Origin of the sequence: Pseudomonas gingeri, assembly GCF_013385635.1 — a bacterium.
Classification (GTDB): domain Bacteria; phylum Pseudomonadota; class Gammaproteobacteria; order Pseudomonadales; family Pseudomonadaceae; genus Aquipseudomonas; species Aquipseudomonas gingeri_A.
The window spans coordinates 226,762-455,098 of sequence record NZ_JACAPR010000010.1; the positions used below are offsets into that span (position 1 = coordinate 226,762).

Genomic DNA, 228,337 nt, shown 5'->3' on the forward strand with positions numbered 1-228,337 from the left:
CGTGCTCGGGCTGAAGATCGTGCCGACCAACATGCGGTGTTTCGACGTGCGCGACATCGAGGCAATCCTTTATCAGGCCAAGCGTTGGATGGAGCACATCCAGGGCGTTGACCAACTGCAGGAGGATTGACCGTGGAATGGTTCCGGATGTACGGCGAGTTCGCCACCGACCCCAAAGTGCAGATGATGAGCGAGGCCGACCAGCGCCGATTCATCATGCTGCTTTGCCTCCGTTGCAGTAACGACGATGTAACGTTACATGAAACAGAAATAGCGTTTCAGTTGCGCATCAGCGATGAAGAGTGGTCGAGGTCAAAAGCCCTGTTCTTGAGCAAGGGCCTGATCGATGAAGAATGTCGCCCGGTGAAGTGGGACAGCCGCCAGTTTGTCTCAGACTCAAGCGCGGCGCGGGTTGCAGCCCATCGAGCAAAGAAGAAACAGGCATGTAACGTTACAGTAACGCCACCAGATACAGATACAGATACAGATACAGATACAGATAAAGATCAAAAGCTTCTCGTCGACGCCGAGCGTCAACCGGGCGACGACGACCAGAATTCCGAAAAGCCAAACGCGATCCCTCCGTGCCCGTACCAGAAGATCCTGGACCTGTACCACGCCGGCCTGCCCGAACTGCCCGCCGTTGTCCTGCTCAACGACCTGCGCAAGAAACACCTCGCCGCCCGATGGCGTGAAAACGCCGTGCACCAGGACCTCCAGTTTTGGGCCGATTACTTCTTCCAGGTCAAACAATCCCGCTTCCTGCTCGGCCAGGCTGAAGGGCGCCAGGGCTCAAAGCCCTTCCGCGCAACGTTCGACTGGCTGATCGCCCCCAGCAACTTCGTGAAAGTCATCGAGGGAAATTACAATGCGTGACCCCTACAGCCTCGAAGCCGAGCACGCGGTGCTGGGCGCAATGCTGATCAAACCCGAACTGATCGACATCCTGTCCGCCGATCTCAAGACATCGGATTTCTTTTTCGCCGACAACCGCGCCGTGTTCGAAGCGATCCAGACGCTGAAGGCCAGGGGCACCCCGGTTGACTTCCTGACCGTTGCGGAGCAGGTGGGCGATCTGCACGGGGACTCGTCTTCCCTGGCGTACTGCGCCGATCTGCACCGCAACACGCCATCAGCGGCCAACGCCAGGGCCTACGCCAACACCGTGCTCGAACGCAGCACCGTCCGCGCCCTGATGACCGCGGCCCAGGCCATCCACGAAATCGCCCAGGGTGATTCCGGTACCGAGGACAAAATCACTCAGTCCCAGGCTGAGATCAACGCGATCGGCAGCAGCTCTGCAGGATCGGAAACGATCACCGCCGGTGAGGCAATCCGCAGGCACGTCGAGGAGCTGGAGCGCCGCGAAGCCCTGGGCGGAGCCATGGACGGGCTGAGCACCGGCATACCCTCGCTCGACGCCAAAATCATGGGCCTGAAGGGCGGGCAACTGATCATCATCGCCGGCCGCCCGAAGATGGGTAAAACCACCCTGGCCATGAACATCGTCGATCACAACGCGATCCTTGACAGCAAGCGCGTGCTTGTGTTCAGCCAAGAAATGTCCCACGGCGAGCTGATGGACAAGTCCCTGGCATCCCTGGGCAATATCCCGCTCAAGGCGCTCAAGGATGGGACCGCGCTCAAGACCCACTCCACGCAGATGGTCGAAACCTCGAACCTGATCCACGGCGCCGCCATCGAGCTGTACGACCGCAGCGGCGTGACCATCAACCGCATTCGCTCAGCCGCCCGCCGGCAGAAAATGAATTTCGGGCTCGACCTGGTCGTCGTTGACCACCTGGGCCTGGTGGACGTCGATGACGCCCGGGCGAACGCCGTGCAGCGGATCAGCGAGATCACCCGCCAGCTCAAGCTGCTGGCCAAGGAGCTCGACGTCCCGGTCATCGCCCTGTCCCAACTCAACCGCCAGCTCGAACAGCGCCCGAACAAGCGACCAACCCCGTCGGACCTGCGCGACTCGGGCTCAATCGAGCAAGACGCCGACATGATCGTGTTCGTGTACCGGGATGAGGTCTACGAGCCGAACACCCAGTTCCGCGGGATCGCCGAGATCATCATCGGCGCCGCCCGCGGTATCCAGCCTTGCACGGTCCGCGTGTCCTACCAGGGCGGCTACAGCCGGTTCGTTGAGCTGGTCGCCAAGGCCGATTCAGCACCGCCTGACCTGTTCGACGACGGGGCCGATTACTCGCCGAAGCCGGAAAGCGCCGTCGCGAAGGTCACCAGCATGGCCGAGCGGTACAAAAAACAACCCTCCCAGTACGGAGCGCACCGCTCATGAACGATCTCAAGCCAGTCTCATTCGTCGTGCCAGGTGAGGCTATCGGCAAAGGCCGTCCGCGCGTCAGCACAATCGGTGGCCACGCCCGTATGTTCACGCCGAAGAAAACCGCGAACTACGAAACTCTGATCTCGATGGCAGCCCATGAAGCCATGGCCGGGCGTGAGCTGATCGCCGGCCCTGTGCTGATCGAGCTGCGCATCGTCGTCAGCGTCGCCGCGTCCTGGTCCAAGAAGAAAACCGCCGCCGCGCTCGCCGGCGAGGTCATGCCGACCAAGAAACCGGACACCGACAACGTGCTCAAGGCCATCTGCGACGGCATCAACGGCGTCGTGTTCCGCGATGACGTGCAGGTCGTGGATGTGTTCGCCCGCAAGCGCTTCGGCGAAACCCCTGGCGTCTCGGTCAGGGTGGTTCCGCTGGAAGGGGAATCGTCATGAGCCACCACCTGCTGATCGCTACCGCCGCCGTCGGCACCATCCTGCTGATCGCGGCAAACCTGTTCCTGCGCTGTGGAGGTGCCCTGTGTCTCTGAAACCAATCCTGAAGTGGTCCTGCCGCGAACTGGCCGATGGCTGGGTCATGATCGGCGTCGACGTCAGCCTGGAGCAGGGCGACGATCCGGAGGCGTTGCTCGGTTACAGGCGGGCCGTGCATCCCTTCCAGTTCGACGAGTCCGACACTCCGGTTATGGACTTCCAGTTTCTTATCGCTGAAATGACTTACAGGATTACGAGAGGGCTGGAGGGGTGCGGGGACGCGCAACCGCACCCAGCCTCGCGCGCGGGCGCGTTTGGTGGCTGTGATGAAGCCTCCCGTGCTTGAGCAGATCCCGCTCTTCGCCGAGCCGGTTCGCGTGCCAATGTCGCAGATGATTCTGCACACGCCCGCGCCACCCGCCAGGCCAGGGCCGAAGCGCATCGACTGGTTTCGGGTGATTACGGAGGTTCTGCGCTCGGGGTACTCGATCCAGGGCGCAGCAGATGAGATTGGCGTTGCTCGTACGACGCTGATTGGCTGGAAGCAGGGCGCAGAGCCCCGTTACAGCGAGGGTGAACGCCTGGTGCTGTTGTGGTGCCAGGTGACAGAGCAAGACCGCAACGAACTGCCCATGGTCGCGGCGAGCGACTGGTGGGCTTATCACTCCAAGGCTTGAGGGAATACCGATGAAACTTACTCGCGAAGACGAACAACGCATAATTGATCTGTCCGACGCTGCCGGCCGAGCCATCAACAACGGCCTTCATGATCTGGCTGAAAAGCTGGCTGCCGAGGCCGAGAAGTTGCTGAGCGATGGGCAAGGTCAATCGTTTCAGGATTTCGGCGCCAGTTGCGGCCTGAACATGGAGCATTTGCACGGACAAGACCAGCACTTCGCCAGCAAGCACACTCAGGAACTGTTCGATTGCTGGCTGGCTGCTCGCGGCCAGAAGGTGTTTACGCCGCCGAAATAGTCGGGATTCCGACACCTGACCCCGCCGATGCTTCCGTCATCGCAGCCCAGCCACCGCGCCGGGCTTTTTTCTGGCAGGGAGAAACCACTTTGAACGCAACCCAGGACATCGCTCTGGAGGCCGCGAAGGCCGCACCACCGGTCGCCGTGTCAGGCGCGATGTTGCTCGGCATGTCGCCGAACGACTGGATCGCCGCCCTGACCGTGCTGTACCTGCTGCTGCAGATCGGATTGCTGCTCCCGCGATACTGGTCGCAGTTCCGCGACTGGGTTCGCCCGAACAGGCCCGACGCGCAATGAGCCCGCTACAGCAGCGCGTCCTGGCCGCATCACTGGCCGGCGCCGTGGGCATGGCCAGTGTGCTGGTCACCAAGTTCGAAGGCCGCAGCCTGGTGGCCTATCTAGATCCTGTCGGCATCCCCACCATCTGCGAAGGCGTCACCCGTGGCGTGAAGCTGGGCCAGGCCAAGACCCCCGCGCAATGCGACGAGCTGCTGGCGAAGGAACTGTCAATCGCCATGGCCGGCGTCGACCGAAACGTCACCAGGCCACAGCCCGAAACCCGACGTGCCGCCCTGGCATCGTTCGTCTACAACGTCGGCGAGCCGCAGTTTGCTGCATCCACGCTGCTGCGCAAGCTGAACGCCGGCGATGTGCGCGGCGCCTGCGCTGAACTGAGCCGGTGGGTGTACGCCAAGGGCCAGAAGCTGGCCGGCCTGGTCAACCGTCGCGCTGCTGAGCGTGAACTCTGTGAGGTGGGCCTGTGATCAAGTTCCTGGCAACCCTGAGCGTGCTGCTAGCTGTGGCGCTGCTGCTCGCATTCTGGCGCCTGACCTATACCCATGCCGCGCTCAACGTCCAAACTCGACGCGTAGCCGTGCTGGAGGAGCAAGCAGCCGCATACGCGCAGGCCATCCGTGTGCGCGATTCCATCGATGCCCAGTATCAGGAGGCAATCCGCAATGCCGAACAATCCAAGCCGCAGCTTGTTGCTGACCTCGATGCTGGCGTTAAGCGCGTGTACGTCCGCGCCGCATGTGTGCCAGCCAATCCCAAGCCCGCCGGCCGCGCTGATGCAGCCGCCCCCCAACTTGCAGCTGATGCTCGACAGGATTATGCCAACCTCGTTGCCGCCAACAAGAAAGTGACCGCCCAGGTGATCGGCCTGCAAGACTTCATCGCTCGCGCCTGCGCCCGCTCCACGCCGAAATAGTCGGGAAACCGACAGCCCACCCCATTGATTCTGGCCCTCGTTGATCATCAACCAACCCGAGGCCAGTCCAATGCCAGCTCCAGACCTTACCCCGCAGATTCCGGGCGAGCCGCTTGGCTCCATCACGCCACTGGGCAACACCACAGCACCTCCCGCCGACAGCCAGCAGCCGCCAGCGCCGCCGCTGTACGTCGCCAAGCACAACGGCGGTGGCCGCTGGATCGTCGTGACCAACGACACCGAGGCCAATCGCGTGGGTGATTTCGTTGGCGACAAAGATTCGATCGTTGCCGAGGTCGAGCGCATGAACGCCGGCGGCGAGCCGTTCGCCAAGCCAGACAATCAGCCGCCAGCGACCAGTCAGGTGCCGACCACCACCACGGTCAACGCCTCAGCCATCAAGCAGGCCGTCCTGACCGACACCGGCTGGCTGTGCCCTGAACCACCGGCAGCGAAGGAGTAAGGCCCATGGGATCAAAGCCAAAGGCACCGAAGGTCGTGGCGCCACCTGATCCAGCAATCGAGGCGCAGAAAGCCGCCGACGCTGCCGCCGTCAAAGCCAACGAAGAAACCGCTACCCGCAAGAAGCGTAAGGCCGAGAGCAGCTTGCTCACGTCTGGCGCCCAGGGCAGCGTCCTATCCCAAGGCAAGAGCACCCTCGGATCATGAATGCCGCGCAGATCTGCAAAACGTTGAGCACCCTGAAGTCGCTGCGCTCGCCGCATGAGCAGGTCTGGCGCGACTGCTATGACCACAGCTACCCGATCCGTGGCAGCGGCTTCTGCACCGAACAGATCACCGCCATCGAGGCGCAGATGCGCAAAGCCAGGATGATCGACGGCACCACAACGGACGCGGTGCGGATCCTGTCCTCCGGGATCATGTCGGGACTCACGCCTGCGAACTCCCTGTGGTTCGGCATGGACGTGGGCCAGGAAACCGAGGATGAGCGCCGGTGGCTCGACGACTCGGCGGACATTGTCTGGCAGAACATCCACGCATCGAACTTCGACGCGGCTGCCTTTGAGGGGCTGATCGACGTTGTGTGCGCTGGGTGGTTCGCGCTGTACATCGACCAGGATGCGGAGCGGGGCGGGTTCACCTTCGACCTATGGCCCATTGCGAGCGTGTACGCGTCCGCATCCAAGGCCGGTGGCAAGATCGATACCGTGTATCGCGAGTACAAGCTGACGGCCGAGCAGGCGGTCAACGAGTTCGGTGAAGAGAACCTGAGCGAGAACACGCGCAAGCTGGCGAAGGACAAGCCGCAGGAAATGGTCAGATTCATCCACGCCATTTATCCGCGCAGCACCTACATGGTGGGCGCCCGCCTGGCCAAGAACATGCCGGTTGCCAGTTGCAAGGTCGAGGTCGAAGCCAAGCTGCTGGTAAGCGAGTCCGGTTATCACGAAATGCCCGTCGTCGTTCCGCGCTGGATGATGATTCCAGACAGTGTGTACGCGGTTGGCCCGGTGTTCGACGCCTTGCCGGACTCCCGCACCCTGAATGATCTGTGCCGCATGGACCTCGCGGCCGGTGACCTGGCCATCGCCGGCATGTGGATTGCCGAGGACGATGGCGTGTTGAACCCGCGCACAGTCAAGGTCGGGCCGCGCAAGATCATCGTTGCCAACAGCGTCGACAGCATGAAGCCCCTGCAAAGCGGCTCGAACTTCCAGTACGCCGAGACGAAGATCCAGCGCCTGCAGGCCTCCATCCGCAAGATCCTGATGGCCGACCAGCTCCAGGCCCAGGACGGCCCGGCCATGACCGCCACCGAAGTGCATGTCCGGGTCAACCTGATCCGCCAGTTGCTGGGTCCGGTCTACGGCCGGCTCCAGACCGAGTACCTGCAACCGCTGATCGAGCGGTGTTTCGGCATTGCGTACCGCGCCGGGATCCTGGGCCAGGCGCCGGAGTCTCTGGCCGGGCGCAACTTCACCGTTCGCTATCTGTCGCCCCTAGCGCGCTCGCAGAAGCTGGAAGAGGTCACCGCCATCGATACGTTCGTTGCCGGCGCCCTGGGCGTCGTTGCGGCAACTCAGGACCCGTCGATACTCGACAACATCGACATGGACGAGGCCCAGCGCTTCAAGGGCGAGGCGCTCGGCGTTCCGTCCACCATCATCCGCAGCAAAGCCGACAGGGACAAAATCCGGGATGACCGGGCCCAGGCCCAGCAGGCAGCCCAGCAGCAACAGCAACAGCAGGTGCTGGAGCAGCAGGCGAATGAAGCCGCGGTCAAGCAGCAGGCGGGGGCGGCAGCATGACCCAATACACCCCCGAACAAATGGACGAGATGTTCAAGCGCGTATTCGAGCAGCATGCCGAAGGAGTGATTGTGCTTGATCACCTGATTCAGCGCTTCAGCAAGAACGCTGTAACCGTGGGCGGCATCGATGCTGTCCTGCGCACCTACCTACAGGCCGGGCACCGCGAGGTCCTGGACCACATCCTGCTCCGCATCAACCGCGCCAATGGCGTGCAAGAACCTACCGAAGAGGAACAGCAATGAACTGGTTTATCCACAAGATGCTCGGTCACTACCCAATGGCAGATGCCGAGCCGACTCCAGCCGGCGGCGGGGCAGCCCTGCCGGCTGAGCCGGCAGCAGACTCCGTACTTGGCGGTGGCGCACCGAATGACTACATCCCCGAGAAGTACAGGGTCAACAAGGATGACGGATCGCTCGACCTTGAGCAGTCCAGTCGTAAGCTGGCCGAGTCTTACAAGCACCTGGAAACCCGTATGGGTTCCGGCGATGCGCCGCCCAAGACGCCCGAGGAGTACGCCGTCAAGCTGGAAGGCGTCGAGGGCTTCGACTGGGAAGAGTTCAAGGCCGACCCTGACACGCAGTCGTTTTTGAAGGGCGCTCACTCCAAAGGCCTGACCAACGACCAGGTGCAATACGTCATCGGTGAGTACATGAAGGCCGCGCCAAACCTGATTGGTGGTGCTGCCGTGCTTGACCGCGACGAATGCATTGCAACCCTCAAAGAAGCATGGGGCGGTGAGCAGGCTATGGCCGGCAATATTCGAGCGTCCTATCTGGCGGCCGAGGCTTTCGCCAGTGAGCCAGGCAAACCGGGGAACCTGGAAGTTCTCATGAATAAATACGGGAAGGATCCCGATTTCATTGCGTTTGCCGCCAACATCGGCAAGGAGCTGAAAGAGGACACCGCCATCAACAGCGGCGGCCCGGTCAGTGAGGCCGACTTTGCCGTCAAGACCGCAGAGCTTCGCCAGCAGTTGCAGGACCTGCCGGCCCACGATCCGAAACGCCCCGGTGTGCAGGCGCAACTCGATGCTATGTACAACAAGAAGTACGGCAAGCCTTCCTCTCGCTTCTGACCACCTCCGCAAATAGTCGGGAAACCGACACCTCCAGCGCACCAACATCGCAGGCATCCCAGCAATGGGCCGGCCTGCGATGGCACGCAGATACCCGGAAAGCCCCGAGGCGCAGCAGAGCCGATGCACGCCAGGAACCCCGGCCCGCGAATGCGGATACCCGGCAGGCAACCCATTTATCGCATTGGAGTGCATCGTATGTCCCAGCAAATCACCGAAGCCTTTGTCCAGCAGTTCGCGGACAACTTCAAGCACGTAGCGCAACAGAAAATGTCGCGTCTCGAATCGACGGTGACCATCGAGCCGAACATTGTCGGCATGTCCAAGTCGGTTAACCGCCTCGGCCAGCGCGTTGCCCAGCGCCGCACCCAGCGTCACGCAGACACGCCGATCAACGATCAACCACACAGCACCCGGTTCGTGGACCTCTACGACTGGGAAGACGGCGATATGGTCGATGATCAGGACAAGATCCGCATGTTGGTCGATCCGACCTCTGACTACGTCAACGCCATGGTCAGCGGCATGAACCGCGCCAAGGATGACGTAATCATTTCGGCGCTCGGCGGTCCGGCTCGCACCACCCAGGCCGGCGGCAATATCCTGCTCCCGGCGTCGCAGAAAATCGCCGTAGGCGGCACCGGCTTGACCAAGACCAAGATCATCCAGGCCAAGAAAATCTTTCGCCTGAACGAGGCGGACGAGGAAGCCGGCGAAGAGCTGTACATGATCTACCACGCCAACGCCTTGACCGACATCCTGGCCGACACCCAGTTGACCAGCGCGGATTTCATGACCGTGAAAATGCTGCAGGAAGGCACGCTGAAAGGCACCTGGATGGGCTTCCGCTGGATCCCTTCGGAGCGTCTGCCGAAGATCTCCACCACCCGCTACTGCTACGCATACGCCAAGTCTGGCGTGGTGCTCGGCAAGGGGCAGGACATCACCACCAAGGTTGCTGAGGACCCTGGCAAGGGTTTCAACGTCCGGGTCTACGCCAAGCAGAGCCTCGGCTCTGTCCGCGTAGAAGAAGAGAAGGTCGTCGAGATCGCCGCGAACGACCCGTAAGGGTCTTCGCTGTTCTCCCCCCAAACCCCATTCAGGAGTAACACCATGGCAAACGGCAACGGTTCTCTGGCAGCGGCTCGGGTTGCATACCCGCAGACCCTGACCAAACCCAACCTCCAGGGCGGCGACGTCCAGGTTTTCATCAGCACTTACACCGTTCCGGCTACAGGCGGCCCAGGCATCGGCGAGTACATTTCGTGGGGCTTCCTGCCCTTCGGCTCTCGCTTGCTGCCCACCACCAAGCTGTATTTCGCAGCCGGCGCAGCTTCTTCCACCATCACCCTGGGCGATCCAGTGTCCACCGCTCGCTATCTTGCGGCCACAGCAGTGACCACCGCCGGCAGCGCTACCGCTGAGGCTGTGTTCGCGAACGGCGGTCTGTTCGACGTGCTGATTACCAAGCCGAACGACGCCACCGATACCAGCGAGTTGCGCTCCGTGGTGGCTGGTGCCGCTCTCCAGGCGGGCCAGGTGATCACCCTGGTGGCGCAGTACGCCGGCCAGAACTGATCAGGGCTGCCAGGGATGGCGCTTCACCTTTACCGGGGCCGAGTGCCCCGGTCTTTTTATCTGGAGGTTTTCAGATGAGCATGGCAACCGGAGTATCGATCTGCTCCAACGCGCTGTTGATGCTGGGCGCGCAGACCATCAACGACTTCAACGAGCCCGTGGACCGCGCAAAGCTGGCCGCCAACCTGTACCCGACCATCCGCGACGGACTGCTGCGTGAGCATCCGTGGAACAGCGCAATCAAGCGCGTGCTGCTGGCTCCTGATGCAACCCCTCCAGCCTTTGGCTACAGCAACCAGTTCCAATTGCCTGCCGACTTCCTGCGCGTGCTCGAGGTAGGCCAGGCCAACCACCAGATCGACTACTTGATCGAGGGGCGCAGCATCCTGGCTGACGCTACGTCCATTGAGCTGCGCTATGTCTACCTGAACGAAACCGAAAACACCTGGGACGCCAAGCTGGTGGAGCTGCTGACCCTGGCAATGGCCTCGGCAATGGCTTACCCGATCACTCAGTCGGCAGCGCTCCAGGCCAACATGGAACAGAAGCTTGCCATGGCCAAGAAGGTGGCCCGCGCAATCGACGGGCAAGAGGATCCGCCGCAGACCCTGGGTGATGAGCGGTTGTTTGCGGCCCGCTTTGGAGCGTTCGGATAATGCCTCGCCTGACGATCGATCAAACAAACTTCACTGCCGGCGAGCTCTCGCCGCGCATGCTCGGGCGCGTCGACATCGCGCGTTATCAGAACGGCGCCGAGATCATCGAAAACGCTTGGCCTGTGGTTCATGGCGGCTGCGTGCGCCGCGATGGCGCGCTGTTCACCGCCGTGACGAAGTTCCCGGCCAAGCGCTCCCGCCTGATCGCCTACGTGTTCAACGAGTCCCAGGCCTACATGTGCGAGTTCGGCGACCTGTACGTGCGTATCTACCTGTCGGACGGTACGTACAGCGGTGTCGAGCTGGTGAGCCCATACACCGAGTCCATGCTGTTCGCCATGGAGTATGTGCAGGGTGCAGACACCATGTTCTTGTTCCATAGCCAGGTGCCCATTTACCGCCTGCGCAGGTCCACCAACACCGACTGGACCCTGGCCCCGGCACCATTCGTGACGCGGCCATTCGACGAGAAGGGGATCAGCTTCACCACCACGCTGACACTGAGTGCGTCAACCGTGGGCACCGGCCGCACAGCGACATCCGCTGTTGCGGCTTTTCAGCCTGCAGACGTTGGTCGGGAGATATGGGCCGGCGGCGGTGTGGCAAAGATCACCGCCTACACCAGTGCAACGGTCGTGACTGTCGAGATCGTCAATGCCTTCTCAGCCACCGTGCTGACCGCCTGGGCCCTCAAGGGATCGCCGCAGACCACGAATACGCCGTCGGCAAAGGATCCAGTGGGCGCCGTCATCACTCTCTCGCTGGGCGCCGCCGGCTGGCGTACAGACGATGTCGGCAAGTTCGTGAAGATCAACCGCGGACTCGTAGAGATCACTGCCTACAGCAGCACGACGGTGGTCAGTGCGATTATCCGGTCGGCGCTGGATGCGACAGTAGCGGCGCCGGCCAATGCATGGTCGCTTGAGGCTTCTGTCTGGAACGATATCGACGGTTACCCCAGGGCCGGCACTCTCTACCAGCAGCGCTTGGCGGTTGCCGGGTCACCGAACTACCCGCAAACGATCTGGCAGTCGCGGACCGGTGAGTACCTGAACTTCGAGCTGGGCACGAAAGACGACGACGCCCTGTCGTACAACGTGACCAGCGATCAGATCAACCCGATCCTGCACATGGCACAGATCAATGCCCTGATCCCGCTGACCTACGGTGGAGAGTTCACGGTTACCGGCGGCGTTGAGAAGCCGATCACGCCGACCAACATCCAGACTAAGAACCCGTCCTCCTACGGCTGCAACAACGTGCGCCCTGTGCGCATCGGGAATGAGCTCTATTTCATGCAGAAGTCCGGCCGCAAGCTGCGCGCCATGGCCTACAAGTACGATTCTGACAGCTACGGCTCGCCCGACATGTCCGTTCTGTCTGAGCACGCCACAACCAGCGGCATCGTGGACATGACCTATCAGCAGGAGCCGGAGTCGATTCTGTTCATGGTCCGCAACGATGGCGTGCTGGCCACGATGACTGTTGATCGGGACCAGGATGTCATCGGCTGGGCCAGGCAGGTCACAGACGGCAAGTATGAGTCTGTTGCCTCGATCCCCATCGCGACCGGTGAGCAGGTGTGGACCATCGTCAATCGCACGATCAACGGCGTCCAGACCCGCTATGTCGAGCGCTTCACGTCCGGCGTACGCGTTGATTGCGGCGTTATCGCCACCAGCGGCCCAGGCATTGCAACCTGGCCGGGCCTCGGCCACCTGGAAGGCAAGACGGTGGACATCGTTGCCGACGGCGTCGTGATGCAACAGCAGGTTGTCACCGGCGGGCAGATCACAATCCCGCGCAACGCCTTCACCGTCCAGATCGGCCTGCCGTTCAAGACCATGATCAAGACCCTGACGCCAGAGGTGCAAGGCGCCACCGGCAGCGCCCAGGGCAATAGCATACGGGTCGCCGAGATCACGCTGCGCTTTCTCGAGACAACCGGCTGCAATGTCAACGGCCAGCCCATTGCCTTTCGCAGCCTGGGGTCGCAGGCCCTGGATAAGCCGCCGGAGTTGTTCACCGGCGATCATCGGCTTGAAACCCTGGGCTGGGATCGCGGTAGCGCCTCCCTGGTGATCGAGCAAAACCAGCCGCTTCCGTTCCACCTGCTCTGTGTCATCAAAAAATGTTCAATCAACGACTAGGAGTATCAGCCATGCCAAAAGCAGAAGAATCAATCAGCGTCAGATTCTGGCGCAAGGTTGAGCGTCGTCAGCCAGATCAGTGCTGGCCGTGGGTGGGCGGCTTTGCGAACACCGGCTACGGGCAGATGAGTAAGCGCCGGCAGGACGGTAGCTGGACCATGGTCAACTCGCACCGCCTGTCCTGGCTAGAGCATTACGGCGATATCCCTAACGGGCTGTCGGTGCTGCACAAGTGCGACAACCGCAAGTGCTGCAATCCCAGCCACCTATTCCTTGGCACTCAGGCCGATAACGTGGCCGACATGGTGGACAAGGAGCGCCACGCTTTTGGCGAAGGCGCCGGCTGTGCCGCCAAGCTGACTCAGCAGCAGGCAAATGAAATCAAGGAGGCCTTAGCGCCATATGCCGGCATTCGGGTTAGGCGCGGTGTTTTGCGTGACCTTGCCTTGCAATACGGCGTATCGAAGGCTGCCGTATGCCTGATCGGCAAGGGCCGCAACTGGAGGGCGGCAGCATGATTCGCGCCGCCAAACACTCCGACGTTCCCCGACTCATTGAGCTGGGGACAATGCTTCATGAGATCAGCAGCTATTCGACCATGCCGTTCTCCCCGGAGAAGTCGGCGGCGTTCCTGCATGAACTGATCAACGGCCAGAACGGCGTGGTCTTCGCCGCTGAGATTGACGGGGTGGTGGTCGGCGGCATGGCCGGCGGGATCGTCGATCAGTGGTTCTGCGACGAGCTGATCGCCTACGACTACTCGATCTTCATCGACCCGAGCCGGCGCAGCGGCATCACGGCCATTCGCCTGGTCAAGGCTTTCGAGGAGTGGGCCCGCATCAAGGGCGCCAGGCATGTGCAGATGGGCATCGGCACCAAGCTCAACGTTGAAGGCACATCGAAGTTGTATCAATCCCTGGGGTTCGAACTGTTCGCCCCCCTGTTTCAGAAGGAGATCAAATAATGGCTGCTGGCGCTGCGTTTATGGCGGCATACGGTGGATACATCGCCGCTGCCGCTGCCGTCGCTGGGACGGCATATTCCGTCTACTCATCCCAACAGGCCGGCAAGCAGGCGCAGCTCACCGCTGATGCTCAGGCCGAACAGTCGCAGAAGGACGCAGACGCCGCTGCAAGCGCTGCAACCGTGCAGGCCGACCGTATCCGCCGCCTTGCCCGCAACCAGGCCAGCGAGGCCAACGCAGCGCTTGCTGCCTCTGGCGTCGAGGTGGGCGAGGGCTCCGCGATCAACATCAACGAGGATATTTACGGCAACGCCGAAGAGGATGCGACCTTGACCTTTCTCAACGGCCAGAGCCAGAAGGCCCGCGGCCAGGTCGATGCGGCCAACTACCGACAGACCGGCGCGGCTGCCAGGTCGGCAGCAAACGCACAGTCCTTTGGGTCTGTTCTTCAGGGAGCGTCCAACCTTGCCAGCGGCTGGAAGGCATCTGCGCAGGGTCGAAACGGCACGGTCGCGGGCGTAGGGGGTAATGGCTGATGGCACAGATACCGCTCGGCCCAGGCGTCCGGGTGCAGCCAGAGGTTGCGCAGAACCGCGTCATTGCCACGAACCCCGAGATCCAGAACCGCGCCAATCAGCAGGCGGCAGGCGCCCTGCAGAATGCCGGCCTGACCTACATCGACCAGCGCAACAAGGAGGACCAGGCCCTGGCGCGGGTGAAGGCGAGCACGTCGCTGATCGACCGCGAGTCGCAGATCAATACCATCACCACTGATCTGCATGAGCAAGTGCGAACCGGGGCGCTCACGTACGACAAGCTCGAAGAGGCCTACACCGGCGCGGTGTCGAAGCTCGATCCGCTTCAGATGCCGGGCCTTGACCCCGCGCAGCAGGGCGAGGTCGGCAACTCCCTCAAGCGCATTCAGAACAGTGGCCTTGACCAGATCAAGGCCATTGCCGTTGGTGCCCGTACCGATGCTGCGAAAGGTGAACTTGCCACGCGCATGGACCTGCTCGGCAAGGACGCAGCAATGCCTGGCGCGAACGTCGATCAGATCAACGCCCGCATGGATGCCGAGGATGTTGATGTCGCCGGGCACCTGGCCTACGGCGAAATGTGGCCCGCCAAGAAACAGCAGTTCAAGGATGACAACTGGACCACGCACGCGACCCAGCGCGTTGTCCAGGCACGTGAAGGCATCGGCGAGTTGCAGAAGATCGAGCACGACTTGACGGCCGAGGACGGGTTCTACTCCCGCAAGCTGGACCCGGAGAAGCGCAACCAGCTGCTCAACACGGTCACCGGCAGGATCTACCAGGTGAAGGAGCACCAGCAGCGCCAGGCCGAAATGCGGGAAATGAAGGCTGAGCGTGTGCTCAACCAGATGGATCGGCAGGCCGCCACAGGCATCCCGCCAACCCCGGCAGACCAGCAGCGTTGGAAAACCGCTTTGTCCGGGACATCGGCGGCCGGTGAGTACAACACCCGAATCAACGAAATGAACGAGGTTCAGGGCCTGCTGCGCAAGCCGATGGCCGAGCAGCAGCAGTACGTTGACCAGAAGCGCCAGCAGATGGTCGTCAACGGCGCCAGCGTTGCACAGCAGGCCAACGTCACGCGCCTACAGACCGCCATCGACAACAACACGAAGATGCTGCGCGAAAGCCCGCTGACCTTCAACGCCATGCGAACCGGTTCAGATGTTGAGCCGCTGGACATCAGCGGCATTGCTACGCCTGAGGGGCAGCAGAAATTGGCTGAGCAGATGGCAACCCGCTTCGACCTGGTCAACTCCGTGCGCAAGGCCTACGGCCCCGAGGTGTCGCGCAATCCGTTCAAGCCTGAAGAGCTGACCATGCTGAAGTCCGTCATCAGTGCCGCGCCGGATGAGACAAAGCTGCAGCTCTTCGGCGCAATCGCCGCATCCTCGCCGGCCGGTGCCGACTATGCCGCCGCCATCAAACCCCTGGTTGCCGATCAGCCGATCACCGTCCTGGCCGGCATGGCCCAGTACAAGCAGCTCAAGGGTGCCGATGGCACGGATGTTCCCAAGACGCTGCTCGCGGGCGCGAAGGTGCTGAACGACAAGTCCACCCCTATGCCCAAAGACAACCTGTTCCGGGAGTCCTTCGACGAGCATGTTGGCAACGCGCTCACTCCAGGCACGCCGCAACGCGAACAGGCCTATCTGGCCTTCAAGTCGTTGTACGCCGGTATGGCTGGGCCGAAGGGCGTGAAACATGACAGCGCCCAGCCAGAAGTCGACAGCAGCCTGGCCGAACAGGCCGTGACTATGGCAACCGGCGGCATCACTGAGCACAGCGGCTCGAAAGTGGTGAAGCCCTACGGCTTGACCGACAAAGTGTTCAGCAAGATCGTTGACGCCGAACTCCAGGGGCTTTCCACACGCACAAGCATGCCGGTGGGCCAGTTGGAGGACATGCCACTCACGCCGGTACCGGGCAAGGACGGTTCCTACTACTTGCTCAACGCAGGTCGCGTGCAGATGGATCCGAAGACCAACGAACCGATGGTGGTGAAAGTAAGATGAGCTGGTTAGACGGATTGGTCGAAGACAACGAAGCGGCGAGCCAGGATCAGCGGTTTGAGCGCACCGCCGATAAATTGGCCCCGGGTGTATTCACTGGGGCTTACGGCGCTATTGGCCAAGGCCTGGTGCGTGGCGGGATCGAGGCGGTCAACACGGTCAAGTCGCTGGCGGTGCAGGCTGCTGGCGCTGACCAGGCGCTGAGCCTTGGCCTGAGCGGTATGGTGCTGGATGGCCAGGATGCAGAAGAGCAGGCCCAACAGGTAAACGCTGACACCGAGCGCCGGGCCCGCGATATCGGCAAGGACACAGCCCAGGCGGTACAGCTGCTGCGCCCTGACCCGACCGAAGTCGGCTTTGTCGGCCAGATCCTTGGCGAGGCCGCTGCGATCCTGCCGCGCACTGTGGTCGGCTCTATGGCTGCTGGCCCGCTGGGTGCGGCTGTCGCTGCTGGTGGACCTGCTGGGTACGCGAGCAAGCAGGTGGGCGTGGCCGAAGGCCTGGATGAGGGAACCGCCACCGGCAAGGCCTTCATTGACGCGGCAACCGTCGGTGTGGGCGCCTTCTTGCCCGCGGCCCGGTTCGTCGGTCCGGTCATCGGCGATGCCGCCATTGCAGTCGGGGCAAACGTTGGCCTTGGCATGGCGGGCCGTGGTGGTACTGCTGCACTGCTCGAGCACAACGGCTACAGCGCCCAGGCCGCGCAGTACCGGGCCATGGATGGCACCGCCATCATCACCGACGCCGTCCTCGGGGCGGCCTTCTTCGGCCTGGCCCGAGCCGGCATGCGCAAGCCAACCACCGACCAGGTCGACGCTGCGCTTACCGAACGCACTTACCAGCATGCAGACGTCGATACCGCACCCGGCGCGCCGATCAATCCACGGTCGGCAGTTGCACATCAGGACGCCATCCGCACCGCCATTGATCAACTCAGCCGCGGCGAATCGGTGGTTTTGCCGGAAAGCATCCATTCGGCCCAGTTCATGCGCGGCCTCGATGAGCCCAGGCCGATGGCCCCGACCCGTGAATCTGCCCGTGTCACTGCCCGCCAGGACCTTGAGCCCACAATGCGCTTGGAACTGGAGCAGGAGGCCGCCGGCATCTTGCCCAACGTGAGGGACGTCAAGGCCGAGCTGTCCACGGTGGCGCGAAGCCTGGACGCGCTCGATGACTCGTTCAGGGTTAGGGCCAAGGAGTTCCAGCAGCAGGGCCAGAGTCGTAAACGTGCCGAGCAATCCGCCCGCCAGGCAATCCAGGACGATCGTATGGCGCTGTCTGACCGGCAGGCCGCGCTGACCGACAGCCTGTCGAGCAACCGATCTGCCGAGCTGGCGCGCGGCGACCTGGCTGCCATGGATCGCGGCGAGATCCCGCAGCGCCTCCAGGGTCGAGTTGATCAGCGTGCCGACGCCATCGTGCAGGGCTTCGACAAGAACCCGCTCGCCGCCGGCGTGGCCGAGGGCAACAAGATGTCCATGGCGCAGATTGCTCGGCAGGAGATCGCCCGCATCCTCGACGACATCGAGCGCGCCGACCCTACGCTGCAGGCCAAGCCGCTGGATATTGGCCGGCCAGTTGATGCGCCTAAGGCTGGGAAAAATGCACAGGCCCCTGCAAAAAATGCATCGGAGCCGGCAAAAGCTGCAACAACTGGGGGAAAAGATGCATCAGCAACCCCTAAAGATGCAGTACCGTCGAAAGGCGAGCAGGCCGACGCCGACCCTGTTGTGCAAGTCGCAGACGAGATCCTGAGCCGGATGGATGACATGCGACTGGCCACCGGCGCACTCGATGCCGACGGAAACCCGGTTACCGTGTCTGCGCGGGAAATGCTGGCCCAGGCCGATGCCGAGATCCAGGCCGCCCAGCAAGACGCCCGTGGCTTCGCGGCGGCGGCCGCGTGTTTCCTGCAACGAGGGGATGTGTGAATATGCGCGGACATTGGTACATCAGGAAAACAGGGATGAAACAGGTATTGCTGCTGGCCGCCCTTGCTCTACTGGGCGGTTGCGCTTCTGAGACGAAGTACAAGGCGAACATGGATTCTTGGGTTGGGCAGGATGAAGTTCGCCTGGTGCGCGAACTGGGGCCGCCCATGCAGGCCTATGAGGCCGGCGGTAGCCGGTTCCTGGTCTACACAATGTCCAACAGCCTGGTCATTCCAGGGACCCCGACCACGGCAAGCACCGGAAATTACGGCAATGGGTCGTTCACGACAATTACCCCTGGCGCTCCAGCGCAGAGTCTCGACTACACCTGCTCCAGCCAGTTCGAAGTCAAGGGGCAGAAGGTCGTGGCCTGGACTTCCCGCGGAAACGGCTGCGTCGCCGAGTAACAAATAGTCGGGAAACCGTCTATCCCCCAACCATAGGCTTGCTCCCACATCATCAGGAGCAAGCCCATGCGCCCCGAATGCATCAAGGCCGTCACCCAGGCAATCGGCCGATCCCTCACTCAACCAGAAATCAAGGGCATCGAGGACCGGGTCCGCCGGAACATGCGTCAACTCGCGCAGACCGATCCCACCTGGCAATCCAAGTCATCCGCCGATCGCCTCAACGAGGCCGCCGCCAAGTCAGCAAAGGACCTGGTGGCCGAGGCCGACCTCAAGAAGAAGCGCATTGCGCTGACCATCCTTGCTCACGACCGCGTCGACAGCTACATGAAGCGCTTCCCGGACCGCCCGCTCGAAGGACTTGATCGCCTAATGGCGTTTTCGGCAGACGGCAAGAGCGGCATCCAGTCCATCGAATCGGCAAGCCGGGCGATCCGTGACGACTCGCTCAGCCGCATGCTCGATGTCATCGACCAGACCAAGGGCAAGTTCCTCGGGCTGTTCCAGAACGAGGCCGGCAACCTGGCGCTGGTGCGCGAGCTGCACGGCGAGGATTCCGGTAGCGCCACGGCCAAGGCCGCCGCGAAGTCGTTCAAGGACACGGCCGAGCAGTTGCGCCAGCGCTTTAACCGTGCCGGCGGTGACGTGGGCTTCCTCGATGACTGGAACATGCCTCGCGATCACTCACAGATCAAAGTCGCCAAGAGCCAGGCCAAGTGGGTCGACGACCATGTGCAGTGGGCGAACCGCGCCAAGTACATGAAAGAAGACGGCTCGCCGATGAATGATGCCGAGCTGACTGACTTCTTGAATCATGCCTGGGTCACGCTTGCCACCGGCGGCGTCAACAAGCTGGAGCCGGGCAGGGCGGCGGGCAACGGCATGCGCGCCAATCGTGGCAGCGAGTCGCGGCAAATCCACTACAAGGATGCGGAAAGCTTCATCGCTGCGCAGAAGGCCTACGGTGACCGGAACCTGCTGGAACTGCTGATCGGTCATGTTGACCGTGCGTCACGCGATATCGCCCTGGTCGAAACCCTGGGACCTAACCCATCCAACCAGATGCGTTACTTTCTGGATGAGGGGCAGCAGGCCAGCGTTACTGCCAACCCCAACCAGGCCGACAAGGTCGCCAAGCAGCGCCGCAAGATCGAGCATCTGTATGAGGAAGTGGCTGGCACGCGGGAGCCGCCCGCGTCTGCTGCCCTGGCAAACGGCTTCGACACCTATCGAGCGTTGAACGTTGCCAGCCGCCTGGGTTCTGCTGTTCTCACATCCGTCACCGATCAGGGCACGCTGGGCATCACCGCGTCGATGAACGGTATGCCGGTGATGCAAGTGTTCGCGAACGAGATCCGCATGATGAACCCGGCCAGCGCTGCCGATCGGCGACTTGCCCAGCGCGCGGGCCTTGGCCTGAACCAACTGATCGGCAGCCTGAACCGCTGGGGGGCTGATGGACTGGGAAGCACCGAGCAGGTATCCGGCCGAATCTCGAAGTTCGCGCAGACCGCCGCCGGCAAAGTCATGCAGGCCTCGGGGCTGAACGCCCTGACCGCCGGCACTCAGCGGGCTTTCGGTGCCGTGATGATGGACACCATCGGCGACATGTCCCGTCGCCACCAGACGCTGGCCGCCATGGACCCGGCAGATAGCAAGCGCCTGCTCGGCCAGGGTGTCACCGAAACCGATTGGGCCGTCTGGCGCCTGGCGCAGCCGGAGGACTGGCGCGGTGCCGGCGATACGGTACTGACCGCGAACAGCATCTATCGCATCGCGGACGCTGACCTGGTGCCTCTGGCGAAACAGCTCAAGACAACCCCGCAACGTCTGAAGGACCAGGCGGCCACCAAACTGCTTGGCACGGTTCTGGATGAAACGAACATGGCGATTATTGAGCCTGGCGCCAGGGAGAAGGCCGCGATGCACGGTGGCGTTGAGCGCGGCACCGTGAAAGGTGAGCTGGTGCGCTCGTTCTGGCAGTTCAAGAGCTTCTCCGTCGGCATGCTCATGCGTCACGGGCAGCGCGCCATGTCCCAGGAAGGGTGGGGAAAGGCCGGCTACATCGCCTCGCTGGTCGCGACCACCACCGTGCTGGGCGGCATGGCCATTCAGCTCAATGAGATAGCCAGCGGCCGCGACCCGAAAGACATCACCAGCGACAAGAAATTCGGCGTGCCCGGCCTGCAGTTCGGCATTGCCGCCTTTCTGAAAGGCGGGGCCATGGGGCTGTACGGCGACTTCCTGTTCTCCGACACCAGCCAGGGCGGCAGCTCCCCACTCGCAGCCCTGGGCGGCCCCATTGCCGGCGACATTGAGTCAATATTCAAGCTGAAAGACAACGCAGCAGACGGAGAAGTCAACCAGACCGGCGCCAAGCTGGTGCGCCTGGCGAAGAGCCATTTGCCAGCCGCGAACCTCTGGTACACGAAAGCAGCCCTCGATCACATGATCTTCAACCAGTTGCAGGAACACTTCTCGCCGGGCTACTTGCGCCGCATGAAACAGCGGGCCAAGAAGGAGTTCGGGCAATCGTTCTGGTGGGATCCGAAGGACACAACCCCAGGCAGGGCGCCAAACATTGGTGCAGCAGTAGGAGTAAGGCCGTGAGACTCGAACAGATCGCCAGGTTGCAAATGCTCTCCGAGGGGCTTGCCGATGTCGTGATCGATGAAGCCGATCCGGCAACGTGGCCAGGCGCCGGCAAGACCGCAGCCGAATTGACCCAGGAAGAGCGCGGCAACCGCTATTGGAGCAAGAAGAACGCCGCCGCGACCATGACCCTGCTTGTCAAGGTGATGAGCATCACGGGCATGCTCAACAGGACCGGTGGCGAGGCGCCCACCGTAGACCCTGCGCAGGAGCTGGACGCAGAAGTGCAGCAGGCCGAGCAGCAGGCCATGGCGCTTCTGGAGCGGGCGAATAAGGGCGGCCATGTCCACTAAGGTGTCGCTGCTGACCTTCTTCCTTATTTGGGCGAAGCGCATGCGCTGGGAGGTTCCGGATGTTCACGTCAGGGCCTGCTACTGGCTGGAGCACCGGGGGAAACTCGCGGTGCTTCGCTGTTTCCGTGGGTTCGGAAAGTCTACGATCCTGGCGGTGTACAACGCCTGGCGGTATTACAAGGACCCGACTTACCGGATTCTTCACCAGTCGGAGTCGAACCCGACCGCGTACAAGACCAGCCGTGACACGCAGAACGTCATCCGCAACCACCCGCTGACGCGCCACCTACTGGCCGCTGCTGCGTGCGGGACCGAACAGTGGTGGGTCTATGGCTCCGTAGACAGTCGCAACGCCAGCATGTACGCCAGGGGCATACTTTCGAACGTCACATCGGCCCGCGCTGATGAATGCCAGAACGATGACGTCGAGGTGCCCGGCAACATTGCCACCCCTGAAGCCCGCGAGAAGATGCGCTATCGCCTGGGCGAGCAGGTCCACATTATGGTGCCGGGTGCCAGCCAGCTCTATATCGGTACGCCGCACACTCACGACAGTCTGTATGACGAGATCGAGTCGATGGGCGCCGACTGCCTGACGATCCGCATGTTCGCCCAGGAACACAGGATCACCGAGGCAAAGATCAATGCCTACAACGTGCCGTTCGTGCCAGAGGTGGTTTTCTCAGGCATCGGCAAGCACGCCCGAGTCTTGGAACTGGGCAAGGACTACCAACTCACCAAGACCGGTATCGCCTTCTTTACACCCCCCGGCACGCTGGTCGATTGCTATTCCGGCAGCGCCTGGCCTGAGCGCTTCGACATGGACGAGCTGGCGCAGCGGCGCCGCAAGACCAAGACCATCAACGAATGGGATTCGCAGTACCAGCTCCACTCGAAGCCCGTCACGGAGGTTCGCTTGGACCCCAATCGCATCATCCCGTACGACGTACAGCCCACGATGCGCTACGCCAATGGCGCGGCAGCTATGTTCCTCGGCTCGACGCAGATCGTCGGCGCCATCGCGTACTGGGACTGTTCCCTCGGCAAGATCAAGTCCGATGCCTCGGCTTTCTCGCTGCTGCTCACGGATGCCCGCGGGCAACTCTACTGGCACGTTGCCGAAGGCCTGGAAGGTGAGATCGCTGAATTCGATGAAAAGGATCGGATCATCGGCGGGCAGGTGCATCAGGTTCGCGAGCTGGTGATCAAGTACCAGATCCCGCGCGTCATCGTTGAAACCAATGGCCCCGGCGGCTTTGTGCCCACCATTCTGAAACAGGCCCTGAAGGGCACCGGGTGCGGTGTAGGTGAAGAGCACTCCACAATCAACAAGCAGAAACGCATCCTCGACGCCTTCGAATCGCCGCTGTCTGCCCGTTTCCTGTGGGCCCATGTCGATGTGCTGAACGGTCCGGTGTGGGACCAGATGCAAGACTTCAACCCGGCACTGACAAATCAGGATGATGACTTCATCGACTCCGGTGCCGGTGCTATCGCACAGACCCCCGTCCGGATAGGCCGAATAGTCGGGAAACCGACAGAGGCCCGGCGGGACGATTGGCGTCCAGATGCGGGCGTGCACGAAGTGCAGGTTGATTACTAGCCCGCCAACACCAGGGGCCAGTCATGTCAGTTCAACCCGGACCAACGTTCAAGCGATACGCGGCCAACGGGGTCGCCACGGTCTACGCAATCCCATTCCTGCTGCTTGATGCGGCAGACCTGCAGATCACGCTGGGCGGCGTGCCGGTAACCACAGGATTCACGCTGTCCGGAATCGGCAACCCCACCAGCTCCTGCGCCTTCACCGTCCCGCCGTCCGGCGACTTGCTCTTCCAGCAGGTCATGGTGTTTCAGCGCCTGACCGACTACCAGGTCAATGGCGACTTTCTCGCGGGTACGGTGAACCGTGACTATGACCGGCTGTGGCTGGCATGCAAGCAGCTGACCCGCGACAGCAGCAGGGCATTAACCGTCAGCACGCTGGAGCCCGAAGGCATACCGCCATTGCCGGCAAAAGCGCAGCGTGCACTGTATGTGCTGGCATTCGACGCGAATGGCGATCCGATCAAATCGAACCTCACCCTTGCTGAACTAGAGCAGCAGCCGGCCGGTGCCGCAGCATCTGCTGCCGCTGCCGCAGCCAGCGCTACAGCCGCCGCAGGTTCTGCAACAGCCTCAGCAGGCTTTGCAACGGCTTCAGCGGGTTCGGCCACGGCCTCGGCGAACTCTGCCGCTGCGTCCGCCGCATCTGCTGCGTCAGTCACTGGCGCCGCCGTTCCTCTGTTCTCTGTGATTTGGTGGCCCGGCCTGCGCGCCGCAATTCCTGCCGGCTATGTTCCGGGTGATGGGCAGACTCTCAGCCGCACAACGTACGCTGGAGCCTGGACCAGGATCGCTGCAGGCGATATGCCGACTGCCACAGACGCGGCATGGAACAGCACGCCATCCGAGCGCGGCAAGTACACCACCGGCGATGGATTGACCACGTTCCGGGTCCCCGACTACAACGGCAAGTTCGCTGGATCAATCGGCGCACCGTTCTTGCGCGGCGACGGCACACTGTCGGCGGCAGTTGCTGGCGTGATCAGGCAAGACCAGATGCAGGGGCACGGACATGCCAACACTTCCATTACCACGGGTACAGGTGGCGGCAACGGCGAGTTTGTCGGTAGCGCTACAGGGCCCGGGGCTGGAACATCCACAGGTCGAATCACGACCCCGACGTCAGATGGAACCAATGGAACGCCGCGTGTTGGATCGGAAACCAGGCCAATCGATATTTGCGGTTGCTTCATTATCAAGATGTTCGGTGCCATCAGTAACCAGGGCGGCCTGGACATGGTGCAACTGGCCGGTGACCTGGCGAACGCAATCACCAACTTAAATGCCGCGCGTGCTGGGTCATTCGCGAACAACTTCCTGTCGGTTGAAGACCGGAAGGCGACGAACACTGCCGGCGGCACGGCAACGGCCTCGACCTGGACCACAAGGGACCTGAACAGCGTTCGTGTGAACCGTATAACCGGCGCCTCGCTTGCATCCAACCAGATCACACTGCCGGCCGGCACGTACCGATTCGACGCCAGAGCCCCGGCCATCGGCGTTGGCTCGCACCAGATGCGCCTGAGAAACATCACCGACGCCGCCGATGTCGACACTGGCAGCAGTGGCTTCTCTGTGTCGAGTGGGCTCAACGCGCAAACCGACTCAGTCATCAGCGGCGAATTCACCATCACCTCTTCGAAGGTCTTCGAGATCCAGCACAACGTGGCCACGACCCGAGCAACCAACGGATTCGGCGGCGCCGCGAACCTGGGCACCACTGAAATCTATACCCAAGCCAAATTTTGGAGGCTCGCATGATGGACGTAGCTCTGGCCCTTGACCTGCTTGTGCCGGCCGCCTGCCGTGGCGGCAGCCTTACCAGCAACACCCGCGAACAGTACGAGACCTTGCGCTGGGAAGACGATCGCCCACAGCCAGCATGGGAAGAGCTTGAGTCGGCCTGGGCTGCCCAGCAGCCAGAGATTGCCCGCGAGGACTTCAAGGAAACCCGGCGCTTGGCTGTCGCGGCCATCGTCGTAGAGGTCGACGGGCTTCTGTTCGACGGCAACGAGATCAGCCAGAGCAGGATGGCACGGGCAATCCTGAGCATGGATGAGGAAGAGGAAACGTCATGGTTGCTGCACGACAACACCGTCGCCAGCATCAACAGGGCAACGTTGAAAGCAGCACTTCGCTCGGCTGGCATCCGCCAGTCTGAGCTGTGGTTCCAACCTGGGAAGGAGTAACACTATGTATTGCGGAATCTTTTGGCATACCGATGTGCAGAAGCTGGTCATATTAGATGAATGGGGCCTCCCATTTTCAATGCCTTTTGACGCGAGCCTGATCCCGACAGCGGCAACTACTGTGCAGATGACTTCGGCCAACCTGGCGATTGGTACGCTGCAGACTTCGGTCGGCGATCTCAGCACTGCGTTAGCCAGCACCGGCGCGACTGCAAATAGCGCGCTTTCTGCCGCAAATGCTGCTCAGACCGCTGCATCTGCAGCTCAGGTCGCGGCCAGCGCTGCCGCCAGTTCGGTCAGTGCGCTGCCGCCCCCGATGAAAACTGAAGTGGTCACCGCGACACTGGGGGCCGGCGGGACCCTCAACGCCGTGTTCGCCAAGACCTACACGGAAACCCCGCTGGTGATCCCGATGACGCGGTTTGTCGGCGATCAGATGTTCGCGGCGGTAGTTGGAGCTTCATCGCTGACGGGCGTGACAGTGACCGGAAAGCGTTCGCGCGGCACGTTGCTGTTGACGTCCGGGCCGTTCGAGTCGGCGGCGGCGGGAGATGTTGTGCAGTTCGCGGTGATAGGGCGCTGATAAAAAAGGGATTTTGTTCGTTCGGCAGGGACGCCGGAGAGGTGCGCACAAGGGCGCTGTGTGAGGATTGTGCTGTACGGCGTGTTACGATGTGACATGAGCCGAGCTTTCTGAACAGTTGTGACGAGTGCGGGCGTCGTAATCTATTGAATTTGCTTGATTTGTATTAAGCGGTCATGATTTAGGTTCCAGCGCCGCGAGGCGTAAGAGTTCGAGTCTCTTCGTCCGCACCAATTAGCTTGAAATGAAAAACGGCGCAGCACCTGAAAAGGGCTGCGCCGTTTTTGTTTCAGGCTCCAGAATATCCGGTATGCCGCCGGTTCGGGGTGGGTAGGGTGGCGTGCCTTGGTGCGGCCTTATTATTGCTGGATGATGCCGGTTCAACCTTCGGTCTGTTTGGCGGACCGATCGTCGGGGCGGCGGTCGAGCGATCCTTCTATATATAGAAGGGCCGGCCGAGGCTCTGCGGCGTGAGTGAATGCGTGTTGTCGGACAGGCCGCCAACAGCCTGTTCCGGCGAATAATTGCCTGCTGTTTTTTACCCGTTTTCAGTAGGGTGACTTCTTGAGTATGACCCACTAGAATGCATGCCCTTGCTTCTGAGGTCGGAAACGGCCGGCTAACGTCTGTGCAACGAGGAATATCCATGCAAGTTTCTGTTGAAAATACATCGGCTCTTGAGCGCCGCATGAGCATCACCGTGCCAGCTGAGCGCATCGAGACCCAGGTCAACAAGCGTCTGCAGCAGACTGCCCAAAAGGCCAAGATTGCAGGCTTCCGTCCTGGCAAGGTGCCAATGAGCGTGATCCGTCAGCGTTATGAAGCTGATGCACGTCAAGAAGCGGTAGGCGACGTGATCCAGGCTTCCTTCTACGAAGCCGTGGTCGAGCAGAAGCTGAACCCTGCCGGCCAGCCTTCGGTAGAGCCGAAAGTGCTGGAAAAAGGCAAGGATCTGGAATACGTCGCGACTTTCGAAGTGTTCCCTGAATTTACCGTTGCCGGTTTCGAGTCCATCGCCGTTGAGCGCCTGAGCGCTGAAGTGGCTGATGCCGACCTGGACAACATGCTGGAAATCCTGCGCAAGCAGAACACCCGTTTCGAAGTGGCCGAGCGTGCCGCCGCGAACGAAGACCAGTTGAACATCGATTTCGTTGGCAAGGTCGACGGCGAAGCATTCGCTGGCGGTTCCGCCAAGGGCACCCAACTGGTCCTGGGTTCCAACCGCATGATCCCGGGCTTCGAAGATGGCCTGGTCGGCGCCAAGGCCGGTGAAGAACGCGTTCTGAACCTGACTTTCCCTGCTGACTACCAGAACCTGGACCTGGCGGGCAAAACCGCCGAGTTCACCGTGACCGTGAACAGCGTTTCCGCACCGACCCTGCCTGAGCTGAACGAAGTGTTCTTCGCCCAGTTCGGCATCAAGGAAAGCGGTCTGGAAGGTTTCCGCGCCGAAGTTCGCAAGAACATGGAGCGTGAGCTGCGCCAGGCAATCAAGTCCAAGGTCAAGAATCAGGTAATGGACGGTCTGCTGGCCGCCAACCCGATCGAAGTGCCGAAGGCGCTGCTGGACAACGAAGTGAACCGTCTGCGCGTGCAGGCCGTTCAGCAGTTCGGCGGTAACATCAAGCCTGACCAACTGCCGGCCGAGCTGTTCGAAGAGCAAGCCAAGCGCCGTGTCGTGCTGGGCCTGATCGTGGCTGAAGTGGTCAAGCAATTCGACCTCAAGCCAGATGAAACCCGCGTTCGCGAACTGATCCAGGAAATGGCTTCGGCCTACCAGGAGCCAGAGCAAGTCGTGTCCTGGTACTACAAGAACGACCAGCAGCTGAACGAAGTTCGTTCGGTTGTGCTGGAAGAACAAGTTGTGGATACTGTTCTGCAGAAGGCGAATGTGACCGATAAATCGGTCTCCTACGAAGAAGCAGTCAAGCCGGTGGAAGCTCCACAAGCCGACTGATTTTCTGACTCGTTGGAAAATACACACCATAAGCCAGCCTCGTGCTGGCTTATGCGTATTCGAGACATGACTATTTGGGAGTGACTGCAGAGCATGTTCCGTAATTCCTATATTCAGCAGAACTCTGATATCCAGGCCGCAGGCGGCCTGGTCCCGATGGTTGTCGAGCAGTCCGCTCGTGGCGAGCGCGCCTATGACATCTACTCGCGTCTTCTCAAGGAGCGGGTGATTTTCCTGGTGGGCCCGGTAGAGGACTACATGGCCAACCTGATCTGTGCGCAACTGCTGTTCCTTGAAGCCGAAAACCCGGACAAGGACATCCATCTCTATATCAATTCCCCGGGCGGTTCGGTGACAGCGGGCATGTCGATCTACGACACCATGCAGTTCATCAAGCCAAACGTGTCGACCACCTGTATCGGTCAGGCCTGCAGCATGGGCGCGTTCCTGTTGACCGCCGGTGCCGAAGGCAAGCGTTTCTGCCTGCCGAACTCGCGTGTGATGATTCACCAGCCACTGGGCGGTTTCCAGGGGCAGGCGTCGGATATCGAAATCCATGCCAAGGAAATCCTCTTCATTCGCGAGCGTCTCAACACGCTGATGGCCAAGCACAGCGGGCGTACTCTTGAAGAAATCGAGCGCGATACCAATCGCGACAACTTCATGAGTGCAGAAGCTGCGAAGGCATACGGCTTGATCGATGAAGTGATCACCCAGCGCCCCGCTTAAAATAAGCAGCGCAAAATAGGGGTGGTCGGCTGCTCCGATCACCAGCGGGCTTGAAAAAGCCCGCAATAGCCTTCATCTTGTGTTGCAAGCCTATCGGATTTGGATCGAACGAATGACTGACACCCGCAACGGCGAGGACAACGGCAAGCTGCTCTATTGCTCTTTCTGTGGCAAAAGCCAGCATGAAGTACGCAAGTTGATTGCCGGCCCCTCGGTCTTTATCTGCGACGAGTGCGTCGACCTGTGCAATGACATCATCCGTGAGGAGGTGCAGGAAGCACAGGCCGAAAGCAGTGCGCATAAATTGCCTTCGCCTAAAGAAATCAGCGGCATCCTTGATCAGTATGTGATTGGTCAGGAGCGTGCAAAGAAGGTTCTGGCGGTAGCGGTCTACAACCACTACAAGCGTCTGAACCAGCGTGACAAGAAAAATGACGATGTCGAACTCGGCAAAAGCAACATCCTGCTGATCGGTCCGACCGGCTCGGGCAAGACCCTGCTGGCTGAAACCCTGGCCCGTCTGCTGAATGTACCGTTCACCATCGCCGATGCAACCACCCTCACCGAGGCCGGTTATGTGGGCGAGGATGTGGAAAACATCATTCAGAAACTGCTGCAGAAGTGCGATTACGATGTGGAAAAGGCCCAGATGGGCATTGTCTACATCGACGAAATCGACAAGATTTCCCGCAAGTCCGACAACCCTTCGATTACCCGGGACGTTTCCGGCGAAGGCGTGCAGCAGGCCTTGTTGAAGTTGATCGAGGGTACGGTCGCTTCCGTTCCGCCACAAGGCGGTCGCAAGCACCCTCAGCAGGAGTTTCTGCAGGTCGACACCCGCAACATCCTGTTTATCTGTGGTGGTGCGTTCTCCGGCCTGGAAAAGGTCATCCAGAACCGTTCGACCAAGGGCGGTATCGGTTTCAACGCCGAAGTCCGCAGCAAGGAAGAAGGCAAGAAGGTCGGTGAGTCCCTGCGTGAAGTCGAGCCTGACGATCTGGTCAAGTTCGGTCTGATCCCGGAATTCGTCGGTCGCCTGCCGGTTCTGGCGACGCTGGACGAGCTGGATGAGGCTGCGCTGATGCAGATCCTCACCGAGCCGAAGAACGCGTTGACCAAACAGTACGCCAAGCTGTTCGAAATGGAAGGCGTTGACCTCGAGTTCCGCACCGATGCGCTGAAATCCGTGGCCAAGCGTGCCCTGGAGCGCAAGACCGGTGCTCGTGGCCTGCGTTCGATCCTCGAAGGCGTCCTGCTCGACACCATGTACGAAATCCCCTCGCAGTCCGAGGTGAGCAAAGTGGTGATCGACGAAAGCGTCATAGAAGGCAAGTCCAAGCCGCTGTATATCTATGAAAACAGCGAGCCGACCGCCAAGGCTGCACCTGACGCGTAAGTGTCGTAGCGTGTGACCCAAAAAAGGGGGCCTTCGGGCCCCCTTTGCTTTTCCTGACAGAGTGCTTGTTTTTTTCCGAAGCAGCCCCCATCTTGGTTTCAAGCTTACTTCCATCTGTTTACGGCCTTATGGCCGCCGTAGAGGCGAAATCATGAAGACAACCATCGAATTGCCTCTCCTGCCATTGCGCGATGTCGTGGTGTATCCGCACATGGTTATCCCGCTGTTCGTGGGGCGCGAGAAGTCTATCGAAGCCCTCGAGGCCGCGATGACGGGCGACAAGCAGATCCTGCTGCTGGCCCAACGTAATCCTGCCGATGATGACCCGGGCGAAGATGCACTGTATCGAGTCGGTACCGTGGCCACTGTCCTGCAATTGCTCAAGCTGCCCGATGGTACCGTCAAGGTGCTGGTGGAAGGCGAGCAGCGCGGTACCGTCGAGCGTTTCAGCGAAGTCGATGGTCATTGCCGTGCGGAAGTGGCGCTGATCGAAGAAACCGACGCCCCGGACCGCGAGTCCGAAGTTTTCGTGCGCAGCCTGTTGTCGCAGTTCGAGCAGTACGTGCAACTGGGCAAGAAAGTGCCTGCCGAGGTCCTGTCCTCGTTGAACAGCATCGATGAGCCAAGTCGCCTGGTCGATACCATGGCGGCCCACATGGCGCTGAAGATCGAGCAGAAACAGGAAATTCTGGAAATCGTCGAGCTGCCGGCCCGTGTCGAACACGTCCTGGCACTGCTGGACGCTGAAATCGACCTGCTGCAGGTTGAAAAGCGCATCCGTGGTCGCGTCAAGAAGCAAATGGAGCGCAGCCAGCGCGAGTACTACCTGAATGAGCAGATGAAGGCCATTCAGAAAGAGCTGGGTGATGGCGACGAAGGCCATAACGAAATCGAAGAGCTGAAAAAGCGCATCGATGCCGCCGGCCTGCCGAAAGATGCCCTGACCAAGGCCCAGGCCGAGCTGAACAAGCTCAAGCAGATGTCGCCGATGTCGGCTGAAGCCACGGTCGTGCGTTCCTACCTCGACTGGCTGGTGCAGGTGCCCTGGAAGACCCAGAGCAAGGTGCGCCTGGACCTCAAGCGTGCCGAGGACATCCTCGATGCCGACCATTATGGCCTGGACGAGGTCAAGGAACGGATTCTCGAATACCTCGCCGTGCAGAAGCGCGTGAAGAAGATTCGCGGCCCGGTGTTGTGCCTGGTCGGTCCTCCGGGTGTGGGTAAAACCTCCCTGGCGGAATCGATTGCCCACGCAACCAATCGTAAATTCGTACGCATGGCCCTCGGCGGCGTGCGTGACGAAGCGGAAATTCGTGGTCATCGCCGGACTTATATCGGTTCGATGCCAGGAAGATTGATACAAAAGATGACAAAGGTGGGTGTGCGCAACCCGCTGTTCCTGCTCGATGAAATCGACAAGATGGGCAGCGACATGCGTGGCGATCCGGCCTCGGCCCTGCTGGAGGTCCTGGACCCCGAGCAGAACCACAATTTCAACGATCATTACCTGGAAGTCGACTACGACCTGTCCGATGTAATGTTCCTCTGCACCTCCAACTCGATGAACATTCCGCCGGCGCTGCTGGACCGTATGGAAGTGATCCGCCTGCCGGGTTACACCGAGGACGAGAAGATCAATATCGCCACCAAGTACCTGTCGCCCAAGCAGATCCAGGCCAACGGCCTGAAGAAAGGCGAGCTGGAATTCGAGGTCGAGGCGATCCGTGACATCATCCGTTACTACACTCGCGAAGCCGGTGTACGTGGGCTGGAGCGGCAGATTGCCAAGGTCTGCCGCAAGGCGGTGAAGGAGCATGCACTGGAAAAACGTTTCGCGGTGACGGTGACTTCCGACCTGCTGGAGCACTTCCTGGGGGTGCGTAAATTCCGCTACGGCCTCGCCGAACAGCAGGATCAGATCGGTCAGGTGACCGGCCTGGCCTGGACCCAGGTGGGCGGCGAATTGCTGACCATCGAGGCGGCAGTGGTGCCGGGCAAGGGTCAGTTGATCAAGACCGGCTCCCTCGGTGATGTGATGGTCGAGTCGATCACCGCGGCCCTCACCGTGGTGCGCAGCCGCGCCAAGAGCCTGGGCATTCCGCTGGACTTCCATGAGAAGCGCGACACCCATATCCATATGCCGGAAGGGGCTACGCCGAAAGATGGTCCTAGCGCGGGTGTAGGAATGTGTACGGCGTTGGTGTCAGCCTTGACGGGGATCCCTGTGCGTGCGGACGTCGCCATGACCGGCGAAATCACCCTGCGGGGTCAGGTGCTTGCGATTGGCGGTTTGAAGGAAAAACTGCTCGCCGCCCACCGTGGCGGAATCAAGATTGTGATCATTCCAGAAGAGAATGTGCGCGATCTGAAGGAAATTCCTGACAATATCAAGCAGGATCTTCAGATTAAACCAGTTAAATGGATTGACGAGGTCCTGCAAATTGCGCTGCAATACGCGCCGGAGCCCTTGCCAGATGTGGTTCCGGAGATCGTCGCGAAGGATGAGAAACGCGATTCGGATTCCAAGGAAAGAATCAGTACCCATTAGTAGAGATCTTGCCTGGGTGGGCTTCCTTGACAGCTTTTTAGAGCCCTTGTTATAAAGCGGCTCTTAAGTGTCTGTAGGCCATTCAGCACCTGTTTTAGCTTTCACCAAAAAACTTAGAAACATACTCAATAGATATAAGGGGACTTAGAGTGAACAAGTCGGAACTGATTGATGCTATCGCTGCATCTGCTGATATCCCGAAAGCCGCTGCTGGCCGTGCGCTGGACGCAGTAATCGAATCCGTCACTGGCGCTCTGAAGGCTGGCGACTCCGTTGTACTGGTTGGTTTCGGTACTTTCTCTGTTACCGATCGTCCTGCTCGCATTGGTCGTAACCCACAGACCGGTAAGACGCTGGAAATCGCTGCAGCCAAAAAACCAGGTTTCAAAGCCGGTAAAGCACTGAAAGAAGCGGTCAACTGAGTTTCTTTCAAGCCTTTGCCTATCCGGGTCGGGTTCACTCCTGACTTGGCAGCGGAGCGGTAAAACGGTCGGGCAGACCTTTCAGGGTAGCGCCGACCCGTCAGCCGAGGGTCGCACGTTCGATCTTCGTCCGCTCCGCCAGTTACGAGAAGGCGCATCCTCGGATGCGCCTTTCTTCTATCCGGATTCTACCCACGCTCCACGGTTGCCTATTTTGAAGTTCAACCGTTTCTGGGGGACGCATGCTGCAAAATATCAGGGACAATTCACAAGGCTGGATTGCCAAGACCATTATCGGGGTCATCGTCGCATTGATGGCGCTGACCGGTTTCGATGCCATTTTCCGGGCTACCTCCACCAGTCAGGACGCGGCCAAGGTCAATGGTGAGGAAATCACCCAGAACGAGCTGAGCCAGGCGGTCGACATGCAACGCCGCCAGCTGATGCAACAGCTGGGCAAGGATTTCGACGCGTCGCTGCTGGATGAAAAGATGCTGCGTGAATCCGCTCTGAAAGGGCTGATCGATCGCAAGCTGTTGCTGCAGGGCGCCGAGAAATCGAAATTCGCTTTCTCCGAAGCGGCGCTGGACCAGGTCATTCTGCTGACACCTGAATTCCAGGTGGACGGCAAATTCAGTCCTGATCGTTTCGATCAGGTGATTCGCCAACTGGGCTACAGCCGTATGCAGTTCCGCCAGATGCTGGCCCAGGAAATGCTGATCGGCCAGGTGCGCGCCGGTCTGGCGGGCAGCGGTTTCGTGACCGATACCCAGGTGTCGGCCTTTGCCCGTCTGGAGAAGCAGACTCGCGATTTCTCCTCCTTGAGCATCAAGTCCGATCCGTCGGTCGTGAAACTGACCGATGATGAGGTCAAGGCTTACTACGACAAGCACGCTAAGGAATTCATGACCCCGGATCAGGTGGTGGTGGATTACCTGGAGTTGAAGAAGTCTTCCTTCTTTGACCAGGTCAGCGTCAAGGACGAAGACCTGCAAGCCTTGTATCAGAAAGAGACGGCCAACCTGTCCGAGCAACGTCGGGCCGCGCATATCCTGATCGAAGTGAACGACAAGACCACCGACGCCCAGGCCAAGGCCAAGATCGAAGAGATCCAGCAGCGTCTGGCCAAGGGTGAGAACTTCGCCGCCCTGGCGAAGGAGTTCTCCCAGGACCCGGGTTCGGCCAACAATGGTGGTGACCTCGGTTTCGCCGGTCCTGGCGTCTACGATCCGGCCTTTGAGAAAGCGCTGTATGCGTTGAACAAGGACCAGGTGTCGGTTCCGGTGCGCAGTGAGTTCGGTTATCACCTGATCAAGCTGCTGGGTGTCGAAGCACCTGAAGTGCCGACCTTTGCCAGCCTGAAAGACAAGCTGACCCGTGAGCTGAAGGCCCAGCAGGTCGAGCAGCGTTTCGTCGAGGCGACCAAGCAACTGGAAGACTCGTCGTTCGAAGCCTCCGATCTGGCCCAGCCGGCCCAGGACCTGAACCTGAAGGTACAGACTTCCGCTCCGTTCGGCCGTGAAGGCGGCGAAGGCGTAGCGGCGAATCGCGCCGTGGTGACTGCCGCGTTCAGCCCGGAAGTCCTTGACGAGGGGGCCAACAGCACCGCCATCGACCTGGATCCGGATACGGTCATCGTCTTGCGTGCCAAGGAGCACCGCAAGCCCGAGCAACTGCCGCTGGAAAGCGTTGATGCGAGCATTCGCAAGCAACTGACCAAGGAACATGCCACCGCGGATGCCAAGGTCAAGGCTGAAGGATTGATCGCCAGCCTGCGTGATGGCAAGGCGCTACCTGCCGGCTTGTCCTGGAAAGTCCAGGAAGCCGCGACCCGTGGTCAGGAAGGTGTCGATCCTGCCGTGCTGCAGGCGCTGTTCCGCATGCCGAAGCCTGAAGCCAAGGACAAGCCGACCTTCAATACCGTGACCCTGGCTGATGGTAGCCTGGTGATCGTGCGCCTGAGTGGCGTGAACGAAGGTGCTGCACCGACCGATGAGGAGAAAGCCTCCTATCGTCGCTTCCTCGCTTCGCGTATCGGCCAGCAGGATTTCGCCGCGTATCGCAAGCAACTCGAAGGCCAGGCTGACATCAAGCGCTTCTGAAGCCGCTGATACTGCCTAGCCACACACAAGAAGGCCGCTCAATCGAGCGGCCTTCTTGTTTATGTACTTCAGGGCACGGGGCAGTCAGGGGGCGACGGACCCGGGAACGAGAAACGCCGCCTCCAGCAGCTTTTTCGTATAGGGATGCTGCGGTGCGGCAAAGATCTCCTGCGCCGCCCCTTGCTCGACCACCTGGCCATGCTTGACCACCATCAGCTGATGGCTCAGCGCCTTGACCACAGCCAGGTCGTGGCTGATGAACAGGTAGGTCAGGTTGTACTTGACCTGCAGCGAGCGCAGCAGCTCGACGACCTGGCGCTGTACGGTGCGGTCTAGGGCCGAGGTCGGCTCATCCAGGAGGATCAGCGCCGGCTTGAGTACCAGGGCCCGGGCGATGGCGATCCGTTGCCGCTGTCCACCGGAGAACTCGTGGGGATAGCGGTGGCGGGTCTGTGGGTCGAGGCCGACTTCCTTCAGCGCGGCGATGATCGCCTGCTCCTGCTCGGCGGCTGTGCCGATCTTATGGATGCGCAGGCCTTCACCGACAATCTCGCTGACACACATGCGCGGGCTGAGGCTGCCGAACGGGTCCTGGAACACCACCTGCATTTCCCGTCGCAACGGTCGTACCTGCTGCTGGGACAGGCAGCTCAACGACTGGCCTTCGAAGCGGATATCGCCTTTGCTGCCGATCAGTCGCAGGATCGCCAGGCCGAGGGTCGACTTGCCCGAACCGCTTTCACCGACGATTCCCAGGGTCTGGCCCTGGGGGAGGCTGAAGTTGATGCCGTCCACTGCCTTGACATGGTCCACTGTACTGCGCAGCAGGCCTTTCTTGATCGGGAACCAGACCTTCAGGTCCTCGACTTCCAGCAATGGCGCGCCGGCCTTGTTCGCCGCCGGTTCGCCACGCGGCTCGGCGCTGAGCAATTCACAGGTGTAGGGATGTTGCGGCTTGCAGAACAGTTCCTCGCAGTCCGCCTGTTCTACGATACGCCCGCTCTGCATCACACAGACCCGATGGGCGATCCGCCGCACCAGGTTGAGGTCATGGCTGATCAACAGCAGCGCCATGCCCAGGCGCGCCTGCAGTTCCTTGAGCAAGTCGAGGATCTTCAGTTGCACGGTGACGTCCAGCGCCGTGGTCGGCTCGTCGGCGATCAGCAGCTCGGGTTCGTTGGCCAGCGCCATGGCGATCATCACACGCTGGCGCTGACCGCCGGAGAGCTCGTGTGGCAGCGCCCTGAGGCGTTTGTGCGGCTCGGGTATGCCTACCAGCTCCAACAGCTCCAGGGTGCGTCGTGTGGCCACCTTGCCGGTCAATCCCTTGTGGATGCCGAGCACTTCGTTGATCTGCTTCTCGATGGAGTGCAGCGGGTTCAACGAAGTCATCGGTTCCTGGAAGATCATCGCGATACGGTTGCCGCGAATATGCCGCAGGGTTTTCTCCTTGAGGGCCAGCAGGTTCTGCCCGGAGTACTGGATGGTCCCGCTCGGATGATGCGCCAGGGGGTAGGGCAGCAGGCGCAGGATCGAGTGTGCCGTTACCGACTTGCCGGAGCCGCTTTCGCCAACCAGGGCCAGGGTTTCGCCACGGCGGATATCGAAGCTGACGCTCTCGACCACGCGCTGGCGGTGTTCGCCGACGACAAACTCCACCGCGAGGTCGCGCACTTCGATCAGATTGTCCTGATTCATGTTATTTCCTCGGGTCGAAGGCGTCGCGAGCGGACTCGCCGATAAATACCAGCAGGCTCAGCATGATCGCCAGTACGGCAAAGGCGCTCATGCCCAGCCATGGCGCTTGCAGGTTGGACTTGCCCTGAGCCACCAGTTCGCCGAGGGACGGCGCTCCCGGCGGCAGGCCGAAGCCGAGAAAGTCGAGGGCGGTCAGGGTGCCGATGGCGCCGGTGAGAATGAACGGCATGAAGGTCATGGTCGAAACCATGGCGTTGGGCAGGATATGGCGGAACATGATTGCGATGTTCTGCATCCCCAGCGCCCGGGCCGCGCGGACATATTCCAGGTTGCGGCCACGCAGGAACTCGGCGCGGACCACGTCCACCAGGCTCATCCAGGAGAACAGCAGCATGATCCCCAGCAGCCACCAGAAGTTCGGCTGGACGAAGCTGGCGAGGATGATCAGCAGGTACAGCACCGGCAGGCCCGACCAGATCTCCAGGAAGCGCTGGCCGGCCAGGTCGACCCAGCCGCCATAGAAGCCCTGCAGCGCCCCGGCGATCACCCCGATGATCGAGCTGAGGACCGTCAGTGTCAGGGCGAACAGTACCGAGATGCGGAAACCGTAGATCACCCGTGCCAGCACGTCACGGCCCTGATCGTCGGTCCCCAGCAGGTTGTCCGCCGAGGGCGGGGCGGGCGCCGGGACCTTCAGGTCGTAGTTGATGCTCTGGTAGCTGAAGGGAATCGGCGCCCAGACCACCCAGGCATCCTTGGCCTTCATCAGTTCACGGATATACGGGCTCTTGTAGTTGGCCTCCAGCGGGAACTCGCCGCCGAAGGTGGTTTCCGGGTAGCGCTTGAGGGCCGGGAAATACCAGGCGCCGTCGTAGTGCACCACCAGCGGTTTGTCGTTGGCGATCAGCTCGGCACCGAGGCTCACGCCGAACAGGATCAGGAACAGCCACAAGGACCACCAGCCGCGCTTGTTGGCCTTGAAACGCTCGAAGCGTCGGCGATTGAGGGGGGATAACTTCATCTCAATGCTCCCGATGTTCGAAGTCGATGCGTGGGTCTACCAGGGTGTAGGTCAGGTCACCGATCAGTTTCACCACCAGGCCCAGGAGGGTGAAGATGAACAGGGTGCCGAAGACCACCGGATAGTCGCGGTTGATCGCCGCCTCGAAGCTCATCAGGCCGAGGCCGTCGAGGGAGAAGATCACCTCCACCAGCAACGAACCGGTAAAGAAGATGCCGATGAAGGCCGAGGGAAAGCCGGCGATCACCAGTAGCATCGCGTTGCGGAACACGTGGCCGTAGAGCACCCGGCGTTGCGTCAGGCCCTTGGCCTTGGCGGTGACCACGTATTGCTTGTTGATTTCATCGAGGAAGCTGTTCTTGGTCAGCAGGGTCATGGTCGCGAAGTTGCCGATCACCAGCGCGGTGACGGGCAGGGCCAGGTGCCAGAAATAGTCGAGGATCTTGCCGCCCATGCTCAACTGGTCGAAGTTGTTCGAGGTCAGTCCGCGCAGGGGAAACCAGTCCAGGTAGCTGCCGCCGGCGAATACCACGATCAGCAGGATCGCGAACAGGAATGCCGGGATGGCATAACCGACGATGATCGCCGAACTGGTCCAGACATCGAAATGACTGCCGTGGCGGGTGGCCTTGGCGATCCCCAGCGGGATCGAGACCAGGTACATGATCAGGGTGCTCCACAGCCCGAGGGAGATCGACACCGGCATCTTTTCCCGGATCAGGTCGATGACCTTGGCGTCACGGAAGAAGCTGTCGCCGAAATCCAGGGTCGCGTAGTTCTTGATCATGATCCACAAGCGCTCCGGCGCCGACTTGTCGAAGCCGTACATGTGTTCGATTTCCTTCACCAGCGCCGGGTCCAGGCCCTGGGCGCCGCGATAGCTGGAGCCGGCCACCGAGACTTCCGAGCCGCCGCCGGCGATCCGGCTGGTGGCGCCCTCGAAGCCTTCGAGCTTGGCGATCATCTGCTCCACCGGGCCGCCGGGGGCCGCCTGGATGATCACGAAGTTGATCAGCAGGATGCCGAACAGGGTCGGGATGATCAGCAACAGTCGCCGAAAAATATAAGCCAGCATCTTATTGCTCCGCGCTTGTGCTGTTGGTTTTTTCCAGCGATACCGCCGGCTTGGCGTCCGGCTTGATCCACCAGGTGGACGTGCCGACGTCATAGCTCGGCGAGACTTTCGGGTGGCCGATATGGTCCCAGTAGGCAACGCGCCAGGTCTTGATGTGCCAGTTCGGGATCACGTAGTAACCCCACTGCAGCACACGGTCCAGTGCCCTCGCGTGGTCCACCAGGCTCTGCCGGGAGTCGGCGTTGATCAGTTGTTCCACCAGGGTGTCCACGGCCGGGTCCTTGAGGCCCATGGTATTGCGGCTGCCGGGCTTGTCGGCGCTGGCGGACATCCAGAACTCACGCTGCTCGTTACCCGGCGAGCTGGACTGCGGGAAGCTGCCGACGACCATGTCGAAATCCCGCGAACGCAGGCGGTTGATGTACTGGGAGACGTCGACCCGGCGAATCACCAGGTCGATGCCCAGGTCGGCGAGGTTGCGCTTGAACGGCAGCAGCACCCGCTCGAACTCGGTCTGGGCCAGCAGGAACTCGATGCTCACCGGCTTGCCGTTGGTGTCGACCATCTTGTCGTCGACGATATGCCAGCCGGCTTCCAGCAGCAGTTGGTAGGCACGGCGTTGCTGGTTGCGGATCATCCCGCTGCCGTCACACAGCGGTGGCTGGAAGGCCTCGTCGAACACCTGCCCGGGGACCTTGCCGCGCAAGGGCTCGAGAATCGCCAGTTGGGCTTTGTCCGGCAGGCCCGTGGCGGCCATCTCCGAGTTCTCGAAGTAACTGCGGGTGCGGGTGTAGGCGCCGTTGAACAGCTGCTTGTTGCTCCACTCGAAGTCGAACAGCAGGCTCAGTGCGTGGCGCACGCGGACATCCTGGAACATCGGTTTGCGCAGGTTGTAGACAAAACCCTGCATGCCGGTCGGGTTGCCGTTGGGAATCTGTTCCTTGATCAGGCGCCCCTGGGCCACGGCCGGCGTGTTGTAGGCATTGGCCCAGTTTTTCGCGCTCATCTCCAGCCAGTAGTCGAACTGCCCGGCCTTCAAGGCTTCGAGGGCGACGCTGTTGTCGCGGTAGTAGTCAGTGGTCATCACATCGAAGTTGTAGAACCCGCGATTGATCGGCAGGTCCTTGGCCCAGTAGTCCTTCACCCGTTCATAACGTATCGAGCGTCCGGCCTTGACTTCGGCCACCTTGTACGGGCCGCTGCCGAGGGGGAACTCCAGGTTGCCCTTGGTGAAATCACGGGTGGCCCACCAATGCTTGGGCAGTACCGGCAGTTGGCCAAGGATCAGCGGCAGCTCGCGGTTGTTGGTGTGCTTGAACTTGAACAGCACCCGCAGCGGATCTTCCGCGATCGCCTCGTCGACATCGGCGTAGTAGGCGCGGTAGAGCGGGGCGCCATCCTTGATCAGGGTCTGGAAACTGAACACCACGTCGTCGGCGCGCATCGGATGGCCGTCATGGAAGCGGGCCTCGGGGCGCAGGTAGAAGCGTACCCAACTGTTGTCCGGGGCCTTTTCGATCTTTCCGGCGACCAGCCCGTACTCGGTGAAGGGTTCGTCCATACCCTGGCGGGCCAGGGTGTCGTAGATCAGGCCGATATCGTCAGCGGGTACGCCCTTGCTGATAAAGGGATTGAGGCTGTCGAACCCCCCTGAGGCCGATTGGCGGAAGGTGCCGCCCTTGGGCGCATCCGGATTGACGAAATCGACATGCCTGAAGTCGGCGGGGTATTTCGGCGGCTCGTCATAGAGCGTCAGGGCGTGTTGCGGGGCGGCGCTGGCGAAACCGACCATCCCGGTCAGCAACAGGCCGCTGGCGGACAGCAGCAGGGCACGCAAAGGCATCATTGGGCTTTCTCCGAAGCTTTCATCCACCAGGCGCTCAGGCCCAGGGTGTACGGCGGCGTGGTGACGAAGGCGAACCGGTTGCGGTAGGCCAGGCGATGATAGTTGAGGTACCAGTTGGGAATCATGTAGTGCTGCCACAGCAGTACCCGGTCAAGGGCGCGCCCCGCGGCCAGTTGTTCGTCCCGCGAGCGGGCCGCCAGCAGGGCTTCGAGCAGGTGGTCGACCACCGGATTGGCGACGCCCGCATAATTCTTGCTGCCCTTGATGGCGGCCTGGCTGGAGTGAAAGTACTGCCATTGTTCAAGGCCCGGGCTGAGGGTCTGGTCGAGGGTCATCAGGATCATGTCGAAATCGAACTGATCGAGACGCTGTTTGTACTGGGCACGATCCACTGTTCTCAGGTGGGCGTCTACACCAATACTGGCGAGGTTTTCGACATAAGGTTGCAGGATCCGCTCCAGGTTCGGATTGACCAGCAGGATCTCGAAACGCAGGGGTTGCCCGGCGCTGTTCAGCAGGCGCTGGCCGTCGAGTTTCCAGCCGGCCTCCTTGAGCAGGGCCAGGGCCTGGCGCAGGGACTCGCGGGGGATACCACGACCGTCGGTCCGGGGCAGGCTGAATGGCTGGCTGAACAGGCCCGCGGGCAGTTGGTCGCGGTATGGCGAGAGCAACAGCCATTCCTGTCCGACCGGCAGCCCGTCGGCGGAAAATTCACTGTTGGGGTAGTAGCTCATGGCGCGTTGATAGGCGCCGCTGAACAGGGTCCTGTTGGTCCATTCGAAGTCGAACATCAGCCCCATGGCTTCGCGCACCTTGTCCACGGCAAAGGTGCTGCGGCGGCTGTTCATGAACAGACCCTGGGTCTGGGTCGGGATCTGGTGGGCAATCTGGGCCTTGATCACCTCGCCGCGGGTGACCGCGGGAAAGTTGTAGCCAGTGTTCCAGTTCTTCGCCTGGTGTTCGATGTAGATATCGAATTCCCCGGCCTTGAAGGCTTCGAAGGCGACATCGCTGTCACGATAGAACTCGACTTCGACGCGGTCGAAGTTGTACTTGCCGCGATTGACCGGCAGGTTCTCGCCCCACCAGTTCTTCACTCGTTCGAACACCAACTGCCGACCGGGCTGGACCCGGGTGATGCGGTAGGGACCGCTGCCCAGCGGTGGCTCGAAGGTCGTCGCCTTGAAGTCGCGGCCCTGCCAGTAGTGCTGCGGCAGCACCGGCAGTTCACCGAGGCGCAGGATCAACAACGGGTTGCCCGAGCGTTTGAAGACAAAACGGATCCGCTGCGGACCGAGCACATCGACCCGTGCAACCTCCTGCAGGTTGGTCCTGTATTGGGGATGACCTTCCTTGAGCAGCAGGCGGTAGGAAAAGGCCACGTCATAGGCCGTGATCGGCGTGCCATCGTGAAAGCGTGCTTCGGGGCGCAGATTGAACACCACCCAGCTGCGATCTTCGCTGTACTCCACCGATTGTGCGATCAGGCCGTAGCTGGAGGTCGGTTCGTCGCCGGAGGGGGCGTACTGCCCGGTGCCGACCATCAGGGTTTCGTTCAGCTCGTTGACGCCGTATTGCAGGAAGTTCGCGGTCGAGACCGGGCTGCTGCCCTTGAAGGTATAGGGGTTGAGTGTGTCGAAGGTGCCGAAGGCCATGACCCGCAGGGTGCCGCCCTTGGGCGCGTCGGCATTGACCCAATCGAAATGGGTGAACCTGGCGGGGTACTTGAGCGTGCCGAACTGCGCATAACCGTGGCTTTCGCTGATCGTCGCGCTTGCGGGAGAGCTCAAGGCCAGGCTGATGAAGAGCAGGAGGAGGGGACGCATCAAGTCAGAGATCCGATCCAGGCGGCTTGGGCTATGTGGATCGTACCTTAACAGCTTGTATCGACAGGAAAAAGGCACGACGCCATGTGCTAATCGCCTGTTGGCTGCCACATAGACGCCCTGTAGGAGCCGGCTTGCCGGCGATAGCGATCATATTGCCGAGAAGATCTTCCCGGATGGCCGCCCGTGGCGGTTCGCCGGCAAGCCGGCTCCTACAGTTGATCGTTCCCACGCTCTGCGTGGGAACGCTTCTCTGGACGCTCCCGCGTCTGCTGTTGACCATGACGTGGCTCAGCGCGGCTGCGAAACCGTCAGGATCTGTCCTGGTTTCAAGGCCTGGCCAGTACGCGGGTTGAGGCGCTTGAGGTGCGACATCTCGACATTGAAGCGCTTGGCAACAATGTACAGCGAGTCGCCTTTCTGCACTTTGTAGGTCGTGGGCTTCTGGCTGGCCGGAGCCCGGACATTGTCCTGCATCACCAGGGTCTGGCCGATCTTCAGCTTCTGGCCGGACAGCTTGTTCCAGTGCTGCAGATCCTTGACGTCAACCTTGTTGGTCTTGGCGATCGACGACACGCTGTCGCCGTTCTTGACCTTGTAGCGACGGTTCAGGCGGACCGGGCCATTGCTGGCGACGTTATCGAATACCGGCTTTTTCGGCCGCAGGCTGATCAGTTCATCGGGCTTGAGGTTCGACAGGCTGGCGGTCAGCAATTGTGCCTTGGAACTCGGTACCAGCAGGTGTTGCGGACCGTCGAGGGTCGCCTTCTGCTTGTAGGCGGGGTTCAGCTGGATCATCTCGTCTTCGTCGATCTCGGCCAGGGCCGCGACACGGGAAAGGTCCATCGGCTGATTGACTTCGACCGTAGCGAAATACGGTTCGTTGGCGATCGGGTTGAGGTTCACGCCATAGGCTTCGGGGGCCATGACCACCTGGGACAGGGCCAGCAGCTTGGGCACGTAGTCACGGGTTTCCTGGGGCAGCGGCAAGTTCCAGTAGTCGGTGGGCAGGCCGAGCTTTTCGTTGCGCTCGATGGCCCGACTGACGGTGCCTTCGCCGGCATTGTAGGCCGCCAGGGCCAGCAGCCAGTCACCGTTGAACATGTCGTGCAGGCGGGTCAGGTAGTTCATCGCCGCGATGGTCGAAGCGGTGATGTCGCGGCGACCGTCGTAGAAACGATCCTGGCGCAGGTTGAAATAGCGCCCGGTGGACGGGATGAACTGCCACAGGCCGACCGCATCGGCGCGTGAGTAGGCCATCGGGTTGTAGGCGCTTTCGATAACCGGCAACAGCGCCAGTTCCAGCGGCATATTGCGTTCTTCGAGGCGCTCGACGATGTAGTGGATGTAGAGGGTGCCGCGCTCGCTGGCATTTTCCAGGAACGACGGGTTACTGGCGAACCACAGGCGCTGCTGCTCGATACGCGGGTTCACCCCCAGGCCGTCCTGCAGCTTGAAACCCTGGCGCATGCGCTCCCATACATCCTGGGGAGGCGTCGGGTTGGCTTTCTCGCCGAGCCAGATGGGTTTCTGCTTGATCCGGGTGCTGAGGTTAGGGGCCGGTTCGGTGCTGTTATCCGCTGGGTGATGAAAGCCTTGGCAGCCCGCCAGGGTGGCGGACACAGCCACGGCGATAGCTTGAGCCAATCGCGTCAATGCGTCTTTATTGATGGGTTTTCGGTTAGATGACGACATTGGCTGGAAGGTAGTTCCGGGCAAAAATGTCGGGGGATTCTAGAAAGCGCTCAGGGTGCGGTCAACCATTCAGAATTTTTGTGCCAACCGCCCCACGGATTAGAACTTATCTTTCCAGCCTCGCAGGGCAGCAAACACCTCGCTCGGCGACTGATTATCGAGGCCATTCCGTTCGTCTGCTTTTTCTTTAACAGATGTTTCCCCGACCCGCAGGAACGGGTTAGTCAGCCGTTCCAGGGCAATGTTCGAGGGCAGGCTGATCCGCCCGTCCGTCCGCCACTGGCTGACTTGTGCCGCCCGTGCGGCGATGTCCGGGTTGTGCGGCTCGACGGCCTGGGCAAAGCGCAGGTTGCTCAGGGTGTATTCGTGGGTGCAGTAGACGGCGGTGCTGGCTGGCAGTGCCGCCAGTCGGCTGAGGGAGGCATGCATCTGGCCGGGTGTACCCTCGAACAGTCGACCGCAGCCGGCGGCGAACAGGGTGTCGCCGCAGAACAACAACGGTGTTTCGGCAGTCTCATGATAGAAGGCGATATGCCCGAGGGTATGGCCGGGCACGGCGAACACCTGGAATTCCAGGCCGAGCACATTGACCAGGTCGTTGTCGTGCAGTGCGACGTCGCGGCCCGGGATGTTCTCGGCGGCGGGACCGAGCACGCGGGCACCGGTCGTCTGCTTCAGATGTTCGACACCGCCAACGTGATCATGGTGGTGATGGGTGACCAGGATATCCTCCAGTCGCCAGCCCGGGTGCTGTTCCAGCCAGGCCAGCACCGGCGCCGCGTCGCCCGGATCGACCACCGCGCAACGCTGCCGGGCGTTGTCCTGCAGCAGCCAGATATAGTTGTCGGTGAAGGCGGGCAGTGCATCGATCTGTATCATGTTGGAAGTCGCCAAGCGGAAAACAATGGCGCATCTTAGAGCCTGGGAAGGACTCATGGCGAGTTGGAGCAAGCAATGACCGATAAAGCGTTCGCTCAGGCTGATCCTGACTGGCTGGCACTGATCAGCGCGGCCCGTGACTGGCTGTCCGGCCCGTTGGGGCAACTGCTGCTCGATGAAGAGCGGCGCGTGCTCGAGGATGAACTCGGGCGCTATTTCGGCGGCTACCTGGTGCACTACGGCCCGTCCGCCGAAACCCCGCCGCAAGCGCAGCAGGTCCGGCGCAATGTGCGTCTCGGTGCGCCGCTGCCGGGGGTGGAGATCGTCTGTGAAGAGCAGGCCTGGCCGTTGAGCGAACACGCGGCCGATGTCGTGGTGCTGCAACACGGCCTGGACTTCTGCCTGTCGCCCCACGGCCTGCTGCGTGAAGCGGCGGCCAGCGTGCGCCCCGGCGGGCACCTGTTGATCATCGGGATCAATCCCTGGAGTACCTGGGGCTTGCGGCACGTGTTCGCCCACGATGCGCTGCGCCAGGCCCGTTGCATTTCACCGTCACGGGTCGCCGACTGGCTCAACCTGCTGGGCTTTGCGCTGGAGAAACGCCGCTTCGGATGCTATCGTCCGCCGCTGGCTTCACCGGCCTGGCAAGCACGGCTGGCGGGCTGGGAACGGGTTGCCGGCGGCTGGCAGTTGTCGGGCGGTGGCTTCTATCTGTTGGTGGCGCGCAAGATCGTGGTCGGCCTGCGGCCCGTGCGCCAGGTGCGGCGCGAACCGGTCGGCAAGTTGGTGCCGTTGCCCATGGCCAAGGTCAACCGCCGCCACAGCGAACCCTAGCGAGATAATGTTTTTTCCAGGGACCGGGTCCTCCGGTCCGGGCGTCGTCGGCCAGTTGCCGGCGGGCCACAGGGCAATTTTCGATGGAAAGGTTGTAATGAGCGATAGCGTTGAACTCTTCACTGATGGTGCCTGCAAGGGCAATCCCGGCCCTGGTGGCTGGGGCGCACTGCTGGTCTGCAAGGGTGTCGAGAAAGAACTCTGGGGCGGCGAGCTCAACACCACCAACAACCGTATGGAGCTGCTGGGCGCGATCCGTGGCCTGGAAGAGCTCAAGCGGCCTTGCGAGGTGCTGTTGGTGACCGACTCCCAGTACGTGATGAAAGGCATCACCGAGTGGATGGTCAACTGGAAGAAGCGCGGCTGGAAGACCGCGGCCAAGGAGCCGGTAAAAAATGCCGACCTGTGGCAATTGCTCGACGAGCAGGTCAACCGTCACACCGTGAAGTGGAAATGGGTGCGCGGGCATATCGGCCATCATGGCAACGAGCGCGCCGACCAGTTGGCCAATCGCGGCGTGGATGAAGTGCGAGGAATCAAACATGCGTAGTGTGGTACTCGATACCGAAACCACCGGTATGCCGGTCACCGACGGTCACCGGATCATCGAGATCGGTTGCGTCGAACTGATGGGCCGCCGCCTCACGGGCCGGCATTTCCACGTCTACCTGCAACCGGACCGTGAAAGCGACGAGGGCGCGATCGGCGTCCACGGCATCACCGACCAGTTCCTGGTGGGCAAGCCACGCTTCGGCGAAGTGGCCGATGAATTTTTCGAATTCATCAAGGGCGCGCAGTTGATCATCCACAACGCGGCGTTCGACGTTGGCTTCATCAACAACGAATTCGCCTTGCTGGGGCAGCACGACCGTGCCGACATCAGCCAGCACTGCGGCATCCTCGATACCCTGATGATGGCGCGGGAGCGGCACCCAGGGCAGCGCAACAACCTCGATGCCCTGTGCAAGCGTTACGGCGTCGACAACTCCGGCCGGGAACTGCACGGCGCCTTGCTCGACTCGGAGATTCTCGCCGACGTCTACCTGACCATGACCGGTGGCCAGACCAGCCTGTCCCTGGCCGGCAACGCCACCGACGGCAATGGTTCCGGCGAAGGTTCGGGCAACCAGGCCACCGAGATCCGCCGCCTGCCGGCGGACCGCGCGCCAAGCCGGATCATCCGTGCCAGCGAGAGCGAACTGGCCGAACACCTGGCCCGTCTGGAAGTCATTGCCAAGTCCGCCGGAGCACCCGCGCTCTGGACACAACTGGCGGAAGCCGAATCGCAGTTGCACTAGTGGTTTTTCCACGGGCTTTTGTTACAAGAGATCTCGCTTCGGTTCACATGTAGGGCAAACAGCTTCTACCCTGAAGGAATGGGCGGACAACGTTCCGCCGTTTCAGGACTGAAAAGCCCATGTACAAGGATTTGAAGTTTCCGATCCTGATCGTGCACCGCGATATCAAGGCGGACACTGTCGCCGGGGATCGGGTACGGGGAATCGCCAAGGAGCTGGAGCAGGAAGGCTTCAGCGTGTTCTGCGCCGTCGACTACGCCGAGGGCCGCCTCGTCGCCTCGACCCACCACGGCCTGGCCTGCATGCTGATTGCTGCCGAGGGTGCCGGGGAAAATACCCACCTGCTGCAGAACATGGTCGAGCTGATCCGCCTGGCGCGGGTCCGCGCCCCCGATCTGCCGATTTTCGCCCTCGGTGAGCAGGTCACCCTGGAAAACGCACCGGCCGATGCCATGAGCGAGCTCAATCAACTGCGCGGCATCCTTTATCTGTTCGAGGATACCGTGCCGTTCCTGGCGCGCCAGGTGGCCCGTGCCGCGCGTAATTACCTGGATGGCCTGTTGCCGCCATTTTTCCGTGCCCTGGTGCAACACACCGCCGACTCCAACTATTCCTGGCACACGCCGGGGCATGGCGGTGGCGTGGCTTATCGCAAAAGTCCGGTAGGGCAGGCGTTCCATCAGTTCTTCGGGGAAAACACCTTGCGTTCCGACCTGTCGGTGTCGGTTCCGGAGCTGGGTTCGTTGCTGGATCACACAGGTCCGCTGGCCGAGGCCGAGGCGCGGGCGGCGCGTAATTTCGGCGCCGACCACACGTTCTTCGTGATCAACGGCACGTCGACCGCGAACAAGATCGTCTGGCATTCGATGGTCGGACGTGACGACCTGGTGCTGGTGGATCGCAACTGCCACAAGTCCGTGTTGCACTCGATCATCATGACTGGCGCCATCCCGCTATACCTGTGTCCGGAGCGCAACGAGCTGGGGATCATCGGCCCGATTCCCCTGAGCGAATTCAGTCGCGAGTCGATCCAGGCGAAGATCGATGCCAGCCCGCTGACTCGGGGGCGTGCGCCGAAGGTCAAGCTGGCGGTGGTCACCAACTCGACCTATGACGGCCTGTGCTACAACGCCGAACTGATCAAGCAGAGCCTGGGCAACAGTGTCGAAGTGCTGCATTTCGACGAAGCCTGGTATGCCTATGCGGCCTTCCATGAGTTCTTTGCCGGACGCTATGGCATGGGCACCTCGCGAACCCCGGACAGCCCGCTGGTGTTCACCACCCACTCGACCCACAAGCTGCTGGCGGCCTTCAGCCAGGCATCGATGATCCATGTGCAGGACGGCGGCGCGCGTCAGCTGGACCGCGACCGTTTCAACGAAGCCTTCATGATGCATATCTCCACCTCGCCGCAATACAGCATCATTGCCTCCCTGGACGTCGCCTCGGCGATGATGGAAGGTCCGGCGGGACGCTCGCTGTTGCAGGAAATGTTCGATGAAGCCCTGAGCTTTCGCCGGGCCCTGGCCAACCTGAGGCAGCACATTGCCGCCGACGATTGGTGGTTCAGTATCTGGCAGGCGCCGCGAGTGGAGGGCATCGACCGGGTCGAGACCGCCGACTGGCTGCTGGAACCACAGGCAGACTGGCATGGCTTTGGTGACGTCGCCGAGGATTATGTACTGCTGGACCCGATCAAGGTCACCCTGGTGATGCCGGGCCTGACCGCCGGCGGCGCACTGAGCGAGCGCGGGATTCCGGCGGCGGTGGTCAGCAAGTTTCTCTGGGAGCGCGGCCTGGTGGTGGAGAAGACCGGCCTCTATTCGTTCCTGGTGCTGTTCTCCATGGGTATCACCAAGGGCAAATGGAGCACCCTGCTGACCGAGCTGCTGGAGTTCAAGCGTAACTACGACGCCAATGTCAGCCTGGCCAGTTGCCTGCCGTCCGTCGCGAAACAGGGCGTGCAGCGTTATCAGGGCATGGGTTTGCGCGACCTGTGTGATCAACTGCACGGTTGTTATCGCAGCAATGCCACGGCCAGGCACCTCAAGCGCATGTACACGGTGCTGCCGGAAATCGCCATGAAACCGGCCGATGCCTATGACCGCCTGGTCCGTGGCGAGGTCGAGGCCGTGTCGATCGATGCACTGCAAGGTCGGGTCGCGGCCGTAATGCTGGTACCTTACCCGCCCGGCATCCCGTTGATCATGCCCGGTGAGCGTTTCACCGAAGCGACCCGTTCGATCATTGACTACCTGGCCTTCGCCCGGGCCTTCGACAACGGCTTTCCCGGCTTCGTCGCGGACGTGCACGGCCTGCAACACGAAGACGACGGTCATGGCCGCTGCTATACCGTCGATTGCATCAAGGATTGAGGACAGTTCGCCCTATGCATTTAGTCATGAACCCGAAAGACCCTGAAGTCTCGGTCCGGGTGGCCGACGAGGGCTTCTCCGAGTACATCTGGGGCAGCGATTTCAGTTTCGAGGTCAAGGCTTATGGCCGGGCCGAGATGAACCGCAAGGTCGACCAGTGGCCACTGGTCGCGGTGGCACCGTATCGCAAGTGCTATGGCATTGATCCCGAGGAGTTCGCCAGCTATCGGGGGGCGGCGGACAGTGCGATCTTCATGGCTTATCTGGATGGCCGGGCGGTCGGTCACGTGGTGGTCAGCACCAACTGGAACGGCTTTGCCCATGTCGACGAACTGGCGGTGGATGCCCGGGCGCGCCGCCATGGCGTGGCCAAGTCGCTGCTGGACGTGGTGCGGTTCTGGAGCCACAAGAAAAACCTGCCGGGGGTCATGCTCGAAACCCAGAACAACAACCTGGGGGCGTGCCGGCTCTACGAGCGTTGCGGTTATGTGCTGGGCGGAATGGATCATCTGCGTTATCGCGCAATCGACGCGCAGACTTCAGAGGTGGCGCTGTTCTGGTACCTGCTGTTCTAGATGATCAGGACGGCACCAGCATGGCAGCCGCCTTTTCGCCGATGATTTCCAGCAAGGCCTTCTGTGCCGCCGAAGGCTCGTGCTCCTTCAGGGTCAGGGCATACAGGGTGACAGGGATGGCCGGTGACAGCGGGCAGGTATCCAACCCGCCGTCCCTGGCGCCCACGGCGGTGAACGGATCGACAATCGCCAGGCCTTCGCCGGCTTCGACCATGCTGCGCATCATCTGGTAAGTCTGTACCCGCGTCTGCACCACCGGCTGCGGACGCAGGGTCTGCAGCTTGCCATCGAGCAGCAGGCTGAGGGTGTCCTGTTCCTCCAGGCCGACCATCGATTGCCCCGCCAGATCCTGCAGGGAGATGTATTTCTGCCGGGGTTGCAGCCAGCCGTGGGGGGCGAGCAGTTGCAGTTTGCCCTGGGTCAAGGCCTCACACTGGATCTGCGGGTGTTCGGGATTGTGCAGGCTCAGGCCCAGGTCGATTTCCCGCAACAGCAGGCTGCGCACGATCTCACGGGTGTGCTGGCTGGATAGCGTGCAGGGTGTTTCGCGAAAACGTCGGCGCAGGGCCGCGATGCTTTGCGGAAGCAGGTGTTGGGCGAGGGTCGGGGTGCAGACCACCCGCAAGGGCGCGTCCTGATGCTGGCGCAGCTCGGCGGCCAAGCGCCGCAGGGGTTCCAGCTCCCGATACAGGCGGTTGATCTGCGGTTGCAGTTCGCGGGTCTCACGCGTCGCCTGCATCCGTCCGCGTACCGTGGCGAACAACAGGAAGCCCAGTTGCTGTTCGGCATCCTGCAGGGTGGTACTGAGCGTGGACGTCGGCAGCTGCAGCAACTCGGCGGCGGCGCCGAGGTTGCCGGTCTGCAGGATGGCCTGGATTGCTTCGATATGGCGTAGACGCATGCGTGAAGTCCATGTCCAGCACAGAGGAGGTCAGTGGACTGATCCTAACTCAAGTTGGCGCGCAAGACTGCAGCCCGCGTGACGGCTGATAGCGATGGGTTATTACGCGACAACAGTGCTCTCTGGCTCGCGGGTGATGGTGATCCCCGATTGCACCAGCACGAACTCGTTATCGTCGAGTTTATTGACGCGATCGCCAATGGCGAGTTTGTAGGTGGTGACTGGCTCCGTGCCGGCCAGGCCTTCGGCTGAAGGCGTGGATTCCTGGAACTCATGCACGGAATAGACGCGACCTTCCGCGTCCCTGGCATGAAATTGTCCGACGAGTACTGCAGCCATCTGTTTAGAACCTCTGGAAATGAACACCCGATTGCGGCTCAGTAGACCGTGGTTTGGCGGGGGAAGTTTTGCGCGGTGGAAAAAATAGTCCGCTTATCCTACAGGCTCCCGGCTTCGCGCGGGGCAATGCCGGACTGGCGGGAAGAAAATAGCCGCAGCTGTGGCGCCTGATCATCTATAACTAAAGCTCCTTTGTCCCGACTGTCAGGAGTGTCCATGAGCACTGTCCATACCGTCGCTGTCCTGGTCGGCAGCCTGAGAAAAGCATCGCTCAACCGCAAGGTCGCGCTGGCCCTGGCCGACCTGGCGCCGGCCAGTCTGAAGTTGCAGATCGTCGAGATCGGTGACCTGCCGCTCTACAACGAAGATATCGATGGCGCGCCGCCGGCGGCCTATACGACGTTCCGCCAGCAGGTCGCCGGCGCCGATGCCGTATTGTTCGTGACCCCGGAATACAACCGCTCGGTGCCCGGCGTATTGAAGAATGCCATCGACGTCGGTTCGCGGCCCTATGGCAAAAGTGCGTGGAGTGGCAAGCCGGGCGCGGTGATCAGCGTATCACCGGGCGCCATCGGTGGCTTTGGCGCCAACCATCACCTGCGCCAGTCGCTGGTGTTCCTCGATGTGCCGTGCATGCAGCAGCCGGAGGCCTATTTCGGTGGGGCGGGCAGCGCCTTCGATGAGTCGGGCAAGCTGGCGGAACAGAGCAAGCCGTTCCTGCAGGGCTTTATCAATGCCTACGCCCGGTGGGTCGAGCAGCACAAGAAGGCCTGATTCTCAGGCTGTTGGAATCAGGCGCCGAGTGAGCGGCGCCTGACGCGTTATCGGCACATCTGCCCTGTTTGCCTTGTTCGAGGATCAACTGCCCTGGGGCATTTCCCCGTTGGCCAGGCGCTGGTTGATCGCTTCGATCACCTGTGGCAACTCATTGATGGTGTCGATCAGGTAGTGCGGACGCGAGCCGGCGAAGAGGCCGTGGATACGCTGGCGCTCGGCGGCAAGGCTGGCGCTGTCCAGTGCGCGGTAGGCCTCGTGGGTCAGGCCCAGGGCGTTGCCGGAGCACACCAGGGCGACGGTCCACATGCCGGCGCGACGTCCTTCGAGGATGCCCGGCACCGTGTCGTCGACCTTCACGCAGGCCGCGACATCGTCGATGCCCAGGGCGATCACATTGGCCAGGGCCTGGGCCGGCCAGGGGCGACCGTTCGGCACTTCGTCGGTGGCGACCACATGGTCGGCGACATAACCGTTGCTGGTCGCCAGTTCGACGACCTTTTCCATTACCTGGGCCGGGTAGCCGGAGCACGAGCCGATCTTCAGGCCTTGCCGGCGCAGTTGGGCGATGGTGTCGAGGGCACCGGGAATCAGTGCCGAGTGTTCGGCGATTTTCTCGATCTGTAGTGGCATGAAGCGCTGATAGAGGGCGGTGACATCGGCGTCGCTGGGCGTCCGGCCGAATACCTGGCGGTAGCGCTCGGCAATCAGCGGCTGATCGCACAGGGTGCGGATGTGGTCCCACTTGCCCATGCCCATCGGGCCACGGGCTTCTTCGATGGACACTTGCACGTCGAATTCGGCGAAGGCCTCGACGAAGATCTGGGTCGGTGCGAACGAGCCGAAGTCGACGACGGTACCGGCCCAGTCGAGGATGGCCGCTTGCAGTCGGGTCGGTTGGGTGTAGTTCATGACGGTTACCTCAAGGACGAAAAATAACGAGTGTTGATCGCGTTAGGCGGCCAGTACTTCCATTTCCCGCAGCACCTCGCCGATCGCCCGGACGGCGGCCCGCATGTCGCTGCTGTCGATGTGGCCGATGCAGCCCACACGAAAGGTTTCGACCTCGGTCAGCTTGCCCGGATAGAGAATGAAACCCTTGGCCTTGACCCGTTCGTAGAACGCCTTGAACTGATAGCGCGGATCTTGCGGCGCATGCACGGTGACGATGATCGGCGCCTGGATCGCGCCGGGCAGGAAACTGCGCAATCCCAGCTTGCCCAGCTCTTCGAGCAATACCTGGCAGTTGTCGGCATAGCGCCGATGGCGTGCCGGCTGGCCGCCTTCCTCCCGGTATTGCCGTAAAGCCTCGTGCAGGGCCGCGACCACATGGGTCGGCGGTGTGAAACGCCACTGGCCGGTCCGCGCCATATAGGCCTGTTGGTCATGCAGGTCCATCGCCAATGAATGAGAGTTGCCGGCCGCCGCGGCCAGCGTGGTCTTGCGGGCAAAGACAAAACCCATGCCTGGTACGCCTTCCAGGCATTTGCCGGAGGCGGCGATCAGCGCGTCGAACGGCACCTGCCGGGCATCGAGGGGCAAGGCGGCGAAGGAACTCATGGCATCGATGATCAGGCGTCTGTCGCAACGGGCAACCACCTCGGCGATCTCATGCAGCGGATTGAGAATACCGGTGCTGGTTTCGCAATGGATCAGCGCCACGTGGCTGATAGTCGGGTCGGCGAGCAGCAGGCGTTCGATCGCGGCGGCATCGCTCGGCTGGTCCTCGGCGCTTTCCAGGGTATGGAAGGCCCGGCCCAGCACCTTGCAGATGGTCGCCAGGCGCTTGCCGTAGGCACCGTTGATCAGCACCAGGACCTTGCCGTCACGGGGCACCAGCGTGCCGATGGCGGCCTCGACGGCAAAGGTCCCGCTGCCTTGCAACGGGATGCAGTGGTGGCTCTCGGCGCCATTGACGATGTTCAGCAACTGCTCGCAGACGCTGGCGGTCAGCTGGTTGAAGCGCTCGTCCCAGGAGCCCCAGTCCTGCAGCAATGCCTGGCGGGTACGGAGCGAGGTGGTAAGGGGGCCGGGCGTGAGCAGGACAGGGCCGGGAAGGGCGGGAGCGGCGGTACTCATCGGGGGTTCCTTGCAGCGCTGATCATTGACGGGATACAGGGCATAAATTGCAGTTTGCCTTGTCATCAATCAAATTGTTTGTTGTTATGCGAGCTATAAGTGAGGCCGATAACAATGAACCTGTTTCAACTCCGCGCATTTGATGCCGTGGCCCGCGAGGGCAGCTTTACCCGCGCCGCCGCCCGGCTGTTTATCAGCCAGCCGGCGGTCACCGGGCATATCAAGGCCCTGGAAGAGCACTACCAGATCACCCTGTTGCGGCGCACGGCGCGGCGCGTCGAGCTGACGGAGCAGGGCACCCGGCTGGCGGCCATCACCCGCGCGATGTTCGGTCTGGCCGAGGAGGCGAGGGTCATGCTCGAAGCCAATCGCCAGCTGCTCACCGGGCGCCTGGAGGTGGCGGCGGACGGGCCGCACATGGTCATGCCGATGCTGGCCAGCCTGCGTGCGCGTTATCCGGGGATCACCGTCAACCTGCGGCTGGGCAATGCCCAGGAGACACTGGCGGCGTTGCTCGCGGAGCATGCCGATGTCGCGGTGCTGACCGAAGTCGAGCCGCGCAAGGGGCTGCACCTGCAAGCCTTGAGCGAGTCGCGGATCTGCGTGCTGGTTCCCGCCGGGCATCCCTGGGCGGCCGAGCGCGACGGTATCGCCCTGCAGCGCCTGGACCAGGTGATCATGGTGTTGCGCGAGCCTTCGTCGATTACCCGCCGGACCTTCGACCAGGCCTGTGGGCTGGCCGGGGTCAATCCCCGGGTGCTGCTGGAACTGGACAGCCGCGAGGCGGTGACCGAGGCGGTGGCGGCCGACCTGGGGCTGGGGATCGTCTCGTCCCTGGAGGTCAGCCACGATCCGCGGATCCGGGCCGTACCGATCATCGGTGACGGCTTGCGCAACCGGCACATGATCGGCTGTCTGGAGCGTCGTACCGAGCTGCGACTGATCCAGGCGTTCCTCGGACTGGCCCCCTGAAGTTCGGTTCACGCTCAATCCGGTCCCGCCGGCCTGATCAGCCATTCATAGACACTGTTCAATTCATCCCGGCAGGTGTCGGGGGCGTTGTCCAGGTTCGCCTGGAGCAGGGCCTGGCGTTGAGCGAGGCTCCAATGCTGCCTCAGGTAGTCGTGCAGGGCCACGCATTGCCCTGGGTAGAGCAGCCAGAGCTGTTCCGGGGTATGGCCGAGCTCCAGCGCCAGCCGGTGTTGTTGGTACGGACTCAGCGCGACCACGCCGCGGGTGTCGCTGCGGCCTTCGAGCAGGATGTCAGCACGGCCCAGGCGCGCCAGCTCCTTGAGGCCCGGTCGTGGCATGCGCACGATGTACCAGATGCTGTCGCACAGGCAGCGGCCAGGGTTTTGCGGTCGTTCGTAGAGGTGGATCTCCCCCGGTGCATCGGGTCCGCCCGGCGCCGTGGCCGGATGCGACATCGCGGAACTGCATGAGCCCTGCTGGAGCGTCGGTTGTTGCTCCACAGGCATGGCATCAGGTGGGCTATCACTCTCCCGGCCGGCCAGAAAGCCGCAGACTACCAGTTGGTCCGGATCATGGTCGACACAGTCGATCAGTACCTGGCTGCCTACCGGTGGTGCTGTTCCTTCGGCAATGCCCATTGGGATCCAGCAGCCGGGGAGGTGGTCCGCCGAGTGCTGGGCACCGTGCAATTGGATGGGCAGGCGTCCCTGGGCATCCACCAGTGCCGATTGCCCCGGCGGGCCGAGCACAGTGCCCAGTTGATAACCCTGCTGCCGTGCTCGTGCCTGGCGCAAGGCCGGGCGAAACGGCGTGGCCCAGGGAATCGCGCGAAAGTGATTGCTGTAGCCGTGGGCCTCGAAGTGCTCATCCGCCAAGGGAACCTGGCCGTATTCATCGCAGAGTTGCTCAAGTGCCTCGCCATCCAGTCGTTGTTCGCCCCAGTGCTGGACTTCGATGATCAGCCATTGGTCGTTGAGTGCCGCGCGTGGGTGACCGCTCAGGCGGTGTACATCGCCGCTGTGCAGTTGCCCCAGATTGCTGCTCCCCTGGACCTGTCGGCTTTCGCAGCGCAGCCGTTCCAGGGTTCGCCGGCTGCGTTGCCGCGCATGCCGCTGTTGCGGATCGGAAAAGGCCGAGTGCAGGCCATAGGCCTCTGTCTGATTGGCCGCACCGTCAGGTTCGGGTGTGGCGCTGCAGGACTGTCCCGACCAGGGCGGGCACGCGATTCCAAGGGGCCGGTGAGGCCCGGCGTGGGCGAGCATCGCGTGGCGTTCGTGGAGTCGGCTGATCACCGGTTGCCCGTCTGTAGGCGGAGTCTCGCAGTAGCGCACGGTGCCGGGGCGTTCGGCAAAGGCCTGGGGATCTTCGGCGAATACCACGATATGCCGTCGGGGGCTGTGTTCGAAGTGGTAGTGGATGCCCTCTTCCTCGCAGAGCCGGTTCAGCCACTGCAGGTCGTTCTGATCGTGTTGCTGGCACTGTGGACGCGGCGGGTAGGTTCCCTGGTGAAGTTCGAAGCGATAGTCTGCGGTGCCCAGGCCGTGGCTCTCGAGCAACTGGCGGAGGATGTCGGGGACGCTCAGGTTGTAGAACACCCGGCGCCTGGCATGGCGTTCCAGCAGTTGGAGACGGGGCGCCAGCACCATCCGGTAGTGACACACGTCCGCGCTGAGGTAGCGGCTGCTGGCTTCATGGATCAGCCCGTGGGCACCTTCCAGCGCCAGCCCGAAACTGAGGAATGCCGGTTGTTGCAGCAGCGCTTGCAGGTCCAGTCCGGGATCATCGCCCAGTAGCTCGATTTCAAAGCGATACGGCCGGTTCAGCACTTCGCGCCCGCTGAAGTGAATGACCTGGAAGGGCGTCGTGAAGGGGAGGATCGTCAGTGAGAACAGTCGTTCCTTGTCCTGAGCCATTGCATCTCTTCTTATAGGGGATTTTGCGGCAGAGGGTACGAAATGCCGCGGACGCCTGGACATAGCAAAACGGCTTTTGGGAAATTGCCTACGACGATCTGGGTAGAGTCGTAGCGATTATCAGGTTTTGGTCGATCAGCGACTTTTTGCCGTATAAACTGCGCGCAAAGCGTCGGCCAATAGATGTCACGACGCCACTGATCGAGAGAGTGAGTAATGGGCGCACAGTGGAAGGTTAAACACAAAGAGGCGGCAGCCAACGCCAAGGGCAAGCTGTTTGGCAAGCTGGTCAAGGAAATCACCATTGCCGCGCGCAATGGCGCGGACATCACCACCAACGCGCACTTGCGGCTGGTGGTCGAGCAGGCGAAAAAGGCCTCGATGCCCCGTGACACCCTGGAACGTGCGATCAAGAAAGGCTCGGGTCAACTGGGCGAGACCGTGCAGTACCACCGTGTGACCTACGAAGGCTTCGCCCCGCATCAGGTGCCGCTGATCGTCGAATGCGTCACCGACAATATCAACCGTACCGTGGCGGAAATCCGCGTGGCCTTCCGCAAGGGCCAACTGGGTGCCTCGGGTTCGGTGGCGTGGGACTTCAACCATGTCGGCCTGATCGAGGCCGCGCCGGATACCCCGGATGCAGACCCGGAAATGGCGGCCATCGAAGCCGGCGCGCAGGATTTCGAGGCGGGCGAAGAGGGCGCGACCTTGTTCATCACCGAGCCGACCGATCTGGACGCCGTACAGAAGGCGTTGCCGGAACAGGGTTTCACCGTCTTGTCGGCCAAGCTGGGCTATCAGCCGAAGAACCCGGTCAGTGGCTTGAGCGACGAGCAGATGGCGGAAGTCGAAGCCTTCCTCGAAGGCCTGGACAACCATGACGACGTGCAAGACATGTTCGTCGGCCTGGCGGGTTGATCCTGTGGCGAGCGGGCTTGCCCTGATGTCATTCAGCTAAAACCGAACACGGTCCCTGTAGGAGCGGGCTTGCCAGCGATGAGGCCCTTAAGCCCGCCAAAAGCGTCGGGGGCGAGCTCCCTCCCACAAGTCCTGCATCGGCAAGCCGGCTCCTACAGGTTATACGTTTTCAATATCCCGTCAGTTATCCCAGCGCCGTGCAGATCGCCTCGAATCCCGGTCGTGCCAGCACCTCCGGCTGGATGCAGCGCAACTGTAAGGCCTGCAGCGATTCCAGCAGGCGCTGATCGGTGTTGCCATCGATCCGCTCCAGCAGTTCCCCCAGCAGAATTCCGAACGCCCTCACTTCGATCCGCTGCAACGCGCGGGTTTCCAGGCTGTCCGTCGGCGAATGAAACGACGCCGCGCCAAAGTCCCCCAGCAGGCAGTCACCGTTGGCGTTGTAGAGGATATTGTGCCCGTACAGGTCGCCATGGCAGAGGCCCAGGCGGTGCAAGTGCGCACCGGCCGAGGCAATCCCGCGCGCCATGCGCAGGGCCTGTTCGGCGCTGAAGCGGGTGTCGTCGCGATACACATCGCGACTGCACGAATCGAGGCTGGGCAGGGCGGCAAGGTTGGCGAACCGTGGATCGATCAGTTCCATGACCAGCCCGGACTGGCTGTCCGGGTGGTCGACGATACGCCCCTCGACCCGGATCAGGTTCGGGTGCAAGCCGGCCGCGATGCAGGCATTCATTTCATTCAGCGGCGAGCCGTCGCTGGTCATGCTGCCCTTGTACAGTTTCACCGCCACGGCCTTGGCCGGCGCTGCAGGCCGGGTCCAGAGGGCCTGGTTGATCACCCCGGAAGCGCCTTCACCCAGCCGTTGCCCGAGTTGCAACTGTGCCCAGCCGATATTCGGCGTGTTGTCAGCGGTCAGTACCTCGCCCGTGTGATCGAGTCGAGGGTTACCGGCATAGGCGATCCAGGCCAGGCTGGGCAGGGTCAGCAGCCACTGCGGCAGTTCGCTCAACTGGTTGGCGGCGATGCGGATCAGTTCGAGCTTGTGGCAGTCGGCCAGGGTCGCCGGCAGTTGCCGCAGGCGATTACCCGCCAGCATGAGTTTCTGCAGCAAGGGGCGGCGCCCCAGTTCATCGGGCAGTTCGCCGATACGGTTGTCGGTCAGGATCAGCCAGCGCAACAGCGGTGGCAGTGCCGCGGCCGGTACGTGTTCGATGCGATTGGCCTTGAAGGCGACCATGCTCAGCCGGGCGCACTGGCCCAGGCAGGCGGGCAGCTCGGTGAACAGGTTGTCGGAGCAGAACAGGATGCGCAGGTGCGGCAGGCGATGCAGGTCGTCCGGCAAGCTGCTCAACTGATTGCCGCTCAGGTTGAGGATTTCCAGGGAGTCGGCCAGTTGGAAGATTTCCCGGGGGAACTCGCTGAGCCCGCAGGACAGGTCGAGTCGCTTGATGCCGGTCAGTTGGCCGGCGCGCAGTTGGGCAAGGGTATCCATAAGCGGAGGTCCGTACGGGTCACGATCAGCGAAAAAGGCCGCCATCATAGCGATGTGGGCGCGACCTTGCTCATGGTTGCGTTCAGGGACCGACTTCCACCAGTTGCCCCAGGCGACTGCGGGTGCGTGCCAGATCGATGGCATTGCCGCCGAGGCTGTCGCGCAACGGCTGTGCGCCGATCAGCAACAGGCGCTTGTCCTGGTCGTAGAGAACGTCGATCAGGTTGATGAAGCGCTGTTGGGCGGCGATCGAGCACTCCTCCAGGCTGGGCAGTTCGTCGATGATCCAGGTGTCGAAACGCCGGCACAGTTCCAGGTAGTCCATCACCGCCGTGGGTTCTTCGCACAGGTCGGCGAATTCGAAGCGTACGCAACGATCCTGGTTCTGGCGCACCTTCAGTTGACGCGTACCGACAGCCAGGGGCGCGGGCGCAGCCCCGCGTTCCGGCAGTTGCAGGGCATGACGCTGTTCGCGGCTGCCGGGCCAGATGTACTGGCCGTGGGTGAATTGCTGTTGGGCATGACTGCGCGGCTGGCTCCGATAGTCATGAGGGCCGCCGACCTCCATCACGTCCATCCGGGCGTTGATCAGGTCGATCACCGGTTTGAACCGTGCATGATAGAGCGGGTTGGGCAGCAGGCCCTGGGGCGGGTAGTTGGAGGTCACCACCAGTAGCACACCCCGTTGGAACAAAGCCTTGAACAGCCGGGTGATGAGCATGGCATCGCCGATGTCATGGACATGGAACTCGTCGAAGCACAGCAACCGGCAGCCTTCCAGCAGTTCGTCGAGGGTGCTGGCGAGGGCGTCCGGCGCTTCGCGATGGGTGAACATGCCTTGGTGCAGGCGGGCAAAGAAGTCATGGAAATGCAGCCGCTGTTTCTCGGCAATCGGCACGGCCTGGAAGAAACCGTCCAGCAACCAGCTCTTGCCGCGCCCGACGGCACCATGCAGGTACAGGCTGCGCTGGCGCTGCTGGGGCGAACCCTGCAACAGTGCCGTGGCCTGTTGTGCCATGCGCTCGATGACCCGCTGCTGGCTGTGGCTCAGGGTATAACCCTGGTGGCTGGCCTTGTGGCGGAAATACTCATGCACGTCATGGTGCGGCGCCATGACGCCGGCCTTGCCGGAAAGGGCCTTGCCGAAAAAGCGACGCAAGGCCGGCCAGCGGGATTTCACGCCGGGGCGATGAGGAGGTAGAGCGGCCAACGGAGAAGGTCCCCTTACATGAACGTCCTGATCGTCCGGGTCATGGTGTCCTGGCAAGCATCGTGGCGCAGATGGCGCAAGGCTATCTTGGCAACGGTCGCGCTAATTTAACCATACAAAATGTGGCAGTCAGCAATCTCTACAAGGGCGCTGCGATATTTTCCGCAGCCATATGTCGGCTCGAACATGAAATCCAGTGCAGGCATATGGCCATACCCTTTATCCTGAGGCGCTTTTCATTACCCAGCTTTTTTCGTCAGGGTCCCTGCCGCTCAAATGGATTGAGCCATTGAGCGGAGTCCGTGCGAATGCCTGAAAAACGGGACCGGACCATGCACTCCATCCATCGACTGTTGTTCGCCCTGGGCGCTTTTTGCCTGCTGCCCGGTAATGCCCTGGCGGCGGTCAGCGGGCAGATCGAGGCGCGGCTGGTGATTACCGCCGCCTGTGAGGTCAGCCACAACGCCGGGGCGGGCATCGGCCAGGGCAAACCCCTCGATCCCCGGCTGCGCGGGAGCCGGGACAACCTGGCTGTGAGTTGTGGTTCCTCGCCCAACAGTCCGACCCAGTTCACCGTCAATGTCGACAACCGGGCCCACGGCCTTGACAGCGCTCGCGCCCAACCTGGCGGGCCCTACCGCGATACGGTCATCGTGACGCTGGGCTGGTAGCCGAGCCGCTGCAGATCGTTCGTCAAATCGAAACAAAATGTTCCGGCCGATTTCATTGAACCTATCTGCTTTTGAACGGAATTCTGCTGCTCATACAGCTTTTTACGGGAAGAACCATGGGGGTTCTACTGAAAGTGCCTAGGAAAAGTACTGCAAATATATAAGTGCATTTCTGACTCTACTGGCAGCTTTGTCCTTCACTGCTAACCTGATGTTAGCAAGCCATCCCTCAAAAGGATTGAGGCCGTGAATGGATCTATGGTTTTGGCAGTCGTGAGCGCACTGTGCAGCGCCCAGGCGTTGGCCGCGCAACTCCAGGTGGAGGTGCGGGTCAATGTGATGCGCGGCTGTCAGTTGGTCGGCCTGACCCGCGACGCGGGCATCGACCAACTGGGTGTGCTCGACTTTGGCAATACCGCCCGTCTGAACGACCCTGCGGGGCCCTTGAGCGCCGCGCTGACCAGTACCCGCCTGCCACGCCTGGAATGCAATCCCGATACCCCTTATCAAGTACGCATCGATGGCGGCCTGCACGGCGGCATCGGTGAAGTGCGCTACCTGGAGGGCGATGCCCGCAGCAGCCCGATCCCCTATCGACTCTACCGCGATGCCGCGCGGCGTATTGCGCTGCCGGTCAACGAACCCGTGAGCGGCACCGTGCCCGACAGCGGTTCTGTGGAACTGCCGTTGTATGCGCGGATCGAGCCGTTGGCCCGGATACCCCGTGTCAGTCGTTACACCGATGTCGTGAAGGTGACCGTCACCTGGTAAGCGCTTGCAGCAACCTCTGTCGGGTGGACCTGGCAGGAAAAGGAATGTCGCCCACGACCGGGCGGCCAACCGGTTTTATCCTGATGGAAGTAGGATCGGCATATGAAGTACCTCAACCGCGCCGTGTCAGTTTTCGGGCCCCTGCTTTTGCTGGCGAGTGGTGCCGAGGCGGTGGTGACCGGGACCATCCAGGCCCGGCTGGTCATTTTACCGGCCTGCGAGGTGAACACCGGTGTTGCCTCCATGCCGAGCAATCTCGGGCAACTGGATTTCGGCAGCTCGGGGCCGACCTGGACCCGCCCATTGAATGCCAACATTCAGAGCAGCGGCGGTGCCCTGCAAGTCACCTGCAATGCCTCGGTCAGCGGCTTCACCGTGACTATCGACGGCGGTGTCAACGGCGACGGTACCACCCGGCGCCTGAGCAACGGACGCCAGACCATTCCCTACCGACTCACCGTCGATGCCGCCGGCACCGACAGCTACAGCATCGGGCAACAACGCAATTTCGCCGTCAGCACCGGAACCCAGAGGCCGATCCCGGTCTATGGCGCCGTGGTGGCGAATACCAACGCACTGCCGGCCGGCACTTATCGCGACACGCTGACGGTCACGTTGGACTGGTAACTCAACAGAGGATGAGCATCATGCAGCAACTTGCTTCGCGTCTCGTTTTATCAGTGCTCGGCCTGGCACTGGCAACCGGTGCCCAGGCCGCGACCACCGTCACCGGGCAAATCAGTTCCACCCTGATCCTGACCAGCAGTTGCCTGGTCAACGGCGGGGCCGGTTCCACCAACCTGAACTTCGGTACATTGAATTTCGGTACCACCGACAGTCTGTTCACCCAGGCCGGTACCCAACTGGTAGCCGCCGGCGGTGGTGCGGTGTCGATCCAGTGTTCGGCCGGGACCACGCCCACCGTGACCATCCAGGGCGGCCTGCATGACGGGCAGTCCACCGGTGGTACCCGGGCCCTGTACGACGGGGTGTCGCATTTCGTGCCGTATGACCTTTACACCGACTCCGGGTACAACAACATCCTGGCGAGTAATGGTGTGATCAACCTCGCGGCCAGTACCGGCGCGGCCCAGACCATCAATCTCTGGGGCAAGGCGGTGGGTAAACCCGGGCTGCCGGCCGGGACCTACAGCGACACCATTTCCGTGCAATTGAGCTTCTGAGTGCGATGGCCGGCCATGGATGCGCCGCCGTACTGCTGGCCTGCGCGACCAGCCTGCCGTTGCCGCTGGCGGCGGTCACCAGCGCGAGCTTCCAGGTCAGCGCCAGCATTATCGCCGGTTGCCTGGTGGTGGGCGGGGGCTCCAACTACGGCAACCTGAACTACGGCAGCTATTCGGCGTTGTCGACCAGTACGGTGTCGACCTCGCTGACCAGCGGGGTGCAATTGCAATGCACGCCGGGGGTGACCCTGAGCATGAGCGTGGACGGCGGGCAGAACAACAGCAGCGGCCGCCACCTGAAGCTCAACAGCGGTACCGCCCAGGTCGCGTACCAGCTGTTCAGCGACGCCGGTCTGAGCCAGGCGTTGGGCATCAGCCAGAGTGTGAACGTGGCCTATAGCAACGCGAACAACATCAGCCTGCCGCTCTACGGCAGGGTGGTTTTACCGGGGAATCAGCCGGCGGGGACCTACAGCGATGTGCTGCAGGTGCAGCTGTCCTGGTAGGGGGCGGTTTAATTGAAGCGACAAGGAGTTTGCCTATGTGTTCACCCTCCCGGCGCTTGCAGGCCGTGCGTTACGGACTGCTGGCCATGGTCTTGCTGGGTGCGGGCCAGGTCTGGGCGGCAAGCTCGGTACTGATCTGGCCGATCGATCCGGTACTGGAGGCCGATCAACAGGCCAGTGCGCTGTGGCTGGAAAATCGCGGCAATGAAACCACCAACCTGCAGATCCGGGTCTTCGCCTGGAGCCAGAACGGGTTCGACGACCAGTATCAGAACCAGCGCGAGGTGATCGGCAGCCCGCCGGTGGCGCGCATCGAGCCGGGTCAGAAACAGCTGGTGCGCCTGACCCGGACCCGCGACGTGGCGCCGGGGCGGGAACAGGCCTACCGCATCATCATCGACGAGATCCCGGCGGCGAAATCGCCGGATACCGCTGCTGCGGAGGGCAAGACAGCGGCGGCGATCCAGTTCCAGATGCGTTACTCGGTGCCTTTGTTCACCTACGGTGCGGGGCTCTGGAGCAAGGCGGACCTGACCCGCCAGCGCGATCCGAAAAGTGCCGGCGTCCCGGAACTGAGCTGGCGCAAGGTCGCCGAGGGCGGGCGCTCCTATATCGAGATCCGCAACCGCGGTTCGGTGCATGCACGACTGACCGATGTAGTGCTCAAGCAGGGCGGCCAAGCCCGGCCGGTGGTTGAGGGGCTGATGGGTTATGTATTGCCGGGGGCGACCATGCGCTGGCCGGTGCCGGAACCCCTGGCCAGCGGCCAGGAACTGCTGTTGCGGGTCAATGGTGCACCACAGGTCCAGAGCGTCAAGGCGGATCAGTGAAGAACAGGGAGTGAGCTGAGTGTGGGCTCGTCATATCCACTATCTGCCATGGATTGCCATGGGTTGTTGCTGGCTGGTGTTTCTCCCGCGGGTCGGGGCCGGTGAACTGCCACCGCCACCTACCAGCCTGGAGGCCATCCCCGATGCGCAACTGTACCTCGAGCTGCTGGTCAATCAGATGGACACCGGCAAGGTCATCGTCGTCGACCAGCGCGCTGGCCAGCTTTTCCTGCCGGCCTCGGACCTGCAGGCGATCGGTATGAAGCTGCCGCCGTCGGTGTCCGCCGAAGTCGCCCTCGACCAGTTGCCGGGGTTGCACAGCGAATACGACAGCCAGGGCCAGCGCCTGCTGCTGACCGTGCCGGCGGACTGGCTGCCGGCGCAGTTCCTCGGCAACCGCCAGGCCTATCCGCGGACCCAGGCGCTGACCAGCTTCGGCGCGATGCTCAACTATGACCTGTACCTCAATGACACCGACGATGCCGGTACCTACCTGGCGGCCTGGAACGAAGTACGGGTGTTCGACACCTGGGGCACCCTGTCCAACACCGGGCAGTACCGCCGCGGTTTCGGTGCGAACGCGGGTGGCGCGCTGAACAATGGTTATCTGCGCTACGACACCACCTGGCGTTATTCCGACGATGAGCGTCTGCTGACCTACGAGGCCGGCGATGTGGTCAGCGGGGCCTTGCCCTGGAGCAATTCGGTGCGCCTGGGCGGGGTACAGCTGTCACGGGACTTCGGCGTGCGTCCGGACCTGGTGACCTATCCGCTGCCGCAATTCGCCGGTGAAGCGGCGGTGCCGTCCTCGGTGGATCTGTTCATCAACGGTTTCAAGTCGTCCAGCGACAACGTGCAACCCGGTCCCTACACCCTGACCAATATCCCGTTCATCAACGGTGCGGGCGAGGCGGTGGTGGTGACCACCGACGCCCTCGGACGGCAGGTGTCCACCACCGTGCCGTTCTATGTCACCAGTACCCTGCTGCAAAAGGGTCTGTCGGATTTCTCGGTGGCCGCCGGTAACCTGCGCCGTGATTATGCACAGAAGGACTTTGGCTACGGCCCGGGCGTGACCTCCGGCAGTCTGCGCTACGGTCTGAGTGACAGTTTCACCCTGGAAAGCCATGCCGAGGCCTCCAGTGACCTGACCCTCGGCGGCCTCGGCGGCAACCTGCGCCTGGGCAATTTCGGTGTGCTCAACAGCGCTTTCAGCCAGAGTCGCTTCGACGGTCGCCAGGGCCGGCAGGTCAGCCTCGGCTACCAGTACAGCAGCCAGCGCTACAGCCTGTCCTACCAGCGCCTGGAACGTCACGATCAATACGCCGACCTGACGGTGATCGACACGCCGTACATCAGCCTGAGCAAACGCAGCGAGCAGGTCACGGCCAGCCTCAATCTCGACAGCTGGGGCAGCCTCGGCGCCGGCTATTTCGATATCCGTGCCGCCGACGATTCACGTACCCGCCTGCTTAACCTGACCTGGAACCGCCCGCTGTGGGGCAACAGCAGTTTCTATCTGTCGGCCAACCGCGAAATCGGCGACAGCAATTGGGCGGTGCAGGCCCAGGTGGTGTTTCCCTTCGACCTCAACGGCAGCCTGAGCATGAGTGTCGAGCGGGACAAGAGCGGCGCGAGCCGCGAACGGATCAATTACAGCCGGGCGGTCCCAAGCCAGGGTGGCGTGGGTTACAACCTCGGCTATGGCCATGGCCAGGGTCCGGATTACCGCCAGGCCGACCTCACCTGGCGCCTGCAGTCGGTGCAGTTGCAAGCCGGCGTCTACGGCAGCAGCGATGCCGAGACCCGCTGGGCCGATGCAAGCGGTTCGCTGGTATGGATGGACAAGCAGATCTTCGCCGCGAACCGCATCAACGATGCGTTCGTGGTGGTCAGCACCGACGGTTACTCGAAGGTGCCGGTGCGCTATGAAAACCAGCTGGTGGGCGAGACCGACAAGTCCGGGCGGCTGCTGGTGCCCTGGAGCAGCGGCTACTACCGTGGCAAATACGAAATCGATCCGCTGAACCTGCCGGCCGACGTCCAGAGTCCGACGGTCGAGCAGCGCATCGCGGTCCGCCGTGGCAGCGGCTACCTGCTGAAGTTCCCGTTGACCCGGATCGTTGCCGCCAGTGTTGAACTGGTGGATGCGCACAACCAGCCGTTGCCCCTTGGGGCCAATGTCATCCATGAACAGACCGGGGCTGCAGCGGTGGTGGGCTGGGATGGCCTGGTCTACCTGGAGAACCTGGCGAAGCAGAACAGCCTCAAGGTGATGCTGGCCGATGGCAGTATCTGCCGGGTGCGGTTCGCCATGGAGGCGTCCGCCGAGCAGGTGCCGTTGATTGGTCCGCTGGTCTGTCGATAGACACAGGAGGTGTCGAATGAAGGTGCGTAGTCTGGTCTCGGGTCTACTGTTGAGCGCTTTGGCGTCCCAGGCCCAGGCACTGTGCTCGGTGGTCGCCACGACCGCGGCGGGCTTTGGTCCGGTGAGTTCGATCCTGACGCGGACCACGGTGCAATCGACCTCGACCACCAATGCAGGGTTGCGCTGTACCGGTTCGCTGCTGACCCTGCTGACCACCAACGATCACTTCTATGCCACCATCACGTCCAGCACCGCCGGCATGGTCGGCCCCACCGGTGATGTGATCAGCTACAACATCTATGCCAGCAACAATACCGGCGCGGCCTACCTGATCGCCCGCAACACGCCCTATGACTTTGCCCGCAACGGCATCATCGATCTGTTGGGCCTGCTCGGCGGCTCAACACCCAAGACCGTGCCGATCTACTTCGGGACAATCATCGGCAGCAACGTCGCGGCGGGGATCTACACCGAGACCCTGAGCATCTACTGGGACTGGAACTATTGCGCCGGCATCGGTGCGCTGGGCATCTGCCTGGGCCGTGACGCCAGCAACGGGACGGCCAGCCTGACGGTGAACATGACCGTCAGCAACGATTGCACGGTGAGCGCGCCGAATATCAGCTTCGATGGGGCGCCGGTGGTCAGCGCCTTCGGCACGGTCAACCAGACCATCAACGTGTCGTGTACCAAGGGCAGTCCTTATACGGTCGGCCTGGACCCGGGCCAGCATGCCGGCGGCGGTCGGCGGAACATGATCTCGGGAGGCAATCTGCTGGCCTACGACATCTTCAAGAGCGCGGGCACCACGGTGTGGGGCAGCGTCGGCGCGGCCCGCCGTTCCAGCAGCGACGCCGAGGTCAACCCGGGCAACGGCCTGGGTCTGGGCAGCCAGGTGTTCAACTACAACGCCAAGATCTACACCGACCAGACCACACCGCCGGCCGGGACCTACACCGACAACGTGATTCTGGATGTGGGTTTTTGAGCCGATGCTCGGTTGTGCATATGTGGTGACATTGCATTGCAGTGCTTGGACGCTTTGTCGTGGGGGCACCGCATTGCAGTGCTCGGACGCTTATTGTGGCGAGCGGGCTTGCCCGCGCTCGGCTGCGCAGCAGCCGTAAAACCAAAGCCCGCGTTATATCTGATGTACCGCGATAGCAGGTTTTGGGGGCGCTTCGCACCCCAACGCGGGCAAGCCCGCTCGCCACATTGGGATGCTTTTCAGATCACGCTAGTGTGGCTGAATGTGAGCGCGGTTTTCGTTGCTGCGACAGAGATTGTCAGAGCTCAGCATTTGCGTGTTCGGACGCTTATTGTGGCGAGCGGGCTTGCCCGCGCTCGGCTGCGCAGCAGCCGTAAAACCACAGCCCGCGTTATATCTGATGTACCACGATAGCAGGTTTTGGGGGCGCTTCGCACCCCAACGCGGGCAAGCCCGCTCGCCACATTGGGATGCTTTTCAGATCACGCTAGTGTGGCTGAATGTGAGCGCGGTTTTCGTTGCTGCGACAGAGATTGTCAGAGCTCAGCATTTGCGTGCTCGGACGCTTATTGTGGCGAGCGGGCTTGCCCGCGCTCGGCTGCGCAGCAGCCGTAAAACCACTGCCCGCGTTATATCTGATGTACCGCGATAGCAGGTTTTGGGGGCGCTTCGCACCCCCACGCGGGCAAGCCCGCTCGCCACATTGGGATGCTTTTCAGATCACGCTAGTCTGGCTGAATGTGAGCGCGGTTTTCGTTGCTGCGACAGAGATTGTCAGAGCTCAGCATTTGCGTGTTCGGACGCTCGCCACATTGGGGGGCATGTTCAGAGCCAGATGGCATCCCATAATGGATAGTCGCCGATCCGCTTGACCAGGCCGGCGCGCAGAGGGTTGGCAACGATATATCTGGCGGTATTGCGAAGGTCTTCGCCGTCGCGAATGGCCCTGTCGTGATAACCGCCTTGCCAGAAACGGCCGTAGCCGCGAGTCGCCTGATTGATGGTCAATGTACTGCGGGATTTGACGCTGCCAATCACCCGGGAAAGGTGGCGGTGGTGCAGCTGAAACAACCAGTGGAAATGGTCCGGCATGATCACCCAGGCCATGGAGTCCACCTGTCCTTGTTCATGGGCCCGCCTCATTTCTGCAACGAGCAGGCGTCCCAGTTGCCAATTGGCAAATAGCGGTGATCGGTCATGTACCACTGCCGTGACCAGGTAGGCGTGTCCTGGTTCGGAGTATCGACCCATGCGCAGACGATGTGAGTCGGGGCGTCGAGGCAATCCGTTGCACTCTTTGGCTGGAGGAGGTGTTGTGAACGCTAGCAGCCCAGGGAATGACATGGGTTATGGAGAGTTTACTGCGTATTACAGAACCCATCGCCCGGGTGGCGAACAGGCTTGTCGGGACGCCTCACTGCTGCGCTTGGCCGCCCCGCTACGTCGATGCTTGGTTGCATACTTGTGGCGAGCGGGCTTGCCCGCGCTCGGCTGCGCAGCCGCCGTAAAACCATAGCCCGCGTCATATCTGATGTACCGCGATAGCAGGTTTTGGGGGCGCTTCACCCCCCAGCGTCGGAATACCGCCCAGAGCAAGCCCGCTCACCACAGAACTGATGGTGTTTCTTCAAGTGAACAGCCGTGGCGACTAGCGCTCGATGCTGCGGTTCCAGCGGGCGTTCCATTCCGGGCGCAGCACGTTGACCTGGTCCCAGTCGATGGCCACCGCGGTATCCAGGTATTTTTTCATGGCCTCGACCTGGCCGCGGGTGCGGTCGGTGGTCGGGGTGTTGGGGTTGGACGGGATCTGGTCGCCATCTTCCAGTGCCGCCGCCTGGGCCTCGGGGGTCAACAGGAATTCGGCGAGCTTCTGCGCCAGTTCCGGCTGGGTGTTGTTGGCGATCGCACATTCGGCCACGTTCAGCACCACCGCGCCTTCCTTGGGCTGGGCGTACTCCACCGGGATGCCCTTGAGCTTGAGCGCGGTGACCTGGGTCGGGGTCAGCGGGAACAGCGCCGCCTCGTCGGTCTGGACCATCTCCGAGAGCTTGGCCGAACTCGGGATGTACTCCAGCACGTTGCGCCCGACACTGTTCGGCCACGCCTTGAAACCCGGGTCGACATTGGTCTCGCTGCCGCCCTGGAGCCGGTTGAACATCAGGAAACCGTGGAGGCCGAAGGTCGAGGACGACATCGACTGGAACACCAGCTTGTCCTTGTACTTGCTGTCCGCCATGTCCATCCATGAGGTCGGCGCGGCCCAGCCTTTTTCCTTGAACAGACGCGTGTTGTAGGCCAGCCCGGTCACGCCCAGGCTGACCGCCACCGCTTCATCCTTGATCCGTCCCTTGGCCGGGATCTGCGCCAGGGTCGGGTTGTCGGCGAGCTTGCTGCACAGGCCCATGGAGATCGCCCGGTACATGATCCCGTCATCGAGGAAGATCACGTGCAGCTGCGGGTTGTCCTTGCTCGCCTGGACCTTGGCGAGGATGTCCGCGGAGGTGCCGGGCACGATGACTACCTTGACGTTGTTGGCCTTTTCGAAGGGCGGTAGCACCTTGTCGCTGTACAGGCGTTCCATGGTCCCGCCGTTCATGCCCAGGTACAGCGTGGGCTCGGCCTGGGCCGGCGCGGCGAGCAGCAGGGCAGTGAGAGGCAGGCAGGACAAACCGATCAGGGCATTGCGTGGGGAGTTCTTCATGGCGCGATCTTCCTCTGGGTTCTGACGGCCCGCTCAAACGGCGGGAGTGGCGTGGAAACGGGTAATGGCAAAAGCTTCGATCGGTGTCGACGACTGGCCCTGGCACACCAGTTCGGCGAGTACCTCGCCCACCGCCGGGCCGATCTGGAAGCCCGCCCCGGCAAAGCCGAAGGCATGCAGCAGGCCGGGTTGGCTGGCGCTCGGGCCGATCACCGGCTGACGGTCGGGGAGGTAGCCTTCGGTGCCGCTCCAGGTGCGAATCGCCTGGGCACCTTCGAGAAACGGGTAGAGCTCGACGGCCTGCCGGAGAATCTCCAGCACGGCGGTCTGTCCCGGGCGGGCACGGGCGCCGTCAAGGGCAAAGCCCTGGCCGCCGCCGAGCACGCAGTTGCCGCGAGCGACCTGGCGGGCATAGATGCCGCCCCCCTCGACGCCGGTGCTGGCGTCCATCACCAGCGGCAACGGTTCGGTCACCAGCATGGCCGGATGGCCGGAATGCATGGGCACGGCGTCACCGAATTGCGCGGCGAGATTGCCGGCCCAGGCACCGGCGCAATTGAGCAGCCAGGCGGCACGGATCTCGTGGCCGTTCCGGGTGTGCAGGTGAAAGTGTCGGCCGTCATGCTCGACCCGGCTGACCTCGCTCTGCTCCAATATGTTTGCACCGAGCTGGCGAGCGGCACGGGCAAACGCCGGGGACACCAGTCGCGGGTTGGCGTGGCCGTCATCGGGGCAGAACGATGCCCCCTCGGCGATCTGCCCGACCCAGGGGAAACGCCGGTGCAACTGCGTGCGATCGAGTATCTGCAGGTTGAGCCCGAAACCCTGGCTGCTGTCGGCATAGGTTTGCAAGGCGGCGAGGTCGTCGAGGCTGCGGGCCAGCTTGAGATGCCCGGAGCGCTGGTATTCGCCATCGATACCGATCAGTTCGGGCAGGCGGCTCCAGATACCGTGGGCACGCTGGGAAAGCGGCAACTGCGACAGCGGACGGCCCTGGCGACGGACACCGCCGTAGTTGACACCGCTGGAATGGGAACCGCAGAAATCCCGTTCCAGCAGCACCACGCCGCGGCCCTGGCGACTCAGGGCCAGGGCCGCCGAGGCGCCGACGATACCGCCGCCGAGAATCGCTACTTCGATATCGATCATGGCGCGATCTCCACGCCGAACGGCAGCGGCTTGATCGGCGCCTGGGCACGCAGGCGGCCGATGGTGTCCAGGGCCAGGCCGCTTTCGCAGGCGATGATCTCCGCTGCCGCCGCGCCGCAGATCCGTCCCTGACAGCGCCCCATGCCGACTCGGCAATGGGCCTTGACCCGATTGATTTCCCAATGGCCCTCGCGGACCACCGCGCGCACGTCGACGACCCGCACTTCCTCGCAACGACAGAGCATCAGTTCATCCGCGGCATCACGTGCCCATTGCGTGGGAAACGGGAAGGCGTTTTCCAGGCCCTGACGAAAACCCTCGATACGCGCCAGGCGTTGTTCCAGGCGGTTGCCGCGTGCCGGATCGACGCTGTGACCCAGGTCTTCCAACAGCGCCAGGGCCGCGCGTTCACCGGCCATTTCCGCCGCATCGGCACCCATGATGCCGGCGCCGTCGCCGGCCAGGTAGATCCCGGCCACGCTGCTGCGACCGGCGCGGTCACGGTCTGGCAACCAGCTGCGGTTCAACGGATTCCAGCTGAAATGACAGCCCAGCAGATCCGCCAGTTGGGTCTCGCTGCGCAGGCCATGGGCAAAGGCCACGGCATCACATTCGAGCGAACGCGAGCGGCCAGCCTGACGCCAGTGCAGTGCGCTGACCCGTTGCCCGCCGTCGATCCGCTCCAGTTGTGCGCCCTGATGTACGGGGACTCCATGGGCGCTCAGCCAGGTCCGGTAGTACAGGCCCTTGGCGAGGGTCAGCGGTTGTCCGAGCATTCCCGGCAAGGCTTTGCATTGTGCGGCGAAGGGCGAGCTGTCGAGGACCGCGACGACCTTGGCCCCGGCCTTGGCATACTGGTACGCCACCAGGTAGAGCAGGGGGCCGCTGCCAGCGAATACCACCTGCTGGCCGATGGCGCAGCCCTGGAACTTCAGGGCAATCTGCGCCGCACCGAGGCTGTAGACCCCCGGCAGTGTCCAGCCGGGCACGGGCAACACCCGGTCGGTGGCGCCGGTGGCGACGATCACGGCGCGGTAGTCGAGACGCCCGGCGCGACCTTGTTGCAGGGTATCGAGAGCGCTGTCCTCGGCGTTCCACACCAGGGTCTCGGGACGGTAGTCGAGTTGCCCGCGCAGGTTATCGAGGGTCTGGTGGATCGCGCCGGCCTTGCGGGCTTCGAAACCATACAACTGCTGCGGCGAACGGCGAAAATTCTCCGGCTGGCGGCGATAGATCTGACCGCCGCCGCGGGTGGACTCATCCAGCAATACCGGGCGCAGGCCATGTTCGACCAGGGTCTGAGCGGCACGAATCCCGGCCGGACCGGCACCGACGATCACCACCGCAGTCATGAGCGTGCGCTCCCTTCGCGGCTGACCTGCTGCCCGGCTTCGAGCAGGGTCGAACAGGCGCGCACCCGGTGCCCGTCGGCCAGTCGAACCCAGCAGTCCTGGCAGGCGCCCATCAGGCAGAACCCCGCGCGGGGCTCGCCGCTGAAGTCGCTGTGGCGCAGGTATTCACCGTTGGTGAGCAGCGCGGTCAGCAGGGTATCGCCCTGCAGGCCGCTGGCCGGTTTGCCGTCGAGGGTAAAGTCCAGGGCCGGGCGGTCGCGCTCGGCCAGTCGTTTCAGCAGCGCCATATCGCCCTCATTGTTTACCTACCAGTACCCGGTCCAGGCCATAGACCCGGTCGAGGAGAATCATCGTCAAGGCCGTCAGCGCGATCACCAGGGCCGAAACCGCCGCCATCATCGGATCGATGGATTCGGTGGCGTACACATACATGCGCACCGGCAGCGTCTGGGTCGCGGGGGAGGTGACGAAGATCGACAGCGTCACTTCGTCGAAGCTGTTGATAAAGGCCAGTAGCCAGCCGCCGGCCACGCCGGGCAGGATCATCGGCAGGGTGATCTGGCGGAACAGCGTGAAGCGTCCGGCACCGAGGGATTCGGCGGCTTGCTCGGCACTACGGTCCAGGCCGATGGCAGCGGCCAGGACCAGGCGCAGCACATAGGGCGTGATCACCAGCACGTGGGCAAAGATCAGCCAGCTGAAGCTGCCGTTGACGCCCATCAGGGCGAACAGCCGCAACAGCGCCACTCCGAGCACCAGGTGCGGGATGATGATCGGCGATAGAAACAGGCCATTGAGAAAGTCCCGTCCGGGGAACTGATGACGGGTCATCGCCAGGGCCGCCGGGACGGCGATCAGGGTGGCCAGGCTGGCGGCGCTGAAGGCCAGGATCAGGCTGTTGTAGAACGCCTGGACGAAGTCCGCGCGTTCGAACACCGCGCGGAACCAGCGCAACGAGAAGTCCGTGGTCGGCAGGCTCAGGGTGTTTTCCGGGGTGAAGGCCACCAGGCATACCACCACCAGTGGCGCCATCATGAACACCACGATCAGGCTGTGGAACAACAGGGCCAACGGGCCGTTTCTGGACATTTACGCAGCCCCCAGGGATTTCTTGTAGCGACGCTCGATCATCCGGTTCCACGACAGCATGATCAGCAGGTTGAGCAGCAGCAGCGTCACGGCAATTGCTGCGCCCATCGGCCAGTTGAGTTCCGACAGGTACTGGTCGTAGACCAGTGTCGCGACCATCTTCAGCCGCCGCCCGCCGAGCAGGCCGGGAATCGCGAAGGAGCTGGCGGACAGGCCGAACACGATCAGGGTGCCGGACAACACGCCGGGCATGACCTGTGGCAGTACCACCAGGCGCATCACCTTGGCGTGACTGGCGCCGAGGGACAACGCGGCCTGTTCGGCGGCGGGGTCGAGCTTCTGCAACGAGGTCCAGACCGGGATGATCATGAACGGCAGCATCACGTGGACCAGCGCGATCACTACCGCGAACGGTGTGTAGAGCAGCTTCATCGGGGCCAGGCCGATGGCTTGCAGGCTCTGGTTGACCAGGCCGTCGGCACCGAGCAGCAGGCTCCAGCCAAAGGCCCGGACCACCACCGAAATCAGCAGCGGCGTCAGGATCAGGATCAGGAAGATCGAGCGCCACGGCGCGCCCATGCGACTGAGGATGTAGGCCTCGGGCACGCCGATCACCACACAGAGCAGGGTGGTCAGGCCGCTGATCCAGAAGGTGCGCAGGAAGATCTCGTAGAAGTATGGATCGCTCAGCAGCACGCCGTAGTGTTCCAGGGTGTAGGCGTCGCCCTTGATGCCGGTCTGGTAATCGAAGACGTTGAACGAAAGGACGGCGGTCAGCCCCAGCGGCAGGACCAGCAGGCCGATATACAGGGTCAGGGCCGGCGCCGACAGCAGGTAGCCGTGGCGCCCCTGGCGCATGCGGGCCAGCAGACTCATGCCGACACCTCGCCGCTTTCCAGGACCCGCAGCAGTTCGCTCGGCCAGTCCAGGCCGACCGCCAGGCCTTCGTTCAGCGGCGCCGAGCCGTCATTGCGGCGGACCACGGTGATTTCCCCGATAGCGCTGTCGATGCGGTACAGCCACTGGCTGCCGAGGAAAAAGCGGCTGAGGATGCGTCCTTGCAGACGTCCACAACCGGCGGCCAGCAGATCGATCTTTTCCGGACGCAGACTCAGGATCAGCGCGCCTTCGCCTGGTAACTGGCGCACTTGCGGGCAGCCGCTGGCGTCGCGGTCGCCGGGCAGCAGGTTGGCCTTGCCGACAAAGCCGGAAATGAAACGGGTACGCGGGTGTTCGTAGAGTTTGTAGGGTTCGTCGATCTGGGTGATCCGCCCGGCCTCCATCACCACCACGCGGTCGCTGATGGACAGGGCTTCGGCCTGGTCGTGGGTGACCATCAGCGTGGTGATGCCGACTTCGCGCTGGATGCGGCGGATCTCGAACTGCATTTCTTCGCGCAGGTTGGCGTCGAGGTTGGACAGCGGCTCGTCGAGCAGCAGCACCGGCGGCTCGATCACCAGGGCCCGGGCGAGGGCGACGCGCTGGCGCTGGCCGCCGGACAGCTCACGTGGATAACGCTCGGCGTGTCGATCCAGGCGCACCAGTTGCAGTACCTTCGCCACCCGCTGCTGGACTTCGTCGGCTGGCACCTTGCGCATGCGCAGGCCGAAGGCGACGTTGTCGCGGACCGTCATATGAGGGAACAGCGCGTAGCTCTGGAACACCACGCCGAGGCCACGGCTGCTGGGCTTGGCGTGAGTGATATCACGGTTGTCGAGGAGGATCCGGCCGGCGCTGACCTCGACGAAGCCGGCGATCATCTGCAGGGTCGTGGTCTTGCCGCACCCGGAGGGACCGAGCAACGAGACGAACTCGCCCTTGTCTACCGAGAGCTGGGTGGCGACCACCGCTTCGATGGCGCCATAGCGCTTGCACACGCCTTCAAGTCGTAGAAAGGCCATAACTGCGTTCCACCTGTATTTGTTGTGCACGCCGGGGCGTGCTTTTTTGTCATGGGCAGAGACGAAAGGGCGTTGCGGGGGTGCGTGGTGCTCGACGTGTGTCGGCTACCGATGTTGTTCGAATCGCCCCTTGTGGACGCAGAGTAGGACGAAGCCTAGGATGTGCGAAAGCCTGAATTTCACTGAAAGAATGACTATTTTCACTTTCATTCATTCAGCAAATTTTTATGTTGGAAATGGTCTTATGAATTCCACTGAACGGAATGAAAGTAAAAATGAAGTTGGTGTCGGTGCAGTGTCCCGACTGTTCGCGGTACTGCGCAGCCTGGGGGAGACACCGGAAAGCGGCGCGCGGGTGACGCAACTGGCCGAGCACATCGGTTTGTCCCAGCCGACCACCCACCGCCTGCTGCGCAGTCTGATGGACGAAGGAATGGTGGAACAGGACGGGCGCAGCAAACGCTATCGCCTGAGCCTGGAGTTCTTCGCCCTGGCGGCCCGGGCCGGGCAGAGCGGCAATCTGCGCGAGCTGGTGCGCCCGGCGTTGCTGCGTCTGTCGGCGTCCCTCGGCGACTCGCTGTTCCTGCTGGCACGCAGCGGTTTTGATGCGATCTGCCTGGACCGCAGTGAAGGGCCGTTTCCGATCCGCACCTTTACCGGCGATATCGGCGGCCGCGTGGCACTGGGCGTTGGTCAAGGCAGCCTGGCGATCCTGGCGTTCCTGCCGGAGGACGAGCGGGAAACGGTGATTCGCTACAACCTGCCGCGCCTGCGGGACTTTCACCTGTACGACGAGGTGTTCCTGCGTTCGGAAGTGGAGAGCGTCCGCAAGCTGGGTTACGCCGGGCGCAATACCGGCGTGTTGCAGGGGATGGCGGGGGTGGCGGTGCCGATCCTCGATCGCGAAGGGCGGGCGGTCGCCGCCTTGAGCGTGGCGACCATCAGTGATCGCCTCGGGCCGGATCGGCTGCCGACGGTGGTGGAATTGCTCAAGCGCGAGGCGGCGCTGATCGGGCCACGGATCAATCCGTTCGATCCGCTGCTGCGCCGGCCTTCGCAGATCTTCGGTGCGTCGGAATAAGAGGCAGGAGATCGTTCCCACGCTCTGCGTGGGAAGGCCTCTCTGGACGCTCTGCGTCCGCTGTCGTGACGCGGAGCGTGGGAGCGATCAGTGCAGTCAGGCTTCAGAACTGTGTGGTCTGTTGCAGCACCTGCGCCGCCGGGGTATCGGCCGGGGTGACCATGGCATAGTTGTAGCCGCCACCGGACCAGTACTCGGCCTGGAGTTCGCCGTCACGCCGACGGCCACGCTCCAGAAAATGCTTCTGCGGTCCTGGCGGACGCATGTAGTAGCTGATTCGCCGCCCTTGCGGGTCTTCGTACAGGACCATCGCCGCGGGGCCCTGCTCGGTGCTCAGCAAGCGCGCACTGACCGGCTTGAACCCGGCGTTCTGCAGGTTCGGCAGGCGGTTGGCCTGGGTGAAGTAACGATCGAGCCAGCCTTGCAGGTCGCCGTTCTGCTCGACCTTGAAGTCCGCCGGCAGGATGTCCTGGGTGGCGAACATGCGATAGGCCTGCACCGCGTCGGCCATCGGCGCCGGGGTCGGGTAGGTCATCTGTCGTGCCTGCCAGCCGCTGAGGCCGCCGACGCTCACGGCGATCAGCAGCACGGCCGCGCTGGCCAGGTGACGGCGCGACTGGCCACGCAGGCGTTGACGGATCATCGCCGGGTCCAGTTGTGGATTGGCCGGCATCTGCAGGGCTCCGCCGAGGGCCGCGCGCAGATGCTGGGCATCGCGCTGCCAGTCGCGGACCTGTTGGGCCATCTCCGGGTTCGTGGCCAGGTAGGTGTCCATCATTTGCCGGTCGGCATCGCTGAGCTGATGGTCGACATAGGCGTGCAAATCGCGTTCGCTGGGAGGAATAGTGATCATTTCAGTATCCGCAGGGAAGGGCTGGTGATTTCGCCGTCGCTGATCTGGCGCAAGGCCTGGCGGGCGCGGGACAGGCGTGACATCACGGTACCGGTGGGGACGTCGAGGATCTCGGCGACTTCCTTGTAGCTCAAGCCTTCCACCGAGACCCAGAGCAGCAGGGCCCGCTGTTCGGTGGGCAGTTGTTCGAAGGCTTCCAGGGTCGATTGCGCCACCACCGTGCGCTCCACCGACGGCTGGGCATCGTCGCGCCCGGTGAAGAACTCGAGCATCCGCGCATACCGCCGGTTGCGGCGGTGGGCATCGAGGAACTGCCGGTAGAGAATCGAGAACAGCCAGGCGCGCAGATCGCCCTCGGGACGCTTTTCACCCCAGCTGGACAAGGCCCGCTCCAGGCTGGCCTGGACCAGGTCGTCGGCGCTGCTCGGGTTACGGGTCAGCGACACGGCGAAGCGCCGCATGCGGGGGATCAGTTCACGTAACTGTTCGTCGAGATCGTTCATGGAATCCTGCAGGTTCTTCATCAGTCACTACGCTTGGACAAGGAAGACGCCTGGCTCGCAAGGTTATTCCAACGGCCGGAAAATAAATATTCGAAAAATAAATCGGGGTGCCTGGAATAAACCACCGCGACCTTCGTCTTATAGCTCCTTCACCGTGTGGCCGCCTGAGGCCCTGGAGTTCTTTCATGGTAGATCACACCCCGCCGCCCCTCAGCGGTTCGAGCAAGGCCTTGCGCCTGGCTGGTATCGCCGTGGTGGTCGCGGCGCTGGCCGGGGCCTTTGCCTATGTCAGTGGCCGGCTCGACCCGCAGCGCCTGACGCCGACGCGTATTGTCGATACCTTCGAGAAAAACAATGGCCTGCATCCGGGGTTCCGGCGTAACCATGCCAAGGGCGTGTGCGTCGCCGGCTATTTCGAAAGCAGTGCTGAAGCGCGTCCGTATTCGATTGCCAAGGTGTTCGCCGAAGGTAGCGTGCCGGTGGAGGGGCGCTTTGCCCTACCCAGCGGCAACCCCTATGCGCCGGACAGCAGTGTGCCGATCCGCAGCCTGGGCCTGCGCTTCATTCTCGCCAATGGCCAACAATGGCGCACCGGGATGAACAGCATGCCGGTGTTCCCGGTGGGGACGCCAGAAGCCTTCTTCGAGCAGCTCAAGGCGTCCGCGCCGGACCCGGCCACCGGCAAGCCGAACCCGGCGGCGATGGCGGCGTTTTTTGCCGGTCATCCGGAGACCGCGCCCTTCCTGCAGTGGGTCAAGACCGCCAAGCCATCGGCCAGCTATGCCACCGAAAGCTATAACGGGCTGAACGCCTTCTACCTGGTGAACGCCGCCGGTCAGCGCCAGGCGGTACGTTGGGGTTATGTGCCGTTGAGCCAGGATGCCCCGGGTGCCGTGGCACCGGCAGGCGCCGATTTCCTGAGCCAGGACCTGGAACAGCGACTGGCCGCCGGCCCGTTGAAATGGCAATTGCGCATTACCCTGGCCAATCCCGGCGACCCGACCGATGACGCCAGCAAGGCCTGGACCGGCGAGCACAAGGTGCTGAATGCCGGGACCCTGGTGCTGGAGAGCACCCAACCGCAGGACAGCGGCGATTGCCGCGATATCAATTACGACCCGCTGGTACTGCCCAGTGGCATCGAGGCTTCGGCCGATCCGTTGCTGGCGGCGCGTTCGGCGGCCTACGCCAGTTCCTATCTGCGTCGTACCAGTGAAGTCGGCCAGTTGCCTGCCGGTCACGCCAAACAGGAGTCCCGCCCATGAGCGCCCCTTCGAAGCATTTCGCCCCCCTGGCGCGCCTGCTGCACTGGCTGATGGCCCTGATGATCCTGGCGATGCTGTTTATCGGTGCCGGGATGGTGGCGTCGGTGTCGGCCCGGCATGAGTGGCTGATCCATCTGCACAAGCCGCTGGGGATTGCGATCCTGGCGTTGGTGATCGTGCGTCTGGTTGTACGTTTCAGTACCCGGCAACCGCCCTTGCCAGAGGACCTGCCGGGCTGGCAAGTGCTGGCGGCAAAGCTGTCCCATGTGCTGCTGTACGCCTTGATGCTGGTGTTGCCGCTGTTGGGTTGGGCGATGATTTCAGCGGCCGGCGATCCGGTGATGCTGAGCAGTTCGATTGAACTGCCGGCGCTGCTCTCGGCCAATGCCACGACCTTTGCCTTCCTGCGCAAGGCCCACGGCTACCTGGCGTACCTGTTGTTCCTGACCGTGTTGATGCACCTGGCCGCGGCCTTGTTCCATGGCTGGATTCGTCGGGATGGCGTGCTGCAAAGCATGGTGCGCGGCAAGGATTGAAACAGTGGGGTGTCAGGGCTGGCGCCTTCGCGGGCAAGCCCGCTCCCACAGGGACGGCGGGGTGTGCGGCATTTGTGGTTGGCTCGAACCCTTGTGGGAGTGGGCTTGCCCGCGAAGAGGCCAGTCCAGGCGACCCTCATTCAAGGATTTTTCACCACCCGCAGTGACCATCCCCAGTACCCCAGCGCCAGGGCATTGATTCCAGCTCCCAGCAGGCAGACGCCCGGCCAGCCCGCCCATGCATACATGGCCGTGGCCCCGAGGGCCCCGGCCGCGCTGCCGAGCGAATAGAACAGCATGTAACCCGCCGCCAGGCGGCTTTGCGCCTGTGGCCTGACGCCGTAGATCAGGGTCTGGCTGGTGACATGCGCCGCCTGTAAACCCAGATCGAGGGTAATCACGCCGAGCAGCAAGGCCCAGAGCGACGATTGGGTAAAGGCGATCGGCAACCACGACAACAGCATCAGCAGCAACGACAGGCCACTGGTCCATTGCGCCCAGCCGCGATCCGCCCAGTGTCCGGCGCGCGCGGCGCCCAGGGCGCTGGCAGCCCCGGCGAGACCGAACAGGCCGATCTCGGTATGCGACAGCGACAGCGGCGGGGCGCTCAGGGGCAGGACCAGCGGTGTCCATAGCACCGTCCCGGCGGCGAAAATCAGCATCGCCAGCACGGCCCGGTCACGCAGGATCTTTTCTTCCTTGAACAGACTGAACACCGACACGATCAGTGCACCGTAGGCCTGGCGGGCCTTGGCCGGTTCGTACCGGGGCAGCACCCGCCAGAGCATCAGCGCCATGACCAGCGTCAGTCCCGACGACAGCAGGTAGACCGAACGCCAGCCGGCCAGATCGGCCATGCCCCCGGAAACGCTGCGCGCCAGCAGCAGGCCGACGACGATGCCGCTGGTGACCGTGCCGACGACCTGGCCACGTTCGCCCGCTGCCGCCAGTTGCGCGGCATAAGCCACCAGGGTCTGGGTCACCACCGCCAGCAGCCCGACCAGGCCCATGCCCAGCAGTAGCCAGAAGCTGTTGGGCGCCAGGGCACTGAGCAGCAGCGCCAGCACCGACAGCAGCATCTGCCCGACGATCAGCCGACGGCGGTCGAGCAGGTCGCCGAGGGGCACCAGCAACAGCAGTCCCAAGCCATAGCCGACCTGGGTCAGGGTAATCACGCCACCGACCATGGCGTGGTCCATGGCAAAGGTCTCGGCCATGGCATCCAGCAGTGGTTGGGCGAAATAGACATTGCCGACCGAGAGCCCGCAGGCGACGGCGAACAGCAGGACGACTGCCGGGGAAAGTCCGGCGCTCGGCTCTTGGGTATCGGTGGTGATCGGGACTTCCAGCGCCATGAGGGCTCCTTGGGTTGTGGTTGCTTTTTGAAACCAGTTGTACCCTAGGGCGCGTGGTTTTATATTGCAACCACATTTTCTTGCAGGAGCCCGAGTCATGGTCAAGCGTTCCAGCCTGGAAGCCGCCGAATGCCCGGTGGCCCGCTCACTGGATGCCATTGGCGACGGTTGGTCGTTGCTGATCATTCGCGACGCGTTCGACGGCATTCGTCGCTTCGGCGAGTTTCAGCGCAACCTCGGCCTGGCCAAGAATATCCTCGCCGCCCGTTTGAAAAGCCTGGTGGGGCACGGGGTGCTGGCGGTTGTTCCGGCCTCGGATGGCAGTGCCTATCAGGAGTATGTGCTGACGGAAAAGGGCAGGGGGTTGTTCAACCTGATCATCGGCCTGCGCCAGTGGGGCGAGGCCCATTTCTACGGTCCGCAGGAAACGCATTCGCGGATGGTCGACCGCGAGCAGGGCTTGCCCCTCAGGCTTCTCGAACTGCGAGCCGCGGACGGGCGATTGCTGGGGCCGGAGGACTGTCGACGGATTCCGGCCTGAACGCTTTGCGTCACAAAAGCGGACGCAGAGCGTGGGAACGATCGCACCTCGATATGGGAGCGATCGGTTTGCTATTCCCGGGAAAACCGCTCCCGGCTGTTGCTCAGGTGGGTCCACATCGCCGCCCGCGCCGCATCGGCATCCTGGCGCTGGATCGCGTTGAGGATCGCTTCATGCTCCTGATTGGCCAACTGTCCCAGTTGGGCGAGGTCGGCGTCGCCGCGTTCAGCGCCTTGTACCCGGGTTCGCGGGATCATCGATTGCCCCAGGTGCAAGAGGATTTCAGCGAAGTACGGGTTGCCGGTGGCCTCGGCGATCAGCAGGTGGAAACGCTGGTCGGCGGCTACGCAACTGTCGTTGTTGGCCAGCAGGCTCTGGTATTCGTCGAGGGCTTCACGCATCTGCCGCAGGTGTGCGTCGCTGCGCCGTCGTGCCGCCAGGGCGACGGCCTGGGTCTCCAGGCCCAGGCGCAGTTCGAGGATGTCGCGCACGCTCAGCGCCGTGTCGGCGCTCAGGCGCAGGCCATGGGCTTCCTCGCGTTCCAGGACGAAACTGCCAACCCCGTGATGAGTCTCCACCCAGCCCGAGGCCTGCAGCTTGGATATCGCCTCGCGGACCACTGTACGGCTGACCTTGTGCTCACGCACGATGGTGCTTTCCGAAGGCAGCTTTTCCCCCGGTTTCAACTGTCCCAGGCGGATCTGCTGGGTCAGGTGATTGACCAGGTCGGTGGCCAGGTTGGGCGTGCGCTTGCGGCGCGGTGCAGGAAGGTCGGTATCGAGGCTCATGATCGTGTCGCGCAGAAATGAGCGATGAGCTTAACACTCGTCAGACAAGCTGTGCACAAGGGCTGTTATACATGTATGACGAGTGTGCTTTTCAAGGCTTTCATCGGTTGATTTTTTGCGGCTGCCATAAAACGTGGATTTGAAGGGGGTGTTGATTTACGAAGCTAGTTTTAATAAATACTAATAAAAACAACTATTTATTCATTGTTAATATCTTTTTTTGAAACCTGGCAGATTCTGAACCTCCCTAAGCCACTTGTTAACAAATTTTTCTACTCGTATGATGACTGTCGACTGGTTCGTCTGATCCAGCACCCCGCACACAAAAATAACCCGTGGGAGACCGTCGTGAACAACACCCTCGATCCGTCCGGAATACCGGAGCGTGATTCACTGCTGGCCGTCGCCGTGGCGAAGGTCAAGCGCCATGTGCTGCCGCTGTTCGTCATCATGTTTATCGTCAACTACATCGACCGGGTGAATATCGGCTTCGTGCGCACGCACCTGGAGCATGACCTGGGCATCGGTGCCGCCGCCTATGGTTTTGGTGCTGGGCTGTTCTTCATCGGTTATGCGTTGTTCGAAGTGCCTTCCAACATGTTCCTGCAGAAGGTCGGGGCTCGGCTCTGGCTGACCCGCATCATGTTCACCTGGGGCCTGGTCGCCACGGCGATGGCCTTTGTCCAGAACGAAACCCACTTCTATATCCTGCGTTTCCTGCTCGGGGTGGCCGAGGCCGGCTTCTTTCCGGGGGTGATCTACTACTTCACCCGCTGGCTGCCCGGCGTGGAGCGGGGCAAGGCGATTGCCATTTTCCTCAGCGGTTCGGCCCTGGCGTCATTGATCTCCGGCCCGTTGTCCGGGGCCCTGTTGCAGATCGAAGGCTTCGGCTGGCACGGCTGGCAATGGATGTTCATCATCGAAGGCCTGGCCTCGGTGGTGCTCTGCGGCTTCACCTGGTTCTGGCTCGACTCCACGCCCAAAGATGCCAAATGGCTGAGCGTCGCCGAGCAGGACGTGCTGGTGCAGGTGATCGAGGATGAGCAGAGTGCCCGCGAGGCGTCGATGCCGGTCAAACCGTCGATCTGGACCTTGCTCAAGGATCGTCAGATCCTGCTGTTCTGCCTGCTGTACTTCTGCATTCAGCTGACCATCTACGCCGCGACCTTCTGGTTGCCCAGCATTATCAAGAAAATGGGCGACCTCAGCGATCTGCAGGTCGGTTTCTTCAACTCCATTCCCTGGCTGATCTCGATCATTGCCATGTACGCCTTCGCGGCGGCCTCGGGCAAGTGGAAGCACCAACAGGCCTGGGTTGCCACCGCGCTGCTGGTGGCGGCGGCGGGGATGTTCATGTCCACCACCGGCGGTCCGGTGTTTGCCTTTGTCGCGGTGTGTTTCGCCGCCATCGGCTTCAAATCCGCTTCGTCGCTGTTCTGGCCGATTCCCCAGGCCTACCTGGATGCGCGGATCGCGGCGGGCGTCATTGCCCTGATCAACTCCACCGGCAACCTCGGCGGCTTTGTCGCGCCGGCCACCTTCGGCTTGCTGGAGGAGCGCACGGGTTCGATCCAGGGTGGCCTCTACGGCCTGGCCGCGACCTCGGTGCTGGCGGCGATCCTGGTGTTCTATGCCCGAACCCGGCCCAAGGCCTCCCACGCGCTACCGGGGATCGTCAGCCCGGCCCTGAACAAACCCCATTGAACGACGCTTTTGCCGACAGGTACCAACCATGACTACACAGCCCCTCAATGCCGCCGGCCAGACGCCGGTGATCAGCGGTTTCCAGGTTATCCCGGTGGCCGGCCACGACAGCATGCTGCTGAACCTCAGCGGTGCCCACGGCCCGTTCTTTACCCGTAATATCGTGATCATCACCGACAGCAGCGGGCGCACGGGCGTCGGCGAAGTCCCCGGCGGCGAGCGGATTCGCGCCACCCTGGAGGACGCCCGCTCGCTGCTGCTGGGCCAGTCCATCGGCAATTACCAGAAGCTGCTCAACCAGGTGCGCCAGACTTTCGCCGAACGCGATTCGGGCGGTCGCGGGCAGCAGACTTTCGACCTGCGTATCACCATTCATGCGGTGACGGCGCTGGAGGCGGCCTTGCTCGATCTGCTCGGCCAGTTCCTCGGCGTGCCGGTGGCGGCGTTGCTTGGTGAGGGGCAACAGCGAGACGCGGTCAAGGTCCTCGGTTATCTGTTCTATATCGGTGATCGGGGTCGTACCGACCTGGCCTATCGCAATGAAGCCGAGGCCGACGACGCCTGGTTGCGCCTGCGGCATGAGCAGGCGATGACCCCCGAAGCCATTGTCCGTCTGGCCGAGGCTGCCCAGGCACGTTACGGTTTCAATGATTTCAAGCTCAAGGGCGGCGTGCTCGATGGTGCCCGGGAGATGGAGGCGGTGACTGCCCTGGCCGAACGTTTCCCCCAGGCGCGGATCACCCTCGATCCCAACGGCGCCTGGTCGCTCAAGGAGGCGATTGCCCTGTGCCGCGACAAGCACGATGTGCTGGCCTACGCCGAGGATCCCTGCGGTGCGGAGAACGGTTATTCGGGGCGCGAGGTGATGGCCGAATTCCGCCGTGCCACGGGGCTGCCGACGGCAACCAACATGATCGCCACCGACTGGCGGGAAATGGGCCATGCGATCCAGTTGCACGCAGTAGATATCCCCCTGGCCGATCCGCATTTCTGGACCATGCAGGGCTCGGTCCGGGTTGCCCAGATGTGCCATGAATGGGGCCTGACCTGGGGTTCGCACTCCAACAATCACTTCGACATTTCCCTGGCGATGTTTACCCATGTCGCGGCCGCGGCACCGGGTGAGATCACCGCCATCGACACCCACTGGATCTGGCAGGACGGCCAGGGCCTGACCCGGGAGCCGTTGCAGATCGTCGACGGTTTTATCCAGGTACCGCAAAAGCCGGGACTGGGTATCGAACTGGATCTGGACGCAGTGGCCAAGGCCCACGAGTGCTACCGGAACATGGGCCTTGGCGCCCGGGATGACAGCGTGGCGATGCAGTTCCTGATCCCGGGCTGGTCGTTCGACAACAAGCGTCCGTGCCTGGTGCGCTAGTCGGGGGTGAAGAGCGTCACGGCGACGATCTGTTCGCCCTCGACGCGAAACTGCAATACGCCACGGGGGGCCGGCTGACCTGCCTGGTAGCATTCCACCAGCACCCGGTCCGCCGCCGTGGCGGTGGCCTGGAGTTGATGGGGTTTGCGCAGCAGATCCCGTGCTGCCCGTGGGAGCGGGAAAGGGTTGTGGTCATGGTTTTCCCGCACCGTGTCACAGAACGCCAGCACCACGGCCCTTGGCGGCCTGGCCGGTGGCGAAACCATTCCGGCGTCGGCAAACAGATGGTTGAGCTGGTCAGCGGTGGTTACCGCGCGTGGGAAACCGGTGAAGGCAGAGGCCTGCAACAGCAGTTCGGTGTATTCGCCGGGAGCCAGGCCCGAAGCCAGGCCGGTCTTGAAATGCACGCTGAGCGGTGGCCCGACCATGCCGGCGGCAACGATGGCGGCGAAGGTCGCGGCTTCGCGCAACCGCGGATCGAGACCGGGGCGCTCGTGCAGATGGCCGTAGACGACGCCGACCGCCAATTCGCCCAATGCCGGCGCGGTATGAAACAGCGCATCCAGGCGTGCGCCGCCATCAGGTACCAACTCGATAAACTGCTTGCGGCCTTCACGGTACAGCTCTGCCACGGGGTCCTTGCTGTTCATGGTATGTCCTCTGCGAAAGATAGGGGTTCGCGCGTCGACGACAGCAGGACATCGACAGACAGGAGCCTAGCCAATCCGCGGGAAAATGCCTGCGCGGGAATATTTTTTCCGCGACCGATCAAGGCTAGAGTGGTGGGCTCAAGTGAACGGTTGCAGAGAGGGCGTATGCCGACGTTTTACGACGCACGCGGGAATATCTATGCCGTGGCGAGCCCCGATGAAGTGCGTGGCCTGGGCTTCGAGGTGCCGCTGGACGCGGCGCAGGCGGCCTCGCAGCGGCTGACCTGGACCGCGGGGGCGGTGGAGGCGTTGTGCGGCTGGGGCGACCAGGCACCCGGGCGAGGTGGCAAGCACCATCGTTCCGATGGGCTGCTGGTGGGGCCGTTCCAGTCCGCAGCCCCCTTCGATCTGCTGATCATCAATACCGACGGCACCCTGGCCGAGCGCAGCGGCAACGGCTTGACGATTTTCGCCCAGGCGCTGGCCGAGCAAGGCCTGCTCCCGGCGCAAGGAAGCTGTCGATTGCAGGTCCATCACGATCAACCGGGCGGCGGCTCTCCCGTGGTCACGGTGGTCGAGCCGGCACAGGTCGAAGGTATCCAGGGTTTCTGGCTGGCGTTGGGGAAGCCGGTGTTCGGTCCTGCTGCCGTCGCGGCCGCCGGTATGGGGGATGCCGGGTCGAATGGCCGCCACCTGAGCCATATCCCGGGTCTGGCGAGGCTGAACAGCGCCTGGCAGCGCAGCCAGTTCGTGCGGATCGGCAATCCCCATTGCGTGACCCTGGTCGACGAGGCATCGGCATTGCCGAGCAACGCGCAGATGCTTGAGCCGGCACTGGAGGCGGGGTTGACCACGATCGCCTTCGCGCCGCCTCTGGGCGCTGGAGAACCGTGTCCGGCCGGCATCAATCTGCAATGGGCGACGCTCGAGGGGCTGGGGCACCTGCGGGCGCGGGTGTTCGAGCGTGGCGAAGGGCCGACCGCGTCCTCGGGAACCAGCGCCAGTGCCGTGGCCTGCGCGGCCTGGCAGGTCGGTTGGGTGAGGGCGGGCGAGGTGCGGGTCAGCATGCCCGGAGGCACCGCGCCGATTCGCCTGGTGGCGCAGGCCGGCGAGCTGCAGAGCGTCCACCTGTTCGGAGCTGCCCGGCGCCAGGACTGACGCCCGGCACAGACCAGGCCCGACTCCGACGTCCGGATCGGATTCCCCCCGCCTGTTGCAGCTCGGTTGTGCGCTTGTCCGGTCCAGGCGGTTTTGGCTTGAATGAGTCGATGGGGTGAAGGCCGATGACGGCCTTGCCCGGATCGGGCCGTGGAGACGGACCCGGGTTTTCGAATCGTTCAAATGGAATTCATGATGAGAGCTGTCAGAGGTTTATTCAGTACATTGCTGTGCGCGGGGCTGGTTTTCACTGCCTGTTCCACTGGCGCGCAGACGGGGCCCGGTCTGGGCTCCAATGAAAGGATCGCCGCATCTTCCACCGCCACCGACGGCATCGAGTCCTCTCCGGCGGAGCTGCTGGTGGGGAGTCGCACCGATTATTTTTCCTGCTCGGTGGGACGCTTTCGCGGGGAACTGGAGGCCAGGGTGGTGTTCGCCTCAGCCGGCAGTACGGCGTACTTCGATGTCAGTGCCGTGCGCTACCGGATTGTCCGCAGCGACGGCCAGGGCGGTGGCAACAAGGCCAACGTCAATTTTCACCTGGACACGTTGAATCGGCAGGGAGTGGTCAGGGGTAGTGATGTCTATCACTCGCCGGACTCACTGAAGCAGGACGGCAGCTGGCATATGCTCGACGTCAACCGGATCGTGCGCACGGACTATCAGGGCGCGGTGACATTCGAGTTCGTCTTCGACCGCTCCAAGGCCGCCGATACCCGTTGCGCGGCGCACAAGACCTACCAGTGGGCCGGGGCCTCGGCCGGGCTCTCCACCACGGCCGAGTGATCCGGATCAACCCGCATCGAGTCCTGGCGCTTCGCGAATCAGGAAGTGATCCAGGTTCTCGATTTCACAGCTGAAGACACTGAAGGTCTGTTCCGGGTTTTTCTTGCTCGGGACCTGTTTCAGCTCCGGCGTGACGCCGTAGAAAAAACAGTAGAGATCGTCGGCCTGGTCGATCACGCTTTTGATTTCCGCCAGGAACGCTGTGCGCTGGCGGTAGTTTTCGATCAGGCCCTTGCTCAGGTAGATATTTACCGAATAGCGCTTCTTGTCGGCCCAGACCGGCTTGTCGAAGACGATGCTGAAGCTGCTCTTGTAGTCCTTGATCTCCTTGATCCGACCCCAGTAGATCAGGCCCTTGCGGTCCTGACAGTACTCGACTTTCTTGAAAAAGGCGTTGTAGTTCAGGCTCTGCTCGCCGATGGTCAGCGGCATGCGCTTGAGCAGTTCCTTGTTGGCGAAATTGGAGACAAAACACTCCACCGGATGGGCAAAAACACTGGTGCGGTTCGGCAGCGGCCTGGGCGCGTCGTCGGCGGCATTCCCGGCGGGCGACCGCATGATATCGGGAGCCGTCGCCGCCAGGCCGGAGTCATTGCCGGTGGGCGCCTTGCGCGCGTAGACGCGACGGGTCAGCAGCAGTTCGACCGGGAAGTTCTGTTCGCCCTCGATCTCGTTCAGCGGGTGGTCGGGGTCGAGGACGCTCGGGATGGTTTCCGGGCTGAGGTATGGACAGTCCGCCAGGTGCTGCGTACTGGGCATGTTCCTGAAGTGCGGGGTGCGCTTGAAGCGCACATTCGTGGCATTGTAGGTCGTCAGTTGGTTGGTGCTGTCGAAGGCCGCACGGCAGGTATCGTTCGGGCACTGGAAACGCTCCCTGGCCGAATCGAACGCCACGGTCTCGTCGAAGTTCAGGTCGCGGACATCGTAGATCGTCAGTTTCTCGTCCAGGCTGACGCAATAGGCTTTGTCGAATTTCATGCTCGGTCCATCGGCGGCGGAGTAGGGCATTAATATCAGGCAATCTTTTTCCATGCACCTGCAGATCAAGGAAAGTCTCGAATATGCAATCGATCATGCGCCTGGCTGAAGTGCTGGACCTGCCTCGGGTCGAAGCCATCGTCGACGCGGCTTACCGCGTCTACATCCCGCGAATGGGGCGAGAGCCCGGCCCGATGCTGGAAAACTATGCCGCCCTGCAGCAGGCCGGGCACCTGTGGGTGCTGGAGGTGTCCGGGCAAGTGGCCGGTATCCTGGTACTGATTCGCGAGAAGGAGGCGATGTTGCTCGATAACGTCGCGCTCGGCCCGGAATATCAAGGGCGCGGGCTGGGCCGGGTGTTGATGGCGTTCGCCGAACAGGCCGCGCTCGATGCGCGGTGTTCGGCGATTCGCCTGTACACCAACGAGGCCATGAGCGAGAACCTGGCGCTGTATGCGCGGCTGGGTTATGTCGAAACCCACCGCGCCGGGGACTCGGGCTTTCATCGGGTCTACCTGACGAAAAGCCTGGAGCCGGTGTAGCGATCCGCTCGGGTGTGGATTACTCCAGCAGTTCCACACGTGCCGGTTCACGGCGCATCAGGACTTTTCCCTGGCGAATCGAATACAGCGGTAACCCCTGGCTGCGGATCACTTCATAGTCGTTGTCGGCCGAGAGAATCAGCAGGTTGGCCGGCCGCCCGGCTTCCAGGCCGTAGCGATCACCCAGGGCCATGGCCCTGGCACTGTTGTCGGTGACCAGGTCCAGGGCGTTCTGCAGGTTGCGGTAGCCGAGCATATGGCAGATGTGCAGCCCGGCTTCCAGTACCCGCAGGATGTTGCCATTGCCCAGTGGATACCAGGGGTCGACGATGGAGTCCTGGCCGAAACAGACATTCATCCCTGCTTCCAGCAACTCGTTGACCCGGGTCACTCCGCGGCGTTTCGGAAAGTTGTCGAAGCGGCCCTGCAAGTGAATGCTTTCAGTGGGGCACGAGACAAAACTGATGCCCGAAGCCTTGAGCAGGCGGAACAGCTTGGCGCAGTAGGCATTGTCATAGGAGCCCATGGCCGTGGTGTGGCTGGCGGTCACCCGCGAGCCCATGTCACGGCTGCGGGCTTCTTCGGCGAGGACTTCGAGAAAGCGCGAGTGCGGGTCGTCGGTTTCGTCGCAGTGGACATCGACCAGGCAGCCGGTCTTTTCCGCCAGGTCCATCAGGAACATCACCGACGAGACGCCCTGGTCGCGGGTGTATTCGAAATGCGGAATGCCGCCGACCACATCGGCGCCGAGGTTGATCGCCTCGACCATCAGCTCCCGGCCATTGCGATAGGACTCGATGCCCTCCTGGGGAAAGGCCACGATCTGCAGGTCGATCAGGTGCCGGGTTTCCTCGCGCACCTCGAGCATGGCCTTGAGCGCCGTCAGTTCCGGGTCGGTGACATCGACGTGGGTGCGTACATGCTGGATGCCGTGGGCGGCGAGGTTGCGGATGGTCTTTTTCGCCCGCGTCCTGGTGTCCTCGTGGGTAATGGTGGCCTTGCGTTCACCCCAGCATTCGATGCCTTCGAACAGGGTGCCGCTCATGTTCCAGCGCGGTTCGCCGGCGGTGAGGGTCGCGTCGAGGTGGATATGCGGCTCGACGAACGGCGGCACCACCAGGTTGCCCTGGGCGTCGAGGTCCGCCGGGCCGGCTGCCAGCAGGCCGGTTTGCGGGGTGATGCTCGCGATCCGTGCGTCCTCCAGGTGCAGGTCGTACAGGCCTTCGCGGTGGCGCAGCCGGGCGTTGAGGATATGCATGGGCGTGGTCCTTTTCGGGCATGTCGTCATAAGGTAGCCGAAGTGTGCAGGAAACTGCTGGGCGATCGCCCCTGCACCCGGCGGAACATGGTCGAAAACGCCGCCGGTTTCCGGCCCCTGGGCCTGCTGGCGTGGGTGCTGTTGGCGATGTTGTCGAACTGACCGGGCTGTCGATACAGGCTATCAATACACCTGCGTAGGAGCCGGGCTTGCCCGCGAAGAGGCCCTCAAGAGCGCTAAAAACTTCGCGGGCAAGCCCGGCTCCTACAAGGATCTGCGGCCTCTGGATCAGACGGTCAGCAAGCGCTCACGCAGCTTGCCGATCTCGTCGCGCATCTGCGCGGCGGCTTCGAACTCCAGGTCGCGGGCCAGTTGGTACATCTTTTCTTCCAGTTGGCGAATGCGCTTGGTGATCTCGCTCGGCGAGCGCAGTTCGTTTTCGTAGCGGGCGTTTTCCTCGGCGGCCTTGGCCATGCCCTTGCGTTTCTTGCTGCGCGAGCCGGGTACGGTGGCGCCTTCCATGATATCGGCGACGTCCTTGAACACGCCCTTGGGGGTGATGCCGTTGGCCAGGTTGAAGGCGATCTGCTTGTCGCGGCGGCGCTCGGTTTCGCCGATGGCGCGCTCCATGGAGCCGGTGATCCGGTCGGCGTAGAGGATCGCCCGGCCATTGAGGTTACGGGCGGCGCGGCCGATGGTCTGGATCAGCGAGCGTTCGGAACGCAGGAAACCTTCCTTGTCCGCATCGAGGATCGCCACCAGCGAGACTTCCGGCATGTCCAGGCCTTCGCGCAGCAGGTTGATCCCCACCAGCACATCGAAAGTGCCCAGGCGCAGGTCGCGGATGATCTCTACCCGCTCCACGGTGTCGATGTCCGAGTGCAGGTAGCGCACGCGCACGCCATGGTCGGCGAGGTAGTCGGTCAGGTCCTCGGCCATGCGTTTGGTCAGGGTGGTGACCAGTACCCGTTCTTCCACGGCCACGCGCTTGGAGATTTCCGAGAGCAGGTCGTCGACCTGGGTCAGGGCCGGGCGGATTTCCACTTGCGGGTCCACCAGACCGGTGGGACGCACCACCTGTTCGACGACCCGTCCGGCGTGTTCGGCCTCGTAGTTGCCGGGGGTCGCGGAAACGAAGATGGTCTGCGGGCTGATGGCTTCCCACTCGTCGAAGCGCATTGGCCGGTTATCCAGCGCCGAGGGCAGGCGGAAGCCGTACTCCACCAGGGTTTCCTTGCGCGAACGGTCACCCTTGTACATGGCGCCTACCTGCGGAACGCTGACGTGGGATTCATCGATCACCAGCAGCGCATCGGCCGGCAGGTAATCGTAGAGGGTGGGTGGTGGTGCGCCGGATTCACGACCGGAGAGGTAGCGCGAGTAGTTTTCGATGCCATTGCAGTAACCCAGTTCGAGGATCATCTCCAGGTCGAAGCGGGTACGTTGCTCCAGGCGCTGGGCTTCCACCAGCTTGTTGTTGCTGCGCAGGTATTCCAGGCGCTCCTGCAACTCCACCTTGATCCCTTCGATGGCGTCGAGCAGGGTTTCCCGCGGCGTCACGTAGTGGCTTTTCGGGTAGAAGGTGAAGCGTGGCAGTTTGCGGATGACTTCGCCGGTCAGCGGATCGAAGGCCGAGAGACTTTCCACCTCATCGTCGAACAGCTCGATGCGGATCGCTTCCAGATCGGATTCGGCCGGGTAGATATCGATGACATCGCCGCGCACACGGAAGGTGGCGCGGGCGAAGTCCATGTCGTTGCGGGTGTATTGCAGGTCGGCCAGGCGACGCAGCAGGGCGCGCTGGTCGAGCTTGTCGCCGCGGTCCACGTGCAGGACCATCTTCAGGTAGGTTTCCGGGCTGCCCAGGCCGTAGATGCACGACACCGTGGTGACGATGATGGCGTCCTTGCGTTCCAGCAGGGCCTTGGTCGCCGACAGGCGCATCTGTTCGATGTGGTCGTTGATCGACGCATCCTTCTCGATAAAGGTATCGGAGGAGGGCACGTAGGCTTCCGGTTGGTAGTAGTCGTAGTAGGAAACGAAGTACTCGACGGCGTTGTTCGGGAAGAACGCCTTGAACTCGCCGTACAGCTGCGCGGCCAGGGTCTTGTTCGGCGCCAGCACCAAAGTGGGGCGTTGCACCTGGGCGATCACATTGGCGATGCTGAAGGTCTTGCCCGAGCCGGTCACCCCGAGCAGGGTCTGGTGGGCCAAGCCGGCGTCGATGCCTTCGACCATCAGGCGGATGGCCTCGGGCTGGTCGCCGGCGGGCTGGAAGCGGGTGACGAGCTGGAATTCGGACATAACGTACCTCTGGGTCACGCCTGCCCGGCAAGCCGCGCAGCAACGAAAAAGATCGCCTGCAACGGCAGGTCGCAGGGAAAAAGCATGATAAGCCTAGATGTGGTGTTGCGCCCGACGGCTTTCAAGGCAGACGTCTGTCGGACGTTAATGTTGCATTTCGATTGACGGTCGTAAAATAAATCAAAAAACTTGGCGGAATCCGACAATAGTCGGTCGCCCTCGCCGGTGATGGGCTCTATACTAGCTCCCCGTTTGTGCACCGCTCTAGTGCAATCGGCCGGAGCGTTGTCACCCCCCTCCACCCTCCATTCAGAGCCGCCGCAATAATGAGCCTGTTCTCCGCTGTCGAAATGGCACCACGCGATCCTATCCTGGGCCTCAACGAAGCATTCAATGCCGATACCCGTACCGACAAGGTCAATCTGGGTGTGGGTGTTTACTGTGACGAAAGTGGGAAAATTCCACTGTTGCGTGCCGTTGTCGAAGCCGAGACCCAGCGCGTGGCTCAGCATGCTTCCCGTGGCTACTTGCCGATCGACGGTATTGCCGCCTACGACAAGGCGGTACAAACCCTGCTGTTCGGTGAAGGTTCGCCGCTGATCGCCGCCGGTCGTGCGCTCACCACCCAGGCCGTCGGTGGTACCGGCGCGCTGAAGATCGGTGCCGATTTCCTCAAGCAACTGCTGCCGAACGCGACCGTCGCCATCAGCGACCCGAGCTGGGAAAACCACCGCGCGCTGTTCGAAGCCGCCGGTTTCCCGGTCCGGAACTATCGCTACTACGATGCCGCGAGCAACGGTGTGAACCGTGCCGGCCTGCTGGAAGACCTCAACGCACTGCCGGCCAAGTCGATTGTCGTGCTGCATGCCTGCTGCCACAACCCGACCGGCGTCGACCTGACCCCGGCCGACTGGCAGGACGTGCTGGACGTGGTCAAGTCCAGGGATCTGGTACCGTTCCTGGATATGGCTTATCAGGGCTTTGGTGATGGTATCGAAGAAGATGCCGCCGCCGTGCGCCTGTTCGCCGAGTCGGGCCTGACATTCTTCGTCTCCAGCTCATTCTCCAAGTCGTTCTCGCTGTACGGCGAGCGTGTCGGTGCGCTGTCGATTGTCAGCGAATCGAAGGAAGAGACCGCGCGCGTCCTGTCCCAGGTCAAGCGTGTGATCCGCACCAACTACTCCAACCCGCCGACCCACGGTGCGAGCATCGTCGCGGCCGTGCTGAACAACCCTGAGCTGCGCGCCCAGTGGGAATCGGAGCTGGCTGAAATGCGCCTGCGGATTCGTGGCATGCGCATGCAGATGGTCGACCTGCTGGCCCAGTACGGCGCCAAGCGTGACTTCAGTTTTGTCGGTCGCCAGCGCGGGATGTTCTCCTACTCCGGCCTGACGGTGGAGCAGGTGGCACGCCTGAAGAACGAGTTTGGCATCTACGCACTGGATACCGGTCGTATCTGCGTGGCATCGCTGAACCAGCGCAATATCGAAGTGGTGGTGAAGGCGATTGTCCAGGTGATCTGATTGGCGCAAGGGACTCCCGTTCTTGTCGCCTGAAAAAAAGCCCGCAGCGATGCGGGCTTTTTTTGTGTCTTTTACTTGGGCGCCTAACGGCTCAACCCAGAAATGACCTGCTTAAAAAGTCGTAGGCCAATCGCCCCTGAGCTCAGAGACAGAGACTTCCAGGCGTGTCTCGGTTTGAAGCAAATCTGATTTTGATGCGAAATACTGCATCTCGTTCTCCCAGGCATCCACGACATACCTGGCCTTTTCGACCGGAACGTTGATGGATGTCCGCACGTCGTAGAGGTTCAATGATAGGGCCAGCGTGGCTTCTGATGAGGGTGTCACAAATTGTTACAGTATCCGTAAAGCACTTTTATCAAATCCTGATTTGTCTTGCTCCGAAGCCTCGACTTAAGCTTTCCCAAGCTTCGAAAGTCAACCTTGAGCGCCTGCGTCAACGGTTTGAACAATGGCCTCGCTGTCCACTTCAGTGCAAGCAAGAAGTAAGGATTCACGATGCAGTCAGAGTGCGAAGATTCATTAGCCCCCCGTTCTTCCAGTGTCTCCACCGAGGACACATCCCACAGTAGCTCCTACCGACTGGCCGAAGAATTGCTGGACAAGGCCGGCCTGCGCCTGGATGGCAGCGCACCGTGGGACATGAAACTGAAAAGGCCCGGGGTTCCCGAACGAGCCTTGTCCGAGGGCAGCCTGGGCCTCGGCGAGGCCTACATGGACGGCGACTGGGACGCCGACCAACTGGACGAGTTCTTTTCCCGGCTGATGCGTTCGGGCCTGGCCGACGGGGTCAACCCGATGGCCATGCTGTTTCACGCCGCACGGGTCAAGTTGCTCAACCTGCAGAACCGCAAGCGTGCCTGGCAGGTCGGCGAGCAGCACTATGACCTGGGCAGCGATTTCTACGCGAACATGCTCGACCCGCGCATGACCTACACCTGCGGCTACTGGCGCGAGGCAACCGACCTGGTCGAGGCGCAGAACGCCAAGCTCGACCTGGTCTGCCGCAAGCTGCGCCTGGAGCCGGGCATGCGGGTCCTGGATATCGGCTGTGGCTGGGGCAGCTTCATGTCCTATGCCGCGCAGAATTATGGTGTCGAGTGTGTCGGCGTGACCATCTCCCGCGACCAGGCCGAGTGGGCACGCCAGCGTTATGCCGGGTTGCCCCTGGAGTTCCGCCTGCAGGACTACCGCGATGTCGACGAGCAGTTCGACCATATCGTCAGCATTGGCATGTTCGAACATGTCGGGCGCAAGAACCATCGCGTCTACATGGAAACCGCCGAGCGCTGCCTGAAGGATGAGGGGCTGTTCCTGCTGCACACCATCGGCAAGAACCGTCGCAACTCCAGTACCGATCGCTGGATCGACAAGTACATCTTCCCCAACGGCGACCTGCCTTCCATCGGCCAGATCGGCGATGCCGTCGACGGTCTGTTCGTGGTCGAGGACCTGCATAACTTCGGTGCCGACTACGACAAGACGCTGATGGCCTGGTGCGAGAATTTCGAAGCGGCCTGGCCGCGTTTCGCCGGGGAGATGGGCGAGCGTTTCTATCGCATGTGGCGCTACTATCTGCTGTCCTGCGCGGGTGCGTTCAGGGCCAGGGATATCCAGCTGTGGCAGTGGGTACTCTCGAAAAAAGGCGTGATCGGCGGCTACGAACGCGTGTCCTGAGGCGTTTTCCTGCTGCTCTTCCTGCTGCCGGCGGGAGCCTTGATCGTCGTCGTGCCGACGGGAATCAGAGGCTCCGGCACTGCCTTGAGGTAGTTGTACACGGTTGCCCGGGAGATCTCGAAGTAGTCGGTCAGGTACTCCATGAAGTTGCGTATCTCCAGCAGCCCGCTGGCCCGGGCCTCGGCCAGTGCCAGGGTGATTTCGCGGCGGCCGAACTCGCTTTTGCGCACTGAGGTCTCGAGGGAAATCCGTTCGACGATCTCATTGAGCTTCTCTCTCCAGTCCGCCTTGAACAGCGCCTCCGGCCGGGTTTGCGTGTTGAACCCGGCGGCGAAGGTGCCCAGCAGTTGCTGCATCTGGTTGATCACCGACAGATCGAAATTCAGGCACAGGAACGCGATGATTTCACCATGGTCGTCCCGGGCGGCAATGGTGATCGAGCGCAGGACCCGGCCGTTGATCCCGCTGCTTTCGTAGGGGCCGATCACATCCGGTCCGGCTTCGAGCTGCGGGATATCTTCGATCAGCGAGGGATCGCCGACCTTGCGCTTGGAGAAATTGTTGGCGATATGCGCGATCAGGCCGGTCCTGGCATCGTGTACCACGGCTTCCAGATGCGGATAGAGCAATCCGGCGATGCCTTGTGCCGTGGCGTTGATGAAATTCAGGTAGGACATCTGCAAGCCTTCGATTCAGGTGGACAGTCACTGCGCCGATGCGCAGGCCCGATGCATTCCGTCCGGGCGCCCGCACGTTACCCTACTCCCGGGCGATATTGGAACAGGCTTGATGGTCTTGATAAGCAAGGCTTGAGCTAAATTTAGACATAAAAAATAAATTAGACAATATGTATATGTCGAGCTAGTGTCTTGCGGGTACTTTCACCGACCGCGCATTCGCGAGATTGCGCGAGGGCGGTGGACGACCTATCGCCCATATCAGCAGGGGACACCGCATGGCCACGCTTCCAGACTTCCGCCTGGAGACCTATTTCTCCAAGTGGGAATTCACCGCCCGCTACCACATGACCGCTTCCGATGCCGAGAGCATGACCCTCTCGGAGTTGCTGGCGCTGGCGAGCGACAGTGATCGCGCCGCGTTCGAGAACCTTTCGCTGGGCTACACCCAGACCTATGGCGCTCCGGCGTTGCGGGAGACGATCGCCGCGACCTACGACAAGGTGCTGTCCGCCGATATCCTCTGTTTTGCCGGTGCTGAGGAAGGGCTTTATGTGGCGATGCATGCCCTGCTGGAAAAAGGCGACCACGCCATCGTCGTGACACCCAACTATCAGTCCGCCGAAACCATTCCCTTGAGCCTCTGCGAGGTAACCGGCGTCCCCCTCGACCCGGCGCGTGGCTGGACCCTTGATATCGATGCGGTGGCCGCGGCCATCCGCCCGAATACCAAGCTGATCTCGATCAACTTCCCCCACAACCCGACGGGCAAGATCCTCGAGCGCGAGCGCTTCGATGCGCTGGTACAGCTGTGCCGCAAACACGGGATCTACCTGTTCAGCGACGAGGCCTATCGGCTGATCGGGGTCGGCGGCTGCGAGCAATTGCCGGCGGTTGCCGATGTCTACGAGCGCGGATTGTCGCTGGCGGTGATGTCCAAGCCCTATGGCCTGCCCGGTCTGCGTATCGGCTGGATAGCCTGCCAGGATGCCGATCTGCTGGTGCGCATGGAGCGGATGAAACACTACCTGTCCATCTGCAACTCGGGCCCCAGCGAGATCCTCTCGATCATCGCCCTCAAGGCCCGCGAGCGGATCCTCGCGCGCATCCACACGCTGATGTCGCACAACCTGGAAGTGCTGGACGGTTTCTTCGCCGAGTTCAGCGACCGGTTCGACTGGTATCGTCCGGACGGCGGCTGTATCGCTTATCCGCGTTATCTGGGCGGGGAAGGGGTGGAAACCTTTACCACGGATCTGGTCGAGCGCACCGGGGTATTGCTGCTGCCTTCCAGCATCTACACCTCGGCGCTCGGGCCGGTGCCGACGGATCGCTTCCGCATCGGCTACGGGCGGGCGAACATCGAAGAGGGCCTGGAGGTGTTCCGGCGTTACCTGCAAGGGGCGGCGTGATGCTGCCGGTGCATGACTGGCCGTCCCTGCGTGCGGTACTTCGCCACGATGCGGTAGTGGGCGCCATCCGCGAGGCGTTTGTCCGGCATGCGGACGGCCAGGTGGTAGCGCCCGCCCCAGGCGAGCTGTTGTTCGACCAGCCACCGGGCGACTGCCATATCAAGTACGGCTACTTCAAGGGCGGCCCGGTCTTCGTCATCAAGATCGCCATGGGCTTCTACGACAATGCCCGCCATGGCCTGCCGACCAACAATGGGCTGATGGCGGTGTTCGACGCCCGGACCGGGCAGACCCTCGCGCTGCTGAATGACGAAGGCTGGCTGACCAGCTGGCGGACGGCCGCATCGGGTGCCCTGGCGGCAGTCGCCATGGCCCCGAAGCACATCACCGCGCTGGGGATCCTGGGCACCGGCCACCAGGCGGAGCTCCAGGCCCTTTGGGCATCCGTTGCGCTGGGTATCGACAAGGTCGTTATCTGGGGCAGGGACCCGCACAAGGCCGAAGCCCTGGCGACTCGACTGCGCGAAGAGGGAGTCGATGCGCATGCGGCGACGAAGGTCGAAGCGCTGTTGCAACAGTGCAACGTGATTATCACCTGCACCCCGGCGACCGAGCCGTTGTTCGCTGCCGCAGCGGTGAGGCCCGGCACCCATATCGTCGCGTTGGGCGCCGATAGCCAGGGCAAGCAGGAGATCGATCCGCAGCTGTTTCAGATCGCCAGCCGCGTGGTGGCGGACGATATCAGGCAGTGCACGGATCGCGGTGATCTCGGCTACGCGGTCCGTGACGGCCTGCTGGAGACCGCCTCGATAGTGCTGCTGGGAGACGTGCTGTCAGGCAAGGCGAAGGGCCGCGAGAGGGAGGATGCCATCACCATTGTCGACCTGACCGGGCTGGCCGCCCATGACGTTGCCATTGCCACCCTGGCCATTGAAGCCTTGCCGGGCCCGGATACGCGCAACGCGATCTGATCCCCGAAGCTCGCCGGGCCCATTGTTTCCCGGGCCCGGTGACCGTTCCTTTGGCTACCTTCAGTCCTCCCGCACACGGCCATCACCGTGACAGTGCCTTGTTAATGAGTTCCCCTCTCGATATCCGTCGACCTGCGTCGAGTTAATATCAATGAAAAATCTTTCATGGCTAATTAACCCGGCGAACATGGTTCGCTGTAATAAAAAAATATATATAGACGCTGGCAGTAAAAAATAACAATAGAGGCCATTGGTTGATAGTGCCAAGTGTTCCGGTTTTTTTCTCGCAGCAGCCAGACCAGGCAACTGCCGCCTGAGCGCCAGCGGGCGCCGGGCGTGGCCCGGAGCACAAGACAAGAGCTCAACCTGACCCACCTTCTGCAGTCATGAAGATTGTCTTTGGCCCTCGGGCACTTCTGCCATTCATTGTTCTACGTTTCCACTCTCCTCGCGGATGACGGAGTGCGTCCTGTTGTTCGCACTAACAAGAGAGTGAAACTTTATTAACCAGGGGAATTACAACGATGTCGGTAAAAATCAACTTGCTTACACTGGCGGTTTCGCTGGGGATGGCCCAGGTCGCCATGGCGACTACCGTGACCGACCAGAGCGATGCCAAGGGCTTTGTCGACGACAGCAGCCTGAACCTGCACCTCAAGAACCAGTACTTCGACCGCGACCGGAAAAATGACAAATCCGATCTCGAGGACTGGACCCAGGGCATCTTCGGCAACTACAGCTCGGGCTTCACTCAGGGCACTGTCGGTTTCGGCGTCGACGCCTTCGGCTACTGGGGCATCAAGCTCGATGGCGGGCCGGGCACGGCAGGTACCGGCAACCTGCCGGTGGGACGCAACGGCTCCCCTGAAGACGATTACGCCAAGGCCGGTGGCGCGGTGAAGATCCGCGTCTCCAAGACCGAGTTGCTCTACGGTGACATGCAGCCCACCGCGCCGGTCTTCGCCGCCGGCGGTACGCGGCTGATCCCGGAAACCGCCACCGGTTTCAACCTGCTCAGCAGCGAGATCAAGGACCTCGACCTGGAAGCCGGCCACTTCACCAGCGGTACCGGCGTGGTCACCACCAGCAACGACCATGACCTGTTCGCCACTTACGCCAACGTCACGACCAGTGCGGTCAACTACCTGGGCGGCAAGTACACCGTCAACGACAACCTCAACTTCACCCTCTACGGTTCCGAGTTCGAGGACGTCTGGCGCCAGTACTACACCAACGCCAACTACACCTTGCCGATTTCCCAGGCCCAGTCGCTGAACTTCGACTTCAACCTTTACCGCACCCTGGACGAGGGCGAGGCCAAGGCCGGTCCGATCAACAACACCGCGTTCTCCTTCGCCACCGCCTACACCTTCCTGACGGCCCACACCGTGACCCTGGCGTTCCAGAAGATCCATGGCAATACACCGTTCGACTACGTCGGTTTCGGTACCAACGGCCCTGGCGACGGCGGCGACTCGATCCTGCTGGCCAACTCCGTGCAGTTCTCGGACTTCAACGGTCCCGGCGAGCAATCCTGGCAGGCCCGTTATGATCTGAAAATGGCGACCTACGGCGTGCCGGGCCTGAGCTTCATGACCCGCTACATCCACGGTGACGATATCGATGGCAGCAAGATTGCCGCGGACAGCCCTTACCACGCCTACGGTTATGGCGCCAACGGCGAGCACCACGAGACCGATGTGGAAGCCAAGTACGTGATCCAGAACGGCCCGGCCAAGGACCTGTCCCTGCGCCTGCGCGAGTCCATCCACCGGGGCAATGCCGATCAGGCCGAAGGCGACAACAATGAGTTGCGCCTGATTGCCGACTACCCTATCTCGATCTTCTGATCAGGGGTTGGAAGAGGAGGGTGCAGGCCTTCTTCTTTCGCCGGCTCCGGCGCACAGGCGCTCGCGTCTGCCCGTGCCGCCTCGACGCGGTTCCTGCCAGAGCGCTTGGCCTGGTACAACGCAGCATCCGCCAGCCCATAGGCACTGTCGAAACGGGTGCCCACGGGGCTGGCACTGACGCCGAAACTGGCGGTGATCCGGCGGTTCACCGGCTGCCCGAAGACATGCGCGGCAATCGTGTCGCGCAGGGTCTCGGCAAGGTCCAGGCCCTCTTCGAGGGTTCCGGCGGGCATCAGCACGGTAAATTCCTCTCCGCCCACGCGACCAATGAATCCGCTATTGCCGACCACGCGCCGCAGGCAACCGACGATGCCCTGGATCACCGCATCGCCGGCGGGATGGCCGAACTCATCGTTGACCTGCTTGAAGTGGTCGATATCCAGCACCACCATCACCGCACCGGTTTTCTGCAGTGCCTGCACGGTCAGGTCAATCACCGCGCCACGGTTCAGCACGCCGGTCAGCGCATCATGGGTGGCGCGGTATTCGAGTTGATGGGCCAGGGTCTGCAACTGGGCATTGAGCGTGTTCATTTCGCGCTCGGCGCGGTCGCTGCGGCGGATCAGCCGGCGTGTCTCGCGCATGAGCCGCTCGAAATGCACGGTCAGGTCGGCGAGCGCCTGCTGGTACACCGGAGCGCCTGCTTCAGTCACGGCCAGAATGGAACGGGCATGTTCAAGCGCGTCAGTTTCGCTTTTGAACAGGTCCGGTTCAGCGTCATCCTGTGCGCCAGCGAAAGTGACTGAAGCGGTCATGCTCATCATCCTTCTCGGGGTGTCATTGGAGAGTCGTGGCGTGGTCGTTGAAGATGATGGCGGTAAAGTCGGCCTTCAACTCTTCACCGAACTCGAAAATCGTTTCGTCTTCTTCATCGTGGTACCAGTTCACCTGCATCTCGTTACCTGATTGCGCGGCCTTGTCCAGGGCATCGAAGATGCTGAACAGCATCTTGGTGCTGGAGCTGTTGAAGTAGGCCAGGGCGATATGGACGGTGATGGTGATGTCTTCGCGAGAGGCGAGATAGCCGCGCAGTTGCTGGAGCACGGGGGCGTAGAAGGCCGCGGCATTTTCCGGGTAGGACTCGCCTTTTATCGTCAGCAGGTTCTGATCGAAACGAAAGTCGACTTCCGGCGATGTGGCGGTTGCTTCGATGTAGAAATTATCCATGGTGATTGCGTCACTCTACTCAAATGGTGGCTTTAAGGCAGAACAGCGTGGTGCCGGGCTCGTCCGCTCTCGGGTAGAAATCGAATTCCAGCGGGGCGCAGGCGTCGCGCGCCATTGTCAGGAAACCCAGGCCGGCGCCCTTGCTGTCGGCAGGGGTTTCCGCGCGCAAGGTGACCTTGTAGGCCTGCTTGATCTCCTCCAGCGACATGTTGCGCAGGGGTTCCAGCTTTTCACGCAGGCGATCGACGTCGCTGGTGGCGATCGGGTTGGCGCAGAGCATCAGGTGGCGATCGCCGTCGGCACTGATGCACACCGCGCCCTGGCGCAGCGACGATTCGTCGCCCGGATCGGTGGGCAGCGAGTCGGATGAGTAGTGAATGATGTTTTGCGACAGCTCGACGAAGGACGAAAACAATTTGCGTCGCGTCGGCCCGTTGACCCCCGAGATTTCCAGCTGCAGCCGGACCACTTCGGCCATGGCGGTGATGATCGTGTGGGAGAAATACCCCATGTGATAGAAAATCACGTTGCGCTGCTGGGCCAGGTCGAAGAAGTGGCAGTCGGAGTGAACAGCATTCGAATTAATCATGATCGTTTCCAAGACGCGCGCAGAAGAGGGTGAGATCGTCACGGCGGGTTTGCTCTCCCTGCCAATTGGCCAGCGTGCGCTGCAAGGCTTCGCAGATGACGGTCGCCGGCTGATTGCGATGTTCCAGTATCGTGTCGAACGCCTTGCTCTTGCCGAAGGCGATGTTGCGCGGGCCGCCGATCTGGTCGGTCAGGCCGTCGGTCGCGATGAAGACCAGGCTGGCCGGCGCCAGGGCGATTCGGTTCACCGGCCACTGGTAGTCGATGGCGCTGTCCACGTAGCCGACGCCGACGCGCTGTCCGGACAGGGTTTCCATCTGCCGGGCCTCGGGCGGCAAGACGTGCAGCGCCATGCGCGCGCCGGCAAAGCTCAGGGTCTGGCTGGCGCTGTCGAACCAGAGGAACGCGGCATCCAGGCCATCGTCGGACTCGGGGGTTTCAACGCCGCTCTGCACCTGGCCCAGCAGTTCCTTGACGCTCTTGTTCACCGCCGACAGCAGCACGCCCGGATCCCGCGGCCCGAAACGTACCAGGGCCTGGGTCAGCGAAGATGAGGCGATCAGGGTCATGAAGGCACCGGGAACACCGTGGCCGGTGCAGTCGGCTATCGCGCCGAACCAGCCGTCGGGGTAGGCGCAGAAATGATAGAAGTCGCCACCGACCACATCCCGCGGCTCCCACAACAGGACCGCGTCTTCCAGGGTCGACTTCAGGGTATCGCGCGAGGCCCGCAGCATGGAGCGCTGGATAACGCTCGCGTACTCGATGCTCTGCATGATCTGGCGGTTTTTCTCGGCCTGCATGGCCGCGACCACGGCCATCAGTTGCAGGCCATTGCCCAACCCGGCGAATTGGCCGTTGCGGGTAATGATGAAACCGTCCGCGAGGGTCTTTTCGCCGGACTCCACGGTCTTGAAGGTCAATTCCTCGATGCTCATGCCGGTATCGACGATCAACGGTTCCTTGTCCATGAAAGCGATGCAGCTTTTCTTGTCGTAGAGCTCGCGGTGAAACGGCTTGCTCATCATCGACAGGAAGATGTTGCGGTTGATCAGGCCGATGGGCCGCTCATCTTCCAGCACCGCCAGGCAGACCATTTCCTTCTGTGAGCTGAAGGTCTCCATGACCAGGGCATTGGTGCTGCTCCAGTCGATCGCTGGCACTTCCGTGCACAGATCGCCGGCACAGCGGTGATCCTTGGGCCGTTGTGGACGCATGAAGGAGAAGGTTTCTGCGCGCATGCTGGGGTCGCCGGGCAAAGTGAAGGCACAATGCTATCCCCGCAGTATGAACCTTGTGTTACGGATCTTCGCGAGGGTGCCGAGCGGGAGCGGGCGCTGTGCACCGCCCTTCGTGTATCAGAGTGTGTACGAACTCGGGGCTGATACATCCCGCGACCTCCTGCCCGGTTCCGGGACACAGAAGGGATACACGCTCGCGATTAACTTTGCTGGTCGAACAACGCAGCCCAAGACGCTGCTGATTCGCTCAATCCATTGTTGATCGGGAGATATCCATGAAGAGCCAATACGCAGCCCTCGCAGCCACCCTCGCCATTTCACTCAGCGCCTTTGCCGCCACTGCCCAGGCCGCCGATGGCCAGGCTCCCCAGGAAAAATGCTACGGCGTGTCCAAGGCCGGCCAGAACGATTGCGCCGCCGGTAAAGGCACTTCCTGCGCGGGCACCGCCACCGCCGACTACCAGGGCAATGCCTGGGTGCTGGTGGACAAGGGCACCTGCACCCAGATCAAGACGCCCAAGGGCTTCGGGTCCCTGACGGAGCAGCCATGAGCCGCGGCGCCGGGGCAGTGAGTGCCGGCCTCGGCCGGTTGTTGCCCGAGTCCCTGTTGCTGCTGGTAGCCCGTGTGGGGATCGCCTCGGTGTTCTTCCTCTCGGGACGCACCAAGGTTGAAGGCCTGTTGACCCTGAAACCATCGACCTACGTGCTGTTCCGTTCGGAGTACGCGCTGCCGCTGATTCCGTCCGACCTGGCGGCACACCTGGCGACCTATGCCGAGCACCTGTTCCCGGTCCTGCTGGTGCTGGGGTTGCTGACCCGGCCCGCGGCCCTGGCCTTGCTGGGCATGACCGCGGTGATCGAGGTGTTCGTGTACCCCGATGCATGGCCGACGCACCTGAGCTGGGCCGGCCTGCTGTTACCGCTGATCGCCTATGGCGGCGGGAACTGGTCACTGGATGCGCTGTTGCGTCGCCGACCGGCCTGACACGGCGCTTCACATAGCCTCCTGGCACAGCCCTCTCTGAACATGACTTTCAACCACAACATCAAGCCCCGAAGGCTTGAGGAGAAGCACCATGCGTAAGTTACCCCTCCTGGCTCTCAGTGCCCTGGCCATGGCCGCGCCAATGTTTGCCAGTGCGGCCGATCCGGTTCCGCCGGCCGGCGCGAAGAATATCGTCATCGTCCATGGTTCGTTCGTCGATGGTTCGGGCTGGCGGGTGGTCCACGACATCCTGATCCACAAGGGCTATCACGTCAGTGTGGTGCATCAGCCGGCCACCAGCCTGGATGCCGATGTGGCCGCGACCCGGGAAATCCTCGACCAGCAGGTCGGACCGGTGGTGCTGGTCGGCCACAGCTCCGGTGGTGCGGTGATCGGTATTGCCGGTGAGCGCGACAAGGTCAAGGCACTGGTCTACGTCGCCGCGCTGCAACCGGAAGTCGGCGAGACCCTGGGCCAGTTGCTGAGCTCCATGCCGTCACCGAGCAACGACATCCATGGCACCCGCGATGGCCTGCTGTTCGTCGACCGTGCCAAGTTCGGCGAAGACTTCGCCGCCGACCAGACCACCAACCGCACCGACTTCCTGGCCGCTTCGCAAGTACCGGCGACCACCGCCACCTTCGGCGCGCAGAACTGGGCCGCCGCCTGGCACAAGAAACCGAGCTACGGGATTGTCGCCACCGAAGACAAAGCCCTGAACCCGGACCTGCAACGCTGGATGTACAAGCGCGCCGGCTCCAAGGTCACCGAGATCAAGGCCAGCCATACCGTCTACATCTCGCAGCCTGAAGCGGTGGCGAAAGTCATCGAAGAAGCCGCGCTGAACGCCAAGTAAAACCCTCAACCCAACCTGACGTACCCCTTATCTATCTGGAGAAACACCATGGCCACCACCGCTTCCCGCTTGAGCATCGCCACCGCCGCCGCGTTGATCGCACTGGCATCCGCTTCCTTCGCCGTCTCCGCCAGCGCCGCCGACAAGGAGCAGCCGGGCCGCTGCTACGGCGTCAACAGCTGCAAGGGCGAAAGCCTCTGCGCCACTGCCAAGAACGACTGCAAGGGCCTGAACAGCTGCAAGGGGCAGGGCGTCGTGGTCAAGACCCCGAGCGAGTGCCTGAAGGCCGGCGGCACCCTGACCGAGCCTAAATAAGCCTGAACCCATGATCCCGTAGGAGCCGGCTTGCTGGCGATGGTGTCGACGCGTTGTGTCTGTCAGACCCTGTCGTCTGTATCGCCAGCAAGCCGGCTCCTGCAGGGGCGTGGTGTTCTTCGATCGGTATTACCCTCTCTCTCAAGCCGAGCACGCGTAATGTCTGTCTCTATTCCTGTTTTTCCGGGCTACGGCCTGGGCCTGCGCAAGGAACACTATCGGGATTTCCTGGAGACCGAGGTGCCGGTCGATTTTGTCGAGGTCATCTCCGAGAACTTCATGGTCGCGGGCGGCCAGCCCCGGCATATCCTGCGCCAGATCCGCGAGCGGCATCCGGTGGCGCTGCACGGTGTGTCGATGTCCATCGGCTCGGCGGACGGGCTCAACCCCGATTACCTGCGCCGCCTCAAGGATCTCGTCGACGAGATCGACCCATTGTTCGTTTCCGATCACCTGAGCTGGTCGCGCATCGACCGGTTCAACTCCCATGACCTGCTGCCGGTGCCCTATACCGAAGAGGCCCTGGACAGCGTCTGCCGGAATATTTCCATGGCCCAGGATTTCCTCGGCCGTCCGATGCTGTTTGAAAACCCGTCGAGCTACCTGGCCTTCGATGGCGCGACGATGACCGAATGGGAATTCATCGCGCGGATGTCAGAGCGCACCGGCTGCGGACTGCTGCTCGACGTCAACAATATCTTTGTCAGTGCGACCAACCACGGTTTCGACGCGCTGGCCTTTCTCGACGGCCTGCCGGCGGACCGCGTGCGGCAGATTCACCTGGCCGGACACAGCCAGGGAGCCGAGTTGCTGATCGACACCCACGACAGCCCGGTCTGCCAGGAAGTCTGGGCGCTCTACGCCCTGGCGATTTCACGCTTCGGCCCGGTGGCGACGATGATCGAGCGGGACGACCGGATTCCGCCGCTGGCCGACCTGCTCAAGGAGCTGGACATGGCCCGCACCCTCGGTTCGCTCGATGCCCGCGGCTGTTCACGGAGTGCGCCATGAACCTGGCCGAGTTGCAACGCGAGTTCCACCACTGGCTGGTCACGGCGGACGAAAGCGCCGCGCAACGCCTCGGCGGCAACGTAGCCGCCGGCCTGGCGGTGTACCAGAACAACTACCGGGCGCAGCTGGTGGGGTGTCTGGAACAGGCATTTCCCCATTTGCGCCGGTGGATCGGCGACGAGGCGTTCCTCGCCGCCGCGGTCAGTCATATCGACCGGCAACCACCCCATGCCTGGACCCTGGATGCCTACCCCGAGGGCTTTCACGCCAGCCTGGTGACGCTGTTCCCGCACAACCCCGATGTCCAGGAGCTGGCCTGGATCGAGGCGGCGCTCAACGATGCCTTTGTCGCCGCGGATGCCGACGCCTTGTCGCTGGAAGCCCTGGCGACGATCGACTGGGATTCGGCACGACTGCGCCTGACGCCGTCCTTCCGGAGCCATGCCCTGACCACCAATGCCGAGCCGATCTGGTCCGCGCTGTGTGACGAGGTGGCGCCGCCGGAAAGCGAGATGCTCGCCGAGCCGGGCGGCGTGATCGTCTGGCGCCGGCAATTCACCTCACGGCTACGTCCGCTGGAGCAGTTGGAATACCAGGCCCTGCTGCACCTGCAGGCCAACGGCAGCTTTGCCGCCCTGTGCGAGTGGCTGGTCGAACGCCTCGGCGAAACCGAGGGCATTGCCCGGGCCGGTGCGCTGTTGGCCGGCTGGCTCGCCAGCGAACTGATCGTCGATATCAGCTGAATCCTGTCCCACTTACCCGAGGAGCCCATCATGTCCGAGCACCCGTTCAATCGCCGTCGCTTCCTGTTGTCCGCCGCCGCCGGAGCGGCGGCCATCGGCCTCGCGGATATGGCTCCGGCCCTGGCGTCGACAAACCAGGGCGCGGCACCGTACCAGCGTCGGTCGAGCAAGGCGCTGACGCGTTTTGCGCTTCGTCAGGTCAGTACCGAACTGCTGGATATCGGCTACTACGAGGCCGGTCCGGAGAACGGTCGACCGGTGATCCTGCTGCATGGTTATCCCTACGACATCCACAGCTATGTCGACGTCGCGCCGTTGCTGGCGGCCCAGGGCTTTCGAGTGATCGTGCCGCACCTGCGCGGGCACGGAACTACCCGTTTCCTCGACAATGCCACGCCGCGTTCCGGCCAGCAGGCGGCGCTCGGCCAGGATGTCCTGGACCTGATGAATGCGCTGCATATCCCCGAGGCGGTGCTCGCCGGTTACGACTGGGGCGGGCGTGCGGCCTGTGTCGCGGCCGCCTTGCGTCCGAGCCGCGTGGTCGGTCTGGTCTCGGTCAACAGCTACCTGATCCAGGACATCGCCAAGGCTGCCAACCCGCTGCCGGCCCATGTCGAATGGGGCATCTGGTACCAGCATTACTTCCAGACCGAGCGCGGGCGTGCGGGACTCGAGGCGAACCGCCGTGATATCGCGCGGATCCTCTGGCGCAACAACTCACCGACCTGGCACTTCGATGATCGCACCTTCGACCGGGCGGCCGAGGCCTTTGACAACCCCGACCATGTCGACGTGGTCATCCATTCCTATCGCCATCGCATGGGGCTGGCGGCGGGCTACCCGGATTATGCCGAGGCCGAGCAGAAGCTCGCGTTGTTGCCGGCGATCAGCGTGCCGACCATCACCCTCGACGGCGTCGCCGATGGCGTGATCGCGGCCACCGATGGCAAGGCCTCGGCGCCGCGTTTCAGCGGTCCGCGCAGTCATCGGCAGATCCCTGGCGTGGGCCACAACCTGCCCCAGGAAGCTCCCAAGGTCTTTGCCGATGCGGTGGCCGAACTGGTGCGCGGCGGCAAATGGCGAACCTGATCGGCTGCCCCACCGCGGCCTTTGTCCCACCCCTGGTTGATCCCTCCGTATCCCGTGGAGGCAAGGAGATAGAACATGAACAACACCCTCTCTGATGCAGGCAACGAATCGACGCCGGTAGACCGGTTGTGTGTCGACCGCTACACCCAGGGCCTGATCGGCCCGAGCCAGGCCATGCTCGGCCCGCTGGCCGATGGCGGTACCCTGATTACCGGTACGCCGCCGGGCTGCTGGGGACCGATGATCACACCGGCCTTCCAGGGCGGCCATGAAGTGACGCAGCCGGTGGCGATTGCCGGTGCCGAAGTGGGCGACGCCGTCGCCCTGAAGATCCGTCGCATGCGTGTCACCTCCCTGGCGACATCCTCGGGGGTGATGAGCTTTGTCGAAGGGCGTTATCACGGCGATCCATTTGTTGCCAAGTTCTGCGCGGCCTGCGGTACCGAACATCCGGCCAGCCATGTCGAGGGCATCGGCGAGGACGCCATCCGTTGCGACAACTGCGGTGCGGAAGTCAGCGCATTTCGCTTCAGCCATGGCTACGTGATCGTGCTGGATGCGGAGAACCAGGTCAGCCTCACCGTCAACCAGGCGGTGGCCGACCGGTTGGCGGGCAATGCCGGGCAGATGTCGGCGTTGCCGGAAATGGCGGCACAGCATTCGATCCTGTCACTGGCCCGGGCCGACATTCCGGGACTGGCGGCACATATGCGGCCGTTTCTCGGCAATATCGGCACCACACCGTCGCGGGACCTGCCGGACTCGCACAACTGCGCGGACTTCGGCCAGTACCTGGTGGGCGCGCCGCATCGTTATGGCATGACCCATGAGCAACTGCACGAGGCCAAGACCGACGGCCATATGGACACCAACTCGGTCCGCGAAGGCTGCGTGCTGATCTGTCCGGTGAAAGTGCCGGGGGCCGGTGTGTACATGGGGGATATGCATGCGCAGCAGGGCAATGGCGAAATCGCCGGGCATGCCACCGATGTCTCTGGCGAAACCGAACTGACGGTGGAGGTGATCAAGGGGCTGGCGATCGATGGTCCGATCCTGTTGCAGAACCTCGATGATCTGCCACCCATGGCCCGGCCGATGAATGCCGAGCAGCGCCGCAAGGTCCGTGAGCTGGGGGCCTTGTGGGGCCAGCACGAAGTCGAGGAGAGCGGTCCGATCACCTTTATCGGTAGTGGCGTGAACCTCAATGTGGCGACGGAGAACGGCTTGCGTCGTGCCGCCGCGGCCACCGGCCTGCCCTACGACGAAGTGCTCAACCGTGCCACGCTCAACGGCTCCATCGACATCAGCCGCCTGCCCGGCACCATACGGGTGACTTTCCTGTGTCCGTTACCGGTACTCGACCGGATGGGTATCGGCCATCTGGTGCGGGAAAAATATCAGTTGGTCTAGACCGCTATCACGCAAGGCTCCCTGCAAGTCTGGATAGACGTTTATATCCCCGGCCCCGATCATGCTCTTCGATCGGGGCCGTTTTTTATGTGCTCAATGCCGCTGGCCCGACAGCATGGACGGGTAGGCGCCGTTGTGCCGGAACAGAGTCATGGCCGCGCTGCGTCGATAGTCGCTGGGCGTCTGGTTCATCTCGAAGCGAAAGTGCCGATTGAAGTTGGACAGGTTGCCGTAGCCGACTTCAAAACAGATATCGGCCACCGACATCTCGCTCTGCAGCAACAGCCGGCAGGCACGCTGCACCCGCAGTTTGCGCATCAGGTCGATAAAGCCATGCCCGGTGATGCGCTTGAAAAAACGTGAAAAACCCGGTTCGCTCATGCCCAGGCGCTGGGCTATCACCGACAGCCGCAGGTCGCCGGTCAGTTCCGTCAGCAGGTAATCGAAGGCCTTGTGAATGCGTTCGGAACTGCGTGCATCCAGGCTCGGGGCATAACAGACGCTGGCCAGCAGATGCACCTCCGGCTCTGGCGCCTGCATCAGCGTATTGACCAGTTGCAGGAACAGGATCAGCCGCTCCAGACCCTCGGCGCGGCCAATTTCTTCCATCAACCGCGCCGCCTGCAGTGCGGTCGCGCCGGTGAATTCCAGGCCGCGGCGGGCGCGCTCGAACAGGCTCTGCAAGCTGCCCAGTTCCGGCAAGGTGGCACGCAGGGCGAGCAGGGCGGCGCCGTCGAATTGCACAACGACATCGCGCCCGACCAGGTGCTCGCCGGGCGTCAGGTCGCCGATCCAGTCGTGGGGCAGATCGGGGCCGATCAGCGCGACATGGCCGGGACCGAACGCACCGATGTAGTCACCCGCCACCAGCTTGCCGCTGCCATGGCGGATCAGGTGCAGCTCGAATTCGGGGTGATGGTTCCAGCGGGCAAGCGGTGAGGGGTAGTCGTGTTCATGCCAGCGAAAGCCGTGGTCGGGTTGCGGCAGGATGACCTCCAGCTCGGCTGGTCGTTGCTCGAACAGGGCTGTTCGACTGTCAGCCATGGCGTGTGCCTCTTGTTGTTATGCAGCCCTTGAACATACGCCGTCTCAGCCGGGGTTCGCTAGCGTCTGTTGCAACCATGACCGGTACTTTTTTGATCGCTGGGGGCTTCGCCCTGGCCGGTTAAAAAAGTATCGGAAGGGCATCCCCGATTCGTTTGTCCGCCCCGGTGGAAGTTGCTGTAATCGGCGCGTCCGTCACGGCTGGCCGGCGTTCGTCCGACCGTGGTCAACAACAAAAATAATAGCGCCTGGCGCCCAGGCCGGAGAACCCGATGAAGTTGATCGCCACAGCCCTTGCCCTGTCCGTCGGCCTCTCTGCCGCCTGGGCCTGCCAGGCCGCCGAAACCGTGACCATCGCCACCGTCAACAACGGTGACATGATCCGCATGCAACGTTTGTCCAAAGTCTTCGAGCAACAGCACCCCGAGGTGAAGCTGAACTGGGTGGTGCTGGAAGAAAATGTTCTGCGCCAGCGCCTGACCACCGATATCGCTACCCAGGGCGGCCAGTTCGACGTCTTGACCATCGGCACCTACGAAACCCCGCTGTGGGGCGCAAAGCACTGGCTGGAACCGATGACCGGCTTGCCCGCCGATTATGACGTCGAGGATATCTTTCCCTCGGTACGCCAGGGCCTGTCGGTCGGCGGCACGCTGTATGCCTTGCCGTTCTATGGCGAAAGCACGGTCACCTATTACCGCACCGACCTGTTCAAGCAGGCCGGACTGAGCATGCCCGAGCACCCGACCTGGACCCGGCTCGGCGAATTTGCCGCCAAACTCAACCAGCCGGACAAGGAGCAGTACGGCATGTGCCTGCGGGGCAAGGCCGGCTGGGGCGAGAACATGGCGCTGCTGAGCACCATGGCCAATGCCTTTGGCGCACGCTGGTTCAACGAACAGTGGCAACCGCAACTGACCAGTCCGGAATGGACCGCCGCCGCCAATTTCTACGTCAATACCCTGAAGAAATATGGCCCTCCGGGTGTGTCGAGCAATGGCTTCAACGAAACCCTGGCACTGTTCAACAGTGGCAAGTGTGCGTTGTGGGTCGATGCCAGCGTCGCCGGCTCCTTCACCACCGACAAGTCGCAGAGCAAGGTGGCCGACGATGTCGGCTTTGTCGCGGCGCCGACGCAAGCGACCGACAAAGGCTCGTCATGGCTGTACGCCTGGTCGCTGGCGATCCCGACCACCTCGCGACACAAGGAGGCGGCCAAGGCCTTCGTCGCGTGGGCGACTTCCAGACAGTATATCCAACTGGTCACCGACACCGATGGCATCACCAACGTGCCGCCGGGCACCCGCCTGTCCACCTACAACGATGCCTACCTGAAGGCCGCGCCGTTTGCCAGGGTGACCCTGCAGATGATGCAGCACGCCGATCCGGCGCATCCTTCCGCGCAGCCGGTGCCGTATGTGGGCATCCAGTACGTGACCATTCCCGAGTTCCAGGCCATCGGCACTTCGGTCGGCAAGTCGTTCTCGGCGGCGCTGACCGGACAGGTGACGGTCGAGCAGGCCCTGGCCGAAGCCCAGGCCAATACCGAGCGTGAAATGAAGCGTGCGGGTTACCCGAAAAAAGGTTGATCGCCGGCGCCCGTTGTCGGGCGCATTCCCCCCAATCTGACGTAATGGATGAACTCTCAATGAAACGACTGGAAGGCAAGAGTGCCCTGGTGACCGGTGCTGCCCGTGGTATCGGGCGCGCGTTTGCCCAGGCCTACATCGGCGAAGGTGCCACCGTGGCGATCGCCGATATCGACCTGGCGCGTGCCCGGGCCACGGCCGCCGAACTGGGACCGAACGCTTATGCGGTGAAGATGGACGTGACCGACCAGGCCTCCATCGATGGCGCCATCGCGACGGTGGTCGGGCATGCCGGCAAGCTGGATATCCTGATCAACAATGCCGCGTTGTTCGACCTGGCGCCGATCACCGAGATCACCCGGGACAGTTATGAGCGGCTGTTCTCGATCAACGTCGCCGGCACCCTGTTCACCTTGCAGGCGGCGGCCCGGCAGATGATCAGCCAGGGACACGGCGGCAAGATCATCAATATGGCCAGCCAGGCCGGGCGACGCGGCGAAGCGCTGGTGGCGGTGTATTGCGCCACCAAGGCGGCGGTGATCAGCCTGACGCAATCGGCGGGGCTGAACCTGATCAGCCACCGGATCAATGTCAATGCCATCGCTCCCGGCGTGGTCGACGGCGAGCACTGGGACGGTGTCGATGCCCTGTTCGCCCGGCATGAAGGGCGGCCGTTGGGGGAAAAGAAACGGCTCGTGGCGCAGGAAGTGCCTTATGGCCGCATGGGCACCGCCGAGGACCTGACCGGCATGGCGATCTTCCTTGCCAGTGCCGAGAGCGACTTCGTCGTGGCGCAAACCTATAACGTCGACGGTGGCAACTGGATGAGCTGATCATGAAAACTCGCTGATCGGCGTAGAAGGGGCTTGGCTCGGCCTGAGGCACGGTGCTACAAGAATCGCTGAAAACGTTATCCCTTTCTGAGGTCGATATGAAGCGCTGGATCGTCAATAACCGTGGGCTGCTGATCTTTCTCCTGTGCTTCGGCATCTTCCGGACTTCCATGGCGGACTGGAACCCGATTCCGTCGGGCTCGATGCGGCCAACCCTGCTTGAAGGCGATGTGGTGCTGGTCAATCGGCTGGCCTATGACTTCAAGTTGCCGTTGAGCGATATCTCCCTGGCAGCCCTGGGCACTCCACAGCGTGGCGATGTCGTGACCTTCACCTCGCCCAAGGATGGCGTGCGCCTGATCAAGCGGCTGGTCGGGGTGCCGGGCGACGTGCTGGAAATGCGCAACGAGGTACTGTTCGTCAACGGCGTGGCGGCCCACTACAGTGACGCCCGCGATATCGCCGAGCCGGGCGCCCACGAGACGAGCATTCCCGGGGTGTCCGTGACCGAGGCCGCCGACAGCAGCGTGCGCCGGGTGCAGTTTCTGCGTGGGGTTGCCGCCGCGCGGGATTTCGGGCCGATCACCGTACCGGCGGACAGCTACTTCATGTTGGGCGACAACCGCGACAACAGTGCCGACTCGCGCTACATCGGCTTCGTGCCACGCCACCTGCTGATCGGCCGGGCCCATCACATCGTGGTTTCGGCCGATATCCTCGGGCACTGGATGCCGCGCCTGGATCGCACCGGCAAGCGTATTCTCTGATGTCGGCGTGCGGCCGGCGTCTATTGATCGATGAAGCGGCGACGCCTGCCGATCTCCTGTACTGACTCGATCAGTGCATTGATGGCCGTATCGGAACGGTCGGAAAAGGCATGGAAGCGGGCCTTCGCCAGGGCTGGAAGTCCCTCGGCCGGGCCCAGTTCCCTGAGCCCTTCGCGCAGTTGGCTGCGGGCAATCGGGGTCACGGCGAAACCTGCCAGTGCCGCGGCAATGCAACCGGCCATGCTGCTGCTTTCAAATGCCAGGCGCCACGGCGTTGCCGCCAGGGCCAGCGCCTGGATGGCCGCCTCGCGGTAGACGCAAGGTTCCGGAAAGACGGCCAGGGGCAGGGGGACTGCGCTGTCCAGCGGCATTTTCGCCGCGTAGGCCCATACCAGCGGTTCCTCCCACAACAACTCGCCGCCTTCGTCCACCCGGCTGCACTGCTTGCCGAACACCACGTCGAGCTGGCCGAGTTGGCGCTGTTGCACCAGATCGGCGGTGATGCCGACCTTCAACTCGATGGAGGCCCGCGGATGGCTGCGGTTGAAGGATTGCAGAACGGCAGCCAGCCAGGTGCCGGCAAAGTCTTCCGAGGAGCCGACCCTGATACGTCCTTGAATGTGTGCTCCTCGCAACTTTGCCCGTACCTCGCGTTCCAGGCTGAGGATATTGCGCGCATAGGTGTAGAGGATCTCGCCCTCGGCGGTCAGGGACAGGCGGCGGGTGGTGCGCGACAGCAGCTTCACCGCGACATCGTCTTCCAGGCGCTTGATATGCCCACTCACCGCCGACGGTGTCAGCGCCAGCAGGTCGGCGGCCGAGGCGAAGCTGTTGGTGTCGACCACCGTGAGAAAGGTGCGCAGCAAGGCAATGTCGAGGGAGGCGGAAATGGCGGCGAGGGAGTGGTCTGCGTTCATTTCTGATTCAACTTGAAAAATTGATAATAGGCCTTTACTCATCATGAATGATTCGTAGCAGCGGCGGTAGTCTTTCTCCCAGACAACCGCCAAGCCCGCAGGAATTGCCATGAACCATTCATTTGTCACTACACCGTTGCTGGACATCGCCTATCTGGAGTGGAACCCCGCTGGCGCCCGGGTTGCCGTGCTGGTCCATGGCTGGCCCGACAGCCCCGAGACTTGGACACGCACCGCCAGCCATCTGGCCGAAGCCGGCTACAGGGTGCTGGCGCCGGCGCTCCGGGGTTTTGCGCCGACGTGCTTTCGCCATGAAGACACCCCGCGCAGTGGTGCACTGGCGGCGCTGGGCATGGATCTGCTGGATTTCATCGATGCCATGGCGCTCGATCGCCCCGTGCTGGTCGGGCATGACTGGGGCGCCAGGGCCGTGGCCAATGCCTGTGGGCTTCGGCCTGGCGTGGCCGCGGGCCTGGTGATGCTCTCGGTCGGTTACGGTACCAACGATCCGAACCAGGTCATTTCCCTGCCGCAGGCGCGCAATTACTGGTACCACTGGTTCATGGCGACACCTCGCGGTCAGCAGGTCGTCGAGAGCGAACGCAATGCCTTTGCCCGGATGATGTGGGACACCTGGTCGCCCGCCGGCTGGTACACGGAGCAGGATTTCCAGACCGCCTGCCGCGCCTTCGCGGGACCGGACTGGGCGGCGGTGGTACTGCATTCCTACCGGCATCGCTGGGGTTTTGTCGAAGGCGACCCGGCATCCCTTGCCGAAGAAGCGAAACTCAATCCGCCACCGGTATTGTCGATACCCACGCTGGTGCTGCACGGTGGCGCGGACAGCTGCAATCACCCGGACAGTTCCAAGGGCCGCGAGAGCTACTTCTCGGCGCGTTACGAGCGCGTACTGATCGAAGGGGCGGGGCACTTTCCCCAGCGTGAAGCGCCGGAGATTGTCGCGTATGAGATCCTGAGGTTTCTCAAGACCGGTATTCAGGAGCTGCCGGTATAGAGAATACGTGCGAGGTCCTGCTTGCGGCGATAGCGCCCTGCCGTGCGGTATGAAGAAGCGGCGCTGACCATTTCTTCATACGCAGAACGCGTCGATTAATTTTTGACGTCAAAATGCCATCATTTTTTATCAAGATATTTCTAACTGGGTCGATACGCTGAAAAACCACACTGACCTGGAGGACATATCGTTCATGAAGCTTACAGTCAAAGGCAAGTTGCTGTGTCTGGCTATCATCCCCTCGTTGTTGTTCGCATTGATTATCAGCGGTCTTGCTTCGTGGATGTTGCAGCGCACTGCCGATCAGCAAATGCTCGAAACCCGGGAGGGTTTGATCAAGCGCAATCGTGACGTGCTGAAGAACTATGTCGAGGTGGCCCTGACCACCATCAAGCCGCTGCACGATGCCTCGGCAAAGGGCGATATGGCGGCCCGCGACAAGGCCCTCGAATTGCTCAAACCGGTAAAGTTCGGGGATGAGGGCTATTTCTTCGGTTACGACACCAAAGGCGTGCGGGTCTTCCGTGGCGACAGCACCGCGGGGGTCGGCAAGAGCTTCTGGGACACCAAGGATCCGGACGGTTCCTTCCACTACCAGACCTTTGTCGAAGTGGCTAAGAACGGCAAGCACTACGTCGATTACTTCGCGCCAAAACCGGGCCAGGAAAGTGTGCAGGTACCCAAGCTCGGCTACACCATATACCTGGAAAAATGGGACATGGTGCTCGGCAGCGCAATCAATATGGATGACATCGACGCTGCCATGGCGCTGGAGCAAGCAGCGGTCACTGAGCGCACCCGCGCCCTGCTGGGCAGCATCTTCCTGGTGACCCTGGTGCTGTTGCTGGTAACCGCAACGGCCGGTATCTGGACCGCCAATGGTGTTGTCCGCCCGCTGCGGGTGCTCAAGACCAACCTGGATGACATTGCCGCCGGTGACGGCGACCTGACCCATCGCCTGGCGATCACCAGCAACGATGAACTGGGTGATCTCGCCGCCTCGTTCAACCGGTTCGTCGACAAGATCCACACCATGGTCAGCCAGGTGGCGAAGATGACTACCGACCTCGACGGTCTGGTGCATCAGGCGACCCAGCAAACCTTGCGCTCTGAACAAGCGATGCAGCGCCAGCGCAACGAGACTGATCAGGTCGCCACTGCAATCCACGAAATGTCGGCGGCAGCCCAGGAAGTTGCGGTCAGTGCCCAGCGTGCTGCCCAGGCTGCAGCGGAGACCGACGAGCAAGGCCATGTCGCGCGCAAGGTAGTGGGCGACAACATCAAGGGGATGAGCGCACTGGTATCGGATATTCGCCTGAGCGGTACCAGCCTCGACAGCCTGCAACAGGACGTGCGGTCCATTGTCTCGGTGCTCGACGTGATTCGCTCGATTGCCGACCAGACCAACCTGCTGGCACTCAACGCCGCGATTGAAGCCGCGCGTGCCGGTGAAGCCGGTCGTGGTTTTGCGGTGGTCGCCGATGAAGTTCGCGCACTCGCCAGCCGCACGCAACAAAGCACTCAAGAGATCCAGGGCATGATCACGCGCCTGGAAGCGGGTACTACGGCCTCGGTCGCCGCGATGCATCGTTCGACCGAAGCCGGTGAGGGTGCGAACCAGCAGACCAACGAAGTGGGGGTTTCGCTGGATTCGATCTCGGACCTGATCGGCACGATCAACGCGATGAACGCGCAGATTGCCAGCGCCGCCGAAGAGCAGACCTCGGTCGCCGAAGAGATCAACCGCAGCGTGCATCAGATTGCCGGCGCGGTGGAAAGCCTGGCCGACGAAACCGAGCAAAGCGCGCGCACCATGCGTGATGTGTCTTCGCTGGGCGCCAACCTGAACGGCCTGGTACGCCAATTCAAGATCTGAACCCGTGCGCCATTGCCTTGAAACAGGTGGCGCTAGCCGTTTTAGTTAGGGGTTATTTGTTAGCTTGATAATAATTAGGTAGCAATCAATTTTCTGTTTTCGATGGCAAATCATAAGAAAAACCAATGTACACCCGTGTTTAGACTCAGGAGTGAGTAACCGATGTCCGAGAACGATACCTCCCCAGGGCGTCGCGACTTTCTACGTAAGTCGTTGACGATGATCCCTGTTGTCACACTGGCCAGTACCGGCCTTTCCGCCGGCGCCTTCGCGCAGACCCCGGCAAGCGACAGCCAGGCCGGTATGCCAGCACCCGCCAAGGCCGCTGATTACAAGCCGACGTTCTTTACCCCGCAGGAGTGGGCATTCCTGATTGCAGCCTGCGACCGCCTGATTCCGTCCGATCAGGTCGGCCCGGGCGCCGTCGAACTTGGCGTACCGGAGTTTCTCGACCGGCACATGCAGACGCCCTACGCCAACGGCGGCATCTGGTACATGCAGGGGCCGTTCATTGAAGCGGCGCCGGAGTTTGGCTACCAGGGCCGCCTCACGTTGCGCGAAACCCTGCGGGTCGGGATCAAGGCCATTGACGCCAGTTGCCAGAAAAACTTCGCCGGCAAGACGTTCGCCCAGCTCTCGACCGCCCAGCAGGAAGACCTGTTGAAGAACGCCGAGAGCGGCAAGCTGGCGCTGGAAGACATTTCCTCGAAGCTGTTTTTCAGCAACCTGCTCAACGAAGTGCGCAACGGCTATTTCGCCGACCCTTCCTACGGCGGCAATCAAAACATGGGTGCGTGGAAGATGATCGGTTATCCCGGCATGCGCGCCGATTACATGGACTGGGTAACGGTGCGTGACAGGCCGTACCCGTTGCCGCCGGTTGATCTGGCCGGGCGGAGGGGTTGAGCATGGCGAACATCAAAGCCAAAGTAGATGCCGTAATCGTGGGGATGGGCTGGACCGGGGCGATCCTGGCCAAGGAACTCACCGATGCAGGACTGCACGTGGTGGTGCTTGAGCGCGGCGCCGACCGTGACACGCAGCCTGATTTCGCTTACCCGAAAGTGGTCGACGAGCTTGAAGGTTCGGTACATCGCCGCTACCTGCAAAGCCTGTCCCAGGAAACCGTCACCGCACGGCACAACCTGACCTCCACGGCTGTGCCGTACCGGCAGATGGGCTCATTCAAGCCGGGCACCGGTGTCGGCGGGGCGGGCAGCCACTGGTCCGGCTGCCACTTCCGCGCCCTGCCGGAAGATTTCAAATTGCGCAGCAATACCGAACAGCGCTATGGCGCCCAATTCATTCCCGACGACATGACCATCCAGGATTTCCCGGTCAGTTACGAAGACCTCGAACCGCACTTCGATCATTTCGAATACGTGTGTGGCACGTCCGGCAAGGCCGGTGTGATCCAGGGCGCGAAACAGGTGGGCGGCAACCCGTTCGAAGGGTCGCGCTCGCGTGAATTCCCGTTGGGCCCGAACCCGAATTACCTCGGTGCAGAGATGTTTTACGGTGCAGCCCGCGAGATGGGTTGGGACCCGTACCCGATCCCCGCGTCCAACGCGTCGGCACCTTACGTCAACCCGTACGGCTGCCAGATGGGCCCATGCAACGCCTGCGGTTTCTGCAGTGATTACGGTTGCCTGAACTACTCCAAAGCCAGCCCGAACATCAGCATCTTGCCGGTGCTGCGCCAGCGCAAGAACTTTGAACTGCGCACTCATGCGCAAGTGCTCAAGGTCAATCTCGACAGCGATGGCAAGAAGGCCACTGGTGTGACGTACCTGGATGCCCAGGGCCGCGAAGTGGAGCAACAGGCCGACCTGGTGCTGCTCTGCGCGTTTTCGTTGTTCAACGTGCATTTGATGCTGCTCTCGGGGATCGGCAAACCCTACGATCCACTGAGCGGCGAAGGCACCATCGGGCGCAATTATTCCTACCAGAACCTCAACCGGGTGGTGCTGTTTTTTGGCAAGGAAGTGCAGGCCAACCAGTTCATCGGGATCGGTGGCGCGGGCACCACCATGGATAACCTCAACGGTAACCAGCTGGACAATGCCAAGGCCGGTTTCGTCGGCGGTGGGATTATCTGGGCACGCCAGCCGGGCGCCGGTCCGGTGCGTGGGATCAACGTACCGCCGGGCACGCCCGCCTGGGGCACGCAGTGGAAACAGGCGGCCAGCGATGCGTTCCGTCACTCGTTCTACTTCGAAGTGCAGGGCGCCTGCATGTCGTACCGCCAGCACTACCTGAGCCTGGATCCGACCTATAAGGACGGTTTCGGCCGGCCGCTGCTACGGATGAACTTCGACTGGCACGACAACGAGATCAAGGCCTCGCAGTTCCTGGTCGGCAAGGCGTTGGAGATGTCGAAGATTCTCAACCCGACCGCCATGGCCGGCGACGCCAAGAAACCGGGCGAGCACTACAACATCACCAAGTACCAGAGCACCCACACCTGCGGTGGCGCGATCATGGGCAGCGACCCGAAAACCTCGGCATTGAACCGCTACTTGCAGTCGTGGGACGTGCATAACGTGTTCGCCATCGGCGCCAACGCGTTCCCGCAAAACAACGGCTACAACCCGACCGGAATGGTCGGCGCGCTGGCGTACTGGTCTGCCACGGCGATTCGCGAGCAGTACCTCAAAAACCCCGGCCCGCTGGTTCAGGCATAAGGAGAGAGAGCGATGAAAAGGTTTCTCTTGAGCCTGGTTGGATTGGCCGTGGCAGTTTTGGTTGTGTTGTTGATGTTCGCGTTCTGGCCGACACACACCCGCGCATTGCAAATGGCACCTGAAGCCGGACAGGCCGCGTTGATCGAGAAGGGGCGCTACCTGGCCGACGCAGGCGATTGCACGGCATGCCACACCGCCAGAGGGGGGCAACCGTTCGCCGGTGGCCTGCCGATTGCCTCGCCAATCGGCACGCTCTACAGCAGCAACATTACGCCCGACAAAACCACGGGTATCGGCGGTTATTCGCTGGAGGATTTTGACCGCGCGGTTCGTCATGGTATCGCGGCCGATGGCAGCAGCCTGTACCCCGCCATGCCGTACCCGGCGTATGCCAAGGTCAACGACGATGACCTGCAGGCGCTCTACGCCTATTTCATGCATGGCGTCACGCCGGTCAATGCCGGGAACCGCGCCAACGCGGTGCCGTGGCCATTGTCCATGCGCTGGCCGCTGGCGATCTGGCGCAAGGTGTTTGCGCCCGACCCCCATGCGGTGGCATTCAAGGCCGATGGCTACAAGGACGCCGAGGTGGCACGCGGTGCGTATCTGGTCCAGGGCCTGGGCCACTGTGGCAGCTGCCACACACCACGTGCGGTGACCTTGCAGGAGAAGGCGCTGGATGAGTCCAGTCCGGTCTACTTGTCTGGCGGGCCGGTGATCGATGGCTGGCTGGCGGTGAACTTGCGCGGTAATCCGGCGGACGGCCTGGGCCGTTGGAGCCTCGACGATATCGTCGCGACCCTGCGCAGCGCCCGCAGTGAAACCCATGCGGTACTGGGTGGTGCAATGGGCGATGTGGTGGTTCACAGCACCCAGAACCTTAACGATGGCGACCTGCATGCGATGGCGGCGTACCTGAAAACGCTGTCTGCCGGCGAGCGTCAGGTATCGGGTTTCAGCGCCGACCCGGCCACCGCCAAAGCCTTGGCTGCAGGCCTGGAGGGCAGTCGTGGTGCCGAGCTGTACATCGACAACTGCGCGGTCTGCCACCGTACCAACGGCCAAGGCGACGCGCGGGTATTCCCGAAAATCGCCGGTAACTCGTCGGTGCTGTCGGAAGATCCGGTGTCGATGATTCGCCTGGTGCTGGCGGGCAGTAAATTGCCGGCCACCGCTACTGCGCCTTCTGAGCTGGGGATGCCGGGTTTTGCCTGGCGCCTGTCGGATGAAGAAGTGGCACAACTGCTGAGCTTCATCCGCACCAGTTGGGGCAACCAGGCGCCGACTGTCAGCGCGACACAGGTCAAGCAACTGCGGGATACGTTGCCGAAGTCTTCACCCGACGTTTCGCGCACGGATATCGCCAGGCCATAGGCGGTGCGATAGTTGAAGAGGGTGGGCTGACGTGCAAGGCGTCAGCCCTCCTGGTGTTGCCAAAACGAAAAAACCCGCCAGAAGGCGGGTTTTTTCGGTGGTCTCAGAGATTTTGGAAGCCTTCTCTGGAACCTTGTCTGGCTCCACGACCTGGACTCGAACCAGGGACCCAATGATTAACAGTCATTTGCTCTACCAACTGAGCTATCGCGGAATGAGTTGTATGTTACTGATATAAAAAGAGAAGTCAAGCCTGGACAGCAAGACGGTTCAATGGCGACCTATCGCTGGTCAGGTGCCGTGTTATCGGCGTCCTCGAGCTGGACAGGTACTTTCAGCACTTGCAGGGCGGTGTGGTAAAGCGCCAGTCGTTGGTTCGCGCCGTTCGAACCGCCGTTTATTTTTTGGGTTATTTCCTCAAAATTCCCCTTGTCCGCCAGGTCATTGAGGTTATGGTGTTTCCAGAACCATCCGGCCGACAACGCGGCTCCCGATGGCTCGGCCAGCAGGCCAGGGTTGTCGATCAGGCCCAGTTCGAGTTCTGCATCGCACTCGCGATAGTTATCGTGGAAGGTCAGTTGAATCAGGCCGCGTCCCCGGTATTTCCAGCCATCTCCCGTGTCGGCGGGACCGTTACCGTAGCGGGAGGCGTAGGCGATGTTGGCGATCAAGTCGGGTTTGTACGCGCATTCATCGGCTGTCTTGCAATCGAAACGATTTTTCCAGAGTTGCACCAGCTGGGCTGCGCTGTAGTCGAGATTTTCGCTCAATACGCGTAACTGCTCGCTTTCATAACCTACCTGAGCGAGAAAGGCGGCGATACGCAGCGGGCTGTCGATTGCGTACCTCTGCATGGCCTCATTGAGAGGGTCGATGAACAGGGTGGCTGCATCGTCCGATTTCGGCAGGATTGCCCGTAATACTTCTAGAGTGATGGTCATCCCTGTTTCCTCTGAGCGTTATGTCTGCACGATGTTGTGTGGGGGCGGTTGGTTTTGCTCAACCGCGATGGTGGATGCGATACCGATAACGAATGATGTGGTTGAGATAAAGATTGACCGGACGCGTTTCCTTGGCCGCGCGTGGCGTGTCGTAGTCCGGACTGCTGTCCTCGACAATGTCGGCGGTGGTTTTGGGGGCCGGGTCGAGGATCCAGCCTGGCGGACCTTCCCCGGCTGCCGGCGGGCCTTCCTGGATCAGGGCCGTGTAGTGGTGTTCGTGCCCCTGGAAGGCATCGGCTTGCAAGGAGCCGACCCGATTGCCGACCGCCCCCTTTCCATCGGTGCTCGATGCCTTGCGCGAGTCCTTGTCGGGATCCGTCGAACTGTCGGCGCTGACGCCGCGGATGAAGCGACCGCGCAGGTCTGGCAGATTGAAGTGATTGGGACTCTGGCAGCCATATGCCTGGCCGATCACGCCAAACAACTCCGGATAGTCCTGGCAGTTTAACGAAGCTCCATCACAGAACAGCCAGCCGGCGCGGGCAAGGTTGGTCCTGATCTGATCCAGATTGACGTCTTTCGCGGCGTCTGAACTGGCCAGGGGACCTGCATAGGGGACAACTGCTCCCACCGGGAAACAATCATTCATGTCCATGGGGGATTGCCTGTGCCGGTTCTTGAGAGGGGGTCAGCAGTGCCGGCAGTTGCGCCCCTTGCTGCAAGTACAGCAGCGAGGTCGGTAGCCGTACGGTCCAATGCCGACGGGGGCGCGCGAAGTGGTCGGGCTCTGATCCCAGTAGCTCTTCCAGCAAAAAGAGCGTGCCTTCGGTGGCGGGCGTGCCGTGGATATCGCCGATCCAGGGCTGGGGGAATTGCAGGGCAAACAGCAATCGTGCCTCGTGCCCCGGAGCGACCGGTACCCGTGCAGTGGCGACGCTGGCCTGCAGGAAGCGCGTGAACAGTTTTTCGGCGGTGGACGCGGTGATGGCAAGAGCGCCCGCCGGATCCTCTGCGATGATCTGCGCTTCATAATGCCAACCCATTTCAGTCCAGCGCAGTTGTGCCGCCAGGTACCCGGTGTCGGTAGCCGGGGCGGGTGCCAGCAATGCCAGGCAGCCCTGCATCAGGGTTGTACGCTGTATTTCAGTGGTATGCCCGGCGCTGGCGCTGGCGATCTGTCGGGCCAGTGCGGCCTGGTAGTCATCCTGGGCCCGTTGCCAGGCCTGCTGCAGGCGTTCGTAGGTGCGCACTTGCCAGGACACCAGCAATGGGTCGCCATTTGTGGTGTCGCGCTTGCAGTTCACTTCGAGCGTCACGCCCCAGACGGTGGCGGCCGACATGGCTGTCACGGGAATAGCCCCGATGAGGCCTGCAACATGCTGCAGTTCCACGTTGCTGACCTGCGAGACCGGCATCGGCACAGGCGTGATCACCACATTGCCCACGCTGGTGGAACTGCTGGTGGCCGGTGTGACGACGGTCAGTGCCGCGGCTGTGCTCGTTGTGCCGGGAATGCTCTCGACCTGGCCGGCAACGGCACAGGTCAGGTTGTTTTGATTGTCCATGAGCGCAAGGGTCATCTGCCCGTCAACGCCCAGATACCCCTTGGGAACGCTCAGGACGCTCAGGTCACCCACCAGCATCTGGTTGACCGTGACGACCACTCGGCGCGTGTCCGCCGGCGGCGGGGCCATGTCGCTGAGCCCGTATTGTGCCCCGAGGGCCTGGTAGTTGCTCGGCAGGACGTCGCTGTAACTATCGATCGCAGGCGTTGAGTCGGCCAGGGACAGGGGCTCGGACAGGGGCGGGGAACAGGACTGCAGCACTTGCTCGGTCCAGCTCTGGGCGGGCTCCTTGATCTTGAACTCCAGCACCAGGCGCCGGCCGATATCCGCCAGGTGCACTTGCATCAATTTGTCCACCCAGTGATAGATGCCAACTAGACGCTGGTTGCCGGAATTGTCGATCAGGCTGCTCCGGCGGCGCTCGCAGGCTTGCTGCCAGACGTGCCCACGATGCCGGGTTACGCGATCGCCGATATGCCGGGCGGCCTTTTCGGTCAGTTGCTGTATCCGTTGCGAGCGGTCCTGCTCCGTCCAGGAAGCGCCGGCATTGGCGCCTGTCCAACTGCCGCTGAGGTACTCATTGAGGTTTTCATAGCTCGGTGAGACATCGCTCAGGTTGCGTGCAACTCCTTCGCTGGCCATGACTTCCTGAAGGGCATTGGTGAGGTCGCTGCTGGCGGATGTCTGCTGGCTCTGGTCACGTACGCTTTGCCGCTCGGTGTCGTTGTCGTCGTGCTCCTGGCGATAGCTGCGCAACTGTTCCTGATGTTCCTGGCGCTCATGGGGCATGACGTTGACGATATCGGCCAGTTCCCCCGGGCCATAACCCAGCAGGCACTGATGCGCGCGCTTCAGCGTGGCCGGGCCCAGTATGCTCCACGCGTTGTCGGTCGCGGGGGCCGCAAGGGCCAGGTCGGTGGTGGTGACGGCGTCGGGCAGTGCGGTGATTGCCGACAATACCAGTGTCCGTGTCCCTGGGGCTTCGAGGCGGGGATCGCACTGCTCCAGGCGGTCGAGGAAATGTCCTACACGTAATATATCGATCAATTGTGCGGCGAGACCGGCCTGTTGGGTTGTACCTGTCAGGGCCAGGACAAACAGGCTTTGCCAGACGCTGGCCTGACTGCTGGTCCAGTCCGCGCTGGCGAGGAAATGATCGACTTCTTCACCCAGCAGGAGCTCGGTCTGTTTCCAGATATCGGGCAATGACTGTTCGCCGGGGAGTGTCGCCAGCAACTCCAGGCGTAGTGCCGGGAAACGGTTGATAGGGGCCGGCAGGGTCGAGATGTCACTGACGAAACCGCTGAACGCCAGGGCGGCGGCCTGTTTTTCGGCGGCGCTGGTGCACTGGCTCAGGCTGGTATAGAGCGGCAGGCTCTCAGGTGACTTGAGGCGGATGAAGCGCAGTTGCATGTCCGCGCGTTCACCCGGCGTGAGTGGATGCAGCCAGATGAAAGGCGGCAGGTCCATGGCCTCGTGAGGCATTTCGGTGAATGACTGCCCGTCTTCGTCAATGAACCCGTCAGACCGGGCGTCCAGTAGCCAGCCACCAATGGCGGTGTTGAGAAACTTGTCATGGCTCAGCGGCAGGTTGCTTATCAGGTGCGCTTCCCTGGGGTCGATATCCAGCGTCAGCGTGACTTCTATGTTGCCTATCTTTTTTTCCACCCAGCGCTCCGGGTGAGCCGGGGTTCCGAGCTGGAAGGCGTATGCTTCGTTGATGTTGCGGTAGAGGATCTGACCACTGACGGAGGTCTTGTCAGCGCCCACGATCCAGGAGATTTCCAGCTCGATTCCGCCGCGTGCGACGATTTTCCATGGGGACTGCCGGTGCGCCATCTCCACCGCTTCGTTGTTGCTCATGCCGTGCTCCTGCAATAAGTCCTGAACAGCGGCTTGGGCCAGTTGTCCTGACTCCGAAGGCATGGAGGGCGTCTGGCGCCGCGCATGAAACCGCTGGCCGGGGTGGGCTGTCCTTTTGAGGCGGTCAGTTGTCCTGAGGCGGATTGGCGTCGCCGGCCTTGGCATCGTCGCCTTGGGTAACCTGTGTCAGCCTGTACGTGGCCTCGTCCGCCACTGCCGAGCACAAAAGCGTTGCGTTGGCGGAGGTCGGGCTCAGTCCGGGTGTCAGGATGCTGACCTTGGTTTTGTTCGACGTGACGATGGCGTACGCGCGCCATCCGCTACTGTCCGGTTCGGTCGGGTGAGTCGCCTGGCCACCGGGTGGTAGCGTCAGCATGGTCAATTGATCCTTGTCGTCGGCTATCAGGTAGGTCACCTGGGCATCCGTGGTGTCGGCGGTGAGTGTCAGTTTTGTCGGGTCGGCCATATAGTTCATTCCTGTCAGAAGGCGTAGGTGCTGGGCATCATCGGCGATGCCTGCGGACTATCAGGTTGATGGTGGGGCTGGTATTGCCCTGGTGTGTCCGGGTATCGATCAGAAGATCGCTGTACCACTGGTTGATCGGTACACGGGCCGTGGTGACACCGTTGACGAGTGCCGCGACTTCCATGCCCGTTGCGGCCAGCAGAGTGCTACGAGTGCTCGGCAGCTCGAATGTCCTGGCGAAAGGACTGCGCAGGAAGCGCACTTCAAACCGCACATTGCCCGCACACTGGTTGTACAGCTCGATACCTTCGGCGGTGCTCGCCGCTTCGTCGTCGAGACTGAACTGGTAGCTGTCCCCCCGGGCTTGCATCTTGGCGACCAGACGTCCCGGTTTTGCCGGCGGACGCGCGGGGGCCATATGGGTCACGCAAGTGTTTTCATCGGTGAAATAGGCTCGGATATCGATGCCACTGCCCTCGGGGTCGGGAATCGACAGGCCGGCACCGGCACTGAGCCAGGCGTCCCAGATCAGGCAATTTTCCTGGTAGAACCTGAGCTGCACGGCACAAAGACTGCGATTGAGAACCCTGAGAGCGGACGTCCGAGCGTGTAGATTCACGGGAATTATCCTGGGGGCAAGGCAGCCATAAGGGCGATGTGCCATTATGGCTGCTTCTGGTGCCTGCTTAGCCGGTGATGGTCAGCGAGTAATAGTCGCGCTCAAGGATCGAACCGTTGGTGATGGCGGTGACGGTGGCTTTAGGGCTGGAAGTCACCAGCGTCTCGGTGGTGACACCGTTGATCACGGCGTAGATGTAGAACGTATTGCTGATGTCCAGGGTCTGGTTCTGACCGCTGTCGTTCACCACGATGTTCTGCAGCGGCTTGCCATCTTTGAGGATGGTGAAGGTTACCGGGTTGATGCAGGTTTTCTGGAAGCTCAGCTGGTTGGAGACGTTGCTTGGGAATTCAACCACATCGAACTCATAGGTGCCCTGAGCCTTGACCTGCAGGACTTGCGCCAGGAAGCCCATGCTGCCTGACACGTCCAGTGGTGCGGAGGTGTAGGTGTTGCCTTCGATCAGGGTGGTGGCGGTGATCTGGTAGGTGTCGCCCACTGGAACGGTTTGCATGGCGTTCGGTTGGATGGCCGGCAGGTTGGAAATGATCTGCTGACCTTTCTTGACGACGTACTGGGCATCGAACTGGGTCTGGTTGAGCAAGGTAATAGTCATGAACAGCTCCTGGGTGTGGGTTTGGCCTTCGCCCGAATGGGGTTGGGTGGCCTGTGCAACGTGTCGGTTTCCGGTTCCAACACATGTGAAAACCGGGTTGGCAATTTCTCTGTGTCAGCCCGGTGCCAGCTCGTGAGAGGTTCCCTGGCGGCCGGACCGGCTGACGGAGGTGACTTTCGGCGCAAGCGGGTTCTTAAGTCCTTAAGCATCCTGAAATCGAGCTGAAACCGGGCTGAAATTTTCTGAAGATCAATGTTCGCCCGGGTTCGAATGTACAGGGGCACGAGCAGGTTGTTTACAGGGAAGAAAATGACGCACGACTACCGATTTGGACGATTTGAAGTTCGCCCGGCCGAGCGGAGGTTGTATGTCGATGGCAGCCCCATAGTCTTGGGTGCTCGTGCTTTTGATGTATTACTGGCCTTGATCGAGCGCCGCGAACGCATGGTGACCAAAGGCGAGCTGCTTGAGCTGGTGTGGCCGAACCTGTTCGTCGAGGAAAACAACCTGCAGGTGCAGGTCTCGACATTACGCAAGGTATTGGGAGTACAGGCCGTGGTCACCGTGACCGGCCAGGGCTACCGCTTTGCGATGGTGCTGGAGGAAGGGTCTTTACCCTCTGCCGGGGCTGTCGATGCGTTTGGGCCAGGGCTGCCCGCGGCGCCGCGCAGACTCATGGGGCGGGATCGAGAGCTGGTCGATCTGCTGGAACTCGTTCAGGCTTACCCGCTGGTGTCTATCGTCGGGGCGGCGGGGATAGGCAAGAGCGCATTGGCGCTGGCGGCGGCGCACCAATTGAAACCCGCCATCTGGGTCGAGCTCTCCGGTGTCACCGATCCCGAGCAGTTGGTGCAGGCGATCGCGCGCGCCGTGATGCTGCCGATCCGCACCGATGAGCCGCTGGACGAGTTGCTTCTGGCGCTGGCCCCCCTCGGGGCTTTGCTGGTCTTCGATGGCGCCGAACACCTGCTGGAGGCCATCGCCAGGCTCGCGGGAGTCATTGGCAAGAGGGCGCCTGGAATTCGACTGCTGGTGACCAGCCAGGCCGCGATCAAGGTCGAAAGCGAGCGGGTCTTCCGGCTCGGAGGCCTGTCGGTGCCCGGCATCGATGTGTCGGCCAACGAGGCCATGCAGTATGGGGCGGTGAGTTTGTTCGCCGACCAGGCACAGGCGGTCGATCGTACCTTCAGGGTCACTCCCGAGAATGTCGCCGCGGTGATTTCCGTGTGTCGGCAGCTCAATGGCATGGCCTTGCCGATCAAGTTGGCCGCCGCCAGGTTGCCGTTGCTCGGGGTGCGAGGCGTGGCGTCGCGGTTGGGTGAGCGGCTGGGGATGTTGAACGGCCTCAGCCGAGGCGGTGGCGGCAGTCGCCAGCAGACCTTCGGTGCGGGGCTCGACTGGAGCTATAGCCTGCTCTCTACCCTGGAACAGACCTTGTTGCGTCGCTGTGTGGTGTTTGTCGCGGGCTTCACCCTGGAATTGGCGACGGCGGTATGCGGTGAGATCGCGTTGGATAAATGGACCGCGATAGATGCCCTGGATGCCCTGGTGGATCGATCGCTGGTGGAGGTACAGGACGGTCCGGTCCGGCGTTACCAACTTTGCGAGTATGTGGTCGAGTACGCCAGGGCCAGGTTGCACCAGGCGGGTGAAACAGAGTTTTTGCGTCATCGGCATGCGTTGAGCTGCACTGAGCTGATGACCCGGGCATATGAGGCTTACTGGGACTGCGGGGACAAGTATTGGCTGCAGGACTATGCGGCGGACACCGACAACGTCCGGGCGGCCTTGGACTGGAGTCTGGAGCACCAGCCGGAGCTGGCCCTGAAGTTGCTCGGTGTATCCGGCCCGCTGTTTTTCCAGCAAGGGCTGGTCAGCGAAGGTCGCCAGCGTTTTCTTGCGCTTGAGTCCGTCACCCTGGCACTGGATCGGACCCTGGTGCTGGAGGTTTCTCCTTTCGAACTGGAGACACTGCTGGCCAGATACTGGTTGGAGTTCAGTCGGCTGCATGCGGGGAATGGCACACGCCGTTCGACTGATTTTGCTCCCCGGGCACTGGCGTTCTATCGCTCGCTGGATGATCCGCGTGGGGTTTTCCTGGCGTTGTGTAGAGCCATGGACTGTGCGTTCCTGCCCTCCGGCGAGGCATCTTGCATTCTTGAGGAAATCATCGAAATCGAGTCTGCCGACTGGTCGCCCCGGCTGCGGGCCGAGCGGTTGATGGCGGAAGTCAGCCTGTATCAGCGGTGCGAGCAACCCGAAGAAGCCTGTTTCGCCCTGGAATCCTTGCACCTGTTGGCGCTGTCGGCGGGACTGGAGAGCATTGAGCGACTGGCACTCAATGCCCAGGCCAAGCTCAACCTGGCCAAGGGCGAGTATGAGCGTGCCTTGCAGCGCAGTCAGGCATTGTGCAGCCAACGGGGTATCCATCGAAACATCGTCCTGCCACATGCCTTGGCCACGATGGCGATGGCTTTGCTCTCGCTGGGGAAAATGCGCGAGGCGCGCAAGGTGCTGGCGGATTTCGTCGCCGAATCCAGGCGCCTGGGCTGGGAGTGGTTCGGTCTGTATACCGATCTTTTTGTCTGGTTGGCGGCGCTGGAAAACCGGCTCGCCGCCGCCGCTCGTTTGATGGGGTATGCAAAGCTTGCCTATGACGCCGCGGGGGCGCGGGATTTCGGCACGACAAGAATCCGTGTACGCAACTCCCATATGATCTTCAAACGCCTGGACAAGCCATTCATTTCCCGGTTGATGGTCGAAGGCGCCCGTATGGACCGTGAGATGTTCTGCACCCTGGCATTGTCCAGGCAATCCGTCGAGCAGGTCATGCCGACGGCTTCCGAACTGGAGGATTGAGCGCCGGGTGTCAGGCGAAACGCGGGTTGCTTTGACTTCCGAAAGTCGACGTATTAACTTCGCGACTTTTTACCCGCGACTCCAGACGTTTGCGGGCAAGCGCACTCTATTGTTAAGGAAGGGCACGATGACCGAAATGGCACAGCAGGACGATTTGTTCCAGGTAGACAAGCGGCTCTCCCTCAAACCCGTGACGGACTTCAATGCTTTCCTGCTCCAGGCGTTTGCCGATGGGGCGTGCCGGTGCATACGCTGCGTGGATGCGGCCGGTGTCGAAAGCGGTTATGCCTTCCAGCACAGCTTCGAACTGGGCAAGGTGGTCAACCGCCAGTTCGCCAGGACCACTCCGAGCGAAGTGCTACTGGTGCTGAAGAAGGCCTGGCTGTCGTTCTTCAAGACCGACCTGGAGGTTCCCGGTCTGCTGGACCTTTGCGCAGTGTATGAGTTCGTCAAACCCGAATTGCACATTCGCCTGCGTCCGCTGTTGCTGGCTTGCGGCCTGATCGAAGAGCGCGAAGGCGGGTGGATGTTGCAGGCGGTTGCGGAATAACACGGGCAAGCCCGTTTGTCACAGGTAGAGCGAATTAATATTCGCTTAACCGGCGAGCGTTCAAGTAGCGTATCTTTTACCGCAACCCTCCTTTTTAGTTGGCGTTTTCGATGTCCAGGTTTCGACTGATCCTGACCCTGCTGCTCAGCCTGATGTTGCCGATCTTCGGCAGCGTGGCGGCGGCCGCGTCTTTTGCCGAACCCTGTCCGATGCCGTTGATGAGTCATGACGGCTCGGCAATGAGCCATGCCCCCTGCTGCAATGACATGGAACACGGCACCGTCTCCAAGTCGCCATGCAAGTCGGGGGAGGAGTGCAAGATCGGCGGCCTGGTGCAGATCCTGAACATCGGCACCTTCTCTTCGCTGCCACCGTTGCCGCTCACCCTGCAAACACCCACCGTGCTCCAGTCCGAGCCGGCTGATCTGTGGCGCCCTCCGCGTTACGTCTGATGCCCTGATGTGCATTTCACGCTCTCTGTAAAGGGCAGCGTGGCCTGTGTGTGCGCCTTTGATGGCGGACACCTCGATCATCTGCATTGGAGACGAACGCATGTTCGCTTTCATTCCTTCACACCGCCTGCTGGCCGGTGTGATCGCTGTTGTCCTGGGCGCGAGCCCGTGGCTGGCCGTCCAGGCCGAGCCCCTGAGTTTCGAACGGGCACAGCAACTCGCTGAACATACCGCGCCGGAGAACCTTGCCCGCATGGCACAGGTCCAGTCGGCGCAATCTTCCGTCGGACCCGCCGATGCGCTGCCTGATCCCAAGCTGATGGTGGGCATCCAGGACCTGCCGATCCAGGGCTCCGGTCGCTATTCGTTCAACGGTGACTCGATGACCGAACGACAGATCGGGTTGCGCCAGGAGGTACCCAACAGCGACAAGCGCCTGGCCCGCAAGAACCTCGCCCTGGCTTCCGTCGACGTCGCCGAGGCCGAGCAACGCGCGGCGCTGCTGGAGGTCAAGCGGCAAACCGCATTGGCCTGGCTCGGCGTCTATTACGCCGAACGCAGCGTGAGCCTGTTCGACCAGCTGGACCATCAGGTCGCCCTGCTGCGCAACACCACGGCCTCGCGTATCGCCGGTGGCGCGGCCCCCGGGGATCTGCTGCAGGCTGACCAGGAAGCGCTGAATCTGGCGGATCGTCGTGACGAACTGGTGCAGAACATCGCCACCGCCCGGGCGAAATTGCGCCGCTGGATCGGTGCCGACGCCGATCAACCGCTGCAGGACGGGCCGCCGACCTGGGCACCGATCCTGCCCCATACCCAACACGCCCTGGGTCGTCATCCGGACCTGCAAGCCGCCACCGCCCGGGTCGGCGAGGCCAACGCCGAACTGGCCGAAGCCATTGCCGAGAAGAAACCCGACTGGGGCGTCGAACTGGTGTATGGCCATCGTGACCGCCAGTTCGGCGGTGACATGGCGTCGTTGCAGTTCACCTTCGACCTGCCGCTGTTCGTCGGCTCCCGTCAGGGACCGCGGATCAACTCCAGGCAACACGCACTGGAGCAACGCGAAGCCGAGCAGGAAGTGATGCTGCGTGAACATCGGGCCGAACTGGAAAGCGGCCAGGCCGAACTCGACCGTTTGAAGAAAGCCGTCGAACGCTCGCAGCAATCGTCGATCCCGCTGGCCAGCCGGCGCAGCGACCTGGAACTGGCGGCCTACAAGGCCGGGAAAAGTCCATTGAACGCCGTGATCAGCGCGCGCCGCGAACTGATCGAAGCCCACCTGCGCGAGATCAGTCAGCAGGCCCAACTCGGCCAACTGTCCGCCAGCCTCTATTTCGCCTATGTGGAGGGCCTCAAATGAAGACGCTCGCTTATTCCGTACTGACCCTCGCCCTGGCGGGACTGGGTGTTGCCGGCGGCTACTGGCTCGGCCACGGCGGGACCGCGATGTCCGCCGCCGATGCCGGCAAGAAGGAACGCCCGGCGTTGTACTGGTTCGACCCGATGTACCCGACCCAGCATTTCGATGCCCCTGGCAAGTCACCGTTCATGGACATGCAACTGGTGCCCAAGTATGTCAATGCCGCTGAAGACAACACGTCCATCAGCGTGTCGTCGCAACTGGCGCAGAACCTCGGCATGCGCACCGCTGCGGTGGTTCGCGAGTCGTTGCCCGGTGGCCTGGAGGCGGTCGGCTCGCTGGCCTACAACCAGCGCGACGTGGTCAACCTGCAAGCCCGCGCGGCTGGTTTTGTCGAGCGGGTCTATGACCGCGCGCCTGGCGATGTGCTGCCCGCCGGCGCGCCACTGGTGGACCTGCTGATCCCGGAGTGGTCCGCCGCGCAACTGGAATTCGTCGCGGTGCTCGCCACGGGTGACAGCCGGCTGATCCAGGCCACCCGTGAGCGCCTGCGCCTGCTGGGCATGCCTGATGAGGTGATCGCCCAGGTGACGAAAACCCGCAAGGTCCGTCCCGTGCTGACGCTGTCCATGCCGATTGCCGGTGAACTGCAAAGCCTTGAGGTGCGTGCCGGGATGACTGTCCCCGCGGGGATGAGCCTGGCACGCATCAATGGCCTGTCCAGCGTCTGGCTCGACACCTCGGTGCCGGAAGCCCTGGCTTCTTCGGTGACGGTGGGGGCCAAGGTCGCGGTGGCACTGTCGGCGTATCCCGGCCGCGGGGTACAGGGCAAGGTGCTTGCGATCCTGCCAGGGGTCGATGGGCAGAGTCGTACTCTGACAGTGCGCAGTCAGTTGCCCAATGCCGACGGCAACCTGCGTCCCGGAATGTTTGCCTCGGTGCGTTTCGACGCCGCCGAGCCGCAACCGAGCCTGTTGATCCCCAGCGAAGCGCTGATTCGTACCGGCAAGCGCAACCTGGTGATGCTGGCCGGGGACAAGGGGCGCTACAAGCCGGTTGAAGTGCGCATCGGGCGCGAGTCGGCAGGGCGTATCGAAGTCCTCGATGGCCTGACCGAAGGACAAAAGGTGGTGACTTCCGGCCAGTTCCTGCTGGATTCCGAAGCCAGCCTGCAAGGTCTTACCGAGCCGCAGGAGGCGACGCCCGCCACGCCATCGATGAACGCGATGGAGGGCATGAAATGATCAAGCGCCTGATCCACTGGTCCATCGGCAACCGCTTCCTGGTGCTGCTGGCGACCCTGTTCATCGTGGCGTGGGGTATCTGGTCGGTGCGTAATACCCCGCTGGATGCGCTGCCGGACCTTTCCGATACCCAGGTGATCATCCGCACCAGCTTTCCCGGGCAGGCACCGCAGATCGTCGAGAACCAGGTCACCTATCCGCTGGCCAGCACCATGCTGTCGGTGCCGGGAGCGAAGACCGTACGTGGCTATTCGTTTTTTGGCGACTCCTTCGTCTACGTGATTTTCGACGATGGCACCGACCTGTACTGGGCGCGCTCGCGGGTACTGGAGTACCTGAACCAGGCACAGGGGCGCCTGCCCAAGGGCGTGACCAGCGCCCTCGGGCCGGACGCCACCGGCGTCGGCTGGGTCTACCAGTATGCCCTGGTGGACCGCAGCGGCCAGCATGACCTGGCACAGTTGCGCGGGATTCAGGACTGGTTCCTCAAGTACGAGCTCAAGACCGTGCCCAACGTGGCGGAAGTCGCCACCGTCGGTGGCATGGTCAAGGAGTACCAGGTGCTGCTCGACCCACAGAAAATGGTGGCCTACGGGATCACCCAGCAACAGGTCAGCGAGGCCCTGGGCAATGCCAACCAGGAAGCCGGCGGCTCGGTACTGGAGCTGGCGGAACGTGAATACATGGTGCGCGCCACCGGCTACCTGAAGACCCTGGATGATTTCCGCAATATCCCGCTGAAGACCTCGGCGACGGGGGTGCCGACGCTGCTCGGGCAGGTCGCGACGATCCAGCTCGGTCCGGAAATGCGCCGGGGCGTAGCCGAACTCGATGGTGAAGGCGAGGCGGTCGGCGGGGTCATCGTCCTGCGTTCGGGCAAGAACGCCCACGAGACCCTCGAAGCGGTCAAGGCGCGCCTCGACGACCTGCGTTCCAGCCTGCCGGCGGGTGTCGAACTGGTCACCACCTACGATCGCTCGCAACTGATCGACCGGGCGATCCACAATCTTAGTTTCAAGTTGCTGGAAGAGTTCGGCGTGGTGGCGCTGGTGTGCCTGGTGTTCCTCTGGCACCTGCGCTCCTCGCTGGTGGCGATCATCACCTTGCCGCTGGGGGTGCTGATGGCGTTTATCGTCATGCGCATCGAAGGGGTCAACGCCAATATCATGTCCCTCGGCGGCATCGCGATTGCCATCGGTGCCATGGTCGATGCCGCCGTGGTGATGATCGAGAACGCCCATAAACATATCGAGGCCTGGCAGGTGCGACATCCCGGCCAGAAGCTGCAGGGGGAAAACCACTGGCGGGTGATCGGCGAGGCGGCGGCGGAAGTCGGCCCGGCGCTGTTCTTCAGCCTGTTGATCATCACCTTGTCGTTCCTGCCGGTGTTCACCTTGCAAGCCCAGGAAGGACGGCTGTTCGGCCCGCTGGCGTTTACCAAGTCCTATTCGATGGCCGCGGCTGCGGGCTTGTCGGTGACGCTGGTGCCGGTACTGATGGGCTACTGGATTCGCGGGCATATTCCCACCGAGCAGCAGAACCCGCTCAATCGCTGGCTGATCGCGGCTTATCGGCCGGTGCTGGAGGCGGTGCTGAAATGGCCGAAACTGACACTGGCGCTGGCGACCGTGATCTTCCTCTCCAGCTTCTGGCCGTTGAGCCAGCTGGGCGGCGAATTCATTCCGGCGCTGGACGAAGGCGACCTGCTCTACATGCCGTCGGCGTTGCCCGGATTGCCGATCAGCAAGGCTGCGCAGCTGTTGCAGCAGACCAACCGGATGATTCGCAGCGTGCCGGAAGTCGAACATGTGTTCGGCAAGTCCGGGCGAGCGGAAACCGCCACCGATCCGGCACCGGTGGAGATGTTCGAGACCACCATCAAGTTCAAGCCCCGTGACCAGTGGCGACCGGGCATGACCCCGGAAAAACTGATCGAGGCCCTGGATCAGGCGGTCAAGGTCCCGGGATTGTCAAACCTCTGGGTGCCGCCGATTCGCAACCGTATCGACATGCTCGCTACCGGAATCAAGAGCCCGATCGGGGTCAAGGTGGCCGGTATCTCCCTGGCCGATATCGACGAGATCGCTCACCAGATCGAGGGTGTCGCCAAGCAGGTGCCTGGCGTGACCTCGGCCCTGGCCGAACGCCTGACCGGCGGCAGCTATCTCGATATCCAGATCAATCGCCTGGCGGCGGCGCGCTACGGCTTGAGCATCGCCGATGTGCAGGCGGTGGTCTCCGGCGCGGTGGGTGGCAGCACGGTCGGCGAGACGGTCGAAGGCGTGGCGCGTTACCCCATCAGCCTGCGTTACCCACGGGAATGGCGCGACAGTCCCCAGGCCCTCAAGCAACTGCCGATACTGACCGCCAGCGGCCAGCAGATCACCCTCGGAGCGGTGGCCGACATCGGCGTGAGCGCCGGGCCGCCGATGCTGCGCAGCGAGAACGGACGTTTGTCCGGCTGGGTCTATGTCGATGTCCGTGGTCGCGACCTGGCCTCCACCGCCCGTGACCTGCAACAGCAAGTGGCGCAGCAGGTGCAGCTCAAGCCGGGGATGACGGTGTCCTATTCCGGTCAGTACGAGTTCCTGGAGCGGGCCAATGCGCGGTTGATGTGGGTGGTGCCGGCGACCTTGCTGATCATCTTCGTGCTGCTGTACCTGACCTTCGGACGTTTCAGCGAGGCGGGGCTGATCATGGTGACGTTGCCGTTCGCCCTGTCGGGCGGGGTGTGGTTGCTCTATCTGCTGGGGTTCAACCAGTCGGTGGCCACCGGCGTGGGCTTTATTGCCCTGGCCGGGGTGTCGGCGGAGTTCGGGGTGATCATGTTGCTGTACCTGAAGAACGCCTGGGCCACGCGCTTGGAGGAAGGGCGGGATGACGACGCCGGCCTGCTCGAATCGATTCGCGAGGGGGCGGTGCTGCGGGTGCGGCCCAAGGTGATGACCGTGGCGGTGATCATCGCCGGCCTGCTGCCGATTCTCTGGGGCAGCGGCACCGGCTCCGAAGTGATGAAGCGGATTGCCGCGCCGATGGTCGGCGGGATGATCACCGCCCCCTTGTTGTCGATGCTGGTGTTGCCGGCGGCCTATTGGCTGATGAAGCGCCGGCGCTAGGCTATGAGATCGTTCCCACGCTCTGCGTGGGAACGCCTCTCTGGACGCTCTGCGTCCGCTCGCGACCACGCCCTGTTAGCGCCAGCTATGGCATATCTCCTTGCAGATCGGGATCATCGGGCTGAGTCTGTCGTCCGGATCCTGTGCTTTCCTGTGAACCCAGATCAGCGAATGGAAGGCTGCCACGACCTTCTCTTTCGTCTTGAATACTCCCGCTCCACCCCCGTAGTATCTGACGACCCCTTCGTGGGTGAATTTCAGGCAGGCTTCGTACAGGTTCAGGCCGCTGTCAGTTGCATCCTCCCCGACCGTCGCAGCGCTGGTGGTCAGAAATGCGCTCCAGGTTTCCGGCACCTTTATTTTTTTCTTCCTGATTTTTTTGGTCGGACTACCGAAGACCGAACCAAACAGTCCGGTGGGTGGAACCTCGTACTCCTCGTCCACTTCCGTTTCGATCTGAACCGTCTTGGTCACGAAGCGCAGGCCGCTTCTCGAGGTGCCGTACTCTGCTTCTTTCACCGTCTTGTCCAGCGGATCGGCCCACACCACGATAGGTTCGACCGTACCGGGACATCCGACCTGCTCGAGGATGCCACGCACGAACCGGCAGATGGCCTGGCATTCGGCCGTGTATTTTTTATAGTTGCCAAGTGCCCAGGCGCCGATTTCCGGATGTGTGTAATACGGATGGCCGAGCTCGTCCGGAACATGCGCGTTCTTTTCAAGTGTATAGGTCGGGAAATAGCCCATCAGTGTCTCGACAATCTTGTGGGGCTCGCTCAGTCCGATCTTCTTGATCGCATCGATCGAGTTTTTCATGCGGTAGGACGTAACCCCATCATCCGGCTCGGATGGGCGTAAACGTGGGGTCGAAAAGGTCAGAAGAATGTGATTTTTTGTGTTGCCTATCGACATCTTCGCTCCACGGCTAGTAGTGGCCGTCCAGGCAACCTTGAACATTCCGACACCGATTTCCGCCGGTTCGGAGTCCGAGGTCAGGTCCAGCGTGTTCTTGCCGATGTTGAGGGTGGCGGGGGCGGAGGAAAATCGAAAGGATCCGATAGTCCCTTCGATGCTACCGTTATCCGGCGCCTCGCCCTCTGCCTCTATCACAATCCGGACGCGGAGTTTCGTGTTGATGCTGTGGCTGATGACATTGGATTTGCCCGGAGTCCAATCCGGCTTGGTATATAAGGCACCGGTGTTTTTCCAGTCAGTCGTATTGTCCTTGAGTAACCTATGGTCCGAGAGGAACGTCAGTTCAATGATCTTGATTGTGAGGGGAGGGATGACCTTGGGCTTTGGTGGTGGCTTGCTGGCCTCGCATGACACCATCATGGGGGGCAGGGGCTTCTCCTGTTTCTTGACGATAATGACTTTTCCGCCTTCTTCCTCATAACGATCAAACCAGAGTTCACGCAACTCCTCTGTGTCGGGAGTATGCGTTCGTCCGCGAGTCTTGATGAAGACGGTGTGCGATGCCCTGTCGAAGGCCGTCTTATTGATATTGTTGGGGTCAACCGAGCGCATGCTGCTTCTCCAGCATGAGGGATAGCCGGTGGTGCAGCAGCTCGGCGATTTTTTCGTCTTCCGTGAGTTCGCCCTGCGAAAGAATGTCCATTGCCCATAGGGTTTGCGTGGAGCTCTGAAAGTCCCAGCCAAAATCGACCATCAGTTCGAGAAGGATCAGGACGAACGCTTCATCCGAAATACCATGCTCCAATGCAACACGGATCCCGTTGCGCACGTGTGTGTGCAAGGCATCGTCGTCGAGCTCTTGCAGTTCGCGTGCACGGGACGCGCGTAACTCCGCGATTGCCCGGGTCTCGAAGGCGCGATGGAGCGACGATTCGATAGCGGTCCATTGAGCGTTTCTTATCACCAGCATGGCGTGCTCCATCGGTCGGCAGGCGCGAGTGGGTCAGGCGCGCCTGAAGACTAGTCCCAATCCGCTCAAACCGTTAGCCGATGCCCATGGACACGGCCTGTCGGTGGCGAGCTGATACACGGTCCGGCTTTTCATGGCTTTACTGGCCTGGATCAAGGTTTTGCTCGGACAGACTCCTTATCGTGATGGTCGATTATGTCAATCACGGATGATACGGACCATGCACGACCTGGATCGAAAATACGATATCCAGCCCCTGGTACGGGCGGATATGACTCTCCATCTGAATGGCCGGAGCGTCGCGGCGGCCGAGGGCGAGACAGTGCTCTCGGTGCTCCAGTCGGTCGGCCTGCGACAGGTTTCGCGCAACGATCACGGACAGCTGGCGGGCGCTTTTTGCGGCATGGGCGTGTGCCAGAGTTGCCTGGTGTCGATCGACGGCCGGCTCAAGCGTCGGGCCTGCCAGACCCTGGTCCGACCGGGCATGCGCATCGAGACCGGCGTCAGCCGGTTTGCCGTGCTGGAGGTGCTATGAGCCTGCCTCCAGTGATCGTCGGCGGTGGCCCGGCAGGCATGGCCGCGGCCGTTGAGCTGGCCCGCCACGGGGTTTCCAGCGTGCTGTTCGAAGAGGCCTCGCGGCTTGGCGGCGTGGTCTATCGCGGGCCGCTGCGCAGTGGGGTCGACCTCGGCTATCTGGGCGCTCGCTACAGCGCGACCCTGGAAAAACTCCACGGCGAATTCGCCACCTGCGCCGATCGTGTCGATGTACGGTGCAACACCCGGATCGTTGGTGGCGAAGGCGCGCGGACGCTGATGGCGCTGAATGCCTGCGGGCATTTCCGTACCGGCATCCTCACGTCGGCGATCACCGGGGTCATGCTCGAACGCCTGGTCCACCAGCAACCGTTGCCGCTGGATATCACGCCGTTTCTGGCGGATCGCTTCGATTTCGCGGACGGGCTTGCCCAAAGGCGCCAGATAGCGGTATCTACTCGGTAGTTCCCGCGGCTCAAACACCGAGCCGCCCACGAGTGGATATCCCCATGGACTATTTCGCCGCGTTGACGGCCTTTGTCGAAGCCGCCCAGGCCAACAATTTTTCCCGGGCGGCCGAGAAGCTCTCGATCAAGGCTTCGACCGTATCGCGTTACATCAAGGACCTGGAACAGGACCTGGGAATCGCCCTGTTCAATCGTTCGACGCGCACCCTGCGCCTGACCGAGGGCGGTGAGACCTTCCTGCACCACGCATTGCGGGTACTGGCCGAACTGGATCAGGCCCGGGCCGCGACCTCGGCGCTCAATCAGCAACCGCGGGGCCTGCTCAAGCTCAACCTGCCACCGGCCTTCGCCCGTCACCATGTGTTGCCGCTGCTCGGCGACTTTGCCCGGCGCTTTGCGGAAATTCGCCTGGAACTGACCCTGGAAGACAGTCACGTCAACCTGATCAGTGCCGGTGTCGACCTGGCGTTGCGGGTCGGTGTGTTGCCGGACTCGTCGCTCAAGGCACGCAAGCTGGCGGCTGAACACACGCTGCTGTGCGTCAGCCCCGGCTATGCCCGGCAACATCCGCCACCCCGATCGCCACGGGAACTGGCGGAGTGTGGCGCGTTATTGAACGGCAATCTGCCTGACGAGGTATTTTTCGTACCGTTGCAGGCGCCGGGAGCCCAGGCCGAGCGCGTGGCAATCAACGGCCATCTGCGCATCAATGATCTGGATGCGCAGTTGCAGGCGGTGCGCCAGGGCCTGGGCATGGCCTTGTTGCCGGACTGGCTGGTGAATGATTTGCTCAGGCAAGGCGAACTGGTGCACTGGCTGCCCGACTGGCAGGCCCAGGCCACGCAGATCGCCTCGTCACTGTGGTTTGTCTATCCGCCCAAGCGCACCGTCTCGTCGAAGGTGCGCAGTTTCATCGACTTCATGCTCGAACGTATCGGCACTCCGCCTTACTGGCAGCGTTGAGACGACTCAACTGAAACGGATATCCAGGGAACGCAGGTAGGTCTGCAGGCCGGCGTCCTGGATCGGAATCAGGAAGGCTTCGCGATCCGACTCGTTGTAGTGGGCATGCCAGTAACCCGGTGGCGTGACGAACGCCAGCCCGGGAGCCCAATCGACCCGGGTCGGGTTGCGGATCTGTCCCTGTTCGTCGACGTCGGTGCCCACCAGGCTGTAGCAACCGGGCGGGCAGTCGATGATGAAGTCGAGGGCGATCGACTGGTGGCGATGGGGCTTCTGCACCGAGCCCGGCGGCAGGATGCCGTACATCGCCCAGAGCACATGGGTGACGGTGCGGGTCTGGGGAAAGTGCCGGTTGCCCAGCAGGATGCTGATTCGACTGCGGTCCTGGGCGCGCGGGTCGTCGGCGGCTTCGCGCAGCTTGGCATTGGCGATCTGTGCCGGGTACAGGGTGGCGCTGAAGCGGTCCTGCCGGCTGCTGACGCCGAGGTAACGCAGCAGCGGTTCGTCATGTACGTAGTAGCAGCGGCTGTCCGCGCTGGCGGCCAGCTCCACCGCCTGGCGGCCGGGCAGGGCGACAAAGCAGCCCTTGTACCAGTCGAACCGGCTCTCGCCCTGGGCCAGGCTGCCATGCCCCTCGATCACATAGAGCACCTGGGAGGTGGCGTTGGGCTGCAGTGTCAGCGCGTCACCGGCATTCAGCCGGATAAAGTTCGCGCATAGCCCGGGGCCGGTGGCCGGGCCTTCGCAACCCAGGGCTTCGCTAAGGTCCAGGGGCACGAGCCGCGATGGGCCGCTGTCGTAGAGCGAGGCGGGAAAGTTCTGGTAGGGGATGCGCGGAATCAGCCCGGCGCTGATCGGGTTGGCGGCCTTGCTGTATTCGAAGTACTCGGCGTCCTGCTCGCAGGCGGACAGTTCGGTGCGGGTGATCATCGGCTGTGGACGGTTCATGCTCGGGCCTCTCGACGTTCTGGTTATGGGGCACTGAGCGCTCACTATACGAAGCCCGCGGATGGCGATTAAGGCCCCGAGGGGAACAGCAGTTATGTGCAAAAGGGTAGCGGGAAAGTGATTCCCGACTGGAAACGCTCACGTCGCCTCAGCCCAGGGAGGCGAGGTGCTCGACGGTTTCGGGGTATTTCTCGACCAACCGGATCAGTGTGGTGGCCTGGGCGTTGGGCCGGGCGCGACCCTGCTCCCAGTTTTCCAGGGTCCTGGTATTGGTGCGTAGGTACATGGCGAACACCGCCCGTGACAGCTTCAGTTGGGTGCGGATTGCTACCAGCTCATCGGCGCTGATTGGTTGCAGCTTGCTCAGTTGGACCTTGTGGGTGCGCAGGGTGACTTTGCCCTGGCGCTGATCGGCCAGGGCATCGAAGCCCTCGACCAGTTCTGCAAAAATGTCACGTTTCATGATGGTTTCTCGCCTCTATCTCTCTGTTCAGCAGTTGTTTCAGGGTGTTCTTCTGCTGAGTACTCAAATCGTCCTGCTCGTCTTTGTCGTACAGGGTGAACAGCCAGAACTGGGAACCTTGCGGCCACCTGTAGTAGATCACCCGGATACCACCTCGCTTGCCTTTGTGTCGTTGCAGGTCAACGCAACGAACCTTGCGCAGCCCGCCAGTGCCCTGGATTACCTCGCCCGCTTCGGGGTTGCGCAACAAGGCGAGCTGGAGACAGCGGAACGCCCCGTCGCCCAGGTAGTCTCTGCGATGGCGTTCGAAGGGCGGCAGTTCGATAAACAAAGCATTCATTATTTGTACGCTACTTACGTATGGAGATAAAGGGGAAAAATATGTCTGCTCTTCACCCTAGCCGAGGCCTGACAGCTCATTTGCAGGACTTTTCCTGCAGCTTTGCGGCTTTATGCAGCGGCACCTGCCAGAGGATTGTGGTCAAGGGCGATTGATGTTTTTCCTGCCCAACGGGTCGTTTTCCATCAATCCCGGCCAGGGATGGCGCTCTAGATTAGGTTCCAACGCCGGCAGTCGAACCGAGCGCTCAATCCTGGTCGAGGAGCACGTCCATGCAACCTATTCATATCCAGAAACAACAATCCGTGGTCGAAGGTTGGGATCAGCAGAATCCCGAAGAAGCCTTCACCCTGCCGTCGCGTTATTTCTTCGATGAAGGACTGTTCCAGGCCGAGCGCGACAATATTTTCATGCACGCCTGGCACGTCGCCGGGCACAAGAGCGAGTTCGCCCAGCCCGGGCAGTACGTGGTCTGCGACTTGTTCGACCAGAGCATCGTGGTGGCCTGCAACCGTGAAGGGCGGGTCCACGCCTTCCATAACGTCTGCCAGCATCGCGGCAACCGCCTGCTGGAGGAGCGGCGCGGCACCACTGGCGGGGTGGTGCGCTGCGCCTATCACTCCTGGTGTTATGAAATGGATGGCAGCCTGCGCGGTGCACCGCGTTGCGAGCGGATGAAGAACTTCGAGTTGCAGCAGTTCAATATTCCCCAGGTGCGGACCGAGGAAATGGGTGGCTTCATCTACTTCAACCTCGATCCCCAGGCGCCGTCCCTGCGCGAACTGTTCCCCGGTGCCGACGAAGAAATGCGCCGGGTCTTCCCTGATCTGGAGCAGATGCAACTGATCGACGAACAGGACGTGATCGTACCGGCCAACTGGAAGGTGATCATGGACAACTCCATCGAGGGCTATCACTTCAAGCTCTCCGGCCCCTGTCATATCGACCTGGCAAAACTGATCGACTTCAAGGGCTACGAGCTGACCAAGCGGGATAACTGGTGGACCTACGCGGCCCCGGCCAACCTCTCGGCGACCGAAGCCTATGGGGTGAAGCTGCGCAGCGACCTGAACCCCGAGGAATGCTTCTTCAATATCGGCATGTGGCCGAACAACACCTTCTATACCTTTCCGTTTTCCGAGTTCCTCGGCTCCTTCATGATGATCCCGCTGGATGCCGAGCGCTCGCTGCTGCGCTTCGGCTACTACTCCTCCAATGCCCGTACCGCCGAGGTCAGCAGCGCTTGCATGAAGTGGATGAACGAGGACCTGGGACCGGAAGATATCGCGCTGAATATCTCGGTGCAGAAGGGCCTGCGTTCGCTGGGCTATGACCAGGGCCGCTACATGATCGATGCGCAGCGCAGCAATGAAAGCGAGCACCTGGTGCATCACTTCCACCGCCTGGTGTTCCAGGGTATCCACGGTACTGCCGACCGCTGAATCCGCTTGTCGCGATCAGCGTCGCTGGTCGCCCCAGACCTTCTGATGGAGCACGCCCGGTCATGTCCGAGCACGAATTCGATTACCTGATTGTCGGTGCCGGTTCCGCTGGCTGTGTCCTGGCCAATCGCCTGGGGGAAGACCCGGCGGCAAGGATACTGCTGCTGGAAGCGGGGCCGGCTGACAACAGCTGGACCATCGACATGCCATCCGCCGTGGGCGTGGTTGTCGGCGGTACGCGCTACAACTGGGGCTTCAGTTCTGAACCCGAGCCGTGGCTCGACGGCCGCCGGATCGGTACGCCCCGTGGGCGAACCCTCGGCGGGTCCTCGTCGATCAACGGCATGGTGTATATCCGCGGGCATGCCCGGGATTACGACAACTGGGCGGAGCAAGGTTGCGGCGGCTGGAGTTACCAGGAAGTCCTGCCGTATTTTATCCGCGCGCAGAACCATGCCGACGGACCGGACAGTTATCGCGGCGCGCAAGGTCATCTGCATGTCACGCCGGGGGATATCAGTACACCTCTGTGTGCCGCGTTTGTCGAAGCCGGAGAGCAGGCCGGTTATGCGCCGAGCAACGACCTGAACGGCTATCGCCAGGAAGGTTTCGGTCCGGTGGACCGCACGACTCGCCACGGCAAGCGCTGGAGCACCGCCCGCGGTTATCTGCGCGAAGCCCTGCAACGCGGCAATGTGCAGGTGGCGACCGGAGCCCTGGCGTTGCGCATCCTGTTCAAGGGCCAGCGGGCCAGTGGCATCGAGTATGAGCAGAACGGCCATGTCTGGCAGGCCCGGGCCCGGCGTGAGGTACTGTTGACCGCCGGGGCGATCAGTTCGCCGCAGTTGCTGCTGTTGTCGGGCATCGGACCGGCCGCGGAGTTGCGTGACCTGGGCCTGACGGTCCAGTACGACCTGCCCGGCGTGGGCAAACGTCTCAACGATCATCCGGATGCAGTGGTGCAGTACCTGTGCAAGAAGCCCGTATCGCTGTATCCGTGGACCACCGCACCGGGCAAGTGGTGGATCGGTGCACGCTGGTTCATCCGCCATGACGGCCTCGCCGCCAGCAACCACTTCGAGGCCGGAGCCTTTATCCGTTCGCGGGCCGGAGTCGAGCACCCCGACCTGCAACTGACCTTCATGCCGCTGGCAGTGCAGCCGGGCACGGTGGACCTGGTGCCCGCTCATGCCTTCCAGGTGCATATCGATCTGATGCGCCCCAGCAGCCTGGGCAGTGTCACCCTCAAGAGCCGTGATCCGCGCCAGCCGCCGAAAATTGTTTTCAACTACCTGAGCACCGGGCAGGACCGTGCCGACATGCGTGCCGGTGCGCGACTGGTGCGGGAAATCCTCGGGCAACCGGCGATGGCGGCGTTTGTCGGCGAGGAGCTGGTGCCCGGGCCGGACGTCCAGAGCGATGAAGCGCTCGACGCCTGGGCCCGACGGGTCACGGAAACCGGTTACCATGCCAGCGGTACCTGCAAGATGGGTCCTGCCGGCGACCCTGAGGCGGTGGTCGATCCGCAGTTGCGTGTCCATGGCGTGGAAGGGCTGCGGGTGGTGGACGCCTCGATCATGCCGACGATCGTCAGCGGCAATACCAATGCGCCGACGGTGATGATTGCCGAGAAGGCCAGCGATATGATTCGCGGACAACAGCCGTTGCCGGCGATGTCGGTGCCGGTATGGGTGCATCCGCACTGGCAGAGCCAACAGCGTTGAGCCAGCCGGTTGGGTGGAAGGAGTTCACTGATGAACCACACGTCACGCGACGCGGCTGACGACCAGCCCCGGCCGGCGGTCGAGGCGCCGCCACGGCATATCGCCGTGCTGCTGCTGCCGGCCTTTTCCCAACTGGGACTGGCGGCCGTTATCGAGCCCCTGGCGATTGCCAACTGGTTGAGCCAGCGCACGCTGTTCCAGTGGACGCTGCTGTCCCTCGATGGTCAGCCGGTGCCGGCCAGCAATGGCCTGAGCACGGCGGTCAGCGGCTGTCCCGAGGCGGAGCAGGGTTTCGATGTCTGTCTGGTGATCGCCAGTTTCGATGTGCATAAACACAGCCGCAACCCGTCGCTGAAAAGCTGGCTGCGCAAGCAGGCGCTGTTCGGCGCGGTGTTGATGGGCGTGGAAACCGGCACCGAGCTGCTGGCCGCCGCGGGGGTACTCGACGGCCACGAAGCGGCGGTGCACTGGGACAACCTGCAGGGCTTCCAGGAAAGCTACCCGCGGGTCAAGGCCCGGCCCCAGCTCTATACCCTGGAGCGCCAGCGCTTGACCTGTGCCGGTGCCACCTCGACCCTGGACATGATGATCGGCTGGCTGGGACAGAGCGTCGACAGCGACCTGGCGCGGGAGATCGCCATGCACCTGCTGATGGGCCGGTTACGCCAGCCCATGGACAACCAGCTCGACGATGGCCTGGCCAGCACCCGGCTGCAAGGGGCGAAGATGCGGCGTGCGGTGATGCTGATGGAGCAGGCCCTGGAGGAGCCGCTGGACTGCGAAGCCATCGCCCGCCAGGTGGGGCTGTCGCAGCGCCAGCTGGAGCGTCAGTTCAAGCAGCACACCGGCCTGTCGCCGCTCAAGTACTACATGACCCTGCGCCTGGCACGGGCCCACAGCCTGTTGCAACAGACGCAGATGAGCGTGGCCCAGGTCGCGGCCTGTTCGGGGTTCGGCTCCCTGGAACATTTTTCCCGTACCTATCGGGCACGTTTCGGCTGTCCGCCCAGCGAGGATCGCAGCCAGGTGTTCAGTGCGCCGGTGATGCGCCAGCCGCTGAGCCGGGAGCCGCGTTCCTCGCCAATCGAAGAGTGACAGGTTGTCCACAATGTCCGTGTAGGAGCCGGCTTGCCGGCGATGGCGTCCTTGAGATCGCTAAAAGCTTTGCAAGCAAGCTCCGCTCCTACCGCTCATCGCCGGCAAGCCGGCTCCTACAGGGCAAATTCCGGTTCCTCCTCCTGCATGATCCCCAGCAGTGCGGCAAAGTGCTTCTCGGCGAATCCCGGATAGTCGAGCCATTGCCGCGCGGTCTTGCGTGCCACCTCGTCACTGGCGATCCGCAGCGGCCGCCCCGTCGACAGGGCCGTGATATACACCTCACAGGCCCGTTCGAAGTAGTACAGGTCATCGAAGGCCTGGGCCACGCTGGGCGCCGCGACCAGCAGGCCATGATTGCCCATCAGCAGGATCGGCTTGTCCCCCAGCAGGCGACCGACCCGCTCGGCCTCGTCGCCCAGGCCCATGCCATCGAAACCTTCATCGATCACCACCCGCTCGAAAAATCGCATGGAGTTCTGCTCGATAGGCGGCAGTCGCGAGTCCGCCAGGCAGGCCAGGGCCGTGGCGTATTTCGAGTGGACATGCAGGATGCAGCGCGCCTGGGGCTGGTTGCGATGCAGCGCACCGTGCAGGGCCGCGGCGGTGATGTCCGGGGCATCCGGGCGGTCGAGGGTGGTGGGCTCATCGGCCTTGACCAGCAGCAGGTCACTGGCACGGATTCGTGAAAAATGCCGGCCATAGGGATTGATCAGGAAGTCCCGGCCATCGTCGGAGACGGCCACGCTGAAGTGATTGGCGATGGACTCGTGCAGGCCCAGGCGTGCGGCCCAGCGAAAGGCGCAGGCCAGTTGGCTGCGCAGCGACGGGTGATCGAGGGGCGAAGGCATGGCGGGCTCCTGGGCAAGCGGCGGATGTTGCAGAGTCTAGGGCGGGTGGGGATCAGGGCTTGATGGGAAGCGACTTTTGTTGACGTGATTGTTTCCGATGGGGGTTAAAGGCTGCCGGCCCCTTCGCGGGCAAGCCCGCTCCCACGGTGATCGAGTTGAAACGAGGGACCGCGTACGGCTCGGAACTCGTGGGAGCGGGCTTGCCCGCGAAGAGGACCTCGAGAACGCCACAAGCCCGTGGTAGTCATACTGACTCCCATGGTCGATATGACCGCATTTTTCATCGAGTCATAACGACTCCAGGCCTCTCACAGGCCTTGATTTTAAAGGCCCCGGCAACTGGCACGAATCATGAGTGGCAAGCTGCATCAGCCTCAGCTACGGACCTCCCCATGATATTTGTACGTGCCAGCCACCATCGCGCCCTGCTGCAGGACAATGCCCGCCTCAATGGCGAACTGGACCAGGCCCGGCAACGCATCGCCGAACTGGAGTCCGGTCGCGAGTCCCGCGAACGGCAAGTGGCGCCCAGGGCCGAGCTGGCGTTCTACCAGGGGCTGGCGGGCAACCTGCTGCAATTCGGTCGCTCCATTTCCCATGTCGGCGAGTCCTTCGATTACCTCAACCTGCGCCTGGTGGACAATAACCACAGGGCCAAGAGCGTGGCCGTGGCGGCGATCCAGAACAAGCAGAAATTTGGCGTCCTGCAAGAGCAGACCCATGTCATGCAGGACGGTCTGGCAGACCTCAATGAGCAGATCTCGCGGTTGGTGATCCGCGCCAGCGAGATCGACCGGATTGTCGGCCTGATCAGTTCCATCGCCAACATGACCAACCTGCTGGCGCTCAACGCGGCCATCGAGGCGGCCCGAGCCGGTGAGTCGGGCCGTGGTTTCGCCGTGGTCGCCAGCGAGATCCGCGACCTGGCGGAAAAGACCGCCAGTGCCACTCAGGACATCATCCGCGAAACCGCCGATATCAAGGCGATGATCGGCGTGGCCCAGAGCAGCATCCAGCAACAGGCCAGTACCGCCAGCGTCTTCCATGGCCTCACCAACGAAGCCGGCGGGGCGATGTTCGAGGTCTACACCCTGGCCCAGCGCATGCAGCAGGAGATGAGCCAGTCGTGCTTCCGGGCCGGGATCGAACAGGCCAACCTGGCCGAGCTGTCGCTGAAGGTCTCGGTCTACGAGGGCATACTGGGTGAGGCCTGCGAGGCGCCGTTGATCAGTGATCATGACTGCCCGTTCGGTCGCTGGTACTACGGCGAAGGCAATCAGCAACTGAAAAGCTACAAGGCCTTCAACCGCATCGAACGTCCCCATGGCCTGGTGCATTCGGCCGGTGCCGAGGCCCTGGCCGCTCACGGCCAGGGACGGCTCGACGAGACCCTGGTGCAACTGGAGGTGATGGAGCGCTCGAACGTGGAAGTGATGGACATCATCAAGAGTGTGCTCGCCGAGCATGAGCGCCGTGGGGAAACCAGTCCGGCCTGAGGCTCAGAGCATCGGGTCCCAGCGTTGCGACCAGTCGCTGTCGGCCTTGACGATCTCGCGCAGCAACTCGAAGGCCTTCTGCAGGGTCGCCGAGTCCCGCTCGCGGGCGTACACCAGATAGGTCGGGTAACTGAACTCCGGCGCCTTGGGTACCCGCTCCAGGACGCCGCTGTCCAGATAGCTCTGGACCACCCGGGTACGAAAGTAGCCGGAGCCGCCATTACCGAGGATGAACTGCAAGGCCACCGGCCCGAGGTTGAAGCTGACGGCGGCCCGCGCCTTGTCCGGCAAGGCGGCGTCGTGCTGGCGGCGGAAGCCTTCGCCCCAGTCGATATACACATAGGGCTCGGGCTTTTCCGCCAGGCGCACGAGGATCAGTTTTTCCTCCAGCAACTGCTCCACCTGCAACCCCGGCCAGTACGCCGGCTGATAGACCAGCGCGGCATCCAGCACCCCCAGTTCGAGCTGGCGCAGCAACTGCTCGCCGTCGCGGATTTCGGTACGTAGCGCATGGGTCGGGATCTGCTCGCGCAACGCCTTGGCCCAACTGAGGATCAGCGGATTGCACAGGCTGACTTCGCCGCCGATATGCAGCACGTTGTTGAAACCGTCCGGCAGCGGCAGGTCGCGGCGGGCGGCTTCCCAGGTCTGCACCAACTGGTTGGCATAGACCACGAAGGCCTCGCCATCCGCCGTCAGCCTGGCACCGGCACGATTACGCACAAAGAGCGTGGCATCGAGCTGGCTTTCGAGCTTCTGCACCCGGGCGGTGATCGCGGTCTGGGTCACATGCAGTTTCTCGGCGGCGGCCACCAGGCTGCCGTAGCGGGCGATTTCGAGAAAGGTGCGGGCGAGGTCGATATCCATGGGACGTCCGGGGCGCGAGGGGACAATAGTGTAATCCTTATCGCACCGATCGTTCCCACGCTCCGCGTGGGAATGCAGCCCGTGACGCTCCGCGTCGCAGATCACGAACTACGGGTTCTGGTCTACGCTGCCAGTGTCCCGCGGCCAACAGGAAAAGGAGATCCCCATGGGCAGTCCCCAGGTATGCAGCGGCGCCACCCTGCAATGCAGCTTCGGTGCCGCGCCGGGCACGCTCAACGTTCTGCCGATCAACCGGGCGCTGACCAGCAGCATGCCCGCGGCAAATATCATGGACTACATCCCGCTGGTGAATATCGGCACCTTCGCCATGTGCCAGAGCATCGCCAATCCGATGGTGGCCGCCGCGACCGCTGCGGCTCTCGGCGTGCTGACGCCCATGCCATGCATTCCGGCCACCGCCGCGCCCTGGATTCCCGGCGGGCCGCCGACCCTGCTGCTGGGCAGCATGCCGGCGCTGGATGCCAACAGTTGCGTGATGTGCACATGGGGCGGGGTGATCAAGATCGTCGTGCCGGGGCAGGTGCAGATGCTGATTCCCTGATCCTCAGGCTTGCTCCGCACCTTCACGGCGCAACCACCACCAGCGCCAGCGCGAGATCGGCTTGCCCTCGGCATCCAGTGGGCGGCCGTCCTCGGCATAGGGCTGTCCGGCATCGAGCAACTGGCCGTGGCGATAACGGCTGCTCAGGGCGAGTTGGCCGTTCGGGTGAAAACGCTGGTACAGGCCATCGCGCACGCCATCACGATTGCGCTCGACTTCCGCCACGCTGCCATCGGCAAAGTAATTGGTCGCCTCGCCATGCAGCAGGCCGTGACGATAGCCGGCCTTGCGCTGCAAGGCGCCTTCCGGGCTGAAGAAGCTGGCGATGCCGTGGGTCTTCCCGGCCACATAAGGCACCTGCGCCGAGACCTTGCCGTTAGGGTGATAGAGCGTCGACAGCCCCTGCAACTCGCCCTGGCTGTAGTTCAGGTTGGCCTGGGGGCGCCCGGCTTCCTCGATCTTCAGTGGCCCCTCCAACCGGTCATCCAGCAGGCGGCCACTGAGATGGCTATCGCCGCGTACCAGGTCCAGCTTGGTCGACTCACTCATGTGCGCTCCTCAATTGACCTTCACCAGGCCGCCCTTGATGGTCAGCATGCCGCCGCCGTCCACGGTCTGCTCGGCGCCGCCCTTGTTCATCAGGCTGACGCCCGCGTCGTTGGTCAGGGTGGTGCCGGCCTTGTTCTCCAGCGACGTACCGGCCTGGTTGCTCAGGGAGGTGCCGGCCTTCTGGCTGATGGAGGTCGCGGCCTGGGCCGCCAGGTCGGCGTCGCTCTTGATGGTGAAACTGCCGCCGCTCTGCAGGGTCAGGGTGCCGCTCACCTTGATCGTCAGGTTGCCGTCGACCGTCAGGTTGTAGTTGCCGGTGACCTTGTGCTCGTAATTGCCGCCGGTGCTGTGGGTCTGGTCGGCGCCGACTTTCACCGTGCGACTGTCCTTGACATCGAGGGTATCGCTGCCGGTCTGGAGGGTGACGCTGCGCTTGCCCTTTTCCAGGGTCACGGTTTCGTCGCCTTCCTTCACCGTGCGCGTACGGGCGTTCTGTACGGTGAGGGTTTCATCGTGGCCGACGGTGGCGGTGGTGTCGTTGAGCACATTGATCTTGAAGTCCTTCTGCGCCTGCAAGAAAACTTCCTCGGCATCCTTCTTGTCCTCGAAGCGCAGTTCGTTGAAGCCACCACCGCCCTTGGACGAGTTGGTCTTGATCCCGGACTGGGTCTGGTTGGCCGGCAGCGCATAGGGCAGGGCATTGTCGCCGTTGTAGACGCAGCCGGTGACCAGCGGCCGGTCCGGGTCACCGTCGATAAAGGTGACGATCACTTCCTGGCCGATCCGTGGCACGAACTGCATGCCGAAGCCCTTGCCGCTCCAGGGCAGGACCACGCGCACCCAGCAGGAGCTGGTCTCGTCGTTCTTGCCGTCGCGGTCCCAGGGAAATTGCAGCTTGATCCGGCCGTATTCATCGGTCCAGATTTCCTCGCCGGACTTGCCCACCACCAGGGCGGTCTGCGTGTGCATGCGCGGTTTCGGCGTGCTACGCGTTGGGCGAAAGGCAGTCGCCTTGGGAATCGCCTCGAAGCGATTGCGGTAGTTTTCGTGATCGACTTCGTGAGTGACCGACGTCACCACCCAGTCGATATTCAGGCTGGCGTCATCATGGCCGGTCAGGGTGAACCAGTGCCCCGGCACCAGCCAGCGACAATCGCTTTCGCCGACAAAGCGTTTTTCCTGGCTGCGCAGCGCGTCCACCCGTTGCTTGGTCAAGGTATCGCCACGGGCCTTGGCCGTGTAGCCGCCGGGATGTTCATAGACCGAGCGTGGCCCGGCAACGGCCTCGGCCTGGCCGTAGAGCGAAGTGGTGGGGGTGGTGAATTCGTAGTCGGTGGTCTTGTAGGTCCCGGCGACGGCCTGCAGGCACTGTTGGCCGGAGCGGATGCCGTGCAGTTCGCGCACGCCGATTTCCTGGCCCAGGTACGGCACTTTCGGCCCGTTGGGGATCGGCGGGAACGCGTCGTTGCTGTCCGCCAGCACTAGGGTGTGCTTGCCGTCCTCATGGGTGAAGAACCAGAAGATGCCTTCTTCCTCCAGCAGCCGCGAGACAAAGGCGAAATCGGTCTCGCCGTACTGGATGCAGTATTCGCGCGGGGTGTAGCTGCCGGTCAGCGAGAGTTTGAAATCGGTGAAGGCATGGGCCTTGAAGATCGTAGTGACGATATCCGAGGTGCTGAGGTTCTGGAACACGCGGTTGTTGCTGGCCAGGGTCAGCCACCAGAGCCAGGGACGCAGCACCAGTTGGTAGCGCTCGGCGCTGGCATCGGCGGGCAACTGGCGGATTTCGGCAACCAGGGCATCCAGCGGGCGGAGCAGGGCGTCGTTGTGCAAGGTGGCGGTGATGTGACTGACGATGGCGCTGTTCAAATCGAGGGACGGACCGTCGTTGAGACCATTGAGGGTTTGGGAGCCCAGTGTATTGAGCAGTTCTTCTCCGGATAGCGACTCGGGATAGAGTGCCGACAGCGAAGTGGCGGTGAGGGAAAAGGTGGTGTTGCTGTCGGTATTACGCGGCATTGAGCGTTCTCAGCTAGGAGCGAGGAAGCGGGGTGATCTGGTGTCGGTGTATCCCTGGGGTTCCTGCATTTCCGGTCTTCCCTTTCAAGGATGAAATCAGCCTAGCGAAAAATGTGCCCAGACCGGTGCATGATCCGATGTGTAGTGTTTGATCGATTTTATTTCCGCCTTCGAACCGAGGGCTGTACCAAAGGTGTTTTCCGCTGTTACGAGCTGGTTATCGCCTCCGGCGGAGTGCAAGGTCATTCCATGATAGAAAATGGCGTCGTAGGGGCTGTCCACGCCTGTCAGATTTACGCGCAAGCTACTGTCATTGGTCACTGCCAGGTTGAATTCCGGCTGGAGAATGGTGAAGACGGATGCCGTATTCATATTGAAGTCACCACACAGTGCCGTGGGGTATGCGAATAGTCCGAAGATTGACTTCAAGTAGCCGATTTCCTTGTCGTTCATTTCGCTGGGGTTGGGCGCGTGATAAACCACGACGGAAAATATGATGTTGCTGGTGCTCGGGTTGGTTTTCTCCGTAAAAAGCATCATGCAGGGCACACGGTTCTTGAACGGCAGAATTTTCTGCTGGGCGTCAACGTTCACAAGCGAGGCGAGACTGAGGGCCTCGATACGATCAGTGCGCCACATGAAGGCATACAGTTCACCTTTGTTGCTTTCCTTGAAGGCATTGCCGCCGCTCATATGGTAGGTCCACTCCTGTCCCAGAAGCTGGCACAACTGGGCCACGGCCAATGCCCCCTGGCTATCGTCATAGGACTCGCCGAATTGCGGGCTTTTCACTGACGGACGAACCTCCAGTATGGTCAATATGTCGATCTGCCTGCTCTGGACGATCTCCTGTATCTGCACCATTCTCGCCAGTTGTTCGGATTGGTCCTTTTTTGGGTTGTAGTTGAATTGCTTTATGTTCCAGCTCATCACGATCATGTGAGTTCCTTTCATGAAAAGGAGCGGATCGACAGGGGAAAACTTTTACTCCAACACCCATTCCGCCAGTTTGCCCGTCACTTGAGTCATCAATACATTTTCAACGTCCCGGGCCCCCGCCGCACTGCACTTCGCCAATACCGCCTTGACAATCCCGGCATCAAACTCGAATTGCTTCCCTGTCGCGGCCTTGTAGCGCTCGCGCAGTTTCTCCAGTTTCGCCAGCACAATGCCTTCCAGCGTCGTTTCGTCCAGCGGTCGATAAGGCACGATGGTCATGCGCGCCAGGAATGCCGGGCGGAAGGCTTGCAGCAATACCTTGCGCAGGTGTTCGTTGAAGGCATCGGTGCCCAGTTGCGCAATCGGTGTATCCAGGATCAATTCCGCGCCGACATTGCTGGTCGCCAGCATCACGGTGTTCTTGAAGTCCACCACCAGCCCGGTGCCGTCTTCCATCACGCCCTTGTCGAAGACGTTGTAGAAGGCTTCCAGCACGTCCGGATGGGCCTTTTCGATCTCATCCAGCAGTACCACCGAATAGGGTTTGCGCCGCACCGCTTCGGTCAGTACGCCACCGCTGCCATAACCGACATAGCCGGGCGGGGCGCCTTTCAACTGGCTGACGGTATGGGCTTCCTGGTACTCGGAAAGGTTGATGCTGATCAGATTGCGTTCGCCGCCATACAAGGCGTCCGCCAGGGCGTAGGCGGTTTCGGTCTTGCCCACGCCGGTGGGGCCGAGCAGCAGGAACACGCCCACCGGTTTCTGCGGGTCGGTCAGTCCGGCGCGATAAGCCTGCAGGCGTTGGGCAATGGTGCCCAGGGCGGTGGTCTGGCCCATCACCCGCTGGCCCATGCGCTGGCCGAGGGTGCGTACCGCATGGGCTTCGTCGGCGAGCATCTTGCCCACGGGAATCCCGGTCCAGCCGGCAATCACCGCCGCCACGGTTTTTGAATCGACCTGTTCCGGCACCAACGGATCATCCTGGCGAATGGCATCGAGCCCGGCTTCCAGGCGCACCAGTTCGGCGGCCAGGGTGTCGATACGGCCATCGGTTTCTTCGTCGGACTTGCCGTTGTCCAGGCTGTCGCTCAGGGCCAGCAGTTCACGGCGTTTTTCCAGCAGCTCGCGCACTGCCTCGCGTTCTTCGCCCCAACGGGTTTCCAGTTCGCGGATGGCTTGCAGATTGCCGGTGGATTCGCTTTCCAGCACGGTGATGCGCTCGCGATGATCGAGTCCCGTCGCCTGCTCGCGGCGCAGACGGTCGACTTCTTCCTTGAGGCTCTGCTGGCGATGGCGCAGGCTTTCCAGCGGTGGTGGTACATCGTGCTGACCGAGGGCGACCCGGGCACAGGCGGTGTCGAGAATGCTGATGGCCTTGTCCGGCAGCTGGCGTCCGGAGATGTAGCGGTGGGACAACTTCACCGCGTCGTGAATCGCCGCATCCAGCACTTGTACGCCGTGGTGCTGTTCGAGCTTGGCGGCCACACCCCGGAGCATTTCCACGGCGGTGGTTTCGTCCGGCTCTTCCACCTGTACCAACTGGAAACGCCGGGCCAGGGCCGGGTCTTTCTCGAAGTATTTCTTGTATTCCATCCAGGTGGTGGCGGCCAGGGTGCGCAATTCGCCCCGGGCCAGCGCGGGCTTGAGCAGGTTGGCCGCATCGCTGCCGCCTTCCGCGCCGCCCGCGCCGATCAGGGTATGGGCTTCGTCGATAAACAGGATGATCGGTTTGTCGGCACTGCGCACCGCATCGATCACGCCCTTGAGGCGTTGTTCGAACTCGCCCTTGACCCCGGCCCCGGCCTGCAACAGGCCCAGGTCCAGTACCCGCAGGCTGACTTCCTGCAACGAGGGCGGTACGTCGCCGGCGGCAATGCGCAGGGCCAGGCCTTCGACCACCGCCGTCTTGCCGACCCCCGGCGCACCCACCAGGATCGGGTTGTTCTGTCGGCGGCGCAGGAGGATATCGATGCACTGGCGGATCTCGCCGTCGCGACCGACGATGGGGTCGATACGCCCGGCGTGGGCATCGGCGGTCAGGTCCTGGGTATATTGGTCCAGCACCGAGTCCTGCGTGCTGTTGCGGCTGGCTGGCTTTTCCGTGGCAGAGGCAGCCGAACGTTTCGGCCCGACATGCTCGCGGGAATTCTCGGTCCATTCCAGCAGGTTGCTGCGCAGGGCATCGCGGGGAATTTTCAGCAGCGACGAGGCGCTGTTGAGCAGCAGGCTGCGCCGCTCATCGCGATCGAGCAGGGCCAGCAGCAACAGTCCGGAGCGAATGCTGTCGAGGCCGAGCACGCTGGCCTGGACCACCGCATCCTCCAGCAGGCCGATGGTCTGCGCCGACAGCGCCGGGGTGCGGGTGCTGCCGGACTTGAATAGTTCCAGCGCCTTGTTGATCTCCGCCGACAGGGCATCGCGCTCCAGGCCGAAACGCGGCAGCAGCCAGGCGAAGTCACCGCCTTCGATCTCCAGCAGCTCCAGCAGCAGGTGCTCGATTTCCACATAGTGATGGCCCCGTTGCAGGCAGCGCTGAGCGGCCTTTTCCAGGGCTCGACGGTTGTCGGCGTTGAGGCGTCCGATCAGGCTGCCCAGTTCCATGCTCAAGCGATCTCCAGTTGGCGCAGTCGGGTTTCGATCCGTTGCACATGGTCGGTGGGTTGCGCTTGCAGGCCGCCGTTCCAGCTCAGTTGTGGCGGTGCGACGCTGTCGAGGATCATCGGCCCGGCGCCGCGGATCAGCAGGGTCAGGCGGCAGTCCAGGTCGGGTCCGAAGTACAGGCCGGCGAGCGCGGCCAGGGCTGGATGCGCCTCGCCGTCGGGGAGGAAACGCACGGCCTGGCGGTTGGGCAGCGGACCGAGGGTCAGGCGGATGCCGGCGTGCTCATCCCAGACCCGCGTGCCCGCGACGGCATCGCGGCCCAGGGTCAGGTTGCGGCCACCGGACACTATGCGGCTGCGGCTGGCCGGAGGGATTTCCCGCCAGGCGCCGATATAGGCCTCGGCCGCTACCGGTACATTGAAATGCTGGCGCACCACCGCCGCGAACCCCGCCAGTGAGCGTCGCCCGCCGGCAAACAGCGCGCTGCGCGCCAGTACCGCCGCATCGGGCAGGGCTCCGCGATCATGCAGGGCCTTGGGCAGCAGGCCGCTGAGGGCCCGCAACTGGCGGTGTACCGGCGTCGCCTCGGGCAGGGCAAAGCCTACGGCGACCCGGTGCTTGCGCATCACCCGGTACAGCAGGCTGATCAATCGATGCTGGAACAGATCGAGGAATTCGGCGGGGGCGTGGTCCTTCTGCCGGGCCCGTTGTTGCAGCCATTCCTGGTCGGCGTAGGGCAGCGGCCCATCGGGGCCGCCGAGGCCGAACACCGGTGTGGTCAATACCGGCTGCCGGCCTTCGCTTTCCTTCAGGCTTTGCACTTCACTGCTGGGGAACAACGGTGTCAGCGGGCCACGCAGACGCACGGCCTCGGCATCGGGAGCGGTGCCGGTGCCCAATGGTACGGCCTGTGGGCGTTCGCACTCGAGCAACAACAGGGCCTGCAACAGCTCGAAGGCCTGCGGGTCGTCGCGCAGTTGTCGACTCAGAGGGACAATGGCTGGCCGGGTTGGGGTTGCCATGTCTTGACCTCCTTGTCGGATTGGACCATCACCGTGCGCACAAAGCGATTGGCGGTGGCATAGAGTGAGAAGAACTGCGCCAGCACCGCGGAAAACAGCACCGCGCTATGGCCGACAAAAAGTTGCGGGTCCAGTTGCACCCGCACTTCCAGGCCATTGCGCCAGCCGCGCCAGGCATCCTCGCCGACATGGGCGACCACCCGCTCGCAACCGAGGCTCAGCAAGCCTTCGATCTGCCGACGGGCACTGGCCTCGTCGCGCAGGTTATGCAGTTCGAGGATCTCCTTGAGGGCATCGAGGGCTTGCGGGCCTTCCACCAGCGACAGGTGATTGAGGGTCAGTTGCGACACCAGTTTCCAGCGCGATTCGCCGCCCAGGTGCGGCAGGCTCTGCGGGCTGGGTGGATTGCGCAGGCGAGCCCAGGCCACCGGTCCCGGACGCTCGAAACCCAGCGGTGTGCCGGCGCCGAGGCTTTGCGCCAGGTGGCGGTTGGTGCACAGCAGTTCGGCGGTGACGCTGTATTCCGGCGCGTCCTCACGGGGTTTGAAGCGGGTATCCACCAGGCTCAGCATCAGGTCGCTGCCCAAGCGATTGGGCGTCAGTCCGATGATGCGGCGGGCATGCCAGTACAGATGGCTTTCGCCCAGTGCATGCTGGCTGCCGTAGTAGGCCGGGACCTTCTGCACGCCCTGCGGGGTCATGGCGCGCAGGCCGCGAATGCTGTGGATCTCGACGCTGTTTTCCCGATGGCTGTCGGCGATCAGCCGGTACTCGCTGCGGGTGCCGTCCGGGCGCAACGGTTCCGACGTGCGCGGGAACAGATTGAGCGCCGGGCTGCAGCCCAGCACGATATCGCTGGCCTGCAGGTGCAGGCGACTACCGGGGGTGTGGTCGAACACGAAGTACAGGTAGAGGCTTTCACTGTCGTCCCGGCCACCACCGAAGGGCACATCGAAGAAGCTGAACTTGTCCGGAAAGGCGAAGTACTCGGCCAGCAGGCGCAGGCCCGGATGGACGCCGTCCTCTTCCGGCAACAGGGCTTCGTCGCCCGCGAAACCGACGATCCGTGGCAGGCCAGCAAGGGACTGCGGCGGACTACCGGGCGGGCCGGCGAGCACCTGGGTGGTATGGGCGCCGAGCAGGTCGTACAGCCTGGCGTTGACCACCGGCGAGGCGGCCAGGTGCAGGCGCAGCTGGTGTGCCTCCAGCTCCGACCAGAGGGTCTTGCCCTGGCAGCGAAAGCCCAGGCGCAGGGCCGAGCGAGCCTGGTGCACGCCGGTCAGCGCCTGGGCCTCATCGCTGTCGAGCAACAGTGCCTCGGTGATCTCCAGCGGCCACAGGTTGACCTCGGCGCTGGTGCGGAAATGGATGCTTTCGCCCTTGCGGGTGGTGACGAACAGCGGCGTGTCCCGGGGCAGGCGATAACCGGCGGCGAGGTTGCCTTTGCTCGGGTCGGGCTGGAACTGGACGATGGCGCAGGAGGGCAGGGGACGCACCGCCAGGGGATAGAGTTGTTCCAGCAGGGCGTCGCTGAACTCCGCGTAGTCATCGTCCAGCCGCCGTTGCAGGCGCGCGGCCAGCAAGGCGAAACCTTCCAGCAGGCGTTCGACATGGGGGTCGGGGCATTCGCCGGGCGACAGCTCCAGGCGTCGTGCCACCTTGGGGTACTGCTGGGCGAAGATGCCGCCGGCATGTCGCAGCCAGGTCAGTTCGCGTTGGTAATAGTCGAGCAGTTCGGCATCAATCGAGTCGCTCATGGCTGACCTCGAGACCCTGGTGGGTCTTCTCGATGACAAAGGCCACCGGCCAATGTCGCTGACCACTGCGCAGGGCGCCATGGAGGACGATACTCAACTGCTGGGGCTGGCCTTCCACTGCTTGCACGTCGACTTCATCCAGGGCCAGGCGGGGTTCGAAGTGCTCCACGGCCTGGCGGATTTCCCGGGCCAGCTTGCGTCGGTCGTCGCTGCGCAAGCCTTGCAGTGCGGTCCAGTCGGCGATGCCATAATCGAGAATGCTGGGCGGCGAGGTCATGGCCTCGCGCGCCCGGCGTGTATTGAACAGGCGCAGCAGCTCGCTGCGCACCGAGTCGGCCAGTGCCTGTTGATCGAAGGCTTCCAGCGCCTGCGCTTGATCCTCGCCACCGGCGAGGCGCTCGAACAGCGGGGGAAGAATACCGGTCGCTGACATGGCCGCCCGGCTCCCTTACTTGACCAGCTTGTTGGCGGCCATGTCCCAGGTCGAGGCGGCCGTGCCTTCCTTGGTGCCGTCGTCTTTCTGCGCGGTGAGCTCCCATTTGATCTTGGTGAAGTTCAGCGAGATGGTTTCCACCGGTTTGCCGCCGGCGCCGCCGCTGACGCTGACGTTGGAGAACACCACGTTGGTCAGGGTGTAGATGATGAACGGCAGCAACTGCCCGCTGCCTTCGGCGGCGTTACGGCCGATGGTGATCTTCGCCTCCGGGATCGGCTTGCCGGCGCAGCAGTATTCATTGAGCGACGGGGTCGAGGTGTCGACGAACTTGGTCAGGGTGAACTCGCCGATATGCGGCTTGCCCGAGGTCCGTTCCGAGTTGCTGACGTCGTTGGTCACTTGCATCGCCACGTTGTGGCTGTAGGACATGATTTCGATCTTGTCCTTGTAGCCCTCGAGCAGGCTGTCGCCTTTGATGTCGCCGCCGAGGTCGAGAATGATTGCATCCATCGCCTGAAACTCCTGAAAGGGTTGTCACTGGAAAGTAGGGGGAAACCCGCCGGCCGGGAGGCCGGCGGGTGCAGGCTCAGGCTGCGACCGGCGGTGGCAGGCTGGCGACCAGGCGGATCGAAGCGGTCAGTTCTTCCAGCTGGAAGTGCGGCCGCAGGAACACCGTGGCGCGGTAGGCACCGGGCTTGCCGGCGATTTCCGTGACGTCGACCCGGGCTTCGCGCAATGGGTATTGCGCCTTGATTTCCTGGGGCGCGTTGTCGTTGATCAGCACGTAGTCGGCGATCCAGTTGTTGAGGTAGGTCTGCACGTTGTCGCGGGTCATGAAACTGCCGACCTTGTCGCGCATGATCACTTTCAGATAGTGCGCGAAGCGCGACGCCGCCAGCACATAGGGCAACATCGCCGAGATCCGCGCATTGGCGTTGGCCTCGTTGGTGTTGTAGAGCTTGGACTTGTTGGTGGTCTGGCCGCCGAAGAATACCGCCACGTCGCTGTTTTTCTTGTGGCACAGGGCGATGAAGCCGAGATCGTTGAGCTCCTTCTCGCGGCGGTCGGTGATCGCCACTTCGGTCGGGCACTTGAGCGACAGGTCGCCGGAGCTGGTGCGGAAGGTATGGGCCGGCAGGCCTTCCACCGCGCCACCGCCTTCGGCACCGCGGATCGCCGCGCACCAGCCGTATTTGGCAAAGGCCTCGGTGATGCGCTGGGACAGGGCCCAGGCGGCATTGCCCCAGAGGTATTTGCTGTGGTCGGAGCCGTTCACGTCTTCGACGTAGTTGATGCCTTCCACCGGCTTGGTGTCGGGGCCGTAGGGCAGGCGCAACAGGGTGTGCGGCAGCACCAGGGAAACATAACGCGAGTCTTCGCTTTCACGGAAGGAGCGCCACTTGATCAGTTCCTGGCTCTCGAAGATCTTCGACAGGTCGCGGGGCACGGCCAGTTCGGTGAAGCTGGTCATGTCGAACAGTTTCGGGCCGGCGGCGGCGATGAACGGCGCATGGGCCGCGGCCGCGACATTCGACAGCTTCTCCAGCAGGCCGATGTCCTGGGGGTGGCGGCCGAAGGTGTAGTCGCCCACCAGCAGGCTGTAGGGGTGTCCGCCGAGGGTGCCGTATTCGTCTTCGTAGATCTTCTTGAACAGCGAGCTCTGGTCGAACTCGACGGCTTTTTCCAGGTCGTTCTGCAGCTCTTTCTGGCTGACATTGAGCAACCGCAGTTTCAGCCGCGAACTGGTCTCGGTGTTCTGCACCAGCATGTGCAGGCCGCGCCAGGAGGCTTCGAGCTTCTGCATGTCCGGGTGGTGATAGATCTCGTTGAGCTGGGCGCTGATCAGTTTGTCGATCTGGCTGATGCGGTCGTTGATCATCGCCACGGTGTCTTTGTCGATCGCCATGCCTTCATCGAGGACCTGGGTGGCGAACTCCGCGAGCATGTCGCGGGCATATTCCTGCTGGCTGTCGTCGTGGGCCATGCGCCCGTCGGCAATGATCTGGTCCAACAGGGATAACGTCTGGGTACTGCCTTCGCTGCTGGTATTTTCGGCACTGGCTGAACTGGGCATGACAAATCCTCCGTGAATGGGTGGGCGATCAGGCTTGTGGCTCTTCGGCAGGGGCGGCGCCGTCTTCGTTGGCGGCCGGGGTGTCCTGCACGCGGGCGGACGACTTGATCTCCTGCAGGCCTTCGGTGTTGGCGATCACATCGCGCAGCAGCTTGTCCAGGTCATCGTTGCCGTCGAGCTTGGTCAGCAGGTCGCGCAGGCGCTGGCGGGCCTCGAACAGGCGGCGCAGCGGCGTGACCTGTTCCACCACCTTGACCGGATCGAAGTCATCGATATGGCTGAACTTGAGCTCGATATTGAGCTTGCTGTCGTCATTGGCCAGGGTGTTCCTGACCTGCAGCACCGAGCGCGGGGCGATGGAGGTGAGGACTTCGTTGAAGTTGTCGCGATCAATCTCGACGAAACGCCGTTCGCTGAGTTTCGCCGGTGGATTGACGGGCTTGCCCGACAGGTCGGCGAGGATGCCGACCACCAGGGGCAGTTCCTTTTTCTCGATGGCGCCGCCGGTCTCCACGTCGTAGGTGATCTGGACGCGCGGCGGACGAATCCGGTCGAGCTTGTGCTGGGTACTTTCGGCCATGTGGGCTGACTCCGATGCATTGAGCGGGCGCAATGCATCGGTTGCCCGTGATCGCATCCCTTGCCGAACCGCGAAAGCCAGACAGGGGGTGGAGAATGCGATCCTGCCAATCCTTCGACGGTCCCTCCGGTTCGTCACGATGACGAACTACCCAAGACGCTAGAACAGGTCTATAAAAAAGCAAGGCAAAACGCCATTCGACCTACACAAGAAAGGGAAAATTCAACTTTGTGTAAGAAAATTCTTATGTTTGTAGCAGCGCTGACACTATCGGGCTGCTCGTTCTTCGGACCCAAGGTCGGTGTGGCGAGCCTCACGCTGGACGTGGCGCCCCTGGCCAACGACAACACACCGATTGCCGTGGACTTCGTCGCGGTGAAGGATCCCGACCTGCTCAAGCAACTGGCGGGGATGAGCGCCAAGCAGTGGTTCGGCGAGCGTGAGCAGTTCCAGCGCGATTATCGCCAGCAATTGAGCGTATGGGGACTGGAGCTGGTTCCCGGGCAATTTGTCGCCGAACAGGACTTCCCGTTGAAGGGCGAGAAGGCGGCTGGACTTTTAGTGTTCGCCAGCTATAACACTCCCGGTGCGCACCGGCTCAGGCTAGACGACCAGCGTGAGGCCTGGCTGAAGTTCAACAGCCGGGAAATGAGTCTGTTGAATCCGGCCGATCGCTGATCCGCGCCGCTCGGGAGCATTATCGGATGTCGAAGGGAGGCGTATGAGTCTGTTACCTGATGCGGTCTGCTGGTACGAGGGCATGCAGTTGCTGCCCCAGCACTTCCAGTTGCAGGGCCTGCGGGGCGAAGTCCTGGCGGCGCACCTGGCCCAGGCGGGCAATCCCTGGTTCTGGGGGGTGGATCAACTGGAGATCGATCCTTCCGCGTTGTGCGCCGGGCAGGTGCGTATCCTGTCGCTGCAGGCGACTTTTCCCGACGGCTTGCCGGTGAGCCTCGACGCCGCCGACGGCGCGCGTCTTGAACTCGACGTGGGCGATGCCATCGATCATTCGATCCATTCGATGGTCACGGTGTACCTGGCGGTCACTCCGCTCTGGCGGGCAGGGCAGTTGCGCGAGCTCAAGGGCCGCCTGCAATCGTTGACCAGCGAGTCGTTGCCGGACCTCACCAGCGGTCAGAACCCGCAACAGGTCACGGTCTGGCGGCCGAATCCGCACCTGTGCACGGACACCAACAAGGCCGATTCGATCTGCCTGCCGTTGCTGCGTATCCGCAAGGAGGGCGGTGGTTTTGTCCAGGTGCCCTATGTGCCGCCGGCTTCACGGTTGCTGCCGGAATCGCCGTTGGGGCGGCGAGTGGCGGCACTCTGTGCACGGACCCGGGAAAAGTGCCTGTTTCTCGCCGGCCGCCTGCGCCAGGCGCAACAGGCGGGCAGCCAGGACGATGCCGGTGAAATCCGCCGTCAGCTCGGCGCCCTCTGGGCCCGGCTGCCGGAGGTCGAAGGCCTGCTGAACAGCCGTGTTGCTACCCCGCAGGCCCTGCACGGGCTGCTGCTGGGGATGGCCGGTGGCTGGTCGGTGCTCGACCCGCTGGCCGGTGTACCGGCATTCATACCGCTGGATTATCTGGATCTGCAACGCGGTTACGAAGAGGTCCTCAACTGGCTTGAGATGGACCTGGAACTGATCCGTGTCGGTTATCGTTGCCTGCCGTTCGAGCAGGCCGGCGACCTGTTCTCCCTGCAACTGCCCGAGCGCCAGCCCGAGCAGCGCCTGGTGATCGGCCTGCGGATGCCTGCCGGGGCCGGCGAGAGCGCGGCGGTCGAATGGCTGGAGCGCACCATCATCGCCTCCGACAGCAACCTGACCGTACTGGCCCGGCAACGCATGCCCGGGCTGCGTCACCAGGTCATGAGTCGCCAGGAGCAAGTGGCCTACAGCGTCGGCAGCGACACCCGACTGTTTGTCGTCGAGGCCCGGGGCGAATGGTTCGACCCCGAGCAGCCGCTGCACATTATCGCGCCGGCCTCGAAGCTGGCGGTCAACCCGTGGCAGATCGTCCTGTTCGTCGAGCAGGCCAGCGAAGCACCGTAGTCAAGGAAGGGGAAGGCAATGCCAGATGGGAGCGTCGGAACGGGGTTGCAGCAGTCACCCTTGAGCAGCGCCTTTCGCCAAGCCTGGTTGGAGTGGCTGGAGGCCTGGAACGGCTTGAACAAAGATGACGAGGACGTGGCCCGGCAGGTCGGCACGGTGGCGGAGTTTTCCACCAAGATCAGCCGCAAGCTCTGGCGCAGCGCCTTTGCCAGCGTCGGCGACTCGGCCGAGCACCAGGTCAAGGCCACGGTGTATGCCTTTGTCGCGCTGGTGGACGAAACCCTGTTGTACGCCACCTGGCCGGGTCAGCCGACCTGGCAGAGCGATCCCCTGGAGTCGCTGCTGTATGCCTCGCGCCATGCCGGCGAGCAGATTCCCCTGGCGATCGAGAAGCTCCTGGCGGACGAAGTCCCGGCCAGTCGCGACCTCGCCAATGTCTACCTGCAATGCCTGATTCTCGGTTTCCACGGACGCCTGCGCGGGCCAAGCGGGTTGGCCCAGCATGAGAAATGGCGCTACGCGCTGTTCGCCTTTGCCTGGCAGCGCGAACCGGATTATGTCGATGTCAGCGACTGCCTCGAACGACCGAGCAATGTGCCGGCGCGTCGCCTGCCGATTCGTCAGTCACTGCCGGACGGCCTGCGCCTGGGGCTGGCGATTTTCGCGGGGGTGTTGTTGCTGATCGGCCTGAGCCACTACTTCTGGTACGACATCAACGCACAGGTGCAATCGGTGATGCAGCAAGACAGTCTTGACGTCCCGGCGGAGCAGAATCCATGAGCCCACTGGCGCTTGTCGCGTGGGTGGTCGGCGTGCTGCTGGTGCTGGCGTTGCTGGCCGTGGCGATCTGGTGGCTGCGCACCCAGAGCGGTGCGGCGATTCGCAGTTTCTACGGTGCCGTGCGGCACATGGAGCAGGAGCAGGGGGTACAGGATCGTTATCAGTCGCCCTGGCTGTTGATGCTCGGCAACGATGCCCAGGGCGCGCAATTGTGTTCCAGCTGGCATCTGCTGCCCACGGACAAGCCGGCCTGGTTCGGCCGCTGGTGGTCTGACCCCGACGGCGCGGTGCTGGTGGTGCCGGAGTCGCTGTTCCTGCCGGATGAAGGACTCAAGCTCAAGCGTGGCAGTTGGTGGCGCTTGCTCGGGCTGATCCTGCGCCTGCGTGCCCGGCGCCCCCTGGACGGGGTGATCTGGACGGTTTCGGCCAGTCGCCTGTGGGACGATGAACAGGCCGCGGCCCTGGGCATCGCTGCCCGCCGGCGTTTTATCGACCTGTTGCAGCGCCTGGGCCTGAGCCTGCCGGTGTATGTGGTGGTCACCGAGATGGAGCAGATTCCCGGCTTCCAGGAGCTGATCACCGCGCTGCCCAAGGAGTCCCGCGAGCGGACCCTTGGCTGGACCTCGCCGTTCGCTCCGGAAACCCTCTGGCAATCGGAGTGGAGCGACCAGGCGCTGGACCAGGTGACACGGGTGCTGGTGGAGGCGATCACCGAAGTCGGAGCGCTGTCCGGGCAACTGAGCGAAGACCTGTACGGCCTGCCGGAGCGTTTCGAAGCGTTGCGGCGCAACCTGCAGACCCTGCTCGATCCGGTTTTCCAGGGTAATGCACAGAACGAGGCCCCGCGCTTTCGCGGGATGTATTTCACCGCCAGCGAGGCGCCGGGCTCGGCTCCGGTGTTTTCCGCCAGCGATATCCCGCTGCTGCAAAGCACTTTCTCCCGGCAGCTCTGGCAACGGCGGATCGTTGCCGAGCAGGGGCTGGCCCAGGTGGTGCCGCGGCTGTTGCGGCTGCGTCAGCGCTGGCAGCGGGTGGTTGGCGTGACGGCGGCGATTGTCGGGTTGATCTGGGTCGTGGGAATGGTCTGGGTCTGGCAGGACTCGCTCAAGGATGCCCGTGAGCTGGCACATCTGCTGGAGGGCGCGCAGAAGGGCTATGTCACGGTGGTTGACGACAATCACCGGCTGGGGCCGACCCGACGCAATGTGCAGGCGTTCTGGCAACTCATGGAGCAGTCGCCGCGTTGGCACTTCGCCTCGCTGGTATTGCCGACTTCATGGTTTTCCTACCTCGATCATGAGCGTGACCAGATGCTGCGCGAAGTGGCGATGAAGCATATGGTGCTGCCGCTGCGTGATCTGTTGCAGATGAACCTGACGCAACTCAGGGCGATCCAGAACACCGACCGACGCCCCAACCTGGAAAGCGAAGATCCTTCGCAATGGCAGACCTACGTCAAGTCCAGGGACCTGGTGGAGCGGGCCACGGCGTTGGAGCAGCAATACCTGTTGTTTACCAAGGCGGTGAACAACCACAAGACCCCGCTGGATGACCTGGCGTCCTTGAGCAACCTGGCCCTGGGGCTCAACCTCAATGCCGCGACGCTGCACCGTGCAGCGTTCTACAACCAGCACCTGGCGAAGATCGACCTGTCGAACCTGATCCGGGTCGACCTGCCCACCGAGCGCCTGACCATCGGCGGCAACTTCAAGGAACTGATGGGCCGTTGGCTGGACCAGTACTACCTGGCCGAGAACTTCGTCCGCCAGGCCGGCTACCTCAAATTGCACCTGGACCAGTTGGAGTCCGGCGCGGTGAATTCCCTCGCCGAGCTGGAAGACCTCAAGGCGATGATCGACGACCTGCAGGCGGTGGTCAGCCTGACCAACTCGACCTGGAGTCGCGGCAAGGGCCAGGACCTGGTCCCCGGCTACAGCACGTTGATGGACAAGGTGCGCCAGAGTGCCCTGCTCGGTGCGCCGCTGGAGCAGAGTCTTGAGGACCAGGCGTCCAGATTGCAGCAGAGTTTCCGCGACCAGTGGATCGCCAAGGCCGGCTCCCGGGGCAACCTGCTGATCCAGCAGGGCAGCGGGCAACTGGTATTGCAGGAGCATGTCCTGCAGTTGAACAACGCCATCGCGGCGCTGTTTCGCCGGGACTTCGTCGCCATGGCCATGCGCGCCGACGACAGCGCCGGGGGCAGTTATCAGAGCCTCGACAGTGATGGCCTGAACAACGCCCTGACGTATTTTGCCAGCTACAAGAGTTACGCCAGCGAGGAAATGCCACGCATTCCGCCGGCCTATCGCGGGCCAATGCTGCGCGCCGCGGAAAATGCCGCGGCCAAGGCCATGTGGTTGAGCCTGGAAAGCAGCCGTGGCCAGACCCCGGGGACGGCGGCGTTCAATATCAAGACCGATCAGGCCCTGGCGGTACAGAGTGCGTTTATCGAGCTCAAGCGGGCAGACCTGGCGAGCAACCTGCAAAATTCCCTCAATCGCCGGGCGCTGGCCGAGGTCGGCAGCGGCCTGGAGCAGATCAATGCGCAGTCGGTGTTCCATGAGCGGGTCGATATCGACAGTTGGGACGGTTCGAAGAACCTCGGCCTGCAGTTGTTCCGGGCCAACGATGTGCCGGACCTGAAGCTCGATCTCAAGCAGCAGTTCACCAGCATGCAGACCATTGCCGAGGCGCGGGAACCGGCGTTGGAGTGGCTCAAGGCCCAGCAGCAGAACCTGGGCGCGGGGGATTTCGACCGGTTCACGCGCCTGAATTCCCTGCACGATGAATTGCTCAAGTACAAGGAACAGAACCCGGCGAGTTCGCCTGCATTGATCGAACAACTGGTCAGTCGGGATTTTATCGACATGGACGCCGGCAGCTGTGGACAGATCCTCTCGTCGGCCAACCTGCCGGCCGGTCAGGGCGAGCTGGCGTTGCGCGCTGTGGCCTTGCAGCAGGGCGCGATGCGGCGCTGCCAGGCGTTGCAGCAGGCCCAGGCGGTCAGCGCCTGGAACGAGTTGGCGGGCTACTTCAACCAGTACCTGTCCGAGCGTTTTCCGTTTTCCCATGGAGTACAGGCGGCGGATGCCGAGCCAGCGCGGGTCCAGCACCTGCTTGAGTTGATCGACACCCGCTTGCCCAAGGCCCAGGCCGGCCTGGTGTTGAGCCAGTCACCCGAGCGGCTGGCGGCGGCGGATTTCCTCGAACGCCTGAAACAGGCGCGGGTCTGGCTCGGACCGCTGTTCCAGCGTGATCCGAGCGGGATGATCGGCTTCGACATGGACGTGCGCTGGCGCACCGACCGCGAGGAAGAGCGTGGCGCCGACCAGGTGATCGCCTGGGGCTTGAATGCCGGCAGCCAGCAGATCAGCTACCCGGGAGATACCCAGCAGCGTTTGCGCTGGATGGTCGGGCAACCGTTGCGCCTGACCCTGCGCTGGGCGCGCAACGGGCCCGAGCGGCCGGTCAGTGACCCCTTGCAGCCGAGCCTGGCGGTCGCCGACCTGGAAGCCGGCTGGGAGTATGGCGGGCCCTGGTCGTTGCTGCGGATGATGCGTTCGCACTTGTCGGTGATACGCCAGCCGAGCATGGACTACACCGACTTCCCCCTGACCTTGCGCCTGCCGGTGCGTGGCTCGGTCAACGGTGACAGTCAGACCACCATGTTTATCCGCCTGTCGCTGATGACCCAGGGCGGCAAGCTGCCGTTGTCCCTGGCGCCGCTGCCGGTGCGGGCGCCGTCGTCGCCTTTTTCGAGTTTCGGCACGGTCAGCACCGCGACCGGCAATCAGGGGGCGTTATGAGTCAGTCGGGTGGCGGATTGTCGCTGTTGGTGGAGCCGCTGCTCGCGGCGATTTCCACGGAGGCACCGTGCGGGCAGAACCTGCGCTACGAAGCCGACTATGATCGCTTGCGCGAACTGCGGCGCGAAGATGACACCAGCCTGCCCAATGGCGTCTGGGAAAAAGAGATCAAGCGGGCCGAGTGGACCGGCGTCGAACAACTGGCCAGCGAGATCCTCCAGGGCCGCAGCAAGGACCTGATGGTCGCGGCCTGGCTCGGCGAAGCCTGGCTGCACCGGCATGGACTGGAGGGGTTACAGGCGGCCCTGGCGTTGCTGCTGGGGTTGTGCGAACGCTACCCCGAGCAGGTGCATCCGCAGGCCGAGGAGGGCGACCAGTCCTGGCGGGTGACGCCGGTGGACTGGCTGGTGCGGCGTTACGCCGAGGTACTGCACACGCGGGTGGCGTTGTTTGCCCCGGGTGGCAGCAACGATTTTGCCGGATTGAGTCTGTATGGCTGGCAGCAGTTGCAGGGGCGGCAGGTGCTGACCGGTGACAACAAGAACGCCAAGGCTATTGTCGAGACGGCCCGGCTGGAGCAGCAGAAGGTCAATGAACTGATTCGCACCACGCCGTTGTCCTGGTGGCTGCACAGCCAGAACCTGTTGCAGGCGTCGTTGCGTCAACTGGAGGCCCTTGAGCAGTGGACCGACCGTTATCTGGGGGAACTGGCCCCGACTTGCAGGCCCTTGCGTGAAATCATGCAGGCCTTGAGCACACTGACACGGGAGTTTATCGCCATGCACCCGCAACAGCCGGAGCCGCCCGTGGCGCCGATAGAGACCGCTGTCGAGGCGGATGAGCCGGTTGCGCAGGCACCTGCCGCCGAATCCACGGAACAGGCGTCGCGCCCGATTGCGCCGCGCAATCGCGAAGAGGCTTATCGGCAGTTGCTGCTGATTGCCGACTACCTGGCGAAGACCGAGCCCCACAGTCCTGTGCCTTATGTGGTCAAGAAGGCCGTGGAGTGGGGCAACAAGCCGTTGAACGAGCTGCTGTCGGAGTTGATCTCTTCCGATGCCGAGGCGCGGCGGGTGTGGACCTTGTTGGGGGTGTTGTGACAATTGTCGGGCAACGCCGTTTGCCCGGCGATTTTATGTCTAGACTCTCCTGAGCAATGCAGCAGGCCTTTACAGTCCAGGGTACTGGTCTGGGCCGGACGTCTGTTTCACCTGGGAAAGTCAGTAGGCGCAGTGATCAAGTCAGCTCCCCGTCGTGTTGAAACGGCTTTCGAATGCCCGCGAGCAGGCGTTTGAGTCGTCGGGTGCGTGCCAGCGCACCCATCAGGTTGTAGCGCGTAGTCGATCGTCACCAGCACCCCCACGAAAACACCAATGTGCGTACGGCCAAGGCAGCGCTTTGTCCGTTCGAATGGGAGAGTGTCATGACTTGTCACCTGTCCGGTGCGCGATCCGGCTCATGGAAACGCTACCGCTTGTTCGCGTGGATTCTCTTCATGCTGACCCTTGCCCCGGCCTCATGGGCGGCGGACAGCCTCTTTACGATCGAACCCGCGCAATCGCCACAGCAGATGCGGCAAACCACTGACCCGGCATTGACGGCGATCCTCGACGTGCAGGCGTTTGCGTCGGTGCATCGGGTGCAGGCCCATGCGGATCTGTTATCCGATCAACTCGACGTGCTGCAGATTCCGCTGGGCGATGGCCGGATTGTCAGCGCGAGCAAGCTGTTCTATCGCACTACCGCGACCGGGGCTGTCTGGCGCGGCGAGATCGCCATGCCGGGAGCAGCCAGCCAGGGTAGTGCCGAGGATGAACGGCTGCTCGATGAGCTGAATTCGGTGGTGCTGGTGCGCAACGCCGACCAGGTCACCGGGATCGTCCGGGTGGGGGGCGAGGTCTACAGAATCCTGCCGCTCAATCAGGGTGGGCAGGTCCTGGTGAAGGTCGATCAGAGCAAGAAGCGCCACTTCGGCGAGGAGTCCGATGCCGCTCAGCACGTCATTCGCAAGGAGTCGGCCGCGCAAACGATGGAGTCGACAGCCGAGGTGCGCCCGCGTGACGGCATCAGCACGATCCGGGTGATGATCGTCGCCACGCCAATGGCCGTCGAGAGACTCGGCGGCAATGCGGGCTTTCAGGCCCAGTCCGCCCTGGTGATCGAGGAGTCGAACCAGTCCTTCGTCAACAGTGATATTCCCACGCGGTTCGAGAGTGCCGGCACCTACATTGCGAACTACGACCAGCAGGCCCAGGCGGATGGCGATCGCTTGCTGGACAAGATCGAGAGCCGCTCCGACCGCGATCTCGGCGCGCCGACCTGGGCCTTGCGCGATGAGCAGCGCGCGGACCTAGTGGTGCTGGTGGCGGATATCCGTTCCTACTGTGGCCTGGCCAATCTGAATTCGAGCAAGGCAACGGCCTATGGGGCGGTCGACTGGACGTGTTTCTCCGACGGCACCACGGTGCAGCACGAAATCGGCCACAATATCGGCGCCGACCACACCCCGGAAGAAGCCCAGGGCAATGTGTTCCCCTACGGTTCCGGCCATCAGAAAACCTCGGGCGACATTCGCTGGTCGACGATCATGGCGCCTTACTGTTCCCGTTGCAGCGTGATCAATTACTGGTCGAACCCCTATCGCACCTACAAGGAGTCGCCCCTGGGGGTGGTGAATGTCAGCGACAACGCGAGGGTTTGGACATTGCGCGCACCCGTGGTGGCGAGTTTCTACCCGGATCCGGTGGAAGCCGTTCCTCCTTATGCGGTTGCCAGGGCGGAGCCTTCCGCCGTTACCGGGCCAACGGTGGTCCGGCTCGACGGCTCGCAGTCCTCCGACCCGGCGGGCGGGGCGTTGCGCTATCGCTGGGAGCAGACGAATGGGACGCCGGACGTCAGCATCACCGGCAGTTCGTCACGGGAGGCGCAGGCGCGGGTGCCGGCGGTGGGACGCAGCACGCTGTTTAGCTTCCGCCTGACGGTGACCAATAGCGACGAACTGAGTGACAGCCAGGCAGTGAACGTCAGCGCCGAACCGTCCAGTCCTGCTCCGGTGGCGGTTATTACCGCCGATGAGCAGGTTGAAACCGGAAAGTCACTCGAGTTTTTGGCGGCGGCCTCGACGGGCAGCCAACTGGCTTACGCCTGGAGTTTGCCCGGCTTCACTCCCGCCAGTTCCAGCAGCCAGCGGGTGACCGCCACCGCGCCGGCTACCGTCGGCAACCGTACGGTGCAGCTCACCGTGCGCGACGCCCAAGGGCGCGAGAATGCGAAAACCAAGGTCGTCAGGGTGGTCGCCGGATCCGGTGGCGGAGGCGGCTGTATTCCGACCGACCCGAGCGCGGGGCAATACCCGCAATGGGACGCGCTCAAGAATTATGTCGGCGGCGATACCGTGCAGCATAACGGAGTGGTGTGGCGAGCCGGCTGGTCGAGCCGGGGGATCTCGCCGGACAAGACCGATGCCTTTACCCTGGTCAGCCACCTGCCGGTACCCTGGCAGACCGGGCGGCCTTATGTCGCTGGCAACCAGGTGATTCACCAGGGCAAGCTGTACCAGGCCAAGTACTGGGTGAACACCCCGCCACCGGGTACCGCCTGGACATTGCTTGGCGACCACGCCTGTCCTTGAGCCATTGATAAAGGGACGCCCCGACCCGGGCCGGGGCGCTACCGCGTCACTCGCTGAACACCTGCGCGATCAGCCAGATATTCGCTCCGCTGATCACCACGAACAGGCCCCAGGCGAGGCCCTTGGTGTACCAGCGGTTGACGAACTCGCCCATCAGGCGCTCATCGCTGGTCATGCGGATCAGCGGGTACAGGGCGAACGGCAGTTGCAGGCTGAGCACCACCTGGCTCAGCACCAGCAGCTTGCCCACGGCCCCTTCACCCATCAGCCAGACGCCGATAAAGGCCGGGATCAGGGCCAGTCCGCGGGTGATCAGGCGGCGCTGCCAGCAGGGAATCTTCAGGTTCAGGTAACCCTCCATGATCACCTGCCCGGCAATGGTTCCGGTGAAGGTCGAGCTCTGCCCCGAGGCCAGCAGGGCGATACCGAACAGGGTGCTGGCGAACGCCCCGCCCACCAGCGGATCGAGCAGGTGATAGGCGTCCTGGATCTCCACCACGTCGGTGTGTCCGGACTGGTGAAAAGCCGCCGCCGCGAGGATCAGGATCGCCGCGTTGACCAGCAGCGCCAGGGCCAGCGAACCGATGGTATCGACCCGCGCCAGGCGGACCGCGTCCTGGCGGCTGGCCCGATCCCTGCCGATCAGCCGGGTCTGGACGATGGAGGTATGCAGGTAGAGGTTGTGGGGCATCACCGTCGCGCCGAGGATACCGATCGCCAGGTATAACGGCGCGGCTTCGCTCAGTGCCGACATCGATGGTTTGAAGCCGTTGAACACGTCCGGCCAGTAGGGTTTGATCAGCACCAGCTCGACAAAGAAACACACGCCGATGGTGGCCACCAGCACCAGCATGATCGCTTCCAGGCGACGGAATCCGCGGTTCTGCAAGGCCAGGATCAGCAGAGTATCGAAGGCGGTCAGGACAATCCCGAAGGTCAGCGAACAGCCCAGCAGCAGGTGGAAGGCCAGGGCACAGCCGAGCACCTCGGCGAGGTCGGTGGCGATGATCGAAACTTCCGCCAGCAGCCACTGGGTGCGCGCCGAACGAGGGCTGTAGCGCTCGCGGCAGAGCTGTGCCAGGTCGCGGCCGGTGGCGATGCCCAGGCGTGAGCACAGGCATTGCACGGCCATGCCCGCCAGGCTTGCCAGCAGCACGACGAACAACAGGTTGTAGCCATAGCGCGAGCCGGCCTCGATCGCCGTGGCCCAGTTGCCCGGGTCCATATAGCCGATGGACACCAGCAGGCCGGGTCCGGCGAAGCGCAAGGCACGCTTGAAAAACGGCGCCCCGCTGTCGACTGCAATCGAGCCGTTCACCTCAGAGGGACAGAAGGGGGCGGTGGCAACTTTCGGCAGGCTGAATTTCACACGGCGATCCAAGGCTGAAGAGATGGGCATCCCAGCTTAGACGCTTGCAGGCTCCGGCCCAAGCCCTGTTGATTGACCTTGGCATTGCGCGGGGACTCCCGGTTGGCGGTGAAACATATATTTACGAATCTATATGATAAGTATTCGCATAATCAAATAAATGTTTGAGCTACAGCTGCCAGGGGCGTGGAAGGCCGGCAAGAAGATTATTTCCGCGTCGTGTGTGACGGGTGTGGGCTTGTCGGGGCGGCATTGCGATGAAGGCGCCCTCAAGGGCGCCAGGAGCTTCGCGGGCAAGCCCGCTCCCACATCTGCCCGTTGCCGGGGGATCAGGCCTTGGTGTCGATGGACATGCTTGCGCCGGAGTTGGCGAACTGTTGCAGGTTCTGCAACACGTTGATCGCCCGCTTGTACTCGGGAATCATGTAGTTGGTGAACTGCTCGTTCTTCGTCGGGCTGTTCTGCAGGCCGCTGATCTGGTTGGCGAAGTAGTCCAGGGCGTTGAACTTCTCGTTCGGCTTTTTCTGCGAACCGGCGGTGGACAGCAGGTTGGCCGTGGTGGAACTGATCAGGCCCTGTTCCTTGAGGATATCGCTGTACTTGGCCAGTTGTTCCGCAGTGACCGATTTCGGATCGAACCCCTGGAACTTCGACTGCAGATGCTCCTTGGCCATCTTGTCCGTGTCGAGGGCCTTGGGATCGGGCTTGATGTCCTTGAGAACCTTGTCGGCGTTGGCCTTCTCGGTGTTGTTCTTTTTCGCCGCCGCGACATCCTGTTGCACCACCCGCGAACGCACGGCAGTGGCCCAGGCGGAGATCGAACCCAGGCTCATACCCGCCCCCCAACGACTGCGTGGCCGTGGGTTTCAGCATCGTGCCGGGGTCTTTGCGAGAAAACCATTGGGAATGTCCTGTCGAAAAAAGCGTGATAAACGAGTCTAAACAAATGTATCGACAGGGCAGAGAATATATTCAGTTGCGTTACAAACTTCATACAAAGCGCCGGACATGTATCGACGAGATGTTCCTCAGGGCTGCCATGGCGTGACATCGCCGCTCAGTTTGCGGTCGAGGAAACACGCCGCGCTGATCAGCGCCAGGTGGGTCAATGCCTGCGGGGTATTGCCCAGATGCCGGCCCTGTGGATCGAACTCTTCGGCATACAGCCCCAGGGGATTGGCATAGCGCAGCAGCTGTTCGAACTCCAGGTGTGCCTGTTCCACGCGGCCGGCGCGGGCCAGGCATTCGACGTACCAGAACGAGCAGGCGGCGAAGGCGCCTTCGGTGCCCGGCAGGCCGTCGATGGGATGATCGTCGTTGCGATAGCGGTAGACCATGCCATCACGAACCAGGCTTTTTTCGATTGCCTCCAGGGTGGCCAGCCAGCGTGGATCGGTGGCCCCGACAAAACGCACCAGCGGCATCAGCAGCATCGAGCCATCGAGGCCGGTGCCGCCGATATGCTGGACGAAGTGTCCGTGTTCCGGGTTCCAGAAGTTGTTCCAGATATCGCTGTGGATCGCCTGGCGGGTCTTGTCCCAACGGGCGAACGGCGCCGGTAGCGAGCGCTTGGAGGCCAGACGGATGGCGCGGTCGAGGGCGACCCAGCACATCAGTCGCGAGTGCAGGAAGTGGTGTTTCTCGCCGCGCATCTCCCAGATCCCGACATCGGCCTGGTCCCAGGTGTCGCAGACCTGATCGACGATCTGGCCGACATGCAGCCAGCCTTCATGGGAAATCGCTTCGCCGTATTTGTTGGTCAGGTACACCGCGTCCAGCAGCTCGCCGAAGATATCCAGCTGGACCTGCCCGTAGGCCTGGTTGCCGATGCGCACCGGGTGGGCATTGCCGTGGCCGGACAGGTGCTTGAGTTCGGTTTCGGGCAGTTCCTGGGTGCCGTCGATGGCATAGAGGATATTCAGCTTCAGCGGCTGGTCGCTGCAATCGCCGACGCGCCCGCGCAACCAGCGCATGAAACCGTTGGCTTCCTCGATATAGCCCAGGCGCATGAAGGCATAGATGGTGAACGAAGCGTCACGGATCCAGGTGTAGCGATAATCCCAGTTGCGTTGGCCGCCGGGGCTTTCCGGCAGGCCGAAGGTGGCGGCGGCGAGGATCGCGCCATGCTTGCGTGAGGTCAGCAGCTTGAGGGCCAGGGCCGAGCGATTGACCGCTTCGCGCCAGCGGCCGCGATAGTTGGAACGGCCGATCCAGTGTCGCCAGAAGGTCAGGGTGCGTTGCAGGGCGAGGTCGCTGCCGCCGGCCTTGACCCGCGCATCGTCGGCGGCGCCAAGCAGGAACTCGGCGGTCTGTCCCTGTTCCAGGCGGAAGCTGGCGACGGCGGCGTTGCGCTGCAGGTGCAGCGGTTGGTCGGCACACAGGCGCAGGCCCGGCTGGTCGGGCGCCTCGAAGCACACGTCGTTGCCATCGAGCCGGGCGCGGGTGGCGGCACGGGCGTAGTCGTGGCGCACGGCGCAGCACAGCTGGAAGTCGGCATGGCCGCTGACCATCCGCACCCGGCGGATCAGCATGGGCAGGTCGTCCTCGTCGTCGCTGACGGGCAGCAGGTCGGTGATTTCCACCACGGCCCCGGCGCTCAGCCAGCGGGTCTGCAGGACATTGGTGTCCGGCAGGTAGATCTGTTCGCGGCGGGCGTGGGGCAGATCCGGGGCCAGCTGGAAAATCCCCGCCTGCGGGCTGTCGAGCAGGGCGCAGAAGATCGACGGGCTGTCGAACGCCGGCCAGCAGAAAAAATCGACACTGCCACGGTCGTTGACCAGCGCGGCGCTGCTCATGTCGCCGATGATGCCATGGGCCTCGATTGCGCTCTGGGGTTCGTTGGAAAGATCGACCATGGACGCGAAACTCCGGATAGAGGGGATGCCGCTGTCAGTGTGTGCATTTGCAGGCACTCACAGAGCTGACTGGCATTCTCCGACGGAGTTCAGGCGGCTTGCCGTCTACTGCTCCGGTGTATCGGAGGGCTCCGGGTCGCCGCCGTACTCCTGGCCCAGTTCGACACGGTTTTCCTCGACCCAGCCACTGAAGTCCTCACCGCCCTTGGCGATGTACATGACCTGGGCCCAGCCGTCCTCGGTGCTGGCGTACACCGTCAGGCTGTCGCCGGGAACGACAAAGACCTTTTTGCTGATACAGGCACTGCTGGGCGCACTGTGGAAGTACGCCCGGCCCTTGCCGATCACCTTGCCTTCGACGGGCGGGCGGTAGCTGCCGGCTTCGGCATTGGCCTTTTCATGCAGGGCAGCGCAATCGACGGGGGCGTCTGCGGCCCGGGCCAGGGGCGAGAGGCTCAGCAGCAGGCAGGCAAGGGGCAGCAGGCGGGCGGGGCGTTCCATGCGGGAGGTGTCCATCGAAAAGTTGGAAAAGGTGGCGATCATAAGGCAAGGCCGGTTGCCGATCAGCCGGGAAGGGCAACGGGCGTGAGCACCGGTTTGCCGGAAAAATACGCCAGCAGATTCTCCGCCACCAGGTTGACCGTGGCTTCGGAGGCCTCCGGCGAGAGACCGGCAACATGGGGCGTGAGCACGACGTTGGGCAATGCCTTGAGCACGTGCGGCACGTTCGGCTCGTCATCGAAGACGTCCAGGGCGGCCCCGGCGATCCGGTCTTGTTCCAGGGCGGCCACGAGGTCGTCGGTCAGCACCACGCTGGCGCGGGCGATATTGACGATAAAGCCGTTCGGACCCAGCGCCTCCAGGGCTTGCCGGCCGATCAGACCGTGGGTGCCGGCGCCGCCCGGCGTAGCGACGATCAGGAAGTCGGAGGCCTGCGCCAGTTCGACCGGGGTTGCGCAGTAGGCATAGTCGATGTCTTCGCGCTGGCGGCGATTGTGGTAGCTCACCGACATGCCAAAACCGAGGGCCGCGCGTTGGGCAATCGCCACGCCGACCGCCCCCATGCCGAGGATGCCCAGGCGCTTGCCGCCCAGGGACGGACGCATCAGCTTGCGCCATTCACCACGGCGTACCGACGCGTCGGCGCGGGGAATATCGCGTACCAGCGACAGCAGCAGGGCCATGGCGTGATCGGCCACCGACGATGCATTGGCACCGGCGCCGTTGGTCACGATGATGCCGCGTTGGGCCGCGGCGTGCAGGTCGACCTTTTCGTAGCCGGCGCCGATCACACAGATGATTTCCAGCCGGGGCAGGGCGGCGATCTCCTCGGCAAACAGGCCCAGCGGGCCGCGAGTGAGTACGGCGTTGATGCGTTCGCCATGCTCGGCGATGGCTTGCGCGCGAAGCTCTCGGGTCGGCGCGAGGATCAGCTCGAAGCCGTGCTTCTGGATGATGGGCAGGTAGTCGTTGACAGTTTCCACGAGTACCAGCAGCACGTTGCTCATGTGTTTCTCCGGGCCGTATCAATAAGCGTGACCGGCAAGGCATCACCCTGCCGGTGGTTGAGCTCAGGTTGCTCTGACGCCGTAGCGACTTCGGTAATCACTGGGCGAGAAACCGGTGATTTTCTTGAAGGTCGAACGGAATGCACCTGGGTCCTGGTAACCCACGGTCCAGGCGATATGGTCGACGGTGCCGTTGGTGAATTCAAGCATTTCCCGCGCCTTGCCAACCCGCAGGTGCTGGCAGTACTCCGTCGGGCGCAGGCCGGTGGCGGCGCGAAAGCGGCGCAGAAAGGTGCGTTCCTCCAGGCCGGCCTTGTCGGCCATGGCATTCACGCTCACCTCAAGCGCGCCGCTGCTTTGCAGCCAGTGCTGGACCTTGAGGATCGCCGCATCGCCATGCCCCAGGATCGGTGCAAAGTTACCGGCGCACCCGCTGTTGTCACGGTGTTCGATCAGCAGGTAGCGCGCGGTGCGCGTAGCGATGCCCGGCCCCAGCAGCCGTTCGATCAGGCGCATGCCCAACTCGGACCAGGCCATCAGCCCGGCGGTGGTGATCAGGTCGCCATCATCGATGATCGGCTTGTCGGTATCGAGCCGTATCTGCGGGTAGAGCGCGGTAAAGGCCTTGGCCGAGTTCCAATGGGTGGTAGCGGGGCGCTGGTCGAGCAGGCCGGTCTGCGCGAGCACGAAGGCGCCCATGCACACGGAGCCGATGATCGCCCCACGGCTGTGTTGTTCGCGGACCCAGGTGGCACTGAGTTGCAAGGCGGCGGGCGAGGGGGTATCGCCCAGCGACGGAGGAAGAACCACGGCCACCGGATGGCCGTCCACGCCTGGCAGGCTGTCATAGATCCGTTCGAGCGATTCGCCCGTGGCAACGGTGGCCCAATGGCTGACACGCAGCCGCCGGGCGGTATCGCCGTGCTCGGCGACCATGCGGTTGGCCACGCTGAACAGGTCGGTCAGGCCATGGACGGCGGCGGTCTGCGCGCCGGGATAGAGGAGCAGGCCGATCTCTGCCACGGCGCTGTCGTTACGCCCTTCGGTTGTCGTGGTGCGATCGATGGCGGCCGTGGGCGCGTCCATTGTCAGTTTTCCCCTCGAAAGTGTCGGTCCGGCCAATCCCCGGAACACCGTGGGAACTGGATACTTGATCCGGTAGAGCAAAGCAACCGAACGCTGCACCACTCAATCGAGGAAGATGATATGTCCGTACAAGCGCTGATCCTGGTGGATATCCAGAACGACTATTTCCCAGGCGGAAAATGGACCTTGAGCGGCGCCGATGCGGCGGCCGACAAGGCCGCCGCGATTCTGGCCGCAGCGCGTGAGGCGGGTGACCTGGTGGTGCATGTCCGCCATGAGTTCGCCAGCGCCGATGCACCGTTCTTTGTGCCAGGTTCCGAAGGGGCGCTGCTGCACGCCAAGGTCCTCAACCGCGCCGACGAGCAGGTGATACTCAAGCATTTCGTCAACTCGTTTCGCGACACCGAACTGGCAACGGTACTGGAAAGCAATGGCATCAAGGAACTGGTGGTGGTCGGCAGCATGAGTCACCTGTGCATCGACGCGATCACCCGCGCGGCGGCTGATCAGGGCTACACGGTCACGGTGATTCACGATGCCTGTGCTTCGCGGGACCTGGAGTTCAATGGCCTGACGGTGCCGGCGGCCCATGTGCACGGGGCGTTCATGGCCTCCCTGGCGTTCGGTTATGCCACGGTGGTCTCCGCCGAGCAGTGGCTGGCGCGCTAAGCCGTCACGGACGGACGTGATCCCCCGGCAGGCAGCGGCCTGCCGGGGAGTCGGTTATTGAGTTGCCCCCAGAATCGCTTTGGGTTCGAGGAACGCCTCGAGCCCGAAGGTCCCGTATTCGCGCCCGATCCCCGACTGCTTGAAGCCGCCGAAAGGTGCCTGCGGTTCATGGGCCAGGGTATTGATCAGCACGCGCCCGGCCTCGATGCGCCCGGCGACCTGGCGGGCCCGTTCGACATCCCGGGACATCACATAGGCTTGCAGGCCATAGGGCGTGTCATTGGCGATTCGCAAGGCTTCTTCCTGGTCACGGTAGGTGATGATCGACAGCACCGGGCCGAAGATCTCCTCGCGGGCGATGGTCATGTCGTTGGTCACGCCGCTGAACACGGTCGGCTGCACGAACCAACCGGCTTGCAGACCTTCCGGCAGGCCTTCGCCACCGCTCAGCAGGCGGGCGCCGCTGTCGATACCGATACGGATGTAACGCTGGACCCGCTGCCATTGTTTCTCGCTGACCATCGGTCCGATGCTGGTGTCCCGTGCCCTCGGGTCGCCGGAGCGGATAGCGCCGATGGCCTTGAGGACGGCGGCCTCGACCTCGGCCAGGCGCTGCTCCGGGACCAGTATCCGGGTTCCGGCGACACAGGCCTGGCCGTTGTTCATGAAGCCGGCCTGCAGGGCCATGGGAATGGCCTGGTCGAGGTCGGCATCGTCGAGAATGACTACCGGGGACTTGCCGCCCAGTTCGAGGGTGACGCGCTTCAGCGTCTCGGCGGCGGCCCGCAGGATGGTCTTGCCGACCAGGGTCGAGCCGGTGAAGGAAATCTTCGCCACGTCCGGATGGCTGCTGATCCGGGCGCCGACGGTTTCGCCGCGGCCGGTGACGATATTGAACACGCCGGGCGGCAGGTCGGCCGCGTGCAGGGCTTCGGTGACGATGCGGGTCTGGATCGCGCTCATTTCACTGGGCTTGATCACCGCCGTGCAGCCGGCGGCGAGGGCCGAGGCGAGTTTGCCGCAGATAAAACCGGCGTTGCTGTTCCATGGCGTGATCAGGCCGGCGACACCCAGGGGCTGCATGCTGACTTCGGCGGTCCCGGCCTGGCGGATGAAAGCATAGTTTTCCAGGACCCGTGCCGACTCCAGCAGCACGTTCGCTGCGTGCTGGGCCATCCACCGCGAACGGGAAGCCGGTGCGCCGTATTCTTCGATCAAGGCATCGTTGAGCTCGTCCTCACGGGCGGTGATGGCCGCATGCATGCGTTGCAGCATTGCCAGGCGCTCGGCCTTGCTGGTACGCGAAAAGGCCGGGAAAGCCGCCTTGGCGGCGGCGATGGCGGCGTCGGCGTCCTCCTCATCGCCCAGGCGGACCTGGCCGATGACCTGGCCGGTGGCCGGGTTGTACAGATCGAACAGCTCCTGGCCATGGGGCGTGACAAAAGTACCGTTGATATAGATGTGATCAATGCGTTGCATGACAGCTCCAGAGCGTGCACGGGTGGTGTCGAACACGGTATGGGACTAGGATTGATCTGATAAGCCGGACAGAGCGGCATGACTTGATGAGTGATTTGGGATAATGCGGACTTCAGGCCTGACAGAGCTGGAAGCGGTGCTGGCGGTGGCCCGGCACCGGAGTTTTCGGGCCGCGGCGGCCGAACTGGAGGTCTCGACCTCGGCCCTGAGCCATGCGGTGTCGGCGCTGGAAAGTCGGATCGGTGCCCGCTTGTTCAACCGCACGACCCGTAGCGTGGCCTTGTCCGAGGCGGGGGCACAGTTTGTCGAAAGCATTTCGCCGGCCATGTCGACCATTCGCCAAGCGATGGAGCAGGCGGGCAGTCACGCCGGCATTCCCATCGGGACCTTGCGGATCAACACTGCCACGGGTGCGGCGAAGCAGGCGATGCCGTTGTTCATCGAGTACATGCGGCGTTATCCGCAGATGCACGTGGACATCGTTACCGAGGGCAAGCTGATCGATATTGTCGTCGAGGGCTTCGATGCCGGGATTCGCCTGCACCACAGCGTGCCCCAGGACATGATCGCCATCCCGTTGGGCTTGCCGTTGCGCCTGTTGGTGCTGGGCAGCCCGGAGTACTTCTCGCGCAATCCCGTGCCGCAGACCCCGACCGACCTGCTCAAGCACCGCTGCATTCGCCTGCGCTTGCCGAGTGGGCGGATCTATCACTGGGAGTTCGAGCGCCATGGCGAGACCCATGCGGTGGATGTCCAGGGCGTGCTGACCCTGGATGAGTCGACCCTGGTACTGGAGGCGGCGCGTGCGGGGCTGGGGCTGGTGTATGCGACGCAGTGGAACGCCGCCGCCGACCTGGCGGCGGGGACGCTGGTGCCGGTCCTGGAAGACTGGACGCCGCCGTTTGACGGGCTGTCGCTGTACTACCCGGGCCGCCGCCACGTACCGGCGGGGCTGCGGGCATTGATCGAACTGATCAGGGAGCGCAACGGCCAGCCTTAATGCGCCTCTCCCGCCTTGATCCCCGCCGGTAGCGTCTTGGTCAGCAGCACCGCCAGCATGCTGATGCCCAGGGCAATGCCGACAAAATGGAAGGCGTCGTTGTAGGCCATGATCAAGGCCTGCTGGTGGGTGATTTCACTGAGTTTGCCGAGGGCCGCGGTGTCGCTGCCCAGCTTGTCCGCCAGCAGCGCCAGGCGCTCGGCCACTTGCGGGTTGCTCGGGACGATGGCTTCGCGCAGGTAGTCGAAATAGACCTTGGTCCGCGCATCCAGCAGGGTGGCGAGCAGGGCAATGCCGATGGCGCCGCCGAGGTTGCGCAGGATGTTGAACAGGCTCGACGCCGAGCCGGCGTCCTGGGGCAGGATATAGGCGGTGGCGATCAGCGAGATGGTGACCATGATCAGCGGCTGCCCGAGGGCGCGGATGATCTGGATCTGGTTGAACTGCGGACCGGCGAAATCGGGATTGAGCACCCCCGAGGAAAAGCTCGCCAGCCCGAACAGGCCGAAGCCCAGGGCACAAAGCATTTTCGGCGAGACGAATTTCATCAGCTTGGGCACCAGCGGAATCAGGAACAACTGCGGCACGCCCATCCACATGATCACTTCGCCGATCTGCAGGGCGTTGTAGTTCTGGATCTGCGCCAGGTACAGCGGCAACAGGTAGATCGACCCGTACAGACCGACCCCCATGCCCAGGCTGGAAATACTCGACAGGCCGAAATTGCGGTTGCGCAGGATGCGCAGGTTGATCAGCGGGTTGGACCTGGACAACTGCAGGATCACGAAGGTGATCAGGCCCAGCAGGGCGATGCTGCCCAGGGTCACGATCAGTTGCGATTCCAGCCAGTCCTTGCGATGCCCTTCCTCGAGAAACACCTGCAGGCAGCCTAGGCCGATGCCGAGGCTGATAATCCCGGCGTAGTCGGTGCTCTTGAGCAGCTCCCAGTGCGAGTCCTTTTTCTCCAGGCCGTAGAGCAGGCCGCCGATCATGATCAGTCCTGGCGGGATGTTGATATAAAAGATGTACTCCCAGCCCCAGTTTTCCGTGAGCCAGCCGCCCAGGGTCGGGCCGATGGACGGCGCGAAGGTGGCGGTCATGGCGAACATCGCCATGCCCTTGGCGCGGTGGTGCTCCGGCAGCTTGATCAGGGTCAGGGTGAAGGCCAGCGGGATCAGCGCGCCACCGGTAAAGCCCTGCATGGCGCGGAACACGATCATGCTTTCCAGGCTCCAGGCCATCGAGCAGAGCAGCGACGAGACGAGAAAACCGAGGGATACCCAGACCGCCAGCCGCCGTGCCGAGAGCAACTGCACCAGCCAGGCCGTCAGCGGGATCATTATGATTTCCGCTACCAGATAGGAGGTGGAGATCCACGAGCCTTCTTCCAGGGTTGCCGACAGGGCGCCCTGGATATCCTTGAGCGAGGAGTTGGTGATCTGGATGTCGAGCACCGCCATGAAGGCGCCGAGCATCACGCTCATCACCGCGATCCAGTCCCGCCGGGTCGGTTCGCCGATCGGCCGGATCAGCGCATCACCGGCCATGGGCGGTGTCGCGGATATCGACCTTGACGGTGACCGACATGCCCGGACGGATCCGGCCTTGCAGCGGGTTGTCGGTGGCGAAGGTCAGCTTGACCGGAATCCGCTGCACCACCTTGGTGAAGTTGCCGGTGGCATTGTCCGGCGGCAGCAGGCTGAACTGCGCGCCGGAGGCCGCGAACAGGCTCTCGACGCGGCCCTGGATCGGCGTGTCTTCATAGGCATCGAAGGTCAGCGTGGCGTTCTGGCCGGGCTGCATATGGCCGATCTGGGTTTCCTTGAAGTTGGCCTGGATCCAGATGTCCTGGTCCGGAACGATCGACAGCAGATAGGCGCCTGCCTGTACGTACTGGCCGTTGCGTGCCGCCCGCTGACCGACCAGGCCGCTGATCGGCGCATGGATTTCGCTGCGGGTCAGGTTCAGTTCGGCCTGGGCCAGGTCGACACGGGCATTGGCGATCTGGCCGTCGAGACGCTTGAGCTCGGCGGTGAGGGCATTGACCTGCTGGCGCTGGCTTTGCAGGTCGGCCTGGGCCTTGGCGACCTGGGAGCGGGCGATATGGTTGTCGGCGGACAGGGTAGTGACCCGCTCTTCGGAGACATAACCGGGTTTGCGCAAGGTCTGTGCCCGCGACAGGTCCAGCTGCGAGCGGCCCAGGCTGGCCTGGCTGGATGCTACCTGGGCATCGGCGGCAGCGATCAGGCTGGCCTGCTGGGTCAGTTTGCTCTGGGCCTGCAGGCGTTCGGCCTCGCGGGTGGCGAGGGTGGCATTGGCACGATCGACGGCCAGATGAAAGTCGTCGCCTTCGAGCCTGGCCAGCAACTGGCCTTTTTCCACATGCTGGTTGTCGGCCACCAGTACCTGATCGATACGCGCCCCGAGCTGGCTGGAAACCCGGGTGATCTCGCCCTGGACATAAGCGTTATCGGTGCTTTCATAAAACCGTCCGCGCCAGAACCACTCGGCAAAGAAGCCGAGGGCGATCAACAGGACGATCAGCAGGAAAACAGACAGGCGACGCTTGAGCTGGGCTGGCATGGGCAGGCAACGATCGGGTAATTAGTGAACTGAGCGGTAGACGAATCTGGCACAGCCTAATTGATGGGTAAATGCCATTAACGATTAAAGCCCGCTTTTCGAGGCCTGGCGCCATTTTTAGAAGCAAGGTTGGCTTATATGCCCTGTATCTGGCGGCCTGTGCTGGAGGCGAGGTGCATCGGCCTGTTACCATTCGCCCTTTGTTTTATCTCTATTTCGAGACCGCCCATGACCACCGTTCGCACTCGCATCGCGCCATCGCCTACTGGGGATCCCCATGTTGGTACCGCCTACATTGCCTTGTTCAACTACTGCTTTGCCAAGCAGCATGGCGGTGAGTTTATCCTGCGGATCGAAGACACCGATCAGTTGCGCTCGACCCGCGAGTCCGAACAGCAGATTTTCGATGCGCTGAACTGGCTGGGCATCACCTGGGCCGAAGGCCCGGACGTCGGCGGCCCGCACGGCCCGTACCGGCAGAGCGAACGTAGCGAAATCTACAAGAAGTACACCCAGCAACTGGTCGACATGGGCCATGCCTTCCCGTGCTTCTGCACCGCCGAGGAGCTGGACCAGATGCGTGCCGAGCAGATGGCCCGTGGCGAAACCCCGCGCTACGACGGCCGCGCGCTGTTGCTGTCGAAGGAAGAAGTGGCCCGCCGCCTGGCCGCTGGCGAGCCCCATGTGATCCGTATGAAGGTGCCGACCGAAGGTGTCTGCGTGGTGCCGGACATGTTGCGCGGCGAGGTCGAGATCCCGTGGGATCGCATGGACATGCAAGTGTTGATGAAGACCGATGGCCTGCCGACCTACTTCCTGGCCAACGTGGTCGACGACCACCTGATGGGTATCACCCACGTGCTGCGTGGCGAAGAGTGGCTGCCATCGGCACCGAAACTGATCCTGCTCTACGAGTACTTCGGCTGGGAACAACCGCAGTTGTGCTACATGCCGCTGCTGCGCAACCCGGACAAGAGCAAGCTGTCCAAGCGCAAGAACCCGACCTCGGTGACCTTCTACGAGCGCATGGGCTTCATGCCCGAGGCGATGCTCAACTACCTGGGCCGCATGGGCTGGTCGATGCCGGACGAGCGCGAGAAGTTCTCGCTGCAGGAAATGGTCGACAACTTCGATCTGTCGCGCGTCTCCCTCGGTGGGCCGATCTTCGATATCGAGAAGCTGTCCTGGCTCAACGGCCAGTGGCTGCGCGACCTGCCGGTGGAAGAGTTTGCCAGTCGCGTACAGAACTGGGCATTGAATCCCGAGTACCTGATGAAGATCGCGCCACTGGTCCAGGGCCGGGTCGAGACGTTTAGCCAGGTCGCACCCCTGGCGAATTTCTTTTTCGCCGGCAGTCTGCCGCTGGAGGCCAAGCTGTTCGAACACAAGAAGCTCGCGCCGGATGATGTGCGCAAGCTGATGCAACTGATCCTGTGGAAACTGGAAAGCCTGCGCCAGTGGGAGAAGGACAGCATCACCGCGACCATCCAGGCGGTGGTCGATGCCCTGGAGTTGAAGCTGCGCGATGCCATGCCGCTGATGTTCGCCTCGATTACCGGGCAGGCCAGTTCGGTATCGGTGCTCGACGCCATGGAAATCCTCGGCCCGGACCTGACGCGCTTCCGCCTGCGCCAGGCGCTGGACCTGCTGGGTGGTGTATCGAAGAAAGAAAACAAGGAATGGGAAAAGCTGTTGGGCACGATTGCCTGAGCCGGTGTCGGCCACGCCGCCTCCGTTTCATGGGGCGGAGGCGTGGCCGACAACCCCTGGTTTTTCGGGGGGAGGGCGGTAAGTGATTGTTATCCCGGAAAATTCTTTTGAAAATTGTTTAAAAAAAATTTGACAGGGGAGTAGGTCGCACTTAATATGCGCCCCGTCCACAAGACAACACGGAAACACGGCGGCAACGACGGTGTGAAGTGAATGTCGAATGTGGGGCTATAGCTCAGCTGGGAGAGCGCTTGCATGGCATGCAAGAGGTCGACGGTTCGATCCCGTCTAGCTCCACCAATTTAGAAGCTGCAGGGTGGGCTACACTGCCCTGGAGTTTGTATCGAAAGATCGGAACCAGCACCGATCAGGTACACAAAGGGTTACGTCCCCTTCGTCTAGTGGCCTAGGACACCGCCCTTTCACGGCGGTAACAGGGGTTCGAGTCCCCTAGGGGACGCCAGTTTTACAGAAGTGACATTGCAACTGATGCCACTCCGCCGCGAGGCGAAAAACCTGGGGCTATAGCTCAGCTGGGAGAGCGCTTGCATGGCATGCAAGAGGTCGACGGTTCGATCCCGTCTAGCTCCACCAATTTACACTTCAGGATCTGGCCACACCGATCTTGAAGCTGTAGGAGCAGGCTTGCCGGCGATGAGATCAACACGATGTTCTGTCGAACCGCGTTGCATCAATCGCCCAGCAGTCTGATCCTGCAATTGTTAGAAGGGTTTGTGTCCCCTTCGTCTAGTGGCCTAGGACACCGCCCTTTCACGGCGGTAACAGGGGTTCGAGTCCCCTAGGGGACGCCACGATTGCCCGCTCTGCGGGATTTTATAAGGGTCATTCAATCATTGAATGGCCCTTTTGTTTGTCTGGCGTTTGACCTTTTCGCCCTGAATCCCGTTTTCGCCATTTATTGTCAGACCAGCGGTCATACTTAAGCCTTGCGAAAAAATATTATGCGAATAATATTTCCATTGTAATATTTGGAGGTGGCAATGAACGATAAGAAAGCTCAGACCCGCGAGCGAATCCTGCAGGCCGCCAGCGCTGCCCTGATCCAGCGTGGCCCGGCCGAGCCGAGTGTCAGCGAAGTGATGGCGGCTGCCGGACTGACCGTGGGGGGGTTCTATGCGCATTTCGAGAGCAAGGATGCGCTGATGCTCGAGGCCTTCAAACAGTTGCTGTCGCAACGCCGGGCGAAAATGGACGACGTCGACAGCGAGCTGCCCGGCGAAGAGCGTCGTGCGCTGTTTGCCGCCTTCTATTTGTCGCGCAAGCACCGTGATGCCGTCGATCATGCCTGTCCGCTGCCCGCCGTGGTCGGCGAGATCGGCAGCCTGCCGGCGTGCTTTCGCGAAGCGCTCAACGAACATGTGGAATTGATGGTCGCGCAACTCGCGGCCAGCCCCGAGGACACCGACAAGGCCCTGGCCGATATCGCCCTGATGATCGGCGGCCTGGCCGTTGCGCGGGCGTTGGGAGCGGGCGAGTTGTCCGACAGATTGCTGCGCGCTGCCAAGTCGGCAGTGCTCTGACAGGTTTCACCCCTGGCCTGAGGTAACACGCGATGAGCACTTTGAGTTGGATTCGTGGCATCAATGGCACCTTGGGTCGAGTGGCGCCACGGGTGGTCGCTAGCCGCATGCGCCAGGCTTTCATGACCCCCCGCGAGCGCTTGCCCCGGGACTGGGAGTTGCCGCTGCTGGCAACCGCGGAACGGATCACCCTGCGCTTCGGCCTTTCCGCCCTGCGCTGGGGGCAAGGACCCACTGTACTGCTGATGCACGGCTGGGAAGGGCGGCCGACGCAGTTCGCCAACCTGATCAATGCGTTGGTGGCGGCCGGTTATACCGCCGTCGCGCTGGACGGTCCGGCCCATGGTCGTTCGCCGGGGCGCGAGGCGAATGTGGTGGTGTTTGCCCGGGCCTTGCTCGAGGCTGCCGCCGAACTGCCGCCGCTCAAGGCGGTGGTCGGCCATTCCATGGGCGGTGCCAGTGCGATGCTCGCCACTCAGCTCGGACTGCGCACCGAAGCCCTGGTCAGTATCGCCGCCCCGGCCCGGGTGCTGGGCGTGCTACGTGGTTTCGCGCGTTATGTCGGCTTGCCGCCGCGGGCGCGTTCGGCGTTTATCCGTGAAGTCGAACGGGATGTCGGGATGCGTGCGGCGCACCTGGATATCGAGCACTACCAGATGGATATGCCAGGGCTGATCGTCCATGCCGAAGATGACCGAATGGTCGGCGTGGATGAATCACGACGTATTCACGAAGCCTGGTTCGACAGCCGTCTGCTGCGCCTGGAAAGCGGCGGCCACCTGCAGGTGCTGGCCGATCAGCGGTTTATCGACGGTGTGCTCGCACTGCTGGCGGGCCGCAGCCTCGCGCAGCGTCAATCGGCCTGATCCGTTACACTGCCCCGGTCTTTGAATTGACCGGGAGCGGTACATGAGCTGGGATCTGGCGACACCCTTCACCCTCGACCTGCAGGTGGCCGCCGAGGACATCGACGGCCTCGGGCACGCCAATAACGCGGTGTATGTCACCTGGCTGGAACGTTGTGCCTGGCGCCATTCCCAGCGCCTGGGGCTGGATCTGGTCGAGTATCGCCGGCTGGACCGGGCGATGGCGGTGGTGCGCCACGAAATCGATTACCTGGCCGCGGCCTATGAAGGCGACGAACTGCAGCTGGCGACCTGGATCGTCGACTGGGACCAGCGCCTGAAGATGACCCGGCGCTTTCAACTGGTCCGTCCCAGCGACAACCTGACGTTGTTGCGCGCGCAAACCACCTTTGTCTGCATCGAGCTGTCCAGTGGCCGGCCCAAGCGCATGCCGGTGGAATTTCTCGAAGGTTACGGTCCGGCGGTACAGCCGGTCTGAGGATGTACCGGTTTGCGGAAGAACCCCGTAAACTGCCGCACCTTTTTTGTCCGGTTTTTGAAGAGAGTCACCCATGCAAATTGCCCTGGCGCCCATGGAGGGGTTGGTCGACAACATCCTGCGTGATGTCCTGACCCGCGTTGGCGGCATCGACTGGTGCGTCACCGAGTTTATCCGGATCAATGACTCGCTGTTGACGCCGGCCTACTTCCACAAGTTCGCTCCCGAACTGCTGACCGAGGCCCGGACCGCTGCCGGCGTGCCGCTGCGCGTGCAACTGTTGGGTTCCGATCCGGTGTGCCTGGCGGAAAACGCGGCGTTGGCCTGTGAGCTGGGCTCGCAGGTCATTGACCTGAACTTCGGCTGCCCGGCCAAGACGGTGAACAAGTCCCGGGGCGGGGCGGTGCTGCTCAAGGAACCGGAGCTGCTCAACCGCATTGTCGAACAGGTGCGCCGCGCGGTGCCGGCGCATATCCCGGTGACGGCGAAGATGCGCCTGGGCTTCGACAGCCCTGACGGTGCGCTGGTCTGCGGCACGGCCCTGGCCGAAGGTGGCGCGTCGCAGATTGTCGTGCACGCGCGGACCAAGGTCGACGGCTACAAGCCGCCCGCCCATTGGGAGTGGGTGGCGCGGGTGCAGGAGGTGGTCAAGGTGCCGGTGTTCGCCAATGGCGATATCTGGTCGGTGGAGGACTGGCGACGTTGTCGCGAGGTCTGCGGCGCCGAGGACTTCATGCTTGGCCGCGGCCTGGTGTCGCGCCCGGACCTGGCCCGGCAGATCGCGGCGGCGCGGGCCGGCGAAGAGGTGGTCGAGATGAGCTGGGCCGACCTGCAACCGCTGATTCGTGACTTCTGGGCGCAGGTGGTCACGCAACTGACGCCGCGCCAGGCGCCGGGCCGCCTGAAGCAGTGGCTGGCAATGCTGACGCGCAATTACCCCGAGGCCGTCGAGCTGTTCAATACCGTGCGCCGGGAGACCGATTGCGACGCGGTCGGGCGTCTGGTGAATGCGCCGCTGGCTGAAGTCGCCTGAAAAAAATCAGCACACTCTCTTGAAATGCGTAGGGGCGCTCCTATCTAAGGGGTACGCGATGCCGAATTCGGGTCGCGGCTAAAACCACTCGCTGAATTTCAGGAGATTGACATGACTACCGCATTTTCCCTGGCTCCACTGTTCCGTTCTTCCGTCGGCTTCGACCGTTTCAACGACCTGTTCGAAACCGCACTGCGCAATGAACCCGGCAGCAGCTACCCGCCCTACAACGTCGAAAAGCACGGCGAAGACCAGTACCGTATCGTTGTCGCGGCCGCCGGCTTCCAGGAAGAAGACCTGGAACTGCAAGTCGAGAAAGGCGTGCTGACCGTCAGTGGCGGCAAGCGTGAACCCAAGGCTGAAAACGTCAGCTACCTGCACCAGGGCATTGCCCAGCGTGCCTTCAAGTTGTCCTTCCGCCTGGCCGATCATATCGAGGTCAAGGCCGCCGGTCTGAGCAACGGTCTGTTGAATATCGACCTGCTGCGGGTCGTGCCGGAGGAGGCGAAAGCCAAGCGCATCCCGATCAACGGCGCGCAACAACCGGCCTTGCAGCACTAAGCGCAAGCCCGCAAGACAGAACCCCGCCTCGGCGGGGTTCTTTGTTTGAGCGATGCCAAGAGCCGATACCTTTTGTGGCGAGCGGGCTTGCCCGCGCTCGGCTGCGAAGCAGTCGTAAAACCGGCTACTGCGTTCTGTCTGTCACACTGCGATCACTGCTTTCAGGGCCGCTTCGCGCCCCAGCGCGGGCAAGCCCGCTCGCCACAAGGGATAGTGCGATGGCTCAGGTCAGCAGTGTCCTGAATTCCTCGATGGGCAATGGCCGGCTGTGCAGGTAGCCCTGGTACAGATGGCAGCCCAGGCCCTCGAGGAACACCAGTTGCTCCGGCAGTTCCACGCCTTCGGCAATCACCGTGAGGCCGAGGCTGCGGGCCATGGCGACAATCGCGCGGATGATCTCGGCGTCGTTGGGGTCGTGGGTCGCGTCGCGGACAAAGGACTGGTCGATCTTCAGCGCGTCCACCGGCAGGCGCTTGAGATAGGTCAGCGACGAATAGCCGGTGCCGAAATCATCCATGGCGAAACTGACGCCGAGCTTGTTCAGACGACGCATCTTGCTGATGGTGTCCTCCATGTTCTGGATCACGATACCTTCGGTGATTTCCAGCTTGAGCATCGATGACGGCACGTTGTGTTGCAGCAGCGTGCGTTCCACCCGTTCGACGAAGTCGGCCTGGCGGAACTGGCGCGGGCTGATGTTCACGCACAGGCTGAAGGAGTGCAGGATCAGTCCGTCGCGCAGTAGCACGCCGAATGCTTCGCAGGCATGGTCGAGGATCCAGGTGCCGACCTCGAGGATCAGCCCGCTGTCTTCCAGCACCTTGATGAATTCGGTGGGCGATTGCGCGCCAAGCTCCGGATGATGCCAGCGCACCAGAGCTTCGGCGCCGACGATGCTGTTGTCGCGGGCGTCGACCTGAGGCTGGAAGTGCACACTGAACTCGCCCCGGGAAAGGGCCTGGCGCAAGTCGTTTTCCATGCGCAGGCGTTCGCTGGCGGCCTTCTGCATGGTGCTGTGGAACATCTGGGTGATATTGCGCCCGGAGTCCTTGGCCCGGTACAGCGCGATATCGGCGCGCTTGAGCAGGTCGGCCGGGGTCGAGCCGTGGTCCGGGATCAGTGCCACGCCGATGCTCGGCGTCACCTGCAGGCGCTGGCCGTCGAGGAACATCGGCTCGGCCAGCAACTCGCGGATCGTATCGGCCAGGTCGCGGACCTTTTGCGTGACTTCGCTGCGCGAGCCGTCGAGGCCGCTGAGCAGCACCACGAACTCGTCACCGCCGAGGCGGGCCACGGTGTCTTCGGTGCGCACGCTGGCTTCGAGGCGGGCGGTGACCACCTTGAGCACGGTGTCACCCACCGGGTGGCCGAGGGAATCGTTGATGTGCTTGAAGTGGTCCAGGTCGAGGAACAGCAGGGCGCCGCGCAGATTGTGGCGCTTGAGCAGGGCGATCTGCTGGCTCAGGCGGTCCATCAGCAGGGCGCGGTTGGGCAGGTTGGTCAGCGGGTCGTGGTAGGCCAGGTGGCGAATCTGCGCCTGGGCGTTCTTCAGCAGGCTGATGTCCCGGGCGGTCAACAGCAGGCAGGCGGTTTCGTTGAGGGTGATGGGTTCGACCGACACTTCCACCGTCAGTACGTCGCCGCGCTTGTTGCGCCCGAGCATGTCGCGATGGGGGACATGGCCCTTTTCCTTGAGCTCGGTGAGCAGGGCGGTGCGCTGTTTATGGTCGGCCCAGATGCCCAGTTCATAGACGGTACGGCCGATCACTTCGCTGCTGGTGTAGCCGGTCAGCCGGCAGAAACCGTCGTTGACCTCCAGGTAGCGCCCGCTGTCGCGCTCGGTAATGGTGATGGCGTCGGGGCTGGAGTGGAAGGCCTTGGCGAATTTCTCCTCGCTGGCCTTGAGCGCGGCTTCGGCCCGTTGCTGCTGGGTGATATCGCGCAGGGTGGTGACGATGCAGGGCTGCTCCTCGACCACGATCTGTCGGCTGGTGATCACGCAGGTCAGGGCCTGGCCGCTCTTGTGGTGGACGATCACCGCGACATTGTTCAGCGCCTGGTCGCGAATCACCTGCTGGATACGTTGCAGGCGCTTGGCCGAATCGTCCCAGAGGCCGATCTGTTCGGCGCTGCGGTGGCGGATCTCGTCGATGTTCCAGCCAAAGGTCTGGGTGAAGGCCGAGTTGATCTCGATAAACTGCCCGCTGTCCTGCAGGGTCACGCAGATCGGATCGGGGCTGGCCTGGAACAGGCTGGCGAACTTCTCTTCCGAGGCTTGCAGGCGCTGTTCGCGCTCGACCTGCTCGGTGATGTCGAGCAGGGTGCCGGCCATGCGCAGCGGATTGCCCTCGCTGTCGCGGTAGAGCCGCGCGCGGCTTTCCAGGTAGCGCGAGGTGCCGTTTTCCAGCTGCACCCGATAGGTCAACTGGTAGTTGCCCGCCGGGCCTTCGCGCAGGCTGCGATAGGCCTGGCGCATGTTGTCGCGTTCTTCGGTGGGCACACCGTCGAAGAATGCGTCGAAGGATTCATGGAAAGGTTGTGGCTCCAGGCCGTGCAACTGCGCCGCCCGCGCCGAACCGTAGAGCATGCCGCTGGGGATGTGCCAGTCCCAGGTGCCCAACTGGGCCGAATCCAGGGCCAGGTCGAGGCGTTCCTGGCTGTCCTTGAGGGCCTGCTCGGCGTTTTTCTGTTCGGTGGTGTCGAGAAAGGTACTGAGCAGGTAGGCCTGACCTTCCAGTTCGACCCGCTGGGCACTGAGGATGCCGTCGTGGATCTTCCCGTTGCTGCCGCGGAACTGCACTTCCTGGCTGACCGACTCGCCCTTGGCCCGCAGGGACTTGACCAGCCGTTCGCGCTCCTCGGGATGCACCCACAGACCCAGCTCCACGGTGGTCAGGCCGATCACCTGGAGTGCCGGCCAGCCGAACAGGCTTTCGAAATACTGGTTGGCCTCGCTGATCAGGCCGTCCTCCTCGCGGGTCAGCAGGACCATGTTCGGCGACAGGTGGAACAGCGTGGCAAAGCGTTTTTCCGAGCTGCTGAGGGCGTGTTCGCGCTGGCGCTGGTGGGTGATTTCGCGGATCACACCGATCATTCGCGGTTTTCCGCGCTTGTCCGGCAGCAGGCTGCCATTGATCTCCAGCCAATGCAGGCTGCCGTCCGGCCAGCGGATGCGGTGATGCATCGCCTGTTCCAGCGGCTCTCCGGCCAGCACGGCATGAAAGGCCCTTATTGTCCGGGCACGGTCTTCGGCTGGCAGCAGTTCCAGGTAATCGAGGTCCTTGGGCAGTGGCTGATGCGGATCGAAGCCGAACAGCGCCTGGGTGCCGCGGGACCAACTGATCAGCCCGCTTTCGATATCCCAATACCAGGCCCCGAGGCGTGCGCCATTGAGCGCTGCCAATAGCTGCGGGGCGTTTTCCCAGCTCTTTTCCGACTCGTGAGGGTCGAGGGCATGGATGCGTGGCAAGGGTGGAATACGGCTAGCATGCTTGGGCATCAACAGCAGTCCTTGGGGTGGAAGGAACGTTTTTGCTGCAAAAGACCTGATGGGGCGAGCCAGGCCTGGCTTATGCCGATAAGGCCGGCAAATCCGTCTGCCCATCCAATAACGCCATAAAGGCCCGCGCGGCGTTCGACAGCGTCCGTTCGGTATGCAGGATATAGCCTAGCTGGCGACTCAGTTGTATGCCCGGTAAAGGTATGCGTGCCACCTGATCGTCGAGCATGGTGCGCGGCAGCACGCTCCAGGCCAGACCGATGGACACCATCATCTTGATGGTTTCCAGGTAGTTGGTACTCATGGCGATATTCGGTGTCAGGCCCTGGGCTTCGAACAGGCGCTGGACGATATGGTGGGTAAAGGTATTGCCGCCGGGGAAGACCGCCGGGCGGTGGGCGATATCCCTGAGGCTGACCGTACCGCTGCTGGCCAGCGGATGCTCGGGGGCGACGACAAAATCCAGCGGATCGTCCCACACCGGTACGGCGCGGACCAGGTGATGCGGTTCCGGCGCCAGGGTGATGACCGCCAGTTCGGCACGGCCGTGGAGAATTTCCTCATAGGCCACCTCCGAATCGAGGAACTGGATATCCAGCGCCACCTGCGGGTACTGCCGGGTAAAGGCTCGCAGCAGCGGGGGCAGGCGGTGCAGGCCGATATGATGGCTGGTGGCCAGCGTCAAGCGCCCGCTGACTTCGCCGGTCAGGTTGGTCAGGGCCCGGCGGGTGTCATCCAGCACATTGAGAATCTGGTAGGCCCGGGGCAGCAGGGCCCGGCCCGCCTCGGTCAGGCCGACTTCGCGACCCAGCCGGTCGAACAGCCGCACATTGAGTTGCTGCTCCAGTCCGGCGATCCGTTTGCTGATGGCCGGCTGGGTCAGGTGCAGGCGTTCACCGGCGCCGGAGAAGCTTCCGGTCTCGGCAATGGCGATAAAGGCGTTGAGGTTGGCCAGGTCCATTATCTGTATTCCATTTGGTTATCCAAAGCATAAAAATTATGAATTTGAGTTATTCACTCTAACCCCCTAGGATCGACCTCACAAGCCAAAGGGTTATTGAGAATAGTCATCAATAAACCGGGGCATAGAAACAAGCTGATGAGGAAACGTCTGATGGCCGGCAAAACGCTTTACGACAAGCTTTGGGATTCCCATGAAGTGAAACGGCGCGACGATGGGTCGTCGCTGATCTATATCGACCGTCACATCATCCACGAAGTGACCTCGCCGCAAGCGTTCGAAGGCCTCAAGCTGGCCGGGCGCAAGCCTTGGCGGGTCGACTCGATCATCGCCACGCCGGACCACAACGTACCGACCACCCCGGAACGCAAGGGCGGTATCACGGCGATCGCCGACCAGGTGTCGCGCCTGCAGGTGCAGACCCTCGACGATTACTGCGATGAATATGGCATCACCGAGTTCAAGATGAATGACGTGCGTCAAGGCATCGTCCACGTGATCGGCCCGGAGCAGGGCGCGACCTTGCCGGGCATGACCGTGGTCTGCGGTGACTCCCATACCTCGACCCACGGCGCCTTCGGGGCCCTGGCCCACGGTATCGGCACCTCCGAGGTCGAGCACGTGTTCGCTACCCAGTGTCTGGTGGCGAAGAAAATGAAGAACATGCTGGTGCGTGTCGAAGGCCAGTTGCCGTTTGGCGTGACCGCCAAGGACATCGTCCTCGCCGTGATCGGCAAGATCGGTACCGCTGGCGGCAACGGCCACGCCATCGAGTTCGCCGGCAGTGCGATCCGCGACCTGTCCGTCGAAGGCCGCATGACCATCTGCAACATGTCCATCGAAGCCGGTGCCCGTGTTGGCCTGGTGGCCGCCGATGAAAAGACCGTGGCTTACGTCAAGGACCGTCCGTTCGCACCGAAAGGCGCCGAGTGGGACCTGGCTGTCGAGGCCTGGAAAGACCTGGTGTCCGACGCCGACGCGGTGTTCGACACCGTGGTCGAGCTCGATGCCGCGCAGATCAAGCCACAGGTCAGTTGGGGCACTTCTCCGGAAATGGTCCTGGCGGTTGACCAGAACGTACCGGACCCGGCCAGGGAGACCGACCTGGTCAAGCGCGGTTCCATCGAACGGGCGCTCAAGTACATGGGGCTGCAGGCCAACCAGGCGATCACCGATATCCAGCTCGATCGCGTATTCATCGGTTCCTGCACCAACTCGCGGATCGAAGACCTGCGTGCCGCGGCGGTGATCGCCAAGGGTCGCAAGGTGGCTTCGACCATCAAGCAGGCCATCGTGGTACCGGGCTCCGGCCTGGTGAAGGCCCAGGCGGAAGCGGAAGGCCTGGACAAGATTTTCCTCGAGGCCGGTTTCGAGTGGCGTGAACCGGGCTGTTCCATGTGCCTGGCGATGAACCCGGACCGCCTGGAAAGCGGCGAGCACTGCGCGTCGACCTCCAACCGCAACTTCGAAGGGCGCCAGGGCGCCGGCGGGCGTACCCACCTCGTCAGCCCGGCCATGGCCGCTGCGGCTGCCGTCAACGGTCGTTTCATCGACGTTCGCGAATTGATCTGAGGACAATCACATGAAAGCCTTTACCCAGCACACCGGTCTCGTCGCGCCGTTGGATCGTGCCAACGTCGACACCGACCAGATCATTCCCAAGCAATTTCTCAAGTCGATCAAGCGCACCGGCTTCGGTCCGAACCTGTTCGACGAGTGGCGCTACCTGGATGTCGGCTACGCCTACCAGGACAACTCCAAGCGCCCGTTGAACAAGGATTTCGTCCTCAACGCCGAGCGTTACCAGGGCGCCAGTGTCCTGCTGGCGCGGGAAAACTTCGGTTGCGGTTCCAGCCGCGAACATGCGCCGTGGGCCCTGGACGAGTACGGCTTCCGCAGCATCATCGCGCCGAGCTATGCCGATATCTTCTTCAACAACAGCTTCAAGAACGGCCTGTTGCCGATCATCCTCGACGAGAGCGAAGTCGACGAACTGTTCCAGCAGGTCGAAGCGACCCCGGGCTACCAGTTGACCGTCGATCTCGCCGCACAGACCGTGACCCGTCCGGACGGCAAGGTCTACCACTTTGAAGTCGATGCGTTCCGCAAGCACTGCCTGCTCAACGGCCTGGACGATATCGGCCTGACCCTGACCGACGGTGATGCGATCGCGGCCTTTGAAGCCAAGCACCGGGCGAGCCAGCCGTGGTTGTTTCGCGACGTTTGATTCGAGGCTGACATGTCCTGTGTAGGAGCCGGCTTGCTGGCGATGAGGCCCTTGAGCCCTGTATTGATCTCAGGGGCGCCATCGCCGGCAAGCCGGCTCCCACAGGGTTGTGGTGTTTTTGATTTTCCCGCTCCGCGTTGATATCCAGAGGATGGTTCCATGACCAGCAACGCCCATACCGCAGTCGTTCAAAAGCAATTCGGCGAACAAGCGGCTGCCTACCTGAGCAGCGCCGTGCACGCCCAGGGCACCGAGTTCGCGCTGCTGCAGGCGGAACTGGCCGGGCGCGGCGATGCGCGGGTCCTGGATTTGGGCTGCGGGGCCGGTCATGTGAGTTTTCATGTGGCACCGCTGGTCAGCAAGGTGGCCGCCTATGACCTCTCGCAGCAGATGCTCGATGTGGTGGCCGCGGCTGCAACTGAGCGCGGCCTGGGCAATATCGCCACCGTCTGCGGCGCGGCGGAGAGCCTGCCATTCGCCGATGGTGAGTTCGATTTTGTCTTCAGCCGCTACTCGGCGCACCACTGGAGCGATCTCGGCCTGGCCCTGCGGGAAGTGCGGCGGGTGCTGAAACCGGGTGGCGTCGCGGCCTTTATCGACGTAATGTCCCCCGGCAGTCCGTTGTTCGACACCTATCTGCAGAGTGTCGAGGTACTGCGCGACACCAGTCATGTCCGCGATTACTCGGCGGGCGAGTGGTTGCGCCAGGTCAGCGAAGCCGGCCTGCACGTGCGCAGTACCAGTCGCCAGCGCCTGCGCCTGGAGTACAGCTCCTGGGTCGAACGCATGCGTACGCCACCGGCGTTGCGCGTGGCGATTCGCGACCTGCAGCAGGCGATGGGCGCCGAAGTGCGGGAATATTTTGAGATTGAGGCCGATGGTTCGTTCAGTACGGATGTACTGGTGCTGTGGGCCGAGCGATAGACTTTTTTCCGGCAGCCCCGTGACCACGGGTGCACCGACAGATGACACGAGGAAAGCATGAGCAAGCAGATTCTGATTCTCCCAGGCGACGGTATCGGTCCGGAAATCATGGCCGAAGCGGTCAAGGTGCTGGAACTGGCCAACCAGAAGTACAGCCTGGGTTTCGCGTTGAGCCACGACGTGATCGGCGGCGCCGCCATCGACAAGCATGGCGTGCCCCTGGCCGATGAAACCCTGGACCGCGCCCGCGCCGCCGACGCGGTGCTGCTTGGCGCCGTCGGCGGGCCGAAGTGGGACAAAATCGAACGGGATATCCGTCCCGAGCGCGGCCTGTTGAAGATCCGTGCGCAACTGGGCCTGTTCGGCAACCTGCGTCCGGCGATCCTCTATCCGCAACTGGCCGATGCGTCGAGCCTGAAGCCGGAAATCGTCTCGGGCCTGGATATCCTGATCGTCCGCGAACTGACCGGCGGTATCTACTTCGGCGCCCCGCGCGGCACCCGCGAACTGGAAAACGGCGAGCGCCAGTCCTACGACACCCTGCCATACAGCGAAAGCGAAATCCGCCGTATCGCCCGTGTCGGCTTCGACATGGCCCGCGTGCGCGGCAAGAAGCTTTGCTCGGTGGACAAGGCCAACGTCCTGGCCTCCAGTCAGTTGTGGCGTGAAGTGGTCGAGGAGGTCGCCAAGGACTATCCGGACATCGAGCTGAGCCACATGTACGTCGACAACGCCGCGATGCAACTGGTGCGTGCGCCCAAGCAGTTCGACGTGATCGTCACCGACAACATGTTCGGCGACATTCTTTCCGACGAAGCGTCGATGCTCACCGGCTCCATCGGCATGCTGCCGTCGGCATCCCTGGATGCCAACAACAAGGGCATGTACGAGCCTTGCCACGGTTCGGCCCCGGACATCGCCGGGCAGGGCATTGCCAACCCGTTGGCGACCATCCTGTCGGTGTCGATGATGCTGCGCTACAGCTTCAATCTGCACGACGCCGCGTCTGCCATCGAGAAGGCCGTGAGCCTGGTGCTGGACCAGGGCCTGCGTACGGGCGACATCTGGTCGGCCGGTTGCAGCAAAGTAGGAACGCAGGAAATGGGCGACGCAGTAGTCGCCGCGCTGCGGAATCTGTAATCTCTCGGGCCCACCGTTTCTTTCATCCCTGGAAACGGTGACCCACTTTTGTAAAAGGTGTAGTTGCGATGAAACGTGTAGGTCTGATCGGTTGGCGCGGTATGGTCGGTTCCGTGCTCATGCAGCGGATGCTGGAAGAGCAGGACTTCGATCTTATTGAGCCGGTGTTTTTCACCACTTCCAATGTCGGTGGCCAAGGCCCGTCCGTGGGCAAGGATATTGCCCCGCTGAAGGATGCCTACAGCATTGAAGAGCTGAAAACCCTCGACGTGATTCTGACCTGCCAGGGTGGCGACTACACCAGCGAGGTTTTCCCCAAGCTGCGCGAAGCCGGCTGGCAGGGTTACTGGATCGATGCCGCCTCCAGCCTGCGTATGCAGGATGACGCGGTGATCATCCTTGATCCGGTGAACCGCAAGGTCATCGACCAGCAGTTGGATGCCGGGACCAAGAACTACATCGGCGGCAATTGCACCGTCAGTCTGATGCTGATGGGCCTGGGCGGCCTCTTCGAAGCCGGCCTGGTGGAGTGGATGAGCGCCATGACCTACCAGGCGGCCTCCGGTGCCGGCGCGCAGAACATGCGCGAACTGATCAAGCAGATGGGCGCGACCCACGCGGCCGTCGCCGATCAACTGGCCGACCCGGCCAGCGCTATCCTCGATATCGACCGTCGTGTGGCCGAAGCCATGCGCAGCGACGCCTATCCGACCGAAAACTTCGGTGTGCCATTGGCCGGCAGCCTGATCCCCTGGATCGACAAGGAACTGCCGAACGGCCAGAGCCGCGAAGAGTGGAAGGCCCAGGCCGAGACCAACAAGATCCTTGGTCGCTTCAAGAGCCCGATCCCGGTGGACGGTATCTGCGTGCGTATCGGCGCCATGCGTTGCCACAGCCAGGCGCTGACCATCAAGCTCAACAAGGATGTGCCGATCGCCGATATCGAAGGGCTGATCAGCCAGCACAACCCCTGGGTCAAACTGGTGCCGAACCAGCGTGAAATCAGCATGCAGGAACTGAGTCCGACCAAGGTCACCGGTACCCTGAACATCCCGGTAGGGCGTCTGCGCAAGCTGAACATGGGCTCGCAGTTCCTCGGCGCGTTCACCGTGGGGGACCAGTTGCTGTGGGGCGCGGCCGAGCCGCTGCGGCGCATGCTGCGGATCCTGCTGGAACGTTGATTCGCTGATGCATTGAAAGCCCGCGTCTCGCCAGAGTCGCGGGCTTTTTTATTGGCAGTCTTCGGTTGGCGCCACGCGTCCCTGTGGCGAGCGGGCTTGCCCGCGCTGGGGCGCGAGGCGGCCCTATGATCGGATATCTCGCTGTGTCAGGCACACCGAGGTATCCGGTTTTGCGGCTGCTGCGCAGCCGAGCGCGGGCAAGCCCGCTCGCCACAATTAGGGTAAAGTGCCGCTCCCCCCGTTTTGCCTGAGGTCAAACCCATGAGTCAGTCCTTTGATATTGCCGTGATCGGCGCCACCGGCACTGTTGGCGAGACCCTGGTACAGATTCTCGAGGAGCGCGACTTTCCGGTGGCCGACCTGCATTTGCTGGCCAGCAGCGAATCCGCCGGTCACTCGGTGCCGTTTCGGGGCAAGAATGTCCGTGTACGTGAAGTCGACGAGTTCGATTTCGCCAAGGTCCAGCTGGTATTTTTCGCCGCCGGCCCGGCGGTAACCCTGAGCTTTGCCCCGCGTGCCACTGCAGCCGGCTGCACCGTCATCGATCTGTCCGGTGCCTTGCCCGCGCCTCAGGTGGTACCGGAAGCCAATGCCCAGGTATTGGCGACGCTGAAGAAACCGGTGCAGGTTGGCAGTCCGAGCGCTGCGGCCACCGCGCTGGCCGTGGTGCTGGCACCGCTCAAGGGGCTGCTGGATCTCCAGCGCGTGACCCTGACCGCCTGCCTGGCCGTGTCCAGCCAGGGCCGCGAAGCCGTCAGCGAATTGGCCCGGCAGACGGCAGAGCTGCTGAATGTGCGCCCGCTGGAACCGCGCTTCTTCGATCGGCAGATTGCTTTCAACCTGCTGGCCCAGGTCGGCAAGCCGGACGCAGAGGGGCATGTTTCCCTGGAGAAGCGCCTGGTCAGCGAGTTGCGTGAACTGCTCGCAGCACCTTTACTAAAAATTTCAGTCACTTGCGTTCAAGCCCCGGTGTTTTTTGGCGATAGCTATAGTGTGTCCCTGCAGGCGGCTGCCGATGTCGATCTGCAAGCGGTGAACGTAGCGCTGGAAGCCGCGGATGGCATCGAGCTGGTGGACGCCGGTGATTATCCGACCGCTGTCGGTGACGCCGTGGGCCAGGATGTGGTCTATGTCGGACGGGTTCGTCATGGTGTTGACGATCTGTCGGAACTGAATCTGTGGCTGACGTCGGACAACGTTCGCAAGGGGGCCGCGCTAAACGCTGTGCAACTGGCTGAATTGTTGATAAAAGACCCGCTGTAAAAGATACTTGGCGACAATTTGCAGAATGATTCTAGCCTGACGCTATGCTCAGGCTGGTTGCTGAAGGTGAGCTGCCCCTCGGGCACTTGCAGGGGTATCGGCTAAAACAGGGTGTTGCGGTGGTTTTTCAGGGCCGCGCGCCATGCCGCAAGGCAGCTACACCACCTTCTCGCTGGCCGAGGAACGCACTAACAAAGGAAGAGGCTATGGTTCAAGTTCGCAAACTGGTGTTAGCAATAGCGGCCGCTTCGGCGCTGTCTTCCGGTATGGCGCATGCGCTTGGGCTGGGGGAAATGACCCTCAAGTCGACCCTGAACCAGCCATTGCTGGTGGAAATCGAATTGCAGGATGTCGGTGGCCTCAGCGCCTCCGATATCGTTCCGAGCCTGGCTTCTCCCCAGGCGTTCAGCGACGCCGGCGTCAGCCGCCAGGACTTCCTGAGCGACCTGACCTTCACGCCGGTGCTCAATCCCAACGGTCGCAGCGTGGTGCGCGTCACCTCGAGCAAGCCGTTGTCCGAAGCCTATGTACGTTTCCTGGTCCAGGTGCAGTGGCCCAATGGGCGGCTGATGCGTGACTACAGCGTACTGCTCGATCCGGCGAAGTACGCACCGCCGGGCGATGCCGCCAAGCCGGCACCGGTTGTCGCGCCGAGCGCACCGGTGACCGCGCCGACCAAGGCCAAGCAGTACACCACCGGTCCCAAGGATACCCTCTGGGAAATCGCCGCCAGGGAGCGCAATAGCGGCTCCGTGCAGCAGACCATGCTGGCTATCCAGGCGTTGAACCCGGGTGCCTTTATCGATGGCAACATCAATCGCATGAAGACCGGCCAGGTGCTGCGCATGCCGGACTCGGTGCAGAGCACCAGCCTGCCGCAGTCCAAGGCGATTGCCGAGGTGGCCGCGCAGAATGCCGCGTGGCGCCAGGGGCGTCGTTCGGCCCATCCTGGCAAGCAACAAGTGGATGCCACCCGGCACAAGGGCGGCGAAGCAACGCCATCCCGTGGTGCCGGCAAGGACAACCTCAGCCTGGTTTCGGCCGAGAGCGGCAAGAAGGGTGGCAAGGGCGCGGCTGGCGACAGCAAGGCCTTGAGCAACAAGCTGGCGGTGACCCAGGAAAGCCTCGACTCTACCCGTCGCGACAATGCCGAGCTGAAAAGCCGCATGGAAGACCTGCAGAGCCAGTTGGACAAGCTGCAGCGCCTGATCCAGCTGAAAAACGATCAACTGGCCAAGTTGCAGGCGGAAGGTACGGGTGCCGCGCCGGCCGCCGGCCAGCCGGCAATGCCGGCCGAACTGGTGGCCAAGCCGGAAGCGGCTCCGGCGCCAATCGTCGCGACACCTGCGCCAGCCGAGGCGATCAAGCCGGTCGAACCGCCGATCCAGACCGAAGCGGCACCCAGCGAAGAGCGCAAGCTCGACGACCTGCTTTCCAGTCCGATTCTCCTGGGCTTGATCGCCGGCTCCGTGGTGCTGGTGCTGTTGTTGCTCATGCTGCTCCTGGTGCGTCGCCGCAAGGCCCAGCAGGAAGCCGAGAAGCACCAGCGCATGGCGCGGGCGCTGTCTGAAGAAACCGACTTCGCCGCAGACCTGGATATGCCGGAAAGCAGTTTCGAGGGCCTGGAGGTGCCTCCGCCCAGCGTAAAGCTGGCGCCGGCCCAGGCGCCGGCTCCCGTCGCTGAGCGCCCGACCGATGTGTTGGGCCAGGCTGAACTGCATATCGAACGTGGGCACCTGAACCAGGCTGCCGATCTGCTGGAAGAGGCGGTCAAGCTTGAGCCGCAGCGCAGTGATCTGCGCCTGAAGCTGATGGAAGTCTACGGTCGTCAGGGCGATCGTGATGGCTTTGTCGTCCAGGAGCGGCAACTGGTCGCCAATGGCGAGAACCATGCCCAGGTCGAGCAGCTCAAGAGTCGCTTTCCCGGCATGATTGCCGTGGCGGCGGTAGCAGGTCTTGGCGCGGCGGCGGTCGCTGCCGAGCTGGACGAGCAGTTTGTCCAGGAGCTGTTGCAGGAAGAGCCGCCAGCCCCGGTTGCAGTGCCGGAGCCCGTGGTTGCAGCGGCACCAGCGCCAGCTCCGGTGGTGGATGAGTTCGACAACGATTTCGACCTGAGCCTGGATGACCTGGAGGCAGTTTCTCCTTCGATCGTTCCGGCCCCGGTCGCGGATCTTGACCTGGATGACCTGCAACTCGACGACGACTTGAGCTTCGAGTCGGTGCTGGCACAACAGACCGAAGCCAAGGCGAGCCCGGACGACTTGTCGGACTTCGATCTGGACCTGGGCGGCGACGAGCCTGCCTCGATCCAGGCGGACGATGATTTCCTGCTGGGCCTGACCGACGATCCGGCAGTGCCTCAGGGTGAAGTACCGACCCTCGATGCGCTGGATGACCTGGGGCTGTCGGAAGACTTCGACCTGTCGTTGGCTGACGAACTGGCGGTCGATACCGGGCCGAATGCCTTCACTGACGAACTCGATGACGTCAACGCCGAGCTGGACCGTCTGTCCCAGAGTCTGGAGCAGCCACCGCTGGCAGCACCGACCTTTACCGCGGATGACGCGGCGCTGGGGGATGACGAACCAGAGTTCGACTTCCTCTCGGGAACCGACGAGGCGGCGACCAAGCTCGATCTGGCCCAGGCCTATATCGACATGGACGACAGGGACGGTGCGCGGGATATTCTTGCTGAAGTCCTGAGCGAAGGTAGCGAAACGCAAAAGAACGAAGCCAGGGAAATGCTCAAGCGTCTTGCCTGAGTTGATCCGCTGGCACTCACGACAACGGCAGCCCCCGGGCTGCCGTTGTCGTTTTGCCGATCATGGAATCCGCCTCAGGCCAGCAGGTCCTCATGGAACGCACCGAACGGCCGGGTCGGGTGGGCGATCTGGATTTCCAGGATCCACAGGCCGACATCCGGGCAGGCCTCGAAATCCCCCAGGTCCCCGGCGCGGTAGATGGCGTGGGGGAAGTCGCTGACCCGATGGCCCTTGATCTCCAGGTTCAGCACCCAACCCATGGCGTTGGCCTGTTCCTCGGCATAACGGTACAGCTCCGGACCGCTGACCCGCTGTTGCTTCCAGTAGTCGTGGACCAGGTCGAACAGGGTCTTGGCCGCTGCCGCGCAGGCAATCATCTCGGGGTCGTTGCCGGTGGTGAACGTGCCGCCCGAGTCGCCTTCATGGCGATCCCAGACCACACCCAGGTCGATAAAGAAGATGTCGTTTTCGCCCAGTGCGGGATCGCCTTCGGAGCGTTGCTTGAAGGTCCTCAGGGTGTTGGCGCCGAAACGGATCAGCAGCGGATGCCAGATGCGGTCCATGCCCAGTTCATTGAGCACCTCCAGGCCCAGGGTCCGTGCTTCGGACTCGAGGATGCCGGGTTTGAAGCGCCGGGCCATTTCCTCGATGGCCTGCCAGGTCATGCGCTTGGCGTGGAGCATGCCGTCCAGGCTGTAGGCCTGGCCGACAGCTTGTTTATTCAGTGCATTCATTCATCAGGTCTCGGTCGGGGGGCTTTATCGTTATAATGCACGCCTTTGCGCAAATCATCAGGCTGTAAGTTCTTGGCAAACATAGATAACCCGGCTGCCGAAATGGCGGCCGACGGCTTTTCCCGGATCGCCCTTGGCGTCGAATACAAGGGCTCGCGTTATCGCGGCTGGCAGCGCCAGGCCTCCGGTGTACTCACGGTGCAGGAAACCCTGGAGAATGCTCTGTCGAAAGTGGCGGATTCGCCGGTTTCGCTGATGTGTGCCGGACGCACCGATGCCGGGGTGCACGCCTGCGGGCAGGTAGTGCATTTCGACACCCAGGCGCAGCGCTCGCTGAAGGCCTGGGTCATGGGGGCCAACATCAATCTGCCCCACGATGTCAGCGTCAGTTGGGCCAAGGTCATGCCGGCGCATTTCCATGCGCGCTTCAAGGCTATCGCCCGGCGTTATCGCTATGTGATCTACAACGACCAGATTCGTCCGGCGCACCTCAACGAGGAAATCACCTGGAACCACCGACCGCTGGATGAGCAGCGCATGGCCGAGGCCGCCCGTTATCTGGTGGGAACCCACGATTTCAGTGCCTTCCGTGCCGGACAGTGCCAGGCCAAGTCGCCGATCAAGGAGGTCCACCACCTGCGGGTGACCCGCCACGGCAAGATGATTGTCATCGATATCCGTGCCGGTGCCTTCCTGCATCATATGGTGCGCAATATTGCCGGCGTGCTGATGACCATCGGTGCCGGCGAGCGTCCGGTGGAATGGGCGCGCGAGGTGCTGGAAAGCCGCATTCGCCGCACGGGTGGGGTAACGGCTCATCCGTTCGGCCTGTATCTGGTGCAGGTGGAGTACCGAGACGAGTTCGAGTTGCCGGAGCGTTATGTCGGGCCACATTTCCTGACGGGTTTCTCGGAACTTGTCGGCTGACGCCTGGAAAAGCATTTGCTACCATCCGGGACTTTACTCGGAAAAACCCTGGGGTTCTGACGATATGTCCGCCGTTCGCAGCAAAATCTGCGGGATCACCCGCATTGAAGATGCGTTGGCCGCGGTCGAGGCCGGGGCCGATGCCATTGGTTTTGTGTTCTATGCCAAGAGTCCACGGGCTGTGACCTTCCAGCAGGCGCGGGCGATCATCGCCGTCTTGCCGCCGTTCGTGACCACCGTGGGCCTGTTCGTCAATGCCAGTCGCTGCGAACTGGGCGAGATCCTCGACGCGGTGCCGCTGGACCTGTTGCAGTTCCATGGCGATGAAACCAGCGAGCAGTGCGAGGGGTTTCACCGGCCCTACATCAAGGCGCTGCGGGTCAAGGCCGGCGACGATATCGCCGCGGCGTGCCGGGCCTATCCCGGTGCCAGCGGCATTCTGCTCGATACCTATGTCGAGGGTGTGCATGGTGGAACCGGCGAGGCCTTCGATTGGTCGCTGGTGCCGCAAGGGCTGAGCAAGCCGATCATCCTGGCCGGCGGCCTGACCGTGGAAAACGTGGCGGACGCCATTGCCCGGGTCAGGCCGTATGCCGTGGACACCAGTGGCGGGGTGGAGCAGAGCAAAGGCATCAAGGACCCCGCGAAGATCAAGGCATTCATCCAGGCGGTTCGCGCCAGCTGATCGCCGATGTGACGGACGGCAGCCTGCCACCGTCCATGCTTACCGCCGCTTAGAAAACAGGCGGGCCCGGTTGTCCGACGGGCCGAAAACGAATTGGAGAAAGAAAGCATGAGCAACTGGTTAGTAGACAAACTGATCCCTTCGATCATGCGTTCCGAGGTGAAGAAAAGCTCGGTGCCTGAAGGTTTGTGGCACAAGTGCCCGTCGTGCGACGCGGTGCTCTATCGTCCGGAGCTGGAAAAGACCCTGGACGTCTGCCCCAAGTGCAACCACCACATGCGCATTGGTGCCCGTGCCCGCATCGACATCTTCCTCGACGCCGAAGGTCGCGCCGAGCTGGGTGCTGACCTGGAGCCGGTGGATCGTCTGAAGTTCCGTGACGGCAAGAAGTACAAGGACCGCCTGACCGCGGCCCAGAAACAGACCGGCGAAAAAGACGCGCTGATCTCCATGAGCGGCACGCTGTTGGGGATGCCGATCGTGGTGTCGGCATTCGAGTTCTCGTTCATGGGCGGTTCCATGGGTGCCATCGTCGGCGAGCGCTTTGTTCGTGCCGCCAACTACGCCCTGGAAAACCGTTGCCCGATGGTCTGCTTCTCGGCTTCCGGCGGTGCGCGGATGCAGGAAGCGCTGATTTCGCTGATGCAGATGGCGAAGACCTCGGCCGTACTGGCGCGCCTGCGCGAAGAAGGCCTGCCGTTCATCTCCGTGCTGACCGACCCGGTCTACGGTGGCGTTTCCGCCAGCCTGGCGATGCTCGGCGACGTCATCGTCGGCGAACCCAAGGCCTTGATCGGTTTCGCCGGTCCGCGCGTGATCGAGCAGACCGTTCGCGAAAAATTGCCGGAAGGCTTCCAGCGCAGCGAATTCCTGCTGGAGCACGGTGCGATCGACATGATCATCCCGCGCCAGGAACTGCGTCCGCGCCTGGGTAGCCTGCTGGCCCAGATGATGGGGCTGCCGACGCCTGTGTACGTTGCCGCGCCTGTCGAATCCATCGTCATCCCACCGGTGCCGGCAAACGTATGATCCAACGTACCCTGGGCGACTGGCTCGCCTACCTGGAGCAACTGCATCCATCGGCCATCGACATGGGGCTGGAGCGCTCGCAAGAGGTAGCGAACCGCATGGGGCTGGGCCGGCCGGCGCCTCGGGTAGTGACGGTGACCGGTACCAACGGCAAGGGCTCGACCTGCGCCTTTGTCGCCGCCTTGTTGCAGGCCCAGGGCCTCAAGGTCGGGGTCTACAGTTCGCCGCACCTGCTGCGCTACAACGAGCGCGTGCAGATCAACGGCGTGGAAGCGAGCGATGCCCAGTTGTGCGAGGCATTCGCGGCGCTGGACGCCGGTCGTGGCGAGATTTCCCTGACCTACTTCGAGATGGGCACCCTGGCGGCGTTCTGGCTGTTCGAGCGTGAGCAACTGGATGCGGTGGTCCTGGAAGTCGGCCTTGGTGGGCGCCTGGACACGGTCAATGTGGTGGATGCCGACCTCGCGCTGGTGACCAGCATCGGTGTCGATCATGCCGAATACCTGGGCAATACCCGCGAATCGGTGGCCTATGAAAAGGCCGGGATCTTCCGCCAGGGCCGACCGGCACTGTGTGGCGACCTGAATCCGCCGCAACCCCTGCTGGACAAGGCACGCGAGCTGGGCTGCCCGTTTTTCCTGCGCGGTCGCGATTTCGATCTCGGCATCACCGACCAGCACTGGCAGTGGCGTGGCCTGGACGGCAAGGGCCAGGTCCTGGAACTGCGTGACCTGCCGTTGCTCGACCTGCCGATGGAAAACGCCGCGCTGGCGCTCCAGGCTTACGCCCTGATGGATCTACCGTGGCAGCCGGAGCGGATCGCCGCCGCTTTGCAGGCGACCCGTATCGTCGGTCGCCTGGATCGCCGTACCGTCAATTGGCAGGGCAAGTCGCTGCAATTGATGCTGGATGTCGGGCACAACCCCCACGCGGCCGAGTATCTGGCCCGGCGTCTCTCGCGTCGTGTCCCGGCAGGGCGGCGCCTGGCGGTGTTCGGCCTGCTGTCGGACAAGGATCTTGACGGCGTGGTGTCGCAACTCGATGCTCATGTGCAACAGTGGGCGGTAACGCCGTTGCAATCGCCGCGCAGCCGGCCGGCAGCCGACCTGCAGGCGGCCTTGCAGGCTCGCGGAGCTTCGGTGACGGTCTACGAAAGCGTCGCCGCGGCGCTGGAAGGGCAGTGTGCCCAGGCGACCGAGGATGATGAAATCCTGCTGTTCGGATCGTTTTTTTGTGTAGCCGAGGCGCTGGAATGGCTCGCCCGGCGCGCCACGGAGGAAGCTGCAAATGGCATTGCTGGATAAAGCGTACAAGCAGCGGATGGTCGGTGCCCTGGTTCTGGTGGCACTTGCCGTGATCTTTCTGCCGATGCTGTTTTCCCGTCAGGACGAGCAGCGCCAGGTGCGTGTCGATCCGCCGGCGGCACCGCAAGCCCCGGCCGTGCCGCAGGTGCAGGTCGAGCCGGTAGCGGTGCCCGAGCCGCAAAGCCTGCCCGAGGAGCCTGTTCCGGAAGAGGAGGACGAGGTGGCGGTCAAGCCGGCAACGGCGCCTTCGACGCCGATTGCTCCCGCTCCGGTCGTCAAGTCGACGGCGCCCGCGACCAAGCCTGCCACCCCGGCACCCGCACCCAAGCCCGCCGCTGCGCCTGCGCAGACACCGGCACAAGTGGTTGCGGTAGCGCCGGCGAAGCTCGATACCACGCAGAGCCGGGTGGATCCCAATGGCTTGCCGATCACCTGGTCGGTGCAGTTGGCCAGCCTGTCGAGCCGTGAAAGTGCCGAAAGCCTGCAGAAAAACCTGCGCAGCCAGGGTTACAACGCCTATATCCGTTCCGCCGATGGCAAGAACCGGGTATTTGTCGGCCCGTTGATCGAGCGTGCGGAGGCCGATCGTCTGCGTGACCTGCTCGGCCGTCAGCAAAAGTTGAACGGTTTTGTCGTCAGATTCCAACCCGAACGCGGCTGAAAACTACTGCGCTCGGCGATACTGCGTTAAAAACAGGTTCGGACTGCTCATTTACAACCAGTAAACGCCGAGTCCTCGCCTGTTTTTGCCTTGTCTTGCCTTCGCTCGCTACGTTTTCAGAAGGCTTTGGTGGGTTGTATCGAAATGCACTGACAATCGCCTTACCAGCAAGGCGGCGCTCTGCTAAAATGCGCCGCCTTATCCGTCTGTAGGCTGCACTGTGCCATTTACCTGGGTTGACTGGGCGATTATCGCGGTAATCGTCGTTTCTGCGTTGATCAGCTTGAGCCGCGGCTTTGTCAAAGAAGCCTTGTCCCTGCTCACCTGGATCATCGCCGGCGTCATCGCCTGGATGTTCGGTGGCTCGTTGTCCGTGTACCTCACCGACTATATTCAGACACCTTCGGCTCGTGTGATCGCGGGCTGTGCAATCATGTTCGTCGCGACCCTGTTGGTCGGCGCCATGGTCAATTATCTTATCGGCGAGTTGATTCGCGTGACCGGCCTGTCCGGGACCGATCGATTTCTCGGCATGGCCTTCGGTGCCGCGCGTGGCGCGTTGCTGGTGGTCGTGGCGGTCGGGCTGCTCAGCCTGGGGCCGGTACAGCAGGATACGTGGTGGCAGGAGTCCCGGCTCGTGCCACAATTTCTATTGGTTGCAGATTGGTCCAAGAACCTCATCCTGGGGTGGAGCAGTCAGTGGCTGGCCAGCGGGATCAGCGTACCCGCTGACCTTCCGTTCAAGGAACATCTCTTACCGGCCAAAACGCCTCAGTAAGCGCTGTTCAGTTCAGATTCATTAAGTAGGGGTTGCGTCGCATGTGTGGCATCGTCGGTATCGTCGGTAAGTCGAACGTCAATCAGGCGCTGTATGACGCGCTAACCGTGCTCCAGCACCGCGGCCAGGACGCTGCCGGTATCGTGACCAGCCATGACGGCCGGTTATTCCTGCGCAAGGACAACGGCCTGGTCCGTGATGTGTTTCATCAGCGCCATATGCAACGCCTGGTCGGCCACATGGGTATCGGCCACGTGCGTTACCCGACCGCCGGCAGCTCGACCTCGGCTGAAGCCCAGCCGTTCTACGTCAACTCGCCGTACGGCATCACCCTGGCGCACAACGGCAACCTGACCAACGTCGAACAGCTGGCCAAGGAGATCTACGAGTCCGACCTGCGCCACGTCAACACCAGTTCCGACTCGGAAGTGCTGCTCAACGTGTTCGCCCATGAGCTGGCCCAGCGCGGCAAACTGCAGCCGACCGAGGAAGACGTGTTTGCCGCGGTGACCGACGTGCACAACCGTTGCGTCGGCGGTTACGCGGTGGTGGCGATGATCACCGGCTACGGTATCGTCGGCTTCCGCGACCCCCATGGCATTCGTCCGATCGTTTTCGGCCAGCGTCACACCGACGAAGGCGTCGAATACATGATCGCCTCCGAAAGCGTGTCCCTGGACGTGCTCGGCTTCACCCTGATCCGCGACCTGGCGCCGGGCGAAGCGGTCTACATCACTGAAGACGGCAAGCTGCACACCCGTCAGTGCGCGACCAACCCGACCCTGACCCCGTGTATCTTCGAACACGTCTACCTGGCGCGTCCGGATTCGATCATCGACGGCGTCTCGGTGTACAAGGCGCGCCTGCGCATGGGCGAGAAGCTGGCGGAGAAGATCCTGCGCGAGCGTCCGGAGCACGACATCGACGTGGTCATCCCGATTCCGGATACCAGCCGCACTGCGGCCCTGGAGCTGGCGAATCACCTGGGCGTGAAGTTCCGCGAAGGCTTCGTCAAGAACCGCTACATCGGCCGGACCTTCATCATGCCGGGCCAGGCGGCGCGCAAGAAATCCGTACGGCAGAAGCTCAACGCCATCGAGCTGGAGTTCCGCGGCAAGAACGTGATGCTGGTGGACGATTCCATCGTGCGCGGCACCACCTGCAAGCAGATCATCCAGATGGCCCGTGAAGCCGGCGCGAAGAACGTCTATTTCTGCTCGGCGGCCCCGGCCGTGCGTTACCCCAACGTCTACGGCATCGATATGCCGAGTGCCCACGAACTGATCGCCCACAACCGTTCCACCCAGGACGTTGCGGACCTGATCGGTGCCGACTGGCTGATCTATCAGGACCTGCCGGACCTGATCGAAGCCGTTGGCGGTGGCAAGATCAAGATCGAACAGTTCGATTGCGCGGTGTTCGACGGCAAGTACGTCACCGGCGATATCGACGAGCACTACCTGAACAGGATCGAGCAGGCGCGCAACGATGCGTCCAAGGTCAAGACCCAGGCGGTCAGTGCGATCATCGATCTGTACAACAACTGAGTAGAAACCGGCCCTGAGGTTGTGAAACCTGTGGGAGCCGGCTTGCCGGCGATGGCGATGCAAGACTCACCACCGCTATCGCTGGCAAGCCAGCTCCTACAGGATCGCCTTCCTCCGCCGGTTTTGTATCTTCCAAAGATCAGAGCAAGGAGTGGCAGTATGAGTCAGGAATGGGATGCCGGTCGGCTGGACAGCGATCTCGACGGCGTAGCCTTCGACACCCTGGCCGTCCGTGCCGGTCAGCACCGTACGCCGGAAGGCGAGCACAGCGACCCGATGTTCTTCACCTCCAGCTACGTGTTCCGTACTGCCGCCGACGCGGCTGCACGGTTTGCCGGGGAAGTGCCGGGTAACGTCTATTCGCGCTACACCAACCCTACCGTACGCTCGTTCGAAGAGCGCATCGCCGCCCTGGAAGGCGCCGAGCAGGCCGTTGCGACCTCGACCGGCATGGCCGCGATCATGGCCGTGGTGATGAGCCTGTGCAGTGCCGGTGACCACGTTCTGGTGTCGCGCAGCGTATTCGGCTCGACCATCAGTCTGTTCGAGAAGTACTTCAAGCGCTTTGGCGTCGAGGTCGACTACGTGCCCCTGGCGGAACTGTCCGGCTGGGAAACGGCGATCAAGGCCAATACCAAGCTGCTGTTCGTCGAATCGCCCTCGAATCCGCTGGCCGAATTGGTGGATATCGCCGCGCTGGCGCAAATCGCCCATGCCAAGGGCGCGCTGCTGGTGGTCGACAACTGTTTCTGCACGCCTGCCGTGCAACAGCCGCTGAAGCTCGGCGCGGACATCGTGGTGCATTCTGCGACCAAGTACATCGACGGCCAGGGCCGCTGCATGGGCGGCGTGGTCTGCGGTCGTGGCGAGCAGATGAAGGAAGTCGTCGGCTTTCTGCGCACCGCCGGGCCGAGCCTCAGCCCATTCAACGCCTGGATCTTCCTCAAGAGCCTGGAAACCCTGAACCTGCGCATGCGCGCGCACTGTGACAATGCCCTGGCCCTGGCCGAGTGGCTGGAGCAGCAGGACGGCATCGAGAAGGTGCACTACGCCGGCCTCAAGAGCCATCCGCAACACGAACTGGCCCAGCGCCAGCAACGTGGTTTCGGCGGCGTGGTGAGCTTCGAGGTCAAGGGCGGCAAAGAGGGCGCCTGGCGCTTTATCGATGCCACCCGGCTGATCTCGATCACCGCCAACCTGGGTGACAGCAAGACCACCATCACTCACCCGAGCACCACCTCCCACGGTCGCCTGTCACCGCAGGAACGCGAAGCCGCGGGGATTCGTGACAGTCTGATCCGCGTTGCGGTCGGCCTGGAAGACGTGGCGGACCTGCAAGCCGACCTGGCGCGCGGTCTGGCTGCGCTGTGATCGAGTTGTCCCTTGACGTGGCCGTTGGCAACAACGGTCGCGTGGCGCTGGTTACCGGCGCGGCGCGGGGCATCGGGCTGGGCATCGCCGCCTGGTTGATCAGCGAAGGCTGGCAAGTGGTACTGACCGACCTCGACAAGGTGCGAGGCGCCAAGGTTGCCGATGTCCTTGGCGAGAATGCCTGCTTTATCGCCATGGATGTCTCCAACGAGGCGCAAGTGGCCCAGGGCGTGGCCGAGGTGCTGGGGCGGTTCGGCCGGCTCGATGCGCTGGTGTGCAACGCGGCGATCGCCGATCCGCACAACATCACCCTTGAAAGCCTCGACTTGTCCCACTGGAACCGCGTATTGGCGGTCAATCTCAGTGGTCCGATGTTGCTGGCCAAGCACTGTGCGCCTTATCTGCGCGCCCATTGCGGAGCCATCGTCAACCTGGCTTCGACCCGGGCGGCACAATCGGAGCCCGACACCGAGGCCTATGCGGCGAGCAAGGGCGGGCTGCTGGCGTTGACCCATGCCCTGGCAATCAGTCTCGGTCCGGAAATCCGCGTCAATGCGGTCAGCCCGGGCTGGATCGATGCCCGCGATCCTTCGGTGCGCCGAGCCGAGCCGTTGAGTGATATCGATCATGCCCAGCATCCGGCGGGCCGGGTTGGGACGGTCGAGGATGTGGCGGCGATCGTTGCGTGGTTGCTGTCGAAAAGCGCGGGTTTTGTCACCGGCCAGGAGTTTGTGGTCGATGGCGGCATGAGCAAGAAAATGATTTATTGCGACTAGAAGCGGGCGGCGGGGCCGTGGGCCGCGCAGCAAGCGGTTTTTCGTCCCGGCGGGGTGGTGATGGCTCTGACACGAATTTGTCTTTTTCAGAAAAACTTCAAGCAGGCTATTGACTTAGATCCGCTACCTGCGTAAATTTCGCGGCCTCGACGAAGCAAAGGGTGATTAGCTCAGCCGGGAGAGCATCTGCCTTACAAGCAGAGGGTCGGCGGTTCGATCCCGTCATCACCCACCACTTCGAGAGTCTTTCGCAAGAAAGAGAGTTTGAAAATCGGAAGTTCCGCAAGGAATCTCCAACCGACGCGCAGCGGTAGTTCAGTCGGTTAGAATACCGGCCTGTCACGCCGGGGGTCGCGGGTTCGAGTCCCGTCCGCTGCGCCATATTTGTACAGATCGACTGCTTGGTAAACAAGTGAGCGGTCTGCGATTGAAAGCCACCGAAGGCTGTCGATCACGGGTTTCAAAGTTTCAAACGGGCGCAAGTCCGAGCGATACGCAGCGGTAGTTCAGTCGGTTAGAATACCGGCCTGTCACGCCGGGGGTCGCGGGTTCGAGTCCCGTCCGCTGCGCCATACAAGGCTTCGAGGCCCTTGAACTCCTCGAAGCGACAAAAAACGCCCCGGCTTGCCGGGGCTTTTTTTTGCCGGTAAAAAAGCATCGACGCAGGGCGATCTGATGCACAATACGCCCCGGACCGTTTTACTCAGGATTTTCAATGTCGACATCATTCCACTTGCGTGCCGTGGTACTGGCCCTGGTGCTGGCGGGCGCCGCAGGCTGCTCCTCGCCCAAGACCGCCGTTTATGAACACGAAAACTTCGACGACTCCGGAACCTTCTCGCGCAACTACGCGGTGAGCGATACGGCTTCATGTGAAGCGGCCCGTCGTGCCTTGCTCAGCCAGGGCTATATCATCACCAGCAGCGATCCCAAGCTGGTGGCCGGCAACAAGAGCTTCCAGCAGACCGGCGATACCCACTTGCAGATCAGCTTCAGTGTCGTGTGCGCACCCGACGGCAGCGCCGATCATCGCTCGACGATGTTCGCCAACGCCTTGCAGGACCGTTATGCATTGAAGAAGGTCAACAACTCCGCAAGCCTTGGGGTGGGCGTGCTGGGTTCGGTGTCGATGCCGATCGGCTCGACCGATGATTCGATGGTCAAGGTCGCGAGCGAAACAGTGTCTTCGGCCAAGTTCTATGACCGCTTCTTTACCCTGGTGGAGCTGTTCCTGCCGCCTGAGGTGAAAAAGGAAAAACACACCGATGAAAAACCCAAGGCCGATCTCGGCGTGCCCGAAACCGCTCCGGCGGCGATCAAGCCTGAAGCCGCTGCGCAACCGCAGGCGGAGCCGGTGAAAGCTGTCGAGCCAAGCCATGTCGAGCCGGCACATATCGCTCCGGCGCTGACCGCCCCGGCTATTCCCGAACCGCTGAAACCATTGCCGGAAGCCGCTTCGGCCGCCCCGACCGAAGCGGCACCGATAACGCCGGCCGCCACTGAAAAACCGGCGGAGCCGACGCCGGCAACGACCCCGGCCACCACCGAACCGGCCACGCCGGCTCAGTAAAACGCACCGTTCAGATCGCCGCGGGATCGGGTTTGTCGACCTCGATTCCGTAGCGGCTGATAGCCTGGACCACGCTGCCGCGCGGGACCAGCCCGTCATCGGCCAGGGCCTTGAGTGCGGCCAGGACGATAAAGTAGCGATCCACTTCGAAGAACCGCCGCAGGGTTTCACGGGTATCGGATTGCCCGAAACCGTCGGTGCCCAGGGCCACGAAACGCCGTCCGTTGACGAAAGGGCGGATCTGGTCGGCGAAGATCTTCATGTAGTCCGTGGCGACCACCAGCGGTCCGACCCGGTCCTGCAGGCAACTTTCCACATAACTGATCCGCGGTTCCTCCTGGGGATGCAGCAGGTTCCAGCGTTCGACGGCGTGTCCCTCGCGACGCAGCTCGGTGAGGCTGGTGGCGCTCCAGACATCGCTGGCCACGGCGAAGTCATCCTGCAGCAGTCGTGCCGCCGCCATCACTTCCCGCAGGATCGAGCCGCAACCCATCAGTTGCACGCGAGGTTGCTGATCCGACGGCGTATCGTCTCTCCCAAGCCGGTAGAGTCCCTTGAGAATGCCTGCCTCGACCCCCTCGGGCATGGCCGGGTGCGGGTAGTTCTCGTTGAGCAGGGTGATGTAGTAATAGACATCTTCCTGCTCGACATACATGCGCCGCATGCCTTCGCGGATGATCACCGCCAGCTCGTAGGCGAAGGTCGGGTCATAGGACACGCAGCAGGGGATCACCGACGACAGCACGTGGCTGTGGCCGTCGTCATGCTGCAAGCCTTCGCCCATCAGGGTGGTGCGGCCCGAGGTGGCGCCCAGCAGGAAGCCCCGCGCCCGTGCATCGCCGGCGGCCCAGGCAAGGTCGCCGACCCGCTGGAAACCGAACATCGAGTAGTAGATATAGAACGGCACGGTCATCAGGCCGTGGTTGCTGTAGGAGGTGCTGGCGGCGATCCAGGAAGAGATACCGCCGGACTCGTTCAGGCCTTCCTGGAGGATCTGGCCGTCGCGGCTTTCCTTGTAGTAGCTCAGTTGCCCGGCGTCCTGTGGGGTGTAGAGCTGGCCCACCGCCGAGTGAATGCCGATCTGGCGAAACAGGCTTTCCATGCCGAAGGTCCGTGACTCGTCGGGCACGATGGGCACGACCAGCTTGCCGATATGCGGATCCTTCAACAGCGTGCCGAGGATCCGCACAAAGGCCATGGTGGTGGAGATCGAGCGTTCGCCGGTGTCCTTCAGTTGTGCGGCGAAGGTTTCCAGTGGCGGAATCCGCAAGCTCTCGCAGGCCGTGCCACGGGCCGGCACATGGCCGCCGAGCTGCTGCCGGCGCGCGGCGAAGTAGAGGGCCTCAGCGCTGTCGACAGCGGGCTTGAGGTAGGGGATTTCCTCGGCCAGCTGTTCGTCGGAGACCTCCAGGCCGAAGCGATCGCGGAAAGCCTTGACCGCGTCCAGGTCCATTTTCTTCAATTGGTGATTGATATTCTGGCCTTCGCCGGCCTCGCCCATGCCGAAGCCCTTGACGGTCTTGGCGAGGATCACCGTCGGCTGCCCGCTGTGGCGCATGGCGGCGGCGTAGGCGTTGTAGACCTTGTCCGGATCGTGACCGCCACGGGACAGCTTCCAGATATCGTCATCCGTCATGTCGGCCACCAGCTCCAGCAGGGCCGGGTATTTGCCGAAGAAATACTCGCGCACATAGGCGCCGTTCTGCGACTTGTAATTCTGATACTCGCCATCCACGCATTCCATCATGCGCTGGCGCAGCAGGCCGCTGCGGTCCTTCTCCTGCAGGGCATCCCAGCCGCCGCCCCATATCACCTTGATCACGTTCCAGCCGGCGGCGCGGTACAGGCTTTCAAACTCCTGGATCACCTTGGCGTTGCCGCGTACCGGACCGTCCAGGCGTTGCAGGTTGCAGTTGACGACGAAGATCAGGTTATCGAGCTTTTCCCGTCCGGCCAGGGAGATCGCCGCCAGGGATTCGGGTTGGTCCATCTCGCCGTCGCCGAGGAAAGCCCAGACCTTGCGCCCCTGATGCGGCTTGAGGTCGCGATATTCCAGGTAGCGCATGAAGCGTGCCTGGTAGGCGGCGGTGATCGGACCCAGGCCCATGGAGACCGTGGGGAACTGCCAGAAGTCCGGCATCAGCCGCGGGTGCGGATAGCTCGACAGACCGTCGCCACCGGCTTCGCGACGGAAATTGTCGAGCTGGGTTTCACTGATTCGCCCTTCGAGGTAGGCGCGACCGTAGATGCCCGGCGAAGAATGGCCCTGGATATACACCATGTCACCGTCGAAGTTGTCGGTGCGGCCACGGAAAAAGTGATCGAAGCCGACGTCATACAGCACCGCTGCCGAGGCATAGGTGGCGATATGACCGCCGACGCCCGAGTGTTTGCCGGCCCGCAACACCATGGCCATGGCGTTCCAGCGGATATAGGCGTTCAGCCGGCGTTCGATGGCCAGGTTGCCCGGGTAGGGTTGTTGGCGATCGACGGCGATGGTGTTGACGTAGGGCGTGGTGACCCTGCCGTGGAAATCGCCATGGCGGGCGACGTCGAAGTCCAGTAATTGGTCGATCAGGTAATGCGCGCGCGGGCGTCCTTCGGTGGACAGAACGGATTCGATCGATTCGAGCCATTCGCGGGTTTCCTGCGGATCGTCGTCGAGAATCAGGGCGTTGGGGTGAGTCATGCCGGGCTCCTGGGGCTGCCGATGGGCAGCGTGATGGCGGGACGGATGCGACGCGCGAACCTTGTGGGCGGGCGTCGGCAGCACGTTGAAAATATAATTGCAATTGCAACTACAAAACCGAATCTATCCCGCCGTGGGTTACCATTGCAACCCTCTTGATCTTTCTCCGGATGGTTTTCATGGCTGCCAACGAGCCCGATGTATGGTTCCGCTTTGTCAGGGCTCACCGCAGCGTTATCCGCGAGATAGAGCGGCGCCTGGCGCAAGCCGGGCTACCGCCCTATGCCTGGTACGACGCTTTGTGGGGGTTGGAAAGCGGACCGGACGGGACTCGGCGGATGCACGAGCTGGCGGATGTACTGGCGATCGAACGCTACAACCTCACCCGGCTGGTGGATCGGCTGGAGAAGGACGGCCTGGTGGTGCGCTCGCGCGCCGAGGGCGACGGGCGCGGCGCGTTTGCCTCGATCACCGAGGCCGGTCGGGTCCTGCGCAAGCGGATGTGGGAAATCTACGAAGAGGCGGTCGACGAGCTGTTTCTGTCGCAACTCGACGACAGCCAGCGACGCAGTTTCGCCGACGCCCTGGAGCGCACCGCCGGCCTTGCCCGCAGTGCCGGCAAGAGCCGCAACGCTCAACATAATCCATAGCGTTCAAGCGCCTCCCTGGCGATCCATGGTGCGATCCGTTGTTCATCCGCCAGGGCGCCAAGGGCCAGCGCGGTGATCCAGTGACGGTCCGGTGCGGTTGGCCGCACCGACCCGGCCCCCAATCCGACAAACCGTGCCGCGACATACCCGCCCAGGGGATCGACCACGGCCTGCGGATAGCCGGTCACCGCCATGACTGGAGCGGTACTGTCCCCCAGGCAGTTCGCCAGGTGCGAACGGCGTTTCGCTTTTCCCGGATGCAGGCGGTTCCAGTGCTCCGCACCCGCGGCATCGCGGGCCAGCCGGGTGTAGCTGGGGCAGCTCCAGACCTGGGTGGAGATTCCCCAGTCCTGTTCCAGCAAGACGGCAGCCGCCCGCACTTCCTCTAACGCCTGGCCTGCCCCCAGCAGGCGGATGGCCGCCGGGCGTTCCGGCGAGAGGCGGTACATGCCGTTGAGCGCGTCCTGCGTCTGCTCCGGTGTCAACGCCGGGCCTTGTTCCCGGTCGTGCAAGGCCAGGTAATAGAACCCCGGATCGCCTTCGACATACAGCCGCTGCAAGGCGGCCAGGACGATCGCCCGGGCTTCGGCGCCCGAAGCGGGGTCGAACGGTTGGCAGCGCGGATTGCCGGCCAGCCACAGGGGCAATGAAGGTTGTGCGCCCTTGGGCCAGCGCGAGGGCAAGGTTTCGATATCGTTGCACAGGATGCCCCGTTGCAGGGTTTCGTCGGCCACGGCACAGAGCCCGGCGGAATGAGCCGCACTGAGCAGGTACAACAAGGGTCTTTCCGCGCGATGACGGGAGAAGCGCATCGACCAGGCGCTGATCTGTGTCGAACGTGGCGCGTCGGGATGCCGATGATTGCGAATGACCCAGGCGCCCCGGTTCGCGGCAATGCCATGCTCCAGCCGGTCGGCGATCTCCAGCACACTGGATAGCGGCGATCCCGTTGTCACGGGGGCGGCGTGCAGGGCCCTGATGCAGGCAAGGGCTGTTGCCTGGCTTGAAGGTCGAGGAGTGAGTGCGGTCATGATCGGGTTCGCCTGAACGGGGTTCTCAACCCTAAATCAGTCGATCAACTGATTGCAAATGCAATCATATTTCATGTGAATAAAAAATTACTGGAAAAAAACCTGACCCATCTGCTAGTTTTTCTACTCAGGAGAACGTCTGGTAAGAGGGCGCTTCATTTTTCCTTAACACGGGCAACTTATGCTGGCCCTGCAGGTCAGTAGCAAAAGCGCTTTTACCTACAAGCAAAAGGAGTTTCACAATGGACGATTATCAAGAAGAGCTGCTGGAATTCCACGCTTTCGAGCTGGATCCGGTCGAACCGGCTGACGACGCTACCGAGCTGTAAACGGTGGCGTTTTTTTTGCTCAGGCGGAATGTCGCTGACTGCGGCGGAATTCGCCCGGGGTCTGGCCGTTCCAGCGTTTGAAGGCCCTTTGAAAGGCCTCGGCTGAAGCAAAACCGAGCAGGTAGGCGATTTCGCCAAATGCCAGTTCAGTATCCCGGATATAGGTCATCGCCAGGTCGCGGCGAGTGTCGTTGAGTATCGCGCGAAACTGCGTGCCTTCCTCGGCGAGTTTGCGACGCAAGGTCCAGGTCGGCAGTTTCAGGCGTGCCGCCACTTCTTCCAGGTCGGGTTCCCGGCCACCGTTGAGCAAAGGCCCCAGCAACTGAGTGATGCGTTCACGCAGGCTGCGGGTGCGGGTCAATTGTTCCAGTTCCCGTTCACAGAGTTGCAGCAGGTGCCGCCAGGTGCTCGGGCAGTGCTCCGGGTTGCGCAGGCCAAGGCTGGCCTGATCCAGGCGCAATTGATTGATCTCGGCGCCGAAATGTACCGGGCTATCGCCGAGCAGCCGGTAGTCGTCAGCATAATCCGGCTCGTCGAACTCGATATCGATTCGTTCGGCCCGCAGTGGCTGGCCGGCGACGCTCGACAGTTGCTTGAGCCAGCCGGCAATGATCGAATCGACCACGAAACGGTTGTAGGCGTTGTACGGGCTGATGGAATAGAAGCGCAGCCAGGCACCGCCGGCATCTTCGTGGAAGCTCGATTGCCCGCGGTAGTTGGAGCCGTAGAGGGCTTCGAAGCGGGTCAGGGTCCGTGCCGCTTCACGCACGGTCGGGGCCTGGGCCGCGGTGATGCCGGCCAGTCCGGCCTGGCTCAAGCGGCTGAGCCGACCCATGTGCAGGCCCAGGGCCGGGTTGCCGGTGAGCTGGATCGCGGCGTGGCCCAGGCGCATATAGCGCGGAATCGACAACCGTGCCCCGGGCTCGGCCAGGCGCGCCGGGTCCAGCCCGTACTGTTCCAACAGCGGCTGCGGATCCTCGCCCGATTCGCGCATCGCATCGGCCAGGCTATGGACGAAGCCGACGGACAGGTCGCCGAGGCGCATCGGCAGGGGCTTCATGGCAGCCACAGATTCAGCAGGCGGGCGCCACGCCCGCCTGCGTCATCCTGGGTGAAGATCTGTCCGTTGTAGCTGATGAAACTCTGCCCCGAGCTGCGCTGGTCCCAGAGCTGGCCGCGCAGGAACACGCTGATCCCGGCGATGGACTGGCTGCCCGGTGCACGACCAATCAGGGTCAGGCGGTGCCAGGCATCACCTTCGCTGAGCTCGCCGGGGCGCAGGCTGACTTCGGGCGGGGTGACGGCGCTTTTGAAACCGCGCCAGGGCTTGTCCCAACTGCCCTTGCCGGCGACAAAGGCCGGCACCGCGATCAGCTTCACTCCCAGGGCGTCGAGTTGACTGTAGATGCTCGGGTACCAGCTATCGCTGCCGATCAGGATGCCCAGGCGGCCGGCCGGGGTGTCGACGACATTCAGTGGCTGGTCGGACGCACCCAGCACATAGCCGCGCTGCTCGAAGGTCGGGTACAACTGGCGTTGCGGCTGGCCCATGGGGCGGCCGTCGGCACCGAAGGCCAGACTGGCGTTGTACAGCGAGCCACGGCCGACTTTCAGCGTGCCTTGTTCAACGATCGGCGTCGGCAACAGGATCGAGCCCGCCACCAGGGTGATGCCGAACTCTTTCGCCAGGCCACCGAAGACCGCCTGGTAATCGCTGGCCATGGTCCGTGCCTTCATGCGCAGCCGGGCGTCGTCCAGGCGGCTGCGGCCCTTGGCCTTGAACACCGCGCCGGTGAATTTCAGCGGATTGCTGACCATCAGCCAGTTCATCGCCTCCTGCAGGTTGATGGCCTGGTAGAGGTCGTCCTTTTCACCGCGCAGCACCAGCCAGGTGCCGACATGTTCGGGCAGTACGACCACGGTCCTGGCGTTGAGCAGCCCCAGACTGCGCGCCTGTTGCAGGTAGGCCGCGAGCTTGCGGTGCAGGCGCGGCAGGCTCTGGTAGTCGCTGGGGAACAGCTCCGGCTGGATGCCGAGCAGGTTGCCATGCTCGCCGGGAACCCCCTGGTTCGCCGCGAGTTTGATCCGCAGGTCCGACAGATAGTGGCCGGTCGTGCGCTGCTGGGTCCAGACGCCATAGCTGGTGAGCGCGGCGATCAGGGCCATGAGAAAGATGCCGACAAGAAGTTTGCGCATGGAAGGTAAAACGAGCGGCCATTGGCGGGATTCGCTGACTAGGGTAGGGCGCACGGCCGCGCTTGCCAAGAGGCGCTGCACATTTGGATCAATAAGTTGTCAGTTTCAGTCATTGAGCCTGGGTCGGTGGCTCTTTAATGTGCCAGTCATACACCTGACGGGAGCCGCAGAGCTTCCCGCATTCCGTGATCTAGCCTGTCCTGGAGTTACCATGACCGCCACTTCGTATCCGCATCTGCTGGCCCCGCTCGACCTGGGTTTCACCACGCTGCGCAACCGTACCCTGATGGGTTCGATGCATACCGGCCTGGAGGAAAAGCCCGGCGGTTTCGAGCGCATGGCGGCCTATTTCGCCGAGCGTGCCCGCGGCGGTGTCGGCCTCATGGTGACCGGTGGCATCGGCCCGAACGACGAAGGCGGGGTGTACTCCGGTGCCGCCAAACTGACCACCCGCGAGGAAGCCGAGCAGCACCGTATCGTGACCCACGCGGTGCATGAGGCGGGCGGCAAGATCTGCATGCAGATCCTTCACGCCGGGCGTTATGCCTACAGCCCGAAACAGGTGGCCCCGAGCGCGATCCAGGCACCGATCAACCCGTTCAAGCCCAGGGAACTGGATGAGGAGGGGATCGAGAAACAGATCGCCGATTTCGTCACCTGCTCGACCCTGGCCCAGTACGCCGAGTACGACGGCGTGGAAATCATGGGTTCGGAAGGCTACTTCATCAACCAGTTCCTCGTCGCCCACACCAACCAGCGTACCGATCGCTGGGGCGGCAGCTACGAGAACCGCATGCGCCTGCCGGTGGAGATCGTGCGTCGGGTACGTGAAGCGGTCGGCCCGAACTTCATCATCATCTTCCGCCTGTCGATGCTCGACCTGGTGGAAGGCGGCAGTACCTGGGAAGAAGTGGTGCGGTTGGCCAAGGCCATCGAGCAGGCCGGTGCGACCATCATCAATACCGGGATCGGCTGGCACGAAGCACGGATCCCGACCATTGCCACCAAGGTGCCGCGTGCGGCCTTCAGCAAGGTCACGGCCAAGCTGCGCGGTGCGGTCTCGATCCCGCTGATCACCACCAACCGTATCAACACCCCGGAAGTCGCCGAGCAGATCCTTGCCGAAGGTGACGCCGACATGGTGTCCATGGCACGGCCGTTCCTGGCCGATCCGGACTTCGTCAACAAGGCCGCCGAAGGCCGCGCGGATGAAATCAACACTTGCATCGGTTGCAACCAGGCCTGCCTGGACCACACCTTCGGCGGCAAGCTGACCTCCTGCCTGGTCAACCCGCGGGCCTGCCACGAGACCGAGCTCAACTACCTGCCGGTCAAGCATGTCAAGAAGATTGCCGTGGTCGGCGCGGGCCCGGCGGGCCTGGCGGCAGCGACCGTGGCGGCCGAGCGCGGGCATCAGGTGACGCTGTTCGATTCGGCCAGCGAGATCGGCGGCCAGTTCAATGTGGCCAAGCGGGTACCGGGCAAGGAAGAGTTCCTTGAAACCTTGCGCTACTTCAAGCGAAAGTTGCAGACCAGCCATGTCGAGCTGTGCCTCGATACCCGCGTGGATGTCGCGCAACTGGTGGCCGGCGGTTATGACGAGATCATCCTGGCTACGGGTATCGCGCCGCGGCTGCCGGCGATTCCCGGGGTCGAGCATGCCAAGGTACTGAGCTACCTGGACGTGCTGCTTGAGCGCAAGCCGGTTGGCGCGAAGGTCGCGGTGATCGGTGCCGGCGGCATCGGTTTCGACGTTTCCGAGTTCCTCGTGCACCAGGGCGTGCCCACCAGCCAGGATCGAGAGGCGTTCTGGCGCGAGTGGGGTATCGATACCCGGCTCGAGGCGCGCGGCGGCGTGGCGGGGATCAAGCCCGAGCCCCATGCCCCGGCACGCCAGGTGTTTCTGTTGCAACGCAAGGCCTCCAAGGTCGGCGACGGCCTGGGCAAGACCACCGGCTGGATTCACCGTACCGGCTTGAAGAACAAGCGCGTGCAGATGCTCAACAGTGTCGAATACCTGAAGATCGACGACGAGGGCCTGCATATCCGCATCGGCGAGGGCGAGCCGCAGTTGTTGCCGGTGGATAACGTGATCATCTGCGCCGGCCAGGATCCGTTGCGCGAACTGCAGGACGGCCTGGTGGCTGCCGGGCAGAACGTGCACCTGATCGGTGGCGCGGATGTCGCGGCGGAACT

Annotated in this window: 205 protein-coding genes, 8 tRNA genes and 3 pseudogenes (2 of these 216 running past the window's edge); 139 read left to right on the forward strand and 77 right to left on the reverse strand. The window is 62.6% G+C overall.

Features of this window, described 5'->3' with window-relative positions:
* The 37 genes from HX851_RS11415 to HX851_RS11595 form a co-directional block, all read left to right on the forward strand.
* Window positions 1–130 carry the 3' portion of a CII family transcriptional regulator gene (locus tag HX851_RS11415; RefSeq protein WP_177065400.1) on the forward strand. It extends 179 nt beyond the left edge of the window, so 130 of the gene's 309 nt are visible here — the last part of the coding sequence; the start codon falls outside the window, past its left edge; the stop codon is at window positions 128–130.
* A 2-nt stretch (window positions 131–132) separates the two neighbouring features.
* A complete protein-coding gene (locus tag HX851_RS38655) occupies window positions 133–876 on the forward strand; it encodes a hypothetical protein (RefSeq protein ID WP_369680888.1) in 744 nt (247 codons plus the stop codon).
* Window positions 869–2,305, forward strand: a complete 1,437-nt coding sequence (dnaB, locus tag HX851_RS11425) for a replicative DNA helicase (protein WP_177065401.1) — start codon at window positions 869–871, stop codon at window positions 2,303–2,305. The genes HX851_RS38655 and dnaB overlap by 8 nt, the downstream gene beginning before the upstream one ends.
* Window positions 2,302–2,745 carry a RusA family crossover junction endodeoxyribonuclease gene (locus HX851_RS11430; RefSeq protein WP_177065403.1) on the forward strand — a complete coding sequence of 148 codons (444 nt, stop codon included), beginning with the start codon at window positions 2,302–2,304 and terminating at the stop codon, window positions 2,743–2,745. Before dnaB ends, HX851_RS11430 begins: the two co-directional genes overlap by 4 nt.
* A gap of 85 nt (window positions 2,746–2,830) precedes the next feature.
* Entirely contained in the window at window positions 2,831–3,130 is a 300-nt protein-coding gene (locus HX851_RS11435; protein WP_177065405.1) for a hypothetical protein, read from the forward strand.
* Window positions 3,123–3,461, forward strand: a complete 339-nt coding sequence (locus tag HX851_RS11440) for a hypothetical protein (RefSeq protein ID WP_177065407.1) — start codon at window positions 3,123–3,125, stop codon at window positions 3,459–3,461. The genes HX851_RS11435 and HX851_RS11440 overlap by 8 nt, the downstream gene beginning before the upstream one ends.
* A 10-nt stretch (window positions 3,462–3,471) precedes the next feature.
* Entirely contained in the window at window positions 3,472–3,759 is a 288-nt protein-coding gene (locus tag HX851_RS11445; protein ID WP_177065409.1) for a hypothetical protein, read from the forward strand.
* An 89-nt stretch (window positions 3,760–3,848) separates the two neighbouring features.
* Entirely contained in the window at window positions 3,849–4,058 is a 210-nt protein-coding gene (locus HX851_RS11450) for a hypothetical protein (protein ID WP_177065411.1), read from the forward strand.
* Window positions 4,055–4,525 carry a lysozyme gene (locus tag HX851_RS11455; protein WP_177065413.1) on the forward strand — a complete coding sequence of 157 codons (471 nt, stop codon included), beginning with the start codon at window positions 4,055–4,057 and terminating at the stop codon, window positions 4,523–4,525. Before HX851_RS11450 ends, HX851_RS11455 begins: the two co-directional genes overlap by 4 nt.
* Entirely contained in the window at window positions 4,522–4,971 is a 450-nt protein-coding gene (locus HX851_RS11460; RefSeq protein ID WP_177065415.1) for a lysis system i-spanin subunit Rz, read from the forward strand. Before HX851_RS11455 ends, HX851_RS11460 begins: the two co-directional genes overlap by 4 nt.
* Before the next feature lie 70 nt (window positions 4,972–5,041).
* Window positions 5,042–5,434 carry a hypothetical protein gene (locus tag HX851_RS11465; RefSeq protein ID WP_177065417.1) on the forward strand — a complete coding sequence of 131 codons (393 nt, stop codon included), beginning with the start codon at window positions 5,042–5,044 and terminating at the stop codon, window positions 5,432–5,434.
* 5 nt (window positions 5,435–5,439) lie between these two features.
* Entirely contained in the window at window positions 5,440–5,640 is a 201-nt protein-coding gene (locus HX851_RS11470) for a hypothetical protein (RefSeq protein ID WP_177065419.1), read from the forward strand.
* On the forward strand, window positions 5,637–7,241 hold the full coding sequence (locus HX851_RS11475; RefSeq protein WP_177065421.1) for a portal protein: 1,605 nt from the start codon (window positions 5,637–5,639) through the stop codon (window positions 7,239–7,241). Before HX851_RS11470 ends, HX851_RS11475 begins: the two co-directional genes overlap by 4 nt.
* On the forward strand, window positions 7,238–7,486 hold the full coding sequence (locus HX851_RS11480) for a Bbp19 family protein (protein ID WP_177065423.1): 249 nt from the start codon (window positions 7,238–7,240) through the stop codon (window positions 7,484–7,486). Before HX851_RS11475 ends, HX851_RS11480 begins: the two co-directional genes overlap by 4 nt.
* Window positions 7,483–8,322, forward strand: coding sequence for a hypothetical protein (locus HX851_RS11485; RefSeq protein WP_177065425.1), 840 nt, complete (start codon window positions 7,483–7,485; stop codon window positions 8,320–8,322). The genes HX851_RS11480 and HX851_RS11485 overlap by 4 nt, the downstream gene beginning before the upstream one ends.
* Window positions 8,323–8,520: 198 nt before the next feature.
* Complete coding sequence (locus HX851_RS11490; protein ID WP_177065427.1) at window positions 8,521–9,390, forward strand: phage capsid protein; 870 nt, start codon at window positions 8,521–8,523, stop codon at window positions 9,388–9,390.
* Between the two features lie 45 nt (window positions 9,391–9,435).
* Window positions 9,436–9,900: a hypothetical protein gene (locus tag HX851_RS11495; protein ID WP_177065429.1), complete on the forward strand. Its 465-nt coding sequence runs from the start codon at window positions 9,436–9,438 to the stop codon at window positions 9,898–9,900.
* A 74-nt stretch (window positions 9,901–9,974) separates the two neighbouring features.
* Window positions 9,975–10,556 (forward strand): phage connector family protein, encoded by a 582-nt coding sequence (locus tag HX851_RS11500; protein WP_218173440.1) that lies wholly within the window; start codon window positions 9,975–9,977, stop codon window positions 10,554–10,556.
* Window positions 10,556–12,706 carry a phage tail protein gene (locus HX851_RS11505; protein WP_177065431.1) on the forward strand — a complete coding sequence of 717 codons (2,151 nt, stop codon included), beginning with the start codon at window positions 10,556–10,558 and terminating at the stop codon, window positions 12,704–12,706. The genes HX851_RS11500 and HX851_RS11505 overlap by 1 nt, the downstream gene beginning before the upstream one ends.
* Before the next feature lie 11 nt (window positions 12,707–12,717).
* Window positions 12,718–13,224 (forward strand): HNH endonuclease signature motif containing protein, encoded by a 507-nt coding sequence (locus HX851_RS11510; RefSeq protein WP_177065433.1) that lies wholly within the window; start codon window positions 12,718–12,720, stop codon window positions 13,222–13,224.
* A gap of 50 nt (window positions 13,225–13,274) precedes the next feature.
* Window positions 13,275–13,670 carry a GNAT family N-acetyltransferase gene (locus HX851_RS11515; RefSeq protein ID WP_177065435.1) on the forward strand — a complete coding sequence of 132 codons (396 nt, stop codon included), beginning with the start codon at window positions 13,275–13,277 and terminating at the stop codon, window positions 13,668–13,670.
* A complete protein-coding gene (locus HX851_RS11520; protein ID WP_256262774.1) occupies window positions 13,670–14,206 on the forward strand; it encodes a hypothetical protein in 537 nt (178 codons plus the stop codon). The genes HX851_RS11515 and HX851_RS11520 overlap by 1 nt, the downstream gene beginning before the upstream one ends.
* Entirely contained in the window at window positions 14,206–16,221 is a 2,016-nt protein-coding gene (locus HX851_RS11525; RefSeq protein WP_177065437.1) for a hypothetical protein, read from the forward strand. Before HX851_RS11520 ends, HX851_RS11525 begins: the two co-directional genes overlap by 1 nt.
* Window positions 16,218–18,149, forward strand: coding sequence for a hypothetical protein (locus HX851_RS11530; RefSeq protein ID WP_177065438.1), 1,932 nt, complete (start codon window positions 16,218–16,220; stop codon window positions 18,147–18,149). Before HX851_RS11525 ends, HX851_RS11530 begins: the two co-directional genes overlap by 4 nt.
* Window positions 18,150–18,184: 35 nt before the next feature.
* On the forward strand, window positions 18,185–18,556 hold the full coding sequence (locus tag HX851_RS11535) for a hypothetical protein (RefSeq protein ID WP_177065439.1): 372 nt from the start codon (window positions 18,185–18,187) through the stop codon (window positions 18,554–18,556).
* Between the two features lie 66 nt (window positions 18,557–18,622).
* Window positions 18,623–21,166, forward strand: coding sequence for a hypothetical protein (locus HX851_RS11540; protein WP_177065440.1), 2,544 nt, complete (start codon window positions 18,623–18,625; stop codon window positions 21,164–21,166).
* Window positions 21,163–21,501 (forward strand): hypothetical protein, encoded by a 339-nt coding sequence (locus HX851_RS11545; RefSeq protein ID WP_369680889.1) that lies wholly within the window; start codon window positions 21,163–21,165, stop codon window positions 21,499–21,501. The genes HX851_RS11540 and HX851_RS11545 overlap by 4 nt, the downstream gene beginning before the upstream one ends.
* Window positions 21,491–23,104, forward strand: coding sequence for a phage terminase large subunit (terL, locus tag HX851_RS11550; protein ID WP_177065441.1), 1,614 nt, complete (start codon window positions 21,491–21,493; stop codon window positions 23,102–23,104). The genes HX851_RS11545 and terL overlap by 11 nt, the downstream gene beginning before the upstream one ends.
* Before the next feature lie 23 nt (window positions 23,105–23,127).
* Window positions 23,128–24,867 (forward strand): hypothetical protein, encoded by a 1,740-nt coding sequence (locus HX851_RS11555; protein WP_177065442.1) that lies wholly within the window; start codon window positions 23,128–23,130, stop codon window positions 24,865–24,867.
* Window positions 24,864–25,295, forward strand: a complete 432-nt coding sequence (locus HX851_RS11560; RefSeq protein ID WP_177065443.1) for a hypothetical protein — start codon at window positions 24,864–24,866, stop codon at window positions 25,293–25,295. Before HX851_RS11555 ends, HX851_RS11560 begins: the two co-directional genes overlap by 4 nt.
* A 4-nt stretch (window positions 25,296–25,299) precedes the next feature.
* A complete protein-coding gene (locus tag HX851_RS11565) occupies window positions 25,300–25,878 on the forward strand; it encodes a hypothetical protein (protein ID WP_177065445.1) in 579 nt (192 codons plus the stop codon).
* Between the two features lie 646 nt (window positions 25,879–26,524).
* On the forward strand, window positions 26,525–27,835 hold the full coding sequence (gene tig / locus HX851_RS11570) for a trigger factor (RefSeq protein WP_177056486.1): 1,311 nt from the start codon (window positions 26,525–26,527) through the stop codon (window positions 27,833–27,835).
* 93 nt (window positions 27,836–27,928) lie between these two features.
* Window positions 27,929–28,564 (forward strand): ATP-dependent Clp endopeptidase proteolytic subunit ClpP, encoded by a 636-nt coding sequence (gene clpP, locus HX851_RS11575; protein ID WP_017129550.1) that lies wholly within the window; start codon window positions 27,929–27,931, stop codon window positions 28,562–28,564.
* Between the two features lie 112 nt (window positions 28,565–28,676).
* Window positions 28,677–29,960 carry an ATP-dependent Clp protease ATP-binding subunit ClpX gene (clpX, locus tag HX851_RS11580; RefSeq protein WP_008048848.1) on the forward strand — a complete coding sequence of 428 codons (1,284 nt, stop codon included), beginning with the start codon at window positions 28,677–28,679 and terminating at the stop codon, window positions 29,958–29,960.
* A gap of 151 nt (window positions 29,961–30,111) precedes the next feature.
* The gene (lon, locus tag HX851_RS11585) at window positions 30,112–32,508 is read left to right on the forward strand and encodes an endopeptidase La (RefSeq protein WP_177056485.1); all 2,397 of its coding nucleotides are present in this window, start codon (window positions 30,112–30,114) and stop codon (window positions 32,506–32,508) included.
* Between the two features lie 149 nt (window positions 32,509–32,657).
* Window positions 32,658–32,930 carry an HU family DNA-binding protein gene (locus HX851_RS11590; RefSeq protein ID WP_002552737.1) on the forward strand — a complete coding sequence of 91 codons (273 nt, stop codon included), beginning with the start codon at window positions 32,658–32,660 and terminating at the stop codon, window positions 32,928–32,930.
* Window positions 32,931–33,172: 242 nt separating this feature from the next.
* Window positions 33,173–35,032 (forward strand): SurA N-terminal domain-containing protein, encoded by a 1,860-nt coding sequence (locus HX851_RS11595; protein ID WP_177056484.1) that lies wholly within the window; start codon window positions 33,173–33,175, stop codon window positions 35,030–35,032.
* Window positions 35,033–35,116: 84 nt separating this feature from the next.
* On the opposite strand, the gene HX851_RS11600 is transcribed toward HX851_RS11595, so the two are convergent.
* From HX851_RS11600 to gloB, 7 genes are all read right to left on the reverse strand, one after another.
* Window positions 35,117–36,730 (reverse strand): ABC transporter ATP-binding protein, encoded by a 1,614-nt coding sequence (locus tag HX851_RS11600; RefSeq protein ID WP_177065447.1) that lies wholly within the window; start codon window positions 36,728–36,730, stop codon window positions 35,117–35,119.
* A gap of 1 nt (window position 36,731) precedes the next feature.
* Window positions 36,732–37,751: an ABC transporter permease gene (locus tag HX851_RS11605; RefSeq protein WP_177056482.1), complete on the reverse strand. Its 1,020-nt coding sequence runs from the start codon at window positions 37,749–37,751 to the stop codon at window positions 36,732–36,734.
* A 1-nt stretch (window position 37,752) separates the two neighbouring features.
* Complete coding sequence (locus tag HX851_RS11610; RefSeq protein WP_177056481.1) at window positions 37,753–38,826, reverse strand: microcin C ABC transporter permease YejB; 1,074 nt, start codon at window positions 38,824–38,826, stop codon at window positions 37,753–37,755.
* A gap of 1 nt (window position 38,827) precedes the next feature.
* Entirely contained in the window at window positions 38,828–40,672 is a 1,845-nt protein-coding gene (locus HX851_RS11615) for an extracellular solute-binding protein (protein ID WP_177065449.1), read from the reverse strand.
* Window positions 40,669–42,498, reverse strand: a complete 1,830-nt coding sequence (locus tag HX851_RS11620) for an extracellular solute-binding protein (RefSeq protein ID WP_177065451.1) — start codon at window positions 42,496–42,498, stop codon at window positions 40,669–40,671. The genes HX851_RS11615 and HX851_RS11620 overlap by 4 nt, the downstream gene beginning before the upstream one ends.
* Before the next feature lie 291 nt (window positions 42,499–42,789).
* Complete coding sequence (locus HX851_RS11625; protein WP_177065453.1) at window positions 42,790–44,193, reverse strand: transglycosylase SLT domain-containing protein; 1,404 nt, start codon at window positions 44,191–44,193, stop codon at window positions 42,790–42,792.
* A 99-nt stretch (window positions 44,194–44,292) separates the two neighbouring features.
* Window positions 44,293–45,072, reverse strand: coding sequence for a hydroxyacylglutathione hydrolase (gene gloB / locus HX851_RS11630; protein ID WP_177056477.1), 780 nt, complete (start codon window positions 45,070–45,072; stop codon window positions 44,293–44,295).
* 75 nt (window positions 45,073–45,147) lie between these two features.
* Between gloB and HX851_RS11635 the strand changes: the two genes are divergently transcribed.
* The 5 genes from HX851_RS11635 (at window position 45,148) to HX851_RS11655 (ending at window position 50,154) form a co-directional block, all read left to right on the forward strand.
* Window positions 45,148–45,906, forward strand: coding sequence for a methyltransferase domain-containing protein (locus tag HX851_RS11635; RefSeq protein WP_177056476.1), 759 nt, complete (start codon window positions 45,148–45,150; stop codon window positions 45,904–45,906).
* A gap of 97 nt (window positions 45,907–46,003) precedes the next feature.
* The gene (gene rnhA / locus HX851_RS11640; protein WP_017129539.1) at window positions 46,004–46,456 is read left to right on the forward strand and encodes a ribonuclease HI; all 453 of its coding nucleotides are present in this window, start codon (window positions 46,004–46,006) and stop codon (window positions 46,454–46,456) included.
* A complete protein-coding gene (dnaQ, locus tag HX851_RS11645) occupies window positions 46,449–47,204 on the forward strand; it encodes a DNA polymerase III subunit epsilon (protein WP_177056475.1) in 756 nt (251 codons plus the stop codon). The genes rnhA and dnaQ overlap by 8 nt, the downstream gene beginning before the upstream one ends.
* A gap of 119 nt (window positions 47,205–47,323) precedes the next feature.
* Window positions 47,324–49,579, forward strand: a complete 2,256-nt coding sequence (locus HX851_RS11650) for an Orn/Lys/Arg family decarboxylase (protein WP_177065455.1) — start codon at window positions 47,324–47,326, stop codon at window positions 49,577–49,579.
* A 14-nt stretch (window positions 49,580–49,593) separates the two neighbouring features.
* Window positions 49,594–50,154: a GNAT family N-acetyltransferase gene (locus tag HX851_RS11655; protein ID WP_177056473.1), complete on the forward strand. Its 561-nt coding sequence runs from the start codon at window positions 49,594–49,596 to the stop codon at window positions 50,152–50,154.
* 4 nt (window positions 50,155–50,158) lie between these two features.
* Here the strand turns inward: HX851_RS11655 and HX851_RS11660 are convergent, their stop codons facing one another.
* A complete protein-coding gene (locus HX851_RS11660) occupies window positions 50,159–51,055 on the reverse strand; it encodes a LysR family transcriptional regulator (RefSeq protein WP_177065457.1) in 897 nt (298 codons plus the stop codon).
* Between the two features lie 102 nt (window positions 51,056–51,157).
* Window positions 51,158–51,394 (reverse strand): hypothetical protein, encoded by a 237-nt coding sequence (locus HX851_RS11665; RefSeq protein ID WP_177056471.1) that lies wholly within the window; start codon window positions 51,392–51,394, stop codon window positions 51,158–51,160.
* A gap of 216 nt (window positions 51,395–51,610) precedes the next feature.
* Between HX851_RS11665 and HX851_RS11670 the strand changes: the two genes are divergently transcribed.
* Window positions 51,611–52,168: an NADPH-dependent FMN reductase gene (locus tag HX851_RS11670; protein ID WP_177056470.1), complete on the forward strand. Its 558-nt coding sequence runs from the start codon at window positions 51,611–51,613 to the stop codon at window positions 52,166–52,168.
* An 84-nt stretch (window positions 52,169–52,252) separates the two neighbouring features.
* Here HX851_RS11670 and phnX read toward each other — a convergent pair whose 3' ends face one another.
* Both phnX and HX851_RS11680 read right to left on the reverse strand, forming a co-directional pair.
* Entirely contained in the window at window positions 52,253–53,080 is an 828-nt protein-coding gene (phnX, locus tag HX851_RS11675) for a phosphonoacetaldehyde hydrolase (protein ID WP_177065458.1), read from the reverse strand.
* Window positions 53,081–53,122: 42 nt separating this feature from the next.
* Window positions 53,123–54,247, reverse strand: coding sequence for a 2-aminoethylphosphonate--pyruvate transaminase (locus HX851_RS11680; protein WP_177065460.1), 1,125 nt, complete (start codon window positions 54,245–54,247; stop codon window positions 53,123–53,125).
* Between the two features lie 114 nt (window positions 54,248–54,361).
* Here HX851_RS11680 and HX851_RS11685 point away from each other — a divergent pair, with 114 nt between their 5' ends.
* Window positions 54,362–55,219, forward strand: coding sequence for a LysR substrate-binding domain-containing protein (locus tag HX851_RS11685; RefSeq protein ID WP_177056467.1), 858 nt, complete (start codon window positions 54,362–54,364; stop codon window positions 55,217–55,219).
* 14 nt (window positions 55,220–55,233) lie between these two features.
* On the opposite strand, the gene HX851_RS11690 is transcribed toward HX851_RS11685, so the two are convergent.
* Complete coding sequence (locus tag HX851_RS11690; protein WP_177065463.1) at window positions 55,234–57,132, reverse strand: type VI secretion system Vgr family protein; 1,899 nt, start codon at window positions 57,130–57,132, stop codon at window positions 55,234–55,236.
* 216 nt (window positions 57,133–57,348) lie between these two features.
* Here HX851_RS11690 and HX851_RS11695 point away from each other — a divergent pair, with 216 nt between their 5' ends.
* Window positions 57,349–58,053, forward strand: coding sequence for a YebC/PmpR family DNA-binding transcriptional regulator (locus tag HX851_RS11695; protein ID WP_177056465.1), 705 nt, complete (start codon window positions 57,349–57,351; stop codon window positions 58,051–58,053).
* Window positions 58,054–58,237: 184 nt separating this feature from the next.
* Here the strand turns inward: HX851_RS11695 and HX851_RS11700 are convergent, their stop codons facing one another.
* A complete protein-coding gene (locus HX851_RS11700) occupies window positions 58,238–59,548 on the reverse strand; it encodes a leucine-rich repeat-containing protein kinase family protein (RefSeq protein WP_177065465.1) in 1,311 nt (436 codons plus the stop codon).
* An 82-nt stretch (window positions 59,549–59,630) separates the two neighbouring features.
* The gene (gene zapE, locus HX851_RS11705; RefSeq protein ID WP_177056463.1) at window positions 59,631–60,758 is read right to left on the reverse strand and encodes a cell division protein ZapE; all 1,128 of its coding nucleotides are present in this window, start codon (window positions 60,756–60,758) and stop codon (window positions 59,631–59,633) included.
* Window positions 60,759–61,066: 308 nt separating this feature from the next.
* Here zapE and HX851_RS11710 point away from each other — a divergent pair, with 308 nt between their 5' ends.
* From HX851_RS11710 to HX851_RS11745, 8 genes are all read left to right on the forward strand, one after another.
* Window positions 61,067–61,429 (forward strand): hypothetical protein, encoded by a 363-nt coding sequence (locus HX851_RS11710; protein ID WP_256262773.1) that lies wholly within the window; start codon window positions 61,067–61,069, stop codon window positions 61,427–61,429.
* A gap of 258 nt (window positions 61,430–61,687) precedes the next feature.
* On the forward strand, window positions 61,688–62,200 hold the full coding sequence (locus HX851_RS11715; protein ID WP_177065466.1) for a Csu type fimbrial protein: 513 nt from the start codon (window positions 61,688–61,690) through the stop codon (window positions 62,198–62,200).
* 102 nt (window positions 62,201–62,302) lie between these two features.
* Window positions 62,303–62,827 (forward strand): Csu type fimbrial protein, encoded by a 525-nt coding sequence (locus HX851_RS11720; protein WP_177065468.1) that lies wholly within the window; start codon window positions 62,303–62,305, stop codon window positions 62,825–62,827.
* A gap of 20 nt (window positions 62,828–62,847) precedes the next feature.
* Complete coding sequence (locus HX851_RS11725) at window positions 62,848–63,384, forward strand: Csu type fimbrial protein (protein WP_177056459.1); 537 nt, start codon at window positions 62,848–62,850, stop codon at window positions 63,382–63,384.
* 5 nt (window positions 63,385–63,389) lie between these two features.
* Window positions 63,390–63,890 carry a Csu type fimbrial protein gene (locus HX851_RS11730; RefSeq protein ID WP_177056458.1) on the forward strand — a complete coding sequence of 167 codons (501 nt, stop codon included), beginning with the start codon at window positions 63,390–63,392 and terminating at the stop codon, window positions 63,888–63,890.
* Between the two features lie 35 nt (window positions 63,891–63,925).
* The gene (locus HX851_RS11735; RefSeq protein WP_177056457.1) at window positions 63,926–64,720 is read left to right on the forward strand and encodes a fimbrial biogenesis chaperone; all 795 of its coding nucleotides are present in this window, start codon (window positions 63,926–63,928) and stop codon (window positions 64,718–64,720) included.
* A 58-nt stretch (window positions 64,721–64,778) separates the two neighbouring features.
* Window positions 64,779–67,088 (forward strand): fimbria/pilus outer membrane usher protein, encoded by a 2,310-nt coding sequence (locus HX851_RS11740; protein ID WP_177065767.1) that lies wholly within the window; start codon window positions 64,779–64,781, stop codon window positions 67,086–67,088.
* A 16-nt stretch (window positions 67,089–67,104) separates the two neighbouring features.
* Window positions 67,105–68,076 (forward strand): Csu type fimbrial protein, encoded by a 972-nt coding sequence (locus HX851_RS11745; RefSeq protein WP_177056456.1) that lies wholly within the window; start codon window positions 67,105–67,107, stop codon window positions 68,074–68,076.
* 825 nt (window positions 68,077–68,901) lie between these two features.
* On the opposite strand, the gene HX851_RS11750 is transcribed toward HX851_RS11745, so the two are convergent.
* From HX851_RS11750 to HX851_RS11785, 8 genes are all read right to left on the reverse strand, one after another.
* The gene (locus tag HX851_RS11750; RefSeq protein ID WP_177065470.1) at window positions 68,902–69,360 is read right to left on the reverse strand and encodes an REP-associated tyrosine transposase; all 459 of its coding nucleotides are present in this window, start codon (window positions 69,358–69,360) and stop codon (window positions 68,902–68,904) included.
* Window positions 69,361–69,724: 364 nt separating this feature from the next.
* Window positions 69,725–70,777, reverse strand: a complete 1,053-nt coding sequence (locus tag HX851_RS11755; RefSeq protein WP_177056454.1) for an ABC transporter substrate-binding protein — start codon at window positions 70,775–70,777, stop codon at window positions 69,725–69,727.
* Between the two features lie 33 nt (window positions 70,778–70,810).
* A complete protein-coding gene (locus HX851_RS11760) occupies window positions 70,811–71,926 on the reverse strand; it encodes an NAD(P)/FAD-dependent oxidoreductase (protein ID WP_177056453.1) in 1,116 nt (371 codons plus the stop codon).
* Window positions 71,923–73,278: an NAD(P)/FAD-dependent oxidoreductase gene (locus tag HX851_RS11765; protein ID WP_177056452.1), complete on the reverse strand. Its 1,356-nt coding sequence runs from the start codon at window positions 73,276–73,278 to the stop codon at window positions 71,923–71,925. The genes HX851_RS11760 and HX851_RS11765 overlap by 4 nt, the downstream gene beginning before the upstream one ends.
* A complete protein-coding gene (locus HX851_RS11770) occupies window positions 73,275–73,565 on the reverse strand; it encodes a (2Fe-2S)-binding protein (RefSeq protein WP_177065472.1) in 291 nt (96 codons plus the stop codon). The genes HX851_RS11765 and HX851_RS11770 overlap by 4 nt, the downstream gene beginning before the upstream one ends.
* 7 nt (window positions 73,566–73,572) lie before the next feature.
* On the reverse strand, window positions 73,573–74,367 hold the full coding sequence (locus tag HX851_RS11775; RefSeq protein ID WP_177056450.1) for an ABC transporter permease: 795 nt from the start codon (window positions 74,365–74,367) through the stop codon (window positions 73,573–73,575).
* Window positions 74,368–75,243: an ABC transporter permease gene (locus HX851_RS11780; protein WP_177056449.1), complete on the reverse strand. Its 876-nt coding sequence runs from the start codon at window positions 75,241–75,243 to the stop codon at window positions 74,368–74,370.
* Window positions 75,240–76,268, reverse strand: a complete 1,029-nt coding sequence (locus HX851_RS11785) for an ABC transporter ATP-binding protein (RefSeq protein ID WP_177065474.1) — start codon at window positions 76,266–76,268, stop codon at window positions 75,240–75,242. The genes HX851_RS11780 and HX851_RS11785 overlap by 4 nt, the downstream gene beginning before the upstream one ends.
* Before the next feature lie 244 nt (window positions 76,269–76,512).
* On the opposite strand from HX851_RS11785, the gene HX851_RS11790 reads away from it, so the two are divergent.
* A complete protein-coding gene (locus tag HX851_RS11790; RefSeq protein ID WP_177065476.1) occupies window positions 76,513–77,349 on the forward strand; it encodes an IclR family transcriptional regulator in 837 nt (278 codons plus the stop codon).
* Between the two features lie 103 nt (window positions 77,350–77,452).
* Here the strand turns inward: HX851_RS11790 and HX851_RS11795 are convergent, their stop codons facing one another.
* Both HX851_RS11795 and HX851_RS11800 read right to left on the reverse strand, forming a co-directional pair.
* Complete coding sequence (locus HX851_RS11795; protein WP_177056446.1) at window positions 77,453–78,202, reverse strand: anti-sigma factor family protein; 750 nt, start codon at window positions 78,200–78,202, stop codon at window positions 77,453–77,455.
* Window positions 78,199–78,705 (reverse strand): RNA polymerase sigma factor, encoded by a 507-nt coding sequence (locus HX851_RS11800; protein ID WP_042937213.1) that lies wholly within the window; start codon window positions 78,703–78,705, stop codon window positions 78,199–78,201. Before HX851_RS11800 ends, HX851_RS11795 begins: the two co-directional genes overlap by 4 nt.
* A gap of 185 nt (window positions 78,706–78,890) precedes the next feature.
* Between HX851_RS11800 and HX851_RS11805 the strand changes: the two genes are divergently transcribed.
* Together HX851_RS11805 and HX851_RS11810 are read left to right on the forward strand one after the other, a co-directional pair.
* On the forward strand, window positions 78,891–79,970 hold the full coding sequence (locus HX851_RS11805) for a catalase family peroxidase (protein ID WP_177056445.1): 1,080 nt from the start codon (window positions 78,891–78,893) through the stop codon (window positions 79,968–79,970).
* Entirely contained in the window at window positions 79,967–80,506 is a 540-nt protein-coding gene (locus HX851_RS11810; protein ID WP_177056444.1) for a cytochrome b, read from the forward strand. Before HX851_RS11805 ends, HX851_RS11810 begins: the two co-directional genes overlap by 4 nt.
* Before the next feature lie 140 nt (window positions 80,507–80,646).
* Here HX851_RS11810 and HX851_RS11815 read toward each other — a convergent pair whose 3' ends face one another.
* On the reverse strand, window positions 80,647–81,861 hold the full coding sequence (locus HX851_RS11815) for an MFS transporter (RefSeq protein ID WP_177065478.1): 1,215 nt from the start codon (window positions 81,859–81,861) through the stop codon (window positions 80,647–80,649).
* Window positions 81,862–81,958: 97 nt separating this feature from the next.
* Here HX851_RS11815 and HX851_RS11820 point away from each other — a divergent pair, with 97 nt between their 5' ends.
* On the forward strand, window positions 81,959–82,402 hold the full coding sequence (locus HX851_RS11820; RefSeq protein WP_177056442.1) for a winged helix-turn-helix transcriptional regulator: 444 nt from the start codon (window positions 81,959–81,961) through the stop codon (window positions 82,400–82,402).
* Window positions 82,403–82,473: 71 nt separating this feature from the next.
* On the opposite strand, the gene HX851_RS11825 is transcribed toward HX851_RS11820, so the two are convergent.
* Window positions 82,474–83,190, reverse strand: coding sequence for a FadR/GntR family transcriptional regulator (locus tag HX851_RS11825; protein ID WP_177056441.1), 717 nt, complete (start codon window positions 83,188–83,190; stop codon window positions 82,474–82,476).
* A gap of 348 nt (window positions 83,191–83,538) precedes the next feature.
* On the opposite strand from HX851_RS11825, the gene HX851_RS11830 reads away from it, so the two are divergent.
* Both HX851_RS11830 and gudD read left to right on the forward strand, forming a co-directional pair.
* Entirely contained in the window at window positions 83,539–84,894 is a 1,356-nt protein-coding gene (locus HX851_RS11830) for an MFS transporter (protein WP_177056440.1), read from the forward strand.
* Window positions 84,895–84,922: 28 nt separating this feature from the next.
* A complete protein-coding gene (gene gudD, locus HX851_RS11835; RefSeq protein WP_177065480.1) occupies window positions 84,923–86,275 on the forward strand; it encodes a glucarate dehydratase in 1,353 nt (450 codons plus the stop codon).
* On the opposite strand, the gene HX851_RS11840 is transcribed toward gudD, so the two are convergent.
* Window positions 86,272–86,925, reverse strand: coding sequence for a carboxymuconolactone decarboxylase family protein (locus HX851_RS11840; RefSeq protein WP_177065482.1), 654 nt, complete (start codon window positions 86,923–86,925; stop codon window positions 86,272–86,274). The genes gudD and HX851_RS11840 overlap by 4 nt on opposite strands.
* A 165-nt stretch (window positions 86,926–87,090) precedes the next feature.
* Here HX851_RS11840 and HX851_RS11845 point away from each other — a divergent pair, with 165 nt between their 5' ends.
* Window positions 87,091–88,083 (forward strand): diaminopimelate epimerase, encoded by a 993-nt coding sequence (locus HX851_RS11845; protein WP_177065484.1) that lies wholly within the window; start codon window positions 87,091–87,093, stop codon window positions 88,081–88,083.
* Between the two features lie 195 nt (window positions 88,084–88,278).
* Window positions 88,279–88,869 carry a hypothetical protein gene (locus HX851_RS11850; protein WP_177056436.1) on the forward strand — a complete coding sequence of 197 codons (591 nt, stop codon included), beginning with the start codon at window positions 88,279–88,281 and terminating at the stop codon, window positions 88,867–88,869.
* Window positions 88,870–88,875: 6 nt separating this feature from the next.
* Here HX851_RS11850 and HX851_RS11855 read toward each other — a convergent pair whose 3' ends face one another.
* Window positions 88,876–89,847, reverse strand: a complete 972-nt coding sequence (locus HX851_RS11855; RefSeq protein WP_177056435.1) for a hypothetical protein — start codon at window positions 89,845–89,847, stop codon at window positions 88,876–88,878.
* A gap of 83 nt (window positions 89,848–89,930) precedes the next feature.
* Here HX851_RS11855 and HX851_RS11860 point away from each other — a divergent pair, with 83 nt between their 5' ends.
* Window positions 89,931–90,389, forward strand: coding sequence for a GNAT family N-acetyltransferase (locus HX851_RS11860; RefSeq protein ID WP_177056434.1), 459 nt, complete (start codon window positions 89,931–89,933; stop codon window positions 90,387–90,389).
* A gap of 19 nt (window positions 90,390–90,408) precedes the next feature.
* Here the strand turns inward: HX851_RS11860 and codA are convergent, their stop codons facing one another.
* Both codA and uvrB read right to left on the reverse strand, forming a co-directional pair.
* Entirely contained in the window at window positions 90,409–91,647 is a 1,239-nt protein-coding gene (gene codA, locus HX851_RS11865) for a cytosine deaminase (protein ID WP_177065485.1), read from the reverse strand.
* Between the two features lie 288 nt (window positions 91,648–91,935).
* Entirely contained in the window at window positions 91,936–93,951 is a 2,016-nt protein-coding gene (uvrB, locus tag HX851_RS11870) for an excinuclease ABC subunit UvrB (protein ID WP_177056432.1), read from the reverse strand.
* Window positions 93,952–94,277: 326 nt separating this feature from the next.
* Here uvrB and HX851_RS11875 point away from each other — a divergent pair, with 326 nt between their 5' ends.
* A complete protein-coding gene (locus HX851_RS11875) occupies window positions 94,278–95,474 on the forward strand; it encodes an amino acid aminotransferase (RefSeq protein ID WP_177056431.1) in 1,197 nt (398 codons plus the stop codon).
* A gap of 498 nt (window positions 95,475–95,972) precedes the next feature.
* Window positions 95,973–97,151 (forward strand): cyclopropane fatty acyl phospholipid synthase, encoded by a 1,179-nt coding sequence (gene cfa / locus HX851_RS11880; RefSeq protein ID WP_177056430.1) that lies wholly within the window; start codon window positions 95,973–95,975, stop codon window positions 97,149–97,151.
* Here cfa and HX851_RS11885 read toward each other — a convergent pair.
* The gene (locus tag HX851_RS11885; protein ID WP_177065487.1) at window positions 97,133–97,828 is read right to left on the reverse strand and encodes a helix-turn-helix transcriptional regulator; all 696 of its coding nucleotides are present in this window, start codon (window positions 97,826–97,828) and stop codon (window positions 97,133–97,135) included. The genes cfa and HX851_RS11885 overlap by 19 nt on opposite strands.
* Before the next feature lie 278 nt (window positions 97,829–98,106).
* Here HX851_RS11885 and HX851_RS11890 point away from each other — a divergent pair, with 278 nt between their 5' ends.
* The 3 genes from HX851_RS11890 to HX851_RS11900 all read left to right on the forward strand — a co-directional run bounded on the left by HX851_RS11890 (window position 98,107) and on the right by HX851_RS11900 (window position 102,061).
* The gene (locus HX851_RS11890) at window positions 98,107–99,240 is read left to right on the forward strand and encodes an aminotransferase class I/II-fold pyridoxal phosphate-dependent enzyme (RefSeq protein ID WP_177065490.1); all 1,134 of its coding nucleotides are present in this window, start codon (window positions 98,107–98,109) and stop codon (window positions 99,238–99,240) included.
* Window positions 99,240–100,211 (forward strand): Rossmann-fold NAD(P)-binding domain-containing protein, encoded by a 972-nt coding sequence (locus HX851_RS11895; protein WP_177065492.1) that lies wholly within the window; start codon window positions 99,240–99,242, stop codon window positions 100,209–100,211. The genes HX851_RS11890 and HX851_RS11895 overlap by 1 nt, the downstream gene beginning before the upstream one ends.
* A gap of 524 nt (window positions 100,212–100,735) precedes the next feature.
* Window positions 100,736–102,061 (forward strand): OprD family porin, encoded by a 1,326-nt coding sequence (locus HX851_RS11900; protein WP_177056426.1) that lies wholly within the window; start codon window positions 100,736–100,738, stop codon window positions 102,059–102,061.
* Here HX851_RS11900 and HX851_RS11905 read toward each other — a convergent pair.
* The 4 genes from HX851_RS11905 to HX851_RS11920 are packed head-to-tail and all read right to left on the reverse strand — an operon-like array spanning window position 102,040 to window position 105,093.
* Complete coding sequence (locus tag HX851_RS11905) at window positions 102,040–102,876, reverse strand: GGDEF domain-containing protein (RefSeq protein WP_177065494.1); 837 nt, start codon at window positions 102,874–102,876, stop codon at window positions 102,040–102,042. The two genes, HX851_RS11900 and HX851_RS11905, sit on opposite strands and share 22 nt — an antisense overlap.
* A 22-nt stretch (window positions 102,877–102,898) precedes the next feature.
* Entirely contained in the window at window positions 102,899–103,288 is a 390-nt protein-coding gene (locus HX851_RS11910) for a DUF1987 domain-containing protein (RefSeq protein WP_177056424.1), read from the reverse strand.
* A gap of 19 nt (window positions 103,289–103,307) precedes the next feature.
* On the reverse strand, window positions 103,308–103,877 hold the full coding sequence (locus HX851_RS11915) for a SiaB family protein kinase (RefSeq protein ID WP_177056423.1): 570 nt from the start codon (window positions 103,875–103,877) through the stop codon (window positions 103,308–103,310).
* Window positions 103,870–105,093 (reverse strand): SpoIIE family protein phosphatase, encoded by a 1,224-nt coding sequence (locus HX851_RS11920; RefSeq protein WP_177065768.1) that lies wholly within the window; start codon window positions 105,091–105,093, stop codon window positions 103,870–103,872. Before HX851_RS11920 ends, HX851_RS11915 begins: the two co-directional genes overlap by 8 nt.
* A gap of 299 nt (window positions 105,094–105,392) precedes the next feature.
* Here HX851_RS11920 and HX851_RS11925 point away from each other — a divergent pair, with 299 nt between their 5' ends.
* The 8 genes from HX851_RS11925 to HX851_RS11960 all read left to right on the forward strand — a co-directional run bounded on the left by HX851_RS11925 (window position 105,393) and on the right by HX851_RS11960 (window position 111,526).
* Entirely contained in the window at window positions 105,393–105,668 is a 276-nt protein-coding gene (locus HX851_RS11925; protein WP_177056422.1) for a BufA1 family periplasmic bufferin-type metallophore, read from the forward strand.
* Window positions 105,665–106,102 carry a DoxX family protein gene (locus HX851_RS11930; RefSeq protein WP_177056421.1) on the forward strand — a complete coding sequence of 146 codons (438 nt, stop codon included), beginning with the start codon at window positions 105,665–105,667 and terminating at the stop codon, window positions 106,100–106,102. Before HX851_RS11925 ends, HX851_RS11930 begins: the two co-directional genes overlap by 4 nt.
* A 91-nt stretch (window positions 106,103–106,193) precedes the next feature.
* Window positions 106,194–106,958 (forward strand): alpha/beta fold hydrolase, encoded by a 765-nt coding sequence (locus HX851_RS11935; RefSeq protein WP_177056420.1) that lies wholly within the window; start codon window positions 106,194–106,196, stop codon window positions 106,956–106,958.
* A gap of 48 nt (window positions 106,959–107,006) precedes the next feature.
* A complete protein-coding gene (gene bufA2, locus HX851_RS11940) occupies window positions 107,007–107,273 on the forward strand; it encodes a BufA2 family periplasmic bufferin-type metallophore (protein WP_177056419.1) in 267 nt (88 codons plus the stop codon).
* Between the two features lie 159 nt (window positions 107,274–107,432).
* The gene (bufB, locus tag HX851_RS11945; RefSeq protein ID WP_177056418.1) at window positions 107,433–108,284 is read left to right on the forward strand and encodes an MNIO family bufferin maturase; all 852 of its coding nucleotides are present in this window, start codon (window positions 107,433–107,435) and stop codon (window positions 108,282–108,284) included.
* Window positions 108,281–109,027, forward strand: a complete 747-nt coding sequence (locus tag HX851_RS11950) for an HvfC/BufC N-terminal domain-containing protein (protein ID WP_177065496.1) — start codon at window positions 108,281–108,283, stop codon at window positions 109,025–109,027. Before bufB ends, HX851_RS11950 begins: the two co-directional genes overlap by 4 nt.
* Window positions 109,028–109,057: 30 nt before the next feature.
* Window positions 109,058–110,116 (forward strand): alpha/beta fold hydrolase, encoded by a 1,059-nt coding sequence (locus HX851_RS11955; RefSeq protein ID WP_177056416.1) that lies wholly within the window; start codon window positions 109,058–109,060, stop codon window positions 110,114–110,116.
* 75 nt (window positions 110,117–110,191) lie between these two features.
* Entirely contained in the window at window positions 110,192–111,526 is a 1,335-nt protein-coding gene (locus HX851_RS11960) for an acetamidase/formamidase family protein (RefSeq protein WP_177056415.1), read from the forward strand.
* 93 nt (window positions 111,527–111,619) lie between these two features.
* Here the strand turns inward: HX851_RS11960 and HX851_RS11965 are convergent, their stop codons facing one another.
* On the reverse strand, window positions 111,620–112,570 hold the full coding sequence (locus HX851_RS11965) for a helix-turn-helix domain-containing protein (RefSeq protein WP_177056414.1): 951 nt from the start codon (window positions 112,568–112,570) through the stop codon (window positions 111,620–111,622).
* A 272-nt stretch (window positions 112,571–112,842) separates the two neighbouring features.
* Here HX851_RS11965 and HX851_RS11970 point away from each other — a divergent pair, with 272 nt between their 5' ends.
* From HX851_RS11970 to lepB, 3 genes are all read left to right on the forward strand, one after another.
* Complete coding sequence (locus HX851_RS11970) at window positions 112,843–114,159, forward strand: ABC transporter substrate-binding protein (protein WP_177065498.1); 1,317 nt, start codon at window positions 112,843–112,845, stop codon at window positions 114,157–114,159.
* Between the two features lie 59 nt (window positions 114,160–114,218).
* Complete coding sequence (locus HX851_RS11975; protein WP_177056412.1) at window positions 114,219–114,992, forward strand: L-iditol 2-dehydrogenase; 774 nt, start codon at window positions 114,219–114,221, stop codon at window positions 114,990–114,992.
* A gap of 98 nt (window positions 114,993–115,090) precedes the next feature.
* Entirely contained in the window at window positions 115,091–115,759 is a 669-nt protein-coding gene (gene lepB, locus HX851_RS11980; RefSeq protein WP_177056411.1) for a signal peptidase I, read from the forward strand.
* A gap of 20 nt (window positions 115,760–115,779) precedes the next feature.
* Here the strand turns inward: lepB and HX851_RS11985 are convergent, their stop codons facing one another.
* On the reverse strand, window positions 115,780–116,676 hold the full coding sequence (locus HX851_RS11985) for a LysR substrate-binding domain-containing protein (RefSeq protein ID WP_177056410.1): 897 nt from the start codon (window positions 116,674–116,676) through the stop codon (window positions 115,780–115,782).
* Window positions 116,677–116,785: 109 nt separating this feature from the next.
* On the opposite strand from HX851_RS11985, the gene HX851_RS11990 reads away from it, so the two are divergent.
* The 5 genes from HX851_RS11990 (at window position 116,786) to HX851_RS12010 (ending at window position 123,625) form a co-directional block, all read left to right on the forward strand.
* Window positions 116,786–117,691, forward strand: a complete 906-nt coding sequence (locus HX851_RS11990; protein WP_177065500.1) for an alpha/beta fold hydrolase — start codon at window positions 116,786–116,788, stop codon at window positions 117,689–117,691.
* A gap of 193 nt (window positions 117,692–117,884) precedes the next feature.
* Window positions 117,885–119,567, forward strand: a complete 1,683-nt coding sequence (gene ctpM / locus HX851_RS11995; RefSeq protein ID WP_177065502.1) for a methyl-accepting chemotaxis protein CtpM — start codon at window positions 117,885–117,887, stop codon at window positions 119,565–119,567.
* 162 nt (window positions 119,568–119,729) lie between these two features.
* Window positions 119,730–120,473 (forward strand): gluconate 2-dehydrogenase subunit 3 family protein, encoded by a 744-nt coding sequence (locus tag HX851_RS12000; RefSeq protein WP_177056407.1) that lies wholly within the window; start codon window positions 119,730–119,732, stop codon window positions 120,471–120,473.
* A gap of 2 nt (window positions 120,474–120,475) precedes the next feature.
* The gene (locus HX851_RS12005) at window positions 120,476–122,251 is read left to right on the forward strand and encodes a GMC family oxidoreductase (protein ID WP_177065504.1); all 1,776 of its coding nucleotides are present in this window, start codon (window positions 120,476–120,478) and stop codon (window positions 122,249–122,251) included.
* A 12-nt stretch (window positions 122,252–122,263) separates the two neighbouring features.
* Window positions 122,264–123,625, forward strand: coding sequence for a cytochrome c (locus HX851_RS12010; protein WP_177056405.1), 1,362 nt, complete (start codon window positions 122,264–122,266; stop codon window positions 123,623–123,625).
* Window positions 123,626–123,763: 138 nt separating this feature from the next.
* On the opposite strand, the gene HX851_RS12015 is transcribed toward HX851_RS12010, so the two are convergent.
* The 7 genes from HX851_RS12015 to HX851_RS12045 all read right to left on the reverse strand — a co-directional run bounded on the left by HX851_RS12015 (window position 123,764) and on the right by HX851_RS12045 (window position 129,695).
* Window positions 123,764–123,839, reverse strand: a tRNA-Asn gene (locus HX851_RS12015).
* Window positions 123,840–123,906: 67 nt separating this feature from the next.
* On the reverse strand, window positions 123,907–124,566 hold the full coding sequence (locus HX851_RS12020) for a glycoside hydrolase family 19 protein (protein ID WP_177065506.1): 660 nt from the start codon (window positions 124,564–124,566) through the stop codon (window positions 123,907–123,909).
* A gap of 58 nt (window positions 124,567–124,624) precedes the next feature.
* A complete protein-coding gene (locus HX851_RS12025) occupies window positions 124,625–125,221 on the reverse strand; it encodes a phage tail protein (RefSeq protein WP_177056403.1) in 597 nt (198 codons plus the stop codon).
* Window positions 125,208–127,994 (reverse strand): hypothetical protein, encoded by a 2,787-nt coding sequence (locus HX851_RS12030; protein ID WP_177065508.1) that lies wholly within the window; start codon window positions 127,992–127,994, stop codon window positions 125,208–125,210. The genes HX851_RS12025 and HX851_RS12030 overlap by 14 nt, the downstream gene beginning before the upstream one ends.
* A gap of 124 nt (window positions 127,995–128,118) precedes the next feature.
* Window positions 128,119–128,460, reverse strand: coding sequence for a hypothetical protein (locus HX851_RS12035; RefSeq protein WP_177056401.1), 342 nt, complete (start codon window positions 128,458–128,460; stop codon window positions 128,119–128,121).
* A 37-nt stretch (window positions 128,461–128,497) separates the two neighbouring features.
* Window positions 128,498–129,079, reverse strand: a complete 582-nt coding sequence (locus tag HX851_RS12040) for a hypothetical protein (RefSeq protein WP_177056400.1) — start codon at window positions 129,077–129,079, stop codon at window positions 128,498–128,500.
* Between the two features lie 67 nt (window positions 129,080–129,146).
* The gene (locus HX851_RS12045) at window positions 129,147–129,695 is read right to left on the reverse strand and encodes a hypothetical protein (RefSeq protein WP_177056399.1); all 549 of its coding nucleotides are present in this window, start codon (window positions 129,693–129,695) and stop codon (window positions 129,147–129,149) included.
* A 390-nt stretch (window positions 129,696–130,085) separates the two neighbouring features.
* On the opposite strand from HX851_RS12045, the gene HX851_RS12050 reads away from it, so the two are divergent.
* From HX851_RS12050 to HX851_RS12075, 6 genes are all read left to right on the forward strand, one after another.
* Window positions 130,086–132,554 (forward strand): ATP-binding protein, encoded by a 2,469-nt coding sequence (locus tag HX851_RS12050; protein WP_177065510.1) that lies wholly within the window; start codon window positions 130,086–130,088, stop codon window positions 132,552–132,554.
* A 127-nt stretch (window positions 132,555–132,681) separates the two neighbouring features.
* On the forward strand, window positions 132,682–133,104 hold the full coding sequence (locus tag HX851_RS12055) for a hypothetical protein (protein ID WP_177065511.1): 423 nt from the start codon (window positions 132,682–132,684) through the stop codon (window positions 133,102–133,104).
* 110 nt (window positions 133,105–133,214) lie between these two features.
* The gene (locus HX851_RS12060) at window positions 133,215–133,556 is read left to right on the forward strand and encodes a hypothetical protein (RefSeq protein WP_177056396.1); all 342 of its coding nucleotides are present in this window, start codon (window positions 133,215–133,217) and stop codon (window positions 133,554–133,556) included.
* Between the two features lie 100 nt (window positions 133,557–133,656).
* Window positions 133,657–134,919 carry a TolC family protein gene (locus HX851_RS12065; protein ID WP_177065512.1) on the forward strand — a complete coding sequence of 421 codons (1,263 nt, stop codon included), beginning with the start codon at window positions 133,657–133,659 and terminating at the stop codon, window positions 134,917–134,919.
* Window positions 134,916–136,163: an efflux RND transporter periplasmic adaptor subunit gene (locus HX851_RS12070; protein WP_177065513.1), complete on the forward strand. Its 1,248-nt coding sequence runs from the start codon at window positions 134,916–134,918 to the stop codon at window positions 136,161–136,163. The genes HX851_RS12065 and HX851_RS12070 overlap by 4 nt, the downstream gene beginning before the upstream one ends.
* The gene (locus tag HX851_RS12075) at window positions 136,160–139,279 is read left to right on the forward strand and encodes an efflux RND transporter permease subunit (RefSeq protein WP_177056393.1); all 3,120 of its coding nucleotides are present in this window, start codon (window positions 136,160–136,162) and stop codon (window positions 139,277–139,279) included. The genes HX851_RS12070 and HX851_RS12075 overlap by 4 nt, the downstream gene beginning before the upstream one ends.
* A gap of 75 nt (window positions 139,280–139,354) precedes the next feature.
* Here HX851_RS12075 and HX851_RS12080 read toward each other — a convergent pair whose 3' ends face one another.
* Together HX851_RS12080 and HX851_RS12085 are read right to left on the reverse strand one after the other, a co-directional pair.
* Entirely contained in the window at window positions 139,355–140,809 is a 1,455-nt protein-coding gene (locus HX851_RS12080; protein WP_177056392.1) for a hypothetical protein, read from the reverse strand.
* Window positions 140,796–141,167 (reverse strand): hypothetical protein, encoded by a 372-nt coding sequence (locus HX851_RS12085; RefSeq protein WP_177065514.1) that lies wholly within the window; start codon window positions 141,165–141,167, stop codon window positions 140,796–140,798. Before HX851_RS12085 ends, HX851_RS12080 begins: the two co-directional genes overlap by 14 nt.
* A 220-nt stretch (window positions 141,168–141,387) precedes the next feature.
* Here HX851_RS12085 and hcnA point away from each other — a divergent pair, with 220 nt between their 5' ends.
* The 4 genes and pseudogenes from hcnA to HX851_RS12105 all read left to right on the forward strand — a co-directional run bounded on the left by hcnA (window position 141,388) and on the right by HX851_RS12105 (window position 143,131).
* A complete protein-coding gene (gene hcnA, locus HX851_RS12090; RefSeq protein ID WP_177056390.1) occupies window positions 141,388–141,702 on the forward strand; it encodes a cyanide-forming glycine dehydrogenase subunit HcnA in 315 nt (104 codons plus the stop codon).
* Window positions 141,699–141,995 (forward strand): annotated as a pseudogene (locus HX851_RS12095) (NAD(P)-binding protein); the annotation flags it as partial. The gene hcnA and the pseudogene HX851_RS12095, both read left to right, overlap by 4 nt.
* Window positions 141,987–142,166, forward strand: a pseudogene (locus tag HX851_RS12100) (hydrogen cyanide synthase); the annotation flags it as partial. The pseudogenes HX851_RS12095 and HX851_RS12100, both read left to right, overlap by 9 nt.
* Before the next feature lie 44 nt (window positions 142,167–142,210).
* The gene (locus HX851_RS12105; RefSeq protein ID WP_177065515.1) at window positions 142,211–143,131 is read left to right on the forward strand and encodes a LysR family transcriptional regulator; all 921 of its coding nucleotides are present in this window, start codon (window positions 142,211–142,213) and stop codon (window positions 143,129–143,131) included.
* A gap of 6 nt (window positions 143,132–143,137) precedes the next feature.
* Here HX851_RS12105 and HX851_RS12110 read toward each other — a convergent pair whose 3' ends face one another.
* The 3 genes from HX851_RS12110 to HX851_RS12120 all read right to left on the reverse strand — a co-directional run bounded on the left by HX851_RS12110 (window position 143,138) and on the right by HX851_RS12120 (window position 144,882).
* Window positions 143,138–144,079, reverse strand: coding sequence for a cupin domain-containing protein (locus HX851_RS12110; RefSeq protein ID WP_177065516.1), 942 nt, complete (start codon window positions 144,077–144,079; stop codon window positions 143,138–143,140).
* A 148-nt stretch (window positions 144,080–144,227) separates the two neighbouring features.
* Window positions 144,228–144,542, reverse strand: coding sequence for a helix-turn-helix domain-containing protein (locus tag HX851_RS12115; RefSeq protein WP_177056387.1), 315 nt, complete (start codon window positions 144,540–144,542; stop codon window positions 144,228–144,230).
* Window positions 144,532–144,882, reverse strand: a complete 351-nt coding sequence (locus HX851_RS12120; RefSeq protein WP_177056386.1) for a toxin — start codon at window positions 144,880–144,882, stop codon at window positions 144,532–144,534. Before HX851_RS12120 ends, HX851_RS12115 begins: the two co-directional genes overlap by 11 nt.
* Before the next feature lie 272 nt (window positions 144,883–145,154).
* On the opposite strand from HX851_RS12120, the gene HX851_RS12125 reads away from it, so the two are divergent.
* The 3 genes from HX851_RS12125 to HX851_RS12135 all read left to right on the forward strand — a co-directional run bounded on the left by HX851_RS12125 (window position 145,155) and on the right by HX851_RS12135 (window position 149,143).
* Window positions 145,155–146,324, forward strand: a complete 1,170-nt coding sequence (locus HX851_RS12125) for an aromatic ring-hydroxylating oxygenase subunit alpha (RefSeq protein WP_177065517.1) — start codon at window positions 145,155–145,157, stop codon at window positions 146,322–146,324.
* Window positions 146,325–146,386: 62 nt separating this feature from the next.
* Entirely contained in the window at window positions 146,387–148,048 is a 1,662-nt protein-coding gene (locus tag HX851_RS12130) for a choline dehydrogenase (RefSeq protein ID WP_177065518.1), read from the forward strand.
* A gap of 30 nt (window positions 148,049–148,078) precedes the next feature.
* Window positions 148,079–149,143 carry a GlxA family transcriptional regulator gene (locus HX851_RS12135; protein WP_177056383.1) on the forward strand — a complete coding sequence of 355 codons (1,065 nt, stop codon included), beginning with the start codon at window positions 148,079–148,081 and terminating at the stop codon, window positions 149,141–149,143.
* A 116-nt stretch (window positions 149,144–149,259) separates the two neighbouring features.
* On the opposite strand, the gene HX851_RS12140 is transcribed toward HX851_RS12135, so the two are convergent.
* Complete coding sequence (locus HX851_RS12140; RefSeq protein WP_177056382.1) at window positions 149,260–149,994, reverse strand: class II aldolase and adducin N-terminal domain-containing protein; 735 nt, start codon at window positions 149,992–149,994, stop codon at window positions 149,260–149,262.
* 725 nt (window positions 149,995–150,719) lie between these two features.
* On the opposite strand from HX851_RS12140, the pseudogene HX851_RS45425 reads away from it, so the two are divergent.
* Together HX851_RS45425 and HX851_RS45430 are read left to right on the forward strand one after the other, a co-directional pair.
* Window positions 150,720–151,058, forward strand: a pseudogene (locus HX851_RS45425) (methyl-accepting chemotaxis protein); the annotation flags it as partial.
* Window positions 151,059–151,109: 51 nt separating this feature from the next.
* Window positions 151,110–151,490, forward strand: a complete 381-nt coding sequence (locus HX851_RS45430) for a CZB domain-containing protein (protein WP_256262328.1) — start codon at window positions 151,110–151,112, stop codon at window positions 151,488–151,490.
* Between the two features lie 3 nt (window positions 151,491–151,493).
* Here HX851_RS45430 and HX851_RS12150 read toward each other — a convergent pair whose 3' ends face one another.
* The gene (locus HX851_RS12150; RefSeq protein ID WP_177056380.1) at window positions 151,494–152,357 is read right to left on the reverse strand and encodes a LysR family transcriptional regulator; all 864 of its coding nucleotides are present in this window, start codon (window positions 152,355–152,357) and stop codon (window positions 151,494–151,496) included.
* Between the two features lie 166 nt (window positions 152,358–152,523).
* Here HX851_RS12150 and HX851_RS12155 point away from each other — a divergent pair, with 166 nt between their 5' ends.
* The gene (locus HX851_RS12155; RefSeq protein ID WP_177056379.1) at window positions 152,524–152,919 is read left to right on the forward strand and encodes a DUF4280 domain-containing protein; all 396 of its coding nucleotides are present in this window, start codon (window positions 152,524–152,526) and stop codon (window positions 152,917–152,919) included.
* A gap of 3 nt (window positions 152,920–152,922) precedes the next feature.
* Here HX851_RS12155 and HX851_RS12160 read toward each other — a convergent pair whose 3' ends face one another.
* The 10 genes from HX851_RS12160 to tssB form a co-directional block, all read right to left on the reverse strand.
* On the reverse strand, window positions 152,923–153,468 hold the full coding sequence (locus HX851_RS12160) for a toxin-antitoxin system YwqK family antitoxin (RefSeq protein WP_177056378.1): 546 nt from the start codon (window positions 153,466–153,468) through the stop codon (window positions 152,923–152,925).
* A gap of 9 nt (window positions 153,469–153,477) precedes the next feature.
* The gene (locus HX851_RS12165) at window positions 153,478–155,487 is read right to left on the reverse strand and encodes a type VI secretion system Vgr family protein (RefSeq protein ID WP_177065519.1); all 2,010 of its coding nucleotides are present in this window, start codon (window positions 155,485–155,487) and stop codon (window positions 153,478–153,480) included.
* A gap of 96 nt (window positions 155,488–155,583) precedes the next feature.
* Window positions 155,584–156,426, reverse strand: coding sequence for an exonuclease/endonuclease/phosphatase family protein (locus HX851_RS12170; protein WP_177056376.1), 843 nt, complete (start codon window positions 156,424–156,426; stop codon window positions 155,584–155,586).
* Between the two features lie 45 nt (window positions 156,427–156,471).
* Entirely contained in the window at window positions 156,472–159,030 is a 2,559-nt protein-coding gene (gene tssH, locus HX851_RS12175; protein ID WP_177056638.1) for a type VI secretion system ATPase TssH, read from the reverse strand.
* Window positions 159,031–159,032: 2 nt separating this feature from the next.
* Window positions 159,033–160,052, reverse strand: coding sequence for a type VI secretion system baseplate subunit TssG (gene tssG / locus HX851_RS12180; protein WP_177065520.1), 1,020 nt, complete (start codon window positions 160,050–160,052; stop codon window positions 159,033–159,035).
* Window positions 160,016–161,809 carry a type VI secretion system baseplate subunit TssF gene (tssF, locus tag HX851_RS12185; RefSeq protein ID WP_177065521.1) on the reverse strand — a complete coding sequence of 598 codons (1,794 nt, stop codon included), beginning with the start codon at window positions 161,807–161,809 and terminating at the stop codon, window positions 160,016–160,018. Before tssF ends, tssG begins: the two co-directional genes overlap by 37 nt.
* Window positions 161,793–162,242, reverse strand: coding sequence for a type VI secretion system baseplate subunit TssE (gene tssE / locus HX851_RS12190; protein ID WP_177056373.1), 450 nt, complete (start codon window positions 162,240–162,242; stop codon window positions 161,793–161,795). Before tssE ends, tssF begins: the two co-directional genes overlap by 17 nt.
* Window positions 162,243–162,257: 15 nt before the next feature.
* Window positions 162,258–162,755 carry an Hcp family type VI secretion system effector gene (locus HX851_RS12195; RefSeq protein WP_177056372.1) on the reverse strand — a complete coding sequence of 166 codons (498 nt, stop codon included), beginning with the start codon at window positions 162,753–162,755 and terminating at the stop codon, window positions 162,258–162,260.
* Window positions 162,756–162,831: 76 nt separating this feature from the next.
* Window positions 162,832–164,319 (reverse strand): type VI secretion system contractile sheath large subunit, encoded by a 1,488-nt coding sequence (gene tssC, locus HX851_RS12200; protein ID WP_177056371.1) that lies wholly within the window; start codon window positions 164,317–164,319, stop codon window positions 162,832–162,834.
* Between the two features lie 28 nt (window positions 164,320–164,347).
* Window positions 164,348–164,899 (reverse strand): type VI secretion system contractile sheath small subunit, encoded by a 552-nt coding sequence (tssB, locus tag HX851_RS12205; RefSeq protein ID WP_177056370.1) that lies wholly within the window; start codon window positions 164,897–164,899, stop codon window positions 164,348–164,350.
* Window positions 164,900–165,145: 246 nt separating this feature from the next.
* Here tssB and HX851_RS12210 point away from each other — a divergent pair, with 246 nt between their 5' ends.
* From HX851_RS12210 to HX851_RS12235, 6 genes are all read left to right on the forward strand, one after another.
* Window positions 165,146–165,577 carry a type VI secretion protein gene (locus HX851_RS12210; RefSeq protein WP_177056369.1) on the forward strand — a complete coding sequence of 144 codons (432 nt, stop codon included), beginning with the start codon at window positions 165,146–165,148 and terminating at the stop codon, window positions 165,575–165,577.
* A gap of 43 nt (window positions 165,578–165,620) precedes the next feature.
* Entirely contained in the window at window positions 165,621–166,952 is a 1,332-nt protein-coding gene (tssK, locus tag HX851_RS12215; protein ID WP_177065522.1) for a type VI secretion system baseplate subunit TssK, read from the forward strand.
* A gap of 18 nt (window positions 166,953–166,970) precedes the next feature.
* On the forward strand, window positions 166,971–167,732 hold the full coding sequence (locus HX851_RS12220; RefSeq protein ID WP_177056367.1) for a DotU family type IV/VI secretion system protein: 762 nt from the start codon (window positions 166,971–166,973) through the stop codon (window positions 167,730–167,732).
* Window positions 167,729–171,538 (forward strand): type VI secretion system protein, encoded by a 3,810-nt coding sequence (locus HX851_RS12225; RefSeq protein WP_177065523.1) that lies wholly within the window; start codon window positions 167,729–167,731, stop codon window positions 171,536–171,538. The genes HX851_RS12220 and HX851_RS12225 overlap by 4 nt, the downstream gene beginning before the upstream one ends.
* Window positions 171,535–172,638: a type VI secretion system protein TssA gene (tssA, locus tag HX851_RS12230; protein ID WP_177056365.1), complete on the forward strand. Its 1,104-nt coding sequence runs from the start codon at window positions 171,535–171,537 to the stop codon at window positions 172,636–172,638. Before HX851_RS12225 ends, tssA begins: the two co-directional genes overlap by 4 nt.
* A 395-nt stretch (window positions 172,639–173,033) precedes the next feature.
* Entirely contained in the window at window positions 173,034–175,169 is a 2,136-nt protein-coding gene (locus HX851_RS12235) for a PKD domain-containing protein (RefSeq protein ID WP_256262772.1), read from the forward strand.
* A 46-nt stretch (window positions 175,170–175,215) separates the two neighbouring features.
* Here the strand turns inward: HX851_RS12235 and HX851_RS12240 are convergent, their stop codons facing one another.
* From HX851_RS12240 to HX851_RS12265, 6 genes are all read right to left on the reverse strand, one after another.
* A complete protein-coding gene (locus HX851_RS12240) occupies window positions 175,216–176,538 on the reverse strand; it encodes an Nramp family divalent metal transporter (protein WP_368670200.1) in 1,323 nt (440 codons plus the stop codon).
* 329 nt (window positions 176,539–176,867) lie between these two features.
* Window positions 176,868–177,371: a hypothetical protein gene (locus HX851_RS12245; RefSeq protein ID WP_177056362.1), complete on the reverse strand. Its 504-nt coding sequence runs from the start codon at window positions 177,369–177,371 to the stop codon at window positions 176,868–176,870.
* A 195-nt stretch (window positions 177,372–177,566) separates the two neighbouring features.
* A complete protein-coding gene (locus tag HX851_RS12250) occupies window positions 177,567–179,393 on the reverse strand; it encodes a glycoside hydrolase family 15 protein (protein ID WP_177056361.1) in 1,827 nt (608 codons plus the stop codon).
* 105 nt (window positions 179,394–179,498) lie between these two features.
* Window positions 179,499–179,894, reverse strand: coding sequence for an SH3 domain-containing protein (locus tag HX851_RS12255; RefSeq protein WP_177056360.1), 396 nt, complete (start codon window positions 179,892–179,894; stop codon window positions 179,499–179,501).
* Window positions 179,895–179,956: 62 nt separating this feature from the next.
* Complete coding sequence (locus HX851_RS12260) at window positions 179,957–180,901, reverse strand: 2-hydroxyacid dehydrogenase (protein ID WP_177056359.1); 945 nt, start codon at window positions 180,899–180,901, stop codon at window positions 179,957–179,959.
* Between the two features lie 63 nt (window positions 180,902–180,964).
* Entirely contained in the window at window positions 180,965–181,987 is a 1,023-nt protein-coding gene (locus HX851_RS12265; protein ID WP_177065525.1) for a GlxA family transcriptional regulator, read from the reverse strand.
* Window positions 181,988–182,107: 120 nt separating this feature from the next.
* On the opposite strand from HX851_RS12265, the gene HX851_RS12270 reads away from it, so the two are divergent.
* The gene (locus tag HX851_RS12270; protein ID WP_177056357.1) at window positions 182,108–182,656 is read left to right on the forward strand and encodes a cysteine hydrolase family protein; all 549 of its coding nucleotides are present in this window, start codon (window positions 182,108–182,110) and stop codon (window positions 182,654–182,656) included.
* A 54-nt stretch (window positions 182,657–182,710) separates the two neighbouring features.
* Here HX851_RS12270 and HX851_RS12275 read toward each other — a convergent pair whose 3' ends face one another.
* Window positions 182,711–184,135: an aldehyde dehydrogenase family protein gene (locus tag HX851_RS12275; protein WP_177056356.1), complete on the reverse strand. Its 1,425-nt coding sequence runs from the start codon at window positions 184,133–184,135 to the stop codon at window positions 182,711–182,713.
* A 103-nt stretch (window positions 184,136–184,238) separates the two neighbouring features.
* Between HX851_RS12275 and HX851_RS12280 the strand changes: the two genes are divergently transcribed.
* Complete coding sequence (locus tag HX851_RS12280; RefSeq protein WP_177056355.1) at window positions 184,239–185,135, forward strand: LysR family transcriptional regulator; 897 nt, start codon at window positions 184,239–184,241, stop codon at window positions 185,133–185,135.
* Here the strand turns inward: HX851_RS12280 and HX851_RS12285 are convergent.
* Together HX851_RS12285 and HX851_RS12290 are read right to left on the reverse strand one after the other, a co-directional pair.
* Complete coding sequence (locus tag HX851_RS12285) at window positions 185,132–186,682, reverse strand: MDR family MFS transporter (protein WP_218173441.1); 1,551 nt, start codon at window positions 186,680–186,682, stop codon at window positions 185,132–185,134. The genes HX851_RS12280 and HX851_RS12285 overlap by 4 nt on opposite strands.
* Complete coding sequence (locus HX851_RS12290) at window positions 186,672–187,718, reverse strand: HlyD family secretion protein (RefSeq protein WP_177056354.1); 1,047 nt, start codon at window positions 187,716–187,718, stop codon at window positions 186,672–186,674. The genes HX851_RS12285 and HX851_RS12290 overlap by 11 nt, the downstream gene beginning before the upstream one ends.
* A gap of 228 nt (window positions 187,719–187,946) precedes the next feature.
* On the opposite strand from HX851_RS12290, the gene gltX reads away from it, so the two are divergent.
* From gltX to HX851_RS12340, 10 genes are all read left to right on the forward strand, one after another.
* Window positions 187,947–189,428, forward strand: a complete 1,482-nt coding sequence (gltX, locus tag HX851_RS12295; protein ID WP_177056353.1) for a glutamate--tRNA ligase — start codon at window positions 187,947–187,949, stop codon at window positions 189,426–189,428.
* Between the two features lie 224 nt (window positions 189,429–189,652).
* Window positions 189,653–189,728: transfer RNA gene (locus HX851_RS12300), tRNA-Ala, on the forward strand.
* 87 nt (window positions 189,729–189,815) lie between these two features.
* Window positions 189,816–189,891 (forward strand) — tRNA-Glu (locus HX851_RS12305).
* A gap of 55 nt (window positions 189,892–189,946) precedes the next feature.
* Window positions 189,947–190,022, forward strand: a tRNA-Ala gene (locus tag HX851_RS12310).
* Window positions 190,023–190,164: 142 nt separating this feature from the next.
* Window positions 190,165–190,240, forward strand: a tRNA-Glu gene (locus tag HX851_RS12315).
* Window positions 190,241–190,429: 189 nt separating this feature from the next.
* Complete coding sequence (locus HX851_RS12320; protein WP_177056352.1) at window positions 190,430–190,969, forward strand: TetR/AcrR family transcriptional regulator; 540 nt, start codon at window positions 190,430–190,432, stop codon at window positions 190,967–190,969.
* 32 nt (window positions 190,970–191,001) lie between these two features.
* Window positions 191,002–191,835, forward strand: coding sequence for an alpha/beta fold hydrolase (locus HX851_RS12325; RefSeq protein WP_177056351.1), 834 nt, complete (start codon window positions 191,002–191,004; stop codon window positions 191,833–191,835).
* Window positions 191,836–191,878: 43 nt separating this feature from the next.
* Complete coding sequence (locus HX851_RS12330) at window positions 191,879–192,313, forward strand: acyl-CoA thioesterase (RefSeq protein WP_177056350.1); 435 nt, start codon at window positions 191,879–191,881, stop codon at window positions 192,311–192,313.
* A gap of 73 nt (window positions 192,314–192,386) precedes the next feature.
* Entirely contained in the window at window positions 192,387–193,346 is a 960-nt protein-coding gene (locus tag HX851_RS12335) for a tRNA dihydrouridine synthase (protein ID WP_177056349.1), read from the forward strand.
* Between the two features lie 111 nt (window positions 193,347–193,457).
* Window positions 193,458–193,907, forward strand: coding sequence for an Hsp20 family protein (locus HX851_RS12340; protein WP_177065526.1), 450 nt, complete (start codon window positions 193,458–193,460; stop codon window positions 193,905–193,907).
* 223 nt (window positions 193,908–194,130) lie between these two features.
* Here HX851_RS12340 and HX851_RS12345 read toward each other — a convergent pair whose 3' ends face one another.
* Complete coding sequence (locus HX851_RS12345; RefSeq protein ID WP_177056347.1) at window positions 194,131–197,406, reverse strand: PAS domain S-box protein; 3,276 nt, start codon at window positions 197,404–197,406, stop codon at window positions 194,131–194,133.
* 70 nt (window positions 197,407–197,476) lie between these two features.
* Window positions 197,477–198,367 (reverse strand): LysR family transcriptional regulator, encoded by an 891-nt coding sequence (locus HX851_RS12350; RefSeq protein WP_177056346.1) that lies wholly within the window; start codon window positions 198,365–198,367, stop codon window positions 197,477–197,479.
* 153 nt (window positions 198,368–198,520) lie between these two features.
* On the opposite strand from HX851_RS12350, the gene leuC reads away from it, so the two are divergent.
* The 7 genes from leuC (at window position 198,521) to HX851_RS12385 (ending at window position 207,864) form a co-directional block, all read left to right on the forward strand.
* A complete protein-coding gene (gene leuC, locus HX851_RS12355; RefSeq protein WP_177056345.1) occupies window positions 198,521–199,939 on the forward strand; it encodes a 3-isopropylmalate dehydratase large subunit in 1,419 nt (472 codons plus the stop codon).
* A gap of 10 nt (window positions 199,940–199,949) precedes the next feature.
* Window positions 199,950–200,594 carry a 3-isopropylmalate dehydratase small subunit gene (gene leuD, locus HX851_RS12360; protein ID WP_177056344.1) on the forward strand — a complete coding sequence of 215 codons (645 nt, stop codon included), beginning with the start codon at window positions 199,950–199,952 and terminating at the stop codon, window positions 200,592–200,594.
* 159 nt (window positions 200,595–200,753) lie between these two features.
* The gene (locus HX851_RS12365; RefSeq protein WP_177056343.1) at window positions 200,754–201,518 is read left to right on the forward strand and encodes a class I SAM-dependent methyltransferase; all 765 of its coding nucleotides are present in this window, start codon (window positions 200,754–200,756) and stop codon (window positions 201,516–201,518) included.
* A gap of 57 nt (window positions 201,519–201,575) precedes the next feature.
* On the forward strand, window positions 201,576–202,658 hold the full coding sequence (gene leuB, locus HX851_RS12370) for a 3-isopropylmalate dehydrogenase (RefSeq protein WP_177056342.1): 1,083 nt from the start codon (window positions 201,576–201,578) through the stop codon (window positions 202,656–202,658).
* A gap of 68 nt (window positions 202,659–202,726) precedes the next feature.
* On the forward strand, window positions 202,727–203,839 hold the full coding sequence (gene asd / locus HX851_RS12375) for an aspartate-semialdehyde dehydrogenase (RefSeq protein ID WP_017129390.1): 1,113 nt from the start codon (window positions 202,727–202,729) through the stop codon (window positions 203,837–203,839).
* 261 nt (window positions 203,840–204,100) lie between these two features.
* The gene (locus HX851_RS12380; protein WP_177056341.1) at window positions 204,101–205,102 is read left to right on the forward strand and encodes an aspartate-semialdehyde dehydrogenase; all 1,002 of its coding nucleotides are present in this window, start codon (window positions 204,101–204,103) and stop codon (window positions 205,100–205,102) included.
* Between the two features lie 206 nt (window positions 205,103–205,308).
* Window positions 205,309–207,864, forward strand: a complete 2,556-nt coding sequence (locus tag HX851_RS12385) for a motility hub landmark protein FimV (RefSeq protein WP_177065527.1) — start codon at window positions 205,309–205,311, stop codon at window positions 207,862–207,864.
* 74 nt (window positions 207,865–207,938) lie between these two features.
* Here the strand turns inward: HX851_RS12385 and HX851_RS12390 are convergent, their stop codons facing one another.
* Window positions 207,939–208,598, reverse strand: coding sequence for a M24 family metallopeptidase (locus HX851_RS12390; RefSeq protein ID WP_177065529.1), 660 nt, complete (start codon window positions 208,596–208,598; stop codon window positions 207,939–207,941).
* 102 nt (window positions 208,599–208,700) lie between these two features.
* On the opposite strand from HX851_RS12390, the gene truA reads away from it, so the two are divergent.
* From truA to HX851_RS12455, 13 genes are all read left to right on the forward strand, one after another.
* A complete protein-coding gene (truA, locus tag HX851_RS12395; RefSeq protein WP_177056636.1) occupies window positions 208,701–209,525 on the forward strand; it encodes a tRNA pseudouridine(38-40) synthase TruA in 825 nt (274 codons plus the stop codon).
* 64 nt (window positions 209,526–209,589) lie between these two features.
* On the forward strand, window positions 209,590–210,210 hold the full coding sequence (locus HX851_RS12400) for a phosphoribosylanthranilate isomerase (RefSeq protein ID WP_177056338.1): 621 nt from the start codon (window positions 209,590–209,592) through the stop codon (window positions 210,208–210,210).
* 108 nt (window positions 210,211–210,318) lie between these two features.
* Window positions 210,319–211,239, forward strand: a complete 921-nt coding sequence (gene accD, locus HX851_RS12405; protein WP_017129384.1) for an acetyl-CoA carboxylase, carboxyltransferase subunit beta — start codon at window positions 210,319–210,321, stop codon at window positions 211,237–211,239.
* Window positions 211,236–212,543: a bifunctional tetrahydrofolate synthase/dihydrofolate synthase gene (folC, locus tag HX851_RS12410; RefSeq protein WP_177056337.1), complete on the forward strand. Its 1,308-nt coding sequence runs from the start codon at window positions 211,236–211,238 to the stop codon at window positions 212,541–212,543. Before accD ends, folC begins: the two co-directional genes overlap by 4 nt.
* Window positions 212,527–213,204: an SPOR domain-containing protein gene (locus HX851_RS12415; RefSeq protein WP_177056336.1), complete on the forward strand. Its 678-nt coding sequence runs from the start codon at window positions 212,527–212,529 to the stop codon at window positions 213,202–213,204. The genes folC and HX851_RS12415 overlap by 17 nt, the downstream gene beginning before the upstream one ends.
* A gap of 220 nt (window positions 213,205–213,424) precedes the next feature.
* On the forward strand, window positions 213,425–213,982 hold the full coding sequence (locus HX851_RS12420) for a CvpA family protein (RefSeq protein WP_017123225.1): 558 nt from the start codon (window positions 213,425–213,427) through the stop codon (window positions 213,980–213,982).
* 41 nt (window positions 213,983–214,023) lie between these two features.
* A complete protein-coding gene (purF, locus tag HX851_RS12425) occupies window positions 214,024–215,529 on the forward strand; it encodes an amidophosphoribosyltransferase (RefSeq protein ID WP_177056335.1) in 1,506 nt (501 codons plus the stop codon).
* Between the two features lie 159 nt (window positions 215,530–215,688).
* On the forward strand, window positions 215,689–216,900 hold the full coding sequence (locus HX851_RS12430; protein WP_177065530.1) for an O-succinylhomoserine sulfhydrylase: 1,212 nt from the start codon (window positions 215,689–215,691) through the stop codon (window positions 216,898–216,900).
* A gap of 17 nt (window positions 216,901–216,917) precedes the next feature.
* On the forward strand, window positions 216,918–217,676 hold the full coding sequence (locus HX851_RS12435) for an SDR family oxidoreductase (RefSeq protein ID WP_438362398.1): 759 nt from the start codon (window positions 216,918–216,920) through the stop codon (window positions 217,674–217,676).
* Between the two features lie 159 nt (window positions 217,677–217,835).
* A tRNA-Val gene (locus HX851_RS12440) sits at window positions 217,836–217,911 on the forward strand.
* Window positions 217,912–217,980: 69 nt separating this feature from the next.
* A tRNA-Asp gene (locus HX851_RS12445) sits at window positions 217,981–218,057 on the forward strand.
* A 114-nt stretch (window positions 218,058–218,171) separates the two neighbouring features.
* A tRNA-Asp gene (locus tag HX851_RS12450) sits at window positions 218,172–218,248 on the forward strand.
* Between the two features lie 143 nt (window positions 218,249–218,391).
* Window positions 218,392–219,246 carry a DUF2242 domain-containing protein gene (locus tag HX851_RS12455; protein WP_177065532.1) on the forward strand — a complete coding sequence of 285 codons (855 nt, stop codon included), beginning with the start codon at window positions 218,392–218,394 and terminating at the stop codon, window positions 219,244–219,246.
* A gap of 10 nt (window positions 219,247–219,256) precedes the next feature.
* On the opposite strand, the gene aceE is transcribed toward HX851_RS12455, so the two are convergent.
* On the reverse strand, window positions 219,257–221,935 hold the full coding sequence (aceE, locus tag HX851_RS12460; RefSeq protein ID WP_177065533.1) for a pyruvate dehydrogenase (acetyl-transferring), homodimeric type: 2,679 nt from the start codon (window positions 221,933–221,935) through the stop codon (window positions 219,257–219,259).
* Window positions 221,936–222,114: 179 nt separating this feature from the next.
* Here aceE and HX851_RS12465 point away from each other — a divergent pair, with 179 nt between their 5' ends.
* Entirely contained in the window at window positions 222,115–222,585 is a 471-nt protein-coding gene (locus HX851_RS12465; RefSeq protein WP_177062429.1) for a MarR family winged helix-turn-helix transcriptional regulator, read from the forward strand.
* On the opposite strand, the gene HX851_RS12470 is transcribed toward HX851_RS12465, so the two are convergent.
* From HX851_RS12470 to HX851_RS12480, 3 genes are all read right to left on the reverse strand, one after another.
* Window positions 222,570–223,616 carry a transketolase-like TK C-terminal-containing protein gene (locus HX851_RS12470; protein WP_177065534.1) on the reverse strand — a complete coding sequence of 349 codons (1,047 nt, stop codon included), beginning with the start codon at window positions 223,614–223,616 and terminating at the stop codon, window positions 222,570–222,572. The genes HX851_RS12465 and HX851_RS12470 overlap by 16 nt on opposite strands.
* Window positions 223,617–223,964: 348 nt before the next feature.
* Window positions 223,965–225,005 carry an AraC family transcriptional regulator gene (locus HX851_RS12475; RefSeq protein ID WP_177065536.1) on the reverse strand — a complete coding sequence of 347 codons (1,041 nt, stop codon included), beginning with the start codon at window positions 225,003–225,005 and terminating at the stop codon, window positions 223,965–223,967.
* Window positions 225,002–226,141: a nitrilase-related carbon-nitrogen hydrolase gene (locus HX851_RS12480; protein ID WP_177062433.1), complete on the reverse strand. Its 1,140-nt coding sequence runs from the start codon at window positions 226,139–226,141 to the stop codon at window positions 225,002–225,004. Before HX851_RS12480 ends, HX851_RS12475 begins: the two co-directional genes overlap by 4 nt.
* Before the next feature lie 211 nt (window positions 226,142–226,352).
* Between HX851_RS12480 and HX851_RS12485 the strand changes: the two genes are divergently transcribed.
* Window positions 226,353–228,337: the 5' portion of an NADPH-dependent 2,4-dienoyl-CoA reductase gene (locus HX851_RS12485; protein WP_177065539.1), read on the forward strand. It continues 52 nt past the right edge of the window; the window shows 1,985 of its 2,037 coding nt (coding positions 1–1,985); the start codon lies at window positions 226,353–226,355; its stop codon lies off the right edge, out of view.

Excerpts from the sequence above, each read along its gene's own strand:
- dnaB (WP_177065401.1), top strand. The coding sequence starts at position 869 with ATGCGTGACCCCTACAGCCTCGAAGCCGAGCACGCGGTGCTGGGCGCA.
- HX851_RS11430 (WP_177065403.1), top strand. The coding sequence starts at position 2,302 with ATGAACGATCTCAAGCCAGTCTCATTCGTCGTGCCAGGTGAGGCTATC.
- HX851_RS11445 (WP_177065409.1), top strand. The coding sequence starts at position 3,472 with ATGAAACTTACTCGCGAAGACGAACAACGCATAATTGATCTGTCCGAC.
- HX851_RS11455 (WP_177065413.1), top strand. The coding sequence starts at position 4,055 with ATGAGCCCGCTACAGCAGCGCGTCCTGGCCGCATCACTGGCCGGCGCC.
- HX851_RS11465 (WP_177065417.1), top strand. The coding sequence starts at position 5,042 with ATGCCAGCTCCAGACCTTACCCCGCAGATTCCGGGCGAGCCGCTTGGC.
- HX851_RS11470 (WP_177065419.1), top strand. The coding sequence starts at position 5,440 with ATGGGATCAAAGCCAAAGGCACCGAAGGTCGTGGCGCCACCTGATCCA.
- HX851_RS11475 (WP_177065421.1), top strand. The coding sequence starts at position 5,637 with ATGAATGCCGCGCAGATCTGCAAAACGTTGAGCACCCTGAAGTCGCTG.
- HX851_RS11480 (WP_177065423.1), top strand. The coding sequence starts at position 7,238 with ATGACCCAATACACCCCCGAACAAATGGACGAGATGTTCAAGCGCGTA.
- HX851_RS11485 (WP_177065425.1), top strand. The coding sequence starts at position 7,483 with ATGAACTGGTTTATCCACAAGATGCTCGGTCACTACCCAATGGCAGAT.
- HX851_RS11490 (WP_177065427.1), top strand. The coding sequence starts at position 8,521 with ATGTCCCAGCAAATCACCGAAGCCTTTGTCCAGCAGTTCGCGGACAAC.
- HX851_RS11495 (WP_177065429.1), top strand. The coding sequence starts at position 9,436 with ATGGCAAACGGCAACGGTTCTCTGGCAGCGGCTCGGGTTGCATACCCG.
- HX851_RS11500 (WP_218173440.1), top strand. The coding sequence starts at position 9,975 with ATGAGCATGGCAACCGGAGTATCGATCTGCTCCAACGCGCTGTTGATG.
- HX851_RS11505 (WP_177065431.1), top strand. The coding sequence starts at position 10,556 with ATGCCTCGCCTGACGATCGATCAAACAAACTTCACTGCCGGCGAGCTC.
- HX851_RS11510 (WP_177065433.1), top strand. The coding sequence starts at position 12,718 with ATGCCAAAAGCAGAAGAATCAATCAGCGTCAGATTCTGGCGCAAGGTT.
- HX851_RS11515 (WP_177065435.1), top strand. The coding sequence starts at position 13,275 with ATGCTTCATGAGATCAGCAGCTATTCGACCATGCCGTTCTCCCCGGAG.
- HX851_RS11520 (WP_256262774.1), top strand. The coding sequence starts at position 13,670 with ATGGCTGCTGGCGCTGCGTTTATGGCGGCATACGGTGGATACATCGCC.
- HX851_RS11525 (WP_177065437.1), top strand. The coding sequence starts at position 14,206 with ATGGCACAGATACCGCTCGGCCCAGGCGTCCGGGTGCAGCCAGAGGTT.
- HX851_RS11530 (WP_177065438.1), top strand. The coding sequence starts at position 16,218 with ATGAGCTGGTTAGACGGATTGGTCGAAGACAACGAAGCGGCGAGCCAG.
- HX851_RS11535 (WP_177065439.1), top strand. The coding sequence starts at position 18,185 with ATGAAACAGGTATTGCTGCTGGCCGCCCTTGCTCTACTGGGCGGTTGC.
- HX851_RS11540 (WP_177065440.1), top strand. The coding sequence starts at position 18,623 with ATGCGCCCCGAATGCATCAAGGCCGTCACCCAGGCAATCGGCCGATCC.
- terL (WP_177065441.1), top strand. The coding sequence starts at position 21,491 with ATGTCCACTAAGGTGTCGCTGCTGACCTTCTTCCTTATTTGGGCGAAG.
- HX851_RS11555 (WP_177065442.1), top strand. The coding sequence starts at position 23,128 with ATGTCAGTTCAACCCGGACCAACGTTCAAGCGATACGCGGCCAACGGG.
- HX851_RS11560 (WP_177065443.1), top strand. The coding sequence starts at position 24,864 with ATGATGGACGTAGCTCTGGCCCTTGACCTGCTTGTGCCGGCCGCCTGC.
- HX851_RS11565 (WP_177065445.1), top strand. The coding sequence starts at position 25,300 with ATGTATTGCGGAATCTTTTGGCATACCGATGTGCAGAAGCTGGTCATA.
- tig (WP_177056486.1), top strand. The coding sequence starts at position 26,525 with ATGCAAGTTTCTGTTGAAAATACATCGGCTCTTGAGCGCCGCATGAGC.
- clpP (WP_017129550.1), top strand. The coding sequence starts at position 27,929 with ATGTTCCGTAATTCCTATATTCAGCAGAACTCTGATATCCAGGCCGCA.
- clpX (WP_008048848.1), top strand. The coding sequence starts at position 28,677 with ATGACTGACACCCGCAACGGCGAGGACAACGGCAAGCTGCTCTATTGC.
- lon (WP_177056485.1), top strand. The coding sequence starts at position 30,112 with ATGAAGACAACCATCGAATTGCCTCTCCTGCCATTGCGCGATGTCGTG.
- HX851_RS11595 (WP_177056484.1), top strand. The coding sequence starts at position 33,173 with ATGCTGCAAAATATCAGGGACAATTCACAAGGCTGGATTGCCAAGACC.
- HX851_RS11600 (WP_177065447.1), bottom strand. The coding sequence starts at position 36,730 with ATGAATCAGGACAATCTGATCGAAGTGCGCGACCTCGCGGTGGAGTTT.
- HX851_RS11605 (WP_177056482.1), bottom strand. The coding sequence starts at position 37,751 with ATGAAGTTATCCCCCCTCAATCGCCGACGCTTCGAGCGTTTCAAGGCC.
- HX851_RS11610 (WP_177056481.1), bottom strand. The coding sequence starts at position 38,826 with ATGCTGGCTTATATTTTTCGGCGACTGTTGCTGATCATCCCGACCCTG.
- HX851_RS11615 (WP_177065449.1), bottom strand. The coding sequence starts at position 40,672 with ATGATGCCTTTGCGTGCCCTGCTGCTGTCCGCCAGCGGCCTGTTGCTG.
- HX851_RS11620 (WP_177065451.1), bottom strand. The coding sequence starts at position 42,498 with ATGCGTCCCCTCCTCCTGCTCTTCATCAGCCTGGCCTTGAGCTCTCCC.
- HX851_RS11625 (WP_177065453.1), bottom strand. The coding sequence starts at position 44,193 with ATGTCGTCATCTAACCGAAAACCCATCAATAAAGACGCATTGACGCGA.
- gloB (WP_177056477.1), bottom strand. The coding sequence starts at position 45,072 with ATGATACAGATCGATGCACTGCCCGCCTTCACCGACAACTATATCTGG.
- HX851_RS11635 (WP_177056476.1), top strand. The coding sequence starts at position 45,148 with ATGACCGATAAAGCGTTCGCTCAGGCTGATCCTGACTGGCTGGCACTG.
- rnhA (WP_017129539.1), top strand. The coding sequence starts at position 46,004 with ATGAGCGATAGCGTTGAACTCTTCACTGATGGTGCCTGCAAGGGCAAT.
- dnaQ (WP_177056475.1), top strand. The coding sequence starts at position 46,449 with ATGCGTAGTGTGGTACTCGATACCGAAACCACCGGTATGCCGGTCACC.
- HX851_RS11650 (WP_177065455.1), top strand. The coding sequence starts at position 47,324 with ATGTACAAGGATTTGAAGTTTCCGATCCTGATCGTGCACCGCGATATC.
- HX851_RS11655 (WP_177056473.1), top strand. The coding sequence starts at position 49,594 with ATGCATTTAGTCATGAACCCGAAAGACCCTGAAGTCTCGGTCCGGGTG.
- HX851_RS11660 (WP_177065457.1), bottom strand. The coding sequence starts at position 51,055 with ATGCGTCTACGCCATATCGAAGCAATCCAGGCCATCCTGCAGACCGGC.
- HX851_RS11665 (WP_177056471.1), bottom strand. The coding sequence starts at position 51,394 with ATGGCTGCAGTACTCGTCGGACAATTTCATGCCAGGGACGCGGAAGGT.
- HX851_RS11670 (WP_177056470.1), top strand. The coding sequence starts at position 51,611 with ATGAGCACTGTCCATACCGTCGCTGTCCTGGTCGGCAGCCTGAGAAAA.
- phnX (WP_177065458.1), bottom strand. The coding sequence starts at position 53,080 with ATGAACTACACCCAACCGACCCGACTGCAAGCGGCCATCCTCGACTGG.
- HX851_RS11680 (WP_177065460.1), bottom strand. The coding sequence starts at position 54,247 with ATGAGTACCGCCGCTCCCGCCCTTCCCGGCCCTGTCCTGCTCACGCCC.
- HX851_RS11685 (WP_177056467.1), top strand. The coding sequence starts at position 54,362 with ATGAACCTGTTTCAACTCCGCGCATTTGATGCCGTGGCCCGCGAGGGC.
- HX851_RS11690 (WP_177065463.1), bottom strand. The coding sequence starts at position 57,132 with ATGGCTCAGGACAAGGAACGACTGTTCTCACTGACGATCCTCCCCTTC.
- HX851_RS11695 (WP_177056465.1), top strand. The coding sequence starts at position 57,349 with ATGGGCGCACAGTGGAAGGTTAAACACAAAGAGGCGGCAGCCAACGCC.
- HX851_RS11700 (WP_177065465.1), bottom strand. The coding sequence starts at position 59,548 with ATGGATACCCTTGCCCAACTGCGCGCCGGCCAACTGACCGGCATCAAG.
- HX851_RS11710 (WP_256262773.1), top strand. The coding sequence starts at position 61,067 with ATGCCTGAAAAACGGGACCGGACCATGCACTCCATCCATCGACTGTTG.
- HX851_RS11715 (WP_177065466.1), top strand. The coding sequence starts at position 61,688 with ATGGTTTTGGCAGTCGTGAGCGCACTGTGCAGCGCCCAGGCGTTGGCC.
- HX851_RS11720 (WP_177065468.1), top strand. The coding sequence starts at position 62,303 with ATGAAGTACCTCAACCGCGCCGTGTCAGTTTTCGGGCCCCTGCTTTTG.
- HX851_RS11725 (WP_177056459.1), top strand. The coding sequence starts at position 62,848 with ATGCAGCAACTTGCTTCGCGTCTCGTTTTATCAGTGCTCGGCCTGGCA.
- HX851_RS11730 (WP_177056458.1), top strand. The coding sequence starts at position 63,390 with ATGGCCGGCCATGGATGCGCCGCCGTACTGCTGGCCTGCGCGACCAGC.
- HX851_RS11735 (WP_177056457.1), top strand. The coding sequence starts at position 63,926 with ATGTGTTCACCCTCCCGGCGCTTGCAGGCCGTGCGTTACGGACTGCTG.
- HX851_RS11740 (WP_177065767.1), top strand. The coding sequence starts at position 64,779 with ATGGGTTGTTGCTGGCTGGTGTTTCTCCCGCGGGTCGGGGCCGGTGAA.
- HX851_RS11745 (WP_177056456.1), top strand. The coding sequence starts at position 67,105 with ATGAAGGTGCGTAGTCTGGTCTCGGGTCTACTGTTGAGCGCTTTGGCG.
- HX851_RS11755 (WP_177056454.1), bottom strand. The coding sequence starts at position 70,777 with ATGAAGAACTCCCCACGCAATGCCCTGATCGGTTTGTCCTGCCTGCCT.
- HX851_RS11760 (WP_177056453.1), bottom strand. The coding sequence starts at position 71,926 with ATGATCGATATCGAAGTAGCGATTCTCGGCGGCGGTATCGTCGGCGCC.
- HX851_RS11765 (WP_177056452.1), bottom strand. The coding sequence starts at position 73,278 with ATGACTGCGGTGGTGATCGTCGGTGCCGGTCCGGCCGGGATTCGTGCC.
- HX851_RS11770 (WP_177065472.1), bottom strand. The coding sequence starts at position 73,565 with ATGGCGCTGCTGAAACGACTGGCCGAGCGCGACCGCCCGGCCCTGGAC.
- HX851_RS11775 (WP_177056450.1), bottom strand. The coding sequence starts at position 74,367 with ATGTCCAGAAACGGCCCGTTGGCCCTGTTGTTCCACAGCCTGATCGTG.
- HX851_RS11780 (WP_177056449.1), bottom strand. The coding sequence starts at position 75,243 with ATGAGTCTGCTGGCCCGCATGCGCCAGGGGCGCCACGGCTACCTGCTG.
- HX851_RS11785 (WP_177065474.1), bottom strand. The coding sequence starts at position 76,268 with ATGGCCTTTCTACGACTTGAAGGCGTGTGCAAGCGCTATGGCGCCATC.
- HX851_RS11790 (WP_177065476.1), top strand. The coding sequence starts at position 76,513 with ATGAATTCCACTGAACGGAATGAAAGTAAAAATGAAGTTGGTGTCGGT.
- HX851_RS11795 (WP_177056446.1), bottom strand. The coding sequence starts at position 78,202 with ATGATCACTATTCCTCCCAGCGAACGCGATTTGCACGCCTATGTCGAC.
- HX851_RS11800 (WP_042937213.1), bottom strand. The coding sequence starts at position 78,705 with ATGAACGATCTCGACGAACAGTTACGTGAACTGATCCCCCGCATGCGG.
- HX851_RS11805 (WP_177056445.1), top strand. The coding sequence starts at position 78,891 with ATGGTAGATCACACCCCGCCGCCCCTCAGCGGTTCGAGCAAGGCCTTG.
- HX851_RS11810 (WP_177056444.1), top strand. The coding sequence starts at position 79,967 with ATGAGCGCCCCTTCGAAGCATTTCGCCCCCCTGGCGCGCCTGCTGCAC.
- HX851_RS11815 (WP_177065478.1), bottom strand. The coding sequence starts at position 81,861 with ATGGCGCTGGAAGTCCCGATCACCACCGATACCCAAGAGCCGAGCGCC.
- HX851_RS11820 (WP_177056442.1), top strand. The coding sequence starts at position 81,959 with ATGGTCAAGCGTTCCAGCCTGGAAGCCGCCGAATGCCCGGTGGCCCGC.
- HX851_RS11825 (WP_177056441.1), bottom strand. The coding sequence starts at position 83,190 with ATGAGCCTCGATACCGACCTTCCTGCACCGCGCCGCAAGCGCACGCCC.
- gudD (WP_177065480.1), top strand. The coding sequence starts at position 84,923 with ATGACTACACAGCCCCTCAATGCCGCCGGCCAGACGCCGGTGATCAGC.
- HX851_RS11840 (WP_177065482.1), bottom strand. The coding sequence starts at position 86,925 with ATGAACAGCAAGGACCCCGTGGCAGAGCTGTACCGTGAAGGCCGCAAG.
- HX851_RS11845 (WP_177065484.1), top strand. The coding sequence starts at position 87,091 with ATGCCGACGTTTTACGACGCACGCGGGAATATCTATGCCGTGGCGAGC.
- HX851_RS11850 (WP_177056436.1), top strand. The coding sequence starts at position 88,279 with ATGAGAGCTGTCAGAGGTTTATTCAGTACATTGCTGTGCGCGGGGCTG.
- HX851_RS11855 (WP_177056435.1), bottom strand. The coding sequence starts at position 89,847 with ATGAAATTCGACAAAGCCTATTGCGTCAGCCTGGACGAGAAACTGACG.
- HX851_RS11860 (WP_177056434.1), top strand. The coding sequence starts at position 89,931 with ATGCAATCGATCATGCGCCTGGCTGAAGTGCTGGACCTGCCTCGGGTC.
- codA (WP_177065485.1), bottom strand. The coding sequence starts at position 91,647 with ATGCATATCCTCAACGCCCGGCTGCGCCACCGCGAAGGCCTGTACGAC.
- uvrB (WP_177056432.1), bottom strand. The coding sequence starts at position 93,951 with ATGTCCGAATTCCAGCTCGTCACCCGCTTCCAGCCCGCCGGCGACCAG.
- HX851_RS11875 (WP_177056431.1), top strand. The coding sequence starts at position 94,278 with ATGAGCCTGTTCTCCGCTGTCGAAATGGCACCACGCGATCCTATCCTG.
- cfa (WP_177056430.1), top strand. The coding sequence starts at position 95,973 with ATGCAGTCAGAGTGCGAAGATTCATTAGCCCCCCGTTCTTCCAGTGTC.
- HX851_RS11885 (WP_177065487.1), bottom strand. The coding sequence starts at position 97,828 with ATGTCCTACCTGAATTTCATCAACGCCACGGCACAAGGCATCGCCGGA.
- HX851_RS11890 (WP_177065490.1), top strand. The coding sequence starts at position 98,107 with ATGGCCACGCTTCCAGACTTCCGCCTGGAGACCTATTTCTCCAAGTGG.
- HX851_RS11895 (WP_177065492.1), top strand. The coding sequence starts at position 99,240 with ATGCTGCCGGTGCATGACTGGCCGTCCCTGCGTGCGGTACTTCGCCAC.
- HX851_RS11900 (WP_177056426.1), top strand. The coding sequence starts at position 100,736 with ATGTCGGTAAAAATCAACTTGCTTACACTGGCGGTTTCGCTGGGGATG.
- HX851_RS11905 (WP_177065494.1), bottom strand. The coding sequence starts at position 102,876 with ATGACCGCTTCAGTCACTTTCGCTGGCGCACAGGATGACGCTGAACCG.
- HX851_RS11910 (WP_177056424.1), bottom strand. The coding sequence starts at position 103,288 with ATGGATAATTTCTACATCGAAGCAACCGCCACATCGCCGGAAGTCGAC.
- HX851_RS11915 (WP_177056423.1), bottom strand. The coding sequence starts at position 103,877 with ATGATTAATTCGAATGCTGTTCACTCCGACTGCCACTTCTTCGACCTG.
- HX851_RS11920 (WP_177065768.1), bottom strand. The coding sequence starts at position 105,093 with ATGCGTCCACAACGGCCCAAGGATCACCGCTGTGCCGGCGATCTGTGC.
- HX851_RS11925 (WP_177056422.1), top strand. The coding sequence starts at position 105,393 with ATGAAGAGCCAATACGCAGCCCTCGCAGCCACCCTCGCCATTTCACTC.
- HX851_RS11930 (WP_177056421.1), top strand. The coding sequence starts at position 105,665 with ATGAGCCGCGGCGCCGGGGCAGTGAGTGCCGGCCTCGGCCGGTTGTTG.
- HX851_RS11935 (WP_177056420.1), top strand. The coding sequence starts at position 106,194 with ATGCGTAAGTTACCCCTCCTGGCTCTCAGTGCCCTGGCCATGGCCGCG.
- bufA2 (WP_177056419.1), top strand. The coding sequence starts at position 107,007 with ATGGCCACCACCGCTTCCCGCTTGAGCATCGCCACCGCCGCCGCGTTG.
- bufB (WP_177056418.1), top strand. The coding sequence starts at position 107,433 with ATGTCTGTCTCTATTCCTGTTTTTCCGGGCTACGGCCTGGGCCTGCGC.
- HX851_RS11950 (WP_177065496.1), top strand. The coding sequence starts at position 108,281 with ATGAACCTGGCCGAGTTGCAACGCGAGTTCCACCACTGGCTGGTCACG.
- HX851_RS11955 (WP_177056416.1), top strand. The coding sequence starts at position 109,058 with ATGTCCGAGCACCCGTTCAATCGCCGTCGCTTCCTGTTGTCCGCCGCC.
- HX851_RS11960 (WP_177056415.1), top strand. The coding sequence starts at position 110,192 with ATGAACAACACCCTCTCTGATGCAGGCAACGAATCGACGCCGGTAGAC.
- HX851_RS11965 (WP_177056414.1), bottom strand. The coding sequence starts at position 112,570 with ATGGCTGACAGTCGAACAGCCCTGTTCGAGCAACGACCAGCCGAGCTG.
- HX851_RS11970 (WP_177065498.1), top strand. The coding sequence starts at position 112,843 with ATGAAGTTGATCGCCACAGCCCTTGCCCTGTCCGTCGGCCTCTCTGCC.
- HX851_RS11975 (WP_177056412.1), top strand. The coding sequence starts at position 114,219 with ATGAAACGACTGGAAGGCAAGAGTGCCCTGGTGACCGGTGCTGCCCGT.
- lepB (WP_177056411.1), top strand. The coding sequence starts at position 115,091 with ATGAAGCGCTGGATCGTCAATAACCGTGGGCTGCTGATCTTTCTCCTG.
- HX851_RS11985 (WP_177056410.1), bottom strand. The coding sequence starts at position 116,676 with ATGAACGCAGACCACTCCCTCGCCGCCATTTCCGCCTCCCTCGACATT.
- HX851_RS11990 (WP_177065500.1), top strand. The coding sequence starts at position 116,786 with ATGAACCATTCATTTGTCACTACACCGTTGCTGGACATCGCCTATCTG.
- ctpM (WP_177065502.1), top strand. The coding sequence starts at position 117,885 with ATGAAGCTTACAGTCAAAGGCAAGTTGCTGTGTCTGGCTATCATCCCC.
- HX851_RS12000 (WP_177056407.1), top strand. The coding sequence starts at position 119,730 with ATGTCCGAGAACGATACCTCCCCAGGGCGTCGCGACTTTCTACGTAAG.
- HX851_RS12005 (WP_177065504.1), top strand. The coding sequence starts at position 120,476 with ATGGCGAACATCAAAGCCAAAGTAGATGCCGTAATCGTGGGGATGGGC.
- HX851_RS12010 (WP_177056405.1), top strand. The coding sequence starts at position 122,264 with ATGAAAAGGTTTCTCTTGAGCCTGGTTGGATTGGCCGTGGCAGTTTTG.
- HX851_RS12020 (WP_177065506.1), bottom strand. The coding sequence starts at position 124,566 with ATGACCATCACTCTAGAAGTATTACGGGCAATCCTGCCGAAATCGGAC.
- HX851_RS12025 (WP_177056403.1), bottom strand. The coding sequence starts at position 125,221 with ATGGACATGAATGATTGTTTCCCGGTGGGAGCAGTTGTCCCCTATGCA.
- HX851_RS12030 (WP_177065508.1), bottom strand. The coding sequence starts at position 127,994 with ATGAGCAACAACGAAGCGGTGGAGATGGCGCACCGGCAGTCCCCATGG.
- HX851_RS12035 (WP_177056401.1), bottom strand. The coding sequence starts at position 128,460 with ATGGCCGACCCGACAAAACTGACACTCACCGCCGACACCACGGATGCC.
- HX851_RS12045 (WP_177056399.1), bottom strand. The coding sequence starts at position 129,695 with ATGACTATTACCTTGCTCAACCAGACCCAGTTCGATGCCCAGTACGTC.
- HX851_RS12055 (WP_177065511.1), top strand. The coding sequence starts at position 132,682 with ATGACCGAAATGGCACAGCAGGACGATTTGTTCCAGGTAGACAAGCGG.
- HX851_RS12060 (WP_177056396.1), top strand. The coding sequence starts at position 133,215 with ATGTCCAGGTTTCGACTGATCCTGACCCTGCTGCTCAGCCTGATGTTG.
- HX851_RS12065 (WP_177065512.1), top strand. The coding sequence starts at position 133,657 with ATGTTCGCTTTCATTCCTTCACACCGCCTGCTGGCCGGTGTGATCGCT.
- HX851_RS12070 (WP_177065513.1), top strand. The coding sequence starts at position 134,916 with ATGAAGACGCTCGCTTATTCCGTACTGACCCTCGCCCTGGCGGGACTG.
- HX851_RS12075 (WP_177056393.1), top strand. The coding sequence starts at position 136,160 with ATGATCAAGCGCCTGATCCACTGGTCCATCGGCAACCGCTTCCTGGTG.
- HX851_RS12080 (WP_177056392.1), bottom strand. The coding sequence starts at position 140,809 with ATGCGCTCGGTTGACCCCAACAATATCAATAAGACGGCCTTCGACAGG.
- HX851_RS12085 (WP_177065514.1), bottom strand. The coding sequence starts at position 141,167 with ATGCTGGTGATAAGAAACGCTCAATGGACCGCTATCGAATCGTCGCTC.
- hcnA (WP_177056390.1), top strand. The coding sequence starts at position 141,388 with ATGCACGACCTGGATCGAAAATACGATATCCAGCCCCTGGTACGGGCG.
- HX851_RS12105 (WP_177065515.1), top strand. The coding sequence starts at position 142,211 with ATGGACTATTTCGCCGCGTTGACGGCCTTTGTCGAAGCCGCCCAGGCC.
- HX851_RS12110 (WP_177065516.1), bottom strand. The coding sequence starts at position 144,079 with ATGAACCGTCCACAGCCGATGATCACCCGCACCGAACTGTCCGCCTGC.
- HX851_RS12115 (WP_177056387.1), bottom strand. The coding sequence starts at position 144,542 with ATGAAACGTGACATTTTTGCAGAACTGGTCGAGGGCTTCGATGCCCTG.
- HX851_RS12120 (WP_177056386.1), bottom strand. The coding sequence starts at position 144,882 with ATGAATGCTTTGTTTATCGAACTGCCGCCCTTCGAACGCCATCGCAGA.
- HX851_RS12125 (WP_177065517.1), top strand. The coding sequence starts at position 145,155 with ATGCAACCTATTCATATCCAGAAACAACAATCCGTGGTCGAAGGTTGG.
- HX851_RS12130 (WP_177065518.1), top strand. The coding sequence starts at position 146,387 with ATGTCCGAGCACGAATTCGATTACCTGATTGTCGGTGCCGGTTCCGCT.
- HX851_RS12135 (WP_177056383.1), top strand. The coding sequence starts at position 148,079 with ATGAACCACACGTCACGCGACGCGGCTGACGACCAGCCCCGGCCGGCG.
- HX851_RS12140 (WP_177056382.1), bottom strand. The coding sequence starts at position 149,994 with ATGCCTTCGCCCCTCGATCACCCGTCGCTGCGCAGCCAACTGGCCTGC.
- HX851_RS45430 (WP_256262328.1), top strand. The coding sequence starts at position 151,110 with ATGAGCCAGTCGTGCTTCCGGGCCGGGATCGAACAGGCCAACCTGGCC.
- HX851_RS12150 (WP_177056380.1), bottom strand. The coding sequence starts at position 152,357 with ATGGATATCGACCTCGCCCGCACCTTTCTCGAAATCGCCCGCTACGGC.
- HX851_RS12155 (WP_177056379.1), top strand. The coding sequence starts at position 152,524 with ATGGGCAGTCCCCAGGTATGCAGCGGCGCCACCCTGCAATGCAGCTTC.
- HX851_RS12160 (WP_177056378.1), bottom strand. The coding sequence starts at position 153,468 with ATGAGTGAGTCGACCAAGCTGGACCTGGTACGCGGCGATAGCCATCTC.
- HX851_RS12165 (WP_177065519.1), bottom strand. The coding sequence starts at position 155,487 with ATGCCGCGTAATACCGACAGCAACACCACCTTTTCCCTCACCGCCACT.
- HX851_RS12170 (WP_177056376.1), bottom strand. The coding sequence starts at position 156,426 with ATGATCGTGATGAGCTGGAACATAAAGCAATTCAACTACAACCCAAAA.
- tssH (WP_177056638.1), bottom strand. The coding sequence starts at position 159,030 with ATGGAACTGGGCAGCCTGATCGGACGCCTCAACGCCGACAACCGTCGA.
- tssG (WP_177065520.1), bottom strand. The coding sequence starts at position 160,052 with ATGGCAACCCCAACCCGGCCAGCCATTGTCCCTCTGAGTCGACAACTG.
- tssF (WP_177065521.1), bottom strand. The coding sequence starts at position 161,809 with ATGAGCGACTCGATTGATGCCGAACTGCTCGACTATTACCAACGCGAA.
- tssE (WP_177056373.1), bottom strand. The coding sequence starts at position 162,242 with ATGTCAGCGACCGGTATTCTTCCCCCGCTGTTCGAGCGCCTCGCCGGT.
- HX851_RS12195 (WP_177056372.1), bottom strand. The coding sequence starts at position 162,755 with ATGGATGCAATCATTCTCGACCTCGGCGGCGACATCAAAGGCGACAGC.
- tssC (WP_177056371.1), bottom strand. The coding sequence starts at position 164,319 with ATGCCCAGTTCAGCCAGTGCCGAAAATACCAGCAGCGAAGGCAGTACC.
- tssB (WP_177056370.1), bottom strand. The coding sequence starts at position 164,899 with ATGGCCGAAAGTACCCAGCACAAGCTCGACCGGATTCGTCCGCCGCGC.
- HX851_RS12210 (WP_177056369.1), top strand. The coding sequence starts at position 165,146 with ATGTTTGTAGCAGCGCTGACACTATCGGGCTGCTCGTTCTTCGGACCC.
- tssK (WP_177065522.1), top strand. The coding sequence starts at position 165,621 with ATGAGTCTGTTACCTGATGCGGTCTGCTGGTACGAGGGCATGCAGTTG.
- HX851_RS12220 (WP_177056367.1), top strand. The coding sequence starts at position 166,971 with ATGCCAGATGGGAGCGTCGGAACGGGGTTGCAGCAGTCACCCTTGAGC.
- HX851_RS12225 (WP_177065523.1), top strand. The coding sequence starts at position 167,729 with ATGAGCCCACTGGCGCTTGTCGCGTGGGTGGTCGGCGTGCTGCTGGTG.
- tssA (WP_177056365.1), top strand. The coding sequence starts at position 171,535 with ATGAGTCAGTCGGGTGGCGGATTGTCGCTGTTGGTGGAGCCGCTGCTC.
- HX851_RS12235 (WP_256262772.1), top strand. The coding sequence starts at position 173,034 with ATGCTGACCCTTGCCCCGGCCTCATGGGCGGCGGACAGCCTCTTTACG.
- HX851_RS12245 (WP_177056362.1), bottom strand. The coding sequence starts at position 177,371 with ATGAGCCTGGGTTCGATCTCCGCCTGGGCCACTGCCGTGCGTTCGCGG.
- HX851_RS12250 (WP_177056361.1), bottom strand. The coding sequence starts at position 179,393 with ATGGTCGATCTTTCCAACGAACCCCAGAGCGCAATCGAGGCCCATGGC.
- HX851_RS12255 (WP_177056360.1), bottom strand. The coding sequence starts at position 179,894 with ATGGAACGCCCCGCCCGCCTGCTGCCCCTTGCCTGCCTGCTGCTGAGC.
- HX851_RS12260 (WP_177056359.1), bottom strand. The coding sequence starts at position 180,901 with ATGAGCAACGTGCTGCTGGTACTCGTGGAAACTGTCAACGACTACCTG.
- HX851_RS12265 (WP_177065525.1), bottom strand. The coding sequence starts at position 181,987 with ATGGACGCGCCCACGGCCGCCATCGATCGCACCACGACAACCGAAGGG.
- HX851_RS12270 (WP_177056357.1), top strand. The coding sequence starts at position 182,108 with ATGTCCGTACAAGCGCTGATCCTGGTGGATATCCAGAACGACTATTTC.
- HX851_RS12275 (WP_177056356.1), bottom strand. The coding sequence starts at position 184,135 with ATGCAACGCATTGATCACATCTATATCAACGGTACTTTTGTCACGCCC.
- HX851_RS12280 (WP_177056355.1), top strand. The coding sequence starts at position 184,239 with ATGCGGACTTCAGGCCTGACAGAGCTGGAAGCGGTGCTGGCGGTGGCC.
- HX851_RS12285 (WP_218173441.1), bottom strand. The coding sequence starts at position 186,682 with ATGGCCGGTGATGCGCTGATCCGGCCGATCGGCGAACCGACCCGGCGG.
- HX851_RS12290 (WP_177056354.1), bottom strand. The coding sequence starts at position 187,718 with ATGCCAGCCCAGCTCAAGCGTCGCCTGTCTGTTTTCCTGCTGATCGTC.
- gltX (WP_177056353.1), top strand. The coding sequence starts at position 187,947 with ATGACCACCGTTCGCACTCGCATCGCGCCATCGCCTACTGGGGATCCC.
- HX851_RS12320 (WP_177056352.1), top strand. The coding sequence starts at position 190,430 with ATGAACGATAAGAAAGCTCAGACCCGCGAGCGAATCCTGCAGGCCGCC.
- HX851_RS12325 (WP_177056351.1), top strand. The coding sequence starts at position 191,002 with ATGAGCACTTTGAGTTGGATTCGTGGCATCAATGGCACCTTGGGTCGA.
- HX851_RS12330 (WP_177056350.1), top strand. The coding sequence starts at position 191,879 with ATGAGCTGGGATCTGGCGACACCCTTCACCCTCGACCTGCAGGTGGCC.
- HX851_RS12335 (WP_177056349.1), top strand. The coding sequence starts at position 192,387 with ATGCAAATTGCCCTGGCGCCCATGGAGGGGTTGGTCGACAACATCCTG.
- HX851_RS12340 (WP_177065526.1), top strand. The coding sequence starts at position 193,458 with ATGACTACCGCATTTTCCCTGGCTCCACTGTTCCGTTCTTCCGTCGGC.
- HX851_RS12345 (WP_177056347.1), bottom strand. The coding sequence starts at position 197,406 with ATGCCCAAGCATGCTAGCCGTATTCCACCCTTGCCACGCATCCATGCC.
- HX851_RS12350 (WP_177056346.1), bottom strand. The coding sequence starts at position 198,367 with ATGGACCTGGCCAACCTCAACGCCTTTATCGCCATTGCCGAGACCGGA.
- leuC (WP_177056345.1), top strand. The coding sequence starts at position 198,521 with ATGGCCGGCAAAACGCTTTACGACAAGCTTTGGGATTCCCATGAAGTG.
- leuD (WP_177056344.1), top strand. The coding sequence starts at position 199,950 with ATGAAAGCCTTTACCCAGCACACCGGTCTCGTCGCGCCGTTGGATCGT.
- HX851_RS12365 (WP_177056343.1), top strand. The coding sequence starts at position 200,754 with ATGACCAGCAACGCCCATACCGCAGTCGTTCAAAAGCAATTCGGCGAA.
- leuB (WP_177056342.1), top strand. The coding sequence starts at position 201,576 with ATGAGCAAGCAGATTCTGATTCTCCCAGGCGACGGTATCGGTCCGGAA.
- asd (WP_017129390.1), top strand. The coding sequence starts at position 202,727 with ATGAAACGTGTAGGTCTGATCGGTTGGCGCGGTATGGTCGGTTCCGTG.
- HX851_RS12380 (WP_177056341.1), top strand. The coding sequence starts at position 204,101 with ATGAGTCAGTCCTTTGATATTGCCGTGATCGGCGCCACCGGCACTGTT.
- HX851_RS12385 (WP_177065527.1), top strand. The coding sequence starts at position 205,309 with ATGGTTCAAGTTCGCAAACTGGTGTTAGCAATAGCGGCCGCTTCGGCG.
- HX851_RS12390 (WP_177065529.1), bottom strand. The coding sequence starts at position 208,598 with ATGAATGCACTGAATAAACAAGCTGTCGGCCAGGCCTACAGCCTGGAC.
- truA (WP_177056636.1), top strand. The coding sequence starts at position 208,701 with ATGGCGGCCGACGGCTTTTCCCGGATCGCCCTTGGCGTCGAATACAAG.
- HX851_RS12400 (WP_177056338.1), top strand. The coding sequence starts at position 209,590 with ATGTCCGCCGTTCGCAGCAAAATCTGCGGGATCACCCGCATTGAAGAT.
- accD (WP_017129384.1), top strand. The coding sequence starts at position 210,319 with ATGAGCAACTGGTTAGTAGACAAACTGATCCCTTCGATCATGCGTTCC.
- folC (WP_177056337.1), top strand. The coding sequence starts at position 211,236 with ATGATCCAACGTACCCTGGGCGACTGGCTCGCCTACCTGGAGCAACTG.
- HX851_RS12415 (WP_177056336.1), top strand. The coding sequence starts at position 212,527 with ATGGCATTGCTGGATAAAGCGTACAAGCAGCGGATGGTCGGTGCCCTG.
- purF (WP_177056335.1), top strand. The coding sequence starts at position 214,024 with ATGTGTGGCATCGTCGGTATCGTCGGTAAGTCGAACGTCAATCAGGCG.
- HX851_RS12430 (WP_177065530.1), top strand. The coding sequence starts at position 215,689 with ATGAGTCAGGAATGGGATGCCGGTCGGCTGGACAGCGATCTCGACGGC.
- HX851_RS12455 (WP_177065532.1), top strand. The coding sequence starts at position 218,392 with ATGTCGACATCATTCCACTTGCGTGCCGTGGTACTGGCCCTGGTGCTG.
- aceE (WP_177065533.1), bottom strand. The coding sequence starts at position 221,935 with ATGACTCACCCCAACGCCCTGATTCTCGACGACGATCCGCAGGAAACC.
- HX851_RS12465 (WP_177062429.1), top strand. The coding sequence starts at position 222,115 with ATGGCTGCCAACGAGCCCGATGTATGGTTCCGCTTTGTCAGGGCTCAC.
- HX851_RS12470 (WP_177065534.1), bottom strand. The coding sequence starts at position 223,616 with ATGACCGCACTCACTCCTCGACCTTCAAGCCAGGCAACAGCCCTTGCC.
- HX851_RS12475 (WP_177065536.1), bottom strand. The coding sequence starts at position 225,005 with ATGAAGCCCCTGCCGATGCGCCTCGGCGACCTGTCCGTCGGCTTCGTC.
- HX851_RS12480 (WP_177062433.1), bottom strand. The coding sequence starts at position 226,141 with ATGCGCAAACTTCTTGTCGGCATCTTTCTCATGGCCCTGATCGCCGCG.